The organism is Lacrimispora sinapis, from assembly GCF_043633585.1.
GTDB lineage: Bacteria > Bacillota > Clostridia > Lachnospirales > Lachnospiraceae > Lacrimispora > Lacrimispora sinapis.
Window position 1 is genome coordinate 3,225,800 of record NZ_CP141832.1, and the last position, 230,686, is coordinate 3,456,485.

Annotated in this window: 212 protein-coding genes, 9 pseudogenes and 1 riboswitch (2 of these 222 cut by a window edge); of the genes and pseudogenes, 81 read left to right on the forward strand and 140 right to left on the reverse strand. The window is 43.6% G+C overall.

The window, feature by feature from the left end; translation table 11 throughout:
* On the reverse strand, positions 1 to 529 hold the 5' portion of the coding sequence (locus VIG27_RS15145; protein ID WP_394523369.1) for a class B sortase. It extends 275 nt beyond the left edge of the window; the window shows 529 of its 804 coding nt (coding positions 1-529); it begins with the start codon at positions 527 to 529; its stop codon lies off the left edge, out of view.
* Positions 530 to 785: 256 nt separating this feature from the next.
* On the reverse strand, positions 786 to 1,694 hold the full coding sequence (locus VIG27_RS15150) for a mechanosensitive ion channel family protein (protein WP_394523370.1): 909 nt from the start codon (positions 1,692 to 1,694) through the stop codon (positions 786 to 788).
* Positions 1,695 to 1,921: 227 nt separating this feature from the next.
* On the opposite strand from VIG27_RS15150, the gene lepB reads away from it, so the two are divergent.
* Positions 1,922 to 2,488, forward strand: coding sequence for a signal peptidase I (gene lepB / locus VIG27_RS15155; protein ID WP_394523371.1), 567 nt, complete (start codon positions 1,922 to 1,924; stop codon positions 2,486 to 2,488).
* 87 nt (positions 2,489 to 2,575) lie between these two features.
* Here the strand turns inward: lepB and VIG27_RS15160 are convergent, their stop codons facing one another.
* Positions 2,576 to 3,469, reverse strand: coding sequence for an NAD(P)-dependent oxidoreductase (locus VIG27_RS15160; RefSeq protein WP_394527615.1), 894 nt, complete (start codon positions 3,467 to 3,469; stop codon positions 2,576 to 2,578).
* Positions 3,470 to 3,796: 327 nt separating this feature from the next.
* Here VIG27_RS15160 and VIG27_RS15165 point away from each other — a divergent pair, with 327 nt between their 5' ends.
* Positions 3,797 to 4,897: an FIST signal transduction protein gene (locus VIG27_RS15165; protein ID WP_394523372.1), complete on the forward strand. Its 1,101-nt coding sequence runs from the start codon at positions 3,797 to 3,799 to the stop codon at positions 4,895 to 4,897.
* Positions 4,898 to 4,909: 12 nt separating this feature from the next.
* Entirely contained in the window at positions 4,910 to 5,878 is a 969-nt protein-coding gene (locus VIG27_RS15170) for a methyl-accepting chemotaxis protein (RefSeq protein ID WP_394523374.1), read from the forward strand.
* Between the two features lie 122 nt (positions 5,879 to 6,000).
* Here the strand turns inward: VIG27_RS15170 and rpiB are convergent, their stop codons facing one another.
* From rpiB to VIG27_RS15185, 3 genes are all read right to left on the reverse strand, one after another.
* Entirely contained in the window at positions 6,001 to 6,444 is a 444-nt protein-coding gene (rpiB, locus tag VIG27_RS15175) for a ribose 5-phosphate isomerase B (protein WP_394523375.1), read from the reverse strand.
* Between the two features lie 61 nt (positions 6,445 to 6,505).
* The gene (gene aroC / locus VIG27_RS15180) at positions 6,506 to 7,642 is read right to left on the reverse strand and encodes a chorismate synthase (protein WP_394523377.1); all 1,137 of its coding nucleotides are present in this window, start codon (positions 7,640 to 7,642) and stop codon (positions 6,506 to 6,508) included.
* 32 nt (positions 7,643 to 7,674) lie between these two features.
* Positions 7,675 to 8,733, reverse strand: a complete 1,059-nt coding sequence (locus tag VIG27_RS15185) for a lactonase family protein (RefSeq protein ID WP_394527617.1) — start codon at positions 8,731 to 8,733, stop codon at positions 7,675 to 7,677.
* A 224-nt stretch (positions 8,734 to 8,957) separates the two neighbouring features.
* Between VIG27_RS15185 and VIG27_RS15190 the strand changes: the two genes are divergently transcribed.
* The 5 genes from VIG27_RS15190 to VIG27_RS15210 are packed head-to-tail and all read left to right on the forward strand — an operon-like array spanning position 8,958 to position 13,291.
* Entirely contained in the window at positions 8,958 to 9,491 is a 534-nt protein-coding gene (locus VIG27_RS15190) for a helix-turn-helix domain-containing protein (protein ID WP_394523378.1), read from the forward strand.
* A gap of 17 nt (positions 9,492 to 9,508) precedes the next feature.
* A complete protein-coding gene (locus tag VIG27_RS15195) occupies positions 9,509 to 10,585 on the forward strand; it encodes an ABC transporter ATP-binding protein (protein WP_394523379.1) in 1,077 nt (358 codons plus the stop codon).
* Positions 10,578 to 11,390 carry an ABC transporter permease gene (locus VIG27_RS15200; protein ID WP_394523380.1) on the forward strand — a complete coding sequence of 271 codons (813 nt, stop codon included), beginning with the start codon at positions 10,578 to 10,580 and terminating at the stop codon, positions 11,388 to 11,390. Before VIG27_RS15195 ends, VIG27_RS15200 begins: the two co-directional genes overlap by 8 nt.
* On the forward strand, positions 11,390 to 12,178 hold the full coding sequence (locus tag VIG27_RS15205; RefSeq protein WP_394527619.1) for an ABC transporter permease: 789 nt from the start codon (positions 11,390 to 11,392) through the stop codon (positions 12,176 to 12,178). The genes VIG27_RS15200 and VIG27_RS15205 overlap by 1 nt, the downstream gene beginning before the upstream one ends.
* A gap of 15 nt (positions 12,179 to 12,193) precedes the next feature.
* A complete protein-coding gene (locus VIG27_RS15210; protein ID WP_394523382.1) occupies positions 12,194 to 13,291 on the forward strand; it encodes an ABC transporter substrate-binding protein in 1,098 nt (365 codons plus the stop codon).
* A gap of 64 nt (positions 13,292 to 13,355) precedes the next feature.
* Here VIG27_RS15210 and VIG27_RS15215 read toward each other — a convergent pair whose 3' ends face one another.
* The 4 genes from VIG27_RS15215 to VIG27_RS15230 all read right to left on the reverse strand — a co-directional run bounded on the left by VIG27_RS15215 (position 13,356) and on the right by VIG27_RS15230 (position 17,250).
* Positions 13,356 to 13,922, reverse strand: coding sequence for a hypothetical protein (locus VIG27_RS15215; RefSeq protein ID WP_394523383.1), 567 nt, complete (start codon positions 13,920 to 13,922; stop codon positions 13,356 to 13,358).
* A 292-nt stretch (positions 13,923 to 14,214) separates the two neighbouring features.
* Positions 14,215 to 15,066 carry a Dam family site-specific DNA-(adenine-N6)-methyltransferase gene (locus VIG27_RS15220; RefSeq protein ID WP_394523385.1) on the reverse strand — a complete coding sequence of 284 codons (852 nt, stop codon included), beginning with the start codon at positions 15,064 to 15,066 and terminating at the stop codon, positions 14,215 to 14,217.
* Entirely contained in the window at positions 15,057 to 16,106 is a 1,050-nt protein-coding gene (locus VIG27_RS15225) for a DNA adenine methylase (protein ID WP_394523387.1), read from the reverse strand. Before VIG27_RS15225 ends, VIG27_RS15220 begins: the two co-directional genes overlap by 10 nt.
* A 79-nt stretch (positions 16,107 to 16,185) precedes the next feature.
* Positions 16,186 to 17,250: a GGDEF domain-containing protein gene (locus tag VIG27_RS15230; protein WP_394523388.1), complete on the reverse strand. Its 1,065-nt coding sequence runs from the start codon at positions 17,248 to 17,250 to the stop codon at positions 16,186 to 16,188.
* A 633-nt stretch (positions 17,251 to 17,883) separates the two neighbouring features.
* Between VIG27_RS15230 and VIG27_RS15235 the strand changes: the two genes are divergently transcribed.
* Positions 17,884 to 18,495 (forward strand): recombinase family protein, encoded by a 612-nt coding sequence (locus tag VIG27_RS15235; protein ID WP_394523389.1) that lies wholly within the window; start codon positions 17,884 to 17,886, stop codon positions 18,493 to 18,495.
* Positions 18,496 to 18,558: 63 nt separating this feature from the next.
* A complete protein-coding gene (locus VIG27_RS15240; RefSeq protein ID WP_394523390.1) occupies positions 18,559 to 18,933 on the forward strand; it encodes a metal-dependent transcriptional regulator in 375 nt (124 codons plus the stop codon).
* Between the two features lie 84 nt (positions 18,934 to 19,017).
* On the opposite strand, the gene VIG27_RS15245 is transcribed toward VIG27_RS15240, so the two are convergent.
* From VIG27_RS15245 to VIG27_RS15290, 10 genes are all read right to left on the reverse strand, one after another.
* Positions 19,018 to 19,287 (reverse strand): FeoA domain-containing protein, encoded by a 270-nt coding sequence (locus VIG27_RS15245; protein ID WP_394523392.1) that lies wholly within the window; start codon positions 19,285 to 19,287, stop codon positions 19,018 to 19,020.
* Positions 19,288 to 19,376: 89 nt separating this feature from the next.
* On the reverse strand, positions 19,377 to 20,144 hold the full coding sequence (locus VIG27_RS15250) for a DODA-type extradiol aromatic ring-opening family dioxygenase (protein WP_394523393.1): 768 nt from the start codon (positions 20,142 to 20,144) through the stop codon (positions 19,377 to 19,379).
* Between the two features lie 117 nt (positions 20,145 to 20,261).
* On the reverse strand, positions 20,262 to 21,428 hold the full coding sequence (locus VIG27_RS15255) for a GGDEF domain-containing protein (RefSeq protein ID WP_394523394.1): 1,167 nt from the start codon (positions 21,426 to 21,428) through the stop codon (positions 20,262 to 20,264).
* A gap of 91 nt (positions 21,429 to 21,519) precedes the next feature.
* Entirely contained in the window at positions 21,520 to 22,071 is a 552-nt protein-coding gene (locus VIG27_RS15260) for a GNAT family N-acetyltransferase (RefSeq protein ID WP_394523395.1), read from the reverse strand.
* 51 nt (positions 22,072 to 22,122) lie between these two features.
* Positions 22,123 to 23,652, reverse strand: a complete 1,530-nt coding sequence (locus VIG27_RS15265) for a diguanylate cyclase domain-containing protein (protein ID WP_394523400.1) — start codon at positions 23,650 to 23,652, stop codon at positions 22,123 to 22,125.
* Positions 23,653 to 23,895: 243 nt separating this feature from the next.
* The gene (locus VIG27_RS15270; protein ID WP_394523402.1) at positions 23,896 to 24,825 is read right to left on the reverse strand and encodes an AEC family transporter; all 930 of its coding nucleotides are present in this window, start codon (positions 24,823 to 24,825) and stop codon (positions 23,896 to 23,898) included.
* A gap of 17 nt (positions 24,826 to 24,842) precedes the next feature.
* Positions 24,843 to 25,145, reverse strand: coding sequence for a PTS sugar transporter subunit IIB (locus VIG27_RS15275; protein WP_394523403.1), 303 nt, complete (start codon positions 25,143 to 25,145; stop codon positions 24,843 to 24,845).
* Complete coding sequence (locus VIG27_RS15280) at positions 25,142 to 25,468, reverse strand: PTS lactose/cellobiose transporter subunit IIA (protein ID WP_394523405.1); 327 nt, start codon at positions 25,466 to 25,468, stop codon at positions 25,142 to 25,144. The genes VIG27_RS15275 and VIG27_RS15280 overlap by 4 nt, the downstream gene beginning before the upstream one ends.
* A 20-nt stretch (positions 25,469 to 25,488) precedes the next feature.
* Positions 25,489 to 25,728, reverse strand: a complete 240-nt coding sequence (locus VIG27_RS15285) for a hypothetical protein (protein WP_394523407.1) — start codon at positions 25,726 to 25,728, stop codon at positions 25,489 to 25,491.
* Between the two features lie 7 nt (positions 25,729 to 25,735).
* Positions 25,736 to 27,061 (reverse strand): PTS sugar transporter subunit IIC, encoded by a 1,326-nt coding sequence (locus VIG27_RS15290; protein WP_394523409.1) that lies wholly within the window; start codon positions 27,059 to 27,061, stop codon positions 25,736 to 25,738.
* A gap of 399 nt (positions 27,062 to 27,460) precedes the next feature.
* On the opposite strand from VIG27_RS15290, the gene VIG27_RS15295 reads away from it, so the two are divergent.
* On the forward strand, positions 27,461 to 28,942 hold the full coding sequence (locus tag VIG27_RS15295) for a family 1 glycosylhydrolase (RefSeq protein WP_394523410.1): 1,482 nt from the start codon (positions 27,461 to 27,463) through the stop codon (positions 28,940 to 28,942).
* A gap of 55 nt (positions 28,943 to 28,997) precedes the next feature.
* On the opposite strand, the gene VIG27_RS15300 is transcribed toward VIG27_RS15295, so the two are convergent.
* Both VIG27_RS15300 and VIG27_RS15305 read right to left on the reverse strand, forming a co-directional pair.
* Positions 28,998 to 30,911 carry a BglG family transcription antiterminator gene (locus VIG27_RS15300; protein ID WP_394523412.1) on the reverse strand — a complete coding sequence of 638 codons (1,914 nt, stop codon included), beginning with the start codon at positions 30,909 to 30,911 and terminating at the stop codon, positions 28,998 to 29,000.
* A gap of 466 nt (positions 30,912 to 31,377) precedes the next feature.
* Positions 31,378 to 31,911, reverse strand: coding sequence for a nitroreductase family protein (locus tag VIG27_RS15305; protein ID WP_394523413.1), 534 nt, complete (start codon positions 31,909 to 31,911; stop codon positions 31,378 to 31,380).
* Positions 31,912 to 31,971: 60 nt separating this feature from the next.
* Here VIG27_RS15305 and VIG27_RS15310 point away from each other — a divergent pair, with 60 nt between their 5' ends.
* Entirely contained in the window at positions 31,972 to 32,280 is a 309-nt protein-coding gene (locus VIG27_RS15310) for a hypothetical protein (RefSeq protein WP_394523414.1), read from the forward strand.
* 72 nt (positions 32,281 to 32,352) lie between these two features.
* On the opposite strand, the gene VIG27_RS15315 is transcribed toward VIG27_RS15310, so the two are convergent.
* The 7 genes from VIG27_RS15315 to VIG27_RS15345 form a co-directional block, all read right to left on the reverse strand.
* Positions 32,353 to 33,177: a YitT family protein gene (locus tag VIG27_RS15315; RefSeq protein WP_394523416.1), complete on the reverse strand. Its 825-nt coding sequence runs from the start codon at positions 33,175 to 33,177 to the stop codon at positions 32,353 to 32,355.
* 276 nt (positions 33,178 to 33,453) lie between these two features.
* Complete coding sequence (gene hydE, locus VIG27_RS15320; RefSeq protein WP_394523417.1) at positions 33,454 to 34,494, reverse strand: [FeFe] hydrogenase H-cluster radical SAM maturase HydE; 1,041 nt, start codon at positions 34,492 to 34,494, stop codon at positions 33,454 to 33,456.
* Positions 34,495 to 34,608: 114 nt separating this feature from the next.
* Entirely contained in the window at positions 34,609 to 35,292 is a 684-nt protein-coding gene (locus tag VIG27_RS15325; protein ID WP_394523418.1) for an RloB family protein, read from the reverse strand.
* A complete protein-coding gene (locus tag VIG27_RS15330; RefSeq protein ID WP_394523419.1) occupies positions 35,293 to 36,486 on the reverse strand; it encodes an AAA family ATPase in 1,194 nt (397 codons plus the stop codon).
* Between the two features lie 281 nt (positions 36,487 to 36,767).
* Positions 36,768 to 37,091: a DMT family transporter gene (locus VIG27_RS15335; protein ID WP_394523420.1), complete on the reverse strand. Its 324-nt coding sequence runs from the start codon at positions 37,089 to 37,091 to the stop codon at positions 36,768 to 36,770.
* 80 nt (positions 37,092 to 37,171) lie between these two features.
* The gene (locus VIG27_RS15340; RefSeq protein WP_394523422.1) at positions 37,172 to 37,834 is read right to left on the reverse strand and encodes an NUDIX hydrolase; all 663 of its coding nucleotides are present in this window, start codon (positions 37,832 to 37,834) and stop codon (positions 37,172 to 37,174) included.
* 11 nt (positions 37,835 to 37,845) lie between these two features.
* Positions 37,846 to 38,682: a MerR family transcriptional regulator gene (locus VIG27_RS15345; RefSeq protein ID WP_394523424.1), complete on the reverse strand. Its 837-nt coding sequence runs from the start codon at positions 38,680 to 38,682 to the stop codon at positions 37,846 to 37,848.
* A gap of 181 nt (positions 38,683 to 38,863) precedes the next feature.
* On the opposite strand from VIG27_RS15345, the gene VIG27_RS15350 reads away from it, so the two are divergent.
* On the forward strand, positions 38,864 to 40,621 hold the full coding sequence (locus tag VIG27_RS15350; RefSeq protein ID WP_394523426.1) for an ABC transporter ATP-binding protein: 1,758 nt from the start codon (positions 38,864 to 38,866) through the stop codon (positions 40,619 to 40,621).
* On the forward strand, positions 40,608 to 42,395 hold the full coding sequence (locus tag VIG27_RS15355; protein ID WP_394523429.1) for an ABC transporter ATP-binding protein: 1,788 nt from the start codon (positions 40,608 to 40,610) through the stop codon (positions 42,393 to 42,395). Before VIG27_RS15350 ends, VIG27_RS15355 begins: the two co-directional genes overlap by 14 nt.
* An 85-nt stretch (positions 42,396 to 42,480) precedes the next feature.
* Here VIG27_RS15355 and VIG27_RS15360 read toward each other — a convergent pair whose 3' ends face one another.
* From VIG27_RS15360 to VIG27_RS15375, 4 genes are read right to left on the reverse strand one after another with little or no spacing between them, the layout of a single operon-like run.
* Positions 42,481 to 44,115 carry a glycoside hydrolase family 43 protein gene (locus tag VIG27_RS15360; RefSeq protein WP_394523431.1) on the reverse strand — a complete coding sequence of 545 codons (1,635 nt, stop codon included), beginning with the start codon at positions 44,113 to 44,115 and terminating at the stop codon, positions 42,481 to 42,483.
* 3 nt (positions 44,116 to 44,118) lie between these two features.
* Positions 44,119 to 46,122: a beta-galactosidase gene (locus VIG27_RS15365; RefSeq protein ID WP_394523432.1), complete on the reverse strand. Its 2,004-nt coding sequence runs from the start codon at positions 46,120 to 46,122 to the stop codon at positions 44,119 to 44,121.
* A complete protein-coding gene (locus VIG27_RS15370; protein WP_394523433.1) occupies positions 46,119 to 47,516 on the reverse strand; it encodes an MFS transporter in 1,398 nt (465 codons plus the stop codon). The genes VIG27_RS15365 and VIG27_RS15370 overlap by 4 nt, the downstream gene beginning before the upstream one ends.
* 44 nt (positions 47,517 to 47,560) lie before the next feature.
* Positions 47,561 to 48,730: a glycoside hydrolase family 5 protein gene (locus VIG27_RS15375; protein ID WP_394523434.1), complete on the reverse strand. Its 1,170-nt coding sequence runs from the start codon at positions 48,728 to 48,730 to the stop codon at positions 47,561 to 47,563.
* Positions 48,731 to 48,915: 185 nt separating this feature from the next.
* On the opposite strand from VIG27_RS15375, the gene VIG27_RS15380 reads away from it, so the two are divergent.
* A complete protein-coding gene (locus VIG27_RS15380; protein ID WP_394523435.1) occupies positions 48,916 to 50,124 on the forward strand; it encodes a helix-turn-helix domain-containing protein in 1,209 nt (402 codons plus the stop codon).
* Between the two features lie 11 nt (positions 50,125 to 50,135).
* Here the strand turns inward: VIG27_RS15380 and VIG27_RS15385 are convergent, their stop codons facing one another.
* From VIG27_RS15385 to VIG27_RS15445, 13 genes and pseudogenes are all read right to left on the reverse strand, one after another.
* Complete coding sequence (locus VIG27_RS15385; RefSeq protein ID WP_394523437.1) at positions 50,136 to 51,563, reverse strand: DUF1266 domain-containing protein; 1,428 nt, start codon at positions 51,561 to 51,563, stop codon at positions 50,136 to 50,138.
* Positions 51,564 to 51,749: 186 nt separating this feature from the next.
* A pseudogene (locus VIG27_RS15390) lies at positions 51,750 to 51,959 on the reverse strand (YARHG domain-containing protein); the annotation flags it as partial.
* A gap of 356 nt (positions 51,960 to 52,315) precedes the next feature.
* Positions 52,316 to 53,662: an APC family permease gene (locus tag VIG27_RS15395; protein WP_394523439.1), complete on the reverse strand. Its 1,347-nt coding sequence runs from the start codon at positions 53,660 to 53,662 to the stop codon at positions 52,316 to 52,318.
* Between the two features lie 81 nt (positions 53,663 to 53,743).
* On the reverse strand, positions 53,744 to 54,871 hold the full coding sequence (locus VIG27_RS15400; RefSeq protein ID WP_394523440.1) for an NAD(P)/FAD-dependent oxidoreductase: 1,128 nt from the start codon (positions 54,869 to 54,871) through the stop codon (positions 53,744 to 53,746).
* A 5-nt stretch (positions 54,872 to 54,876) separates the two neighbouring features.
* A complete protein-coding gene (locus tag VIG27_RS15405) occupies positions 54,877 to 55,203 on the reverse strand; it encodes a (2Fe-2S)-binding protein (RefSeq protein ID WP_394523441.1) in 327 nt (108 codons plus the stop codon).
* Positions 55,200 to 56,783, reverse strand: a complete 1,584-nt coding sequence (locus tag VIG27_RS15410; RefSeq protein ID WP_394523442.1) for an FAD-dependent oxidoreductase — start codon at positions 56,781 to 56,783, stop codon at positions 55,200 to 55,202. The genes VIG27_RS15405 and VIG27_RS15410 overlap by 4 nt, the downstream gene beginning before the upstream one ends.
* Before the next feature lie 37 nt (positions 56,784 to 56,820).
* On the reverse strand, positions 56,821 to 57,129 hold the full coding sequence (locus VIG27_RS15415) for a (2Fe-2S)-binding protein (protein WP_394523443.1): 309 nt from the start codon (positions 57,127 to 57,129) through the stop codon (positions 56,821 to 56,823).
* A gap of 16 nt (positions 57,130 to 57,145) precedes the next feature.
* Complete coding sequence (locus tag VIG27_RS15420; RefSeq protein ID WP_394523444.1) at positions 57,146 to 58,282, reverse strand: tyramine oxidase subunit B; 1,137 nt, start codon at positions 58,280 to 58,282, stop codon at positions 57,146 to 57,148.
* Between the two features lie 269 nt (positions 58,283 to 58,551).
* Positions 58,552 to 59,397: a helix-turn-helix domain-containing protein gene (locus VIG27_RS15425; RefSeq protein ID WP_394523446.1), complete on the reverse strand. Its 846-nt coding sequence runs from the start codon at positions 59,395 to 59,397 to the stop codon at positions 58,552 to 58,554.
* Between the two features lie 202 nt (positions 59,398 to 59,599).
* Complete coding sequence (locus VIG27_RS15430; RefSeq protein ID WP_394523448.1) at positions 59,600 to 60,667, reverse strand: rhamnose ABC transporter substrate-binding protein; 1,068 nt, start codon at positions 60,665 to 60,667, stop codon at positions 59,600 to 59,602.
* 59 nt (positions 60,668 to 60,726) lie between these two features.
* Complete coding sequence (locus VIG27_RS15435; RefSeq protein ID WP_394523450.1) at positions 60,727 to 61,722, reverse strand: ABC transporter permease; 996 nt, start codon at positions 61,720 to 61,722, stop codon at positions 60,727 to 60,729.
* A gap of 2 nt (positions 61,723 to 61,724) precedes the next feature.
* Positions 61,725 to 62,723 (reverse strand): ABC transporter permease, encoded by a 999-nt coding sequence (locus VIG27_RS15440; protein ID WP_394523451.1) that lies wholly within the window; start codon positions 62,721 to 62,723, stop codon positions 61,725 to 61,727.
* Entirely contained in the window at positions 62,723 to 64,237 is a 1,515-nt protein-coding gene (locus VIG27_RS15445) for a sugar ABC transporter ATP-binding protein (protein WP_394523453.1), read from the reverse strand. Before VIG27_RS15445 ends, VIG27_RS15440 begins: the two co-directional genes overlap by 1 nt.
* Positions 64,238 to 64,430: 193 nt before the next feature.
* Here VIG27_RS15445 and VIG27_RS15450 point away from each other — a divergent pair, with 193 nt between their 5' ends.
* Together VIG27_RS15450 and VIG27_RS15455 are read left to right on the forward strand one after the other, a co-directional pair.
* Positions 64,431 to 65,987 carry a helix-turn-helix domain-containing protein gene (locus VIG27_RS15450; RefSeq protein ID WP_394523454.1) on the forward strand — a complete coding sequence of 519 codons (1,557 nt, stop codon included), beginning with the start codon at positions 64,431 to 64,433 and terminating at the stop codon, positions 65,985 to 65,987.
* On the forward strand, positions 65,984 to 67,807 hold the full coding sequence (locus VIG27_RS15455; protein ID WP_394523455.1) for a sensor histidine kinase: 1,824 nt from the start codon (positions 65,984 to 65,986) through the stop codon (positions 67,805 to 67,807). Before VIG27_RS15450 ends, VIG27_RS15455 begins: the two co-directional genes overlap by 4 nt.
* 136 nt (positions 67,808 to 67,943) lie before the next feature.
* Here VIG27_RS15455 and VIG27_RS15460 read toward each other — a convergent pair whose 3' ends face one another.
* Entirely contained in the window at positions 67,944 to 68,480 is a 537-nt protein-coding gene (locus VIG27_RS15460) for a flavin reductase family protein (protein WP_394523457.1), read from the reverse strand.
* 110 nt (positions 68,481 to 68,590) lie between these two features.
* Positions 68,591 to 69,238 carry a flavodoxin family protein gene (locus VIG27_RS15465; protein ID WP_394523459.1) on the reverse strand — a complete coding sequence of 216 codons (648 nt, stop codon included), beginning with the start codon at positions 69,236 to 69,238 and terminating at the stop codon, positions 68,591 to 68,593.
* Positions 69,239 to 69,525: 287 nt separating this feature from the next.
* On the opposite strand from VIG27_RS15465, the gene VIG27_RS15470 reads away from it, so the two are divergent.
* Complete coding sequence (locus VIG27_RS15470; protein ID WP_394523460.1) at positions 69,526 to 70,587, forward strand: NAD(P)-dependent alcohol dehydrogenase; 1,062 nt, start codon at positions 69,526 to 69,528, stop codon at positions 70,585 to 70,587.
* A gap of 82 nt (positions 70,588 to 70,669) precedes the next feature.
* Here the strand turns inward: VIG27_RS15470 and VIG27_RS15475 are convergent, their stop codons facing one another.
* From VIG27_RS15475 to VIG27_RS15500, 6 genes are all read right to left on the reverse strand, one after another.
* Positions 70,670 to 71,146 (reverse strand): DUF1456 family protein, encoded by a 477-nt coding sequence (locus tag VIG27_RS15475; protein WP_394523461.1) that lies wholly within the window; start codon positions 71,144 to 71,146, stop codon positions 70,670 to 70,672.
* 49 nt (positions 71,147 to 71,195) lie between these two features.
* A complete protein-coding gene (locus VIG27_RS15480; RefSeq protein ID WP_394523462.1) occupies positions 71,196 to 72,650 on the reverse strand; it encodes a DEAD/DEAH box helicase in 1,455 nt (484 codons plus the stop codon).
* 37 nt (positions 72,651 to 72,687) lie between these two features.
* Positions 72,688 to 73,212, reverse strand: a complete 525-nt coding sequence (locus tag VIG27_RS15485; RefSeq protein ID WP_394523464.1) for a ClbS/DfsB family four-helix bundle protein — start codon at positions 73,210 to 73,212, stop codon at positions 72,688 to 72,690.
* Positions 73,213 to 73,261: 49 nt separating this feature from the next.
* Positions 73,262 to 73,765 carry a methylated-DNA--[protein]-cysteine S-methyltransferase gene (locus VIG27_RS15490; RefSeq protein ID WP_394523465.1) on the reverse strand — a complete coding sequence of 168 codons (504 nt, stop codon included), beginning with the start codon at positions 73,763 to 73,765 and terminating at the stop codon, positions 73,262 to 73,264.
* Between the two features lie 279 nt (positions 73,766 to 74,044).
* Positions 74,045 to 75,433, reverse strand: a complete 1,389-nt coding sequence (locus tag VIG27_RS15495; protein ID WP_394523466.1) for a PTS transporter subunit EIIC — start codon at positions 75,431 to 75,433, stop codon at positions 74,045 to 74,047.
* A gap of 11 nt (positions 75,434 to 75,444) precedes the next feature.
* A complete protein-coding gene (locus VIG27_RS15500) occupies positions 75,445 to 78,033 on the reverse strand; it encodes a glycosyl hydrolase (RefSeq protein ID WP_394523468.1) in 2,589 nt (862 codons plus the stop codon).
* 237 nt (positions 78,034 to 78,270) lie between these two features.
* Between VIG27_RS15500 and VIG27_RS15505 the strand changes: the two genes are divergently transcribed.
* Together VIG27_RS15505 and VIG27_RS15510 are read left to right on the forward strand one after the other, a co-directional pair.
* A complete protein-coding gene (locus VIG27_RS15505; RefSeq protein ID WP_394523469.1) occupies positions 78,271 to 79,257 on the forward strand; it encodes an AraC family transcriptional regulator in 987 nt (328 codons plus the stop codon).
* 265 nt (positions 79,258 to 79,522) lie between these two features.
* Complete coding sequence (locus VIG27_RS15510) at positions 79,523 to 81,529, forward strand: KUP/HAK/KT family potassium transporter (RefSeq protein WP_394523470.1); 2,007 nt, start codon at positions 79,523 to 79,525, stop codon at positions 81,527 to 81,529.
* 259 nt (positions 81,530 to 81,788) lie between these two features.
* Here VIG27_RS15510 and VIG27_RS15515 read toward each other — a convergent pair whose 3' ends face one another.
* The 3 genes from VIG27_RS15515 to VIG27_RS15525 all read right to left on the reverse strand — a co-directional run bounded on the left by VIG27_RS15515 (position 81,789) and on the right by VIG27_RS15525 (position 87,655).
* Positions 81,789 to 82,388 carry a hypothetical protein gene (locus VIG27_RS15515; protein WP_394523471.1) on the reverse strand — a complete coding sequence of 200 codons (600 nt, stop codon included), beginning with the start codon at positions 82,386 to 82,388 and terminating at the stop codon, positions 81,789 to 81,791.
* Positions 82,389 to 82,588: 200 nt separating this feature from the next.
* Positions 82,589 to 84,874, reverse strand: coding sequence for a glycoside hydrolase family 3 C-terminal domain-containing protein (locus VIG27_RS15520; RefSeq protein ID WP_394523472.1), 2,286 nt, complete (start codon positions 84,872 to 84,874; stop codon positions 82,589 to 82,591).
* 39 nt (positions 84,875 to 84,913) lie between these two features.
* A complete protein-coding gene (locus VIG27_RS15525; protein WP_394523473.1) occupies positions 84,914 to 87,655 on the reverse strand; it encodes a family 78 glycoside hydrolase catalytic domain in 2,742 nt (913 codons plus the stop codon).
* 146 nt (positions 87,656 to 87,801) lie between these two features.
* On the opposite strand from VIG27_RS15525, the gene VIG27_RS15530 reads away from it, so the two are divergent.
* Positions 87,802 to 89,016: a helix-turn-helix domain-containing protein gene (locus VIG27_RS15530; RefSeq protein WP_394523475.1), complete on the forward strand. Its 1,215-nt coding sequence runs from the start codon at positions 87,802 to 87,804 to the stop codon at positions 89,014 to 89,016.
* Here VIG27_RS15530 and VIG27_RS15535 read toward each other — a convergent pair.
* The 3 genes from VIG27_RS15535 to VIG27_RS15545 all read right to left on the reverse strand — a co-directional run bounded on the left by VIG27_RS15535 (position 89,005) and on the right by VIG27_RS15545 (position 91,891).
* Entirely contained in the window at positions 89,005 to 90,402 is a 1,398-nt protein-coding gene (locus VIG27_RS15535; RefSeq protein WP_394523476.1) for an MFS transporter, read from the reverse strand. The two genes, VIG27_RS15530 and VIG27_RS15535, sit on opposite strands and share 12 nt — an antisense overlap.
* A gap of 292 nt (positions 90,403 to 90,694) precedes the next feature.
* Complete coding sequence (locus VIG27_RS15540) at positions 90,695 to 91,156, reverse strand: YaiI/YqxD family protein (protein WP_394523478.1); 462 nt, start codon at positions 91,154 to 91,156, stop codon at positions 90,695 to 90,697.
* A 24-nt stretch (positions 91,157 to 91,180) separates the two neighbouring features.
* Entirely contained in the window at positions 91,181 to 91,891 is a 711-nt protein-coding gene (locus VIG27_RS15545; protein ID WP_394523480.1) for a YoaK family protein, read from the reverse strand.
* A gap of 963 nt (positions 91,892 to 92,854) precedes the next feature.
* On the opposite strand from VIG27_RS15545, the gene VIG27_RS15550 reads away from it, so the two are divergent.
* The 4 genes from VIG27_RS15550 (at position 92,855) to VIG27_RS15565 (ending at position 95,421) form a co-directional block, all read left to right on the forward strand.
* Positions 92,855 to 93,145: a hypothetical protein gene (locus VIG27_RS15550; protein ID WP_394523482.1), complete on the forward strand. Its 291-nt coding sequence runs from the start codon at positions 92,855 to 92,857 to the stop codon at positions 93,143 to 93,145.
* Positions 93,146 to 93,262: 117 nt separating this feature from the next.
* A complete protein-coding gene (locus tag VIG27_RS15555; protein ID WP_394523483.1) occupies positions 93,263 to 93,919 on the forward strand; it encodes a hypothetical protein in 657 nt (218 codons plus the stop codon).
* 9 nt (positions 93,920 to 93,928) lie between these two features.
* Positions 93,929 to 95,074, forward strand: a complete 1,146-nt coding sequence (locus VIG27_RS15560) for a hypothetical protein (protein WP_394523484.1) — start codon at positions 93,929 to 93,931, stop codon at positions 95,072 to 95,074.
* Positions 95,075 to 95,088: 14 nt separating this feature from the next.
* Positions 95,089 to 95,421, forward strand: coding sequence for a hypothetical protein (locus VIG27_RS15565; protein WP_394523486.1), 333 nt, complete (start codon positions 95,089 to 95,091; stop codon positions 95,419 to 95,421).
* 646 nt (positions 95,422 to 96,067) lie between these two features.
* On the opposite strand, the gene VIG27_RS15570 is transcribed toward VIG27_RS15565, so the two are convergent.
* The 7 genes and pseudogenes from VIG27_RS15570 to VIG27_RS15600 form a co-directional block, all read right to left on the reverse strand.
* The gene (locus VIG27_RS15570) at positions 96,068 to 97,180 is read right to left on the reverse strand and encodes a BclA C-terminal domain-containing protein (protein WP_394523487.1); all 1,113 of its coding nucleotides are present in this window, start codon (positions 97,178 to 97,180) and stop codon (positions 96,068 to 96,070) included.
* Positions 97,181 to 97,507: 327 nt separating this feature from the next.
* Positions 97,508 to 98,458 carry a 2-hydroxyacid dehydrogenase gene (locus tag VIG27_RS15575; protein WP_394523488.1) on the reverse strand — a complete coding sequence of 317 codons (951 nt, stop codon included), beginning with the start codon at positions 98,456 to 98,458 and terminating at the stop codon, positions 97,508 to 97,510.
* 626 nt (positions 98,459 to 99,084) lie between these two features.
* The gene (locus tag VIG27_RS15580) at positions 99,085 to 99,498 is read right to left on the reverse strand and encodes a metal-dependent transcriptional regulator (protein ID WP_394523489.1); all 414 of its coding nucleotides are present in this window, start codon (positions 99,496 to 99,498) and stop codon (positions 99,085 to 99,087) included.
* Positions 99,499 to 99,558: 60 nt separating this feature from the next.
* Positions 99,559 to 99,804, reverse strand: a complete 246-nt coding sequence (locus tag VIG27_RS15585; RefSeq protein ID WP_394523490.1) for a hypothetical protein — start codon at positions 99,802 to 99,804, stop codon at positions 99,559 to 99,561.
* Positions 99,805 to 99,872: 68 nt separating this feature from the next.
* Positions 99,873 to 100,343, reverse strand: a complete 471-nt coding sequence (locus tag VIG27_RS15590) for a MarR family winged helix-turn-helix transcriptional regulator (RefSeq protein WP_394523491.1) — start codon at positions 100,341 to 100,343, stop codon at positions 99,873 to 99,875.
* Positions 100,344 to 100,477: 134 nt separating this feature from the next.
* Positions 100,478 to 100,798, reverse strand: a pseudogene (locus VIG27_RS15595) (winged helix-turn-helix transcriptional regulator).
* A 231-nt stretch (positions 100,799 to 101,029) separates the two neighbouring features.
* On the reverse strand, positions 101,030 to 101,470 hold the full coding sequence (locus VIG27_RS15600; RefSeq protein WP_394523492.1) for a VOC family protein: 441 nt from the start codon (positions 101,468 to 101,470) through the stop codon (positions 101,030 to 101,032).
* Between the two features lie 509 nt (positions 101,471 to 101,979).
* Here VIG27_RS15600 and VIG27_RS15605 point away from each other — a divergent pair.
* The 5 genes from VIG27_RS15605 (at position 101,980) to VIG27_RS15625 (ending at position 107,480) form a co-directional block, all read left to right on the forward strand.
* Positions 101,980 to 103,020, forward strand: coding sequence for a helix-turn-helix domain-containing protein (locus VIG27_RS15605; RefSeq protein WP_394523493.1), 1,041 nt, complete (start codon positions 101,980 to 101,982; stop codon positions 103,018 to 103,020).
* Between the two features lie 203 nt (positions 103,021 to 103,223).
* A complete protein-coding gene (locus VIG27_RS15610) occupies positions 103,224 to 104,252 on the forward strand; it encodes an ABC transporter substrate-binding protein (protein ID WP_394523494.1) in 1,029 nt (342 codons plus the stop codon).
* A 2-nt stretch (positions 104,253 to 104,254) separates the two neighbouring features.
* Positions 104,255 to 105,370 carry a FecCD family ABC transporter permease gene (locus VIG27_RS15615; RefSeq protein WP_394523496.1) on the forward strand — a complete coding sequence of 372 codons (1,116 nt, stop codon included), beginning with the start codon at positions 104,255 to 104,257 and terminating at the stop codon, positions 105,368 to 105,370.
* A gap of 1 nt (position 105,371) precedes the next feature.
* Complete coding sequence (locus VIG27_RS15620) at positions 105,372 to 106,142, forward strand: ABC transporter ATP-binding protein (protein ID WP_394523498.1); 771 nt, start codon at positions 105,372 to 105,374, stop codon at positions 106,140 to 106,142.
* A gap of 12 nt (positions 106,143 to 106,154) precedes the next feature.
* The gene (locus tag VIG27_RS15625) at positions 106,155 to 107,480 is read left to right on the forward strand and encodes an MATE family efflux transporter (protein WP_394523500.1); all 1,326 of its coding nucleotides are present in this window, start codon (positions 106,155 to 106,157) and stop codon (positions 107,478 to 107,480) included.
* 339 nt (positions 107,481 to 107,819) lie between these two features.
* On the opposite strand, the gene VIG27_RS15630 is transcribed toward VIG27_RS15625, so the two are convergent.
* Entirely contained in the window at positions 107,820 to 109,409 is a 1,590-nt protein-coding gene (locus VIG27_RS15630) for an alpha/beta hydrolase (RefSeq protein ID WP_394523502.1), read from the reverse strand.
* Positions 109,410 to 109,522: 113 nt separating this feature from the next.
* Between VIG27_RS15630 and VIG27_RS15635 the strand changes: the two genes are divergently transcribed.
* Positions 109,523 to 109,867, forward strand: a complete 345-nt coding sequence (locus VIG27_RS15635) for a winged helix-turn-helix transcriptional regulator (RefSeq protein ID WP_394523503.1) — start codon at positions 109,523 to 109,525, stop codon at positions 109,865 to 109,867.
* A 45-nt stretch (positions 109,868 to 109,912) separates the two neighbouring features.
* Here the strand turns inward: VIG27_RS15635 and VIG27_RS15640 are convergent, their stop codons facing one another.
* Positions 109,913 to 111,106 (reverse strand): MFS transporter, encoded by a 1,194-nt coding sequence (locus VIG27_RS15640; RefSeq protein WP_394523504.1) that lies wholly within the window; start codon positions 111,104 to 111,106, stop codon positions 109,913 to 109,915.
* A 163-nt stretch (positions 111,107 to 111,269) separates the two neighbouring features.
* On the opposite strand from VIG27_RS15640, the gene VIG27_RS15645 reads away from it, so the two are divergent.
* On the forward strand, positions 111,270 to 112,118 hold the full coding sequence (locus tag VIG27_RS15645; protein WP_394523505.1) for a helix-turn-helix transcriptional regulator: 849 nt from the start codon (positions 111,270 to 111,272) through the stop codon (positions 112,116 to 112,118).
* Positions 112,119 to 112,687: 569 nt separating this feature from the next.
* Here the strand turns inward: VIG27_RS15645 and VIG27_RS15650 are convergent.
* Genes VIG27_RS15650 through VIG27_RS15660 form a run of 3 tightly spaced genes read right to left on the reverse strand, consistent with a single transcriptional unit; the run spans position 112,688 to position 115,591 of the window.
* Positions 112,688 to 113,509 (reverse strand): hypothetical protein, encoded by an 822-nt coding sequence (locus VIG27_RS15650; RefSeq protein WP_394523506.1) that lies wholly within the window; start codon positions 113,507 to 113,509, stop codon positions 112,688 to 112,690.
* Between the two features lie 47 nt (positions 113,510 to 113,556).
* Positions 113,557 to 114,813, reverse strand: a complete 1,257-nt coding sequence (locus tag VIG27_RS15655) for an MFS transporter (protein ID WP_394523508.1) — start codon at positions 114,811 to 114,813, stop codon at positions 113,557 to 113,559.
* Positions 114,814 to 114,817: 4 nt separating this feature from the next.
* Entirely contained in the window at positions 114,818 to 115,591 is a 774-nt protein-coding gene (locus VIG27_RS15660; RefSeq protein ID WP_394523509.1) for a DUF2087 domain-containing protein, read from the reverse strand.
* Positions 115,592 to 115,940: 349 nt separating this feature from the next.
* Between VIG27_RS15660 and tnpA (VIG27_RS15665) the strand changes: the two genes are divergently transcribed.
* The 11 genes and pseudogenes from tnpA (VIG27_RS15665) to VIG27_RS15715 all read left to right on the forward strand — a co-directional run bounded on the left by tnpA (VIG27_RS15665) (position 115,941) and on the right by VIG27_RS15715 (position 124,029).
* Positions 115,941 to 116,156: an IS66 family insertion sequence element accessory protein TnpA gene (gene tnpA, locus VIG27_RS15665; protein WP_394527621.1), complete on the forward strand. Its 216-nt coding sequence runs from the start codon at positions 115,941 to 115,943 to the stop codon at positions 116,154 to 116,156.
* Positions 116,129 to 116,386, forward strand: a pseudogene (locus VIG27_RS15670) (transposase domain-containing protein); the annotation flags it as partial. The gene tnpA (VIG27_RS15665) and the pseudogene VIG27_RS15670, both read left to right, overlap by 28 nt.
* Positions 116,387 to 116,624: 238 nt before the next feature.
* Positions 116,625 to 116,972 (forward strand): annotated as a pseudogene (locus VIG27_RS15675) (23S rRNA (uracil-5-)-methyltransferase RumA); the annotation flags it as partial.
* A 73-nt stretch (positions 116,973 to 117,045) separates the two neighbouring features.
* Positions 117,046 to 117,867 carry a ParA family protein gene (locus VIG27_RS15680; RefSeq protein WP_394523512.1) on the forward strand — a complete coding sequence of 274 codons (822 nt, stop codon included), beginning with the start codon at positions 117,046 to 117,048 and terminating at the stop codon, positions 117,865 to 117,867.
* Positions 117,824 to 118,750, forward strand: coding sequence for a ParB/RepB/Spo0J family partition protein (locus tag VIG27_RS15685; protein WP_394523513.1), 927 nt, complete (start codon positions 117,824 to 117,826; stop codon positions 118,748 to 118,750). The genes VIG27_RS15680 and VIG27_RS15685 overlap by 44 nt, the downstream gene beginning before the upstream one ends.
* Positions 118,751 to 118,780: 30 nt before the next feature.
* Positions 118,781 to 119,671, forward strand: a complete 891-nt coding sequence (locus tag VIG27_RS15690) for a DUF6017 domain-containing protein (protein WP_394523514.1) — start codon at positions 118,781 to 118,783, stop codon at positions 119,669 to 119,671.
* Positions 119,672 to 119,738: 67 nt separating this feature from the next.
* On the forward strand, positions 119,739 to 120,083 hold the full coding sequence (locus VIG27_RS15695; protein ID WP_394523515.1) for a hypothetical protein: 345 nt from the start codon (positions 119,739 to 119,741) through the stop codon (positions 120,081 to 120,083).
* A gap of 35 nt (positions 120,084 to 120,118) precedes the next feature.
* Positions 120,119 to 120,595: a PcfB family protein gene (locus tag VIG27_RS15700; protein WP_377144099.1), complete on the forward strand. Its 477-nt coding sequence runs from the start codon at positions 120,119 to 120,121 to the stop codon at positions 120,593 to 120,595.
* A complete protein-coding gene (locus tag VIG27_RS15705) occupies positions 120,592 to 122,367 on the forward strand; it encodes a VirD4-like conjugal transfer protein, CD1115 family (protein ID WP_394523518.1) in 1,776 nt (591 codons plus the stop codon). The genes VIG27_RS15700 and VIG27_RS15705 overlap by 4 nt, the downstream gene beginning before the upstream one ends.
* A 278-nt stretch (positions 122,368 to 122,645) precedes the next feature.
* Entirely contained in the window at positions 122,646 to 123,449 is an 804-nt protein-coding gene (locus VIG27_RS15710; RefSeq protein ID WP_377144093.1) for a macro domain-containing protein, read from the forward strand.
* A gap of 22 nt (positions 123,450 to 123,471) precedes the next feature.
* A complete protein-coding gene (locus tag VIG27_RS15715) occupies positions 123,472 to 124,029 on the forward strand; it encodes a TIR domain-containing protein (protein WP_394523522.1) in 558 nt (185 codons plus the stop codon).
* 174 nt (positions 124,030 to 124,203) lie between these two features.
* Here the strand turns inward: VIG27_RS15715 and tnpC (VIG27_RS15720) are convergent, their stop codons facing one another.
* The 3 genes from tnpC (VIG27_RS15720) to tnpA (VIG27_RS15730) all read right to left on the reverse strand — a co-directional run bounded on the left by tnpC (VIG27_RS15720) (position 124,204) and on the right by tnpA (VIG27_RS15730) (position 126,669).
* Positions 124,204 to 125,871 carry an IS66 family transposase gene (tnpC, locus tag VIG27_RS15720; RefSeq protein WP_394523524.1) on the reverse strand — a complete coding sequence of 556 codons (1,668 nt, stop codon included), beginning with the start codon at positions 125,869 to 125,871 and terminating at the stop codon, positions 124,204 to 124,206.
* Between the two features lie 104 nt (positions 125,872 to 125,975).
* A complete protein-coding gene (gene tnpB / locus VIG27_RS15725) occupies positions 125,976 to 126,332 on the reverse strand; it encodes an IS66 family insertion sequence element accessory protein TnpB (protein WP_394523525.1) in 357 nt (118 codons plus the stop codon).
* A complete protein-coding gene (tnpA, locus tag VIG27_RS15730; protein ID WP_394522700.1) occupies positions 126,325 to 126,669 on the reverse strand; it encodes an IS66 family insertion sequence element accessory protein TnpA in 345 nt (114 codons plus the stop codon). Before tnpA (VIG27_RS15730) ends, tnpB (VIG27_RS15725) begins: the two co-directional genes overlap by 8 nt.
* A 144-nt stretch (positions 126,670 to 126,813) precedes the next feature.
* Between tnpA (VIG27_RS15730) and VIG27_RS15735 the strand changes: the two are divergent.
* The 15 genes and pseudogenes from VIG27_RS15735 to VIG27_RS15805 form a co-directional block, all read left to right on the forward strand.
* Positions 126,814 to 126,984, forward strand: a pseudogene (locus tag VIG27_RS15735) (type IV secretion system protein VirD4); the annotation flags it as partial.
* Positions 126,985 to 127,236: 252 nt separating this feature from the next.
* Positions 127,237 to 127,449: a Maff2 family mobile element protein gene (locus tag VIG27_RS15740; protein WP_367732832.1), complete on the forward strand. Its 213-nt coding sequence runs from the start codon at positions 127,237 to 127,239 to the stop codon at positions 127,447 to 127,449.
* 11 nt (positions 127,450 to 127,460) lie between these two features.
* On the forward strand, positions 127,461 to 128,324 hold the full coding sequence (locus tag VIG27_RS15745) for a VirB6/TrbL-like conjugal transfer protein, CD1112 family (protein WP_394523526.1): 864 nt from the start codon (positions 127,461 to 127,463) through the stop codon (positions 128,322 to 128,324).
* Positions 128,325 to 128,390: 66 nt separating this feature from the next.
* Positions 128,391 to 129,134, forward strand: coding sequence for a hypothetical protein (locus tag VIG27_RS15750; protein ID WP_394523528.1), 744 nt, complete (start codon positions 128,391 to 128,393; stop codon positions 129,132 to 129,134).
* A 61-nt stretch (positions 129,135 to 129,195) separates the two neighbouring features.
* Positions 129,196 to 129,633 (forward strand): annotated as a pseudogene (locus tag VIG27_RS15755) (PrgI family protein).
* Positions 129,557 to 131,944 carry a VirB4-like conjugal transfer ATPase, CD1110 family gene (locus VIG27_RS15760; protein WP_394527623.1) on the forward strand — a complete coding sequence of 796 codons (2,388 nt, stop codon included), beginning with the start codon at positions 129,557 to 129,559 and terminating at the stop codon, positions 131,942 to 131,944. Before VIG27_RS15755 ends, VIG27_RS15760 begins: the two are co-directional and overlap by 77 nt.
* Before the next feature lie 12 nt (positions 131,945 to 131,956).
* Positions 131,957 to 133,720 (forward strand): CD1108 family mobile element protein, encoded by a 1,764-nt coding sequence (locus tag VIG27_RS15765; protein ID WP_394523529.1) that lies wholly within the window; start codon positions 131,957 to 131,959, stop codon positions 133,718 to 133,720.
* Between the two features lie 12 nt (positions 133,721 to 133,732).
* Positions 133,733 to 133,984, forward strand: coding sequence for a DUF4315 family protein (locus VIG27_RS15770; RefSeq protein WP_394523530.1), 252 nt, complete (start codon positions 133,733 to 133,735; stop codon positions 133,982 to 133,984).
* Positions 133,971 to 134,687 carry a DUF4366 domain-containing protein gene (locus VIG27_RS15775; protein WP_394523531.1) on the forward strand — a complete coding sequence of 239 codons (717 nt, stop codon included), beginning with the start codon at positions 133,971 to 133,973 and terminating at the stop codon, positions 134,685 to 134,687. Before VIG27_RS15770 ends, VIG27_RS15775 begins: the two co-directional genes overlap by 14 nt.
* On the forward strand, positions 134,684 to 134,848 hold the full coding sequence (locus VIG27_RS15780) for a hypothetical protein (protein WP_394523532.1): 165 nt from the start codon (positions 134,684 to 134,686) through the stop codon (positions 134,846 to 134,848). Before VIG27_RS15775 ends, VIG27_RS15780 begins: the two co-directional genes overlap by 4 nt.
* Positions 134,849 to 135,171: 323 nt before the next feature.
* Entirely contained in the window at positions 135,172 to 137,238 is a 2,067-nt protein-coding gene (locus tag VIG27_RS15785; RefSeq protein ID WP_394523533.1) for a type IA DNA topoisomerase, read from the forward strand.
* A gap of 100 nt (positions 137,239 to 137,338) precedes the next feature.
* Positions 137,339 to 137,995, forward strand: coding sequence for a hypothetical protein (locus VIG27_RS15790; protein ID WP_394523534.1), 657 nt, complete (start codon positions 137,339 to 137,341; stop codon positions 137,993 to 137,995).
* A 98-nt stretch (positions 137,996 to 138,093) separates the two neighbouring features.
* A pseudogene (locus tag VIG27_RS15795) lies at positions 138,094 to 139,116 on the forward strand (ArdC-like ssDNA-binding domain-containing protein); the annotation flags it as partial.
* Entirely contained in the window at positions 139,090 to 140,469 is a 1,380-nt protein-coding gene (locus VIG27_RS15800; protein WP_394527625.1) for a YodL domain-containing protein, read from the forward strand. The pseudogene VIG27_RS15795 and the gene VIG27_RS15800, both read left to right, overlap by 27 nt.
* Positions 140,470 to 140,471: 2 nt before the next feature.
* The gene (locus VIG27_RS15805; protein WP_377144069.1) at positions 140,472 to 140,693 is read left to right on the forward strand and encodes a transposon-transfer assisting family protein; all 222 of its coding nucleotides are present in this window, start codon (positions 140,472 to 140,474) and stop codon (positions 140,691 to 140,693) included.
* Positions 140,694 to 140,744: 51 nt separating this feature from the next.
* On the opposite strand, the gene VIG27_RS15810 is transcribed toward VIG27_RS15805, so the two are convergent.
* The gene (locus VIG27_RS15810) at positions 140,745 to 141,797 is read right to left on the reverse strand and encodes a hypothetical protein (RefSeq protein WP_394523535.1); all 1,053 of its coding nucleotides are present in this window, start codon (positions 141,795 to 141,797) and stop codon (positions 140,745 to 140,747) included.
* A gap of 910 nt (positions 141,798 to 142,707) precedes the next feature.
* Here VIG27_RS15810 and VIG27_RS15815 point away from each other — a divergent pair.
* The 14 genes and pseudogenes from VIG27_RS15815 to VIG27_RS15880 all read left to right on the forward strand — a co-directional run bounded on the left by VIG27_RS15815 (position 142,708) and on the right by VIG27_RS15880 (position 159,558).
* Positions 142,708 to 143,055 carry a TnpV protein gene (locus tag VIG27_RS15815; RefSeq protein ID WP_394523536.1) on the forward strand — a complete coding sequence of 116 codons (348 nt, stop codon included), beginning with the start codon at positions 142,708 to 142,710 and terminating at the stop codon, positions 143,053 to 143,055.
* A gap of 2,279 nt (positions 143,056 to 145,334) precedes the next feature.
* Positions 145,335 to 148,342: pseudogene (locus VIG27_RS15820) on the forward strand (SNF2-related protein).
* Between the two features lie 593 nt (positions 148,343 to 148,935).
* Positions 148,936 to 150,573, forward strand: coding sequence for a group II intron reverse transcriptase/maturase (gene ltrA / locus VIG27_RS15825; RefSeq protein WP_394523538.1), 1,638 nt, complete (start codon positions 148,936 to 148,938; stop codon positions 150,571 to 150,573).
* A 118-nt stretch (positions 150,574 to 150,691) separates the two neighbouring features.
* Positions 150,692 to 151,714: pseudogene (locus VIG27_RS15830) on the forward strand (hypothetical protein); the annotation flags it as partial.
* Positions 151,714 to 152,049, forward strand: coding sequence for a plasmid mobilization protein (locus VIG27_RS15835; RefSeq protein ID WP_394523539.1), 336 nt, complete (start codon positions 151,714 to 151,716; stop codon positions 152,047 to 152,049). The pseudogene VIG27_RS15830 and the gene VIG27_RS15835, both read left to right, overlap by 1 nt.
* A 71-nt stretch (positions 152,050 to 152,120) precedes the next feature.
* Positions 152,121 to 152,405 carry a CD1845 family protein gene (locus tag VIG27_RS15840; RefSeq protein WP_394523541.1) on the forward strand — a complete coding sequence of 95 codons (285 nt, stop codon included), beginning with the start codon at positions 152,121 to 152,123 and terminating at the stop codon, positions 152,403 to 152,405.
* 212 nt (positions 152,406 to 152,617) lie between these two features.
* Positions 152,618 to 153,370 (forward strand): Cthe_2314 family HEPN domain-containing protein, encoded by a 753-nt coding sequence (locus VIG27_RS15845; protein ID WP_394523542.1) that lies wholly within the window; start codon positions 152,618 to 152,620, stop codon positions 153,368 to 153,370.
* A 13-nt stretch (positions 153,371 to 153,383) separates the two neighbouring features.
* Positions 153,384 to 154,025, forward strand: a complete 642-nt coding sequence (locus tag VIG27_RS15850; RefSeq protein ID WP_394523543.1) for a hypothetical protein — start codon at positions 153,384 to 153,386, stop codon at positions 154,023 to 154,025.
* 100 nt (positions 154,026 to 154,125) lie between these two features.
* Positions 154,126 to 154,890 (forward strand): hypothetical protein, encoded by a 765-nt coding sequence (locus tag VIG27_RS15855; protein ID WP_394523544.1) that lies wholly within the window; start codon positions 154,126 to 154,128, stop codon positions 154,888 to 154,890.
* A gap of 199 nt (positions 154,891 to 155,089) precedes the next feature.
* Positions 155,090 to 155,434 (forward strand): IS66 family insertion sequence element accessory protein TnpA, encoded by a 345-nt coding sequence (gene tnpA, locus VIG27_RS15860; protein WP_394523289.1) that lies wholly within the window; start codon positions 155,090 to 155,092, stop codon positions 155,432 to 155,434.
* The gene (gene tnpB / locus VIG27_RS15865; RefSeq protein ID WP_394523545.1) at positions 155,427 to 155,783 is read left to right on the forward strand and encodes an IS66 family insertion sequence element accessory protein TnpB; all 357 of its coding nucleotides are present in this window, start codon (positions 155,427 to 155,429) and stop codon (positions 155,781 to 155,783) included. Before tnpA (VIG27_RS15860) ends, tnpB (VIG27_RS15865) begins: the two co-directional genes overlap by 8 nt.
* 104 nt (positions 155,784 to 155,887) lie before the next feature.
* A complete protein-coding gene (gene tnpC / locus VIG27_RS15870; RefSeq protein ID WP_394522698.1) occupies positions 155,888 to 157,555 on the forward strand; it encodes an IS66 family transposase in 1,668 nt (555 codons plus the stop codon).
* A 68-nt stretch (positions 157,556 to 157,623) separates the two neighbouring features.
* Positions 157,624 to 159,012 (forward strand): relaxase/mobilization nuclease domain-containing protein, encoded by a 1,389-nt coding sequence (locus tag VIG27_RS15875; RefSeq protein ID WP_394523546.1) that lies wholly within the window; start codon positions 157,624 to 157,626, stop codon positions 159,010 to 159,012.
* 249 nt (positions 159,013 to 159,261) lie between these two features.
* Positions 159,262 to 159,558, forward strand: a complete 297-nt coding sequence (locus VIG27_RS15880; protein WP_394523547.1) for a hypothetical protein — start codon at positions 159,262 to 159,264, stop codon at positions 159,556 to 159,558.
* A gap of 80 nt (positions 159,559 to 159,638) precedes the next feature.
* On the opposite strand, the gene VIG27_RS15885 is transcribed toward VIG27_RS15880, so the two are convergent.
* Together VIG27_RS15885 and VIG27_RS15890 are read right to left on the reverse strand one after the other, a co-directional pair.
* Positions 159,639 to 159,992 carry a helix-turn-helix domain-containing protein gene (locus tag VIG27_RS15885; protein ID WP_394523548.1) on the reverse strand — a complete coding sequence of 118 codons (354 nt, stop codon included), beginning with the start codon at positions 159,990 to 159,992 and terminating at the stop codon, positions 159,639 to 159,641.
* 189 nt (positions 159,993 to 160,181) lie between these two features.
* On the reverse strand, positions 160,182 to 161,114 hold the full coding sequence (locus tag VIG27_RS15890) for a helix-turn-helix transcriptional regulator (RefSeq protein ID WP_394523549.1): 933 nt from the start codon (positions 161,112 to 161,114) through the stop codon (positions 160,182 to 160,184).
* 121 nt (positions 161,115 to 161,235) lie between these two features.
* Here VIG27_RS15890 and VIG27_RS15895 point away from each other — a divergent pair, with 121 nt between their 5' ends.
* The 5 genes from VIG27_RS15895 to VIG27_RS15915 all read left to right on the forward strand — a co-directional run bounded on the left by VIG27_RS15895 (position 161,236) and on the right by VIG27_RS15915 (position 165,748).
* Positions 161,236 to 161,730 (forward strand): cysteine hydrolase family protein, encoded by a 495-nt coding sequence (locus VIG27_RS15895; protein ID WP_394523550.1) that lies wholly within the window; start codon positions 161,236 to 161,238, stop codon positions 161,728 to 161,730.
* 52 nt (positions 161,731 to 161,782) lie between these two features.
* Positions 161,783 to 162,436 (forward strand): type 1 glutamine amidotransferase family protein, encoded by a 654-nt coding sequence (locus VIG27_RS15900; protein WP_394523551.1) that lies wholly within the window; start codon positions 161,783 to 161,785, stop codon positions 162,434 to 162,436.
* Positions 162,437 to 162,908: 472 nt separating this feature from the next.
* A complete protein-coding gene (locus VIG27_RS15905) occupies positions 162,909 to 163,331 on the forward strand; it encodes a sigma-70 family RNA polymerase sigma factor (protein ID WP_394523552.1) in 423 nt (140 codons plus the stop codon).
* A gap of 571 nt (positions 163,332 to 163,902) precedes the next feature.
* Positions 163,903 to 164,064 carry a hypothetical protein gene (locus VIG27_RS15910; protein WP_394523554.1) on the forward strand — a complete coding sequence of 54 codons (162 nt, stop codon included), beginning with the start codon at positions 163,903 to 163,905 and terminating at the stop codon, positions 164,062 to 164,064.
* Positions 164,065 to 164,098: 34 nt separating this feature from the next.
* A complete protein-coding gene (locus VIG27_RS15915) occupies positions 164,099 to 165,748 on the forward strand; it encodes a recombinase family protein (protein WP_394523555.1) in 1,650 nt (549 codons plus the stop codon).
* On the opposite strand, the gene rlmD is transcribed toward VIG27_RS15915, so the two are convergent.
* From rlmD to VIG27_RS16005, 18 genes are all read right to left on the reverse strand, one after another.
* Positions 165,706 to 167,076 carry a 23S rRNA (uracil(1939)-C(5))-methyltransferase RlmD gene (rlmD, locus tag VIG27_RS15920; RefSeq protein WP_394523558.1) on the reverse strand — a complete coding sequence of 457 codons (1,371 nt, stop codon included), beginning with the start codon at positions 167,074 to 167,076 and terminating at the stop codon, positions 165,706 to 165,708. The two genes, VIG27_RS15915 and rlmD, sit on opposite strands and share 43 nt — an antisense overlap.
* 210 nt (positions 167,077 to 167,286) lie before the next feature.
* Complete coding sequence (locus tag VIG27_RS15925; protein WP_394523560.1) at positions 167,287 to 168,957, reverse strand: DEAD/DEAH box helicase; 1,671 nt, start codon at positions 168,955 to 168,957, stop codon at positions 167,287 to 167,289.
* A 326-nt stretch (positions 168,958 to 169,283) separates the two neighbouring features.
* A complete protein-coding gene (locus VIG27_RS15930; protein ID WP_394523562.1) occupies positions 169,284 to 169,883 on the reverse strand; it encodes an AAA family ATPase in 600 nt (199 codons plus the stop codon).
* 15 nt (positions 169,884 to 169,898) lie between these two features.
* On the reverse strand, positions 169,899 to 170,561 hold the full coding sequence (locus VIG27_RS15935) for an amino acid ABC transporter permease (RefSeq protein ID WP_394523564.1): 663 nt from the start codon (positions 170,559 to 170,561) through the stop codon (positions 169,899 to 169,901).
* Entirely contained in the window at positions 170,558 to 171,289 is a 732-nt protein-coding gene (locus VIG27_RS15940) for an amino acid ABC transporter permease (RefSeq protein WP_394523566.1), read from the reverse strand. The genes VIG27_RS15935 and VIG27_RS15940 overlap by 4 nt, the downstream gene beginning before the upstream one ends.
* A 24-nt stretch (positions 171,290 to 171,313) precedes the next feature.
* Complete coding sequence (locus tag VIG27_RS15945; protein WP_394523567.1) at positions 171,314 to 172,204, reverse strand: transporter substrate-binding domain-containing protein; 891 nt, start codon at positions 172,202 to 172,204, stop codon at positions 171,314 to 171,316.
* Positions 172,205 to 172,248: 44 nt separating this feature from the next.
* Complete coding sequence (locus VIG27_RS15950; RefSeq protein ID WP_394523570.1) at positions 172,249 to 172,980, reverse strand: amino acid ABC transporter ATP-binding protein; 732 nt, start codon at positions 172,978 to 172,980, stop codon at positions 172,249 to 172,251.
* A 175-nt stretch (positions 172,981 to 173,155) separates the two neighbouring features.
* Positions 173,156 to 174,136, reverse strand: a complete 981-nt coding sequence (locus VIG27_RS15955) for an ABC transporter ATP-binding protein (protein ID WP_394523571.1) — start codon at positions 174,134 to 174,136, stop codon at positions 173,156 to 173,158.
* 1 nt (position 174,137) lies between these two features.
* On the reverse strand, positions 174,138 to 175,190 hold the full coding sequence (locus tag VIG27_RS15960) for an ABC transporter ATP-binding protein (protein ID WP_394523572.1): 1,053 nt from the start codon (positions 175,188 to 175,190) through the stop codon (positions 174,138 to 174,140).
* Positions 175,174 to 176,058 carry an ABC transporter permease gene (locus VIG27_RS15965; RefSeq protein ID WP_394523574.1) on the reverse strand — a complete coding sequence of 295 codons (885 nt, stop codon included), beginning with the start codon at positions 176,056 to 176,058 and terminating at the stop codon, positions 175,174 to 175,176. Before VIG27_RS15965 ends, VIG27_RS15960 begins: the two co-directional genes overlap by 17 nt.
* 5 nt (positions 176,059 to 176,063) lie before the next feature.
* Complete coding sequence (locus VIG27_RS15970) at positions 176,064 to 177,017, reverse strand: ABC transporter permease (RefSeq protein ID WP_394523576.1); 954 nt, start codon at positions 177,015 to 177,017, stop codon at positions 176,064 to 176,066.
* Between the two features lie 98 nt (positions 177,018 to 177,115).
* Positions 177,116 to 178,723 (reverse strand): ABC transporter substrate-binding protein, encoded by a 1,608-nt coding sequence (locus VIG27_RS15975; protein ID WP_394523578.1) that lies wholly within the window; start codon positions 178,721 to 178,723, stop codon positions 177,116 to 177,118.
* Between the two features lie 258 nt (positions 178,724 to 178,981).
* Positions 178,982 to 180,622, reverse strand: coding sequence for a hypothetical protein (locus VIG27_RS15980; protein WP_394523579.1), 1,641 nt, complete (start codon positions 180,620 to 180,622; stop codon positions 178,982 to 178,984).
* A gap of 17 nt (positions 180,623 to 180,639) precedes the next feature.
* Entirely contained in the window at positions 180,640 to 181,590 is a 951-nt protein-coding gene (locus VIG27_RS15985) for an ROK family protein (protein ID WP_394523580.1), read from the reverse strand.
* A gap of 304 nt (positions 181,591 to 181,894) precedes the next feature.
* Complete coding sequence (locus VIG27_RS15990) at positions 181,895 to 183,214, reverse strand: glycoside hydrolase family 28 protein (RefSeq protein WP_394523584.1); 1,320 nt, start codon at positions 183,212 to 183,214, stop codon at positions 181,895 to 181,897.
* Positions 183,215 to 183,261: 47 nt separating this feature from the next.
* Positions 183,262 to 184,113, reverse strand: coding sequence for a sugar phosphate isomerase/epimerase family protein (locus tag VIG27_RS15995; protein WP_394523586.1), 852 nt, complete (start codon positions 184,111 to 184,113; stop codon positions 183,262 to 183,264).
* 22 nt (positions 184,114 to 184,135) lie between these two features.
* Complete coding sequence (locus tag VIG27_RS16000; RefSeq protein ID WP_394523587.1) at positions 184,136 to 185,290, reverse strand: Gfo/Idh/MocA family protein; 1,155 nt, start codon at positions 185,288 to 185,290, stop codon at positions 184,136 to 184,138.
* A gap of 2 nt (positions 185,291 to 185,292) precedes the next feature.
* On the reverse strand, positions 185,293 to 186,312 hold the full coding sequence (locus VIG27_RS16005; RefSeq protein WP_394523588.1) for a Gfo/Idh/MocA family protein: 1,020 nt from the start codon (positions 186,310 to 186,312) through the stop codon (positions 185,293 to 185,295).
* A gap of 122 nt (positions 186,313 to 186,434) precedes the next feature.
* Between VIG27_RS16005 and VIG27_RS16010 the strand changes: the two genes are divergently transcribed.
* Positions 186,435 to 187,280 (forward strand): helix-turn-helix domain-containing protein, encoded by an 846-nt coding sequence (locus VIG27_RS16010; RefSeq protein ID WP_394523589.1) that lies wholly within the window; start codon positions 186,435 to 186,437, stop codon positions 187,278 to 187,280.
* 20 nt (positions 187,281 to 187,300) lie between these two features.
* Here VIG27_RS16010 and VIG27_RS16015 read toward each other — a convergent pair whose 3' ends face one another.
* From VIG27_RS16015 to VIG27_RS16205, 39 genes are all read right to left on the reverse strand, one after another.
* On the reverse strand, positions 187,301 to 188,059 hold the full coding sequence (locus VIG27_RS16015) for a DUF6062 family protein (RefSeq protein WP_394523591.1): 759 nt from the start codon (positions 188,057 to 188,059) through the stop codon (positions 187,301 to 187,303).
* 156 nt (positions 188,060 to 188,215) lie between these two features.
* Positions 188,216 to 189,691: a glycoside hydrolase family 1 protein gene (locus tag VIG27_RS16020; protein ID WP_394523592.1), complete on the reverse strand. Its 1,476-nt coding sequence runs from the start codon at positions 189,689 to 189,691 to the stop codon at positions 188,216 to 188,218.
* 19 nt (positions 189,692 to 189,710) lie between these two features.
* On the reverse strand, positions 189,711 to 191,528 hold the full coding sequence (locus tag VIG27_RS16025; protein ID WP_394523593.1) for a beta-glucoside-specific PTS transporter subunit IIABC: 1,818 nt from the start codon (positions 191,526 to 191,528) through the stop codon (positions 189,711 to 189,713).
* A 12-nt stretch (positions 191,529 to 191,540) separates the two neighbouring features.
* On the reverse strand, positions 191,541 to 192,557 hold the full coding sequence (locus VIG27_RS16030) for a zinc-binding alcohol dehydrogenase family protein (RefSeq protein ID WP_394523595.1): 1,017 nt from the start codon (positions 192,555 to 192,557) through the stop codon (positions 191,541 to 191,543).
* Positions 192,558 to 193,209: 652 nt separating this feature from the next.
* The gene (locus tag VIG27_RS16035) at positions 193,210 to 193,899 is read right to left on the reverse strand and encodes a response regulator transcription factor (RefSeq protein ID WP_394523597.1); all 690 of its coding nucleotides are present in this window, start codon (positions 193,897 to 193,899) and stop codon (positions 193,210 to 193,212) included.
* Complete coding sequence (locus tag VIG27_RS16040; protein ID WP_394523598.1) at positions 193,896 to 195,392, reverse strand: ATP-binding protein; 1,497 nt, start codon at positions 195,390 to 195,392, stop codon at positions 193,896 to 193,898. The genes VIG27_RS16035 and VIG27_RS16040 overlap by 4 nt, the downstream gene beginning before the upstream one ends.
* Before the next feature lie 177 nt (positions 195,393 to 195,569).
* Complete coding sequence (metK, locus tag VIG27_RS16045; RefSeq protein WP_394523599.1) at positions 195,570 to 196,757, reverse strand: methionine adenosyltransferase; 1,188 nt, start codon at positions 196,755 to 196,757, stop codon at positions 195,570 to 195,572.
* Between the two features lie 86 nt (positions 196,758 to 196,843).
* A riboswitch (SAM riboswitch) is annotated at positions 196,844 to 196,970 on the reverse strand.
* 103 nt (positions 196,971 to 197,073) lie between these two features.
* Positions 197,074 to 198,003, reverse strand: a complete 930-nt coding sequence (locus VIG27_RS16050) for a nucleotidyltransferase family protein (RefSeq protein ID WP_394523601.1) — start codon at positions 198,001 to 198,003, stop codon at positions 197,074 to 197,076.
* 159 nt (positions 198,004 to 198,162) lie between these two features.
* Positions 198,163 to 199,455, reverse strand: coding sequence for a UDP-N-acetylglucosamine 1-carboxyvinyltransferase (locus tag VIG27_RS16055; protein ID WP_394523602.1), 1,293 nt, complete (start codon positions 199,453 to 199,455; stop codon positions 198,163 to 198,165).
* A gap of 108 nt (positions 199,456 to 199,563) precedes the next feature.
* On the reverse strand, positions 199,564 to 202,041 hold the full coding sequence (locus tag VIG27_RS16060) for a hypothetical protein (RefSeq protein ID WP_394523604.1): 2,478 nt from the start codon (positions 202,039 to 202,041) through the stop codon (positions 199,564 to 199,566).
* Positions 202,042 to 202,203: 162 nt separating this feature from the next.
* Complete coding sequence (locus VIG27_RS16065; protein WP_394523605.1) at positions 202,204 to 202,914, reverse strand: hypothetical protein; 711 nt, start codon at positions 202,912 to 202,914, stop codon at positions 202,204 to 202,206.
* A gap of 103 nt (positions 202,915 to 203,017) precedes the next feature.
* Complete coding sequence (locus VIG27_RS16070) at positions 203,018 to 203,950, reverse strand: sugar phosphate nucleotidyltransferase (RefSeq protein WP_394523608.1); 933 nt, start codon at positions 203,948 to 203,950, stop codon at positions 203,018 to 203,020.
* A gap of 103 nt (positions 203,951 to 204,053) precedes the next feature.
* A complete protein-coding gene (locus VIG27_RS16075) occupies positions 204,054 to 204,443 on the reverse strand; it encodes an ATP synthase subunit I (protein WP_394523609.1) in 390 nt (129 codons plus the stop codon).
* A gap of 193 nt (positions 204,444 to 204,636) precedes the next feature.
* Positions 204,637 to 204,921: an ethanolamine utilization microcompartment protein EutM gene (gene eutM, locus VIG27_RS16080; protein ID WP_394523610.1), complete on the reverse strand. Its 285-nt coding sequence runs from the start codon at positions 204,919 to 204,921 to the stop codon at positions 204,637 to 204,639.
* A 44-nt stretch (positions 204,922 to 204,965) separates the two neighbouring features.
* Positions 204,966 to 205,601 carry a phosphate propanoyltransferase gene (locus VIG27_RS16085; protein WP_394523611.1) on the reverse strand — a complete coding sequence of 212 codons (636 nt, stop codon included), beginning with the start codon at positions 205,599 to 205,601 and terminating at the stop codon, positions 204,966 to 204,968.
* A gap of 23 nt (positions 205,602 to 205,624) precedes the next feature.
* Positions 205,625 to 207,172, reverse strand: coding sequence for an acetaldehyde dehydrogenase (acetylating) (locus VIG27_RS16090; protein WP_394523612.1), 1,548 nt, complete (start codon positions 207,170 to 207,172; stop codon positions 205,625 to 205,627).
* A 26-nt stretch (positions 207,173 to 207,198) separates the two neighbouring features.
* Entirely contained in the window at positions 207,199 to 207,786 is a 588-nt protein-coding gene (locus VIG27_RS16095; protein ID WP_394523613.1) for a BMC domain-containing protein, read from the reverse strand.
* Between the two features lie 11 nt (positions 207,787 to 207,797).
* Positions 207,798 to 208,427, reverse strand: coding sequence for a cupin domain-containing protein (locus tag VIG27_RS16100; RefSeq protein WP_394523615.1), 630 nt, complete (start codon positions 208,425 to 208,427; stop codon positions 207,798 to 207,800).
* A gap of 15 nt (positions 208,428 to 208,442) precedes the next feature.
* Entirely contained in the window at positions 208,443 to 208,706 is a 264-nt protein-coding gene (locus tag VIG27_RS16105) for a EutN/CcmL family microcompartment protein (RefSeq protein WP_394523617.1), read from the reverse strand.
* Positions 208,700 to 209,005, reverse strand: coding sequence for a BMC domain-containing protein (locus VIG27_RS16110; protein ID WP_394523618.1), 306 nt, complete (start codon positions 209,003 to 209,005; stop codon positions 208,700 to 208,702). The genes VIG27_RS16105 and VIG27_RS16110 overlap by 7 nt, the downstream gene beginning before the upstream one ends.
* Positions 209,006 to 209,021: 16 nt before the next feature.
* On the reverse strand, positions 209,022 to 209,867 hold the full coding sequence (gene eutJ / locus VIG27_RS16115; protein ID WP_394523620.1) for an ethanolamine utilization protein EutJ: 846 nt from the start codon (positions 209,865 to 209,867) through the stop codon (positions 209,022 to 209,024).
* Positions 209,849 to 210,466, reverse strand: coding sequence for a hypothetical protein (locus VIG27_RS16120; protein WP_394523622.1), 618 nt, complete (start codon positions 210,464 to 210,466; stop codon positions 209,849 to 209,851). Before VIG27_RS16120 ends, eutJ begins: the two co-directional genes overlap by 19 nt.
* A complete protein-coding gene (locus VIG27_RS16125) occupies positions 210,466 to 211,602 on the reverse strand; it encodes an iron-containing alcohol dehydrogenase (RefSeq protein ID WP_394523623.1) in 1,137 nt (378 codons plus the stop codon). Before VIG27_RS16125 ends, VIG27_RS16120 begins: the two co-directional genes overlap by 1 nt.
* Positions 211,603 to 211,713: 111 nt before the next feature.
* On the reverse strand, positions 211,714 to 212,139 hold the full coding sequence (locus VIG27_RS16130; RefSeq protein ID WP_394523625.1) for a EutP/PduV family microcompartment system protein: 426 nt from the start codon (positions 212,137 to 212,139) through the stop codon (positions 211,714 to 211,716).
* A gap of 14 nt (positions 212,140 to 212,153) precedes the next feature.
* On the reverse strand, positions 212,154 to 212,483 hold the full coding sequence (locus VIG27_RS16135; protein ID WP_394527628.1) for a BMC domain-containing protein: 330 nt from the start codon (positions 212,481 to 212,483) through the stop codon (positions 212,154 to 212,156).
* A gap of 25 nt (positions 212,484 to 212,508) precedes the next feature.
* The gene (cutD, locus tag VIG27_RS16140; protein WP_394523627.1) at positions 212,509 to 213,462 is read right to left on the reverse strand and encodes a choline TMA-lyase-activating enzyme; all 954 of its coding nucleotides are present in this window, start codon (positions 213,460 to 213,462) and stop codon (positions 212,509 to 212,511) included.
* A gap of 23 nt (positions 213,463 to 213,485) precedes the next feature.
* A complete protein-coding gene (cutC, locus tag VIG27_RS16145; protein ID WP_394523628.1) occupies positions 213,486 to 216,032 on the reverse strand; it encodes a choline trimethylamine-lyase in 2,547 nt (848 codons plus the stop codon).
* A 21-nt stretch (positions 216,033 to 216,053) separates the two neighbouring features.
* Positions 216,054 to 217,547, reverse strand: a complete 1,494-nt coding sequence (locus VIG27_RS16150) for an aldehyde dehydrogenase family protein (RefSeq protein WP_394523629.1) — start codon at positions 217,545 to 217,547, stop codon at positions 216,054 to 216,056.
* Positions 217,548 to 217,577: 30 nt separating this feature from the next.
* Complete coding sequence (locus VIG27_RS16155) at positions 217,578 to 217,886, reverse strand: BMC domain-containing protein (protein WP_394523630.1); 309 nt, start codon at positions 217,884 to 217,886, stop codon at positions 217,578 to 217,580.
* Between the two features lie 17 nt (positions 217,887 to 217,903).
* Positions 217,904 to 218,200: a BMC domain-containing protein gene (locus VIG27_RS16160; RefSeq protein WP_394523631.1), complete on the reverse strand. Its 297-nt coding sequence runs from the start codon at positions 218,198 to 218,200 to the stop codon at positions 217,904 to 217,906.
* Positions 218,201 to 218,221: 21 nt separating this feature from the next.
* The gene (locus VIG27_RS16165; RefSeq protein WP_394523632.1) at positions 218,222 to 218,506 is read right to left on the reverse strand and encodes a hypothetical protein; all 285 of its coding nucleotides are present in this window, start codon (positions 218,504 to 218,506) and stop codon (positions 218,222 to 218,224) included.
* 122 nt (positions 218,507 to 218,628) lie between these two features.
* On the reverse strand, positions 218,629 to 218,919 hold the full coding sequence (eutM, locus tag VIG27_RS16170) for an ethanolamine utilization microcompartment protein EutM (RefSeq protein ID WP_394523633.1): 291 nt from the start codon (positions 218,917 to 218,919) through the stop codon (positions 218,629 to 218,631).
* Between the two features lie 3 nt (positions 218,920 to 218,922).
* Positions 218,923 to 219,903, reverse strand: coding sequence for a DMT family transporter (locus VIG27_RS16175; protein WP_394523634.1), 981 nt, complete (start codon positions 219,901 to 219,903; stop codon positions 218,923 to 218,925).
* Between the two features lie 343 nt (positions 219,904 to 220,246).
* The gene (locus VIG27_RS16180) at positions 220,247 to 221,080 is read right to left on the reverse strand and encodes a MerR family transcriptional regulator (RefSeq protein ID WP_394523635.1); all 834 of its coding nucleotides are present in this window, start codon (positions 221,078 to 221,080) and stop codon (positions 220,247 to 220,249) included.
* 226 nt (positions 221,081 to 221,306) lie between these two features.
* Positions 221,307 to 221,627 (reverse strand): thioredoxin, encoded by a 321-nt coding sequence (trxA, locus tag VIG27_RS16185; RefSeq protein WP_394523636.1) that lies wholly within the window; start codon positions 221,625 to 221,627, stop codon positions 221,307 to 221,309.
* Positions 221,628 to 221,813: 186 nt separating this feature from the next.
* Positions 221,814 to 223,004 (reverse strand): hypothetical protein, encoded by a 1,191-nt coding sequence (locus VIG27_RS16190; RefSeq protein WP_394523638.1) that lies wholly within the window; start codon positions 223,002 to 223,004, stop codon positions 221,814 to 221,816.
* A complete protein-coding gene (locus VIG27_RS16195) occupies positions 222,961 to 225,156 on the reverse strand; it encodes a YhgE/Pip family protein (RefSeq protein ID WP_394523640.1) in 2,196 nt (731 codons plus the stop codon). Before VIG27_RS16195 ends, VIG27_RS16190 begins: the two co-directional genes overlap by 44 nt.
* A gap of 409 nt (positions 225,157 to 225,565) precedes the next feature.
* Entirely contained in the window at positions 225,566 to 225,802 is a 237-nt protein-coding gene (locus tag VIG27_RS16200; protein WP_394523641.1) for a hypothetical protein, read from the reverse strand.
* A 64-nt stretch (positions 225,803 to 225,866) separates the two neighbouring features.
* Positions 225,867 to 226,649: a M15 family metallopeptidase gene (locus VIG27_RS16205; protein WP_394523642.1), complete on the reverse strand. Its 783-nt coding sequence runs from the start codon at positions 226,647 to 226,649 to the stop codon at positions 225,867 to 225,869.
* 472 nt (positions 226,650 to 227,121) lie between these two features.
* Here VIG27_RS16205 and VIG27_RS16210 point away from each other — a divergent pair, with 472 nt between their 5' ends.
* Positions 227,122 to 227,442, forward strand: coding sequence for an antibiotic biosynthesis monooxygenase family protein (locus tag VIG27_RS16210; RefSeq protein ID WP_394523643.1), 321 nt, complete (start codon positions 227,122 to 227,124; stop codon positions 227,440 to 227,442).
* Positions 227,443 to 227,477: 35 nt separating this feature from the next.
* Here the strand turns inward: VIG27_RS16210 and VIG27_RS16215 are convergent, their stop codons facing one another.
* Positions 227,478 to 227,960, reverse strand: coding sequence for a hypothetical protein (locus tag VIG27_RS16215; RefSeq protein ID WP_394523644.1), 483 nt, complete (start codon positions 227,958 to 227,960; stop codon positions 227,478 to 227,480).
* A 112-nt stretch (positions 227,961 to 228,072) separates the two neighbouring features.
* Between VIG27_RS16215 and VIG27_RS16220 the strand changes: the two genes are divergently transcribed.
* Both VIG27_RS16220 and VIG27_RS16225 read left to right on the forward strand, forming a co-directional pair.
* Positions 228,073 to 228,357: a transposase gene (locus VIG27_RS16220; RefSeq protein WP_394523646.1), complete on the forward strand. Its 285-nt coding sequence runs from the start codon at positions 228,073 to 228,075 to the stop codon at positions 228,355 to 228,357.
* A gap of 165 nt (positions 228,358 to 228,522) precedes the next feature.
* Complete coding sequence (locus VIG27_RS16225; protein WP_394523647.1) at positions 228,523 to 228,810, forward strand: hypothetical protein; 288 nt, start codon at positions 228,523 to 228,525, stop codon at positions 228,808 to 228,810.
* A 304-nt stretch (positions 228,811 to 229,114) separates the two neighbouring features.
* On the opposite strand, the gene VIG27_RS16230 is transcribed toward VIG27_RS16225, so the two are convergent.
* The 4 genes from VIG27_RS16230 to VIG27_RS16245 all read right to left on the reverse strand — a co-directional run.
* Complete coding sequence (locus VIG27_RS16230) at positions 229,115 to 229,291, reverse strand: hypothetical protein (protein WP_394523648.1); 177 nt, start codon at positions 229,289 to 229,291, stop codon at positions 229,115 to 229,117.
* Positions 229,292 to 229,401: 110 nt separating this feature from the next.
* Complete coding sequence (locus VIG27_RS16235; RefSeq protein ID WP_394523650.1) at positions 229,402 to 230,184, reverse strand: M15 family metallopeptidase; 783 nt, start codon at positions 230,182 to 230,184, stop codon at positions 229,402 to 229,404.
* Between the two features lie 72 nt (positions 230,185 to 230,256).
* Positions 230,257 to 230,550 carry a phage holin family protein gene (locus VIG27_RS16240; RefSeq protein WP_394523652.1) on the reverse strand — a complete coding sequence of 98 codons (294 nt, stop codon included), beginning with the start codon at positions 230,548 to 230,550 and terminating at the stop codon, positions 230,257 to 230,259.
* Between the two features lie 17 nt (positions 230,551 to 230,567).
* Positions 230,568 to 230,686, reverse strand: partial view of a hypothetical protein gene (locus tag VIG27_RS16245; RefSeq protein ID WP_394523653.1) — the 3' portion only. Its footprint extends 199 nt past the window's final position; 119 of the gene's 318 nt are visible here — the last part of the coding sequence; the start codon falls outside the window, past its right edge — the gene reads right to left on this strand; it ends in the stop codon at positions 230,568 to 230,570.

Genomic DNA, 230,686 nt, shown 5'->3' on the forward strand with positions numbered 1-230,686 from the left:
GGGGGTGCTCTTTATAGTAATCCTCATCCTTATACTTTAAAAGGTCTGCAAACATGGAACCATTCTTCATGTTGTGACCGTAAATGATGATGTTTCCCCCATGCTCTGACATATCACTGGCTTCATCCATAAACAAAAGTCCGTTTTTGCTCTTCTCCTTATCAAATCCCCGGTGGCTGTAATATTCCGGGTCCTCCGGGGTCCACATGACCGGATAATCCACCTTCGTCCCTTCAATGGTAAGCCAGCCTTCCAGATCGGGATTTTCAGAAAATAAAGTCTGATACTCTGGCATCACACGTTCCTCACCAACCGCCTCCGTCTCACCTGCGCCGTCCCTTTGGGAAATCTCTTTCGTCTGGCGAAGCTGATTCACCGCTTCTTCTGCTCTGCTTGTCTCCAAATAGTATCTGCCAAGAAGCACGGTACACACCACTGCGGTCCCAATGCCTGCCTTTTGTAACATGGATTTATATGTACCCTTTTTCAGATTTTTCTGAAGCCGTCTCAGTTCTTTTTCAAGATTCATCGTCATCCATCCTTTCCGTCCAAGTTAGCCCATGCTAACTTATTGGTAAAAAAAGAGAAACTAATCCATTTCCTTTCCACATTAGCATTATATATTTATAAAAAGTGGACTTTCAATATGATTCAATCTTGGAATTTAGGTCTCAATGCTCATCTTTATTGGCCTTTTCAAAAATTTACGGTTTATTATAACAAAAAAGGTCAAAAAGTCTTTGAAAACAAACTTTTTGACCAATTATCTCAATATGACATTTCTTTTATGATTTTTCTTTCCCGTAAACGGATAAAAGATTATAAGGAACCTCAATTCCGGCTTCATCCAGACGGAGCTTGATCTGTTCTAACACCTCTGCGCGGACGGTCCAGTAATTTTCCATCATCGTCCAGCCTCTGACTCCCAGAATCACCGCCTGATCGGTTAAATCGCTGACAAATACCTCCATCGGCTCTTCTTTTAAGATACCAGGGTGGTTTTTGATGATTTTCTCCAGAACGTCTTTGGCCCTTTTTAAATCTGAGCCATAGCTGATCCGTATAAGCACATCAAGTCTCCGGTTTTTCATGGCCGTCACATTGGTGAGCGCAGAATTGGAAAGAGTCCCGTTTGGAATGACCACCTGCTTATTATCGGCTGTGGTTAAAATCGTGTAAACAAGACCAATGGTCTGTACCGTTCCTTCTCCCTCCTGGGAAATGATATAGTCTCCCACCCGGAAAGGCTTCATCATCAGAATCAGCACCCCTCCCGCAAAATTGGCAAGACTTCCCTTAATTGCCAGTCCGATGGCGATACTGGCAGAACCGAGAAGCGCCACGATGGAGGCGGAATTGACACCGATCTGTCCTGCAACGATAAATGCCAGAAGGCAATACATACCGGCATTCAATACGGACAGCAGAAATTTTCTTAAGCTGATCTCCATGTCCATCTTTTTAAAGGAACGTTCCAGCATATGATAAAAAAGCTTTATGATTCTGGAACCTGCAAAAAAAATCAAAAGGGCAATCAAAAGTTTAACCCCAAACGTGATCAGATCCGGTCCCCAGCTTTTGATTGTTTCAAATAGAACATTGGGCTTTAGCTGTTCTAAATTTTCCTGAACCTCCTGCCCGATATCCGTCAAAGTCTCATTGGCTGCCGAACTGGTAAGGGCATACAATATCATTCGCAATCTCCTAACTTCACATATTTTACTAACTGGAAATCATTTTATCATTCCCCCGGAAATTTTTCAATATCCACCCCCGGCCTTTATCCTACCAGCCCGATGTGGCTATTCCGTGATATGTTTGTGAATATTTTCTTACCATTTTGTGAATCCCCTTGCGTTCTGCTTTAAACTCATATACACTCAATAATGGAACCACCCAGGAAATCCAAATAAGAAATAAAATGAAAAGAGACAAAACGATGCCGAATGAACAAAAGCCGTTCCACTGGAAAGAAGAACTTATCAGTTGGATTAAAATTATCATCACTGCAGCCGCCATTGCATTTGTACTGAACAATTTCATCATTGCCAACAGCAGAGTGCCAAGCGGCTCTATGGAGCAGACCATTATGACAGGCGACCGGGTGATCGGTTCCAGGCTGTCCTATTATTTTTCTGATCCGCAGCGGGGAGATGTGGTTATCTTCCATTTCCCGGATGATCCTACCGGTAAGACCTATTACGTTAAACGTATCATCGGACTTCCCGGAGATGTCATTGATATCCGAAACGGAAAGGTCTACTTAAATCATTCCGAAACTCCGCTTGAGGAACCCTATCTGCCGGAACCTATGATACCGGAACCGGATGCACACTTTGAAGTTCCGGAAGATTCTTATTTCATGCTGGGCGACAACCGGAACTTTTCCGCAGACGCCAGAAGATGGAATCATAAATATGTGAAGAAGAACAAGATCATTGCTAAGGTCTTATTCCGCTATTTTCCATCCATTAAGAAAATTCAATAATTCCATTAAAAACGCAGTTCAGGATTTGGTTCCTGACCTGCGTTTTTTATCAGCAAGCAGACACGAACAAACCAGCCCGTCTTTCCATCACCACGAATAATATTTCACCAATGCCTGAGTCCCCTCGTCTCCATGACCCTGTTCCGCCATGGTTTCATACATGGAAAGCACGTATTCCAACACTCCCAGATGCACCCCTGCCTCCCTGGATTCTTCTGCAGCGATTTTCATATCCTTGATAAAATGCTTGATAAAAAATCCCGGTTCAAAATCTCCGGCAAGAATTCTTGGGGCCAAAGCCTTTAACTGGGCGCTTCCTGCAGCCCCCGTCCCGATGGATTCCACCATAGTCCTTTCATTAAGGCCATTGGCTTTTGCATAGGCCAACGCTTCACAGACACCGGACAGGGCACCGGCAATGGCGATCTGGTTGCACATCTTGGTATGCTGGCCGTTTCCTGCCATCCCCTGATATTTGATGGCCTTTCCCATGGCTTCAAACACCGGCAGACAGTGGTTAAAAGCTTTCTCTTCTCCCCCTGCCAGTATGGTAAGGGTTCCTTCCCTTGCCCCGGTATCCCCTCCGGTAACCGGTGCATCCAGGGCATTTAACCCCTTCTTTTTGGCTTCCTCATAAATCCGCACCGCAAGCCTGGGGCTGGTGGTCGTCATATCAATGAGATAAGTTCCCGGATCTGCGCTGGATAAAATGCCATTTTCCCCAAAGTAAACCTCTTCTACGTCCTTAGGATATCCCACGATGGTGATCACGGCATCTCTGCCTTTTGCACAGGATTTTACATCTTCACACCATTTTGCCCCTTCCTTTATGACCTCCTCTGCCTTTTCTCTGGTCCTGGTATAGACCGACACCTCAAACCCTGCTTTCAACAGGTTGCGTACCATTGATTTTCCCATGATTCCCACACCAATAAATCCGATGTTCTTCATCCGTTGTTCCTCCTTTTTTCGTTTGGGCAGATAATAAGGAATTACTTGCCTGGCTCTTTCTTTGATTGTAGCATTTCAGAAATACGTTGTACAGAAAAAATCAAGTTTCTTGTAATAGCCGTCAATGAATTTTTGAAACAAACAATACTTTTTGGAAAATATTAACAAAAGCAACTCATTCATTATGGGAATCATTCACTTGCCCGATGTACTTTGTTTTTATTTCTGATAGAAAATTTTGCAATGATGTGATACAATCACAGATAAATCGGAAAATTACTGCATTTCAGAAATTTTGTAACCGTATTTTGCTGATGATAAAAAAGTCGCATTTCAATTGCACGAAAGGATCATGAGATGAACTACAAAATAGGAAGAAGCAAAAACAGCAATCCAAAGGCAGCCGTGGCGGAATCCGCTTCCCAGCTGCACAACCCCAAATTAATCCTCTTCTATTCCGGAGTCGATCAATTTGAAGAATTTGCAGCAGAGATCAAAGAACGGTTTCCCCAGGCCATTTCCATGGGCGCCACTACCTTTGCTGCTTTTTGTAAGGATGGGGCCTTTAAGGAAACCCTGATGGTGATCGGATTTGAGGAGGGCATCCGGTGTGAAGCCGGTCTTTTACAGGAAGCGGATCAATATTCCCTGAAATATGTGGACCAGGTAATCCGGTGTGCTTCCCAGTTTAACAAACCGGAAAATACCATCTGTCTGGAATTTTCAAGCGCTTTGATCCGGTGTGAGGAACTGGTGCTCTCTACCATAAACGCAGTCATGGAAAAGAAAAAAATACCTGTTTTCGGAGGCTCTGCCGGGGATAAAGGCAAGGCGGAAAAAACCATGATCGCCTTAAACGGCCAGGTTTTCCAGAATGCATGTGTCTTTGTGATGATAGAAAACCTGGGCGGAAGAATCCGTCTGTACCGGGAAAATATTTACAAACCCACCACCCATTATTTTAAAGCTACCAAAGTGGATGTGAGAAAGCGAATCGTATACGAATACGACAACAAACCGGCAGCAAAGGTGATGGCAGATGCTTTGGGCGTATCCATCGCCCAGCTTCCCAAATATTTAGATCAGTCTCCGATGGGCAGAATCATCGGAAATGAAATGTATATTGTAGCCAATAACACCGTGGTCAATGGTTCTGCCATGGAGTACCATGCCCGGATTTACAACAACTCCCAGGTGGTCCTTCTGGAAGCGGACCAGTACCAGTCTGTAATCGGAGAAACCTTAAAACAGGTAAAACAGGAATGCAGCAGGCCAAGCTTTACGTTAATGGTAAACTGTCTCGCCAGATCCCTTCTTTTTGAAGCGGACGGCTACTTGAATGAGTTTGCCGCCACTGTGGGAAATTCTGTGGGGGATTTCGCAGGCTTTGCAGGATACGGGGAACAATTAAACGAACAGCATTTTAACCAGACCATGTTATTGGCTGTATTTGAGTAGGAGGAAACTGCTATGGGTTTGTTTCGTAAAAGGGAAAAAAATCAGCAAAATCGGGAAAACACACAAACAGAAGCTGCCTGTACCGCAACACAGGACAAGCGGCTGGAAAAAAGTCTTCAGTTCGGAGTTCTTCACATTGAGGAAAAGATCGAGCAGCTGATGCAGGAAGAAGCAGAAGTAACAAAGTATATGGAGGATATTACAGATACCTACGAACAGATTGCCTCCATCAACGAAAAAATCAATGAAATCAATGACGACTTTAAAAAATTCGGTTCCTACGCCAATGAGATCAATGAGATCATTGACCGTTCCAACGGAGTTATCGAGAGTACCACCCAAAATGCCAACGGGCTGACCGATAACATCCGGGGAACCAACCAGCAGCTGGAAGCCATTGCAGAGGTGTTCCAGCGCCTGGAGCATGATTTTTTTAATATCCAGAATCTGTCCAATTCCATCACCGGCATCGCCTCACAGACCAATTTACTGGCTCTGAACGCGTCCATTGAGGCAGCAAGGGCGGGAGAAGCCGGCAAAGGGTTTGCCGTCATCGCAGAGCAGATCCGCCTTCTTTCCAAGTCCACCAAGGATCTGGTGGACGGAATTGATGACAGCATCTATACCCTGTTTCAGGGAATCAGCGATGTACATAACGAAATCGAAGCATCAAAAGCCTCCAGCTTATCCAATTTAAAAAAGGTCGACGAGGTCCGGGAAAACATCACCCAGGTCAGCGCCTGTACGGAGGAAATTAAGAACTTCAGCAGACAGATCATCACCGATATCGACGCCACCAGCATCCGCATGAACGGTGCCGCCCAGGGGACGGGGGCGATCTCCGATGTGGTTGATTCCTTTGGGGTAAAGATAGAGAATCTCAATGTGAAAATGAGCCGGAAATCCAGAATCATCTGCAGTGTCATTGATTTTCTTCAGCAGATGGAAAATATGCTTGCGGATATGGTGAAGGACAAATAAGACTTATAACGATCCGAAAACAGGAGCCTTGATGTGATTGCCGCATCCAGGCTCCTGTATAAGTGATTGGCTCCGGTAAATGCCGCTCCGGTTTCCATAAAATTTTCCAGAACCTTTACCATTTATTTCCTGTTTTCAATATCCATTACCATATCGACACGGCGCTGATGCCTTCCGCCTTCGTAAGCAGCATCCAGCCATTCCTCGGTGATCATCTTTGCCATCTCCACGCCAATGACACGGGCGCCAAAGCAAAGTACATTGGAATCGTTGTGCATTCTGGAAAGCTTTGCGGTGTAAGGCTCGCTGCAGACACAGGCACGGATTCCCTTTACCTTATTACAGGCAAGAGAGATTCCTACTCCGGTTCCGCAGATGGCGATGCCAAGATCAGCCTCTCCGTCCGCCACGGCGCGGCCTACCTTTTCGCCATACACCGGATAGTCACAGCTTTCCGTCGCATTGGTTCCAAAATCAAGGACTTCATAGCCCTTGCTCTCTACAAATTTCTTGATTTCATTCTTCATTTCTATGGCCGTATGGTCATTTCCCATTGCAATTTTCATGTTTTTTCTCCCGTCAATAAAGTATATGCGGCATTTACCATATCATAAATGCCGGATTTAATCAATATTCTGTGCCTTTACCGGTTGTTTTATTTTCACGTTTATAAAAAGAGACAATATGGTCCATTCTAGCTGTCATGTTGGCAAGAAGCAAGTCCGCAGTTGTGATGGCTGCCATGGCTTCCACCACCACTACGGCCCTGGGAACAACAATGGGATCGTGGCGTCCCTTAATCTCGATCTCCGTTTCCTCTCCCTGTCTTGTCACCGTCCTCTGCGGACTGGCGATGGAGGGAGTGGGCTTAAAGGCCGCACGGAATAGGACTCTGGACCCATCGCTGATGCCGCCCAGGATGCCACCGGAATGATTGGTCGCTTTTTCCACTGCTTTTTTTGTTCCTTTTATAAAGCCGTCATTGTTCTCAGAACCAAGCGCACGGGAAGCCGCAAACCCGTCTCCGATCTCAAATCCCTTTACCGCCCCGATGGACATGACCGCTTTTGCAAGAGCCGCATCGTATTTTTCAAAAACCGGGTCTCCGATTCCGGCAGGAACGCCGTCGATGACGCATTCCACCACTCCGCCGACTGAGTCCTTGTTTGCCATCATCTCTTCTAAATAGGCTTCTGCTTTTGCAGCCGTTTCTTTGTCCGGCATATAAAGGCGGTTGTTATCTCTCTCTTCTATACAAAAACGTTCCGGATCAGCCTCATAAGGCCCTACGGATTTAGTATAAGCCGTTACCGTGATCCCTAACGACTTTAAAAAGCTGGCCGCAACCGCTCCAGCAGCCACTCTTGCAATGGTTTCTCTTCCTGAGGAACGGCCCCCGCCCCGGTAATCCCGGAACCCGTATTTGGCATCAAAGGTAAAATCCGCATGTCCGGGACGAAAGACCTCCACGATATTGCCGTAATCCCTGGAACGCTGGTCTGTGTTCCATACGATCATGGAAATGGGAGTCCCCGTGGTCTTCCCTTCAAAAACACCGGAAAGGATCTCCACCTGATCCGCTTCCTGGCGCTTTGTGGTAAATTTGCTCTGCCCCGGTTTTCTGCGGTTTAAATATTCCTGAATATCCGCCTCTTTAAGGGCAAGTCCTGCCGGGCAGCCGTCCACAACCACTCCGATCCCCTTTCCATGGGATTCTCCCCAGGTGGTTATCTTCCATATTGTCCCCAGTGTTGATCCTGCCATGAATGTCTCTCCTTTCCGCCTCCTGAAGTATTTTAATCGCTGACCTTTACAATTACGCAGCTGTTGGGTTCGTTGACCTTTAACTCTTTGCCGTTCATGATCAGGAGTCCTTTCTCATAATCCACCGTAAAGAATGTAATGCTGCCTGTCTCATGGTTGAGCGAAGCGATATGCCTGTCATCGGGGAACACGCAGATATCCTTGGGATAGCTGCCGCTGATGGGAAGACAGCAGGAAAATGTAAGAAGTCCGGTCTTTGAATCACGGTCATAAACCGTAACCGTATTATCTCCTGCATTGCCGCAGAACATGTGAGTCTCATCGTTGGACAGACGCATGGAGCAGGCGGCCGTCAGCTGAGTCAGAGGGGCCTTTCCCGTGGTCTTAATGGTCTGGATCTTCTCGATCTTTGGCAAACGGTCTCCGGTCTCATAAGTAAATACATCAATCACGTTCTTTAATTCATAGAGCAGATAAAAAAACCTGCCGTCTGAACTAAAGCGGAAACATCTTGGCGCGGATTCCAGATCACAGCGGATGGCATCCATTAAGACCATCTGTTCTTCTTTTTCATCAAACCGGTAAATCTTGACCTGGTCGATGCCTAAGTCAGCAACCAAAATAAACTTTCCGTCCGGTGTTCTTCTGGAACAGCTGATATGGGGGCGGAAATTTCTTTCTGCCACACTTCCAAGTCCCTTATGGAACACGCCTGTAACGATCTCTCCCACAGAGCCGTCTTCATTTAAATGCAGCACCGTACATTTCCCGTCATGATATCCTGATACGAACAGGTACTTATCCTCTGCATCCGTTGACAGATGACAGCCTCTCATTCCCTTAATGCTGGCAGAGTTTAGTTTTGTAATGGAACCGTTCTCATGAATTTGGAATGATACGACTCCTTCATCTGCGATGGAATAGAGTGTCTTTCCGTTGTTAGATGCCACCAGATAAGAAGAATTATCTACCTCAACCTCACACCTGGGGATAAAACTGCCCTTTTCCACATTCACATCATATACTGTAATCCCCTTTGCTTTTCCGTTGTAGGAATAGGAGCCTACATAAGCCATATATCTACCTTTCATCATCATATATCCTCCTGGGTTTTTCCTTGTGCAAACTACCAAATATCATATCATAAGATTCGACATTTGTTAAGGAAAAACTTGCGTAAAAAGTATTGACATAACAGGAAAAATAAGTATAATGTATCTTGCTGCCTGTTTATTATTACTAAACTTTCAGGTTATATTTATCGTCAGTTAGTATAAGTAAACTTTCGGCTTAACATAATAACAAGGAGGAGCATATGGATATCGGTGCAAAATTAAAAGAACTGCGTGTATTAAAAGGTCTGACTCAGGAAGAGCTGGCTGACCGCGCAGAACTCTCAAAGGGATTCATATCCCAGCTGGAAAGGGACCTAACCTCTCCCTCCATTGCAACTCTTATGGATATTTTACAATGCCTCGGCACCTCCATCGGGGAGTTCTTTAATGAGACCCCGGAGGAACAGATCGTATTCGGAAAGGGAGACTATTTTGAAAAATTCGACGGGGATTTGAAAAATGAAGTCTGCTGGATCATTCCCAACGCCCAGAAGAATATGATGGAGCCGATCCTTCTGACCCTGGAAGCCGGAGGACAAACCTACCCGGACAATCCCCATGAGGGGGAGGAATTCGGCTATATCCTACAGGGCAGCATTTCCATTCATATAGGAAATAAAACATATAAAGCCAAAAAAGGGGAATCCTTTTACTTTATATCAGATAAAAAACATTATTTAAGCAGCAAGGCCGGTGCGACACTCATCTGGGTAAGTTCCCCGCCAAGCTTTTGACAGGAGGATAAAAGGTCATGGGTCAGCCATTAATTGATTTACGGAATATTACAAAAAGTTTTGACGGTACCATGGTACTGGATGATTTGAATCTCTCTGTGAAGGAGAACACATTTGTTACCTTATTAGGACCCAGCGGCTGCGGCAAGACCACCACGCTCCGTATCATCGGAGGGTTTGAACGTCCCGGCAAAGGCCAGGTGATTTTTGAAGGACAGGACATTACGAACCTGCCTCCCAACAAGCGTCAGCTAAACACAGTTTTTCAGAAATACGCCTTATTTTCACACATGTCCATAGCAGAGAACATTGCCTTTGGTTTAAAGATCAAGAATAAGCCAAAGAAGTACATCCAGGATAAGATCAAATATGCCTTAAAACTAGTGAATCTTGACGGCTACGAGAACCGTACCGTAAGCTCTTTAAGCGGCGGCCAGCAGCAGAGAATCGCCATCGCCAGAGCCATTGTCAACGAACCGAGGGTTCTTTTGCTAGACGAGCCTCTGGGCGCTTTGGACTTAAAGCTGCGCCAGGATATGCAGTATGAACTGATCCGTTTGAAAAATGAACTTGGCATCACCTTCATCTATGTGACCCATGACCAGGAGGAGGCCCTTACCATGTCAGATACCATTGTGGTCATGAACCAGGGCTATATCCAGCAGATGGGTTCTCCGGAGAACATCTACAATGAACCGGAAAATGCATTTGTGGCGGACTTTATCGGGGAAAGCAACATCATGCCCGGAATTATGCTGAGGGATGAGCTGGTGGAAATCTTCGGTGCCAAATTCGCCTGTGTGGACAAGGGCTTTGGCGTCAACAAACCGGTGGACGTTGTCATCCGTCCGGAAGACATTGATCTGGTCAAACCGGAGGAAGGCAGCCTTTTGGGAACGGTCACCCATTTGATCTTTAAGGGAGTCCATTATGAGATGGAGGTGACTTCACCCGACGGCTTTGAATGGCTGGTGCACAGCACAGATATGTTCCCCGTGGGCCAGAATGTGGGCATTCACGTGGACCCCTTTGATATCCAGATCATGCACAAGCCTGCTTCAGAAGATGAGGAGGCGGTTGGAATCAATGAATAAAAAATTATTATCCGGACCATATATCATATGGATGACCGGCTTTATCATCATTCCCCTGGCTTTGATCGTGTTCTACGGATTGACCGACCGGTCCGGGGCATTTACCCTGGCTAACGTCGTATCCATCACCACCTCGGAACATGCAAAGGCCCTATGGCTTTCCTTAGGACTTTCCCTTATCAGTACCGTGCTGTGTCTGGTCCTGGCTTATCCTCTTGCTATGATTCTGCGTTCCCGGGGAATGGGACAGGGAAGCTTTATTGTTTTTATTTTCATCCTGCCCATGTGGATGAACTTTCTTTTACGAACCCTGGCCTGGCAGACCTTGCTGGAAAAGAACGGAGTCATTAACGGAATCTTATCCACACTTCACCTGCCAAACCAGAACTTAATCAACACTTCGGGAGCCATTATCCTTGGCATGGTTTATAACTTCCTGCCCTTTATGGTTCTTCCTATTTATAATGTGCTGATGAAAATTGATGACAATGTGGTCAGTGCAGCCAGAGACCTGGGGGCCAATTCCTTGCAGGTATTCGTCCGGATTCTGCTGCCCCTCAGCATTCCAGGGATCGTGAGCGGAATTACCATGGTTTTCGTTCCGTCTCTTACCACCTTTGTTATCTCAAACCTGCTGGGCGGAAGCAAGATTCTTTTGATCGGCAATGTCATTGAACAGGAATTCACAAAGGGGAGCAACTGGAACTTAGGCTCCGGCCTTTCTCTGGTCTTGATGGTCTTCATCCTGATCAGCATGGCGCTTATTGCCAAATACGACAAGAATGGGGAGGGAACCGCATTTTGATGAACAGAAAACTTGATTTTATCAAACGGAGCTTACAGGATTTTTATCTGGTGATCATTCTGCTGTTTCTTTACGCACCGATTTTCACCATGGGAGTCCTCTCCTTTAACAGCTCCAAGTCCCGTACCCAGTGGGGCGGTTTTACCTTCAGCTGGTACAAAGAGCTGTTTTCCAGCAGCACCATAATGACAGCCCTTTACAATACGCTTTTGATCGCTTTTCTATCTTCTCTGATCGCGGTCATCATCGGAACGGCAGCTGCCATTGCCATCAACAGCATGGACCGTGTTCCCCGCTCTCTTTTGATGGGGATCACCAACATTCCCATGCTCAATGCGGATATCGTAACAGGAATCTCCCTCATGCTGGCATTTATCGCCTTTGGAATCTCTTTGGGATTCCAGACCATATTGATCGCACATATTACCTTTAACATTCCGTATGTCATATTGAGCGTCATGCCGAAGTTAAAGCAGACAGATAAAAGTACCTACGAAGCTGCCATGGATTTAGGAGCCACCCCGGCTTCGGCATTCTTTAAGGTCGTGTTCCCGGACATCCTTCCGGGCGTGCTTTCCGGTTTTCTGCTGGCATTTACCATGTCTTTGGATGATTTTATCATCACCCATTTCACAAGAGGGGCCGGCATCAATACGTTATCGACACTCATTTACAGCGAAGTGCGCCGCGGCATCAAGCCTTCCATGTACGCACTTTCAACCATCATCTTTGCAACGGTGCTGGTGCTTCTTTTAATCACCAATTTTGCACCCAAAAAGAAAAAATAACAGGAGAATATGTACATGAAAAAAAGTCTATTGAGAATTCTCGCATTTGGTACCTTGACCGTTCTCTCCCTCTCTCTGCTGAGCGGCTGCGGGAAACAAAGCTCCAAAGCAGGAAGTGCCGGAGAAGTTTATGTTTACAACTGGGGCGAATACATTGATGAATCCGTCATCGAACAATTTGAAAAAGAAACCGGAATCAAGGTCATCTATGACTTATTTGAGACCAATGAAGAGATGTACCCGGTCATTGAAGCGGGCGGCGTAAAATACGATGCGGTCTGCCCTTCCGACTATATGATCCAGAAGATGGCGGAAAACAATCTTCTGTCTGAGATCAATTTTGACAACGTTCCAAACATCAAGGAGATTGACCCTAAATACATGGAGATGTCCAAAAGCTTTGACCCGGAAAACAAATATTCCGTTCCTTACTGCTGGGGGACCGTAGGGATTCTCTATAACACCAGCATGGTAGACCCAAAAGATGTACCTACCAAATGGTCTGATTTATGGGATGAGAAATTCAAAGACAACATTCTGATGCAGGACAGCGTCCGGGATGCCTTCATGGTGGCTTTAAAGTCCCTGGGATACTCTATGAACACCACCAATGAAGCGGAGATACAGGAAGCAAGGGATTTGCTGATCAAGCAGAAACCGCTGGTACAGGCTTATGTCATTGACCAGGTACGGGATAAGATGATCGGCGGCGAGGCTGCATTAGGCGTGATCTACTCCGGGGAAATGCTTTATATCCAGAATGAAGTAAAGGATTTAAACCTTGATTATTCCTTAGAGTATGTGATTCCGGAGGAAGGAACCAACCTCTGGCTGGACTCCTGGGTCATTCCTGCCAATGCTCCCAACAAAGAGAATGCGGAAAAATGGATCAACTTCCTGAGCCGCCCTGATATCGCAAAGAAGAACTTTGATTACATCACCTATCCGACTCCAAACAAAGGGGCCTTTGACCTTCTTGATCCGGAAATAAAGAACAATAAAGCTCTGTTCCCGGATGAGAACATGTTAAAGACCAGCGAGGTTTACAAGTATCTTGGGGATGAAGTGGATTCCCTTTATAATGAAGCGTGGAAAGAAGTAAAATCCAATTAAACCCATTAAAATAGAAGCGGAAATTCTGGTTTATGAACCGGAGTTTCCGCTTTTATAATAAATTTTACTCTTTTCCTAAACTCTCAAATAATTCTAAATATGTATTATAATTTTTCTTATAAAGCGCTTCTAAATCATGTCTCCCTACTGTTTGAAAATCCTTAATGCCTTTATCAAAAGCTTTAAAAAGATTGACACGATCTGTACGCCCTGCGTTTCTTATTTCTGCAGGCAAGGAACTAAGACCCATTATCTTCTCACCAATTCCATAATGGGAGGCCAAAGATTGTAATTCAACAATGGTGGCATTCTTTGGATTTATGTCATTTATGGAAATCGTTTGCTCAAACTCATCTCCATTCTCATCTACCCCCTTTGCGGTCACCAGAGGATTTTCTTTCGTTGAGCCCTCCGCATATTCAAGATAATAAGATAATCCTGTCCCATTTCCGCCAGAATACAACGCTCCCTTTTTTAGGTACATCTTATAACCAGAAGAATGATCTGGCACTTTGATGACTCTTTCATCCTTCGGGCGATCTGAAGCAGGGGATGAAAAGTCTTTATTACCCAAACCTTTCTTTGGGCTATAAGACTTATTTATTACGGTAAGCAGATCAGCTGATATCATAAAAAACCTCCACAAGTAAAATTACTTTCTCCTTATGCATGAATCACAACAGGATTGCCGTTTCTGTCAATAAGTTCCATACTTCCTGGTACACACATCGCATCCAGAATCTTTTTTATAGTTCCATTTTCTCCATACATTTCAAGTATATTCAAAACATGACATTTTTCAACTCAAAGGTCAAAATTATACGCTTTCAGTGCCAAAATTTGTATTGTTTCAGATAACACTAAATTTTATCATTCCAAAAAAAAACAGACTCCCGGAATCTCAATCCAGAAATCTGCATTTTTTATTTATAATTGGTTATCAGCACTTCCACTGTAACGGCATTCCGCTCTTTGAACTGATAATTGCAGTTGGAATAAGTCTTATCAATGTAATGAATGTGATACTTCTTACTCCATTCAATCAAAAGATCGTTAGACAGTCCCTTGTGATACAGCACATTGGATAAAGCAAACCGGACCCCTCTGGCATCCAGAGTGTCCAGCAGTTCCAAAAGCTCCCGTTCTTCCTTTTCCTTCCAGTCCTTAAACCCACGGTTGCCGTCGTTATAATTACCTGTGGAAATCAAATAGGGCGGGTCACAGTAAACCAGATCTTCTTTACCAAGACCGGAATAATCCAGCTCTGTAAAATCCAGATTAGAAAATTCAATGTTTTTATTATGAAGTGCCTCACAAAACTGAGTTAAGTTCTTTTCGATGCTGCCATTAAAGGAACTCCGGTTTCTTCCAAAGGGAGAATTGAACTCATGGCTGTTATTAAAGCGGATCTGATGATTAAAGGCATAACAGGTCAGTACAAAAAGCCGGGTTAAATCCTTTGTCTTATTATAGTCCGACCGCAGGGCATAGTACCCTTCCGTATTCTGCTGGGTCAGCCCGTATTCTTCAATCAGTCCCTTAATTTCATCTAGGAGTTCGTTTATTTCCGTTTTTTGAAACAGTTTAAATAAATCAATTAAATATGTGATTTGGTCGTTGCAAATGATCCGTTCTGCCTCGGCATTGATGCCTACGTTAAACCCCCCTGCAAAAACATCCACAAAGGTTCTGATATCCTTTGGAAATGCCTGGAAAACAGGCTCTAAAATCTTAAACTTTCCCCCGGTATAGTTGAGAGGACTTTTTATAAACATGGCGGCACCTGCTTCTCAATATAAAACAGAAGCTCCTTCAACCGCTCTGTTTCCTTTACCTTCCGGCTCTTATACCTTCTGTAAGGGATCTCATAGACTTTAAAAGTCTCCGGCTTTCCGCAGGCTTTCATGACTTCTTCGATCTCCTTTACGCTCATAAGCCCGTCCGTACTGTAGCTCAGTATGATATGGGTAAACCTGGCATTGGTGAGGAGCTTTTCAAAGGCAGGAAGCACCTTCGCTTTCATGCAGAATTCTGATTTCTGCCCTGTGTCGGGCCGCTGTCCGGTCACGCCCCGCACCTGGGGATAATCATAGCGGGCCGCTGTCTCAAGTACATGGTAATTGGATAGATACTGGCGGGCATTATACGGCGGATCAATGTATAGGATGTCTCCCTCGAGCCGGGTCAATAGCTCCGCTCCGTCCTCGTTGTAGCACTTATTCTCCTTGCCGTTGTGGGTGACGGGAAGACGGAAAAGCTCGTACCGTTTATAGCTGCGCCTCTCCCAGGTCTTATGAAATGCACCATAAGTCCCTGAAGTATTGGACACAAAAGGAATTCCCTCCACGATGCAGGCAACCAGATAATAATATTCATGGTCGTTTAATAAACCAGCCGCCTTCCAGTCCTCCACGCTGCATCTGGCAAAGTCGATGCGAAGGGCATTCTCATCGTTTAAATACATACGTCCCCCCTCAGGGGCATAGGTATTCTGAAAAAAGCGGCGCTCCTTTGGAAGCTCCTCTAAATGTTTTTTCTCTCTTCCGTTAAAGTACTCCACCGGATCTTCAATTCCCAAAGTCTCTTTTAAAAGAGCAAACCCGGGCATGCTGTCATTCTCAACGGTAGCCCGCTGCAGCACGTAGGAAAAGTACAGCAGGTCATTGGAACAGACCTGATACCACTGTTTAAAATATCTGGCAACCGCAGCGGTCCCGGAAAATATATCACAAAAGCTTTTCGCCTCTGGCGCTTTATCATCAATCACCTGTTTGATCTGGTCCAGCAGCAGTGTCTTGCTTCCAATAAATCTCATTCTTTTCTTGCTCCCATTTCTTTTAACCTGCATATCATTATAAAGGAAAATGAGAAAAAACACAAGAAAAGATAAGGGTCTAAATGAGACCGTCCCCATTCTCTTTCATTTGCTTCCGCTCTCTTTTAAAGGCATACATCCGTTCATCTGCCATTTTCAAAACACTTTCCGGAAGAACATCTGTTCCCGTTTCAACATATACTACGCCGTAGCTGATGGACATGGGATATTTTTTATCTCCCGAAGCCAGATTCCGGTCAATGGCAGCCAGTCTTTCGGCGGCAGTCTGCTGGCTGCAGCCTTTATATAACACCACAAATTCATCTCCGCCGTACCGGCAGGTGAAATCTTCTTCACAAGCTGATTTTTTTATTTCCTCTGATACCAGCTTTATATATTCGTCCCCGTGTAAGTGTCCATCCTGGTCATTGATCTGCTTTAAATCATCAAGATCAATCATGCAGATGGAGAAGGGGATGCCACTTTTAATGTAATTGTCAATGGTCTTCAGACAATTTCTCCGGTTATTAAGTCCTGTCAGCTCGTCTTTGTATGCCATGACCTCCAAATATGCTTCAGTTTCTTTCTGACAGGTAATATCTGTAATAAGATGAACCACCGCTTTTTTATCCTCCCAAAGCAACGAATATGCTTTAACCTGAAAAATCTTATCATGGAAACACCGAAACTCGTACCGCTGTTCTGCCTCCTGTCCGTGGCAGGATTGAATTCTTGCCATAAACGGACAGTCTTTTTCACAGACGATCCCTCCGGTCTCCGGGTCATAAAACCGTTTTTTAGCCAGTTTATTGACATATAGGATCTCTCCGGTTTCTTCTTCTGTTACGATCACCCATTCCTTTAAACGATCCAAAATGGATACCAGAAGGGTATTGAATTTCTTTTCTTTTTCCAGCTGGACAGACACTTCATGAAACAGTCCGGAAAAAGCACTTGTAAAATTTCTCTTTTGTCTGTAATTTTCCTTTATCACCTGCTTGACCTGCCCGATGATTTGTTTTATGGAGGCATAAAGCGGTTTCCGCCCAGCCTGGCTTTTGTCCTCAAGCTTTCCGCCGGCCGGCCTGTTCCATATCATATTGCAGATCTGCTCCAAAAGAGTGTTCGCATCTTTTTCCGTCATTTATTACACCTTCACTCAATGATTGACCTTTGCTTCAGACTGGTTTCCATGGAAAATAACGTTGTTCACGTCTCACCGTACCGGTTTGACAATTCCATTTTTATGGTATACTCTAACAGCCGGTGCATTTTCCCGTCCGTCTGCTACATCTCCTGCCAACTACCAGGAGAATTTACGCTTCTCACCCGTATGAAAGATATTAAACATATGCTTTCTACCTCCCTTCTGAAACACGTTACTCCGTTAGCAGACCTTTTTGCCTGGACTATAAGAGAACTGAATGGTTACGGATATGAGAAACAGGGGATATACGATTAATATATTCGCAGCCCTTGTTTATTTTGTATGAATATTGGTATTTGCTGTCTGTACGCATTTTATTTTATCTGACAAAAAGGTGTACCTTTTTATATCTGATCTTCAATCCCCCATCCTCTCATTTTTATTGTTGAAATATGGCGAAATTATGATTATAATCATAATATGGTTGATTTTACTCAATAAAAATGAGAGGATGGGGGATTGAAGATCATGTCAAAAAGGTACACCTTTTTAGCAACGTGGTATGCTTGTCTTATTTTAAAATCTGCGTTTTCTGCCATACTAGAAACGACTGGAGGTTTTAAATACAATATGAACAATTTTTATGGCTATGTGAGAGTATCAACCCTTGACCAAAACGTAGAGCGGCAATTGGTTGAGCTTATTAAATGGGGAGTATTGGAAAAGAACATTTATTGCGATAGATTGTCAGGTAAGGACTTTAACAGGCCCCAGTATCAGAAATTAAAGCGGAAATTAAAAGCAGGTGACGTACTTGTTGTAAAAAGCATTGACCGGTTGGGAAGAAATTATGAGGACATTCAGAAGGAGTGGCGGGAAATTGTAAAATTAAAAAGAGCAGATATTGTCATTATTGACATGCCCATACTTGACACCCGGACCAACAAGGATCTGATCGGAACCCTGATCTCTGACATCGTTCTGCAGCTTCTCTCCTATGTAGCCCAGGCAGAAAGAGAGAACATCAAACAGAGACAGGCGGAGGGAATCGCCATCGCCAAGGCACAGGGCCGGCATCTGGGACGTTTTCCCTCTCCTCTTCCGGAGGAGTTTTATCCGGTTTACGAAAAATGGAAGCAGAGGGAATACAGCCTTAAAACGGCAAGCAATGCACTTGGAATCACAATCAGTCAGTTTCGTACGATGATAAAAAAACATAAAAACAGTGAAAAGAACACCTGACTTGAAAAAACCTGGTGATCTGTGTTAAAATGAGTAAAGATTAAGCTGAAAGAAGGTGTTGTTATGAAGATTCAAGAATCTGCAGAAAACTATCTGGAAGCCATTTTGATGCTTCATAAACGAAACGGTCATGTGCGGTCCATTGACATTGCCGGAGAACTGGATTTCTCCAAGCCAAGCGTCAGTGTAGCCATGAAAAATCTCCGTGAGAACGGATACATTGAAGTTGATGAAAATGGCTACATCTCTCTGCTGCAGGCAGGACAGGAAATTGCAGAAAAGATGTACGAACGCCACACCTTACTGTCCGACTGGCTCATCACTCTGGGCGTTACCCCACAGGTAGCCATTGATGATGCCTGCCGGATCGAACATGTGATCAGTGCGGAAAGCTTTGCGGCCATCAAAGACCATGTGAATAAGGATAAAAAATCATAAAAAACCGTGTGTAAGTCTGAATTTTGCTTACACACGGTTTTTTATGTTCTGTTGTTCCATATCAGAAACCAGGAAACGGTGGGGTTACCGGAATGGCCCAGGCACTATGGACCGGTACGGGTCCTTGGCCTCCATATTCCTGGACACCTTGATTTCTTTTGCAACATCTTTGCCAATGGCCACCCGTTTTTCTCCCACACCAAGAATCACACTTCCATAATATTCCCCTACCACACGGACGGTCATTCCTTCCTTTAGCTCATAGCTTTGCATAATCTTGGTGGTATGAGGATCGCACATCATCCAGTTGATGGTGTAGGTATCTCCTATTTTTACATCTTGCAGCGATTGCATTGGTTCCCTCCGTCATTTAAAAGTTCAGAGTTATTTTAACCAATCCAACCTGGGAAATACGCTTCCCGGATAAGTCCGCCTTTTTATTTTTAAAATTCAACTCCCAGATAAGTCAAGGTGCCGTAGGCATAGCTCCGGTACAGCAGCTTAGGAGCCTCCGTCTGCCCGCTGCCCATTGCAATAAAAAGGGGAACGATATGTTCTTCCCGGGGCACTGCCAGCCTGGCATGAGGGGCAAGAGCCTGATAATCAAACAGCTCCTTACGGCTTACGTGTGTTATTTTTTCAATCAGCCAGTCATCAAATTCCACCGCCCAGGATTCCGGTTTTATGGCATTTGCATTTATGGTTCTCAAATTATGAACGGTGGAACCGCTTCCGATGATGAGGATATCTTCTTCCGCCAGAGATTTTAATGCTTCTCCAAGGCGAAACTGTTCCTCCATGGGCCGGAAGGGGTTGACGGATATCTGAACTACAGGAATTTCTGCTTCCGGGTACATGATGGAAAGCAAAGACCAGGTTCCGTGGTCCGCGCCTCTTTTCTCATCAAGATTGGCTGGAATGTTCTTGTCCTCCAACAGCTGCTTTACTTTTTTGGCAAGTTTCGGGGAACCTTTTGCCGGATACTGCTTCCGATAGAGTTCTTTTGGGAATCCATAGAAATCGTAAATCATATCGTAGGTTCCTTCTATCGAGGAAATGGCAGTAACCTCTGTTTCCCAGTGGGCCGTAAACAGTACAATGGCTTTTGGTTGACGCTGCTTTCCAATTTCTTTTAAAAAACGGGTAAAATCATTCTCTTCTAATACAAGATCCGGTGCTCCATGGCATAAAAACATAGGATGTATCATCATTATTCTCCTTTCGTCCGGTAGAATGCGGCATACTTGGTACGCTATACTCTATTTATAACAGGATTTTTCAACAAGTTCAACAACACTCTGTTGATTCAAAAAAAAATACCAATGGCGTTATTTCATCCATTGGCTCTTTTCTAACCGGTCTTTTTCATAAATACAGATGGAGTTTCTTAATTTCTTTGCATCATACAGTGCGTGATCCGAGTGAATAAAAAGACGGGTCGCATCAATATAAGGAGCGTAAGCCGCAAGCCCGAAGCTGGCAGTCAGCTTGATCTGGGGGTGATCCTTTAAACTCAGTTCTTCCACCTGTCTTCTTATTCTGTCACAGATGCTGACAGCCTCCTCCATGGTCACATTTTCAAACAGCAGGCAGAATTCGTCTCCCCCGTACCGGAATGGAGTATAATGCCTTTCATTTTCCGTTAAAATCCTGGCAAATTCTTTTAAGCACCAGTCACCGGCGGAATGCCCCCAGCTGTCATTGATTCCTTTAAAATAATCAATGTCTGCAGTTGCAAGGATACAGGTCTCAAAGGAATCCTGTTCTTCCAGAGCGCCAAGCGCCTCATGCATGGCCTTCCGGTTATAGATGCCGGTCAGTTCATCCCGGTTAATGCTCTGTTTCAGCTCATACCGTTCAATCTCTTTTTGATAACTGGCTTCATTCTTCTTTTTTTCAAACCGGATCACTACCATACATGCCGCGGAAAAAGCAAATAAAACAAGTATGGATACGAGAAAATCTCCGAATTCAAGCATGCTGTCAAACACATAGGGCTTCATCGGATTCCACCTTATAAAAATCTCTGATACTGCAATGGAAATAATGCTCATGGCTGCAGTAATGCTGGTCAGCCAATAATCGGCGTAGATTGTGGTCAGCATGATCGCCCCTGTAAAAATATAATAAATCGCCGTTAACCTGCTGTGAACACAAAAGAGAACGAAACAAATAAAAACAAATACAAGAGAAACCGTATAGATCTTCTGCTCCTGAGATAAATATTTGGATCTCAGTGCCCAGGTCTCTACTCCGATGCAGATAAAATTGAGACTGCTGGGCACTGCAATGTACTTGAAGATATATCGTTCAGTGGGAATCGTAACCAGATCAGAACCTACAAACAGCAGACTTAACAGACATTCCACAATGACAGCAAAAACCACTACACCAATGGTGGTTTTGTAATGCAGCAACAGCCAGTCTCTGTCGATCCGTTTATCGCCCTTCTCCATTTCCGTAAGACTGGCAGTTTCAAGATTCTCTTTTTTCATACGATTGCCTTCTCCCAAACCATAAGCTCCTTCTTTATAAATCTATCACCCATAGTATCATAACAGTTTGGTATATTCAATCATTCGTTGCTTAAATTACGGAAGAGATCCTGCCCATAACAATGGTATCATAAAAGCGTCCGTCAGAAAGAAGCTTATCAAACCTTAACAGCCCCTCCACTTTAAATCCCATATCCATGTACAGGAGAATGGCCTTTTTATTGGTTTCCAAAACGCTTAATTCCATTTTTTTAATTCCGTTTTTATCTGCCCAGGCAATGGATTGCAGCAGAAGGTTTTTACCGATCTGATGTCCCCAGTAATCCTTTCTGACACACACTCCAAACGTCACTTTATGGGACAGCCGTTTTAAGGAACTTCCCTCGCATCTGGCAAAACCTATGGGGATATCATCGACTACCGCCACCAGAAACAAATGATTTGGTGCCTCCAAATCCTCTTTGATCTGCCGGCTGCAATCGGCCTGGCTTTGCAAATGTTCTCCTGCTTCCCTGTCCAGGTTTTCCGTTTCTCCGTCAATCATGACTCTTAACTCCGGCAAATACACTGCATCTGCTTCTGCAGCGGAACGAATGATATAGTTTAAACCATGTACCTGATATTTCTTTGATTCTATTTTCATACTCTACCCCTTTTCCGGCCGGAAAACCATGCTCCGGCCCTTGTCTTATGTTTATTTGATGATGCTTGCCTGGTTGCGCCCCTTTTTCTTGGACTGGTAAAGTGCATCATCGGCACGATTTATCGCGTCTGTATAATCTTCGTCAGTATCCCGGAAAAAGGAAATGCCCACAGAAACGGTAACATTTAATTCCTTGTTTCCATCCCCTACTTTTAAATCGGCAATTTTAGACAAATACTTATCACAAAATTCAAATGCTGCTTTTTCTTTCATACCATATAGGATAATAATGAACTCGTCTCCGCCCCAGCGGATGATTTTATCGGAGCTTCTCAAATAATCTTTTGATACATTCACAAATTTTACCAGTACCAGATCTCCGACCGAATGCCCGTATTTATCATTGATGTATTTGAAATGATCCAAATCACACATCATGATCCCCGGTCCGGTACCCAGCTTCTTATATTTGTTAAACGCCTGCCGCAAGTCTTTTGTTCCGCTTCTGCGGGTCTCTGCTCCAGTCAGCGAATCCACATTCAGCTCGGATTCCATCAAGTGCTTTGACTTCCAATGATATAGATTTTCAATCATGGAAATGGAGCCTAAACCGATGCCAAGTATGAATACCAACAGCAATACCAGCAAAAAAGTAAGCCTGGATACCATGCCCCTGCTTTCCCGGTTGATCTGGTCCAGATAAGGATTAAGATCATCCAGGTACAGGCCCATACCAATGACCCAGTTATAGTCTTTATACAACTTGGAGTAGGCCAGCCTTTTGGAGCCCTCTCCTTTTTCCTTGTCTTTCAGATTGTAGGTAAAAAAAAGCTCTCCATCCCGGTTGATTCCATCAAGTTCCGTCCGATAAGGAAACGTACCTGCAACATCAGAGGTGCCTGCGGAAAAATATTTTCCCACATTCTCCGGCATGTCCGTACAGATCCTGCCTACGGCATAATTCTCTCCACCCTTATAATCCAGTATTTCATTGATCCAGATATAGGAGCTGCCGTTAAACTGAACACGTTTGATGGTTTGGAAGATATCCTCTTTTACCAGATTTTCCGTATAATCCTTTGTGACTCCGATGAGGAACCGGTATGATCCATGTTCGGATGTTTGATAGGAAGTAAAGGTTTTTGAATTTTTATAGACCGTATCTTCCCAGGAGGCCCCGCAAATATTCTTGGGGTCATAGACCGCCTTTTTCTCTGACTCATCCCAAAGGACCGCCGTGATGGATTTATAATCGGGGTTGTTATTGAAAAAACCGATAAAAAAATCACAAAATTCCCGGTCCGAAAGCTCCATCTTCAAATTGATGACTGCACATGTCCTGTTTACGAACTTTTCCATATATAAAGATTTTCCGGTCCGTTTCATATCTATTTCAGAAACCAGATTATTGACCGTATCCTTTAAGAAATCTTTCTTTATGTTGTAGATCGTTTCTTTTGATTCCTTGATGTAGATCTCCCCGACCTTATCAATGGAAAACAAATAAAAGCACACCATAACCACACAGATGATACTGCTGATTACCGTTAAAAGCAATGTATATTTACGACGGATAACCACTCCCCCCTTTCCCCTTATTCGTTGTTTCTAAAGGCGGAAAAGCCGCACCCCATACCAGGTTAATCAGAATTAGTATAACACATGGATAATCAATTGTCTTATGCTATAACTAATAAAAATTATTAATATTACATCCAAAAATGGGAAAAATCAGCCAGAAGAAGGATGGCAAAGAGGGCGTCCCAAAAGCAGAAATACTGCAAGGGGACTCCCTCTTAAAACAGATGCTTCCAGTTTTTTCTTTTAATGAAAAATTCCGCTGGCCGCCATCATGATGACAGGAATGGTGACCAAAGACAGGGCCGTGGTTATGGCAAGAAGCCTGGAAGCGTACTGGCTGTCCTTTTGATACTGCAGCGCGAACATGGTTCCCATGGCTCCGCTCGGACATGCGGCTGCAACCAGAATGGTGATTCCAATGACCCGGTCCGCCCGGACTGCCATAAGAAAAAGCAGGGTCACAAGCGGAACCAGAATCAGCTTCGCCGCACTCAATAAATAGGTACCAGGAGTCTTTAAGCAGGATATGATGTTGCTTTCTGCCAGATTCATGCCGGATATGAGCATGGCGGCCGGTGTATTCATGTCAGCGATCATGGATATAGGGGCTTTGATCACAGCTGGAAAACGAAGCCCTGTTATAAAAAATACCAATCCCGCAACAATAGCTATGGTGGAAGGCTGAATGAGATTTTTCAATGTTGCCCCGGGGCTTTTTGCCTTTCCGCTCATGAGCATGATTCCATGGGACCAGACAAACACATTAAACACCGTGATATAGGCGGTCATATAAAAGACACCTTGTGCACCTAACAGTGCCTGAATGAGCGGTATCCCGATAAATCCGCAGTTGGAATAAACGATGGACATCCGTTCCACTGCCATGTGGGGGCGTCCCCTTTCCGGGACCACCAGCTTTGCAATAAGAATCGCTGCCAGAAAGCTGACGACCGATCCCCCCGCAGTCAGCAAAAGTCCTATCAGACGGTCCTTGTCAAAATCTATCTGATAAGACAGGAGGATCACGCATGGAGAGATCACATTCAAAAGGAGGGAGGTCAGACGACTGCCGGTACCGCTGTCTGCAATGCCTGCCTTAAAGGTAAATACCCCAATAAACAGGATCAAAAACATTTCAATGATATTTTTTGCTGTAATAAAGGCCAAGTCCATGATTTTCTCTTTTCCGTTTAGTCCCCCAAAGCCTTTTTGACCTGAGCGATGACCTTGGCACCGTCCATGGTCCCGTAAGCCTGCATATCAATGCATTCAATGATCTTACCAGGACAGTCTTTTTCCACCTTCCCCTTACTGAAACGGACCTGGGGGCCAAGAAGGATGATATCCGCTTCCGGCCCCTTTTCTCTGGCACTTGCAAGCGCATAGGCATTGATCCTGCATTCATAATTCTCTTTTGCCGCTGCCTCTTTCATCTTATTGACCAAAAGGCTGGTGGACATTCCAGCCGCACAAAACAATACGATCGTTCTCATACCATACCCCTTTCTATGCCGTCTTTATTTTTTAAAATATCAATCATTTCCTTACACAGATCCATGACCGTCATGGCATTCATCAGATGATCCTGGGCGTGTACCATCAGTAAGCCCACCTCCACTTTATTGCCGTTTAATTCATTCTGGATCATCTCTGTCTGGATCTCATGGGCTTCCAGAATCGTCTGATCTGCTTCCTCCATTAGTGCATCCGCGCGCAGATAGTCACCGCACTTTGCCGCCCGCAGCGCTTCGATGGCAGTACTTCTGGCATTTCCTCCGCTGACTACGAGCTTCATAACAATCATTTCAATATCCATTCCTATGCTGCCTCTCTCTCTTAACCTGTAATTATGAGCTTTAAAAAGGTTATCATGGATACCATAATCATCATGGTCCACACCCATTTTTCAGACCTGCGAAACGACGATGCTTTGTTCCAGACACGGTATAACCCGTAGGGCGGAAAAAAGATAATCCACAGATACGACAGCATTCTCTCTCTGGAGAAAACATCCTCCATCCCGGTCTCCTGTATTCTTGTTTCTATCCGTTTCTCAGACGCTTTTTTTCTTCTCATAATCACCTCATGGTTTAAATGTTTCACTCTCTGTTTCGATCCTTTGCTTGTTAGCCGCAAGCACAAACGGAATGTAAACCACAAACGCCAGAAGGATACAGATGATCTGGGTGACTGCGGCTCCGATGCTCCCGCCGGAGCAAAGGAACGCCATGAGTCCGGGCGGTGTGGTCCAAGGTGCATTTACTACCATTCTACCTGCAAAACCAAGGTTTGTCATTGCATAGGCAAAGGTGGCTGATACTGCCGGTGCAATCATGAACGGAATGGCCATGATCGGGTTCATAACAATAGGAAGACCAAAGATAAGCGGCTCATTGATATTAAAAAATGCACAGGGAAGAGCCAGCTTTGCAATGGCCTTATAATCCGCTCTCTTTGAAAAGATCATGATGGCAATGATAAGGCCGCCTGTAATGCCTGCTCCGGTCACAGTAGAAAAGCAGGACATAAACGGGGTATTGATGATATTGGGTATGGCGGCACCTGCTGCATAAGCCGTTTCGTTTTCTGCAAAGGCCGCCAGCAGAATGGGCTCGTAAACCGCTTTTGTCACCTGGGTCCCATGCAGACCGAAGGACCATAAAAGTGTGGTAATGAAAATCAGGGTTATGTATCCGGGGAAACTCGTTAAAATATTGGATAACGGCTTCTGGATAAAGGCTGTAATGGCATGAAACAGGGACATTCCTGTAATCATTTCAAACACCATGCCAGCGCCTGAAATGATGATAATGGTGATCAGGGACGGAAACAGGATGGTAAAGGACCTTGCCACGTTAGGAGGTACACTGTCGGGCATACGAATCTCCAGTTTTCCGCTTTTTACCAGCCTGCAGTAGATTTCCGCTGCCGCAAGGGAAGCAAACATGCCCACGAACAATCCCTGTGCATTGGTATACATTCTGGACAGAACGTTGGCCACCACGACCTCACTTCCGTCAGCTGCTTTTCCTGTTTCGGAAAAAGCACAGAGGGAAATATAAGCGCCCAGAGCCACCACCGGCAGGGCCTTATCCGTGATTCCGTAATGTTCCCCCAGCTCCATGGCGATCAGGATCACACAGCCAATGGCAATGAAGTTCATGGTTCCATAGTTTGCCGCTGTAAACATGGGATTCAGTTTTCCCAGAAAGCTCATTCCGGGAACATTGGCAAGGCTGAAGTAGCCTGGCGTGGTGCTGCAGATAACATTTGAAAAAAGGGTGCAGAACGAACCAATGATAATAATAGGCAGCAGGCTCATAAATGCATTTTTAATGGCTGCCAGATGTCTTTGTGTCTGCATGACGCCTGCGGCCGCAAGCAGACCGTTCATTAATTTTTCTTTCATCTTCTCCTCCATCTCCACCGTCTTTTACGGTCATGATTTTAGGGACCTAAGAGTCTTTCTTTAAGCCCTCCCCACTTTTCACGCGCCAATGTAGATGCTCTGCAAAACCCACGGTTTTTATTGTGCATGATTACTGCTTTCCATGGTTTTACAAGCGTTTATTTGTGCGTATTTACATGGTACCATACTTTTTTTCAGAACTCCATGTTGTCTTTTTCCAATTTCATAATGGCATTTTTTTCTTCTCTTATCAAAGAAACAACCACCACGATCAAATTGGAAAAACTGTGCTTTGAGATTATTTTTCAGCTTTGTTATAATCTTTTTATAACCGCTACCCGGATTGTTTGTTTACTGGAGTCCGGTTTTCACTTCAATTTATAAAGAGGAGGGGGATACATGAAACAACAAAGAACATTCCCGGAGGGCTTTCTCTGGGGCGGAGCAACGGCTGCCAACCAGGTGGAGGGCGGCTGGCGGGAGGGAGGAAAAGGGATCTCTGTGTCGGACTGCGCCAAGGCCCGCTTTGATACGGAGGTGACCAATTATAAGACACACAACCAGGTGACATCAAAAGATATAGAAGAAGCGCTTGCCACCGATGATGAAGTCTATTATCCCAAACGCCATGGATCAGACTTTTACCACCATTACAAAGAAGATATCCGGTTATTTTCGGAAATGGGCTTTAAGGTCTACCGGATGTCCATTGCCTGGTCCCGGATCTTTCCCAATGCCGACGATGCCGAACCAAACGAGGAAGGGCTGAAATTCTATGACCAGGTGTTTGATGAGCTTCATAAATACGGCATTGAACCTCTGGTGACCATGTCCCATTATGAACCTCCCATCAATCTGGTCCTAAGTTACAAGGGCTGGTATTCCAGAGAGGCCATCGGCTTCTTCACCCGGTTTGCAGAGACCATCTGCACCCGCTATAAGGATAAGGTGAAATACTGGCTTACCTTCAATGAAGTGGACTCCATGATCCGCCATCCTTATACCACCGGTGCCCTGGTGGAGGACCGTTTTCCCGGACAGAATTTTGAGGAAGTGATCTTTCAGGCCATGCATCATCAGTTTGTCGCCTCCGCCCTTGCAACCAAAATCTGCCACGAGATCATTCCAGACTCTATGGTTGGCTGTATGCTGACTAAGCTGACCTATTATCCTTATACCTGCAAGCCGGAGGATGTACTGGAGGCTCAGCAGACCATGCGCAGCACCTACTGTTACAGCGATACCCAGGTCTTCGGAGAATATCCGGCCTATTTGCTTTCCCGTTTTAAGAACAATGGAATCCATATCAAAATGGAGGAAGGGGATGAAGCTGTCATGAAGGCCCATCCCGTTGATTTCGTGTCCTTCTCCTACTATCACTCCTCCTGCGCCGCCAGGGACACCTCTCATTTGAATGTGACGGCAGGCAACACCATCCATGCGATTAAAAATCCTTATCTTAAGTCTTCCGACTGGGGCTGGCAAATCGACCCCACCGGTCTGCGGATCTCCATGGTGGATCTTTATGACCGCTACCGCAAACCGTTGTTTATTGTGGAAAACGGTCTGGGTGCCGAGGATATATTAAAGGAGGACGGCTCCATTGACGATTCGTACCGCATCGCCTATTTAAGGGAACATTTGAAGGCAGTGGCAGACGCCATTGCAGAGGATGGGGTTGTGTGTCTTGGGTATACGTCCTGGGGCTGTATCGACCTTGTTTCCGAATCCACCAAGCAGATGTCCAAGCGCTATGGCTTTATCTACGTGGACTGCGACGATTACGGAAAAGGGACGTATCAACGGTTTAAGAAAAAATCCTTTGACTGGTATAAAAAAGTGATCGAGACCAATGGTTCCAGTCTTTATACAGAAGAATAACGGCGGAAAAACAGAGGATGCACCAACGATGGCTGGGCACCCTCTGTTTTTCATTTCACAGCACCTTTGGAAGCTGTGCTTCGATATCACTCATGGCTTCGATAAACGCATCATAATCCTGTTTCTTTACCAGATCCTGTATCTGCCTCTGATTTAAGAGAAAAGCGGCGGTCATCTGGTAAAAACGCTGCAGCTCTGCGCTGGTATGATCCTTATTGGCAATGGAGACCAGAAAAACGGCCCGCACCTTCTGGCCGCCCCAGTCCACCGGTTCATCAAGAATCCCAACACAGACAAAGGTCTCCTTGCTGATGGCCTTATATACATGAGGCATTGCCACCATGTTGCCAAAGGCGGTCATTGCCAGGGATTCCCGTTTCAGCACAGAAGCATAAAATTCCTCCGGCAGTTTCTTTTTCTCCATAACAAACCGGCACATGCAGCGCAGGACCTCCTCCTTGGTCTGCAGCTTCAAATGAGGCAGAAACAGATCCCGTTCATAATAATTCCGAACGGAAGCGCCTTTGTGGAAAGCGAGCGCCTTTTTTACATTGATGATGTCTTTGTCATCCAGAAAATACTGGACCTCCAATATGGGAAGGGGAACAGGAATGGTAATAGGAACGGTGGTAAAGATATAATCATAGTTTGAAAAATCTACTTTATAAAGGCTTCCCACGTCACAGGCTGTGATAGTTTCAATATAATCATGAAAGAAATTCTGGTATTTATACTGAAGAAGCTTTGCACTTCCCCGTCCGGAGGAACAGACCAGAAGTATATTTTTCTTCTGGATTTCTGTTTTCTTCCGTTCCAGGGCCAGAGCAAAAGCAAAGGCAAAATATGCGATTTCATCTTCCGATAAAAGGACATGAAAATGTTCGTTTATGACCGTGACCGCATTGCAGGCCATAGTATAGGAAAGGCAGAACTTTTCCTTTACATCCCTAAGAAGAGGATTTTTTAAGTTCATATCATATTTGATGCGGACGCTTAACGGCACCAAATGCTGGCACAAAAGCATACGCAGCTCCAAATCACTGCGGAAATCAAATTTAAACAGATCATACACCCGGTCCAGCATGACGGTCACAAGATCATTGATTTCCTGGGTAATGATTATGTTCTGGTCCGATTCGTCGGCATGATAAATCATCTTTTTCCCAGCCAGATGTATGGCTATGTACACGATCTCGGTTTCCGGAAAGGTGATGTGAAAGGCGGACTCCAGCCGCCCGACGATCTCTTTTGCGATCTGATATTCCAGCCTTCCGCTTAAATCTTCCATCGGTTCCTCCGGCATGGGCACATAATGGCATTCCATGATCCGGCTGATGGCGATGTATAAATGGACCACAAGATTCTGATAGGCCGCTCCGGTAATGAAAAAATCATTGCTTTTTAACACTTCAAAAACACATACCGCGATCTCATCCATACTTTGATTGCCCTTGTGCAGCCGTTTGCCGGAAAAGGATGCAATGCACAATCTGGCATCAAACTCTCTGCCCTCCAGCCGTATCCCATAATTGGGTTTCCGTATGATTTTAATATTAAATTTATTTAAGTAATTTTCCACCTCTTTTAAATCTGCGGTTAAAGTCCTCTTTGAGATATACAGGCTGTCACTTAACTCGTCAAGCTTTACATAGGAAGTGCTGTTAAATAAATATTCCAGCAAATACTGGATCCGTTCCTCTGACGTTTCCGGCAGGTACTCATTGGTACTATTGGTGTATAATTTACGCTTAAAAGCATCAAATGCTTCCTGATCCGATACATTTAAATAATACCCAACTCCATACTTTGAAAGAATCAACGCCCCATACGGCTCAATCTCCTGATTCATTTCTTTTAACAGGTTTCGGATCGTCTTCGTACCGACATGCATCTGTTCTGCAAGATTTTCTGCCGTATAATATACTCCATCTGACAATATATTGAGGATCTGCTTCATCCGTCTGTCCATATATACTCACTCCTATCTACCCATGCCAGTCTTATTTAATATATGGTATCACTTATCCGAATTCATAATTTCCAATATACGCAAATCGTTCTGGTCAAATTTTTGTTTGTTATATACTTTTTTTCTTTCTTATTTTAATATTTTTTATGCATATTTACATGATACCACAGTCCAATTGTGAACTAAATGAATCTTTTTTCCATTTTTAATGTGGTAATTTCTTCTTGCCTGGCAAAGGCTTTGAACCACAAAACAAGCAGATAAAAAGCAGAGTGTTTGGATGGATGTTTCCGTAAAGACAAAAATCAGATAGACGCACCGTAAACAAAGAGGTTCCTGCGGGTCAAACAGAAGACATTGGAAAATTTGGAGGGAAGAAACCGAACCAGTTCTCCCTCATCAAGCGGGAGAACTGGCAGAAATGCTTAAATATAGGCAGAAAAAAGAATATTCCAAATAAGCTGGATTAGAACTGTTCTTTGCGGACAGAGGACAGATTTATATCCTCCTCCGTATAAGGTGCTTTTTCTTCGGCCTTCCGGCCCAGAGCCAGAATGTTCAATACTCCATAGTATTCCGGAATATGAAGTACCTTCCGGACCTCTGCTTCAGAATCAGCCGAATCACTCCGGCGGTTCCGGATCTGGATCCAAACGGAGCCTAAGGAAAGGCTTTCTGCCGCCAGCATCATCATGGCTGCCGCAATGGATGCATCTTCCACCCACACATCACTTTTGCGGGTATCTGCGATCACCGCAATGGCACAGGGCGCAGTATCTAATGCCACAGTTCCCATATTTTTGCAGTTCTTTAAGGCTTTAATGGTCTCACGGTTCTCTACGAGAATCAGTTCCACCGGTCTTTTATTTTTAGAGGAGGGGGCCAGAAGGCCGGCTTTTAAAATTTTCTCCACCTCTTCTCCGGTAAGTTTTTCTTCTGTAAATTTACGGATGGATCTTCTGCATTTCATCACTTCTAACATTTCGTTGGACATTTCCATTTTCATTCTCCTTTTCATTTTCTGTTATTTTCACTTTGTGTGAACGCATTTTTAAACTTCTTGTTTCAGTTTCATTCTTACCGGATCATGGCATTTCTGCCTGCTCCCAGTGTCAGTATCCTCACGGACCGTGTTGCCTATGCCGATTCTGCCAATCAGTTTTTAAATATGGGAGATCCCAGCAACATTGGTGATCAGACCCGGTTCGTCATCTCCAATATGACTCAAATCCTTGACCACAAGGGCAATGCCATCCCCCTTTCCTCCCTTCGCCCCGGTCAAATGGTTCGTGTGGAATACGGAGATTTTCAGAGCCCCATGATCCCGCCGCAAACTCCGGCGTATCTCATTCAATTACTGAGTGATTAAATTTCCTGTGAGATCAAAAAGACTTACCGGCACAGCACTGACGGTAAGTCTTTTAAAAAACAGCGTTATCCTTTATTCCACATCAAAGCCTCTTCCGATGATGCTGTTGCTTCTGCTGGCACAGATGAAGCTGTCGTCATGAAAAGATTTTACATAATCTCTTATGGCGATCAGCTCCTGCTGGTTCACCACAGACTGAATGAGCATTTTTTTCTTCACATTGGAGGTGTCCATTCCCTGAATGAAGGTGGCTCCCCGGTTCAATTCTTTCTGAATGAACTGGGTGATCTCCAGATACTGGTCTGACATGATGCTCACATTATAATATTTTTCAAATCCTATGATCAGCTTATCCGTCACGGCACTCTGAATAAATGTGCAGATCAGGGAATAAATGATCATCGTAACGTTACCGTATATGATGGAGGAACCAATGACAACGGAATTAATGACCATATAATAGGTACCCACAGAAATACCTTTTTTCTCCTTTAGATACAAGGCAACAATGGATTCCGGTCCGTTGGCTACCCTCTGCTTCATAATGATACCGCCGGCGATTCCTCCCACGACTCCCCCGCTGACTGCTGCTGCAATAGGGTCCGTTTCAAGCATCGGCAAATACCGGTTGACAAGCCCCACATAAAAAGTAAACATAAAATAACTGAATCCTGCATAAAAAATCTGCTTTTTATTATAGCTGAAAAACGACCAGATAAAAATCGGCAAAGCCATAATCACCAGCAGCAGCTGGACATCTGCCCCCGTGAGCTGATTGATGACCGCCGCAAGACCCCCCAGTCCTGTCGCGACCAAATGATTGGCATTTAATATCTGGCAATAAGCACATGCAGAAATAAACTGCCCCACTGCGATCCAAAATAGCTTCTTCTTCATTGCTGCTCTCCTCATATAGTACCTATATTCTGTTTTTGTCTCCTGTACCTTCTACCTATACATCGCCATAATTATATAGATTTCGTACCACTTACGCAACAACATCTATTTCGTATTTTTTTAACTATTTTCTATTTATATGAGAAAAGCAGCTTACATTTTCGGAACAATTCATATATTGTTTTTAAATATATGCAAAAACGCATGGATTCTTCGTTATAAAAACCAAAAATCCGAGACGTATACCCTTTTAAATTTGTGAATATTGTCAATCCATCAACATTCTACAAAATCCCCTCGTTTTTCCACGATCTCATAGCCGATGGAGGAGACCCTTTTCCTCAGGCAGGCATTACATTCTGCGGCTTCTTCTCCTGTACAAATCTTATTATCATAAAGCTCATACTTTTTGCGCACTCCGATAGGGGAAAGATTGGGCATCAGCACATTAGAACCGGATAAAATTCCTTTTTCCCTTCCCTTAGGGTCCAGAGTCCCAAGAGCTGTGGTGGAGGGGAGAAGGGCATTGGGGAGCATAAGCCTTAAAATTCCGATGAGAAATAAGGTCAAATCAACACTTCCCGCCGGAAATTCTCCAAACGGCGTGTCCTTATGAGGAATAAACGGTCCGATCCCCACCATATGAGGAGACAGTTCTCTGATAAATGCCAGATCCTCGGCAAGGCACTGGGCGGTCTGATAAGGGGAACCTACCATAAATCCTGTCCCAACCTGATAACCGATCTTTTTTAAATTTCTCAAACATTCTTTCCGGTTTTCCAAAGACAGGGAAGAAGGATGAAGTTTGGAGTAATGAAGCTCATCTGCGGTCTCATGGCGGAGAAGGAAGCGGTTTGCTCCGGCTTCAAAATATTTCAAGTACTGGTCATAGGTCTTTTCTCCGATGGAAAGGGTGATGGCACAATCCGGATACCCCTTGCGAATGGACGCAATAATGTCTGTCATGATCTCATCGGTATAATAGGGGTCTTCTCCTCCCTGCAGTACAAAGGTACGGAATCCCAGCCCATATCCGCTTTCACAGCAGGAAAGAATCTCCTCCTTACTCAGACGGTACCGGTCCGCATGCTGGTTCCCTCTTCTGATTCCGCAGTAAAAGCAGTCATTCTTACAGTAATTGGTAAATTCAATCAGACCCCTGATATAAACTTCCTTTTCAAAATATTTTTCACTATAGGTTCTTGCCAGGGAAAATAAATAATCGCTTGTCTCCTGGTCGTAATGTTCTAACAGATCAATGAATTCATCCTTAGATAGGTTATGTGTCTGATACAGTTTATCAATTATGTGTTTCATATTCTAGCTCCTTGTCATAGAAGAATGGTATGTTTATACTACCATTTTATAGGCCGTAGGGAAAGAGATATTTTGCTTTTACTTTAATTGGTAATTGTGGAACGGTCTTCCATACTACTCATCCAAATACCTTTTTAATTCGGCTACCAGAATATGCATGGTTGTACCCGGATCATATTCGGATGGCTTCATATTATTAAAATCAAATTCTCCCATTCTTCTCTTGGCATTTTTTATGGCAGTATTCACACCATCATAGGTATCCAACATACGATATATGTCTGAATAGTTTTTTTTATATTGACCATTCCCTAAGTGATAATGTTTAAATATTTCATCTAATTTTTCACACCATTGATCTCGATGCAATGCAACATCACTATAATGGAAATGAAGATAAGCCCAATATTCAAAGGATTGGTTACTCCATGCAATTTTATATTCCTTTTTCAAGCCTTCAAAAATGGCCTGGTCAAAGTCCTCAAAATCATCTTTATCAAACACTACCCAAACGTTCTGATAAATTATTTTTGCTCTACTTACCAACTCATCCGCTTTTTCAATCAGTTTGCAGGTTGAACAGCCTTCGCCGCTTATGTCTATGATTGGGATTTCAACGACATCAACATTTCCGCCCATCTTATCTTCAATCAGTTGTATAATACCACGTAGATACAACGGTTCCGTTTTTTCTCCTTCTGTTACAATAAGGTATGAATTAGCCTTGGGCTGCTTATATCCATATTCACGTTTTTTTCTTTCTTTTCTTCTTTTTTTAAATAAATCATCACTTCCCACTTATTCACCTGCCCCCATTTCAAAATCTTTAATAAGCGGAATTCCCCCATATACACCAGCTAAATAATCTTTTTCAAAAGACGAATCTGATCTTACCTTAAAGTCTGATAAAGCCAGCAACTTAGAATGACCAATCTCATCTTTTTGTACAAACCAAATCTGATCCCGCCTAAAAAATTTTTTATCAAGCAAAGTTGTATCATGAGTCGTATAAATCAATTGGGCTTTGGACATTTGATCATAGAATAGGTCAACAATAAACTTTAATAAAAGTGGGTGCAATTTAACATTTAATTCGTCAATGAACATACTTTTATTGGTAAGAATTGTAACCCTTGCATAAATATAAACAATTATACTTTTGATCGTTCCCTCTGATTCACTTAACAGATTAATATTATAAATATTTCCTGCGCCATCGTAATGGGTGGTCAAAAACCTGACATCTTTTTCACTTTGTTCATAATAGATATCTTTAATTCCAGTATCTATTGCATTTAAAAACTTCAGCAAGTTTTCTTTATCATTATCAATCACATCAGGTAAAACTTTTTTTAATACATTTATATTTTCAAATAAGTCGGTATCCGCAACTAAAATGCTCATGATTTTAGAAAATACACCATTGAATATCTCTGTTTGTAATTTTAATTTATTAAAAAATGTAAGAACTAATGTTTCAGAAGGAATTTGTTCTTTGTACATGTCACATTCTTTTTTAACAGCCGGCCCAAATTTTAAACTATCATTATCCCGTTCAAAAATAATCGTATTTCTGTTTGTAGCAATATTTTTCCTATACAACCACTCACTTACTATACGTTCCTGATTATATTCATAACCATATTTATATTCATAATCACCAATAATTTGAATAATCTCAAATTCGGTGTTTTCTTTTTTCTTATCAAACTCAAAAGGAATATAATACTTTGAGATTGCCTGATCCTTCGTATCATCTGCATTATTCAAAGATTCCTTAATTATTTTTTGAAAATATCGGATTGCTAAATATAGATTTGATTTACCGCTCGCATTTGCACCATATATTGCAGCAACCCTAAGGAATTTCTCTTTTGTTCCAATATCAATCAAATTATTTGGATGTTCTTTGTATGCATTAATTGCAGTCATATCCAATGTTGTTTCTTCTTTAAAAGACAGAAAGTTTTTTAGTGTGAATTGTACGAACATATGACACCTCCTTTATATTATATAATATACCCTTTTTTATAAAACTATGTCAACGTTTTCGTGAATTTATCTCATTTTTTTATATGTAATATATATTATTTTAATTTTAGTTTCTATATTTGTTTTCCGAGATCCTTATCTTTCTGGATAAAACGTTTGATATACCAACATTTTTAATCCGCACCACTTTTACCCTTTTATTTATCATCTAAAATGAGGCACCTCCATTATAAGGCACCTCATAGGTCATTCATATGCATCTTTTCCTTCTCTTTTTCTCATCAGTGAACGGTTCCAAACATATTTAAAAGAACACACCCAACGATGATCAGAACAATCCCAATCACTCCAGCAAGAGAGACTCCCTGCTTAAATAAAACTGCGGAAATGACCGTAGTCGCTACGATCCCGATTCCGGACCATGTGGCATATGCCACTCCCAAATTGATTTTATCAAGTGCTTTTGATAATAAATAAAAACATAAAATATAAGCCAGGATACAGCTTACCGTCGGCACCAGGCGTTTAAAACCGTCGGAATACTTTAATAAGGTGGTTGCCACCAGCTCCAGTGCAATGGCGGTTCCTAAAAATAAATAATGCATACAATTTCTCCTTTTGCCGTTCTCTAAAGTTGTATCTTCATTCCGTCATAGGCAAACTCTATGCCATCACGGAGGCAGCTTTAACCGATGTGGTATTCTTCCATCAATTCCACTGCTGACTTGGCGATCTGGGCCGTCATGCCCCAAATCGTAATATTGCCGTACTGGTAAAATAAGATCTCATGGTTCCCCTTGATCCACGGATATTCCTCCCCGCCTGGAATCCATTCATAAGGGAAGTTTTCCGGCGGTTCCTGGACCAGCCGGAGGATATAGGTCTTAGGCGGATTGGTTTTGAAAAATTCCAGAGGAACCTTGATGATGGCTTCCACCTCATCGGTACTGAAGGTATCTTGATACTCCTTTATGGTTCCGATAAACGAATGGATCATCAGCTGAAACGGGGACAGATAAATGTCTCCCGGTCCTATGACTTTGATCTGATCGGAAAGTACCTTGAGTTCTTCCACGGTCTCCCGGACCGCACAGGCCTTCAGTGTTTCTCCTGATTCCAGCTTTCCTCCGGGAAAACAGATTTCCCCTGGCTGATGCCTTAATTGGGGAGACCTCTTTTCAAACAGAAGATGCGCCGTTCCATCAATGTCGATGACAGGAACCAAAACCGCATACTTGCGGAATGATTCTTCTCCTATGATTCCTGGTCTTCTTCCGGATAATCGTTTCTTTTTCAGAGTAACAGCCTCCTTTTGTTTTATTCTGTTCCTATAAATTTTACCGCACATCAAACCGATTCTCAACGGGTTTGGGCAGAAATTACTGGTATTTGTATTTTTATTACATACTGGTTGGAATCCACAGCCGCCAGATGGCTTAACATATCGTCCTCGTAAGAATCTCCGTCAATGACCATTTTATGTTCTTCGATAAATGCCTTGAGCTGGTCATAAGACTTATGTAAATCCGTATACGGCCCTTTATGGATCACAACGGCGTAGGTTCCTGCCTTCTTGATGCGCAGGCGTTCACTGTCAATATAGGTGCGGATCTTACTGCTGTAATAAGCCACCTTCTGGTACTGCCCCGCCAGAATATCTTTCTTTTCTATGATGGCCCCCAGCAAAAGCTCACTTTCGCCGCTTAATTCATCACAATATTCAAAATGCTCCCGAAGCTTTTCCAGTTCTTCCTTTCCGGAGGTATAACCGGTCATTTTTACCACAATATAATACTCTTCCCTGCTTTCCTCGATAAACGGCACCCCATAGACCGAGTTTAAAGCTTCCTCTGTGGTATCAATGGCTGCAAGTATTTTATTTCTCATTAAAACCGTCTTCTTTATCTCCGCTTCCAGCTGCTTTTCCTTCTGCTTCAGGATCGAAAGAAAGTGATTCGGGTTATAATCTCCAATGTAATCCTTGATTTCACTCAAAGACGACCCGGCCTGCTTTAACATATAAATCATGTCATGGAGATAGAATTGCTTATAAGAATAGTAACGGTATCCATTGGGTTTTACAAGTTCCGGTTTCAGAATCCCGATTTCATCGTAATGATATAAGGTATGCTTGGTCACCCCGCACAGCTCCGCAAATTCCTTGGTGGTCAGGTATTGATTGTTTTTTCCGGACATGGATCAGCCGCCTCCTGTTCTGATACTTTTTATTTTTCTGTAGAACCCTTAAAATCCTCTTGACTTTCGGGTTACCCTATCCTTTATAATGACATGGCTGCTGAAATCCGTCAAGAAATATTTCTAAACAGGCGAATCCAGGATTCGCATCCATCAAACGATTTTATACAGGAGGACTATTATGAGAAAATTACTGCATTTCATAAAGCCGCATAAAAATATGCTGGCAGGTGCTGTAATATTTTTATTCTTTAACAATTTTACTGCCATGTTCATCCCCACGCTTACGGCGGAACTCATCAACGTAGGCGTTGCAAACCGCGACATTCCATATATTTACCGTACTTGTATACTTATGCTTACCGTCGCAGTTTTAGGAGGGGTCAGCGCCATCGTTTCCGCGATCATGGCATCAAAAGCAACTGCCGGTTTCTGCAGAGATCTGAGGGAAGCCGTGTTTATCAAAGCCCAGCAGTATTCCCTGACGGATTTTCAGACAATAGGCACCGCTTCCATGATCACCCGCTGTACCAATGACATCAACATTATGCAGAGATCCGGAATGATGTTTTTAAGGATTCTTCTTCCGGCTCCTTTGATGACCATCGTAGGACTTACTCTGGCGTTCCGCACCAACGTGCGTATGGCCTGTTTCTTTATTGCCGTTATCGTATTTTTCAGCATCATGGCTTATCTGATCGGCCGAAAAGCCATTCCTCTGTTCCAGCAGCTTCAAAGAAGAATGGACCGGCTGACTTATGTGCTCCGGGAGGGAATTACCGGCGTCCGCGTAATCCGTGCCTTCAACCGGGAGGAATTTGAGAAAAACCGGTTTGTGGAGTCCTGTCACGATTACCGGGAAATTGCGGTAAAGACGGGAAGAGTATTTGCCATTTTACTTCCTTCCCTGTTCCTTATCCTGGATTTAAGCGTTGCTTCTGTCATATGGTTCGGGGGCATCCAGGTAACCAACGGCTCCATGGAAATCGGCAGCATCTTTGCCTTGATCGAATATTTGACCATTATTTTATTCTGCGGTGTTATGGCCGTTATGGGCTTTATGGAGATTCCACGTGCTTTAAGCAGCGCTGTGCGGATCAATGAGATATTAAACCTGACTCCGGAAATCAGAGATGAGCCAGCATCTGATATTAAAAGCAACACAAGGGGAACCCTGGAATTTCAGGATGTTACCTTTCAGTATGCCAATGCTGAGGAACCGGTTTTAAGCCACATTTCTTTTACGGCAAAGCCAGGGCAGACCACAGCCATCATCGGCGGCACCGGTTCGGGAAAATCCACCATTGCCAACTTAATCCCTCACTTTTACGAGATCCATGAGGGAAAAATCCTGTTAAATGGAATTGATATCAGAAAATATCCCCAGAAGACGTTGAGGGACCGGATCGGATTCGTTCCCCAAAAGGCATTCTTATTCAGAGGGACCATAGAAAGCAACATCCGTTTTGGGAAACAGGATGCTACGATAGACGAGATTCATGCGGCTGCAAAGGTGGCTCAGGCCCATGATTTTATCGAAGGTCTGGAAAATGGGTATCAGTCTTATGTGGCTCAGGCCGGCTCCAATCTATCCGGCGGACAGAAGCAGAGGGTTGCCATTGCCCGGGCGCTTGTGAAAAAGCCGGAGGTTTATGTGTTTGACGACAGCTTTTCCGCCCTTGACTTTAAGACCGATTCCCTGCTCCGGAAAGCATTAAAGGAGGAAGTCAGGGATTCCGCCCTCATCATCGTGGCACAGAGGATCAGCACCATTTTAGATGCAGACCAGATCATCGTCCTTGACGACGGTAAGGTGGCAGGCATTGGGACCCATGGGGAACTGATGAAGAGCTGTCCAATTTACCAGCAGATCGCAGCCACTCAGTTAAGCGAAAAAGAATTACAAGGAAAGGAGGACCATTCACATGAACAAGCGTAAAAAAGGAACCATCCGCAGACTTCTGCCCTATTTTAGAGGAATGGAATTAAAGATGGCATTTATCATAACTGCTTCCATACTAAGCTCTGCTTTCTTTATTGCCAGCCCCTTCTTTTTAGGAAAAGCGCTGGACCAGCTGGCGGAAGGAATTCAAACGGCTGTGACCCAGGGAACCCGTTTTCAGGTAAACTGGCAGACCATGGGAAATATTTTTTCCATCCTTCTTTCCCTCTATGTTTTAAGCTTTATCTGCAATTATTTTGCCAGCTATATGATGGCAGCCGTTACGGAAACTGTGACCTTAAATATGCGTAAGTCCCTGATGGAAAAACTGAATCGTCTTCCTCTCCGCTTTTTCGATGGGACGGAGCGGGGAGATATTTTGAGCCGTGCCACCAATGATGTGGAAAAGGTGGCGGATGCTTTAAGAGAAGGCTTTAACCGTCTGATCGGCTGTATCATCTCCATCATCGGTGCAGTAACCATGATGCTTGTCATCAGTCCGGCCCTGACCTTGATCTCCTTCCTTACCCTGGGAACGGCGACCGTCCTGACCATACTGATTTCCAAAAAATCCAGGAATTACTTTTTCAAATACCAGACTTCCCTCGGAGAATTGAATGCCAGCATCGAGGAAGCCTTTACCGGGCAGCTGGTGATCAAAGCGTTTAACCAGGAGGAAAATTCCTTAAAAAAATTCAGGGAAATTAATGACGATTTATATCGGCACAGCAGCGCTTCCCAGATCGCCCAGTTTATCGTGTCTCCCTGTGTACGGATGATCAACAACTTCGGATATATCATGATTGCAGTTTTAAGTGTAATTTCCATCATACAGGGACGGCTTACCATCGGAATCGTTCAGGCTTTTATCCAGTATTCGGATAAGGCTTCCGAACCGGTCATCGAATGCTCCCAAATCATCAGCTCCATGCAGTCCGCCTTTGCCTCTTCCGCAAGATTCTTTCAGATCATGGATGAAATGGATGAGGTTCCGGATCAGGTTCACGGAGAGGTTCTGCCAGAGACCAAAGGAAACGTTCGGTTTGAGCATGTACGGTTCGGTTACAGCGACGATCACATTTTAATGAATGATATCAACATCAACATCAATGCCGGAGAACGGATCGCCATCGTTGGCCCTACGGGAGCGGGAAAAACTACCTTAGTCAATCTTCTGATGCGCTTTTATGAAATACAGGGCGGGTCCATCAAGATCGACGGCATAGATATTAAATCCATGTCCCGGGCGGAGCTCCGAAGCAAATTTGCCATGGTGCTGCAGGATACCTGGCTTTTTGGAGGGACCATAAAGGACAACATTGCATACAGCAACTTCCATGCAAAGGATGAGGAGATCATAGAAGCCGCAAAATCTGCGAGAGTGGACCACTTTATCCGCACTCTGCCCCAAGGTTACCAGACCATTCTGGACGAAGACGGTTCTAACATATCTCAGGGACAGAAGCAGCTTCTGACCATTGCCCGAGCCATTCTGGCTGATCCTGCCATCTTGATCCTTGATGAAGCCACTTCCAGCGTGGACACCCGGACCGAAGCCGAGATCCAAAAGGCCATGAACAACTTAATGAAGGGGCGGACCAGTTTTATCATCGCCCATAAATTATCTACCATAAAGGATGCGGACCTGATCCTTGTGATGGATCACGGTACCATCATCGAACAGGGGACCCATGAACAGCTTCTGGAAGAAAAAGGATTTTACGAAAAGCTTTACAACAGCCAGTTTGCTGATGGGGCTTCTTCGACATAGGTACAATCAATATGCTGTAAAAAGAGTAACTGCCTGCGGGTCGCACACCTGCGGGCAGTTACTCTTTTTATATTGGAATGGCCGGTCAGACAGGAAGCGTTTGATATTCAAAAAAATCGAAATCTGCATAATGCTCATGTCTGACGCGGTCTGCACAGGTCAGTCCCACCATTGTACCGGTAAATTCTCCATAATGGCAATACTCATCGGAAAACCGGGTGGTGTCAAAAATTCTTCCGATTCTCTTATATTCCATCCCATCATAGCTCCAGGAAAAATAAGATTCTCTTCCATTGATTTCAAGGCGCAGCCAGACGGGAACGTCCTTTACCGGAATCCTGGTATTTAAAAATTCCGTTTTTTCGCCATTTTCCAGATGGATCACGGATAAAGCACTGTGGTTTAATGTTTCACTGTAATACTTGCGGAGATTGATATAGTTCATGTTATCATAATAAAGAATCAGTCCTGCACTGTGCTGATGCACCAGGGGAACAAATTCCATTTTAGTCGTGATCCTTGCGTGTACAGAGGTAAGCTTTCTGGCAAGAATACTGACTCGATTCAAAGAGGTCCTGGATTCCTGCCCCCGGATTCTTACATACCCTTTTCTTACGTGAACATCCGCAAAGCGCTCCGGCATGATGCGGGGGGCGTAGTATTGTATTCCCAACTGCCCGCTGTCAAAATCATCCCGCTCCGGAAGCTGCGGAAAACGGGTCTTTGGCAGACCACTCTCCTCCGTTTCAAGCCTGGCCAGATTGCCGCCGCCTTTCATGCGCAGCCAGCCCTCCTTTGTCCACTCCATCTTCTGGATGGAAGTTTCCCGGCCTAAGGTACAGCGAAGCTCGGGCACAAAGGGTCTGGCGCATAAGTGCACCAGATAAGCCTCTCCTGTCTGGGTTTCTATTAAACTCCCGTGACCGGACTTTTGAAGAATCGAATCGGGATTATAGTACTCCGGCTTCAAATGATCGGGATTATGCCGCTCGTTGGAATTGCCTGGTGCCGATGTGACAATGGGGTTTCCCGGGTCCGCTTCATAAGGACCGAAGACCGATTGAGACCTCCCCATGGTCACACAGTGGTTATATCCGGTTCCTCCCTCCGCACACATGAGATAATAATATTTCCCCCGGCGGTACAGATGAGGTGCTTCGATACACCCTCTGTCCGTTCCCCCGTTGTAAATCCGTTTGGGAAATCCCACGATCTTCTTTTCCTGCGGACTATATTCCACCATACAGATCGCCCCGGGCTTTTCATATCCTTCCCGGGTCTCCCATTCCAGAGAAACAATGTATTTTTTTCCGTCATCGTCGTGAAAAATGGAGGCATCGAACCCGGAGGAATGAATGTAGACCGGCTCGCTCCATGGCCCTTTGATATCCTTTGCGGTAATCAGAAAGTTGTCTACGTCAAAATATCTGGCATTCATGGAGTTCATCACACCATAAACCACATAGAACAAATCCTCTTCCTCACACCAGGAAAGACACGGTGCCCAGATTCCCTTGGAAGAGGGGAGTTTTTTTAGATCCACCGCCGTATCATCAGTCAGCACATGGGTGTAAAGTTCCCAATGCTTTAAATCCTTTGAATGATAAACCGGAATTCCGGGAAGCCATTCAAAGCTGGATACTGCCAGATAATAATCTTCCCCCTTTCTGCATATACAGGGATCTGGATTAAAACCGGGCAAAATCGGATTTTTTATCATTTTTCATTCCTCCATTTCCTTTAGTACAGCCACTCCCCACTCCTCCAGACGGATCTTTTCTCCCCGGGCATAGACATTCTCCGTCAGCAATTCCTCTCCTTTTTTGCAGGGGCAGGAAAATTCCTTTGGCTGGCTGCTGTAATTCAGCCAGTATTGAAGCTTATCTCCGGCTTGATTGATTCCACTTCGTACAATTACCGGCCATGTTATGCCGCTAAGAGTTATGCCGGCATCCAATGCAGCTTCCTTTAAAACCTTTTTTAAAACTTCCTTGCCCGCAAGACAGCCCAGATAGTAGCCCATACCTTTTCCCGCCCTGTTTTTTGTGATTCCGGCATAAGCCTTCCAGTATTTATGCTGATAGGAACCGAGAACCTGGGCATCCCCGACACATAAAAGCTCAGCCAGACCGGTAACCGGCTCCCCAAGAAGAGACACCTTATCCGGTTGTGTATACTGCTGATAATACATTCCAAAAACAGAGTTTAACAGATGGGGAAGCCGGTCCGGGTAGACACTTAATTGCTCATTGGCTGCAAAGGACTTAAAGGTGCTGAACAGCACCCCTCCCTCCAGGACGAACTGTTCCAGCCTTTTAATATCCGCTTCGCTGATGCTATACAAGGCTGGTGTAAGAATCATCTTGTATCTGGAAGGCTCCAGTGCATGGATATCCACCACATCACATTCCAGATTCAATTCGTATAAGCTGTCATAGAGATAGCGGACCACGTCATTATAGCTGATCTTTTTATCAATGGGGAACCATTGCAGCGCCGTCAGAGAACGGTTGTCTATGACAAGAGCGATTTCATTTTGCTTGGACAGACAAAGCCGTTCTGCCCCTTTTTTCTTCCACTCCTGTCCAAACTGTTTTGCTTCTTCATAAACCGGATTGGGTTCCATATCATGGCTCAATAAGCCCTTCCAATAGGTTTCGTACCCGTTGTGAATGGAATGCCAGTTCCAGTAAAGAAGACCTGATGCGCCGCTTGCCAGATGACTGTATGCATGCAGGCGAAGCTGGCCGGGGTAGGGCGTCCAGTATTTGAACGCCTGGGCCTGACATTCCAAAACCAGATAATTGTCCGCTTTAAGACTTCGGATGCAGTCCCCTCCAAAGGCGATTTCCGCTCCGGTCAAAGCATCCTGAGTGGGATGGTAGATATCCGTTCCTGCCAGAGTTACCGCTTTGGAGGCCTCATAGTGATTGATATCCGGCTGGACTCCGTAGGAATACCCATCCTGTGCAATATCCGCCCCGAATTTCTTCCACTCAAAATCAAAATTGTGGGTAACGAACTGATCCTCTCTTTTATACTCCGCCAAAATATCCGCCTGCCACTTCAGATAATCTGCTGCAAGGGACCGCTTAAAAGCCTCAAACTCACCTGCAAGTCCTCCGTTGATACAGCCCCTCATATCCGGAAAATCCTCCCAGTTTTCAATGGAATTGCTCCAATACGCCAGCCCAAAGGTCTGATTCAGCGTCTTTGTTGTTTTAAATTTTTCTTTTAAATATTCCAAAAACATCTGCTGCACAAATGAAGAATACGACCCATAATGCTTTGTTTCATTATCCAGCTGAAATCCTATGACAGCCTTATGCTCTGCCGTATGGCAGAACAGCTTACGGATCATGGCTTCTGCACAGGCACGAAATGTCGGATTCACAAGGTCCATCTTCTGCCTGTGGCCGTACCATGTCCTTCCTTCCTTTGTTTCCACCATTACGGAGGGGTCTTTTTTTACCAGCCAGGAAGGTATGGCATAGGTAGGCGTTCCAATTATTACATACATTCTCAACTTTTGAGCTTCCTCCAGCACACGGTCAACGTAGGAAAAGTTATATCTTCCTTCCTCCGGCTCCAAAGTGCTCCAGGTAGATTCGGCTATCCTTACCACATTCATACCGGCTTCCTTCATCATGACCAGATCCTTTTTTATCCGGTCACAGGGTAAGTACTCCGGGTAATAGGCCGCTCCAAATAAAATCTCTTTTCTCATATATCTCCTTTATGTCTTCCTTCAGCCAGGTCTGCTACAATTGCGTCATAGTACTTATCCAGATCAAAGAATGCCAGGCATACCAATGCTACCAACATAGTGATTGCCGGAATCCAGATGAAGGACCATGAAATCGCTTGCAGGGCCTCCTGGCTCTGTACCGCCCTGTCAACAGAAAAACCTCCCAGTCCTAAAACTGCGCCTAATGCTGCCGTTCCCACACCGGAACCAACCTTCATGCAAAAGGAGGAGGCTGCATTTCCCATACCGGCTGTGCCATATCCGTTCTGCCATTCTCCATAGGTAATGGCATCCTGCAGAAGTCCAAACATGGTAGCTCCGGAGCAGCCAAAGCCAATTCCTTTTATTACAGACATGGCACACAAAAATGTGAGATTCGTGGATATTCCGGTCAGGCAGAAGCCGATCATGGAAATAAGCATTCCGCATAAAAACAAATTTCGCTTGGAAACCTTTTTCATAATAAAAGGCGTAATAACCATTGTAATAATCTGCGACATGGATAGAAAGTTGGAAATTGGGGTAAAACTTGCCGCATTCCCTAAATTATACTGGGCAAAATATACGGCGGAGCCAAAAAATGTGGACATCATAAAGTACATGGAAAACAGACAGATGACAAGGAGGACCCAATACTTGTTCCGAAACAGCCCGGCAACTCCCTTTAGAAAGGAAATCTTCTGCTCCTGCCCCTTGCCGCTTCCCTGATTCTCCACCACACGCTCCTTGCATACCAGAAACATGAACATATTCAAGATGACAAAAACAATCATAAGCACAACAAAGGTAAGAGTCCAGCCCTTTTGAGAATATACGTCTCCTCCGCCAAATCCAGCGGTCATCTTTAAAACCACCGTATTAATGGTCATGGTGCCTGCGGTCGCCAGAAGCATACGGAAATTTCCAAGCAGGCCTCTTTCATATTTATTGGTGGTCATAAGGCCGTTCATGGTGGCATATGGAACGTTGATACCCGTATAAAAGATACTGGACACCAGGTTATAGGTCAGAAAAATATAGGCCAGCTGTGCCTTTCCCACCAAAGCGGAAGGGACGCTGAACATCAGTACCGTACAGACAGCCAGGGGGACACACAATCTGGCGATCCATGGCCTTGCTTTTCCCCATTTGCTGTGGGTGTGATCAATAATGTATCCCATGGACAGATCTGTAAATCCATCCACTATTTTGGAAACCCCAATGATTGCTGCCGCAGCTACTGCACTAACCCCTGCCACATTGGTATAATAAATCAGTAAAAATGCACTGATGGCAGAATAAACTAAATTTCCTGCGTAATCCCCAAGCCCATATCCCAGACGCTCTATAAAAGAAAGCCTTGCATTGGGTTCCATATTTGTTTCTGCTCTCATTTTATTTTCCTCCATCCCTTACGTTAATAACCGACCCTCTTCTCCTACTTTTCCAGAGGAAACCAGTCAAAGGCCACACATCTTCCCAGGTCCCAGCTGTCCCAGCCAATCCACCCCTTAGAATTTACCGTATCCACCAGCAGCTTATAGCTCCAGTAATAATATCCGGCCCCCTTATTCCAAGCGGAAAGCTGGGCCTTTGCCACAGCCTGGTAGATTTCTCGTTTCTGCTCCGGGGAAAAGACTTCCTGTTTTACCCCCTCTACCCCATTTAACACCGACTTTCCCCCTTGGGTATCATGACCGCAAACCAAGGAATTAAAGAGACACCATTCCCCGCAGATCACCGGAAAATACTGCTGCATCTCTTCAACTGGTTTTTCAAACTTTTCTTTGATATAGCTTAAATAGCCGTCAATCGTCTGCTCACATCCCTCCATTTCACCCATCATTAAATATTGATGGGTATCCAATACCACATTTTCATACCGTTCTTCCTGCATGAAGTCCTTCCAGATATCTATTTCAAACCCATCGTGGATCACCACATATTTTTCTTTTGGAAGGTATTTTCTCAGCCGGTCATATGCCTTCAAATAAAAGTCTCTTAAAAATTCTCTGGAAATCCCCCTGCTCCCCTCCGCCATTTTTAAATCCACAGGAGGATACCGCTTCTGAATCTCCATCTTGTTCCACATTTTTTCAAGCATAGGTTCATTGATCACTTCAATTCCCCACATCCCTTTCCGGTTTCCATACCGCCTGGCAAGACGCTCCAGTACGCTTAATACAAACTCCACTTCCTCCGGCTGGCTCGCCCATTTACAGACTCCGCAGATCCCCCCATTATCCGAGCCGTTTTGCCCTCCTGGAGCCGTATGGAGATCAATTAAGATGGTAAGTCCATACGTTTCCGCCCAGCCAAAGGCTTTATCAAGCTCCTCGATACAACCTATGAACGGTTCCCTGTCTCCAAAAATAAAATAAGGCACCGGTATTCTCACGGAATCAAGTCCCCAGGAACGAATCGTCAGGAAATCCCGTTCTGTGATATACTCACTCCGGTGTAACTTAATTCTTGCTTCATATACCTTTCGGTCCAGTTGTCTTGGCAGCCAGTATTCGTCCTCTGCTGTGGTTCCTTCAAATAGTGCCGGATGCATCCATTTCTCCAGAACAAGCCAGTTTCCTAAATTAACTCCTTTTACCTTCACTATGCATTCCCCTTTTCTTCTCTTGTGCGGCATGTTCTATAACCTTTTAGCAACCGCAATTGATACTCTCATCATACGAAACATCATCAAAAATCTATATTACTTTTCACATATTTTTGATACATTTCTCTGTTTTTTTGGTATATTTATCATATAAGATTATATTCAAAGAAGGGAGACGCTCTATGAATCAGATGGCATTGATCCAGTATATTTCAAAACAGCTGCACACAAACGTAAGAAAATACAGTCAAAAAAAAGAACTCCTAGGGGAGTTCTGTGAAAAATATGATTTTATTGATCCGGTATTCTCTCTTTCACCGGAACTTTTGGAAAATATGCTCTCTTTTGATAAAGAGAACTCTCCCACCTTGTTTTGTGTAAACCAGGACTTAATCTATGCTGTGGTTTCCTGCGGGGCAGTGAGCTTTTTAATCGGACCGGTCCGGCTGGAAGGTCTGATTGATATGAAGCATGAATTTCCAAACGTTCCCGTGTCAGAATACAATCCTGATTTTATTCCAGCCCTGGACTTTTCTTTCTATTTAAGAGAAATTCTTCTGGTTTACAACCTCTTTCATAAGAAAATAAAAAAAGAGCAGGAGGTGATTTTACATAACTGTGTTGACAAATCCTTACACAAACAGATTGAAAAAAATTTTTCCGACATGGTTTTTGAAACGCAAGAGCATCAAACCAGGCATAATCCTTATGACCAGGAAATTCGTGAACTATCCAGCATTGAGCGTGGAGACATCCGAGGACTGGAGCAAAGCATCGCAGAAAACTACAACGCCAAGCTGGGCACTCTGGCAAAGGATAAAACCAGGAATTTAAAAAACCTCTGCATTGTGGTCATCGCACTGGCAAGCCGCGCCGCGATCCGGGGAGGACTCCATCCGGAAATTTCTTTTTCCCTTAGTGACAATTACATACAGAAAATTGAAGAAACCATGGATACCCCTTCCCTGCTTCATCTCCTCAGAGGTGCAGAATATCATTATACATCCATGGTTCATAATCTTCATCAGATGAAAAAAAATCAGAACCCCGAACAGAATAATCCCAATATCAACTTATGCAAGGACTATATCTTCTCTCATTTGCATGACAAAATTACCGTTCAGGATTTGGCAGAGCATCTGCATCTAAATCCCAATTATCTTTCTGAATTGTTTAAAAAAAGTGAGGGCATTTCTTTGTATGCCTACATTCTGCAGGAAAAAATAGACCGCACCAAAAATCTTTTAATCTATTCCAGATACTCTTATATCGACATTGCCGCTTATCTGGGCTTTTCCTCACAAAGCCATCTTGGAAAGCAGTTTAAAAAGATGACGGGATACACCCTCAGAAAATACCGGCTTTTGTTTGGGGTCAAGGAGTTTCAGTAGGCGTTGTTCTCTTATCCTCGTTTTTCTCCAAGCACCTGGTTCAGCTCTGAAAAAGCCAGAAGGGCATTCCTGATATCTTCGGAATAATGCTTTAATACCTGCTCTTTATCCAGGAACACATCATCCTTTTTGCTGATGCCGGCTTTCTTATAATTCCGGGGCATATGGAACATGGTAATGCCATTTACCTTAAATGCAATCAGATCCAGCTTTGTAAAATCATAAGAAAACTGAAGCTTTTGAGTCCAGGAAAACGTATGCAGTTTGGAACCGAACAGTTTTTTTTCGATAATCCGAATGCTCTGATCGGTTACGAGCAGCTTGGAATGAGCGATAAAGGGAATCTCTCCGGAGCTCTGTTCAAATCGTTTCTTTTTGATAAGAGCCTCCATGTCATAGTACGGGCCGGATTCTGTATCGGAAACCGGAACCGTATAAGAAAGCTCACACATTTCCTGATCCAAAAGATATTCTACTCCGTATTTTTCAAACACGGGCAGGATTGTTGCTTGGACAAATGCGTACCGGGGATCAGAACCGAAAGCCTTTGATTCACCTTTCTCCAGGGACACTCCATAGGTTTCCCCTAAGCATCTGCAAAGCTCTGTAGTATCACTGCCAGTCCAAAGCCCTGACACTTCTAAAAGCCTGCCTTCATGGGCTGCGAGCTTATAACAGCTTTTTACATAGTCTGAGGAATCAAGAATAAACGTTCCGCTGTTGGAGGACATGAGCAGCTTGCCAAACAAGGCACTGGATAAAAAAGTCTCCCAATTGTCAAAAAGGGCTTCGGCAAAGGCACCATAATGGTTTAGAAGTTCTTCCGCCTTAGAATCCTCCAGATAACCGCACATAGTTGCATCGGCAATAATGGAAATCAACCGGGAAAGATGAAAACCTGCCATAGAACGGCCTTTGGTCAGAGCAAGCCAGGACCTGTTTTTCTCAAATAACTGAGAAAGTGACTTCCGTTCCCCCGCATTTTCCGGCTGGAAGAAATACAAGATGGATATTTTTATGTCCTCTAAACAATCATTGAGATCCTCTGTGAGATGAAACTGTTCCTGCACCGGAGAAAAGGGGGTTATATATTCCCGAAGTTTCTCTTCCTTGCGAAGATATTCTTCTGCCTGTTCATAAGACATGGAAGCAAAATCTCCGGGAGCATTAAGAAATAAGTCGATGAGACCGCTGTAAACAATTCCGTCTGTAAAGACATACTCCATCAATCCGTCAATCACGTTTTCTGCATCCTGGAGATTTTTGATTCCGTAATTATCATTTAAGGCTTTTTTAACAAGCATTTTACTGCCTGGGATTACCGTGTGGGGATTTGTCGTAGTAAGCACATCCCTGATCTGCTCCAAAGAAGGCTTATCTTCCATGTAAAGAATTCCGTAGCGGTACATAGCTGTCAGTATAATATATTTGTTATTCACTCAGTTCTCCTTTTCTTTTTTGTTTCTATATATTAATGATTTTCACCATCATTATCAGAGTAAGATCCTAAATATTTTCCTATACCTTCCATTTTAATATATTTTCCCTGCCAAGTAAATAAAAAAATGCTCCCAAGGCCATTACAGGGACCTAAGGAAGCAAGCAAATTCTTTTAATGATCAATATTAATCAAGACCAGCAAGTAATTCTAAATTCACCTTTTCGTAATCATTAAAATCACTTGGGTCAAAGTCATCGGGATTAACGGAGGGTTCATACCACAGCTGTCCCATAAAGTAATTATTCAGATCTTCATTATTAAAAATATAACCATGCCTTGCATAAATCTCATTTTTAGCCAGATGAAGGATCAGAGGCGGAACCCCGTTAAAATCCTCTTTGCTGTAATACTATATATCTGTAACGTACAAGGGCTCTGCCACGTTTGATATATCTCTTACCTTGCGGACGTTTTCCATATATTCTAATGTTTCCATAATCTCCCCCCTAAAAAAGTGTATAGTTTATTTCGCATGTAAAGTAAACTATACACTTTTTTAGGGGGAGATATGGGACACTTCATTGATTTAAGAACCCCACCCCCTGCTAATCCAGTAGAAAAATATTGTAACATATGATAAAAAACATACTAAATTCAGGAAACGGAGGCATTACGATTGAAGACCATTGGTTTAATTGGCGGAATGAGCTGGAATTATTTCGCCAATAGAACCCTTTTTTATTACATCTTTTAAGTCATATCAAGCTGGGGAACCGGACTGCTGAAAAATCTGGTTAAGCAGACCAGATATAAAAAGCCGGCTGCAAGCCATAAAAAGCCGACCAAATGGGCATTGATTCCAAGATTGATAAAAATCCACAGAGTCACGATCAGACCGATGAGCGGACAGATTAAATACTGGAGAACGGCTTTTCCCTTCAGCCTTTTTCTTGTCTCTTTTTCCTGAATAAAAAACTTTAATATTACCGCACAGTTCAGCAGTATAAATCCAAACAGGGCGCCAAAGCTGACCATGGTGGAGATCAGTCCCAGGGAGCAGAATAGAGAAATGGGTGTAATAACGATTCCAACAAATATGGTAGCTGCAAACGGCGTGTGATATTTCCTGCTGACATAGGATAACTGTTTTGGAAGGACGCCATCACGGCCCATTGCAAAGAGCACTCTGGAAATCGCCGTATGAGATGCCTGTACGGCGGCAACGCCAAAGGACAGAACAAGTGTAAAGGAGGTAATGGCCGTCAGCCATTTGCCGCCTACAAAGCCAATGACATCAATAAAAGCAGTATCCACATTCAGTTCTTCATAATTGGGATATGCAATTCCTGCAAAAAAAGTAATGACGATGAAGATTGTTCCAATGATTAAAATTGCAAAAATAATCGCTCTTCCTACTGCCCTTTCGGGATCAATGGTTTCTTCTGCCAGAGTGCTGATAGCGTCAAAGCCTAAGTAACTGAGTATGACGATTCCCGTTGCCCGCAGAATACCGGATATGTTAAATTGATCGGGGTTGTAAAAGGAAAGAGTGTTAAATTCAAGAGTTCCATTCAGCAATAAACGGAGGGTGCAGAATATAAACGCAAGAATCACAATCATCTGCAGGGCGAATAAGATCCAGCTGCATTTTGACATAATATCCACTCCTATGACATTGGTAACTGTGCTGAATAAGATAAACAAAATCGCCCATATCCAGGTGGGAACAGCCGGCAGCATGGCATTTGCAAAGGAGCTTCCGATAATAACGACTGTGGCCGGAAGCAAAATATAATCAAGCAGTATGGACCAGCCGGTAAGAAACCCGAAGGCAGGAGAAATCCCTTTCTGTACATATATATATACGGAACCGGCCATGGGATATTTTTGTGACATGAGCTTATAGCTTAAGCCTGTAAAAAACATGGCTGCCATTCCGATTAAATAACACAGTGCCACCATTCCTCCTGCAGGTGCCAAAAAGGTGCCGTACATCGCTGCCGGTGCCAAAGGAATCATAAATATCAAACCGTAAATAATCAAATCTTTTGTATTCAGTGTTCTTTTTAATGTTGTCCCGACTCCTTGTTTTTCCATATCAAATCCTCCATCACATGTTTTGAGAATACAAAAAGCGCCTGCTTCTGCCGTAGACGCCTTAGTCACTGTACGATGCTATTATAGTTTTGCCTTAAATCTGTCATACCGGAAGGAGCTTACATCAAGTACCGTGTCTTCCCCCATTGCAATCTGAGATAATAAGGTGCCAGCGGCAGGTGCAATTCCAAACCCGTGGCCCGAGAAGCCGCATGCAAGAATCAGACCGGGAACCTCTTCCACCCGGCTGATCACTGGTACATGATCCGCACAGACATCAATCCAGCCGGCCCAGGTTCTGACTATTTTGGCATCCGCAAGACATGGGAAATACTTCATGATTCCTCTGCAGATGCAGGAAGCGGTCAGGCTGTTTGTCACCGGCGTTCCATTGTCCTTATTCACTCCTTCAAAGCCTGATGATCCCCCGAAGACAAAGGAGCCGTGAGTACTCTGGTGCCCATAGAAGTCTGCCATGGCAGTTCCCAGCATCTGATAAAACATGGGAGGCTGGGCTTCCGTAACCAGCACTTCCAAAAGAGCCTGGGTCATGGGCACGTCAATCCCCACAGTTGCAGCGATCTTTCTGCTGTCATAGCCTGCCGAAAGGATAATGGTCTCTGCTTCGTAATGGTCTTCTGAGGTAATGACCTCCCTTGCTTTTCCTTTGATTTTACGAATCCCGATGACCTCTTCTCCAGTGATGAATTTCACTCCCAGCTCTCTGGCTTTTTTATAATAGGCCAGGGTCGCAAGCATGGGGTTGGCGTGACCATCGGTGGGACACCAGCTTGCACCCACCACCTCATCAGAAAGATAAGAGCAGATACTTTTTGCTTCTTCTCTGTCAATCATCCTGACATCCAGTCCCAGGGAAGAGGCGTTGTCAGCAAGGTCCTTCAGGATCTTCATGTGGCCTTCTGTCTTACCAAGGCGAAGATTTCCCTTCTGATAATATTCCACATCCATACCCAGTTCTTCAGAAAGGAACGGCCATAAATGTTTTGCTCCATACATGGCCAGAGGCAATTCTCTCTTATCACGGCCCGATTGTCTGACACCGCCTCCATTTCTGCTTGATCCGCCATTTCCGATATGATCACTTTTCTCTAAAACGATGACAGAACAGCCTTTCTTTGCCAAATAATAGGCGGCCGCATTACCGATAATTCCTCCGCCGATAATAATGATATCCGCACATTGTGCCATAGGAATCAGTCCTCCTTTCTTTCATTTCCAAGTACCTTCATTTCCACTGGCCGCATAGGGGCTCTGGAAGGGGCTGGTTCCAACTCAAGAGGGGAGACTGAAAGTTCTCTTGCTACAATCCTTTTTACCAGGGCCCCGCAGGTCTGCCCCTGACAGAGTCCCATTCCGGATCGCAGGTAACGCCTGATTTCTGTCAAAGTGAACATACCGTCATGGACCGCTTTCCTGATCTCACCCTTTGTTACTTCCTCACACCGGCAGATGATAAGTCCATCATCCGGCTCCTGTACAAATTCCTTTAATGGCCTGGACCGGTCGCTTCTCTTACTCATTCTTCTGCCTCCTGTCTGCGAAAGAATCTGGCTTTCATTGCCATATCCGCGGGTACCTTCATGGTCAATAAGCTGGTATGGTCATATACCTTCTTTGATTTTACCTCCACAATTTCTGCCCTGCATACCTTAGCTCCGCTTCTGTCAAAAGCTGCACCCTTATCTCCCGGTTCCGGAAGGGGAAGAAATTCATAGGGAAGGGTAATCGCCGCATAGCCAGGTTCAAAGTCTTCATCAACGAGAAATATAGCCTGACCGGAGCATGCGGACACGCATAATCCGCAGCCGGAGCAGTCCCGTTCCTCATCAAGCGCAGGAAGTGCAGTGATTTTACTGCCGATTTTAATACATTTTCTTGGACAGGCATCCTGACAGGGATTACAGGGAATGTTCTGGGTGCATTCAATCACCGGATGGACTCCCTTTCGTCTGGTGACTCCCGGAAATCTTTCGAGTTCTGATTCAGACACATAGCCTTTCGTTAAAAGACTTTTTGAGATGTCGATTCCTTCTTCTGTCTTTTCTATGGTTTTTCCACGGTTTTCCGGTGCAAACATTCCTTCCCTGAGACTTAATAAGGCTTTGTGCAGTACCTCTATTTTTTCTGTCTGCTCTTCCTTTTTTAGAAATCCCAAATATTCTGCAGCACTGATTCCAGCAATTTGTCCTTCAATCATAGCCGAACTGGCCTCCTCAATGCCGGATACATCCCCTGCCACAAAGATTCCCGGAACACTGGTGGCTCCTGTTTCGCTGCATTCCGGTACATATCCGGTCGGGGTATCCTTCATCTTACAGCCTGCCATTTTGGTGAGCTGGGACATGGGGGATAATCCAACGGCAAGGCAGATAGTATCCACTTCAAAATGCTTGCTGCTGCCCGGAATGATCTTCCAGTCCTGGTCCACTTCACCAATGGTTACACCGGTCACCCGGTCCGTTCCTTCCGCTTTGATGATGGTATGGGATAGATAAAAGGGAACTCCGCATCGTGCCGCTTTTGCCGCATGAACCCCGTATCCGCCTACCTTTGGTGCCGCATCCACCAGTGCCACCACCTCACAGCCTGCCTGTAAAAGCTGGTAACTCACGACAAGGCCTACGTTTCCGGAGCCAAGCATCAATACCTTATTCCCGGGTCTGACGCTGTGAAGATTCATCATGGTCTGTGCCGCCCCAGCGCCAATAACGCCGGGAAGCGTCCAGCCTTCAAACGTAATCATATTTTCAGAAGCGCCTGTGGCTGCGATTACCGCATCGCCTTTATAATGCCTGATTTCCTGTTCTATGGAAACCGTAACTTCCTTATCCAGATAAAGTCCCACGACAGTGGCATTTAACACGACTTCAACGCCATTGTCATTTGCTTCCTTTAACAGATCTTCACCGATTTTATAACCTCTGATTTTAGCCTTATGTTCTTTTGACCCAAAAAATTTATGGATTTGTTTGAAAAGCTGTCCGCCGGGCTTTGCATTTTCATCAAATACAATTACCTTTAAGCCGCTTTTTGCCGCTTCTATGGCTGCTGACAAACCAGCCGGACCAGCTCCTATAATAATTAGATCATATCTTGTCATCCTGCCTGCCCTCCATTTTAATTCTCCGCCAGCACCTTTATTCCTTTGCTCCTACGCCGTACTGGGTTTTCACATCCATTCCCTCTTTTAAAGGGGTAATGCAGGTTCTGACATTGGGTTTTCCGTCAACCACCATAACGCAGTCCGTACATCTGCCGATTGCACAGAAGATTCCTCTCGGCTCATGGTACTTTTTTGTATACCGGTGTATCATGATTCCTGCCGCTTCCAGTGCGATGGCAATGGGTTCCCCCTCATGACCGGTTATGGTATTTCCGTCATAAGTAAATGAAACCACTCGTTTCTCTTCCGGTTTTCCAAGTATTGGATGCTCTTTAATTCTCATAATAACCTCCGTCTCTTTAAGCCAAATAAGGGGTCTCCCACAAATTAAGTTTTTTCCCAATTCCTTTTTCCAGGGCATTGCGGTATACAATGGTTCCCCATGCAACGTCTTCAATGGGCATTCCGCCTACGGAATAAATGATGATCTCATTGTCATTTCTATGAACCGGGATCTTCCCTGTAAGTACATCTCCCAGATCATCAATCTGCTCCTTTTTCATCTTTCCTTCCTCAATTAAATCCATGCAGTGCACCGCTGGTATGGGAATGGTATGATATGCGTTTTCTCCGATTTCTTCTTTCCATGCTTCATATAACTGAATATTATCCGTCACCGTTCTTGCACGGTTCTTAATAAATTCATCCTCAAATCTTGCCGCTGCCGGACAGCAAAGGATGGCACCCGGTTTGATCCATGCTTCTTCGATAAATGGATACTCGCTGATATCACCGGTCGGGCTTGAAGTTGCAATATGTACAATATCGGAATCTCTGACAGCTTCCTCTTCGGTTTCCACGACCCGAATGTCCTTGATCTGCGGGTACTTATCGTTGATATATTTAATAAAACTCTCAATGGACTTCCTGCCTCTCCCCTTAATCTTAACGGTCTCAATTCCTTGTCTCACCGCCATAGTGGCATCAAAAGCCGTTCTGCTCATAACGCCGGGTCCAATGACACCGATGACTTTAGAATCTTCCTTTGCAAAATATTTAACTCCCACTCCCGGGATTGCACCGGTACGAAATGCGCTTAGTATATTGGCTGACATATAAGCTAATGGTGCTCCCGTATCCTTATCATTTAACGTAAGCATCAGAATGGATCTTGGCAGCCCCTTTTTTCGGTTCTCCGTATTGGAACCGTACCACTTCATGCCTGCCATATCGAATTTACCCCCAAGATAGGCGGGCATTGCCATGAATCTCCGGTCTGGGCCGTCTGTCGGCATATTGGGGAATGGGGATTCCTGGGGGAATGTCATCATCACTCCATGGGAATTCCCATTGGGTCCTCCCATTCGGAAATCGCCGATTTTCATTAACTTGAACATCTCTTCCATGGCTTCTACACAGCCCGCCATGTCCGTTACACCTGCCTCTATCATTTCTTCTTCACTGAGATATATAAAATCGATTTTTTGATCACTCATTTTTATTTCCTCCATTCCGTCAAATCCTGTTTTCGGGTTCGTTTTTTCCTGCCTGAATCATCCTGGAATATCCTGTGATTTCTTCTAAAGGTGCTCCCGATGAATCATTGATTCTTTTCACTTTTCCAGCCTCCTTACAAAAAAGAGGCCCTGTGATAATAATTATCACAAGACCTCTCTGTCCTTCATTTTCCTACATTCTATCGTTATGTATCACGATAGAATTGTAAAAATCGGAACTAAGTGCTATTAATTTTTCTTAACTAAAATTATACCTGCATAATCACCTGCAGTTTTTCCCTATAGCTGTTCTGCATTAATCCGTTCATATATTTTGTGGGAGTATGATTAGTAAACTCCTTAAAATCTTTTATAAAATGAGACTGGTCATAATATCCCGCATCAAGGGCGGCTCGTGTCATTCCAGTCTTACCCATGGTTTTTGTCAGCTCGTCAATTGCATTCTGGAAGCGGATGATCCGCATCAGCTCTTTGGGCGCCATGCCGAACTCATCGGTAATGACCCGGTTTAGATAGCGGAGAGAATAGCCTGTTTTTTCCTGAAGCTCTTTTAATTTGATATTGCCTCCCGACGCTACGATCTCCTGCCTTAACAGGGATTGGAGGTTATAGGCTTCATACCGTTCTGCATCGTAATGCTTTAAGTAAAAGTTTGTGAATATTTTGACTTTCTGTTCAAAGCTGTCTTCCTTCCACAGCTTCTCAAACAATTCTTCCTGTTCAGAAATAACATCAAACATATCCTCATATTTTTGTTCCCTGCCAACCAGCTCCGACATCTTCCTGTGTTTTCCCACCGGATTAAAGCCGGGAAGAAACCGGACGCCAAAATACTTGCAGCGGCTTGCTGTCTCTACATCCGTTTTGGCAAGAAGTGTGCCGGCAACTCTTGATTCAAGCCTGCTGCCGCTGCTGCAGAACAGAATATCCACACAGGCATCGGGAATTCCGGTCATAAGGTTATTTTCCGCCTCAAATTGATAGAAATGAGAGATTCCATATTGCATGACATTATATTTCTTGTATGCGCCAGTCACCAAAACAAAGCCTGGCTGCTTCGGATGCAGAATATCCAATTGATTTCTTCCATTCATAGGCAATCCCTCTTTCCTCAAAAAGCTGGTAAATGGGTAAAAAAAACGCAACGGAGCCAAAGACTCCATTGCGTTTTATATTTAAACTTATACTATTGAAACTCCGGTTTGTCAATACAATATCTGCTTCCAAATAAACCCTTTTTTTCATAAGGGAGTTAAACAGCCATTGGAACGGTTTGAAACCCGTTTTATCCCAATCCTAATATACAGACTTCCATTCCGCAATGTTGGTGCTGTCGAATTTAAATGGGGGCCCGAGAATTATTTCTGTACCGCCGTCGGAGGCTTCTTTTACCTCGTAATCTCCCATTTCTCCTGCCTTAAACTTGTCGCCGGCTTTTCCTGTGATGGTTCCCTCCACCAGAGCCATGGAAGTATATGCTCCCAAAGACCCTACATCAATGGGATTCCATAAATACATATAGGGACAGGAATGTGCTTCATCCTCTCCAATGTATTCCGCCATTTCAGAAGGAAGTCCAAGACCGGTCAGCTTTACCTTTGATTTCTCATCCTGAAGGACCTTGGCAGCCGCATTGATTCCCACGGTAGTGGGCGCACAAATCACCTTTAAGTCCGGGTATTTTGATAAAAGAGCCTGCGTCTGATCCGTGGATTTCTGAGGTTCGTCGTCTCCATATGCCACTTCAACCAGATTGAGTTTGGAATACTTTTCTTCCTTCATAACCTCTTTCATGGATTCGATCCATGCATTCTGATTGGTTGCCTGGGAGGTGGCGGAAAGAATGGCCCAATCTCCCTCACCCCCGGAGATATCATAGACTGCTTCCATCAATGCCTGACCGATTTCTTTGATTCCAGCCTGATTGACAAACGTCTGCCTGCTGTCTTTATTTACTTTGGAATCCAGACAGGATACCTTGATTCCTGCTGCCATCGCATCCTCTAAGGCCGCCTGCAGGGCATTTTCATCATTTCCGGCGATACAGATGGAATCCACACCCTGGGAAATCAATGACTGGATAACGGAAACCTGCGCATCAGCCGTAGCAGATTCCGGATGCTTTACGATACAGGTTCCTCCTTCTGCTTCAATGACCTTTTGAAAGCCCTGAGCAATCTTTTCATTGTAGGGATTTCCTGCTGCTTTAGTAATGACCGCATACGTCTTTTTGGAGGAGCTTCCCCCTCCGTCCTGAGCCGCGGATATCTGAGTTCCCCCGGTCTCTGTTTTCCCCGAACAGCCGCTAAGTGCTCCAAGCACCATTGCCGCACACAGGACTCCCCAAACCAATTGTTTTCTCATCTTACGATTACCTCCCTTTTTAATCATACTTTTATACGAAACACCCCCGGTGTCTTGTATCACAGTTGTTTCCTTTTCATCGTTTTCCCTATTTCCGGTATCATGACCGCAAGGATCAGCAGCGTTCCAAGGATCACCAGAATGACCTGGGGATTCATATTGATCTGGCCCAATCCGATTCTTAAACAGATGATGATAAATGCGGATATGATGGCACCGGTCAGCTTTCCTTTTCCACCTGCCGTCGAAATCCCCCCAAACACAGCCATGGCAATGGCATCCAGTTCAAAGCCGGTGCCCGTGGTGGTATTGGCACCATACAGCACGGATACAAGAAACATGGCACTGACGCCCGCCATCATTCCGGCAGCGGAATAGACCAGCAGACGAATTTTCTGAACCTGGATTCCGGAAAAATAAGAAGCCTTCCGGTTGCTTCCAATGGCATACAGCTTTCGCCCAAAGGTTGTTTTGCTTAAAATAAAGGTAAAAATGACTGCCGCAATCAGAACAACAAAGAAGATATAAGGAATTGGCCCGATTTTTCCTGCCATGGTGCGAAAGCCCTGATTGTTTTTCAAGGAGACAGAGCCTCCGCTGCCCAAAGCAATCTCCGCAATTCCGCGGAAAATAATCATGGTTGCCAGCGTAACAATCATGGACGGCAGCTCTGTAAACAGGGTCACTGCGATTCCGTTAAAGAGTCCGCAGGCGGTTCCTGCTAAGATTCCGATCAACAGCACCATAGGAAAGGGGACCCCCGCATTGCCTGCAAGACAGGCGGTGGTTGCGGACAGACAGACCGTCGCTCCAACCGATAAATCAATTTCACCCAAAATCAAAATATATGCCATGGGAAGCAGAAGGAAGACTTCCGTTAAATACTTTGGCATTTCCCGAAGGACATTCACCGGTTTGTAGCTTGGTGAAATAACCATACAAAACAGATTTACCATGAGAAACAAAAGGACCAGTACACCTTCCCAGCTTAAAATCCTTTTTTTCCAGTTTTGATCTGACTGCGCAGATATGCTTCTGCCTGATTTTCCCGCCATTGCTACATCTCCCTCCTTTTTAAATTTTTCTTCTGCATCATGCGCTGAGTCCCTACATTTAAAATAATTACGGCTAAAATAATGCCGCCCTTTACCGTATTCTGCACGATGGAATCAATTCCCACCAGAGGGAGAGCCTTTGCAATGACCGCTAAGATCAGGGAGCCAAGCAATGCACCTGCTACGGTCCCCCGCCCGCCGGACATGCTTACCCCGCCAATGACGCAGGCGGCAATTACATCCATTTCTTTTCCATACAGCATATTTGGCTGGGCGGAGGAATAGACGGCTACCGCCAGCGCACCGCACAGTCCGGACAACATCCCCATAACGGTATAGACGATGAGTTTGATCTTTGCGGTATTGATCCCGGATATGGCTGCTGCCTCCGGATTGCTTCCCACTGCATAGATTTTCCTTCCCGTCCTCGACCATTTCATGACCGCAAAAAAGATGAGATAGCATAGAAGTACAATGACGATCACGTTATTTAAACGTCCAAAACCCAGTTCCTTTTCCAAAGCAAAATTTTTAAACTCTCCCAGATTCTCCGCGCTGGCCCACTGGCTTTTGGCGATCAGATAAGCAAAGCCCCTGTAGATATACATAAATCCCATGGTCGCTATGATGGGAAGCACCTTTCCTTTTGATACCACAAGCCCGATTGCAGCACCGCATACGGCACCGATTCCTATGGCAATGAGAAACAGCAGGAATGTATTGTGTATTACATGATACTTTAAAAGCATTCCCACAGCCATACCGGATACCGCCAGGGTGGAGGTAATGGAAATATCAATGCCTCCGATGAGAAGAACACACAGCATTCCCAATGCCATGATCATAATGACTGCGTTGTTTTTTAACATATCCTGAATGGATTTGGCCGTCAGAAACGAAGGGCTTAAAATCTGTATGAGGATGCATAACACGAGGAGGACAAGGAGCAGGCTGGCCTCTCTGGAGCCTGTGATCCTTTTGATCAAGCTATTTTTTTCCATTAGTGCAGACTCCTTTCCGTATCCTTTTCGGATTTTTCCATGGCATACTGAAGAATGGATTCCTGAGTGGCTTCTTCACGGGATAATTCTCCGGATAGTTTGCCGCTGCACATCACCAGGATCCGGTCACTCATCCCAAGAATTTCCGGCATTTCCGAAGAGATCAAAAGAATGCCGTAGCCCTTTTTCGCCAAATCCCCCATGATCTGATAGATCTCCGCTTTTGCCCCTACATCTACCCCCTTGGTGGGTTCATCCATAATGACCACCTTCATCTCCTGGCTCAGGGCTTTTGCCACAACTACCTTTTGCTGGTTTCCTCCGGAAAGAGAGCTTGCAGGATCAAAAATAGAAACTGCCTTGGTATCCACTTCTTCCAGAAGCTCTTTTGCGGTTTCCTCTTCCAGCTTTTCATTGATCACACCCCGTCTGGAATATTTTTTTAAATTGGGAAGGGTCACATTGCGTCCCAGTCCCCAGCTAAGAATCAGCCCCTCTTTTTGACGGTCTTCCGGGAGAAGTACAATCCCTTCCTTCATGGCATCCGCCGGTTTTTTAATGAAAATCCGTCTTCCTTCCAGATAAATATTTCCTGAGTCCGGTCTTGTGATTCCGCAGATACTCTCAGCCACCTCGGTCCGTCCTGCTCCCACCAATCCGGTAAGTCCCAGGATTTCTCCCTGATGCAGTTCAAAACTGATGTCCTTAAAATATCCGGTCCTTGACAGCTTTTCAATCCGCAGGACTTCCGGACCTCTCCGGAGCTCCGGCTTTGGAAAAAGATCTTTGATTTCACGGCCAACCATGGCCCGGATCAAATCAGAATTGGTGATCTCATCGGTCTTAAAAGTGCCGATGTACTTCGAGTCGCGAAATACCGTCACCCGGTCAGCCAGCCGATACATATCCTCAAACCGGTGGGAAATGAAGATAACCGATACTCCGGAAGCCTTCAGCTTATCTACGATCCGGTATAATTCCTCTGATTCATTTCTAGTCAGGGCTGCGGTCGGCTCATCTAGAATGATGATTCCCGCCTGTGTGGAGAGGGCCTTTGCGATTTCCACCATCTGCTGCTGAGCCACGCTTAGGCTTCCCATCTCATCGGAGCACTTAAAATCTGCATTCAGCTCCTTTAACAGCTGATCTGCTTCCCGATTCATCCGCTTCCACTGAAGGATTCCTCTTTTTATTATTTCATGACCCATAAAAATATTTTCCGTTACGGAAAGATCGGGATAAGAGGTGGGGTGCTGGTAAACTGCTGCAATCCCTGCTGCCTGGGCATCCTTAGGCCCCTTAAAATCCACTTCAGCACCGTCTAAAAAGATCTCTCCCTCTTCCGCTTTGTGGACTCCTGTGATCACTTTGATGAATGTGGATTTTCCTGCCCCGTTCTCGCCCATCAGTGCATGGACCTCTCCCTTTTTCAGATTAAAATGAACCTGATCCAAGGCTTTGACCCCAGGAAATTTTTTTGTAACCCCTTTCAATTCCAATACATAATCGGCCACCGTTTTATCCTCCCTTCTCAACTGATCTCAGTTTATCATTGAACGAATGGAAGGCAAACAGTATTATTTTTTGATATCGGGTAATTTCTTTTTGTGTTTTTGTTTATAATGGAGTTAATTTTTCGTTTTTGCTTGTCATATTTGTTTATTTTGTTAAAATAGAATTATATGAGTGCTGGTTGGGGGTACCGTTATGAAATTACTGATTGTTGATGATGAAGAGCTTACACGCATCGGTCTGATCAACTCCATTGATTGGGAGTCTCTGGGGATTTTTAATCTGTTCCAGGCCGAGGATGGGATAAGCGGACTTCGTATTGCCAGAGAAGTGAGACCGGAAATTATTTTATGTGATGTGAGAATGCCCAGGCTGAACGGGATCGAGCTGGTGGAACGGCTGGAAAAGCTTCTCCCGAATTCCGCATTTATCTTCATGAGCGGCTATTCCGACAAAGAATATCTAAAGGCCGCCATCCGCTTAAAAGCCATAAACTATGTGGAAAAGCCGCTGGACCCGGCAGAAGTGGCCTCTGCCATAAAGGAGGCTTATCACTGCGTCAGACAACATATGAGAACCGTGAAGAATGAGCTGTTTTATTCCAGAGAAGCGGACTCTTCCTTTGCCGCTGCCTTAACTCAGCCCTATAAAGACAGCAGAGAAATCATCGCTGCCCTGACAAAGGAACTGAATCTGAAACTTACGCCTTCTTTAAGCGTCACCTCCTTTGTCGTGAAGGTGGAGCAAAGCCAGGCCGATTTAAACCACGTGAATCAAATACTTGCCGATCTGGAAATATATCTTTCCTATTCCCGCAACAGGGTTTATTATATTTCAAAATACATCCAATACCACATTTTTCACATCGTATCTCCTGCACCGCCCTCTTCTTCGTCCATGGACCGGATCGGCACTTTTTTAAAGAACCGTTTTCAGAAGACCTGCGCTTTTTATATCAGCAGAGGGGAGACCTGCACCGGAATCTCAAAAGCCTATGAGTCCTATGCCAGCGCAGTTTCCCTCATGCAAAGCAGTTTTTTCTTTGATTCAGGGACTTATTTTACCCCTGAAAAAAAGATGACCGGATACAAGGAAAAGACGGGAAACGGTTCCTATGACCGTTATGTTCCCCTTCTTTCAAATGCTGTCCTGTCAAAGGATTTAAACGCCGTCAAAGATTTGCTTTTTCAGCTTCATCATGAATTTTACCAGCAGAAACATATCTTTCCCCATGAAGCAAGAGACCTGTATTATAAACTTTTCATGACATTAGAGGACTGCCGCCAGCAGCTTCGGCTGGCTCCGGCTGCGGAACCGGAAAATGCCATGAAGCTTCTTGAAAACTGTTTTAGTTTCCATGAACTTCATGAGAAGCTGACCCAAAAAACAGAGCTGCTTTTTGAAGCAGCCAGGTCCTATATGCCGGAGAATTCCACTATATTTTTAATAAAAGATTACATTCACAAGCATTATCATCATGATTCCCTATCGGTTCGGGATATCGGCAATCAGGTTTTCTTATCTGCCTCTTATGTCTGTACCTATTTTAAAAATGAAACCGGGCAGACCATCAATCAGTATCTCACGGAATTCCGGCTGAAAAAAGCAAAGGAACTTTTGGCGGACCCTCGTTATCAGATCGCCGATATTTCTTTCAAAGTAGGCTACAGCAACGGAAATTACTTTAGCAAAAGTTTCAAAAAGCTGACTGGTTTATCACCGTCTGATTACAGGGAGAAGATGCTGAAATGAAACATCTGATACAAAGAGCAAAGACCTGTTACAACAATATGATGCTGCAGACAAAATTTACCATTACCCATCTGCTCATCACCACCATTCCCATGCTGGTCATGTTTCTGTTTTTCTACGGAAAACTCTACGATATGGTTTTAGCTTATACCGTCCGCTCAGAACAGACCGCCTCTGCCATGACCATCCCTCAGATCAATGGGCTTATTGATACCATTCTTACCGCACAAAATGGCCTGGAAGCGCATCCCTACTACCGGAAGCTGTTCCACTCCAGGGCTTCTCAGACAGATGCCCCGCTCACGGATTCTGCTGATGCCGTGGACTTTTGCCAACTGGCGGAGAAAACCATTGACGGAAAAACCATAACCGACATTCGCATCTATATGGATCTGCCAGCTTCCCAGCCCATCTTTTATAAGAAACACACAAGCAGGATCTTCCGGCCAGTAAGGGAAGCCAGAGGCGCTTACTGGCATGGTATCTTCCAGGGAAACCGTTCTTACCGCTCTCTTTTCTGTCCTGAGTTTTATTTAAGTCCCATAGAGGTAAAGGAATCCGGGGATATGGCATTTATCACGAAAGCTTCCATTCCCTATAAGGATGAGTTACGCACCTGTTATATTGCCATTTACTATTCCAAGGCACCCTTTACTGCTCTTTTGAAAAACAACTTATCCAAAGATACCAGTGTGGCCTATATCATCAATGACCGGGACAGTACGGTGGCCACCTCCAATCATGGGCTTTCCGGAATTTATCATTTCAGCTATGACAAGGTACGGGATTATTTTATGTCTTCGGATAACTTTATCCTGAAAAATATCCTGGGAGAAGATGTGTATGCAGGCTTCTATTACATTCAGAAAACCAACTGGTTTATGGTTGCCGTCATTCCCACCAAATCCATCATCCAGAAAAGTGTTCTTATTGTGATAGGCTTTTTTCTTATCTATCTTTTTTGCATCATATCTGCATTTTTAATTGCAATCAAACTGTCTCATTCCATCACCAACCGCATTTCCTCCGTCATCCGGCAGATGTCCAAAGTCCGGTCCGGTCCTCCCACCCCTCTGCCGGATTCCGTGTACCACGATGAGATCGGCGGGTTGATTGATACCTACAATTATATGACCAGAACCATGAATCAATTGATTGCGGAACAGATCAAAGCCGCAGAAGATTTAAGGCATGCCGAGTTTCACACGCTCCAGGCGCAGATCAATCCCCATTTTCTTTATAACACCATGGACATGATCAACTGGCTGGCAAAGCAGGGCAGAACTGATGAGGTATCGGAAGCAATTGTAGATTTATCCCGTTTTTACAAGCTGACGCTGAGCAGAAAAGAGACCTTGAGTACCATTGCAGATGAACTGGAGCATGCAAATATCTATGTGCGTCTTCAGAATATGCGGTATCATCAGGTCATTGACCTGGTCAACGATATGCCGGATTATATGATGGACTGCACCATTCCCAAGCTGACCTTTCAGCCCGTGGTGGAAAATGCAATTCTCCACGGACTTCTGGAAAAGGTTCCAAAAGGCGGAACCATTGTTATCACCGGCTGGCTGGAAGAACATGGAGCTGTCATCCTGATTTCCGATGATGGAGTGGGCATCCCTGAGGATAAACTTTCCGGTCTTTTATCCGGAAAGGGAACCAGCAGAACAGGAACAAACATCGCAGTTTTTAACACCCACCGCCGCCTTCAGATTCTTTACGGCCCGGAATACGGCCTGACCTATAAAAGCATTCCGGGAAAAGGGACGGAAGTGGAGATACGGGTCATGTATGCTGCCGCACCACTTCTCTAAACATGGTACCGGAGGCTTCAGAATTCCCTTTATGAATGACGTAGGAAAGCAAAAAAGGCTCCCCCCGGAACAGAGCAATAAAATCTGTTCCGGAATGGGAGACCTTTTCCATTCATTTTATGTTCAAATCAAATATTTACTCAATCAAATAGGCTTTGACGATTTCTCCGTAATATGCAGTATGATAATCTCTGTTGGCACCGTGGAAAGAGCCATCCACGTCCTGAGGGTAACATTCTTTTTTGTATTTTTCCAAAATCGCATGTTCATCCTGCTTCTGCTTGTAGACCACCCTGCATTCCAGAGTCAGCGGCAGTTCCTTGATTGCCGGAACGGAAACCTCATCGGAATCCACCAGTGTTAAGTTCAGCTTTTGGATTTTATCCACTGAATGGCCCGTCTCTGTTCCGCATATCCCCAAAATCTTTTTATCGAAATCACCATACGGTATATTGATAGTAAATTCAGAGTTTTTATCCAGCTGCTGCTTTGTAAAACGGTGCTCTCTTACAAAAACAGTAAATATGGGTTTTCCCCACTCAATTCCCAGTGTCCCCCAGGAAATGGTCATGGAATTCACTTTTCCGTCTGCCTTTGTGGTCAGTAACACTCCTTTGTTTACCGCTTTTAGGATCTCACTGGCATGATCGAATACTTCTATCTCCTTTTTCATTGCAGCCTCCTTTTTGATATATGGTTGCTATAATCATAAACAGACGGGGTAATATTCGCAAGTATGCACTTTTTTGTAAGATACTATCCAAAAGGTGAGTTTGGGACTCCTTATCCTCTTGCAGCCAGCCGGGCGCCCATTTCAAATGCATTCCGGCAGTCCACCGGGAACTGTTCCTCCCTCACCTTGGCTTTGTGGGGCTCATTGAATTTGGAAGCCTCATACTTGGAATAATCTTTAAATTGATACGTGTCATTGCTGGTCAATATCTCTGATACACCATGAAACAGCTGTAACAGCATCTGATTCTGCACAAAGACTTCCCTATAATGAAGCTGCTCCATATACTCTTTCGGGACATTCATGGTGTATATAAAGCCGGAGGCGATTTTCCCTTGAAATACTGACCGTTCCCCTTCATTATAAGAAATGTTTGGAAATATCAGACGTTCCAGAAATGCACGCATCTCTCCTGTAACATTCCCGATATAAACGGGGGAACCAAGAATGATCACATCGCAGGTCAGGGCATACTGAAGGATTTCCTTCAACTCATCGTTTACCGCACAGACCCCATTGCATTGACTGCCCTTCCGCTTGCAGGCAAAGCAGCTGACACAGCCTTTGAAATTCACATCATACAGATTCACAAGCCGGGTACCTGCCCCCTGTCCCTCCGCTCCTTGAAGTGCATGTTTTAAAAGCACCGCTGTATTTCCATTTTTCCGTGGACTTCCGTTTACCGCTAATACGTTCATTTTGACCCTCCTGGATTGTTCGTTATAAAATTTGCGTGAAATGATAGAATATTCTTTCTCTCCTTTTTGAACCAATTATAGCAATAAGCAGTTGCAATGTACATAACGCACTTTTTTGTTAGTCCCCTCTCCCTATAATTATCCCAAAATTCGACAAAAATCTACAAATAGATCGTGTAATCAAATGCCAAATACGAATTGACTGTAAATACATTATGAGGTATAATAAATTTAGCTTTATTTGTTAATAAAATAACAAGCAAACATTTGAAAAGGAGATGTTCTTAATGAAGGGTTTTGCAATGTTAAATATTGGTAAAACGGGTTGGGTGGAAAAGGAAAAACCCGCATGCGGGCCGATTGATGCGATTTGCCGCCCCATTGTTCTGGCTCCCTGTACTTCTGATATCCATACGGTATGGGAGGGTTCGATTGGGGAACGCCATGATATGATCCTGGGACATGAAGCCGTGGCTGAAGTGGTGGAAGTTGGAAATCTGGTAAAAGATTTTAAACCAGGTGACAAGGTCCTTGTACCGGCTATCACACCGGACTGGAATTCTATAGAGGCCCAGGGCGGCTATCAGATGCATTCCGGAGGAATGCTGGCGGGCTGGAAATTTTCAAATTTCAAGGACGGGGTATTCGGTGAATTTTTCCACGTAAACGATGCGGATGGAAACCTGGCCCATCTGCCGGAGGGTGTGGACCCGGTGGCCGCATGTATGCTTTCTGATATGGTTCCAACCGGTTTTCATGGAGTCGAACTTGCCGACATACACTTTGGTGACACGGTAGCTGTTATTGGAATCGGACCCGTTGGTCTGATGTCCGTAGCCGGTGCTGCCCTTCACGGTGCTTCCCATATCTATGCCGTAGGCTCCCGCCCCAATTGCGTCCAGTTAGCTAAAGAATATGGTGCCACCGATATCATCAATTACCGGGAAGGCGATATTGCGGATCAGATCCTGGAAAAAACAGGCGGAAAGGGCGTGGACCGTGTTATTATCGCAGGCGGGAACAACGACACCTTTGCACAGGCCATTGCCATCTTAAAACCGGGCGGAAAAATAGGAAATGTCAATTACCTCGGAGAAGGCGATTACATAAAGATTCCCCGTATCAAATGGGGATGCGGCATGGGACATAAACAGATTTCCGGCGGGCTGATGCCAGGCGGCCGGTTGAGAATGGAAAAGCTGGCTTCTCTCCTCTCCGCCGGCAGACTGGACCCAGGCAAGCTGATCACCCACCGGTTTGAGGGCTTTGAAAACATTGAAAAGGCTCTTATGCTGATGAAGGATAAGCCAAAGGATTTAATCAAACCAGTGGTCATTATCCATTGGTAGTTTAACGCCTTTGCAGTTAAAAAAGGCACCAGGAGCTTTTAGGTGACCCCCAAAAGCTCCTGATGCCTTTTCCTGTACTACTTTATTTTTTCCGGTATCTGACAGCCAGACCCTTTAAAAACGATCTCACATAACGATCTCCGCATACCTTATAATTCCGCTGACCCTCTCTCCTTAAAACAGCACTTAACTCCCCGTTTGATAAATCGGTTCCCCCCTCTTTCATGATCTGAAGCATGTCCTCACCTGTAAGAGACAGTGCGATCTTTACTTTTTTCAGAAATACGTTATTAACGGTACGGTCGTCATTTATCATAAAAAGCTGATTTTCCGATTCTCCGGATGCAGGTTCTTTTTTTCCTCTTTTCCGGGTAATAAAACCGTTTAAGAAAGACTCCAGCATACGATTGCTGCATTTGCTGCTGTCGGAATTTAACAGGATTTTTTGCAGTTCTTCCTTTGTTACCGTAACTCCTCCCAGCTGAAACATTTCCGCCATATCCATGTCCTTGATATCCAAAGCATATCTTAATCGAATCAATCTATCGTTATTATCCATTGGTTCCTCTTTTCCTATTATTATTTTAACCATTCACCAGAATACTGCTTTACGAACGTTTATCCAACGCTTTCGTTACCTTTAATTGCTTTCCATTGACCGTTGTATGCTTCATTGCTTCCAAAACCAGGGGGCCTTTGCCATTTAAAATCTCAATATAAGTCAGGGTATCCTGAACTGCAATGATTCCGATGTCCTCCGCGTTTACGCCTTCAATTGCGGAAATGGCCCCTACAAAGCTGGCCGCTCTCAGCTTCTTTTTCTTTCCCCCATGAAAGCGAAGCTTTATAATGCCTTTTTTAAATGCATCCCCCTTCATCTGTTTTTCCGGGGAAGCCGTTTTCATGGTTTTCTCAAAGGCCGGTTTCCGACCGGACACGTCCTCTTTTGAGGGTTTCTCAAACCTCGGGATTTCAAAACCGATCAGTGCTTCAATCTCCCGGAGAAATCTCGTCTGGGTTGGCGTGGCAAAGGATAATGCTTTTCCCTTTTTTCCGGCACGTCCGGTTCTTCCGGTCCGGTGAACGTAGGTTTCCGCCTCTAAAGGGATGTCATAGTTTATAACCAGGGAAATATGGTCGATATCAATGCCTCTGGCGGCAAGATCCGTGGCGGCAAGATACCGGCATTTTCCACGTTTAAAGGTGTTCATGGCGAAAAACCGGTCCTTCTGCTCCATGCCGCCATGAAGCTTTTTGCAGTCATAGCCCATACGAACCAGATCCTTCCACACCCGGTCCACCCGGTCCTTGGTACTGCAAAAGATGATACAGCTATCCGGATTTTCCATTATGGTCACCTCGGTCAGAAGTTGGAATTTCTCCTCCTCCCTGGTGATATAAAGCCCATGTTCAATGTCCGCCGCTGTGATATTTTCCTCATTCACATCAATTCTGACTGGGTTTATCATATGCTTTGAGGAAATGGTTATGATTTCCTCCGGCATGGTGGCGGAAAACAGCATCGTCAACCGTTTTCTGGGAAGCCTCTCAAGGATCGCCTCCACCTGTTCCATAAATCCCATATGAAGCATCTGGTCGGCCTCATCAATTACCAGGCAGTTTATGTTCCCCAGAGACAGCGTTCCTTTTTCCATATGATCCAGCACCCGCCCAGGAGTTCCCACCACCACATGAGTCTTCTGCTTTAATTCTGTTTTCTCAAGGGAAAACGGATGTCTTCCATAGACTGCTGCCGCTTTGATTCGTTTGAATCTGCCAATATTGGTAAACTCCTCTTTTACCTGGACCGCAAGCTCTCTGGTCGGGGTGAGAATCAGCGCCTGTGGTTTGTTCTCAAGCCATTCTGCCGCTTCACAGATGGGAATGGCATAGGCTGCCGTTTTCCCGCTGCCCGTCTGGGCTTTGACAATCAGATCCTGTCTTTCTAAGGCAAATGGAAGGACGCTGGCCTGGACCTTCGTAGGGATTTCATACCCCAGAACATCAAGTGCTCTTCCTATATCTTCCCTGATTTTAAAATCTTTCAAACGTTCCTGTCCCATTTTTATGCCTCTCATTTTATCTAACACTTCGTATTTTTTACTGAATTGCAGCTCGGTTGAGTTTTTTCCACTTCCTGATCTTGCTTCGGAAGGTTTGAAAGGGTGCCACAGTGTTGATGTGTATCCATTTCCATATCGGCCATTTTGATGGGGTGGAGGAAGCCCATTTCCTCACATCCTGGCCAAATAAGTCCTCATCAGAAAAGGAATCCAACCACAAAATAAGCTCTGCCACACATTCCCGGTACAGGCTTTTCAGCTCGCTTAGGGTACAGGCTTCGTATTGCTTATAAAAGTTCTCATATAAACCGCCCAGCTTGTTCCATTTGTAATTCAACGCTGGGGTGACTACCTCTTTTCCGGCAAGTTCATCCCGGTCCCAGCCCAGGAGCAGATTCATCCAGCCCAGCTGATAGGCGATCATCTGGGCTGGGCTGCGGTCAACACCTTCCAGAATTTTATCTTGATCCCCTTCCTCAACGGAATCAAATTCTGTAATAAATAAGTGAGCGGTTTTTTCAATTTCCGCAATCAGTTCTTCTTTGTTTTTATATTCCTGCATCAGTTACCTTCTTTCTCTTTTTGAACTATTTTGCCTGTTTTTTCATGCTTCATTTCCGTGCCAGTGCCTCCTGTTCCAATTGAAGCAGAGCCTTCTTCCGGTCCAATCCGCCCGCATATCCGGTCAGACTGCCATTTGTCCCAACCACCCGGTGGCAGGGGATCAGGATTGAAACAGGGTTATGGCCTACCGCTCCTCCTACCGCCTGGGCTGACATGGTGTCCTGCCCCCTTGAGGCTGCGATCTTTTTTGCGATTTCTCCATAGGTGGTGACAGTGCCATAGGGTATTTGAAGAAGGATCTTCCAGACAGCTTTTTGAAAATCCGTTCCTTTTGGCTGCAGATCGGGGAGCGTTGCATCTTTGTTTCCTTTAAAATAATTCTCAAGCCACTGGTGAAGCCTTATAAAAACCGGATGCTCCGGTTCATAAATCCAAGAATTCGTATTCCCCGGAAAATATTTTTGCCCCTCAAACCAGAGTCCGGTAATTCCATTGCCCTCCGCTGCTGCAGTTAAATTCCCAAGGGGACTTTTAAAGTTTGCATATATCATTCCCTTTTCCCTCCTCTTTTGTATGTTCCCCTTTTAAGGAATACCGCAAACCAAACGTGGTTTAAAAGCACCAGAGACACCTGACATACGTTCTTATTAACTATCACTTCTTTCATTAAAAATACCATGAAAACAGGATATTTGCCAGCGGTTTTGGATCTGTGGGAAAATTTTCAGGGCCAGCCGGCAGTTGACATCCCGCTGATGTAAAGAATAATTTTGATTTTACATAACAAAAAGCCGCAGGAACTGCGGCTTTTTTGTTAAAAAATCAGATTTTTATAAGGCTTCTAAATTTTTACTTTTCTTTTTCATCACAATCAAAGTAAGTATGAACGCTGACAGGAATCCTACAATATCACAGAGAATGACTCCATAAAACCCGGCATCCAGACCGGCCGGATTTACAAAACAAGGCAATCCCAAAAGGCCCGATCCTCCATAGACATACTGGGTTGACTGAAACATTCCGGCTACAGCCCCTCCAAGGCTTCCGGCTATGACAGAAATGATCAAAGGCGTTTTCAGGGGTAACAAATAGCCATAAATGGTCGGCTCACTGATTCCCAGCAAACAGGTCAGCCCTGCCGTAGCCGCCCCTGATTTCTTTGCTTTTTCTTTTAATAAGACTGCTGCAGCGAACACCGCTCCTGCCATTGCAAGCTGATTTCCCGCCAGCAATCCCATTACAGGCTCATTGCCATTGATTGCGATATCATTGATAAATATTGGAATAAATGCCCAATGCAGACCAAACATAACAATTAAGATCCATGGGCCGCCCAATACCAGGCCTCCTAATACGGGGCTGAAGTTATAGATTGCAAATATTACTTTTGAAAGAATGGTACTTAAAAAGAGTGTAACCGGTCCAACGACCCAAAAGGTCAAGGGTATAGTCACCAATAATACAAAGAGAGGAACTGCAAAAAATGCAATCGCTTCTGGCATCACTTTCTTTCCTATCTTTTCTAATTTCGATGCAACATAAACAGCAATAATTGCAGGGAACACCGTTGATGTATAATTACTTACCGTCATCGGAATCCCAAATAAGGAGTGAATAGAACCGTCTGCTGCTGCGGCTACAAAGGAAGGATAGATCATAATGGCTCCGATTCCCATCCCCAGATACTGGTTCATATCAAACTGCTTGGCTGCAGAAGCCCCCAATATGACCGGAAAGAAATAAAAAATCATATCAGCAATGGCATACAAAAATAAATATGTACTGTCTGTATCCTGTAATGCCCCCGAAGCAGTACAGATTGCCAACACTCCTTTTAATATACCGCATGCCGTCATTAATCCAATTGCAGGTGTAAAAATCCCGGAAACCGTTCTGCTGAATCCGTCAAATAGCTTTTCCTTCTTTTTCTCCCCCCGTCCTTTGTCTGCATCAATTTCTCCAAAGTCTCCGGAATTTTCCAACATCGGTACTAATTCCTCATACACCTTGGAAACTTTGTTGCCAACCACTACCTGGAATTGTCCTCCCTGCTCTACGATGGAGATGACTCCCTCCGTCCTTTTTACAGCCTCCCTGTTTGCTTTGCTGTCATCCTTTAAGGTAAAGCGAAGTCTTGTCATGCAGTGTACGACACTGACCACATTTTCTTTTCCGCCGACATATTCCAGTATGTCAGCTGCTGCTTTTTTGATTTCCATACCTTTTCTCCTTACTTTACAATATAATGTTCAACGGTGATACTCCCTGTGATGCCCGTCGGCTCTAATAACATAAACTGTGAAAGATAATCATATCGTTCCCGAACAAGTGTTGTGGATACCTGGATGCAAAAACGGTTTTTCCCCTCTTTTAACGCCTTTGTGATGTCAAAACGATAAGGCGGACAAATCTTTTCCCCTATAAAGATTTCATTTACCCATACCTTAACACCCTCTGCCACCCCCTCAACTGCCGCGATCACCTGGTCTGTTTTCCATAACTCTGCCTCGAATTCGTACCGGATCATACCAGTGAACTCCTCTTTCCCCTTTATCTCCTGCAAGGGCCTCAATTTCTCCAGCATCATCGGCTCTTTAAACTCTGTAAAATCAGGATAAGTTGCAAAGGATACCTGATATGGGCCTTTTACCTGATATTCAGATACTTTTTCATATTCCTTCGGAGCAGGAAGGAAATCATTCATAGACCGCGGAAAAATGACCATTTTAGATTCATACGGGGATAAGTTCAACGTAAGCGGGCTGCTATCTTCTTTTCTCTTATTTTCCATGGCACAATAAGCAAAACAGGGACCTTTATTAGAAACCTTAACTTCGGCCGTAACAGCATCATATGGATGCTCATTGACAAAGAAGTAAATATGGCCATCCTCCTGTTCATAATGGTAATATCTTAAATATGGGACATCCGTATTTACTGAGATTTCATTCAGTCCATCGGATCTTATGGTTTCAGCCAAAGTTTCCAGTGAAACAATCCGAACAGATGAAGATGCCTTTAATTGTTTGATGATTTCGCAGGCATCCTCTCCCTGGCTGGTCCTGTTTGGAAGATCTTTCAGCCAGTAAAGATAAAGCCCATGTTCGGAAGCTTTTAACAGCCATTTTAAAAATTTTCCCGGCAAGGCTTCTGCATAAGGGAGTACCAGCCCTTGAAATGTCTCCTGATTCACTTTAATTCCAGACTCACTCACCTCTGCCTCCATCAAACCGTCTATGGGCAGGATATCAAAATCAATCTGATTTCTTGTCAATTCTTTTGCCGGCTTCTGCATCAGCATGTATTCTCCGGACCATTCTGCCTCCCCATGATATAACAGTGCGACGGGAGCCTTGTGGATACCGCCAGACAGCAGATGGCTCAACCGGTTTGTATAATCCATCAAAAGCCGGAATCCTCCAAACTGAGGATCTCTCCCGTGGGCATAAAAGTGGGGCGGGCAATCACAATCCGGATACTCCTTGGGGTCAAATGCATGGGGAACATAATAATTGATCCCTCTTACCATCATATAATCAATGATCCATTTCATCAGCCGGTTTCCCTCTGCCCAGCCATAGGCACCGAATACCTCGCACAAGGCCCTCCCCTGCTTTTTGGGGTCCATATGGGCCAAAGAAGAACCTAACTTTCCAAGTACATAATGAAAAAACTCTCCGTCCCAGCCTGCCTTTGTCTTAGACTTGAAAATTCCTCCATCCATTCCCGGCATCAGCTGATGAAAAACCACATCTATTCCTGCCATATCCTGATGGGCCATGGCTCTGAAAAAATGTCCTGCGCCATACCCCAGGCGTGCATGTGCATTATTATCTTCAATGGTGTGTCCGATATATTCCACCTGATGCCGGGCGCACCAGTCTGAAATTCTTTTATTAAAATGTTTGGAATAGAGCTTACTAACCAGATCCATGTATTCATAGCGGATCTGATGCCCCGACTCTCCCCCTTCCAGAAACAGCAAGGGCAAACGCTTGCGGCAGTCCGTTCCGGTCTGCTTTTCTAAAAGCTCCAGTAAATCCTCTCTCCAGGGAATATCCATTTCTGCTCTTCCAATGGAACCTGTCGCCCCATGCATATTTCCAAATCTGGGTTCATCTGAAAAAAAGCCTGCAATTGTCTTGCCGAATTCTTCTTTATACTTTTCATAATGGGCTTCATAAACCGTATCAATTAATACATCCGTAGCAAGAGGGTCAATGGGATTTAAATACCCCTTTGTCTCCGGCTCCCCGCCTTCAAACGTTGCGGTTACAATCATGACACTCCATTCTCCCTTTGGAAGGTCAAAGGAGACAAGGGTATGATTTACGACTTGTCCGGTTATATCAATCAAAGTATCCGGATCAATTTTTTGATAGCCTGTTTTTTTCCCTAAGGTGACAGATATTAATTTATCCTTTTTGTCACGAAATGCATAACGGATTATTGCCTGTGCATTTTTCATGGGTCCTATAAAGTCCAGTACTTTACAGGCCAGAAACTGCTTTTGCAAATGGGGGAATTCTCTCTCCACTCTCCCGTCTGCATACCCTGTAGGAAAATGGGAATCGTCCAGAATCCACACTTTCATGTTCCGCTGTTTTGCTTCTTCCAGCAGGATATCCATGTCTCTCCACCATGTTTTTCCCAGAAAATCCGGATGGGGCCTCGCCTCCACACAAAATGCCCTGATTCCGGAATCATGGATTTTTTCTACGGTTTCTCTGAGAACGCTTTCTTCTTCCCCATGCAGCCAGAGAAAGGGCAGAATATAATTGTCTGTGTTTCCATTTAATACTTCATTCAGTCTTTTCATGCATATCTCCATCGGTCTCTGTTTCTTGGGACTTGTCGCTTTGATATCTATAGAATAGCACCCGCGCTTTTGTGCGGCAATGTCGTAACTACAGGAAATAAGTGACCAAACTTCACTTTTTTATTGACCGGAACATTCTATTAATCTTCCATAAAATTGACATTAACTTCTGATTTTGATACATTAATAGGGAAATAAATCCGTTTCATTTGTTATAATTCATAAAGGAGTGTTAAAATGAATATCCAAACTTTGAATAAGCATCTTTCTACCCTTACGCTTCATGAACAGCAGTACAGAGAAGGAAAATTTTATGACTTCTCCAAGCTGGAGATTGTAGATGTAATAGAGAACCAGAATATTTATAGAATGGACGTTTCTTATAATCTCACAAACAACATGTTTTCTGTAAAAAAGAACTCCCGTTTCCAACCCGTTCCTCCTCACGTACACAGCTGGGTGGAGATCAATTATATGTATTCCGGCAGCTGTGAACAAATGATCAATGGCAAATCTCTGATTCTGCATACCGGAGAGATTATTTTAATTGATTGTGAAACCGTTCATGCCATCGGTTACACCGGGGAAAATGACATTATGATTAATCTTTTGATTCCCAAGGATTACTTAAACAATACTTTTTTAAGCCGTCTTTCCAGCGACAGCCTCATTTCCCGTTTTTTTATTAATGCCATGAATTCAAAAACAGACCATAACAGTTTTATTGTCTTTCACTCCTCTCACAGCAGAAGACTGCCTGTTTTTATGAATGAACTTTTATGTGAATATTATAGTCCCTCCATGAATTCTGCGGAGATTTTAGATCACTTATTTTCTTTGGTGGTTTCTGAATTGGTCAATGTCTTTGGTCATGACATGAGTAATAATCTGGACAAGAATTCCAGTTTTTCGATTATTCCTGTTTTAAAGTATATAGAATCCAATTATCAAACAAGTACCCTGGAAAAAACAGCAGCCTTTTTCAATATCAACCCCAATTATCTGACCACTTTATTAAAACGGCAGACAGGCCATTCCTATAAGGAACTGATTTTGATGTCCAAAATGAAGGCCGCACAAAAGCTGCTCTCCTGTACCAGGCTTTCCGTCAAGGAAGTCGCCCTTCATGTGGGCTATGATAACCTTACCTTCTTTTACAGAAAGTTTCAGGAATACTATCATTGCACCCCGAACGAATATAGAAGGAAGAAAAACGGGGAATAAACCGGCTGTCAGAAGCTTTAAACTTTTAGCAAGAAAAATTCATTTGACAACCAAATTGCTTTCTTGTAAAATACATTTGAACAAAAGGGAATAGTTGACACCACCCCGGTGTTTGCGGTTGCATGAATCCGGTTAATCTTACGCTGGCAAGCATTTATAAACTGCAACGTAACTAAGTAACAAGACTTTTGCTGTAAAATCGCATTTTACAAGAAGGGTCTTTTTTTTGTACAAATTTTAACAATCATTTTGCAAAGGGGAAAAAATGGAACTATCATCAAAGCAGTCTCACATTTCAAACTTAACACTTGGAGGAATTTTAGTAACATTAGGTGTTGTATACGGAGATATCGGCACGTCCCCGCTCTATGTTATGAAATCCGTACTCTCCGGAAACGGCGGAATCCAGCATGTTTCTGAGAACTTTATTCTTGGAACCCTGTCCCTGGTATTCTGGACACTGACTATTTTAACGAGTATCAAATATGTTTTCATTACACTGAAAGCGGATAACAACGGGGAAGGCGGAATCTTTTCACTTTTCACCCTTGTCAGAAGCCGTTCCAAGTGGCTGATCATACCTGCCATGATCGGAGGCTCCGCCCTGTTGGCCGACGGGATGCTGACACCGGCAGTAACCGTAACGTCTGCCGTGGAAGGGCTGAAACTGCTTCCTGTCTTTGAGAACCTGTTCGGCAGCAACCAGAAAAATATCGTTTATCTTGTTATTTTCATCATCTGTGTCCTGTTTTTTATCCAGCATATCGGTACGGAATTCATCGGAAAGCTGTTCGGACCGATTATGTTTCTATGGTTTAGCAGCCTTGCCTTTTTTGGTATCATCAATCTGGCAGAAAATCCGTACCTGCTTCGGGCTTTGTCCCCTCATTATGCGGTGAACATTTTATTCAGCGACGATAACAAGCTTGGTTTCTTTATTCTTGGAAGCATATTTTTATGTTCTACGGGTGCCGAAGCGCTTTATTCAGACCTTGGACATGTGGGAAGAAAAAACATTTACTTTACCTGGCCATTTGTTAAAATCTGTTTGCTGCTCAACTATTTTGGACAGGGTGCCTGGATTCTGTCGGCAAGAAATCATTCTGCCCTCGGCATGATGGAAGATTTAAACCCATTTTATCAGATGATCCCCCATGGCTTTCTGATCTATGGGATCGCCATTTCAACATTTGCAGCCATTATCGCATCACAGGCATTGATTTCGGGTTCCTTCACCCTTGTATCGGAAGCCATAAAGCTGAATCTGTTCCCAAGGCTTCACACCTTGTATCCTTCTACGATGAAAGGCCAGCTTTACATTCCCGCCATCAACCGGATCTTATGCATTGTCTGCATCGGTATCGTCCTTTTCTTTCAAAGCTCTGAAAAAATGGAGGCCGCATATGGTCTTGCCATCACCGTTACCATGCTTATGACGACCATTTTGCTGTTTAACTATATGAGGAAGAAAAACACGCCTATTGTACTTTCAGTCATTATGCTTGTATTCTTTATGAGCTTTGAGCTTTCCTTCTTCCTCGCAAATATTGTTAAGTTTTTCCATGGCGGATTCGTTGCGATCATCATTGCAGTATCCATTTTGTTCGTGATGTATCTCTGGGACAGGGCCCATATCATAAAGATGCGTTATCAGGAAAATGTGCCCGTGAAACAATATATCAAGCAGCTTAGCAAACTGCGCGTTGACCCGGAAATACCAAAATACGCCAGCAACCTGGTGTGTCTTAGCAACTGTTCCAATCCAAAAGAGATCGAACGGAAAATCATGTATTTTCTTTTGGATAAACGGCCCAAGAAAGCGGATGTATATTGGTTTGTCAATGTAACCGTAACCGATGAACCTTATCAGGCGGAATATGCCATTGAAAACTTCGGCACCAAGCATATTATCAAGATTCAGCTCAAGCTGGGCTTCCGCATCGACCAGAAACTCAATGTATTTTTAAGGCAGATATCAACGGAATTAGTGAAAAATAAAGAAATTGAACCCCAGACCAGCAGCTACTCCATTCTTCCCGGACGTAATCTGGGAGATTTCCGTTTTGTATTTATCCAGGAGATCCTGTCTCATGAAACTTCGCTTTCTGCCTGGGACGCACTTCTGTTAAGAACCAAATTTTTCATACAGAAATTTACCGCTTCTCCCACCAACTGGTTTGGACTTGATACCAGTGATGTTTATATCGAAAAAGTCCCCATGTTCCTTGGGCAATCAGACCGGGTGGTCTTAAAAAGAAACGATGGGAAATAAGATTCTGAAATAAATAGTTAAGGTCTCCTATGAAAATCAATTCACAGGAGACCTTTTTGGGTTACAATACAGATACATATTAATTTTCATGGCATGGGAATATTTTCCCAAATTATATAATGTCATGGCATAAAATGTTTTTATGCCATGATCCTTAAGCTCCCAGCGAAAAAAACTGTAACAGGAAGATGTTATTTTCAGATGTGTGCTGCAGCGTTTTAAAAGTGCAAGCATGCGGTTCCTGCCTGCATTGTATGAATTAATATTTTACCAGCACCATTCCGCCTTTGCGCTCGTAGCCAGTGTTCCACAGCCCATAAAGTGATATCCAGCGATATCCACCATAGGTGGCAGCTTTTACATAGAAATCGTCTTCAAATTCCTCATACCCCACCAGCATAAACCAATGCCATACATAATCCTTGTAGTCAGCATTCTTATGCTTTAACATCAAAAACGGGATTGGAATTCCATTATCAATCTGTGTCTTTACTTCTATGGCCGCTTCCTTTGCGGAAACCTCACCATGACAGCCGGTCATTTTTATATCCTGATCTCCTACGTCATTCAAATAATCCTTAAATCCGTCCATGAATATTTCCAACGTATCAATTCCGTGAATTCGGGGCCTTAAATAGGGCTTCATCTTCATGGCAAACTTGATGTAGTCTTCCTTTGCAAGTTTTTGAATCTCGTAGGGATATAAGTGCTCTTTTTTTTCATGGAGTGCCGCATTGATGCAGACATCACATGCCGCGGCCGCACCGCATCCACCTAAGTGCATCATGGGGTCACGGAACCAGTCCTGATTACCGCCAAAAGAATCTTCAATGTGAAAATAAGGCAATTCTTTCTTCATGTTCCCCCTCCTTCTTAATTATGTTATATTGGGATTATAATACCAGTGTTCGATTTCGTAAAGCTATTATAGCAGATTCTAGTGCTCCGGGATATACTTATTAATTGGTAATTGTAAGTATTAAATATTAGATAAACGTCAATAAAACGGCCCCAGAGGTTTTTTAAACCGCCTGGAACCGTTTTTCTGGTCTATTTTTCTTATTTTTGATTTAATGCATCAATCAGCTGCTGTAACATTTCCCGTTTTATCCCCGGAATAAAGCTTAACATCTGACGAAGGGGCATTCCCTCCATGGTGGCCTGCATCATCTCATGGTTCACTGCACCGCTGCTGTCTTGTGCGTTTTCCTCCATTTCCCTGGCCTGGGTGCCTGCAAACATCTGCTTCTGTGCCGCTTCAAGAATGGCTTTTCCTTTGGGATCTTTCATGATATCTCCTATTGTAGAGTTAAAATCGTATACGACAGGCACAGCTTCTGTGGATTCAACGGTAACCGTGGAGGATAATATCCTTTCTCTTACTGATTTTGCAATATGAATCGTATATTCCCCACTTAATACATGCCAGTCATGGAGTCTCATATCCCAATAGGCGAATGCTCTCTTATCTAATACAAACGTTACTGTCTTTGTCTCGTTTGGCTCTAAGGCAACCTTTTCAAACCCTCTAAGTTCTATGACAGGACGTAAAACATTCCCTGATGCAGGAGTAACATAGAGCTGCACGACTTCTTTTCCTGCAATGGCTCCAGTATTGGTCACATCCACACTTACAGTAATCCGTTCCGTATCCTTTATGCTGTTTCTATCTACTTTCATATTGCGAAAGGCAAACTGGGTGTAAGATAATCCATAGCCAAAGGGAAACAGCACCTCTGCCTTTTTCGATTCATAATACCGGTAACCAACAAATACCCCTTCCCGGTATTCCACTGTATCGCCCTCTCCCTGATAGAAGAGATAAGACGGATTGTCTTCCAGCTTCAGGGGAAATGTTTCCGCAAGCCTTCCACTGGGATTGACCTCCCCATAGAGCACCTTTACGACTGCTTCCCCAATCGCCTGACCGCCCAGATATGCCTCAATTAAGCCTTTTACTTTATGGACCCAGGGCATTTCCACAGGCGATCCATTGTGCAATACTACAATGGTATTGGGCTGAACCTCACAGATTTCCCGGATCAGCTCATTCTGGCAATCCGGCAGGCGCATGTGCTTTCTGTCATAACCTTCCGACTCAAAGTTATCCGGAAGTCCTGCAAAAATAACAGCAGCTTCCGCATTTCCAGCGGCATCAACGGCTTTATTTTTTAATTCCTCTATGGTTGCATCCTTGTCTGTCTGATAACCTTGTTCATAAGTGATCTTTAACCCTGACGCTGCGGCCGCTTCCAGCGCAGAGGTTACCTTAAAGCTGTTAATATGGGAACTTCCTCCGCCCTGATAACGTGGCTTTTCAGCAAATTCTCCAATAAAAGCAACTCTTCTCTCCCTGGTAAGAGGCAGCACATTCTCTTCATTTTTCAATAATACGATTGACGCTTCCGCTGCCTTTTCTGCCAACGCGTGGTCTCTCTCCCGGTCAAATACTGCATTCTCATCCTTGTTTTCCCAGTAGCGGTATATTACATCTAAGATACGGGCACAGGCTTTATCCAGTACTTCTTCCTCTAACTCCCCACTCCTTACAGCTTCTGCGATGAGGGCATCATTGACCCCGCCGCTTCCCGGCATCTCCAAATCCATTCCTGCTTTTAATCCCAGGACTCTGTCATTTACTGCCCCCCAGTCACTTACTACATAGCCGTCAAATCCCCATTCCTTTCGCAGTATATCGGTTAGATAGACCGGATTTTCCGAGGCATAAACGCCATTAATTTTATTATAAGAACACATAACCGTCCAGGGCTTACTCAACCTTACCGCACCTTCAAAGGCCGCCAGGTAAATTTCCCTCAGCGTTCTCTCATCTGCATCAGAGGAACTGGTCATTCTTCTATGCTCTTGATTGTTGGCAAGAAAATGCTTAATGCTGGTGCCGATGTTTTTGCTTTGTACACCCCGAATAAAGGCACCTGCCATTTCGGAAGCCACATAAGGATCTTCCGAATAATATTCAAAATTACGTCCGCACAGCGGGGAACGCTTGATATTCACTGCAGGACCTAATATCACGCCTACCCCCTCTGCCTGGCACTCCTCTCCGATCGCTTCACCGATCTCTGTCATCAATTCTCTGTCAAAACTCGCAGCGGTCGCACAGCCTGCAGGAAAGCAAACTGCCTGGATGCTCTCATTTACCCCCAGATGATCCGCTTTCACATCTTGTTTTCTTAATCCATGAGGTCCATCGGAAAGCATTACTTTCGGAATATGAAGCCTTTGTATTTCTTTTGTATTCCAAAAATTTTCACCCGAACATAATCCGGCTTTTTCTTCCAATGTCATTTTACCAATCAATTCCCTAATTTGTTCTGATTTCATCTTTTTCTCCTTTATAAACAAACGATTTGGACGTATTCTTCACGATTCGGATTGATTCAGCACATCGAGAACCATTTTTAACAGAGGTTCTAAGGACGGCGCCTGTACAAGCAGCTCTGTTAAGGTAAATCCATAAGCATACTGGATCATGGGAGTTTCAAAAAATCCCGGAACGGCCTGTTCTATCATCTCTCTTGCAACCGGCTCTCCGGCAAGTTCTCCTAACGTAGAATCCATGGTGAAACGCTTTATTTCCAATTCCGTATCCGTATCATATTCAAAGAAATAGCTTCCTGATCCCAATTCGACCTCTCCCTCTTTTTCCGGAAGATAAAGGATGGCCGTGGTATTCACAGGAATTTCTACTTTTACTGTGATTTTACCGTTCTTACATTTCCATTCACTTCGGATACAGCCATAAACCGATTCAAAGGAGGCACACACCCAGGTGATTCCTTTGATAAACATTGGTTTGATATAGAATTTTTTGTATCCCGCCTCTATGCCATTGATCCCTGCCAATTTTTTATACATCCATTCTCCGATGGAGCCATATGCATAATGATTTAAGGAATTCATTCCCGATTGTTCAAAGTCCCCGTTCGGCAAAATGGAATTCCAACGCTCCCAAATGGTAGTCGCCCCTTTTTTCACTGCATACAGCCAGGAAGGATAATCTTCTTTTAAAAAGAGAACTCCGGCAAGATCATGCATCTTATGATCGGATAAGGCATGACAAATGTATGGGGTACCGACAAATCCGGTGCTCATATGGTTTTTATGGGCGCCAATATTACTCTCAAGCAGCTTTGCAATGCGCTCTTTATCTTTTTTCCAGGCCAAATCAAAATGCAGCGCTAAGGTAAGTGCTGTCTGGGTTTCTCCTACCATTCTTCCTGTAACCGTAAAATACTCCTTCCGAAAGATATTTAAAACCCTTTTGTACCGCTTCCCATACTCTCTGGCATCTTCCTTTTTTCCAAGCACCAGAGCTGACTTTTTTACAATATCCATGGAATAGAGATAATATGCATTGGCAATCAGATAACGGTCGGTTGCTCCTGACCGGTCCACCAATTCTTCCTTATCCAAAGCAAGCCAATCCCCGTATTGATAACCGCTCATCCATAGACCGTTACTTTCCGTATGGTTAGTCATATAATCGACCCAGCCCTTCATTGACTCATACTGTTCTTCTAATATGCGCTTATCCCCATAGGTTTCATACATGACCCAGGGTACTATGGTTGCAGCATCACTCCATGCCGCTGCACTGTAGCTCCCTAAAACGTCAGGCACAACATGAGGTACAGCTCCATCCTCCAATTGTTCCGATGCCAAATCATGCAGCCACTTTGTAAAAAATCTTGCTGTATTCCGGATATAGGCTGCCGTCCCTGCAAATACCTGTGCCTCTCCCGTCCAGCCAAGTCTTTCATCTCTTTGGGGGCAATCCGTTGGTATATCTACAAAGTTATCGCTCTGCCCCCAATAAATATTGCTTTGGAGCTGATTTACCATGGCATTGGAACAACGAAACGTTCCCGTATCTGCCATATCCGTATGGATCGCACAAGCAGTAAAATCTTCCGGAAAAATCTCATTTAGCCCCTCGATGCAAATATATTGGAATCCATGAAAGGTAAAATGGGGAATAAAGGTCTGTTCACTTCCGTCACAGATATAAATATCTTCTGATATGGCAGCCCGAAGAGTCTCCGGATAAAAGTTTCCATATTTATCCAGAGTTTCTGCGTGGCGGATTTTAATTCGCTGTCCTTTCTCCCCCTTAACTTTAAACTCTACAAACCCTGAAATATTCTGACCGAAATCAATCACTTTTTCTTTTTTGGGAGTTTCCATATATTCCTTTGCGGGAAAGCGTTTTTTGATTCGTACCGGCTCGGATTCCTGGGAAACCAGGCGGCCTTTGTCAAAAACCCCCTCTTCCTTTAAAACTGCAACCGCCTGACCCTGAAATTTCTTTTCCGCCAGGCTGTCATAGGTTTCTCCCATATAAAACTCCGCACTCCTGATGGGTCCCGTATATACACTCCAGGTGCCATCTGTTGACAGAACTTCTTTGCTGCCATCTTCATAAGCAATGTGAACCTCTGCCAACACAGCCGTTCTGTCCCCGTATTGATTGGGAGTACAGGTAAAGGATAAATACCCTTTATACCAGCCATTTGCCACTGTGATCTCAATCTCATTCTCTTCCTGCAGGTATTCATCTGCCTTATAAGTCTGATACTGGATTCTTTTTTTGTAATTGGTCCAGCCCGGTGCAAGATAGGTATCTCCTACTTTCCTGTCATTGATCTTTATTTCATAAATCCCTAAAGCAGTGGCAAAAATACGAACTGATTTCACAGCTTTATTGATATGAAATTTTTTGGTGAAAATTGCACAAGCCGTCTCTTCCTGCAAAAGTTCATGGGTGATCCAGTTTGCTTTAAAATTGGTTCCCTTTAGAATTCCTGTCTCAAAGCTCCCTGTTCCAACGGCTTCATTTCCCAGATTATCATACACCTTTACCATCAAATGGTATTGCTTTTCTGCTTCTAATTCTTTCCCTTCATAGGTCACCAAAACAGAATCGTCTTTTTCTACCTTTTGAGTATTCCACACTTCCCCTTCGTTGTCTGAAACAATGATCTGATAGGCACTTTGCATCACATTTTGATCTTCCGATTTTATTTTCCAAGAAAATCTCGGCCTCTTAATATCCATTCCAATTGGGTTTACCTGATACTCTGTTTTCAAATCATATAAATTCACTTGTTATCCTCCACTCCCGGCATGATGATAATCCATGGAACACGATCATCAAAATCCGTAATTTTCTATTGCATTTTTGTTTCAATTCATATAAATTTGTGGTAGAAACATACTATTTTATTAAAATCACCTCATTGGAGGGTCAAATGAAAGATATAGAAAGTTTCTGCCAATACTTTTACAGGGATGCCTTAATTCCCGTCTATATTTATAAAAACCACAATTGGGTGACCTCTATTCCAACCCAATCCCCAATTACCCGCCCGCCTGCCATTTATTTAGAAACCTTATGGCAGCAGACCTCCCCTGTTTCTTATATTACAACCAGCTTCCATTCCTTTTTTGGGTGCATCCGGTTCAAAGAATACCCAAGCATTCAGTTTGTGATCGGCCCTGTCAGTAATGTTCCCTATTCTAAAGAAGTTTTACGCATGATGCATCGGGAATATTTTGTTTCACCCAATGAACGGAAAGGGTTTTATGCCTTTTTTTCAAATATTTCAACCATGACGCTAAAATCCTTTTTGAATAAACTGTTATTTTTCCAGTACGCATTAAATCAAACGCCGCTGCTCTTACCTAATATTATTGACACGAATCTGTCCCAGACTCTATGCAGCATCGCAAATGAGCAGGCAGAAACCATGTATAGAGACAAAGAAAATGGCTCCTTTAACAATTCTTATGAAATAGAACAGAAACTGACCAGTCTGATAGAAAACGGTAACGTAGAAGAATTTAAAAACTATGCGTCTGATATCTCAAATATCCATGAAGGCATTATAGCATCAAACCCCATCCGCCAGGCAAAAAACACCTCCATTGTTATGATCACTCTAGCCACTCGTGCGGCGATCCGAGGGGGACTTCCCAAAGATACCGCTTTTCAATTATCTGATTTGTATATTCAGAAAACGGAACAGCTTACCACCATGGAATCCATTTATCAATTAAATTATAATGCTCTATATGACTTTACCTGCCGGGTATCCGAATCCCAGATTCCGGTTGCCAGTGATGATGCCATACAAAAAGCGATCCATTATGTTTTAGAAAATACCAATGTCCGTCTGACTGTTTCAGATGTTGCCTCTTACCTGGGCTTCAGCCGCTCCTATTTTTCCCATCGCTTCAAACAAACCCTGGGCTTTGATTTAAGTGCATTTATTGTCCGCTGCAAACTGGAAGAATCCAAATACCTGCTGGCATATACCGAAAAAAGTATCAGTGAGATCAGTAACTATTTATGCTTTTCCAGCCAGAGCCATTTTCAGACTGTATTTAAAAAACAATACGGCACCACGCCTTATGATTACCGTAAAAATCCTCAGACCTTACAAAAGAGGCATTTAATCCGATAAAGACTTTTCCTTTCTTTCCTTTAACTCTTTTACAATTTTCGGATAAATTTCTTCCAACTTATATTTTTTGAAGAGGATGAACATGATAACAAACAAAATCAGAGGGACATAAATGGAAAATGCAAAAATGGCATAAATGGCGCTATCGGGCTGAACCTTTAATGCCCCATTATAAGAACCCAAAGCCAAAAGCCATCCAATTAAGGAACCTCCGATCCCCCACCCAATCTTAGCGCCAAAGGAACTGGCACTATTGGTCATTCCTACAAGCTTCTTTCCGTGTAACCACTCATTATATTCCACACAATTGTTTACAAGCGCTCCTAATAAACACATGATGGGAATATTGGCAAACGTCATCAATCCGCCGGCCACAAGACAGGAAACGATGCTATATGGGGTAAACGATCTGATGATCCCTCCCAATATCCCAATGACACAGCAGATTTGATTTGTTTTGGCCATTCCATATTTTTTGGCCAATGGTCCAACCGCTGCAAAGCCTAAAAAAGTAGGAATCAATCCGATCCCTCCCATTAAGGCAATCAGATTTTCATTTCCCAAAACCCATTTCGCAAAATACGTTCCTCCAGAACTATTCAGACCATAGGAGACATTCAAACATAAATTGGCTGCCAGCATAATCACCCAATATTTATTTTTGAACAATAATTTAATTGCTTCAAAGAATGGCGTTTTTTCCTCCTCTTCTTTTGTTTCATCAATGCTCTCCTCACGGGAGGTTTTATACAGAAGCAACAGGGAAAGTCCTGAAATGACCGCAAAGATTACTCCCAGCCTAATCCAGGCTTCCTGGGTTCCTCCCAGCATATTGGTAATCGGAATCAAAAGTATGGAGACAGCCATTCCGGCCACATAACCGGAAGCTGCTCTTGCAATCCCTATTTTGCCGCGCTCCTCCACACTTTTTGTACGAGTGGCCATAATCGCTCCATAGGGAATTGCAACTGCGGTGTATGCGACACAGGTAATCAAGATATTTGTAAGAAAGACATAAATATTTTGTATCATCGGGGATACATTTTTAGGCACTGTGAAAATCAAAATAATTGCAGCTGCCGATGGCAGAGCCATTCTTAGAAACCACGGACGGCATTTTCCATGGGCTGATTTTGTGGAATCCACGATTTTCCCCATAAATAAATCTGCAAATGCATCCAATATCTTTACGATCAAAAGCAGTGTTGCCACCATTCCTGCCGCAAGACCCACCTTATCCGTATAAAAATAAGTCAGCTGCCCTACCAGACCGCTTAAGATATTCAGCGATATCTGTCCCGAACTATCCCCCAGATAGTCTAAAGCCGTCATGGTTTTTTGTATTCCCATGCTGTCTACACCAAGTTCTTTCTTTTTCCCCACCATAATCCTTTCTCCTTTTCCTTACTCCTTCAGACATTTAAAATCCCCTTGTCATTACAACTCTTGTGTGTAGGATCATTATAGAGCATGCTCGGAATTCTATATTTCATATTTGTTCTCTATTTTACATTATTGTTTTGGACAATCTGCTTACTATTTTCTTTAGTTTTCCGCAAACTATATGTAACATGCACAAAAAAATAGAAGGAAAGCCATTCATTCTTCTGCTTTCCTTCTATTAAACCATCATTAAATTTTCATTCCCGGATTAGAGGTTTGTCTGGTGCAAAAGCTGCTATAACTGCTCCGCAGATTTTGAAGCATAGGCAATCAAGGATCGAAAAGACTCTTCAAAATGCTTATCATCTTCGGGAGTTCTTTTTCTTGGTCCGCTGAGATGATTTTTGGATTTGGCTCTCCTTGCCGCCTTTGCCATGTGGCGTTCCATGAGAAGCTGGTCGATATTGTCATTGGTATACCATCTTCCGGATTGATGAATGGCATAGGCCCTCTTTCCCAATGCCATTGCTGCCACACCATAATCCTGCGTTACCACAATATCACCCGGTCTGCACAGATTCACCAATGCAAAATCCACCGCATCCGCCCCTGCACCGATGATTTTTATTTCGCTATACCCAGACTGTAATACATGATTCGTATCGCACAGAAGGCATACTGCTATTTTATTTTCTGCTGCTGCCTTTTCAACGATCCGAACTACCGGACAGGCATCTGCATCCACATAGATCTTCATTTCATTCCTTCCCCGAAACAGCTTTTACCCTTTCGCATTTTGGATTTTTAAACAAATATGAGTGTTTTTGTTATCCATAAAAACAAATACAAAATTTATAAAAAGCGGAACTGCAATGAACCAAATACTATGGACACCAAAAACTCTCCATAATAAATACCCGGACATTACCCCTGCATAAAAACTAAAAAATGTACCGCCATAGAATTTAAATTTCTGTAACTTTTCTTTTCTTTCCGGATCATCTTTTGACATCAGAAAATACTCTACTGCGGAAACCGTGGTTTGCTTTAAATTATTGGTACAGAAAATCGTAGCACTGACATATCCCTTTGCACCTTTGAATACGCACCACTGGAATGCGGTCGCAAAGAAAACGGGATAAAGGGCGATCACCGGATTCATGGTAAGGGGGAAAAAGCCAATCATGACCGCAGCCACAAGGTCAAGGCCAATGGCCAGATACCTTAAATCCCATTTGGTGCGATTCGCAAGAACTGTAGCCAATATCATGCTCCCTATAAAAAGCAGAGCTGCTATGAGGCGGAGCATCCCTTCTGCTGTATTTCTTCCCAGAATACTGCATATTATGTCAATGATATTTGTAGTCTGGGCCTGACCTAGATTTCCCAAACGGCTCAACATCGCATAGACCGCAAACAGACCTCCGCAAAGGGCTATGATATAGTGAATGTAAACATCAAGGTTTTTTCTGTTTTCGTCTGTATTTTTCATTGTAAGTCTCCTTTAAATATCTTTGAATCAGGTTTACAAATATGGGATAGGCATCCTATTCTTTGAATTAGAGATACAAGATGTTCCTTTCTAAACTTAACATATTTTCACTGAATCACTTTGATTTTATCACAGTGATTCAAGATTTAACATTATAAAATCACATAAAAATGCTATTAAATATTCAAATATAAAGGGCAATAAAGCTAAGAGACAAGGCAAATGTATGTTTAAATACCTGTTTAAATTCCTGATTCATCCAAAATTTCTAATATCATCAAAATAATTAAAATGTTTAAGGAAATTCTAATACAATTCCTCCCCCTAAAACACCCTGATTTTCATGCGGCAGAGCCTGAAATTTGTTCGGACCAGTATGTTCTCAATAAAAAAATTATACTTAAACTTTATTTTATTTTAAAGAGATTAAATTTCATTTTGCTGCTTTGGATATTTCTAAAGAAACCTTAAATCCGAACATAATTGGCAGTAATTCATAAAATAATTGTAGGCATTATTATTTATTTTAAGTAATGTCAAAACAATTATGAAATGGGGGCGCAACTATGGCTAATAGTGCACTTCAAATTGAGCTGAATTCAGCTATTTCTGTCCAACCAAATGAAAATGTTATGTTTGATAATATAGTTTTTTCATCTGGGAGCATAAGCTATAATCCCTCAAATGGGGTTATCACCTTTCAGGAAAATGGCAGATTTGTAATTGATTGGTGGATTGCAACACAGTCTTCAAGAGCTACAAACGGAGCGTCTTTTGCTCTAACTTCTTCACAAGGAGATTTTATGGAAGGAAACTCTCCATTAAAAACCGGTGAAGTATTTGGAGTCGGAATTATCAATGTTACTTCGGCTCCAGTTACAGTGTCTTTGATAAATATTAGTAATGGGGAATTATTTTTTTCCCAAATCGTTCCATTAATAGGAAATTTAGTGGTTATAGAAGATGATGCGGAAGGTCCCACTGGAGATACTGGGCCTACTGGTGCCACCGGACCTACTGGTGCTACTGGACCGACTGGCGATACTGGACCTACTGGAGATACTGGGCCTACTGGTGACACCGGACCTACTGGTGATACCGGACCTACTGGTGATACCGGACCTACTGGCGATACCGGACCTACTGGTGATACCGGGCCTACTGGTGACACTGGGCCTACTGGCGACGCTGGACCTACTGGCGATACCGGGCCTGCCGGACCTTCTGGCGGCACTGGGCCTACTGGCGACATAGGGCCTACTGGTGATACCGGGCCTACTGGTGCTACCGGGCCTACTGGCGACACTGGACCTGCTGGCAATACCGGGCCTACTGGCGATACCGGACCTACTGGCGACATAGGACCTACTGGTGCTACTGGTGACACTGGACCTACCGGCGACACTGGACCTGCCGGCGACACTGGACCTGCTGGCAATACCGGGCCTACTGGCGATACCGGACCTACCGGCGATACCGGACCTACTGGCGATACTGGACCTGCTGGCGATACTGGGCCTACTGGTGACGCTGGACCTACTGGTGATACCGGACCTACTGGCGATACCGGACCTGCCGGCGACACTGGACCTACCGGCGACGCTGGACCTACTGGCGATACCGGGCCTGCCGGACCTTCTGGCAGCACTGGGCCTACTGGCGATACTGGGCCTACTGGTGACGCTGGGCCTACTGGTGACGCTGGGCCTACTGGCGATACTGGGCCTACTGGTGACGCTGGGCCTACTGGCGACACTGGACCTACCGGCGATACTGGACCTGCTGGCGATACTGGGCCTACTGGTGACGCTGGGCCTACTGGTGACGCTGGACCTACTGGTGATACCGGACCTACTGGCGATACCGGACCTGCCGGCGACACTGGACCTACCGGCGACGCTGGACCTACTGGTGCTACCGGACCTGCTGGCGATACTGGGCCTATTGGTGACACCGGACCTACTGGCGACACTGGACCTGCTGGCAATACCGGGCCTACTGGCGATACCGGGCCTACTGGCGACATAGGACCTACTGGTGCTACTGGTGACGCCGGACCTACTGGCGACACTGGACCTACTGGCGATACTGGACCTACCGGCGATACCGGACCTGCTGGCGATACTGGGCCTACTGGCGACACCGGACCTACTGGTGACACCGGACCTACTGGTGATACCGGACCTACTGGTGATACCGGACCTACTGGCGATACCGGACCTACTGGCGATACCGGTGACACTGGGCCTATTGGTGACACCGGACCTATTGGCGACACCGGACCTATTGGTGACACCGGACCTATTGGCGACACCGGACCTACTGGTGACACCGGACCTACTGGTGACACCGGACCTACTGGTGATACCGGACCTACTGGCGATACCGGTGACACTGGGCCTATTGGTGACACCGGACCTATTGGCGACACCGGACCTACTGGTGACACCGGACCTACTGGCGACACCGGACCTACCGGCGATACCGGACCTACCGGAGATACTGGGCCTACTGGTGATACTGGACCTACTGGTGACACCGGACCTACTGGTGACACCGGACCTACCGGCGATACCGGACCTACTGGTGACACCGGACCTACTGGTGATACCGGACCTACTGGCGATACCGGTGACACTGGGCCTACTGGTGATACTGGACCTACTGGTGACACCGGACCTACTGGTGACACCGGACCTACCGGCGATACTGGGCCTACTGGTGATACTGGACCTACTGGCGATACCGGACCTACTGGCGATACTGGGCCTACCGGCGATACCGGACCTACCGGCGATACTGGACCTACCGGCGACACCGGACCTACCGGCGATACCGGACCTACCGGCGATACTGGACCTACCGGCGACACCGGACCTACTGGTGATATCGGACCTACTGGCGACACCGGACCTACTGGCGACACCGGACCTACCGGCGATACCGGACCTACTGGCGATACCGGACCTACTGGCGATACCGGGCCTACTGGTGATACTGGACCTACCGGCGACACCGGACCTACTGGCGACACCGGACCTACCGGCGACACCGGACCTACCGGGCCAGTATTTGTTGCTCAAGGTAACTTTCAGTCATTTGAGACAGGACCATTTCCACCAGGCGCCATCATTCCTATGTCTTCGGAAAGTGCTACAAACACAGCTGGAGCGTTCACTTTAACCGGAGACGGCCGAGTGACAGTTACGCTTCCTGGTGTATATCTTGCCGATGCGCACGTACAGGTGGCACCAGGAAATTCAGGTGTTATAGGGCTGCAGGTAAACGATGATGGTGTAGCCGCACCGTATCTTAATGCAGGATCGGTAAATAGTGTGGTATTTGATGTCAGCGGTGTAATTACCATTAATACGGTATTAACATTAGACGCAGGGGATACTGTTTCTTTAGTTAACGTCACAGCACCACAATTTACTACAGAGTTATTAAATGCTACCAACGATACTGGAGGAGTTGCAACACTCACACCTACCGGTACAATACGATTGATACGATTGAATGAAACTTAAAAAAATTTAAAGTCACATCTAATAAAAATTGTTGGCATATCCGCTTGAAACAAATAATTCATACTTTTGATTCAAGCGGACTGCCAACAATTTTAACTTATTTTTCTGTTATAAATTCAACACTTTATTTCCATATTATTTTATCACTGATTCATACAACAAATTTGGTTCCATTTCAAATTACTGCTTTTATTCTATAGTCAAATAATAAGTTATTATTTTGGATCGCCTTTCAATCTGGTATGCTTCAACCATTAAATATTTACTGATTGCAATTGATTATAAACATACCTTCACTTATTTTGGTAAGTCTTAGTTTTTTTGTGATACTTTATCAAGAGCTTCTATAATTCCATTATTTTTCATTCTGATTTTCAGTACTCGTGTAAAATCATTTATTACCTGTTTTCCGATTATATATTTTTGCCATTACTGCTTGTCCACAAGTACCACAATTTATCAATTGAGGAAGTCGTCCATAACGAACTCCATTGTTGATAACAGCGAGTTTGATTTTATTTGAAACTTTAATATTACAGGCCTGATTGCTGCAAAATGCAAAACCTGATTTTTCTTCCCAGATAAAACAATCTATAAAAGTTTCCCCTCCCAAATAATGGGAGGGGATTTAACCAGAGTAGGATTATTAGATAACCCGCACAACTGTCATAAAGGTACTAGATCCACCCACCAGAGTTGCTAGACCAACCAAGCCAAACAACTGAAGGGTCAGTGTATCACCTGCTGTTAAAGGAACAATAAATGTTGTTGTTAAACTGTTAATAGTCGCAAGTGGTTGTATAATGGATGCAGGAATTGGTGTTGAATTTTGTAATACCCGCGAAGATACCAAAAGTGATGCTGTTGTTGTTACAGAATAACTAATCAAATATTCACCTGTGGAAGGTACTGTAAAACTTGTATTTGCAGGATTTACTGTAAACGTATTAAGGTTTTGATTATTTGGTAATGCTACATTCGTTCCGCCCAGTAGAACCGCAATAACTGCGGAAGACGTATTTGCAGCTGACATACTATCTCTGGTAACCAATGGACCGCTGGCTCCTGTTGGACCCGTTGGACCGGTAACTCCCGGCAGCCCGGTAGGTCCGGTGGCTCCCGTTGCTCCTGTTGGGCCAATGGGGCCGGTTGGACCGATCGGACCGGTTGGACCGGTGACTCCCGGCAACCCGGTGGGTCCTGTTGCTCCTGTCGGGCCGGTTGGACCGATCGGACCGGTGGCTCCCGGCACTCCGGCTGGTCCGGTGGCTCCTGTTGCTCCCGTTGGGCCAATGGGGCCGGTTGGGCCTGCTACACCCGCTGGACCCGTTGGACCAGTCGGACCAGTGGAACTAAAGTCATCTTCTACAATGATCATACTTCCCTTTAACGGTACAATTGATGAATAGACTACGGTAGAATTAGTAATATTTACAAGTGTCATGGTTACTGGTGCTGTGTCAACCTCAATAATTCCAAAACCATAAACCTCACTAGTTCTAATGGGTGAACTTCCTTCCAGGAAATCTCCCTGCGAGGATGACAAAGCAAAAGCAGCTCCATTTGAAGACATGGAAGATTGGGTAGCTATCCACCAATGAATTACAAATCTTCCAGGCTGTGTAAACGTTACTACGCCGGTTGTTGGATTATAGTTGATTCCTCCAGATGAATTTACGATTGTATCAAAAAGGACATTTGCATTAAAAGCAACCGTTGTAGGTGTTTCTAACTGTACTTGCAGTATACCATTCGGCATATTAAATCCTCCATTCAATTATTTTAGCGACATGTATTAACATATAAACATGCCTATAACTATCTTATGAATGGATTCAGAATTTGACAATCAGCCTCTTGTTTGCCCTTTTATTGGGTTGAAGGAGACCTATAAATGGGTAGTAAAAATAACAAACAGTGAAAAAAAATATTTAATTTCATAATTTACAAAAATTAAAAAAATGGATAAAATGAGATGAAAAGCCACCAACCGATAAAATTTCCGAGTCATTTTTTTATTCATTTATGTTATCCACACAAAAAAGATAATTAATTATAAAATATCCCCAATTTAATATCCTATTTTTCAGTCAACTCTATGAATAGGCTGACCCTTGGCAAAAGCTCTGATATTCTCCTGGATTATAGAAACCAAACGTTGTCTTGTTTCTAATCCCCTCCAGCCCATATGAGGAGTAATGATAACATTATCCATGGAATACAATGGACTGGAATCATCCAATGGTTCCACTTCCTGCACATCCAATCCTGCACCTGCAATTACCTGGTTCTGCAATGCTTCAATCAATGCTTTCTCATCAACCAATGCTCCCCGTGCAGTATTGATGAGGTATGCGGTAGGTTTCATCATGGCTAAGGTTTCTTTATTGATCATATGTCTTGTTGACTCGTTTAAAGGACAATTCAGAGAAATAAAATCACTTTGCTTTAAAACTTCTTCAATCGTTGTAAAGTGGAGATTCTCCATATCCGTTCTGGGAGTTCTGGTCGATACCAAAATCTTCATTCCCATTGCTTGTGCAACTTTGATTATTTCTTTTGCAATATTTCCATAACCGATCACTCCCAGTGTTTTACCGTTGACTTCCACATGGTCCACCATTAAATGTTTATGAAAGTTATCATGATTTCCTTCGGAAAGCATTCGGATCTGTTTTTGCATCGAGCTTGCCAGGTTTAAAATCATAAGGATTGCTGTATGGGCAACCCGTTGACTGCTATACGCAGGAATATTGCATAATATGATCCCTTTTTCACGGACCGCCTCCAAATCTATGTTATTATATCCGGTACCTGCTTCACAAATCATTTTTACACTATCCGGAAACTTCCTAATAATATCACCTGAGACTTTCATCTCCTTTGTTACAACGATTGTGAACCCAGCCACCCGCTCTAAAATTTCATCTTCAGAAGTTTCCTCATAGATTACCACTTCAGATGCAATTTGGGAATAATCAATATTTCCATCATAATTTACCAAACCGGCATTTAATACTACAGTTTTATCATTCATCTTTTGATCTCCTTACTGTTGTTTATATTTTTAACTATTTTATGGGATAAGAAAGCAGTTTTTTGATCTGTTCTTTGCTTTTTGCAGCGTGTCCACTTGAGTTAATGATACAGGAACGTCATTCATTTCACAATACTTTTTTGATCTCTTTCCATGGCTGAACAAAAAGACATTGCATATTATTTGTGCAGCCTGCTGCTTCATATTCGGATAAAACATCATCTTAACGGAACGGTATCGGAACACGTTTTGCATAGCCAGTGAAAAATGAATGGAAAATCATAGACTTTGATTTCCTTTGCAGTATTAACGGCTTATCAGTCTTGTCCTATTACAGCAACAGGAAAAAGAAAACACCTATCGATGAATACCGACAGGCGTTCCTAGCAAGAATCAAGTATGAACCGCTGTTCCACTTTATCAGCACAACAACCGCAGGAAGATAAGAATATTTAAAGGGATTAACTATACCTTTAATACAGTTTACGCCTTCCATTCTTGTCTCGTGATAATTTTTTTCAAAAACGAAAATAAAAAATGAAATAAGGCCATGCCGCTTATTGTCCATAAATTTTATTTTTAAGTAAGCACAGGCTAACCCATGCTTAAAGAAAGTCTTTGCTCCTTCACGGGTTATCTCCGTGTTCTAAATCCAAATATTTTTTTAGAGCAAATATGGACTCATCACTGATAATGTGCTCCATTTTACAAGCATCCGCACTTGCTGTCGGTTCACTCACATTACAACATGAACTTAAAAATTGTCTTATAATCCGAAACTTAGCTGTAATGAGTTCTCCTTTTTTTCTTCCCTCCTCCGTAAGCTGAATTTCACCACCCAAAGGCTTGATCACCAGCCCTTCTTCCTGCAATGCAGTCACAGCACTATGAACACTAGGCTTTGAAACTCCTAAATATACAGCAATATCAATGGAACGTACTAATCCAGTTCTTTGAGACAGCTTATAGATAGCCTTTAAATATTCCTCCCTGGAAGGACTAAGTTTTTTCTCCGAATCATAAAATTTATTTTGCTGCACAGCCAACCACCCCTTTTAACCTTTCGCCAAAGTGTATTGCTACCATACACTTTGGCGAAATTATTTGTTTTTTCTGCTTTTTAAACACTCCTTATTCACAGTATTCTGCGATTGTTTGACCGGCAAATCTGTTTGCGGAAACGCCTGGGAACCATGTGGATAATCAAATGAATTGCAAAAGCATTGGGGAATAAAACTAAAAAATGCTTGAAACATACTTTGATCAGCTTTCAGTTTTTGCAGATAGCGCCGTTCGGCAGCCTCACTATTATCATATATACGAGTTTTTATCTTTTCCTTTTTCATGTTAGTTCCTCCTAACTATATGATTCAAAAAATGTGTATGGCAACCATACACTTGCACAAAAATTTTATTAAACAATCTTTTCATCGAAATTTTCAATCCTGCTGATCATGGAAGAAAAGAAATTTAACAAAAACTCCAGCTCCACTTCAGTCGCATTTTGTAGTTCATCCTCCACCATTTCATTTAAAATATCATGGTAGTGCATATGAATGTTATGGGCTTTTTTCCCTTTTTCTGTTAGATTTAATGAATATCTGGATAAATTCAACTCATCCACTTCCTTTTTAACCAGAGCCTTTCTCTCCAGTTTTTTAAGTATCTCGGAAGCAGCCCCTTTTGTCACTCCCAGAATATCCGCCAGGCCGCCTACATGAATGCATGGGTGTTCGGCAATTGCTTTGATTACATGGATTTCCGAGTGAAAAATTGGTACATCTGTCCCATAGTAACGTGTTTTTTTATCCAGTTCCATTAAAGCAAACGCAAAATCTAAAGATTCATATGCAATTTTATGTTTGTTGTTTTTTATCTTTTCCATACCAATAGTATATGGTTGCCATACACTTTTGTCAAGTCGGTATTTATTCCTTAATCCCTTTCCAATAAATCCCGTACACAGTTCTGCAGCCGGGCTTTGAGTTTTCCTTTCTGAATTTGATTTTGTATTATATCTCAACTTTCCTTCATAAGATCAATTCCAACTTCCTGCATAATTTTGATAGCCTGCAGCAATCGGGTTCCTCGTTTTGTTAAACAGTATTCTACTTTCAGTGGATAACCTTCAAAAGTATGTTTGTCAATTACTTGATAATCCAGCAGTTCATTCAATTGTTCCAACAACATTTTTTGCGAAACACCGTTAATATTACGTTCAAGCTGTGCCAACGTCGAGAGAACCTTGCCAAGCTGCCACATAATAATTGGTTTTCATTTGCCCCTTGTAATATCGTGAGTAAGTTCTAAAGGGCAAGTGTAATTTTCTCTTATTTTCAACATTATGACCTTCCAAATATATGATCACTGAGTTCCAGCAGCCTTACTTCGACCTCGTGGAGACAGCCTGCGGTTTTTTGGAGGGATAAAGGATAAAACGGAGATTGTTACAACAGCCATGAGGCGGCCAAGAATCAACCATATTTTCCTATTTTGCATTTCATTCCTCTCCCCCTTATAATATCATTTTTTCCGGTTATGCAGTTTCTAATGAAACAGGCGAGTTATAATTTATATCAGAAAGTTTTCCTTCACCTCATCAACAGGGTCCCATTTAGACCAGGCGGCCTCCAGCAAATTGCCCTGATCATCTTTAAAGTAAAAATATTTTGCTTCTCCGTCTGCAATGGAATGAAGTTCATAAACTTCTGCACCTTGTTTTTTTAACTTCTCATAAGTAGTTTCAATATTGGGGCAATTCATAGTAAGTACAGGATAAGGAGAGCCATTTCTCAGAATAGATAAGGGCTGATGCTCCGTTGTCTCCACCAGTACCAATGCGATGGAATGCTTATGGGGATAGTGTAAAATGGCAATAAGGGAACCTCTGTCCTCAAATTTATCTATGAGCTTTAACCCAAGGTACTTTTCATACCATTGACTGGAGCGTTCTATGTTGGCAGTAGGCAGATAGGTATACCCGATTTGAGTAAATAAGAAATTTTTATTCATGGTCATCGTCTCCTATATTCGGTTATGAAGCAGCGACAAAATATTATTTTATAGCTTGTTAAGTGAATGAGTAATCTGTTTGTTTGCTTTGAGTGTTTTCAGTTTACCATATGATTGATGAAAATTCCACCGAAACAGAATTCAAAACCACGAACCACTTACAAATTGTAAGGCTCACCCAAGTGATTGGTGCAAAGTTAGCAGAGCCATCTTTATTATATGTGCCAATTATAAATGTTTACTGAACACAAAGGCAATGTGGATTTACAGGTTTTACTGTTTTCATATTTCAGACCTCCGTTAATTTTAATTTGGAAAAATATTGCAACCAGATGCTTGAAAAGTAAACCAATAAAAATGTCGATTTATATTGAAAGAGAGTTCCATATCTATAATTAAAATAGAGTAGATACAAAACAGGCAATATGATATAATATTTTTAGTTAGCCTGTTCTAACTAAAATTTACTATGCAGCTACTTAGAATTAAGGCAAGAAAGGAACTTGTCCATGAAAAAAGAATTTCACATCAATTCAAAAAACGGGTATAGCGCCATGCTCGAACAATATAAAACCATGCATGAACAAATTGGAAATGCTCGTTATTTGCCCAACCATGATATGAATAAAGGTATTGTTTATGACATAAAGCCTGAGTATGGCAAGGGAACAATACAAATATATAATTTGCTTGGCAATGTCATGCTGCTTGTGTATGACTTTGTGTTTTCTGAGGATATCATAACAGTGTTTGATTTAACAGAGGATTATTTTGAAATAGAATATTGCATTGATGGATGGATGTATATTGAAGAAGAAAATGTGGGTGATACCTGCTTTGGTCCCAATAATTTGTCTGTTTCCCTGTCACAGGATATGAAAGGAACAATAAAGCGTTGTGCTGAACAGAAATATCAAGGCGTTTCAATCACGGCTAATAAACAAGCCCTGTCCTCTTATTTCGGAAGTGCTGGAATAGAAGTATGGTATGAAACGATAGAAAATTTGGGAGCTCAACTTCGTTCTGAATATTACCTTGGCTTAAATACGCCCCCAGAGATAGCCAATATTTTTCTACAAATATTCAACTGCCGACTCCCTGTGAAATCACGCACCTTGTTTTATGAAAGCAAGGTCATGGAAGTGTTTTCGTTAATTGTTTCAAATGAAGTGATTAAGCATGAGGGATATGATGTAGTAGCTCTAAGCCCATACGAATTACAAAAAATCAAAGAAATTCCACAAATACTGTTGGCACAGCCGTTTGAATTGCCAAACCTTCTTTCATTATCGGAAAAGCTAGTCATCAATCCCAAAAAACTGACTAAGGGTTTCAAACTTGTTTTTGGAGATACCATTTTCAGCTATCACAGAAAACTTGCTTTAAGCCGTGCGGCATCAATGCTGTTAAATACAGATCATACAATCAACGAAATCGCTTATGATAGCGGCTATTCCAGTGCCAGCAATTTCTGTGCAGCATTTAAGAAACAATATGGTGTTACTCCACTTAAATACAGAGAATCCTCTGTGCTAAGAAATGCCGAATAAAACTAAAATATATTATCTTAACCACAGGTTTATGCCTGTGGTTTATTTGATTTAACATGAGTTTTCCTCAACATATTTGGGCATTGCAAGCAGTATAGCCCCAAAGACAATATGCGGTACAATATGTTTTGCGTTAATAGTTCAGCGCATTTAATTAATAAGGTTAGTTTAATCTAACTCAGTTCAACATAGGAGGATCACACATGTTTAAAAAAGTATCTTTTTTATTGGCAATCGTTCTTTGCTTTTCCGCATTGACTGCCTGCTCACAAAAGGACACCACTCAAAATGTAGTGTCTAATTCGTCTTCTGATCGTGGAGAAAGCACCTCGCAGCAGAACAAGCATTATCCGCTGACCTTATCAATTTATGATGACAAAGGGAATAAAATGGAGCAGACCATTGAAAAAGAGCCGCAGCGCATTGTTGTCATTGGACAGGGTTTTGCAGAGTGGATGATTGGACTAGGAGAAGAAAAGCGAATCGTGGGATTGGCCTATCTGGACAAATCGTTCTCCGAATATGAAGATCAAATCAAAAGTCTACCAGTCATTACGGATATGTGGCCATCAAAAGAATCCATATTAGAACTCGAACCTGATTTGATTATTTCAATGTCTTCTGCATTTCAGAAGGACCGTCTCGGTGATATTTCATTTTGGAATGAACGAGGAATTCCGGTACTGGCAGGTATTAATTATACCATTGGCCGTACAATTGATGGCTTTTTTAATGATATCAACAACTTAGGAAAGGTACTCAATATTGAAGAAAAGACCAATGCATTTGTAAATGAACAAAAAGAGAAAATCAGTGAAATTGAGACTAAGGCAGCGCAGGCCAGCGACAGACCTAAGATTTTACTGCTTGGAACCAGCGGAGATACAACTTATTACTATGGCCCATCTCTTTGCCTCATAGACGAAATGATTGAAGGTGCAGGTGGTGAGTACATAAAGGTATCAGAAGAAACCTATGTGGATATGTCTGAGGAATCTATTTTGTCGGTTAATCCTGACAAGATTATTATTACCGGATTCCAGAAGTCCGATAGTGAGGCATTGATTAACAAATATCTTCTCAATCCAAAGCTTAAAAATGCAACTGCAATTAAGACTGGAAACGTAAAGGTTGTTGAATATACTACTGCTGTCCGGGGAAGTCTTGGCCTCTCAGAGCTGTACATGGATGTGGCTGAATTTATTCACCCTGAATTATTTAAGGGAGAATAAGCATGAGTCAATTACATAACAGTAAACAAAAAACATTTTCCCAAAGCGATCAGGGGATTGCTCAAAAACGCTCCGTATTTTCAATTATCTTTATCATTTTGATTTTTGCTGTTGTTATATCCGTAATACTTTCCGTGTCTATCGGCCAGGTATCCATTCCATTTCATCAGTCTTTTCAGATATTGATTCAGCAAATAACAGGTGGAGAATTTGGAAGTTTAGACGGAATTTCAGACGGTATGTATACAGATATTATCTGGCAGATTCGTTTCCCCAGGGTCTTGCTGGCAATGGTCATGGGAGCAGGGCTTGCGCTTTGCGGAACAGTTATGCAGGCTTCCGTACAAAATCCTTTGGCAGACCCTTATATTTTGGGAATTTCGTCCGGTGCCGCTTTGGGAGCAACCTTTTCGATTATGCTTGGTTTTAGTGTGGGAGGACTGCTTGGGGATTTGGGTGTTGCATCGTGGGCTTTTATCGGTGCACTTGGAGCAGCCGCATTAGTCTTGGGTCTTGCCAGTATCGGTGGGAAAACATCCTCGGTCAAACTGGTTTTAGCTGGAACGGTAATCAACGCCCTCTGCAATGCATTTTCAAATTTCATTATATATTTTGCAAAAAATTCAGATGGAATACGCTCCGTGTCCTTCTGGACAATGGGCAGCTTAGCATCGGCTGAATGGAGTACATTGCCGCTTATATCAGCGGTTGTCATTGCAGCAATTGCATTTTTCCTGTTTCAGTCCAGAGTGATGAACACAATGCTGATGGGAGAAGAAACTGCAATTACTTTGGGAGTAAATCTTAATTTTTACAGGCGCTTGTATATGATCTTATCCTCTGTGGTAACAGGTATTCTAGTGTCCACCTGTGGAATTATCGGGTTCGTAGGTCTTATTGTTCCACACATTGTGCGTAGTGTTGTAGGTTCCGACCATAAGCGTCTCATTCCAACGTCAATTCTGTTCGGCTCCTTATTTATGATATGGACAGATATTTTCGCCCGGACAATTGTCCCTAACGGGGAACTTCCTGTTGGAATCGTAACCTCCCTGCTCGGTGCACCGGTATTCATGTACATGTTGATTAAGAAAAGCTACGGGTTTGGAGGGAGATAATATGAATTTAAATGCGGAACACATATCGGTATCCTTAACAGGTGCTGACATTGTAAAAGATATCAGTATTAGAGTCGAAAATAAACAGTTTGTCGGAATTATAGGGCCGAATGGATGCGGAAAGTCCACTTTGCTGAAAAGTATATACAAAGTCATTAAACCTCAAAAAGGCACTGTTTTTTTAGGGGATAAAGATGTCATAAAATCATCTGCCCGTATTGTTTCAAAAGATATGGGAGTTGTAGGACAATTCAATGATTTGAGCTTTGATTTTACGGTTCAAGAAATGGTAATGATGGGACGCACCCCCCACAAGCAGCTCATGGAGGCTGATAATGCACAGGACTACAAAATTGTTGCGAATGCTTTGGCACGAGTGAATCTGACAGAGTATGCGGACAGGAGCTATTTAACCTTATCCGGCGGAGAAAAACAAAGGGTAATACTGGCACGTGCAATTGCACAGGAGCCTAAATTCTTGGTTTTGGATGAGCCGACAAACCACTTGGATATTAAATATCAAATTCAGATTTTATCAATTGTAAAATCTTTAAACATTGGTGTGCTTGCTGCTCTCCATGATCTTCCTATGGCTGCTGCTTACTGCGATATTCTCTATGTAATAAAAGATGGAAGCATAATTGCTTCAGGAAGTCCAAAGGACGTATTGTCAAAAGAACTAATAAGACAGGTTTATGAAATAGATTGCGAATTATACACTAACCCAATCACCGGAGATTTGGCAATTGCATACCTGCCCTTAAACTTATAGGAGGGATTATTAATGGAATTAGACATGACGAAGGGACAACCTTCACGCATCATACTAAAATTTTTTATTCCTTTGTTTATCGGAGATGTGTTTCAGCAGCTCTATAGCATCACTGATGCAATTATCATAGGGAAATTTGTGGGTACAGCTGCGTTTGCTGCAGTTGGATCTTCAAGTGCTGTAACTGTTTTTATAACTTCTATCCTGCTAGGTCTTGCTATGGGCGCTTCGGCAATTTTTTCCCAGCTCTATGGTGAAAAGCAATACGATGAACTGAAAAAAACAATTTCTACCGCGCTTATATTTTTATTTTTTGTAAGCGTGCTAATCACGGTTGTAACATCAGTATTTTTGCCGCAGATTATCTCCCTTTATCAAATGCCAAAAGAAACTGCTGTTTATGCTTCTGATTATTTAAAGTATGTTTTTTGGGGCTTTGTTTTTGTAGGTATGTATAACGCCTTTGCTTTTTTGTTACGGGCATTTGGAGACTCTAAAACCCCGTTATATTTTTTAGTTGCCTCATGCATATTAAATTTCCTCTTATCTCTTCTCTTTGTAGCTGTGTTTCATATGGGAACTGCTGGTGCAGCAATTGCCACGCTTCTTACACAGGGTTTTGCCGCCGTAGGCTGTGGGATTTATACGGTAAAGCGAACGGGATTCCTGCAATTTAAAAGAAAAGAATTTGTATTCAGCACCTCTGCATTTCAAAATATTGCCGTTTATTCCGTGTTGACAGCACTGCAACAGTCTATTTCAAGCTTTGGGATGATGCTTATTCAGGGGTTGGTAAATACATTTGGTGCAACTGTTATGGCTGCATTTGCAGCATGCTCTAAAATAGATTCAGTTGCAAATGCTCCTTTGCAAGATTTGGGCAATGCTTTTTCCACCTATACTGCTCAAAATAAAGGTGCTGGAGAAACTAAAAGAATTCGAGAAGGGTTCCGTGTCACTTCCAGGATAATTATAGTGCTGTCAGCAATAATCAGCATTATTGCATTTGTTTTTGCACCGAACCTCATAACACTTTTCGTAGATAAAAATGCTACTGAGGTAATCGCTGTTGGCATTGGTTATCTTAGAATTGTTTCCGTATTTTATGTACTGCTTGGTTTTATCGTTATGTTTTATGGATTTTTCAGAGGACTCGGAGAGATTAAAATATCAATTTTAATGACCATAGTGTCACAAGGCTTAAGATTACTGTTAGCTTATTCATTCGCACCAATAAAGGGTTTTTCTGGTGTTTGTTGGGCTATTGTTATCGGATGGTTTTTGTCAGATTTATTGGGATTTTACATGTACAAGAAAGTCATGGCGAAAAAGACTTGATGACGTAAGTATCTTTTGAATAAAACTAAAGCAAGACCCGCTAAGTAAAAAACGTTGAGTTTTGGAGGAGAGTTTTGATGCTCAAACAACTCGGGGCTGTAAAATAAGTCCTTAATTAAGAATCGCCAGTTCCGGCAAATGCCGGTTCTGGTGATTCTTATTTGTTTTTATAAACACGTTGTTTGCTTTTAAAGTGAAACGTCCTTCCATTTGGGCATATCAACTTTCCATTCTCTCTTTTAAAGTTGACTGCACGATATGGATTTTCATGATACTTCTTGGAGTAGAAAACGTTATTGAAGATATCCTCATAAGATGCCGCCCTTTAGATTCATATATCTATTGAATATTTTGTAACTTTCGCTGCGCCGGGCATTTGCTGTTATCAGAATACCAAAAGCAATACTTACAATTAAAACATGGCTCGTAATTGGGATTCCTCATGCTTTCTATAATAAAATTTTTATCTGCCAAAAATGGTCTTCCATATGCAACAAGGTCACATACCTTGTTTTTCAACAAGATATTCCCTCGATTCATCGTTCGTATCTCACTTACTGCTATGACAGGAATGTTTATTTTCGTCTTTAAAAAGGACGCCGTATACACGGTTCGGTTAAACTCATAATCACTTGGTAATTCCAAGTTTTTTTGATTAGGAATACCGGAACATACGTGGATTAAATCCAAACCGCTCTCTACAAGCTCATTGACAATCTCTAAATCTAAAGTCAAGTTCCAGCTGCAACCAAAACGATATGAAATCAAAAAATCATCTTTTAAGCTCTTCTTTATTTCTTTTATTATTTCTTTGATGAGACGTGCTCTGTTTGATGCACTTCCGCCATACTGATCGCTTCTTTTATTTGCAGGATCAGAAGTAATCATATTGAGGAAAAATCCATTGGCACCATGAAGTTCAATCCCATCACAACCCGCTTCTTCACACAGGAGGGCAGCTTTTATAAATTCTTCCCGAATCGTAACGATTTCACTTGTAGACAAGTCATTGATACTTCCGCCTTTAAAATAACTGATACTAGGATATCCTAACTGGGCAAAAAAACGAACCTTGTTTTCATGGCATTTCTGAACAATTTCTTTCAGATAAGGTTCATGCATATTTTTATTATATACACATGCCCCTCCGTCTATGGAATTCTTATTGCTTACTGAAAGAGTTTGACTGATTATCAAGCCCATTCCACGGGAAGCAAAATCGGAATAGTGTGCTATCTGCTTTTCACTCATACTTCCATCATCATTTGCTTTAAGATGAAAGGGCACCATCGGAGCCATAACCATCCGATTTTTGAAATTCACACTGGCGATTTCAAAATTTTGCATCGTATTAATCTTATCTGATATTATGCTGGTCACAATTTCATAAATTTGGGGAAATTCTGAAAATCCGTCGCTATCTAAGAAATGCCCTCCGGCAGAAAGTTGAAACAATTTTGCTTCTAAGCAATCTGCTAATTCTTTACTAAATTCTGTAGGCACAATCTCATCATTTACAGCAGTAACCACCACTCGTGAAGTCGCAGCATTAATTATTTTTTTATACTCAATTCCAGTACGAATAAAATCATTAATCTCAGGAATATTTACTAATTTTTGATTGAACCCTGATACAAAAATAATTCCACCAATTTTAGGAAGTTCTTTTAAGGTTTCAAAATAATCTAATAAAGCAATACACCCAAGACTATGTGCAATAAAATAGGTATCCTGATCTAATTTTTCTATACTTTCTGATAACTTACCGATCCATTCTTCCGGTTTCGGTTCTGTAGGAGATGGCATATCAAGCACTTTAACTGATATTTTATTATCAGAAGTTAGCTTTTGTTTAAGCCAGGGAAACCAGTGCCTGCCTGCAGACGCATTAAATCCATGAATCACGTATATCCTTTTTTCCGTTATCATAATTATCCTCCGAATTTGTAACATATTGAATTTACATAAATTATAATGTAAAATATTTTAAAAAAACAGTACGCACTATTTTGTATGATACACACGGAAAGGAGAGTAATCGTATGGATACATTATGCCGGAGTACACAAGCTCCTTTTGAATATGCCTTATCTATCGTAAATGGAAAATGGAAGTTAAAAATTATATACGAATTAGCCTGTACAAATACATTAAGATATGGTGAACTGAAAAGAAATATTTCAAAAATCACTCATAAAATGCTTACTGCTGGGTTGAAAGAACTTGAAAATGATGGAATGATTGTCCGCAAAGAGTTTTGTCAAATTCCTCCTAAAGTTGAATACTCTTTAAGTAAAAAGGGAATGTCGTTTGTTCCAATTTTAGAATCTTTATGTGATTGGGGAAAGTCACAACAAATAATAGAAAATGGTGATACTAATGCATAAACAGATACCGGCACCAGTAACCATAATATAAAACGGATAAAAGTTTTACACATTATTCCTTTTTCCATTAATATGCACATAACCGGCTATCAGCTGACTAAAAAGCCCAATAAAACAAACTCCAATCCATCCAAAACGTTGGAAACTGACGGTTCCCAGCCATGACCCCAAAGCCCCGCCTAAGAAGTACGATACCATGTAAACAGATGTGATCCGGTTACGTGCTTCTTCACTTAACTGATGAATTCTCGTCTGATTACTGACGTTACAGGACTGAACACCCAAGTCTAGTAAAATAACGCCCACAATCAGTCCGCATAATTGAAATCCCCAAATACCAAATACAATATAGGCAGCAATTATGACAACAATGTTGATTCCCACTGTAAATCTTGCCCCTTTTTTATCAGAAATCTTGCCGGCCCAGGGGGAAAACAATGCACCCACAACGCCAACCAAACCAAATAATCCAGCCACATCAGTTCCCATATGATAAGAAGAACTTTGCAGCAAAAAGGTAAGTGCCGTCCAAAAAGCACTGAATGCTAAAAATACCATGGCTCCAACAACAGAAGCTTCTCTCAATGCAGGAAACTGTCTAATTAATACTATCATGGATTTTAGTGATTCTATGTATTTTATTTTTGAATCTCCATAGCTTTTCGGAAGTATGAAACGCAAAGCCACCCAAAGCAAAAGCATACAAAATGCGGCTATGAAATAGATGTTCTTCCACATCATATATCTTCCAATGAACCCACTGACCACTCGTGAAAGTAGAATTCCGATTAACAATCCACTCATAATGCTCCCAATTATCTTCCCCCTTTCTTTGGGATTGGCCAATTGTGCCGCAAAGGGTATTAAAAGCTGAGGGATAACAGAACAAAACCCAATTCCAAAAGAAGCAAATAATGCGATTGTTATCGTAGGTGAAAAAAATAACAGCAACAGGGATATAGCCGCTCCTAATAACATAGTTAAAACCAGCCTCCGCTTTTCAAGGATGTCTGCTAACGGCAAAATAAGCAATAAGCCTAAGGCGTATCCGATTTGTGTTAAGGTTGCCAGAAGACCGGAATATCCTTGTGTAACATGATAATACTGTGCAATTCCTGCCAGTAGCGGCTGTATGTAGTAAATATTTGCTACCGTCAATCCACTTGCAACCGACATGATTAAAATCAAATGCTTATTTAAAGAAGATGGATTAACGTTATTTTTGTTCTCTGATTCCATGAACCGAACCTCTTTTCCTATTTATTCTTTAAAAAATTTGATTTTAGTATACTAAAGGATTTATACTATTACTAGAGAAGCATTTATAGTAGTATAAAAACTACCTGTTTAGGACTTGGCACATGTTATTTTCCAGCATTTTATAAAAAGGAGAACGTTTCACATGAAAGAGGAACTATCCAGATATAAAGAACTTGGTGATTTTTTAAAAACTCGCAGGGCAAAAATTTCGCCCTTACAAGCAGGACTCCCAGAAGGCTCCCGCCGCAGAACACCCGGACTAAGACGGGAAGAGGTCGCGTCTCTTTCTGGCATCGGGATTACATGGTATACCTGGCTGGAACAGGGAAGAGAAATACAGGTATCGGCACAGGTCTTAGAAAGTTTGTCACGGGTATTCATGCTGAATGAAGAGGAAACGCACCATTTGTATACCCTTGCAAACCAGACTTTACCGACCAATATTCCACCACACAAACAGGTCATCAACCCTATCCTACAACGGATATTGGACAGCCTAACACTTTCTCCTTCTCTGATTCTTGATACTCGGTGGAATGTGATTGCTTGGAACAAAGCCGCCAAAGCCGCTCTAATGGATTTTGAAACCATCAGCATTGAAGATAGAAATTATATCTGGCTGACATTTACAAACCCTCAGTATAAAAAAATGTTTGATCATTGGGAACAGCAGGCCCAGGGGCTGATTGCACGCTTCCGGGCAGAATGTGGCAAGTATATTGAGGACCCTTGGGTGACTGAATTTGTCCGGAAATTAAAGAATGAAAGTCGGGAATTTGAACAATGGTGGTCTATGCATAATGTTGAAAATGAAAAAGAAAGCTATAAGATTTTTAATCACCCAATAGCCGGAAAACTAACTTTTGAACATACCAGCTTTTTTGTAGCAGACAACATAAATCTCAAATTATTTATTAATGCCCCTGCACCGAATACAGATACAAAAATGAAAATAAAAAATTTAATAGATGCTATGCCAGTTTCACTATAAGAGGCTATTTTAATAATTCCTAATCGTTTATTTTGCTATTTTTTATTTTCTGTCTTTACTTAACACCAAACCAAATTGTGAAACAAATTGAGAGATTTGTATTGTCTTTGTCTGGTTATCTGGTTATTTGACTGCCAGCGAAACCGTAACCTGATTGCCCTAGCGGTAGGATGGAGTTTGAAAATGTAAGATTTCAGAAGAAGAAAAAAATTTCATGAGCTTGTAATTGGCTTCATGAATAATATTAGGAAAAGAATTTGCCAAGGTTTGAGAGATAAGCCTGATATTGCACAAAAAATGCGTCTTGACTAAGCTTTAAAAGCTGTATCAAGGTGTATTTTTATGATATAATAGGATTATTTTGTACAAATTGCTATCACAGATTCATTTTGCGACAACCCCTTTTTTTGTTTTATTAGTTTTGGGTATCAATTGGGAAGTAAGTATGACCATGGTTATAAGTATTTAATAAGACCCAAGTTTGTAACATTTTGATGTTTTGGAATTTCAGCCAACAGGAGAAAATATTAATAAGATTTCATTGTTTAAATCTTTTTCTATCTGTTATGTCAAAACTGAGTCTTGTTTTTAATTGATGCAAGTAATAAATCCAAATTAGGTATAGTTTTTGTGTTGCTGGATAAAGAAGTATTCTGAGCGGACAGAGATTGATGTAATTTATATTTGTCAATATCATCCCCTCTATCTTCTAAAATATCTTGAATTCGACTAATTCCTTTATTGAGAGTCTGGGTCATGCCTTTTGTTGATTTTATAACTTTATCAATTTCTGCATAAATATCAGAAGAAATCGTATTAATTTCAAAATCGTTATTCATTGCTTCAAGACTACCTTCCCCCAATACCCTATTAACCGTGCTATTAAAGAAATCACTTTTATATATATCCCATTTATTTATCTTCTTTAATCCCTCCTCTAAATATTTATTACGGGTTTGTTGTGTTTTTGTTATTAAGTTGTCAATATCTCCCATCGTGAATCCAGCCGGTAAACTTTCATTCCCATTTGCAATGTCTTGATATGTTTGAATATCTTTATCATAAGAGATAAGCTGTTCTTTAAAGGATATTAGTTCTTTCTCGTGATCACCGGACAACTTAGAAAGAAATTGAAGACTTCCTGAATAGTATTTTAAAATCTCTACAGGTAAATCTTCTAATGCTCCAGACGTTTTTGTTTTTAAATACGTGTCTATATCTAGTTCACTCATTTTTAATTTATGTTCATAATTCGAATTCTTTTGATTTTTTTCAATGGTTTTACTAGCAACTTTATTCAAAACATTATTTAAAGGTAGTTGTAAACCTGTTTTTTTAAATGAAGTTAATTTATTTATCTTATGTATATTTAAATTTTGTAATATGTTCATATTATTAATTTTACCTTTCGCTTTATCGTTAATACTAATTTACAGAATTATATATCAAGTTTTATACCATAGAAATTTTTGTATAACAAACTTTTACCTCTTTTCAATATGATCATAATAATAAATATAATAAACATATTATTCACGATATAAGTAACATCCGGTCCTATTATACTGGAAATAAAACCGGAATAAAGAATTCCTAACGGAACAAACAGGCTAGAGCTAAATGTTAATAACGCAAAAAAACGGCCTTGAAACTGCAGTGGAGTATGAATTTGAAAATAAGAATTTAATGGCACATTTACACATGTGGTAAAAAATCCAATTAATAACTGTATTATTAGAAATAGAAAAAAATATAAAGTTTTTAAAGGATACAATATGATGGATAATCCACCCGTAATAATCATCAATCCACTATTAATCAAAATAAAATGATACATATAATTTTGTAATTTAATTATACGGTTTTTAAAGATGATGAACCCCGCAATTATCGTTCCTAAAATTGCTGTTGCAGACGTAAATCCAAATAATACATCAGATATTTTATATTTTTGAATTAAAATTCCTGGATTCATTATTTCCTCACTACCACCAACAAAAAAATTCAAAGACATAACTAAAATAAACAGATATAAAATATCTTTATGATTCCGAACAAATTGAATTCCTTCTGTGAGTTCTTTAATCCAATTGGATTTTACAGAGACATCAGATTTACACGACGTGTATTGTATAAAATATTCTAATATGGCAGACGTAACATATAAAATCACCATAATTAATAAAATTATTTTAAATCCCCATAACCCAAAAGTAAGTGTTCCTAATACAGGAGCAATAAGTGATGCAGCATTATCACCAAAACTTTTTATACCATTATATCTTTCTATGGTTTCCAATGAAACAATTTCCGAAAAAAACACTTTAGATGCTATCTCAAAAATATTAGAGACAATATTTATTATTATAGTAACTGTTAATAAAACCCCCAAATAAACATTATTAATATTGTAAGTGACAAATAATACAAAATATAAGAATCCTGTAAACAGATCACACAGAATAATAATATTTTTCCTATTAAACCTATCCACGAATAATCCTAATAATGGTGTCACAATAATTGCCGGTACTGTAGACAATGTAAAAAAAACACCTGACCAAGCTAAACTTCCCGAGCTTTTTAAAATAAATAATGGTAAAACTATAAGGTAAAAAGCCACTCCGAACTTAGAAGTCACTCTTCCCATAATTAACAAAATAATATTCTTTTTATAGTTTCTATCTCCCCCCATACGCTTACTCCTTGATCCAATATTCAGAGCAAGAATCCGTTCTTTCTAAAAAACCATATTCAATTAATAACCGCCGAATATATGGAAAATCGCTGTAAATCTTTTTTAACACATTATTTACTTCAATTTCACTATAATGTATACCTGGTGAAAAGTTACTTGCAATTTCCCTTAGTATTACGATTTTTCCCTTTTCTTTAGCAGGAAACTGTTTGATACAGCCATTTTGATCTATATATCTTGCGATCATTTTTTTCTTTTCCTCAACAGTGACATTGTAACGATCATCAATCATTGTAGCGGTTTTATGGGCATCATAAAATTGAGATGATGGTTTTTCCGATTTCATAAAGTCCTCCTTTTTTTTAAATAGATCCATAGCAGCCAAAAATAATTTAGCTTGTTTCTCATACTCATGTAACTTATACCGATGATTTCTCACAGTAGAGCAGGAGATACCTTTTATTTCACTAATTTCTTTATCAGATTTCCCCTCTGCCATTAATTTTAGTATAGATTGCTGTGTAGATGAAATGCCTAAAAAATTCGGATTCATATTCAGTAGATAATCTAACATGGAGCCATGCTTTTCCTCATTATGAATTTTCATCATTTTATACGCATCGTATAAATGATTATTATGCTGAAATATTTCTCCTTTCGTAAAGGTTTCATTGCATATCAGACAGTATACAAAATTATCATTTTCGTAAAAGCCGTTTGTTAACTCTTCTTGTGTCACTTGCCATAACGACTTTCTTTCATCGTGGTCTCTCATCTTATCCGGGCCCCTTTTTAGTAATTTTTCATTTCTACTTTTTTCTGCACTTATGAATACTACTATACTACCTATTACATTTATGAACTTGCATGTAATTATATACCTTTTATCCGTTTATGTCTATATATATGCAAACAAATATATTATTCGTTTGCATATTACAAATTCAAAACTACATTTAGTAATAAAGCATAAGCTGTAATTCGGATTTTATTGTGTCTATATAAGTAAACGGTAGTCCATAGGTACCTCGCTTCTAGCCAGTTTTTTTGAGATAATGTCCTTATCTTTAAAAAACTACGAGTTTTACGGAGGTACCTGGTCTATGGATAAAATCACACATGAAATGCGACTTTCTAAATGGACAACGATTGTTCGTGAATGCAACAATCGTGGCATACCTAAAAAAGAATGGTGTGCGGCCAATGGAGTTCATAACAAACAGTTCTTCTACTGGCAGCGACGTGTCAGAGAAGAAGTTTTTCAAGAAGTAAAAAACATTGTTCCTCTAGAGACAAATTTTGCACAATTGGGGAACAGGCAATTCGTGGCTTTTGCGTAGGCAAAGCCAACTGGCATCTGATTGATACCGTGCATGGAGCCAAAGCCAGTGCCATTATTTATAGTATTGCAGAGACCGCCAAGGCGAATAATCTAAAACCTTATAATTACTTCGAGTATCTGTTGAGTGAGATTCCAAAACATCAGGATGATACAAACTTGGACTTTATGAAGGGCTTATTACCATGGTCAGACTTACTTCCCGATGAATGCCGAAAACCAATGAAATAGAAAAAACATACGCCGCCAGAAATGGCGGTATTTAATTTCAAGGTATGCATGGACTACCGTTTACGTTTTAATCCTATTAACTCGACCCTACGGAATTTCAGCCGTGGATATGTTCGCTTCTTGCCGTATAATGAAAAATCCGAAAGCCGAAGTTTAAACTCCAGCTCTCGGAGAGTCCTTATTTCAAGCCTTTTTTACACACTATTTATCCACCCTTGACATCAATACCACGCACTCAACGGTATTACCAAAAACCCACAAAGCTCCAGACAGCTATATCAATGTATCTGTGGACTTTGGAAACAGCGTTGGTATGATACCACTTAATAGTATAATTGAAAAAGCAGAGGCATACAAGCCAAAACAGAGAATTACTTACAAGCTGATAAAGGAATATATCCTTGAAAAATACAGCTTCAAAGTCCACACGGCATATATTGCCGAAGTAAAACGTGGATTGGGTTTGCAAATGTACGATGCTCCCAATGCTGTTGAAACACTAAAGCAACCAAGAAAACACCCCACTCCTATTCAAGTAGATGCCATTAAAGATGCATTAACTTATTTTGAAGTAATACAAAACTAAATATGGATATGAAATTGCTTCTTATTATATAAGGGGCAATTTTTTATACCCAAAATCGAAAGGAGGAAAACAGTTGAATGCAAAAGTAATTGCCGTTGCCATGCAAAAAGGCGGTGTCGGCAAAACAACGACTTGTGCCAATTTGGGCATAGGGCTTGCACAGGAGGGCAAAAAAGTCTTGATTGTAGACAGCGACCCACAAGGCTCACTGTCTATCAGTTTAGGACACGCACAGCCCGACAATTTACCTACAACCCTTGCAACCGTTATGGGCAAGGTCATCACCGATACCCCACTGGAACACAAGGAGGGTATCCTATCCCACCCCGAGGGAGTGGACTTGCTCCCTGCCAACATTGAGCTATCCGGCATGGAGGTATCCCTCATCAATGCCATGAGCAGAGAGACAATCCTCAAACAATATCTTGATACAGTGAAAAAGGACTATCAATATATCCTGCTTGATACGCAGCCCTCTCTTGGTATGCTCACCGTCAATGCACTGGCGGCGGCAGACAGCGTAATTATTCCCGTACAGGCTCAGTATCTCCCTGCAAAAGGCTTGGAACAGCTTTTACAGACTATAAACAAGGTACGCAAGCAGATTAATCCCAAGCTGCAAATAGACGGTATTCTACTGACGATGGTGGATAACCGCACCAACTTTGCAAAAGACATCAGCACCCTGCTCCGTGATACCTACGGCGGTAAAATCAAGGTGTTCGCAACGGACATTCCTCATTCAGTACGAGCCGCCGAGATTAGTGCCGAGGGCAAAAGTATTTTTGCCCATGACCCCAAAGGCAAGGTTGCAGAAAGCTACCGAGAACTGACAAAGGAGGTGTTGAAGATTGAAAAGCTCCGCCAAAAACATAAATCTGACATCGGTAGATGATTTGTTTTCCACCGAAGAAAGCAGAGCCGATGCAGGCAGGGAAAAGGTTATGGAGATAGCCTTGACAGAGCTGTTTCCGTTCAAAGACCACCCATTTAAGGTAAAAGACGATGAAGCAATGGCAAACACCGCCGAGAGTATCAAGGGATATGGTGTGCTTGTTCCTGCAATCGCCCGTCCCCGTGACGAGGGCGGCTATGAACTTGTAGCAGGACACCGCAGGCACAGGGCAAGCGAACTGGCAGGACTGGAAACTATGCCCGTCATTGTCCGTAACCTTGACGATGATGCCGCCACTATTATTATGGTGGACAGTAACTTGCAAAGAGAAAATATCCTTCCAAGTGAACGAGCCTTTGCATATAAATTAAAGTTAGATGCCATCAAACGGCAAGGGGAACGGACAGATTTAACTTCTCGCCAAGTTGGCGAGAAGTTGTTGAGCGTGGAAGAACTTGCAAAAAATGCTCCTGACAGTCAACGACAAATACACCGCTTTATTCGCCTTACCGAGCTTATCCCCGAACTGCTTGATATGGTAGACGATAAGAAAATCGCCTTTAACCCTGCTGTTGAGCTGTCTTACCTAAAGCCCGAGGAACAAACCAATTTGCTTGAAGCAATGGATATGGAACAGGCAACCCCCTCTCTTTCACAGGCACAGCGGCTTAAAAAGTTTAGTGCCGAGGGAAAATGTACCCTTGAAGCCATGTGTGCCATTATGAGCGAGGAAAAGAAAGGTGAACTGGACAAGGTTACGCTTTCGAGCGATAAGCTCAGAAAGTATTTCCCCAAGTCCTACACACCGCAGAAAATGGAGGAAACTATCCTCAAATTACTAGAAACGTGGCATAAAAAACGCACTCAAAGCCAAGAGCGATAAGGCAAAACAGCACTGAAAGGAAGTGAGGAAATGGCTGTGTGCAGAATAGAAAAAACAAAGGATTACACCGTCATGGCAAACCACCATTTACGCAATAAAGGCTTGTCGCTCAAAGCAAAAGGCTTGTTATCCCTTATGCTGTCGCTCCCCGAGGATTGGGATTACACCGTAAAGGGGCTTGCCTATATCTGCAAAGACGGCATAGACAGTATTAACGGGGCGATTAAGGAGCTTGAAACCACAGGATATATGCACCGTCAGCGTGTCAGAAATGACCGAGGACAGCTCACCACTACGGAATATACAATCCGTGAGTATCCTCAAAACATGGGCGGTGACACATTCCCTGCCGAGGGCTTGCCTGCACAGGAAAGCCCTATACTGGAAAATCCAATACAGGCTATGCCAATACAGGAAGAACCCCACCAATTAAATACTTATCTACAAACTATTGATAAATCAAAAAAAGATTTATTCATTACTGAAACATCAAATCCTTATCAATCAAATCCCTACGGGAGCAAGAAAACGGGATATGATGAGAGAGGATGTGAAACTTACGAAGAAGTAAAAGAAATGGTCTATGAGAATATTGAATACAGGCATTTTAAGCAGCACGGCGGTATCGGTATGCGTGAGCGTTTAGATGAAATAGCCGATATCATCATCGAAACCCTGTGTTCTAAAAAGGACACCATAAACATTGCCGGTGATGATTACCCTGCAAGGCTTGTGAAAGACAAGATGCTGAGAATTACCTCGTCCCACATTGAGTATGTGTTTGACTGCTTAAATAAAAATACCACCTATGTGCGGAACATCAAGCGGTATTTGCTTGCAACCCTTTTTAATGCGCCATCTACCATAGATAACTACTACTCCGCTTTAGTCAATCACGATTTATACAGTCCTAACCGTTAAGGCACTTTGTAAAGAAATTTGCAGAGTGTCTTTTTTCATGCAAAAAAAATGAAAGGAGAATCTCAAAATGAGAAAACCAATGGCTTATATTACCGCGGCTTGGAGCAATAACGAATTTGAAGTAACCGAAACGGCGGCTAACTATTGTAGAAAGCTCTATGAAGCAGGCTACACCCCAATTTGTCCACCACTTTATCTTCCCCTGTTCCTGTGTGACGAAGTGCCGCAGGAGCATAAGGACGGAATTGATATGGCAAGGGATATTCTACGCCGTGCGAGAGTGCTTGTGGTGTGCGGCAGTATCGTAGATGAAAATGTGAAAAATGACATTGCTATCGCCCAAAGGCTGAATATCACCGCAACTACCCTTGAGGGTATTTTAACCGTTAAGGGGCAAGGCAGAGAGGAATAATGACCGTAGGAAAACCGTGAAAGGAGGGATTTTTCATGCAGGAAGAAGTGGAACAAAAAACCGTTGCCCTTGTCATCAGTGCAGGCAAGCTCACAGGCAGAGAGCTGAAAAAAGCAATGCTAAAACTGCTTGCACATTTGAAAGACAAAAAAGCCCACCCCAATATCCCGCAGGGAAAACAATCGGTAAAACAGCTTGCCGAGCAAGGTCAAGGTATGAACAGTATTGAAATCACCGACCAAAACATCAAAGATTTTGAGCGTGTGGCAAAAAAGTATGGTGTGGACTTTGCTGTTATGAAAGATAAGCACGAAGTACCGCCGAAATATGTGGTCTTTTTCAAAGGCAAAGATGCCGATGCCATTACCAATGCCTTTAAGGAATATACCGCAGATATAGTGAAAAAGGCGGCTAGACCGTCTGTGCTTGCAGAGCTTAGAAAGTTGGCTCAGATTGTGAAAAACACCGTTGTGGATAAGGTGAAACATAAAAATAAGGAGCAGAGCCTATGAGTAAAAAGATGAAAAAGCTCCTTATCCTTAACATTCCCTACCTTGTGTTGGGGCTGCTGTTTACAAAGCTGCTTGAAGCATGGCGGCACACAAACGGTGTTGATTTAGGGCAAAAGATACTGAATTTGGGCGAGGGCTTATCGAGAGCTTTTGCAGTACCGTTTCCGTCCTTTTATCCCACCGACTTACTCATCGGGCTTGCCATCAGTGCATTACTAAAGCTGATAATCTATATTCGCAGTAAAAATGCAAAAAAGTACCGTAAAGGTGTGGAGTATGGCTCTGCAAGGTGGGGCAACGCAAAAGACATTGAGCCGTATGTAGACCCCACATTCCAAAACAATGTAATCCTCACCCAAACGGAACGGCTGACCATGAACAACCGCCCCAAAGACCCAAAAACGGCACGAAATAAAAATGTGCTGATTGTGGGCGGTTCGGGCAGTGGGAAAACAAGATTTTGGCTCAAACCAAACCTCATGCAATGCCACAGCTCCTATGTAGTAACTGACCCAAAGGGCAGTATCGTCATTGAGTGCGGTAAGCTCCTGCTCCGTGAGGGCTATAAGGTGAAAATCCTCAACACTATCAATTTCAAGAAATCCATGCACTATAACCCTTTTGCCTACATCAGAAGTGAAAAGGATATTTTAAAGCTCGTTACTACCTTGATTGCCAACACCAAAGGCGAGGGTAAGGCAGGCGATGATTTTTGGGTGAAAGCAGAAACACTGCTCTACACCGCCCTTATCGCCTATATCTATTATGAAGCCCCCGAAGATGAGCAGAACTTCACAACGCTGATTGAGTTTATCAATGCCAGTGAAGTCCGTGAGGACGATGAGGAATTTAAGAACAATGTGGATTTGATGTTTGATAGGCTCGAGGAAAAAGACCCTCAGCACTTTGCCGTAAGGCAATATAAGAAGTACAAATTAGCCGCAGGCAAAACAGCGAAGTCGATTTTAATTAGCTGTGGTGCAAGGCTCGCTCCCTTTGATATTAAAGAGCTTAGAGAGCTGACCGCTTATGATGAACTGGAACTGGATACCCTCGGAGATAGGAAAACAGCACTCTTTATTATCATCAGTGATACCGATGCGACATTCAATTTCCTTGTATCCATGTGCTACACGCAGTTATTTAACTTGCTTTGTGATAAAGCAGATGATGTGTACGGCGGTCGCTTACCTGTTCATGTGCGGTGTTTGATTGATGAGTGTGCCAATATCGGGCAGATACCAAACCTTGAGAAGCTCATGGCAACCATTCGCAGTCGTGAAATCTCAGCTTGCCTTGTTTTGCAGGCACAGAGCCAGTTAAAAGCACTCTACAAAGACAACTCCGATACCATTATCGGCAACTGTGACAGCATGATTTTCCTTGGTGGCAAGGAAAAAACCACCCTCAAGGATTTGACTGAAACCCTCGGCAAAGAAACCATTGATATGTTCAATACCTCCGACACTCGAGGTAGCCAACGCAGTTACGGTATCAACTATCAGCGGCTTGGAAAAGAACTCATGTCAATGGACGAACTATCCGTTATGGACGGTGGCAAGTGCATTTTACAGCTCAGAGGTGTTCGCCCCTTTTTCAGTGACAAATACGATATTACAAACCACCCAAAATACATGTATCTATCTGACTTTGACAAGAAAAACGTCTTTGACATTGAGAAGTTTTTATCCGTAAAGCTGAAATTTAAACCAAACGATGTATATGAGGTTTTTGATGTAAGTGAAAAAAATAAAAATGGTAGATTTAAGTAAGAATAATGTGTATAATGGTAGGTAATGTAAATTATTGTTTGAAGTTTAATTTGTTTTGCGCTCCCCTATTGTTGGTGAGCTTGGGGCGTAAAATTTATACAGATATGCCCTCGCACCTAATAATGGGCTGAGGGTATATTTTCTATGTTGGTGTGAAAAATGTCGTTGTATTGAGAAAAATAGCATTTCGTAGTATAATTATGGATAGAAAGAAAATTAGAAAATGTATTGTAATAATAGTAGCGCGAGGGCTCATGTGAAAAGGAGGAGCGTTTTTATTGGAAAAGCAGAAAAAAATCTATCAATTCAAAAGTAGTCGACTTTGGAAAGATAGTATTGCGATTGGTTTTGCAATTTTCGGTGGTGTATCTGCCATAATGGGGATTTTGGGAGTTTCTTTTACTGATATATTTGATAATATGTTTATAAGTCTCGTGTCCACCATATTGGCTCTTTTATGTTCATATTTAGCTGCTGTTGTATTTTTGTGGTGGAATACACGAGACAGTGTTACTATGAAAATCAGAGGAATCAAGGTTACAATTCGTCAAGGTGATATTTTTAAACAAAATGGGTGGAAAGTTATTGGGGTTGATGATACTTTTAGCTCATCAGAGGAAGATGCAATAATTTCACATTCATCTCTCCATGGGCAACTAATAAAACAACTTAAAGAAAGTGAAGAGCTTGAAGCATTCAAGGATTTCATTTCAAACTTCAACGGCAATGTTTCGCTTGGCTATGTAATTCCATATAAAGATTTTATATTATTAGCCTTAACACATTTAAATAACGAGAATGAAGCACACATTGATAACTTAAATTACGAAAGTATTATGCGCAAAATGTGGCAGGAAATAGGGCGAGTTTATTCTGGAAAACCGATTTACTTGCCAATCTTAGGCGATGGTATAACTCGTTTTGATGGAGTGTCTGAAAAACCATCTCCATTTGAGCTACTAAAGTGTATGCTTTGTACATTAAAAACAAGCAATGTTCAGCTAAAAGCACCTATTACTATTGTTGTTTACGATAGGATAAACGAAATCAGTCTTTATAATTTGAAAAAATTTATTGCTTAAGGTAATAAAAAGGAGGATGAATATGAACCGTACAGGAAATTATTGTGCATTTTATGTAAAGGAACCATTTAGTGAAACAAATCTTGGAGCTAATACTGCTCACGATTTCTGCTACTACAACACCTTAAGGATGTGGAAAGGCAAAGATTCTACTTTCCCATTTGTTGATTCACACAACAAAAATTATAGTGTCCGTGATGGTAGCAGTTGGGAAACCTTGCGAGACCGCCTGAGAGAGCGTCTACGTGGGTCAAAGAATATTATTTTGTTTTTGAGTTCAAATACTATTGAAAGCAAAGCATTGAAGGAAGAGCTTGAATATGGAATGAATACGCAAAGCCTACCAGTTATAGTTATTTATCCGGCTTATAATGAGAAAACGGATATTGCTAATAGCGAGGGAATAAAGCAAAGTATAAAAAATCTATGGGATAAAGTGCCAACATTTAAAAAGTACATGTCGGGTGTCGCAACAATACATGTTCCTATGAAACAATCGCTGATTACATCAGCCCTTAAGGATGAGGATGTTATGGTTAACACTATGAAGAAAGGAACTTTCTTTTATAAAATACAGTAATTCCCATACGTTTACATGATTTAAGTTGTTCATTATGTTTACATAAAAAGCACAGATATACCCTCTTTTCTATTACGGAATGGAGGGTATATTTCTTTGCCCCTTTTTAAACGTAAATGGTAAATAACCCGTCCAGGTCAATAAGTTCGCCGCCCGATTGGGGCGGCGGTATATTTACCGTGTTTTTAGTTTTCTACATCGATCTGGCAATTCATCTGACCAAGGCATTAATTCTGCCAGTTTGTTTTCTGGAACATTATTCCTTGGATAGTGCATTAACTGTTCTAGCAGATATGAGAAGTACTCATACGGTTTAAGATTATTCGCTTTTGCTGTTTCAGCAATACTATATAAGGCAGCACTAGCCTCTGCGCCGTTCTTCGAATCGATGATGTGCCAGCTGTGTTTACCAACACAGAATGAACGGACACTTCTTTCTGCATCATTGTTATCAAGAGGTATTTCCGGATCCTCCAGAAATACTCTTAAAAACTGTTCCTGATGGATGGAATAATTAAGAGCACCTGCCAGTTTCGAACTTTTATCCAGTCCCGTTTTACCGGCATACTCTTTTACCCACTCAAAATAAGCATCCACAAGAGGCTTGACTGAGTTTTTTCTATGATCCAGCCTTTCCTCATCGAATGATTTTTCATACATATGATCTACATGATAGATTGCAGCAATTCTTTTTACTGCTTCAGCAGCTATTTTCTGTCCAGATGTGGAAGGGCCGTTTTTTCCACTGGCTTTTACAATCTCAGCGAATCGTCTTCTCGCATGAGACCAGCATCCGGCAACCTTCAGATCATCAGACCGTTCTTTCGCCAGGGTGTGATATACCTGATAACCATCTGTCACAAGAGTCCCTTTGTATCCTTTTAGGAATTCTCTTGGAGCGGCAGTTCCTCTCGTTCCTGGATACTCGTAAAGGAAAACCGGTGGTTTTTCTGAACTGCCAGGTGAATGGTAGACCCACATGTACTGCTTGCTTTTCTCCGGCATTACAAAGGGGGTCTCGTCACAGTGTATATGATGGCTTTTCATAATCTCTGCCTTCATCATGTCACGTACCGGGCCAAGATAGTATTGATAAATACGGATCAGCCAGCCGGCCATGTCTTGTCTTGGAATGTTAACATCATTTCTTAAAAACTCTTCAGAAAGCCGGTTTAATGGTACTGCATTGACATATTTGGCGTTAATGATGGCGCCTGCCAGTTCCGGGGTAAGGATGCTGTGACTTAATAGACGCAGAGGAACCTCTGCGCGAAGAATCCCGCCGGTATCATGATTTCCGGCATATACTTTGATGTGATGCTCCAGTACTTCGAAGTGAGCCGGTACATACTTTAGCTCTTTGTATATTTCATCTGGCAGATAATGCCAGCCCCTTGGGAAATGTTCTGAGAGCTCTTTTTCCGTACGTTCATGTGAAACGACGATAGTATCGATATCCTTCAGATTAATATCACGCTTTCCCTTGGAACGAGGCTTGCGCTTACGAACAAGGACTGTTTCCATATCCAGTTCTTCGGAAATTCCATTCTCAGTCAGTGACTCAGCCTCATTGAAGATACACAGATTTTCAAAGTCAAAAGATAATTGCCCTTCTGTCGGCAGAGTCTTCTCAGATTTCCTGCCAAACCGATTCTGTGTAAGAATGGAGATTTGTTCCTTCATACTTTCAACTTGATGGAGCATCTGCTCATTCTGCTTTTGAATGGTAGTATTCTGCTCCGAAATAAGCTGGAAACTTTCATGCAGCTGCAAGTATAGCATAACAATCATATCTTTAGAGAGATTATTCAGTTCATCCTTAGTAATAGTAATCTTTTCCATAGGATTATTATACCATGAAAAGCTCTGAAATTCAGTATATTTCTGGTGTTTTTTAGCTTTAGGATAAAGGATTTAGCTGTCAAGATACTTTGTATAGTCGGGAGTTAATAGATCTCCGGTTTTATCTTGGATATCCTCCTTTTCTGCTCAATGGAAAGCCCCTCCATCAGCCATCGGAATTGCTGGTGGGTAATTGATTGTGCTTCCTGGGTACTGCGTGGCCAGTTTAGATGACCGTTTGTTAGTCTCTTATATAAAAGCAGCCAGCCGTCACCCTCATACAAAAGTGCTTTCATCCGGTCTGTTTTTCTTCCGCAAAACAGGTAAATACTTCCGGGTTCCGTTGGATCAAGCCCAAAAGAGCCACTGATGATAGCTGCCAGTCCATCCACCCCTCGGCGCAGATCCACATATCCAGTACAGATATAAATGTGCTTAAAACCAGCAGCATCATTAAGCATTACGAACCACCTTCAGCACTCTGGAGAGAAGTTCCATTGGAGTTGATTCACTAACTCCCAATATAGTATTTCCAATAGCAATGGTCATTTGATAAGTAGAAAGATTTTCACTTATTGAAACAGGAACAGTTTTTTCCTGGAGAGTCGGCAGTTCAACAAAGCTGTTATGTATCAGAGCAGCTTCTTTTACTTTTCTTAGCCAGTAGTAATAGGCATGACGTGATAGCTGGTGCTGTTCACAGTATTCATTGACGTTCAGACCACTTTGACAACGGTCTTTAATAATTCTGGTCCACTCACTGAGTCGGATCTGGTTGGTTGCAAGTCTTGTGTCCATGTGGAGTTCCTCCTTGAGTTCTGTGTGAAAGTTTGTTAGAAACTTTTTCAACTTTACACCATTATCTCAATTTTATGAGGAATCCAAAAGTAGACGAGTTATTTACCATTTACTTTTAAACTCATCACTTGACAATGTTGCAATGAGCTTATGAGCATAGATGAGCTATCTGTCATGGACGGTGGGAAATGTATTTTACAGCTTAGAGGTGTTCGCCCCTTTTTCAGCGATAAGTACGATATTACAAAGCACCCGAAATACAAATACCCTCGGACTTCGATAAGAAAAATGCCTTTGACATTGAGAAATTCTTATCCACCAAACTAAAGCTCAAAGGGAACGATGTGTACGAGGTTTATGATTTAAGCAAGAAGGAAGAAACAACCGAGCCACCGCCCTCAGACGGGCAATAAACACTACCGTTCAAGGTGGTGTTTTTTATATACACAAGCCACACGCAAAGGAGGTGTTGCCTATGATTGTGGCTCTTTAACGCTGTCAGTGAACAGCGTTTTTTTATTGCCAAAACACAAACCAACAAATACAAAATTAAAGGAGAAAAACACTATGGAATTTTTTAATCAAGCAGTAGTCGCATTGCAGACACTCGTTATCGCCCTTGGAGCAGGACTTGGCATTTGGGGAGTTATCAATCTCCTTGAGGGGTACGGCAACGATAACCCCGGTGCTAAATCACAGGGTATGAAGCAGCTCATGGCAGGCGGTGGCGTAGCACTGATTGGCATGACCCTTGTACCACTTCTCAGCGGATTGTTTTAAGATAACAGCCGATGGATTTTATCATTGATGCAATCAACGAGTGGATAACCAATCTGCTCGTTGACGGCATTATGGGTAATCTAACGGGCTTGTTCGATAACATCAATTCAGAAGTATCAAGGATTGCCGGAGATGTGGGAAAAACACCGTCACAATGGAATGGCGGTGTTTTCTCCATGATTGAGAACTTATCGGACACCGTTATCATGCCCATAGCCGGAATAATTCTGACCTTTGTGATGTGCTACGAGCTGATACAAATGGTCATTGACAGAAACAATATGCACGACTTTCCACCCTCGGACATTTTCAAGTGGATGATGAAAACCTTTATTGCTGTGGTACTTGTAACAAATACATTCCCCATTATGATGGGCATATTTGATGTGGCACAGTCGGTTATATCCAATGCGGCAGGAGTGATTATCGGAGATACCGCAGTAGGAGTTGAAACCTTAGATGCCTTGCGTGAGAGCTTGCTACAAATGGATATAGGCTCACTCTTGGGGCTGTATCTGCAAAGTTTCTTTATGGGGATAATCATGTGGGCATTATCCGTTTGCATTTTCATTATCGTGTATGGAAGAATGCTTGAAATCTACCTCATGACTTCTCTTGGAGCAATCCCCATTGCTACAATATCAAGCAAGGAGTGGAACATGGGAAACAACTACCTCAAAGCTCTGCTTGCCCTCGCATTTCAAGGTTTTTTGATTATGGTGTGCGTTGGCATTTATGCAGTGCTTATTCAGTCCATTGCAACAGGCGCTGACCCTATAAAAGCGATTTGGACTTGCATGATGTACACAGTGCTGCTCTGCTTCTCCCTCTTTAAGACAGGTACATTGGCAAAGAGCATCTTTTCAGCTCATTAAAATTAACAGATTTTGACTATATGTGGGGTGATTTAAATGCTATACTGTAAAAAAGGAGATGAACAAATGGAGCAAAGAAAAAGATTGGGAGGTAATAACGGAGCAGGATATTATACCTCATGGGAAAAATTCAAAAACAATGGCTGTATATATTGCGGTAGTCCTGCTACCACAAGAGAACATATACCATCTAAAGCATTTTTAGTTGACCCTTATCCAGAAAATTTACCAACAATTCCTGCTTGTTTTGAGTGCAATAATGGGTATTCTGAGGATGAAAAATATCTCGCTTGCTTTTTAGATGTGTTGAAAAGCCAAGTGTATGACGATTGTCCTCAACATAAACAGACCATTGTGAGGATTGAGAAGGATAAAAAGCTACAAGAAACGCTTAGAAAACAGATACAAAAAAATGATGGCAAAGTGTATTATGACCCCGATGAAGAACGAATACTTCGTATACTGTTCAAACTCGCAAGATGTCATGCAGGCTTTGAATTTGACCATGTAAACCTTGATGATGTCAAAGCGAAAATATGGTATGATTTTGCATTCAACATTTCAGATGAAGCGGCACTGAGTTTTAACGAAATTCCCGAAATGAATAAAGCTCCTGAAGTTGGGTCAAGAGGTGTGTTCGTGCCTTTCATAGCCCAAAATATAGAAACTGGAGAGGTCATGGCTCTTGCCTTTTGGAATGATGTCCAAGACAACCAATATCGTTATCAAGTATCTCTTAATGCTGAAGGTGGGATAACAGTAAAACTTGTGATATTTGAGTTCCTATATTGCGAAGTAATATTTGATTAAAAATTATGGCATTGCAACCGCAAAAGCGGTTGCTTTTTTGTTGCCAAGAAAGGAGGATTTTATGGCTTATGTACCAATCCCCAAAGATTTAAGCAATGTAAAAACAAAGGTTGCTCTAAACCTTACCAAGCGGTAAATTATCTGTTTTTCGGCGGCACTGGCGGTAGGATTATCGCCTTTTTTCATTCTCAAGGACTATATCGGCACAAGCCCTGCGGTGCTTGTAATGATGTTTCTCATGCTGCCGCTGTTCATGTTTGCCATGTATGAAAAGCACGGTCAGCCCCTTGAGGTAATCCTCAAAAACTATGCGGCGGTGCGTTTTCTCAACCCAAAACAAAGACCTTACATTACGGATAATTTCTATCCGTTATTGGAAAGGCAATATCACTTAGACATGGAGGTAAATCAAATTGTCAAAAATCGAAAAGAAGCCCATAAAGCTCACCCGAGTGGAAAAGCAAAGCATCGCAAGTGCGGTGCAAAGGGCGAACAATAAACCCAAAGGTGTAAAGTCTGCACAGGACAGTATCCCTTACCGTCATATCTTCCCCGATGGTATCTGTCATGTGGGTGATAAGCTCTACACCAAAACCCTGCAATTTGATGACATCAATTATCAGATTGCACAGAACGAGGACAAGACCGCCATTTTTGAAAGTTGGTGCGACTTCCTCAATTACTTTGACAGCACAATCAAATTTCAGCTCACATTCTTAAACACCACAGCGAATACAAAGGACTTTGAAAAAAGCGTGTTCATCGCTCCGCAGGCAGATGATTTCGACAGTATCCGAACAGAGTACAGTGAGATGCTGCACAATCAGCTTGCAAGGGGCAACAACGGACTCGTGAAAACAAAATACCTTACCTTTGGTATTGAAGCCGAGAATATCAAAATCGCCAAGCCCCGTCTTGAACGCATTGAAAATGACCTGTGGAACGCATTTAAGCGATTGGGTGTGCATCTCACCTCCCTTGACGGAAAACAACGGTTAAAGCTCATGCACAATATCCTTAGAATGAGTGGCAATGCCCCCTTTTCCTTTGAATGGAACTGGCTTGCACCCTCGGGGCTTAGTACAAAGGACTTTATCGCCCCGTCCTCTTTTGAGTTTAAGGAGAAAGGCACATTCAGAACAGGCGATAAATACGGTGCGGTATCCTTTTTGCAGATACTCGCCCCCGAGCTGAACGACCGTGTACTGTCCGACTTTTTGGAAATGGAAAGCAACCTCGTCGTTACCATGCACATTCAGTCGGTAGACCAAATAAAAGCAATCAAAACTATTAAGCGTAAAATTACAGACCTCGACAAAATGAAGATTGAGGAACAGAAAAAGGCTGTTCGTGCAGGCTATGACATGGACATCATTCCGTCAGACCTTGCCACCTATGGCGGTGAAGCCAAAAAACTCCTTACCGACCTGCAAAGCCGAAACGAGCGAATGTTTTTAATCACATTCCTTGTGCTGAATACCGCCGACAGCAAAAAGGAACTGGACAATATCCTGCTCCAAGCAAGCGGCATTGCCAACAAGCACAACTGCACCCTCATAAGGCTTGATTATCAGCAGGAACAAGGCTTTATGACTTCCTTACCCCTCGGAAAAAATCTTGTACCCATACAGAGGAGCTTGACCACCTCAAGCACCGCTATTTTTGTGCCTTTTACCACACAGGAGCTTTTTCAGTCGGGCGGCGAAGCCTTATACTATGGCTTAAACGCTCTGTCAAGCAACCTCATCATGGTAGACCGAAAGCAGCTCAAAAACCCCAACGGGCTTATCCTCGGTACACCCGGCAGTGGTAAATCCTTTGCCGCCAAGCGAGAAATTACCAATGTATTTCTGATTACCACCGATGACATCATCGTGTGCGACCCCGAGGGTGAATATTTTTCCCTTGTGCAAAGGCTCAAAGGACAGGTTATCAAGATATCGCCCACAAGTAGCCAGTACATCAACCCTATGGACATCAACCTCAACTACTCTGAGGACGATAGCCCTCTTGCACTAAAGAGCGATTTTATCCTCTCCTTGTGTGAGCTGATTGTCGGCGGTAAAGAGGGATTGACCCCTGTGGAAAAATCCATTATTGACCGCTGTGTTACTCTCGTTTATGCAGAATACCTTGCCGACCCCGACCCTGCCAAAATGCCAATTTTGGGTGACCTTTACGATGCCTTAGGCAGACAGGAGGAAAAAGAAGCAAAGCATATCCGTTCTGCTCTTGAAATCTATGTCACAGGTAGTCTTAGCGTGTTCAACCACAGGACAAATGTGGATATTACAAACCGTACTGTCTGCTACGATATTAAGGAATTGGGTAAACAGCTTAAAAAGCTCGGTATGTTAATCGTCCAAGACCAAGTGTGGAACAGAGTAACCATAAACCGTGCAGAGAAACGCTCCACTCGCTACTATATGGACGAGTTTCATTTGCTACTCAAAGAGGAACAAACCGCCGCCTACTCGGTGGAGATTTGGAAACGCTTTCGTAAATGGGGCGGTATTCCCACAGCGATTACGCAGAACATCAAAGACCTGCTAGCCTCTCGAGAAGTGGAGAACATCTTTGAAAACTCCGACTTTGTGTATATGCTCAACCAAGCGGCAGGCGATAGGCAGATACTTGCCAAACAGCTTAATATTTCCCCTCATCAGCTCTCTTATGTGACAGGCAGCGGTGTTGGTGAGGGTTTGTTGTTCTATGGTAATGTCATTTTGCCTTTCGTGGATAAATTCCCGAAGAACACTGAGCTTTACAGCATTATGACTACCAAGTTGGACGAAACCAAACAGGAGTAAAGGCGGTGTGCGATGAAAAAACAATCAAGACTGCAATTTACCGAAGAAGAACGAGCCGACCCGACCTTAGAAAAGCCCATAGCAAAATCAGAAAAAGCGGCTGATAAACTGGAAAAAGCACAAACCAATATACCGAAGAAAACAGTAAAAACCAAAGAACGCACCGTTGATGCCGACACTGGCAAAAAGACGGTGCGTTTGCATTTTGAGGAAGTGGATAAGCCAAAGCCGCCCTCAAAACTTGAGCATGGCATTAAAAAAGCTCCCGAGAGGGCTGTCCTGTCTGCTGTACATAAGAAAATCAGCGAAGATGAGCAGGACAATGTGGGGCTTGAAGCCGCACACGGCACCGAAAAGGCAGGTGAATTTGCTGTACACCGTATTCAAAGTGCCTATCACTCCCACAAGCTGAAGCCCTACCGCACACTGGCAAAGGCAGAGAAAAAGAGCATACAAGCCGATGTGAATGTCCTTTACAAGAAAAGTATTCGGGATAACCCACAGGCGGCAAGCAACCCTATTTCTCGCTTTCAGCAAAAAAGAGGCATTAAAAAACAGTACATTGCCACACGGTACGGGAAAGGCACAAAGGCAGCACAGACCACCTCCAAGACCATAAAATCAGCGATTAAAAAAGGGGCTGACACGGTATCAAAGGCAGTATCGGCGGTTGCTAAAAAACCAAAAGTATTGCTCATTCTACTTGCCCTATTTTTGATGATTACCTTAATTGCCGGGGCGGTTTCTTCCTGCTCGGTCATGTTTCAAGGGGCAATAACCAATGTGGTATCAACCTCTTACACTTCCGAAAACGAGGAACTTATTGCTGTCAACAACAACTACACATCACTTGAAACAGCGTTGCAGGCACAGATTAACAACATCGAAAGGGATTATCCCGATTATGATGAGTACCGCTATGACTTAGACACCATAGCACACGACCCTCATCAGCTTGCATCTTACCTTACCGCCTTACTGCAATATTTCAAGGCAAGCGAGGTGCAGAGCAAATTACAGAGGGTGTTTGAAAAGCAATACAAACTCACGCTGACCGAAACCGTAGAGGTACGCTATCGCACCGAAACGAGGACGGACACATGGACAGACGAGGACGGAAATACCCACTCCGACACCTACACTGTGGAAGTCCCCTATGATTACTACATTTTAAATGTCAGCCTAACCAATAGCGGCATAAATGCTGTTGCAAACAGCCTGCTCACACCCGAACAGCTCCAAATGTATAATGTCTATCTGCAAACGAAAGGCAATAAACCGCTGCTCTTTGGCGGCGGATCTATTGACGGTAGCCCATCCACTGATTTAAGCGGTGTTGATTTTGTCAATGGCGAAAGACCGGGCAATCAAAATATCGTGGACATTGCAAAATCACAGGTGAGCAATGTGGGCGGTCAGCCCTATTGGTCATGGTACGGGTTTGACTACCGTGTGGAATGGTGTGCCTGCTTTGTGTCATGGGTACTTAACCAAGCAGGGTATTCCGAGCCTAAGTTTGCCGCCTGTCAAAGTCAAGGTATCCCTTACTTCTCGTCTAAGGGACGATGGGCAAACAGAGGATACAAGGACATTGCCCCCGGCGATGTTATCTTCTTCGATTGGGAGGGCGATGGCAGCTCCGACCATGTGGGTATTGTTATCGGCACAGACGGAAACCGTGTTTACACCGTTGAGGGCAATAGCGGCGATGCCTGCAAAATCAGAGATTATGACCTTAACAGCAGTGTGATTATGGGCTACGGGCTTATGAATTAAGGAGGAAACTATTTGAACGTAAAACTAAAAAAAGTGATTTCCGATTTGAAGAAAATCGAGGATAAAATCGGACTTTTGCAAGGGAAATGGGAAGAACTGAACAAGCAAAAAACCGAGTTTGAAAACCTTGAAATTATCGGACTTATCCGAGGTGCGAAAATCAGCACAGAAAATTTAACCGATGTTATCACGGCGTACCGCAACAAAAGCGGTGTGCCTTTTTCATCTGAAAAACAGGAGGAAAACAAGAATGAAGAAAACTAAAATCCGTATTTTTGCCGCTTTACTTATGACGGTGCTTTGCATGACCGCCTTTTCCACCACTGCTTTTGCAGGCGGTGGCGAGGATACTACCGAGCCGACACCCGAAGTGACCGAAACACCCACCCCCTCTGTTCCTCTCACTCCCGAGGGCAACTTGACCCTTGTGGACGATGTGGAACGAACAGACGAGATTGATAAGCAGTTTATCACCGCAGTATCCAAAAATGGCAACTATTTTTATCTCGTTATCGACCGTGCAGGCAAAGAAGATAATGTTTACCTTTTGAACATGGTGGACGAAGCAGACCTGCTTGCCCTCATGGAAGATGCTCCCACTGAGCCGAAAGTCTGCTCCTGCAAGGATAAATGCGAAGTCGGTGCGGTCAATGCCGATTGTTCTGTGTGCAGTGAAGATAAATCAAAATGTACAGGAAAAGCTACCGAAGCCACCGAGCCTGCGGAGCCACATCCCCAAAAAGAAAAAGGCAGTCAAATGGGAATTGTGGTGCTTCTTCTTGTATTCGGTTTAGTGGGCGGCGGTGCTTTCTATTACTTCAAGGTGGTAAAAAACAAAGCGAAGCCACAGAGCAATCCCAATATGAACGAGTATGATTACAGCGATGATGAGGACGAGGACGAATATGAGCCGACCTCTGAGGAACAGGAGGATACTCCCGAAGAAAGTGAGGATGATACCCAGTGAAATATTTTACCGACAGTGCCTATGAAAGAATGATGATGCAAAAGCCCCAGTGTTCGCCGCCCCCTGTCACCGACAGACCACCGAAAAAAGAGCAAAAAATCCGTAAGCTTATTATTGTACATGAGAAAAAGAAAGAAAAAAGCGAAACATCCTTCTTATAGAATGTTTCGCTCCTTATAAGCTCTCGGGGACAGGCAACTCCCCACCGCAAAATTCAATACCATAGCCCAAACTGATTTGATAACACTTGACACAAACAGGCTAATTTTCATAGACACCACTCCTTTTTTGTTTTGGAATTGAGTTGTTAGGCTCAAATATCTGATAGCTGAAGCAAACAATAAAAAGATTAGGGCTATGAGTATGAATTTCAAAGAAAAAAAGTTGCCGTATTCCCACGGGGATGCTATCCCCGACAACTTATAAGTCTACTACCATTATATCATTTAAACCTATAAAAACAATAGAAAGTAAGAGGTGTTATATGCAATTAGTCATAGCAGAAAAACCAAGCGTTGCACAGAGCATTGCAAAGATACTCGGTGCAACAAGCCGTAAGGACGGATATACCGAGGGCAACAATTACATTGTTTCGTGGTGTGTAGGGCATTTGGTGGAGCTTGCCCCTGCCGACAGCTACGATGAAAAATATGCCAAGTGGAGGTATGGGGATTTACCCATACTTCCTGCCCTTTGGCAATACCAAGTTTCAAGCAGTACCAAAAAGCAGTTTGATGTGCTGAAAAAACTGTTAAACGGCAGCCGAGTGGACAGCGTAATATGTGCCACCGATGCAGGGCGAGAGGGTGAGCTTATCTTCCGTCTTGTCTACGATAAAGCAAAGTGCAAAAAGCCAATTAAAAGGCTTTGGATTTCCTCTCTTGAGGATACCGCCATTCAAAAGGGCTTTGAAAATCTCAAGGACGGGAAAGAATACGATAACCTCTATGAAGCTGCCCTGTGCAGGGCAAAAGCCGATTGGATTGTGGGTATCAATGCCACTCGGCTGTTTTCCGTTCTTTACAATCAGACCCTAAACATCGGGCGAGTAATGTCACCCACCCTTGCCATGATTTGTGAGCGTGATGCCGCTATCTCCGTTTTTAAGCCCGAGCCATTTTACACGGTACACCTCACCTGTAATGGCTTTTCCCTAATAGGTGAAAAGCTCAAAGACAAGGCACAGGCTACGGCAATTCTAACGGCTTGTAATGGTCAAGATGTACTCATCGAAAGCATTGAGCAAAAGGAAAAATCGGAAAAGCCCCCAAAGCTCTATGACCTCACCACCTTACAGCGTGAAGCCAATAAGCTGTTAGGCTTTACCGCCGAGCAGACCTTACAGTATGCACAGAGCCTTTATGAAAAGAAATACATCACCTATCCCCGAACTGACAGCCGATTTTTAACCGAGGATATGGAAAGCGGTATTCCCGTCTTAGCGAAAGCTACGGCGGCTTTTTTTATGCAGAGTGCCGCCGAGCTGCCTGTCAACACGGCACAGGTCATTGATAATTCCAAAGTCAGCGACCACCATGCCATTATTCCCACCATGAACACAAAGGGGCTTGATGTGCAGAGCCTGCCGCATGGAGAGCGTGAAACGCTGTTACTCCTTGCGATACGCCTTTTGGTTGCCGTAGGCGATACCCACCGATACAGTGAAACGGTTATCACTGCAAAATGTGGTGAGTCCGTTTTCACAGCCAAAGGGAAAACCGTTCTGCAAGACGGTTTTAAGACGGTACAAAAGCTCTATAAGGGCGAACAGGAAAAAGAAGATAAAGACCAAGCCCTGCCAAGCATTGACCAGGGCGAAGTGTTTACCGCAAAGGCTGAAATTAAGGAGGGTAAAACCTCACCGCCAAAGCCTTTTACAGACGATACCCTGCTGTCCTCTATGGAAAATGCCAACAAAGCAGAAACCGATGCAGAGCGTAAAGGTATTGGCACTCCGGCAACGAGGGCAGGCATTTTAGAAAAGCTGATTAAATCGGGGCTTGCCGAGCGTAAGGGTGATAAAAAGACCAAGTATTTTACCGCCACCCACAAAGGCACAGCCTTAATCACTGTACTGCCTGAACAGGTGCAATCCCCCTTGATGACCGCCGTGTGGGAAGAAAAGCTAAAGCTCATTGAGCGTGGGGAGCTGTCAGCCGAGGGCTTTTTACTGGAGATTGTGGGCATGACTACTGCCCTTGTAAAGACCTATGAAATGATAAAGGGAGCTGATACCCTCTTTCCTTCAGACCGTGAGAGCTTGGGGAAATGCCCTCGCTGTGGCGGTGCAGTTACCGAAAACAAAAAGGGCTTTTGCTGTTCTGACAAATCCTGTGGATTTGCCATTTGGAAAGAAAACCGCTTTTTTACGGCAAAGAAAAAAAACGTCACAAAGTCGATTGTGGCGGAGCTTCTTAAAAGCGGCAAGGTTGCTCTCACAGGCTGCTATTCCGAAAAGACAGGCAAGACCTATGATTGTGTTGTTGTCCTTGATGATACGGGCGGTCAGTATGTGAATTTCACGATGGAGTTTGGAGCGAAGAAGAAATAGGATATGAAAAAACAGTGGTAGTTCTGCGGGTTTTTTGGTAAAATTACAATAACGAATTGCAACAGGCATCCATACCGCTAAATGAAAGGGAGGTATCTACTTGATTGATTATGGTAGTATCTTTGTTAAATTTTCAAGTAACCAATATATAGATGATATTCAGAAAGGCAGGCTTTATTTTAATACCCTTCAACATTTTATTGATTTAGAAAAATCAAGCGGAGTTGCAGGGCAAGGGGATAAAAATGAAGCACAGTTTCCTGTATCGCAAGAGAAACGCAAAACAAAAAATATAGAAATAATTACTAATTGCACAGCGTCATATGGCTTTGAAGATTTTGGGGTTTTTTGTATATCGACTCTGAAACCATATGACAGTTGCAATGGAATGGGCAACTATAAATTTTCTGATGACCAAATACAAGAATTCAAGCTATTTGGTTGTGATTCATGTATCACTATTACCAATATAGATGCTTTTATTTGTAGATTTATCAACGCCTGCAAGAAAAACAATTATGAATTTGCTCATGCATTTGTTACCTATGAGGAATTTTATCAGCCAAGTGAAGAATTTAAAAATCTTGCAACAGACAATCCTTTTGCAATTTGTTTTAGGAAGGATAATCGGTTTGAATTGCAGCAAGAATATAGATTTATTATCTGTAAACACGTTGATAAGCCATTCATATTAGATGTTGGAGATATTTCTGATATCTCCAAAGTTTGCAAAAACTGCTTTCCTCAAGAAAAATAATTATATGCCTATCGTCAAGATAAAAAAGATTAAACAATAATCTCAATTACAAAATATTGTTTCTGAAAAGCAACCACTTTAGCATGGTTGCTTTTTTTATACCCAAAATCAGAAAGGAGTACCCTACTATGGCAGAAAAACAAAACCCAAAAGAACGGTTAAAAGAGATAATCGACAGCATTGAAACAGGCATAAAGGAGCTTTTTGAGAGTGACAAATACAAGAGCTATCTTCAGACCATGAGCCGCTTTCACAAATACTCTCTTAATAACACCATGCTTATATCCATGCAAAAGCCCGATGCAACCCTCGTTGCAGGCTTTAACAAATGGCGTGATGGATTTTCCCGTTATGTCAAAAAGGGCGAGAAGGGTATTAAAATCATTGCACCTACCCCGTACAAAATCAAAGAGGAACGAGAAAAGCTCGACCCACAGACCAAAGCACCTGTCCTTGATGCAAGCGGCAAGGTGCAGACCGAGGAAGTGGAAATACAGATACCCATGTTCCGTGTGGTATCGGTGTTTGATGTTTCGCAAACAGAGGGGGAGCCGCTACCCACCCTTGCAAGCAATCCGACAGGCAATGTGGAGCAGTTTGAGGTATTTATGGAAGCGGTGAAACGCACCGCACCTGTTCCCATTGAAATCAAGCCGATGTCTGAGGATATGGACGGTTACTATCACATTGAGGATAGAAGAATTGCAATTCGTGAGGGCATGAGCGAGGTACAGACCATTTCTGCCGCCATTCACGAAGTTGCACACTCTCTCCTGCACAACCGAGAAATGGAAAAGGAACTGCAAGCACAGCAGTGCGAAAACAAAAAGCCGATGAAGCCCAAAGACCGCAACACTGAGGAAGTTGAAGCCGAAAGCATTTCCTTTGCTGTTTGCAGTTATTATGGCATACAGACCGCCGAGAACAGCTTGGGCTATATTGCCACTTGGAGCAAGGGCAAGGAACTTGCCGAGCTTCGTGCTTCTCTTGAAACCATAAACAAGACCTCATCGGTGCTGATAAGTGGTATTGATACTCACTTTGCCGAGATTATAATAGAGCGTGGTATGGATATTGCCACAGAAACACCTGCATTGCAGCAAGCCCCCGACATTGCTAAGAATGAAATTACCGAGGGCAGCTCTAACATTGAAGTTGAGGGGCATATCGGCACTTGGTATGTCATTGATACCGAAGTTATTGACGGAACAAAATATTTTCTCCTTGAACATGAGGAACATGGTGACATTGCACCCTGCGTAATCATAGACAGCGATGCAAACCTTGTATTGGAAGATGTTTGGAATGGCTTTGGTGACCTCAAAGAGCATTTTGACAGCATTGAACCTATGGCAGATACCGAAAAAGCACCATTGCCCGAGCCGCCTATCGAGGAACACAGTCACCCCATGCCCGACCCCGATGTGAGCATTGCAGACCGCAATGCCTACGGCTATCTCTCCGATGAGCTGCTACCCCTCTCAAAGGAAAGAGCCACCGAGCTGTTTGAACAGGATTTGACGGTGTATCTGCTTTACGAGGATAACACCGAAGCAATGGCTTTTGACCGTGAGGACATTGAAAATCACAGTGGTTTGTTTGGCATTGAAAAAGCAGACTGTCTTGCTCTGCAAGAACATGAGGAAATGAAAGGCACTGATAAGCGCTCTCCCGACATGAGCGAACAGCTCTTTTTAGAACACAACAAAGATGCCTTCGCCATTTATCAGCTTAAAGACGGTGACGAGCTTAGAGATTACCGCTTTGAAGGACTGGACTGGCTAAAGAGCCGTGACCTTTTGGTGGAGCGTGGCAACTACAATTTTGTATATACCGAGCCATTTACACAGTATGCAAGTCAAAGGGATAGGTTTGAGGAAATATGGGAGCGTTTTAACAATGACCACCCTGCCGATTTCAAAGGTCATTCCCTCTCTGTCAGCGACATCGTTGCTATCAAGCAAAACGGTGTTGTAACATACCATTACTGCGACAGCTATGATTTTAAGGAGCTGCCACAGTTTGGAGAGCCTACACCCCTTGTGCCGGATAACTTCCTTACAGGCGAAAAAATACAAACCCCTCGAGGTAGTTTTTCTCTTGCCGATATGACAACGGAACAGATGAAAGCGGCAGGCTATGGCTACCACCACAGCTCTGATGACGGTGCATATCACATTATGGGCAATGGCACCCGTGCCTTTGCCATCAGAAACGAGGATAACCCCCTCCGTACCGCTGAAATGTCCACCGAGCAAAACTACAATCAGATTGACGGTATCTTAAACAATCAGCCAACCGTTGCCGAACTGGAACAGACCGTCAAGGCAGGCGGCACAATTTCTTTGCTTGATTTGGCAAATGCGGTCAAAGAAGAAAAGCAGTCTGTCATGGAACAGCTTAAAACAAAGCCACCGCAGGAAAAAGAAAAATCTAAAAAAGCACCCTCATACGGTGCGGAAATGGAGCGATGATTATGAGCAGATTTACAGTGGAAGAAAGCAATTTGATGTGCATTTACAATACAGGCTCGAGGACGGATTTACTGTCCGAGCTTACCGAAATGCAAAGCCACCTTGCAGCAGATGAAACCCAGCTGCTTGCCCTTACCAAGACGGTGATGGATAAGCTGTCAGCTATGAGTGATGAGGAATTTGAAAGTCTTTCGGGTGAGCTTATTCCGGATTTTGATGAATAAACTTTTATCCAAGAGGGTATTACAATACCCTCTTGGATAACCAATAATAGCTCAGTCAATTTTAATTACTTTATCAAGCATAATATCCCAAACCCCTAATGTTGATAGTATCAATCTTCTTGCAAGGTCTTGCATGTTATGAATATCATACGGATTTATGTACTTTACAATATCATTTGTTTTGTGAGCTATAAAATAATTTCTAATATAGCTACAATAGTGGATAGCTTCATAGATTGTAAGCTCTAAATCAAACACGTTATTATCGGGATTGTACCATTCAGCTTTATTTGTGAACTGTGGTTTAATTTCATCATACATAGGGCTGGGTTCTCCTCTTATTAACCACGGAATGGTATCTTCAGCACTAATTTTCACATCATTTAAACGCTTAACAATATCATTCAAAACAACACTGTTCCACTCATTTGTGCCCCTAATGAATCGTGGATTTTTTGCAGAAGACCTAATATCTAAACCGAGTTCTTCTATAATTGTGTATGCACACAAAAAGGCATATATGGAGTTGATGTGAGAAGTGTTCTCTCTTACATCAGTGTAAAATTTCTTACCATACATTGGACTTGCAGAATGAGAAGTAAACCAATCGAGATGTAAACTGTATTTATATTTTTCTAAAGCATATTGTAAGTTTTTGTTTGATGCACGTGAAGCTATTAAACATGCCAAAATCATTCTGTCAGATATTTCACCTTGCTTGAATTCTTTAGAAAAATTACCGCCAGAAGCTATGAATTGGTTTGATGTACTGACTTCGAGCAAATGATGCTCTGTAAAATTAACATCCGGATAGCACAAGAGCCTTGCAGAATAAATTAAACTATTTATATTTTGAGCAGTTAGCTCATCATCTGCAATAATAATAAGTTCAAAAGCATTTTTATAAGAAGCCTTGAGATTGGCGAGCTTCTCTTCACTGGGGAAATGCTCGCATATGCAGGAAGATCCATTATCATCAGTAATCCAATGTAAATTACTAGGGTCTTGACGATATGCTAATTTAACATTGCAGTCAAATTTTATATTTTTTAACAATTCAGGATGACTATCATTAAAGATTTGACGAGTTGAAAATTCCATCATGCACCTCCGTTATATTTTGCACAGCTACATCTATGCTACTATTGAGTTCATCAAAATAATTATATAGTGCCTATGATAAATTTTCAACGAGGTTTTTGCAAACAAAATCTTGCTCATCTTAATCAATTTATCTTAAAAAGGAGGATTTTTATGCCAATAAAACCACAAGCCTTTGCACAGCTTGCAGAGGATACCGCCACTCGCTTAACAAGCAGCCTTGCAAACTGGACAGGGTTTCTTTCCACCGTAGGACGGCTGTATAAGTACCCTTACCATGAGCAGCTTATGATTTACGCACAAAGACCCGATGCAACGGCTTGTGCCGATTATGAGCTTTGGAACAACAAAATGGGGAGATTTGTTCGCCGTGGCTCTACGGGCATTGCCCTGCTTGACCCCACAGGCGAAACCCCAAAACTGAAATATGTATTTGATGTTTCCGATACGGGCGGCCGAGAAAACTCTCGCCGCCCTTTTCTTTGGGAAATGGGGGAACACCATGAACAGCCGATTTTAGAAATGCTCGAGGATAAATTCGGTGTGTACAGCGATAACCTCACAGACGGATTTTACAACATTGCCAATGACTTGGCGAAAGAGTATTATGATAATCACAAAGAGGAAATACCCTACTTTGCGGAAAACAGCTTTTTAGAGGACTATGACGAGGATAATCTTCGTATCGCCTTTGAAAATTCCGCCACCGTAAGCATTGCCTACACCTTAATGAAACGGTGTGGGCTTGATACGGAAAGCTACTTTGAGCATGAGGACTTTCTCCCAATCTTCGACTTTAATACCTCTGCTGCTGTCAGCCTCTTGGGTACGGCAGTCAGTGAGCAAAGCGAACAGGTATTCAGACAAATATCACTTACTATCATCAAAACAGAGCGTGAAAGGAGCAACAAACATGAACAATCTAACTTACAGCAGGAACGGGGATTATCTGATACCCGACATCACACTGACAGAACAGCCGACACAGCCGCTCGAGAAGTACGGCAGAATGAGGAAAACCTATCTGGAGGAACACCGCAAAGCCCTGTTCAACCACCTGTTATTGAGCGAGAAGCTGCAAGCTCATCTATTAGAAATCGACCAAACAGCCAACCGCCGACTGGAGCAGATAATGGCAGACTTGCAGAAAGTACAGACACCGCCCGACAAGATGACACAGCAGATGGAGTGGGTAGGACATATGAACAACCTCAAAGCCCAAGCGGAAGAAATGATACTGACGGAACTTATTTACAGCTAACCTTATTCCCCTCAGAGCAAGAACAAATACAGCAGATAGCGGACAGACAGGAGCGTGTAAAAACGCAAGGTCAGTCCGCTTTTTCTATTTCTCACAGTGAAATTGAATATGAGTTACAGCGTGGCACAGGCACTCAGGGCGGCAAATTTCGTGTCTATGACTTTTACAAGAAAAACCCCAACGAAAAAGCGGCGGGTGACTTCATAAAAGATGAGTTTGGGTGGTACGGACACAGTCATACTTTTGAAGATGGCTCAAGAGGGTTTATTGACTATCAGCCCTCGAAAGGCATGATGATAAGCCACTATGATACAGACAAAAAAAGCACACTTAAATGGACAGAAATAGAAAAACATCTCCGTTCCTTAGTAGCCGCAAACAGATATTTGACCGCCGAGGAAAAAGCACAATATGAGGAACAGCAACTGGCTACTGTTGGACTTGAAAATGTTGCAACTCCACCAACATCAGAATTACAAGCAAATGCACCTGTGCAGGCAGCTCCCTCTATCATTCCTGCGGAAATTACCAATGCCGATATTGAGAGTGCATTGCAAGCATGGAACGGTGATGAGGACAGCAAGACCCGAATGCTTGCCTATATGCAAGACCACAGCCGTGAGCGTGGTACAGCCGGGTGGCTGAAAAATGAGTTTGGCGGTAATCTCTCTGCCTTTACCGTTACCAAAGGCGATTTATCCTTTGAACTCCCGTGGGCAAAGGTGCAAAGGTATATCGGACAGCTTGTAGCTGAAGGAGCTTTTACCCCAAGTGATGAGGTTGGCCATTCTGCCGAGCAAAGCACGGCAGAGCTGACCTTAGAAATGTACGATGCTGAAAACACCGACCTTTTTCAAGCGAAAAAGGGCAGCTATTTAGCAACGGTTGAGGTCAATGCCACACAGGAAATATGGGAGCGTTTTGCAGAAAAAGGGCTTGTTCCAAATAAGGACAGCCAACAGCGGTTATTGTTTGAAACGGACGGTAACAACTGGAACAGATTTATTATCCCAGACACCTATGGTAACAAATCCAATAACATCAAAGCCGATGATGTGCTTACTCCCGAGGAATACAAAACCATGTTGGCGGTTGTTCAACAGATTATCCCTGCCGGAGAAACACAAATTGAAACTGCCCCTATCCCTTACGCTAAAGGCGATACCGTCTATCTTGAAAACGGTACGCCTTTTTTGATTGAGAAAATTACTGATTATCATGTTACCCTGCGTGACCCCTCTTTGCTTTATCCTGTGCTGAGAGCAGAAAGCCGGGAGAGCTTTCTACAGCTTTTGGAGCGTTACCTACAAACCCAATCTGTGCAGGAAAAAGCCGACGACTTCCGCATTACTTATACCCATTTAGGCGAGGGCAGCAAGCGTGAAAAATATCAGCGTAATGTTGCCGCTATCACAGCCTTGCAGACCATTGAGCGTGAAAACCGTCCTGCTACCAAAGAGGAACAGGAAACCCTATCTCAGTATGTCGGTTGGGGCGGTTTACCCGAAGTCTTTGATAAAAGCAAAGACAACTGGCATAACGAATATTTACAGCTTAAAGACCTTTTGACCGAGGACGAGTACGACATGGCAAGAGCCAGTACGCTGAACGCTCACTACACCTCTCCAACGGTCATCAAGGCAATTTACGATGCAGTGGGTCAAATGGGCTTTAAAAGCGGAAACATCTTAGAGCCTGCCTGCGGCACAGGTAACTTTTTCGGTATGCTGCCCGACAGTATGCAAGGCTCTAACCTCTATGGTGTGGAGCTTGACAGTATCACAGGCAGGATTGCAAAGCAGCTTTACCCCTCTGCCAATATTGCTATAACAGGCTTTGAGAAAACAGAGCTGCCCGACAGCTTTTTCGACCTTGCCATCGGCAATGTACCCTTTGGCAACTACAAGCTCACCGAGAAACGCTATGACAGCCAAAACTTCCTCATTCACGACCACTTTTTCGCCAAAGCGTTGGATAAAGTCCGCCCCGGCGGTATCGTTGCCTTTGTCACCTCTAAGGGAACAATGGACAAGAAAAACCCCGAGGTCAGACGATACCTTGCACAGAGGGCTGAACTGCTTGGAGCAATCAGACTGCCAAACAATGCGTTTGCCAAAAATGCAGGAACGGAAGTCACCAGTGATATTATCTTCCTGCAAAAGCGTGACAGACCGATTGATGTGGATAGGGATTGGATACACCTCGATTACAATGAAAATGACATTACCCTAAACAGCTACTTTGCAGACCACCCCGAAATGATACTCGGCAACATGGAAATGGTAAGCGGTCAGTTTGGGGAAGAAAGTGCCTGTGTTCACATAGAGGGAGCTGACCTCTCTGAGCAGTTAAGGGCGGCTGTCTTAAATGTGGAGGGCGAAATCAGCGAAGCGGATCTGCCCGACTTAGAAATATCGGAGCAAGTGTCTATCCCTGCCGACCCCAATGTGAAAAACCACACCTATGCCCTTGTGGACGGTGAGGTTTACTTCCGTGAAAACTCACGCATGGTAAAGCCTGCCTTAAACCAAACCGCAAAGGAACGCATTACAGGGCTTGTGGAGCTGCGTGAGTGTGTGCAAGACCTTATCTATTATCAGCTTGAGGACTTTAGCAATGAAGTTATCAAAGCCGAACAGGTCAAGTTAAATCAGCTCTATGACAGCTTTACATCAAAATATGGGCTGATTAACAGCCGTGGCAATTCTATTGCCTTTAGTGAGGACAATTCCTACTACCTCCTTTGCTCTCTTGAAGATGTGGACGAGGAAGGCAATCTCAAAGCCAAAGCGGATATGTTCACCAAACGGACGATTAAGAAATCCGCTAAAATTACAAGCGTGGATACTCCCTCTGAAGCTCTTACTGTTTCCATTGCCGAAAAAGCAAAGGTAGATATGTCCTTTATGGCAGAGCTGACAGGGCTTTCCGAGGAAGAAATTGCAACACAGCTTAAAGGTGTTATCTTCCGTATTCCCGAGCTGTACAATACCGATGCACCGTCCCACTATGTCACCGCTGATGAGTATTTGTCGGGGAATGTGCGTGAAAAGCTGCGTATCGCCGAGCTTGCCGCCCGAACTTCTGTGGAATACAAGGTCAATGTAGAAGCCCTTGAAATGGCACAGCCCAAAGACTTAGATGCAAGCGAAATTGAGGTGCGAATTGGCAGCACATGGATTGACAAAGAGTATATGCAAGAGTTTATGTATGAACTCTTTGATACCCCATACCGCAATCAAGGCAATATCAAGGTTAATTACTCCAACTTCACCGCTGAATGGAGCGTAACAGCCAAAAACTCCATCAGCTATGATGATGTTGCCGCCTATGCCACCTACGGTACTGCCCGAGCCAATGCCTACAAGATATTTGAGGACACCCTAAATCTGCGTGATGTGCATATCTACGATACCAAAACAGAGCCGGACGGAAAGGAAATCCGTGTTCTCAATATAAAAGAAACCGAAGCGGCACAGCAAAAACAACAGCTTATCAAGGACGGATTTAAGGACTGGATATTCCGAGATGCAGATAGACGGCAGACCCTTGTCAAGCTCTACAATGAGCGTTTTAACTCTGTAAGACCCCGTGAATATGATGGCAGTCATATCAATTTTGTGGGCATGAACCCACAAATAAAGCTCCGAGAACATCAAATCAATGCCATTGCCCATATTCTCTACGGCAACAACACCCTGCTTGCACACGAAGTAGGTGCAGGCAAGACCTTTGAAATGATTGCAGGGGCAATGGAAAGCAAGCGGCTTGGGCTTTGTCAAAAACCACTCTTTGCCGTGCCAAACCACCTTACCGAGCAGTGGGCAAGCGAGTTTTTAAGACTGTATCCTGCGGCAAATATCCTTGTTGCCACAAAGAAAGGCTTTGAAACGAAAAACCGCAAAAAGTTTTGTGCGAGGATCGCCACAGGCGAATACGATGCGGTCATTATCGGTCACAGCCAGTTTGAGCGTATCCCTGTTTCTCTTGAACGACAGGAACGCTTGCTCCGAGAGCAGATTGACGAGATTGAGCAAGGCATACGAGAAGTAAAATCAAGCGGCGGCGAGGGCTTTACCGTCAAGCAGTTTGAACGCACCAAAAAAGGGTTGATTGAAAGGCTGAAAAAGCTTGAGGCGAGAGAACGCAAAGACAGCGTTGTTACCTTTGAGCAGTTAGGTGTAGACAGGCTCTATGTAGACGAAGCCCACAGCTACAAAAACCTCTTTACATTCACCAAAATGAGGAATGTGGCAGGTCTTTCTACCTCCGATGCTCAAAAATCAAGCGATATGTTTCTAAAGTGCCGATACATGGACGAGCTGACAGGGGACAAAGGCACGGTATTTGCCACAGGAACTCCCGTGAGCAATTCAATGGTGGAGCTATACACCATGCAGCGGTATTTGCAGTATGACACTCTTAGAGAAAAAGGACTTCTCCACTTTGATGCTTGGGCTTCTACCTTTGGAGAAACCGTCACACAAAATGAGCTTGCGCCCGAGGGCAAGGGCTACCGCCCCCGTACAAGGTTTTCACGGTTTTTCAATCTGCCCGAGCTGATGTCCATGTTCAAGGAAGTTGCCGACATCAAGACCGCCGATGAGCTGAACTTGCCAACTCCCGAGGTTATCTATGAAACGGTAGTTGCAAAGCCCACAGAAATACAGCAGGAATTGGTACAGGAGCTTTCGGAACGAGCTGCCAAAATACACAATGACCGCATAGACCCCTCTATTGACAATATGCTGAAAGTGACCTCAGACGGGCGAAAATTAGGGCTTGACCAACGAGTGATAATCCCTTGCTGCCCGATGATAAGGGCAGTAAGGTAAACACCTGTGTAAACAATATCCTGCGTATATGGGAGGACGGAAAGGACGATAAGCTGACACAACTCCTGTTCTGTGACCTCTCTACTCCGAAAGGCAGACCGCAAGCCGATAAGGTGGCAAAGGCAGGCGGCGGTGCAATCAACGGTGTGGAACTCCATGCCCTTGAAGATGCTCTCCCCGATGATGTGACAGCTCCACAGGCACAGTTTAGCATTTATGAGGATATACGGGAAAAGCTCATCGCAAAGGGTGTGCCTGCCGCCGAGGTAGCCTTTATCCATGAAGCCAATACCGATACACGAAAAAAAGAACTGTTTGCAAAGATGCGTAACGGCGATGTCCGTGTTCTGCTTGGCAGTACCGCAAAATGCGGTGCCGGCATGAATGTGCAAGACCGTCTCGTGGCTCTCCATGACCTTGATTGTCCGTGGGTGCGACTTGAAGTCGCATAGATAATTGTTTAACGAAATAATGATTAAACCCGCTATTCCGTTAGCGGTAGCCTAGTGCCACCTGCTTTGTCAGCAATGACAATGTTAGGAAGCTGGCATGACAAAGTAGCCCTCCACGTAAGTGGTTAAGCCAAAGCCGTGAGGCAAAAGCGAATCTGCGAGCATCAATGCGGTTAGGGAGCAAGGCTTGAGTAGTATGGCTAACATATGTGAACTGTCATTTAAACATCGTAACGTCCAACGAGCCAAAGATGCTGATAGGCTCCAGCCCAAAATGGGAAGCGGTCAGATAATCCTCTCCATGGTAGGATTACACGGATAATAAGCACCGCCGGTGAATGAGACAGAGCCTAACCTACTCGATGTTATCTATGTGGAACAAGGTAAGCCTGTATCTCTCCTGCTTAGGCAGGAAAGTTTTCCGTAAGGAAAACCGATAGGGGTGCAGGTATAGGATTGTAGAAAAAGCGAATGCCATTCTGTAATGGAATGGATAGGGGTTCAAGATTTGCCCTGACCCGAAAGGGTGCAGACTTCTACGTTAGGTAATTCTTTACAAGAAACTTATAGAACTTTTGGAAGGAGCAAAGCAAATGAACGTTAATCAAACAACGTGTGCGGCTACTGACCTTGATTTTGCATGGAACTCCATTGACTGGAAGAAATGTGAAGCACAGGTTAAAAAGCTACAAGAACGTATTGTAAAGGCTAGAAAAGACGGCAGACACGGCAAAGTACAATCTTTGCAGTGGACGCTGACACATTCTTTCGCAGCAAAAGCAATCGCTGTAAAAAGAGTGACAACTAACGAGGGTAAAAAAACACCAGGAGTAGACGGAGTTTTATGGTCTACTGACAAAGCAAAGTATGAAGCCGTTCTGGATTTAAAGAGGAACGGTTATAAACCACAGCCATTACGCAGGGTATTTATAAAGATAGCGAATGGAAAGTTACGTCCGTTAGGAATACCAACAATGAAAGACAGAGCAATGCAGGCATTGTATCTGATGGCTCTGGAGCCATTGGCAGAAATGACGGCAGACCCTCATTCCTATGGGTTCAGAAAAGAAAGATGCTGTCAGGATGCCATACAGCAGTGCCATACGGTTCTGTCACATGGATATTCGCCACAATGGATTTTAGAGGGCGATATCAAAGGGTGCTTCGACCATATCAGCCACGATTGGTTGCTTGCAAATATCCCAACTGATAAAAGGATATTGAAGAAATGGTTGAAATGCGGAGTTATCTTCAAGGGAGAATTATTCAAAACCGAGGAGGGAACAATGCAGGGCGGAATTATTTCACCAACACTTGCAAACATGACATTAGATGGTATCCAGCCGATTCTTACACAGAAGTACAGGAGATATTCTAAAGGTGGAAAATTATATTCACCAATGGTTAATCTGGTACGTTACGCTGATGATTTTGTCATCACAAGTGCAGAGAAAGATGTTTTGGAAAGAGAAATTAAACCTATGCTGGTAGAGTTTCTTGCGGAAAGAGGATTGGAATTGTCAGAAGAAAAAACGGTTATCACACACATTGATGACGGCTTTGATTTTCTTGGCTTCAATATCAAAAAGTTTAAAGGTGTTCTGCTGACACAGCCATCAAAGAAATGTGTAAAGAAATTCTTAGACGGTATCCGTTACACGATTGACAGTAACAAATCTTGCAGGCAGGAAACTTTGATAAGGCTCTTAAATCCAAAGATTACAGGCTGGACGAATTATTACAGATGCGGAGCATCTTCAAAGACATTCCAAAGAGTGGACGACCAGATATTCCGCAAATTATGGAAGTGGGCGAAAAGGCGGCACCCCAAAAAGGGAAAACGCTGGATTGCAAACAAATACTTTCATTTCTACAAAACAAGACGGTGGAGATTCCTTGTGGAGTTAACCAAAAACGGAAAGCAAGATATATTTCCGTTGAAATATGCTTTTGAGACTAAAATTTTGAGACATAAGAAAATCAAAAGCGAAGCAAATCCGTTTGACACCATGTGGAAAGATTACTTTGAGGAGCGAATGACGTATAAAATGTTGCTGTCTCTGAAAGGTAGAAACTCTTTACTTTATATGTGGAATAAGCAGGAACGTAAGTGTCCGCTATGTGGGCAACCGATAACTGCTGAAACACAGTGGAATGTACGGGAGCAAAAAGAAAATGGTCAGATTGTCCGTTATCTCGTGCATGACAAATGCTACAAAGAAAATCGTTAGTTAACTAGCCGGTCTCTGTATTGGCAGAGACTTTGAATTGCTTGAGCCGTGTGAGGGGAAACTCTCATGCACGGTTCTTAGAGGGGAAGGCGGTAGTAATACCGCTGACCTACTCGACCGTCCGGGGGATTTAACCCAACGCTCGGGCAGAATTATCCGTCAAGGCAACAGCAACGAGCAAGTAAAAATCTTCCGCTATGTCACAGAGGACACCTTTGATGCCTACCTTTGGCAGACGGTGGAAAACAAGCAAAAATTCATCAGTCAGATAATGACCTCAAAATCTCCTGTCCGTTCCTGTGAGGACATAGACGAAGCCGCCCTCTCTTATGCGGAAATCAAGGCTCTGTGTGCAGGAAATCCCTTGATAAAGGAAAAGATGGACTTGGATATTGAGGTAGCAAAGCTGAAGCTTTTAAAAGCCAGTCACCAAAGTACAAAATACCGCTTGGAAGATAACCTGTTAAAGCATTTCCCCGAAAGCATTGAACGGCATAAGAGCTATATCAAGGGCTTTGAACAGGATATTGTGACACTGACAGACCATACCCCAAAAGTGTTGCAAGGTGAGCTGCCTAAAGATGATTTTAAGATTACTATTAAAGGAGATACCCTCACCGACAAAGACAATGCAGGGGCGGCTATTCTCGAAGCCTGCAAGGAGATAAAGAACAGCGACCCTGTGGAAATCGGCAGTTACAAAGGTTTTACCATGTATTTAAGCTATGCCGCTTTTGGCAACGAACACACTCTTACCCTCAAGGGGGCAATGAGCCACACGGCAAAGCTCGGGCTTGATGCAAGGGGCAACCTTACTCGTATCGACAATGCTCTAAACAATATGCCACAGCGGTTACAGTCGGTGCAAAAGGAGCTTGAAAACCTCTATAATCAGCAGGCGGCGGCAAAGCTTGAGGTAGAAAAACCGTTTATGCAGGAACAGGAGCTAAAGGAAAAGACAGCTCGGCTTGCTGTTCTCGACAAAGAGCTTAACATGAGTGCCATGCGTTCTGCCCCCTCGAGGGATACGGCAATGGTATCCAAACAGGCTCGACCGTCCATACTGGAGAGCTTAAAGCAGCAGACTCCAAAATCCACAACAACACCTAAAAAATCTAAGGCAGAAAGAGAGGAAAGGTGATGGCGAACAGACAGAGAAATATCCGTATTCAGCTTAGAGTAACCGAACAGGAAAAAGAGCTGATTGAGCAGAAAATGCAGGAGCTTGGCACAAAAAACACCGAAGCCTACTTACGAAAAATGGCGATTGACGGGCTTATCATTCACCTTGATACTGCCGATGTTCGGGAACTTGTGCGAGTGCTGAGGGTAACAAGTAACAGTCTAAATCAGCTCACCAAACGGGTACATGAAACAGGCAGTATTTATGGTGAGGACATTGAAGATTTGCGAAAAAGCTATGACAGGCTTTGGGGAACTGCGGAGGAAATTATGCTCCGGCTTGCGGCGATTTGAAATTCGTATCATAGACAGAAAGATAAAAACCTGCTATGCTTTTCTCAAAGAAAGAAAAGGAGGTCGGTATTATGCGAATACTGTTAAAAATATTGCTGTTCCCCATAACCCTTGCCCTGTCTGCTATCGTGCTTGTGTGCCAGTTTATCTGCGTGTTCAGCTCTATGCTACTATCCGTTTTGGCACTTCTCCTGTTCATACTGGCACTTGCTATCATGGTACTGCTTGGCGAAGTCGGGGAAGGATTAAAAGCAATGCTTGCCGCCTACCTTATCAGCCCTTACGGAGTACCTCTGCTTGCTTCGTGGCTCATCGGTGCTGTGGACGGTCTAAACAAATGGCTGAAAGCTATTTGATACTAAAAAAGGGGCGGTAGCATTTGTGTGCTATCGCCCCTTAATTGCTATATGGTAGGAGTTCCACCACAAAGCAAGGGTAGCGAAGCCGTTTATCTCGACCCTTACTTTGTGGTCAGGCTTCTGCTTTTTCTGTATTCAGAAGCTGTTGATGAACTTTCGGGAAGTGCGTGGTATAATTATCTAATCAATAGTTAATTGGGAGGGATACTATGAGCGAACAAAAAAACAAAGAAATGTTCTATTTTCAAACCAAAATTTCAAGTGTAGTATACAATCAGCAACGGTTCAAGATAATTTTTGGCGAAGATAAATTTTTGTTTGGTTCAGTTTCAGCAAAAGATAATGACTCACCATTTGGAAAACTTATGCAGTATAAAACAATACATGATACTTTAATGGATTTAGACTGGAAAATCAAACTTTCCTTTGATAACGCACTTAAATTTTCTTACTCTGACACAGTAAGAAATAATTTCAGCTTAATAAGAACAGATACCGAAGAAGAAAAACTAGCTTATTATTATATCGAAAATGCTTTGTTTCGGACTTCAAGTTTATGGGATATGTTAGCACAGTTATATAGGATTTTTTATGATATAGATATTCCCAAGGAAAAGGTATATTACAAACAAATATTTAATCCTACCAACAAGCATAGTAATAGTTTCAAAACTAATGCAACAGAAATTTATAGATACATTGAACAAGATGATGATACTGATTGTGATGGAGAATGGAAAGGCAATCATTCCTTTGCTAATGACCTTAGAAATAAAATGACCCATCGAAATTCGCCGAATATTGCTGTCATGAGTGACTTTGATATGAATTTAAAGCACCACCCAATTTTCCAGTTAAAAAGAGTAATTGAAGATTATACTGTTGTTTCCAAATATATTACAGAAATATTAGACCAAATAGAAAACGATATTATCAACTCTTTGGAAGATGAGGAAAACTAATATGAGGTGACCTATGAAAATATTTTTTGACAGTGGAAATATGGAACAATCGGCACACTTTGGTTGGCAAAACAAGGATTTGGCTTTATATGGGTTGAGAGAAGGATACAAAAATAGCGCAGATGACTTAGTTGAAATAGCACTGGAAAATGGAACACCAAAAACTTTGGATACATACATATTCCCCATATTATTTTCCTATCGCCACTGTTTGGAAATTTCGCTGAAACATATTTATTTAAGATGTCGTGGAAACTTGCCAAGCGGTGGACACAATCTGCTTACCCTTTGGGATGAAGTAAAAAAGGAAGTCATTGATGGCTTTATCAATAATAAATCCGCAGTGGAGAATGTTAAAACCTATAAAGAAAATTTTGTACCTTACTCATTAGAGGGAATAAGTTTAGCCAAAGTAAGGCTTTTGCTAAAAGAATTTCAAGAGGCAGACCAAAAAGACTTTGAAAGAGCCAACCCCTCCGAAAAACAAACAGACCAAAATGCAGATGTATGGAGATATTTAATTAGTACTGATAACGATTTGTATTTTACAAATGGTCATTCAATAGATTATCTCTCCTTAAAAGAAAGTGTCTCATTTTTATATGAAGTACTCGACTTTATTTATCACATTACAGATGAATATCTATCATCTTAAATTTTGACACTCAGCTTTTGGTATCTAAGTGATGTTCAAAGGCGGTTGATGAATTCACATCGTATGTGTGCTATAATTACTCAAAAAGGGGTTAGAATATATGAATGTAGAAAAAATGCAGGCTTTAGTATATGAGATTAGAAACTTAAAAAGCAAGGCTGAAATATATACAAAAGCCAACGAGTATGTATATACAAATGTTTATTCAACTTGGGTAAACGAATATAATGCTCTTTTAGACAAATATAACGCTTTGTCGGAACTGCGAATTACTAAAATGACCTTGAGCGAAAATGATTTGTCCTCAACCCAAAAAACCATTAGACAAGCGACAATTCAATATTATATTTCTGCTATTGAGGCACTGGCGAATAAAATAGAGTCAGATATTGAAAGGGAACGTTTGAGTAAGTTGGAAGAACAAACTCCTTCACATCAAATGCGTAAGTGTTTTAAATTATGTGTGGATGGGTGTCCTGTTAATCCTGATTTAAAAAGAAACAGAGTATTTATAGCAATGCCATTTTCAAATGAATACCTTGATAGCTACAATTACGGAATTGTTCCCGCTCTTGATAGCTTAGGGTATGAACACTTCAAGGCAGATAACGAACTGAGTAATAAAGATATTATGTGTAAAATTTGCAGAGAAATTCAGTCTTGTAGCCTTGCTATTATAAACATATCCAGTTTAAATCCAAATGTCATGCTGGAACAAGGGTTAGCATACGGACTTGGTAAACCAGTAATTATTATAAAAGATAAAAATACAAAGGCAGTCAGCGATATCGGTAGTATTGAGTATATAGAATATGAACATGCCTATGATTTGCAACAAAAATTATCACGAGCTCTTGAAAAATAATTTGAAAGGTCTGTACTTTAGTGTACAGGCTTTTTTTCTTGCCTAAAAGGAGGTGTTATTATCGCTACTACACGCTTAATTTCTATGTAAATGGTAAATAACTCGTCTACTTTTGGATTCCTCATAAAATTGAGATAATGGTGTAAAGTTGAAAAAGTTTCTAACAAACTTTCACACAGAACTCAAGGAGGAACTCCACATGGACACAAGACTTGCAACCAACCAGATCCGACTCAGTGAGTGGACCAGAATTATTAAAGACCGTTGTCAAAGTGGTCTGAACGTCAATGAATACTGTGAACAGCACCAGCTATCACGTCATGCCTATTACTACTGGCTAAGAAAAGTAAAAGAAGCTGCTCTGATACATAACAGCTTTGTTGAACTGCCGACTCTCCAGGAAAAAACTGTTCCTGTTTCAATAAGTGAAAATCTTTCTACTTATCAAATGACCATTGCTATTGGAAATACTATATTGGGAGTTAGTGAATCAACTTCAATGGAACTTCTCTCCAGAGTGCTGAAGGTGGTTCGTAATGCTTAATGATGCTGTTGGTTTTAAGCACATTTATATCTGTACTGGATATGTGGATCTGCGCCGAGGGGTGGATGGACTGGCAGCTATCATCAGTGGCTCTTTTGGGCTTGATCCAACGGAACCCGGAAGTATTTACCTGTTTTGCGGAAGAAAAACAGACCGGATGAAAGCACTTTTGTATGAGGGTGACGGCTGGCTGCTTTTATATAAGAGACTAACAAACGGTCATCTAAACTGGCCACGCAGTACTCAGGAAGCACAATCAATTACCCACCAGCAATTCCGATGGCTGATGGAGGGGCTTTCCATTGAGCAGAAAAGGAGGATATCCAAGATAAAACCGGAGATCTATTAACTCCCGACTATACAAAGTATCTTGACAGCTAAATCCTTTATCCTAAAGCTAAAAAACACCAGAAATATACTGAATTTCAGAGCTTTTCATGGTATAATAATCCTATGGAAAAGATTACTATTACTAAGGATGAACTGAATAATCTCTCTAAAGATATGATTGTTATGCTATACTTGCAGCTGCATGAAAGTTTCCAGCTTATTTCGGAGCAGAATACTACCATTCAAAAGCAGAATGAGCAGATGCTCCATCAAGTTGAAAGTATGAAGGAACAAATCTCCATTCTTACACAGAATCGGTTTGGCAGGAAATCTGAGAAGACTCTGCCGACAGAAGGGCAATTATCTTTTGACTTTGAAAATCTGTGTATCTTCAATGAGGCTGAGTCACTGACTGAGAATGGAATTTCCGAAGAACTGGATATGGAAACAGTCCTTGTTCGTAAGCGCAAGCCTCGTTCCAAGGGAAAGCGTGATATTAATCTGAAGGATATCGATACTATCGTCGTTTCACATGAACGTACGGAAAAAGAGCTCTCAGAACATTTCCCCAAGGGATGGCATAATCTGCCAGATGAAATATACAAAGAGCTAAAGTATGTACCGGCTCACTTCGAAGTACTGGAGCATCACATCAAAGTATATGCCGGAAATCATGATACCGGCGGGATTCTTCGCGCAGAGGTTCCTCTGCGTTTATTAAGTCACAGCATACTTACCCCGGAACTGGCAGGCGCCATCATTAACGCCAAATATGTCAATGCAGTACCATTAAACCGGCTTTCTGAAGAGTTTTTAAGAAATGATGTTAACATTCCAAGACAAGACATGGCCGGCTGGCTGATCCGTATTTATCAATACTATCTTGGCCCGGTACGTGACATGATGAAGGCAGAGATTATGAAAAGCCATCATATACACTGTGACGAGACCCCCTTTGTAATGCCGGAGAAAAGCAAGCAGTACATGTGGATCTACCATTCACCTGGCAGTTCAGAAAAACCACCGGTTTTCCTTTACGAGTATCCAGGAACGAGAGGAACTGCCGCTCCAAGAGAATTCCTAAAAGGATACAAAGGGACTCTTGTGACAGATGGTTATCAGGTATATCACACCCTGGCGAAAGAACGGTCTGATGATCTGAAGGTTGCCGGATGCTGGTCTCATGCCAGAAGACGATTCGCTGAGATTGTAAAAGCCAGTGGAAAAAACGGCCCTTCCACATCTGGACAGAAAATAGCAGCTGAAGCAGTAAAAAGAATTGCTGCAATCTATCATGTAGATCATATGTATGAAAAATCATTCGATGAGGAAAGGCTGGATCATAGAAAAAACTCAGTCAAGCCTCTTGTGGATGCTTATTTTGAGTGGGTAAAAGAGTATGCCGGTAAAACGGGACTGGATAAAAGTTCAAAACTGGCAGGTGCTCTTAATTATTCCATCCATCAGGAACAGTTTTTAAGAGTATTTCTGGAGGATCCGGAAATACCTCTTGATAACAATGATGCAGAAAGAAGTGTCCGTTCATTCTGTGTTGGTAAACACAGCTGGCACATCATCGATTCGAAGAACGGCGCAGAGGCTAGCGCTACCTTATATAGTATTGCTGAAACAGCAAAAGCGAATAATCTTAAACCGTATGAGTACTTTTCATATCTGCTAGAACAGTTAATGCACTATCCAAGGAATAATGTTCCAGAAAACAAACTGGCAGAATTAATGCCTTGGTCAGATGAATTGCCAGATCGATGTAGAAAACTAAAAACACGGTAAATATACCGCCGCCCCAATCGGGCGGCGAACTTATTGACCTGGACGGGTTATTTACCATTTACATTTCTATGCACCAAAACAAAGGAAAATCCATTGTAGATTGCCTTGCTGACCGTACCGATTATGCGAAAAATCCCGACAAAACAAATGACGGCGAACTGCTGTCCTCTTACCAGTGCGACCCACGAACCGTGCAAGCTGAGTTTATGCTCTCTAAGCGGCAATATGATGATATTACAGGCAGAAAACAAGCAAACAATGTTATTGCCTATCAGATACGGCAAGCCTTTAAACCCGGGGAAATAACACCCGAGCTTGCCAATAAAATCGGCTATGAATTGGGTATGAGCTTTACCAAAGGCAACCACGCTTTTATCGTTGCCACTCACATAGACAAAGCCCATATTCATAATCACATTATTTTTAATTCCACCTCTCTTGACTGTACAAAAAAGTTTCGAGATTTTCTTGGTAGTGGTCGGTCGATTTCCAAAATATCTGACCGCATTTGTCTTGAAAATGGGCTTTCCATTATCGAAAATCCCAAACGTTCCAAAAAGCATTACGGCAAGTGGCTTGGTGATAATAAGCCCCTCTCTCATTCCGATAAATTAAGACAGACCATAAATGAAATGCTTGCCCAAAAGCCAAAAACCTTTGACGAGTTTTTACAGCTCATGCAAAGTGCAGGTTATGAGATTAAAAGTGGTAAGCACTACGCATTTAAGGGTGCAGAGCAGAAAAAGTTTATCCGTCTGCGTTCTCTTGGTGAGGGATATTCGGAAGATGAAATTAAGGCAATCATTGAGGGTAAAGCCCAACAAAAATGGGTTAAAAAAACTACTTCTAAACAACCGATACGGCAAGAAAAATCCGTTAATCTCCTTGTGGATATACAGGCAAAATTGCAACAGGGCAAGGGCAAAGGCTATGAACAGTGGGCAAAGATTTTTAACTTAAAGCAAATGGCACAGACCGTCAATTTTTTGCAGGAACATAAGCTCCTTGCCTACTCCGACTTGGAGAAAAAGGCTAAGAATTGTATTGCCACTTTTGAAGAACTGAACACGCAAATCAAGACCGCCGAAAAGCGTATGGCTGAAATACAAGTGTTGAAAAAGCACATCATAAATTATGCTAAAACCCGAGCAGTCTACACCGACTACCGCAAGGCAGGCTACTCTAAAAAGTTTCATGAAGAACACCGTGCCGAACTGACATTGCATAAGGCTGCAAAGGCAGCTTTTGAGAAACTTTGTGTGAAAAAGCTCCCCACAATTAAAGCACTGCAAGCTGAATGTGATGAGCTATTTTCTGTGAAGAACAAGGCTTACAGCAAGTACCATACTGCAAGAAAAGAAATGAAAGATATTCTGACTGCAAAGGCAAATATCGACCGCCTTTTGGGAATGGAACAGGAACAAAAGACAAAAGAAAAATCACAGGATCAGCGATAAGCTACCCTGTGATTTTACAGCACCATTTATGGGGCGTAGCACGATGATTTATCATCGTTTCAGTGGGGATTGGGGATACTCCCCAACAAGCAAAAGCATACGGTGGTCACCCGTATGCCCTGCTTGCCACTTTTGTTCGCAAACAATATCCGTATCCTTTACACCGTGATTTACTTTAACTATGATGGTAATACTAAGTAGAAAAGCTACTTATGCAGGAACACCAAAAACAGGAAAGGACTGATAAAAATGTTGACCTTTGAAAAAGTTTTAGAGGTATTCAACGATTACCTAAATCAAGATGATGTTTTCGAGGTGGTAACAACAAAACGAGGGTACACCGTTATGATTTGGGAGGAAAAAGACGAGCAATGGTATGGTGTGGAGCATTGCAAAACACCCGAGCTTTTGCGTGATGCCTTACTGGAGGGCTACCGTGATTTTTCAGAGCAGCAGCTCACCCATAACCGCAGGAGCTTAACCGAAGATGAAATTGCAGATATAGAGAGCCGATGTAAACAGCTCTATGATAGGTGTGGAGAATAAAAGAACAACGAAAAAGTGCGATTACCTATGTAGATGTGTCGCACTTTTCTCAGTTTGTTTGGTCAGATAAACAGCGTTAATTATTCCGTTGTTTCCCGTGCCGATTTCAAGCCTTGAGCTGTGGCTTCCATTACGATAAGCTCCTTTTCTTCCATTCCATTAAGCAGTACATCAATTTGCTTGCGGCGATTGCTTTCTTCAGCTTCATCGTATGGATAAAAGAACTGGTCTACCGAGATGCCAAGCAAGGTAGTAATGAGATAAAATTTGTTCAATCTCGGATGCTGACCCCTGTTCTCTATGTACATAATAGAGCGTGGCGTAAGGTCTACCAGTTGTGCAAGGTATTCTTGTGTCCAACCTTTCGCTTCACGAGCTTTTTTTATCGCCATACCTATTGGCTTAAAATCCAGTTTTCTTTCGTCTTGGTACATTCTAATATCACCCCATATCATTGTACATTTCGGGTGTTGATATGAGAACGAAATATAATTTAATGTTAAGTAGTGTATAATTTCATATTATCAAATCTTATAGGTTAAAATTCGCCCAACAGAAATAAAAACAAGTAATTTATAAAAATGGTAAGGTAAGTCCTTTGCTATTTCGTCTTATGTCATGTATTAACTTTCGTATATGGTAGCTATATCATGTATTCTACGCTTCATTTCTGTACGGATATGTAGCGGTTCTAAACACTCGCATTTATCTCCAAAACTGAAAAGAATATTGTAGTAGTAATCTTTTTCTTTGAAAGGAAAGTTGACAATGTAATGCTCATTGCCATCTGGAGAAAAATCTTCATAAGAGCAAAAATCAAGAACCATGTCCATTACAGATTTATGAATACGGATTTTGATTTTTGTTTGCATCGTTTCCCAAATTTCTGCAAAATCTAAAGTTGGATTTTGATAATCTCGTGGTGTAAAAATTTCCTCTTGTATCTGTAGGTTTGACATACGAGATAGTCTGAATAGACGATAATCATTTCTTATATTGCAATACCCTTGTAGATACCAATGACTACTTTTTAATACAAGTTGATACGGCTCGACTGTTCGTGCAGATTTATTTCCATGATGGGCTATATATTCAAAGGTCAGCAGCTTGCTTTCCTGCAAAGCTACTTTGATAATTTCTAAATATGGTTGTATGTTGCTATTACCCATCCACGGACTTAAATCTATACATATCTGATTTACCTTTAATTCAATGTCTTTTGCTCTGTCAGCAGGAATAAAACTCTTGACTTTTGCAAGAGCGTTTACCAGTTCCTCACCTTGCATCATATTGGCAAAATTGGAAAGCCCCATCAAGATAGCGGAAAGGTCGGCAGTCGAAAAAACTTTTTTATCAACTTTGTATTTCTCCATGATTTCAAAACCGCCGCCTACACCAGATGTTGAACGAATAGGAATACCCGCCATGTTGATGGTGTCTACATCACGGTAAATTGTACGAGGCGAAACTTCAAACATATCTGCTAACTCCTGTGCACCAATACGCTCTTTATTAAGAAGTATCATAATAATACTAACAAGCCTGTCTACTTTCATCTGATTGCCGCCTTTCCCAATTTATTTTGATTACTTTAGATTGTTGCCATACTGATGTCAACAATTACATGATACAATAAAAAAGAAAACAAATCAAGCAACGCATCAGGAGGATAAAACTATGCAAAAAAAAGCATTAGTAATAATCGACATTCAAAATGATATTACAAAGAATTATAAGAAAATCATCGAAAACATCAACAAAGCAGTTGATTGGGCGGTCAATAATGATATTCATGTTGTTTATATTAGGCATGAAAATTTATCAGGCGGCACAAGAACTTTTAAGCCCAATACACATGGAGCTGAATTAGTTTCAGACATGAAAATAGTATCAAATAATATTTTTACAAAATACAAAGGAAACGCATTAACCAGTGAGGAGTTTGCAGACTTTATTCATAATAATGAAATATGTGATTTCTATATAGCAGGAGCAGATGCTGTTGCTTGTGTTAAATCGACCTGTTACAACTTATGTAAAGCAAATTATGGCGTTGATGTCTTATCGGACTGCATTACCAGTTATGATAAAAGGAAAATTGACGAAATGCTACGCTATTATGAAAGCAAAGGCAGTAAAATTATTAGTTTAAGTGACTTATTACCTAATTAACATCTTTGAAGCAAAATATTAATAATTATAAAAACCGACAATGGAGGAAATTATGATTACAACTTATGTGTATGTTCTTGATACTTTAGCCGACTGGGAACTCGGATATGTTACTTCGGAGCTGAATTCCGCTCGCTTTTTCAAAAAAGATGCACAGCGTGTATCTCTAAAAACTGTCAGTTATTCAAAAGACCCAATCCGTACAATGGGTGGACTTACAATTATGCCGGATTGCTTGATTGAGGAAATGGTTGTGAGTGAAACAAGTGTATTGCTATTGCCGGGTGCAAATACTTGGAGTGACCCAACGCATGGAGTAATTATCGAAAAAGCAGGTGAATTCCTGTCAGCAGGTGCCATGGTGGGTGCAATCTGCGGAGCCACCGCCGCACTTGCCAATGCCGGGATTTTAGATAATCGCCCGCACACCAGTAATGGGGCAGGATTTCTCGAAATGGTTTCTCCCAATTATAAAGGAAAAAGCTTTTATATCGACAATTCATCTGTAGCAGACAACAACCTCATTACCGCAGCTTCTACCGGTGGCTTGTTGTGGGCAAAGCAAATCCTTGAACATTTGGGCGTATTTCAATCAGACACATTGGAAGCTTGGTGTAACTATTTCAGTACCGGAGAGCCTGAATATTTCTTCGCCCTATGCAAACTTTGCCGTCTATCGATGAAAACTGATACATCTTCGTCATAAACGGAATGTCTAACAAATAATCTTAAAATTTGCTCGCTGCACAAAACGGAAATAAAAAAAACCGTTGTTGTGGCAGCAGAGTAGCTATGCCTTAGACAGAATAAAGTAGCCTAACGGCGGTTTTGAAGTAACAATCAAAGCCGCCGTTTTTCTTTTTAAAAAAACAAAACAAGGTGGGTGTATTAAAGTCGCCCTTTTAAGGATACGGCGGTATCTTTGGAGGTATCGCCGTGTTTACTTATGCTCAATCACTTGGTAATTTATCAAAAAAAGCCTTGCTCCATTGTGGGACGATTATGGGCAGCTACGCAAAAATATAAACTACATAACACGAAGTAATAATGCCCATGTCCGATTGAGATTTTCTAAATTTCAGTCGGGCATTTTTGCGTATATAGACCCTCGGTGTCGTTCCCCTCCCACCGTCCTTTCAAATTCAGCTCTTAACCAAATTTGAAAGGATGGTACAGCCATGAAAACAATAAACTTGAAAGATTACTACGCTCATATAACCGTAGATACATACATTGATATTCCTGATGAGGTATTTGACATATTTGAAGAATACCGCAAAGCAGAGCAAGCCCATCAAAGCAGAGTACATTACCACAAAGCATACTACTCGCTTGACTGTGACGATGGCATCGAACACAGTGCCTTGTTCGTTTCTCTTTCTCCCGATGAGATTTACGAACGCAAGCTCACAAGAGAGCAACTCCATGCTGCCGTTGCCACCTTGCCGGACAAGCAGGCAAAACGCATCTATGCTCACTACTTTTTGGGAATGAGTAAAGTAGCTATTGCCAAAGCCGAGGGAGTTAGCAAAGCAACCATAGGACAGTCCCTCAAAGCAGCTTTGAAAAGCATGGAACATTTTTTGAAAAGATTTTATTAAGCACATTTACTTTTCGGCTCTTTTTCTAAAGGTATATGAGAGGAAGTTTTTCTCTCTCCCCAAACAGCATAAATTGTTCCTTGACAACTGAATATACGATATTTTGAGTACATTGCTTATGTGAGCCGAAAGGCAGAGCGACTTAACAGACACCGCCATGATAACGGTATGGGGAGGTGAGTATAATGCCGTTGGAGCGACAAATGGACTGTTAGACCGAGCTTGGCATACTCGTCCGCAATAACCCACATAAGTGACAATGATACTTCGATACGTTTAGCCCCCGATACGATAGAAACAGGGGGAGTTCCTGCGGTATGCGTAGCTTTTGAAAGGACAAGCTACGGTAAGGTGGGGCTATGATGGCTGTGCTAACAGCAACTCAAAATATCCCCTTTGTCGGGGTGTGTGGCAAATACGACAAACAGGTGAATTTAGTCGCACCGCATTTTTATTCAATGTAAATTTGCGGTGCGTTTATTTATGCTATTTCTAATGTAATGACAAACTTTTCATAAATAACAAAATTGCTTATACTCTATGTAAGCAATTCACTTGGAGGTGATTGCGAATGGAAAATATCAAAAATATACCCAATGATGCTATTAAAGCTCCTGCACCCAATCATACATTTGAGAAAACAAAGGCATATCAAGATTTCATAAATGTACTTTCGCAGATTATCGAAAAGCATGGTGCAGAAGTTTTAAATGAGATAAATCGTGCTGAATAGGGATGTTTTCCAATAATTTATTGGAGGTATGACTATGAATAGGAGTGGAAAAAGATGCGTGCTTTACCCTCGTGTAAGTACCGAAATGCAGGTTGACGGTTTTAGCTTGGATGGACAAAAAAACAGTTTGAAACGCTTTGCAGACAGAGAAGAAATGGAGATTGTAAATATCTACGAAGATGCAGGCAAATCCGGTAAATCCATAGACGGCAGACCCGCATTTAAACAAATGTTATATGACATTGAAAATGGATTGGAAATCGACTACATCTTAGTATATAAGCTTTCTCGTTTTGGCAGAAATGCAGCCGATATTTTGAACTCTTTAGAACACGTTCAATCCTTTGGTGTAAACTTAATTTGCATTGAAGAAGGAATCGACTCATCGCAGACAAGCGGAAAGCTTTTAATTTCTGTATTATCAGCTGTTGCTGAAATAGAGCGTGAAAATATCATTGAGCAGACTATGAACGGACGAAAAGAAAAAGCTCGTCAAGGCGGCTGGAATGGTGGCTTTGCTCCTTACGGCTACTATCTCAAAGATAAGCAGCTTTTTATCCAAGAAGATGAAGCCGATGCGGTACGCATTATCTTTGATAAGTATGTGAATGGGAATATGGGATTTTATAAAATCGCCAACTATCTTAACTTGCAGGGTATCCAAAAAATCAAACGTGCCAATGGTACTCTCTCACAATGGAGTACGCATTTTGTCAGAATGATAATCGACAATCCTGTGTACTCTGGAAAAATCGCTTTTGGCAGACGAATAAGAGAAAAAGTCAAAGGCACTAAAAATGAATACCGCCAAGTGCACCAAGATGAATACATTATTGCAGATGGACAGCATGAAGCAATCATTAGTGAAGAACTGTGGGATAAGGCACATGAAAAACGGGAAATAACAGGAGTAAAATCTCCATCTAAAATAGGTCGTGACAGAGCACATTTATTAAGCGGCATTTTGAAGTGTCCTAAATGCGGCGGTCCGATGTATACCAACAAACACGCCTGGACAAACAAAGACGGTACATATAAAGAGGTTTACTATTATGTGTGCAGCAAGGCTCGCACTGCCAGAGGAAAAAGCTGTGACTATAAGGCTATGCTCAAAAAAACCGACATTGAACCGCTTGTTATTGAAGCAATTAGAGAGCTGATTAAAAACCAAGACTTTGCATCGGAAATCAAATCAAGGATAGGCAAGGAAATTGATACTTCTACCTTAAACAGAGAACTCAAGAACTATGAAAACAAGCTCCGAGAGGTGGAACTCAATAAAACTCGCCTTGAAAATGAAATTGACAGTCTTCCGGAAGATACTCGTTTTAGAGAACGCAAGCTCCATGATATGACCCTCCGCCTTGATGGACTGTACGATGTTATCGTTAAGCTTGAAGAAAAAATTGAAGATGTAAAGCTCCGCCGCAAAGCTGTCGAGCAGGATGCCATTACCTTAGAGAACATCTACACCTTGTTGGCAAACTTTGAAAAGGTGTATGACAAAATCAGCGATGAAGAAAGAAAATCCCTAATTTCTTCGTTAATCAAAGAAATAGAGATTTTTCCATGTGATGACTCAGAGCTGCCCCTAAAGTCCATTTTATTCAATTTTCCGGTTTATAAGGACGGTGGAGATGTTTACGAATTTTTGTGGGACAAAAGTACGCACGTCTCCACATGAGTCGTCTGCGAAAACATATCACACCCCCGCACCTTCACCACCTCATACCCTCTCTCCCCCAGATACTTAAGATCCCGTGCCAAAGTAGCGGAATCGCAGCTTACATACACCACCCTTTTCGGTGCCATCTTCACGATGGTATCAAGGCATACCTCATCGCATCCTTTTCTGGGAGGGTCCACGACAATTACATCTGCGTAGATCCTATTCTTCTCATACTGTTCCGGCAACACCTCTTCGGCTTTCCCCACGAAGAATTCCACATTCCCGATCCCGTTGAGCTTTGCGTTCTCCCTTGCGTCTTCAATGGCCTGAGGCACGATCTCCACTCCATAGACTTTCTTCGCCTTCTTTGCAAGGAACAGGGAAATGGTTCCGATGCCGCAGTAAAGATCCCAGACGGTTTCATCCCCGGTAAGACCTGCATATTCAAGGGCTGTGCCGTAGAGTTTTTCTGTCTGCACCGGATTTACCTGATAGAAGGACAGAGGGGAAATACGGTATTTCACGTCCCCGATATAATCCGTTATATACCCTGGTCCGTATAGATTCTCCACCTGGGTTCCCATAATCACATTGGTCTGATCCCGGTTGATGCTTATCGAAATGCTTTTCATACCTGGAATTTCCAACAGGCTTTTTACCAGCTCCTCACCGTGAGGAAGGCTCTTTCCATTGATCACCTGGCATACCATCAATTCGCCCGTTTTAAAGCCTTTGCGGATCAGGGTGTGGCGCATCAACCCTTTGTGGGTCTCTTCCTCATAAGGACGAAGTCCATGGCGCTCCATATGGGACTTGATCCGTTTTAAGATTTCCTGGTTCTCTTCTATTCCCAGCAGGCAGTCCCCGCAGGCGATGATGGAATGGGTACGGCCTGCGTAAAAGCCGGCGACAAGATTTCCTTCCTTATCCGTTCCCCACGGAAACTGTGCTTTATTCCGGTATCTCCAAGGCTCCTCCATTCCCATAATCGGAAGCATGGGAACTTCTGAAAAGCCGCCGATCCTGACTAAGTTGTTCCATATCTTTTTTTCTTTATAGCGGAGCTGTTCGGCATAATTCATGGCCTGAAGCTGACAGCCCCCGCACTGTCTTGCCACCGGACATTTGGGTACCACACGGTTTTCAGACTTCTTTTTTATGTGCTCCAATCTGGCAAAACCGTATGATTTCTTCACCTTCATTACCTTTGCCTCTACCTGATCTCCAATTACCGTATCCTTAATAAACCAGGTAAATCCATCGGTCTTTCCGATGCCCTCTCCGGTCTCACTCATATCTTCAATGCTCAACTCAATTTTGTCATTTTTCTTCCACTCTGACATAACATCCTCCATTTGTACAGAACCGCGTTTAAATGGCCAACGCCTTATTTCATTTCCATTCCTGCACCGCTGGTTCCTCTTAACGTATTGTATCTTTTTTTCGGGGAAGAAGCAAGACAACCTTTTTTCGTTCTCCGAAATAATAAAAACCGGGAGCTGACGGCGGGAAGAATGGATTGGCCATTCTTTCCACCGTCAGCTCCCGGAAATTTATCTGCCTTTTCCGTTGGCTTTTTCCATATGGATATTTTTACCTTTGATCTTTACATCTTTCATGGCTTTCAGTACAACGTCTGCACTTTCTCTTGGAACCTCTACAAATGTATATTTGTCATACATGTCGATGCTTCCTACCATTTTACCAGGCATTCCGGATTCTCCGGCAATGGCGCCCAGGATGTCTCCAGGCTTTACGTTCTGGTTCTTTCCGATGTTGATGAAGAGACGTGCCATATCATCTCTTTCTCTGGAAGAATCCCCTCTTCCACGGCCGTTTGAATTTCTTGAGCGTCCGCGGCCGCTGTTTCCAAAGTAGTTATCCAGATCGTCAAGAGAGCGTGGCTCTCTGGTGTCGATCACATCTTCATTTTCCTCACCCATCATCATCTTCAGCAGTGCAGCTGCCAGATCCAGGGAGGTGTAATCTTCTTCTAAAAGCTTTTTCTCGATGATGTTTACCATCTTGCTTAAATCGGTATCGCCAATCGTATCGGCTACACTCTCTAAAATCTTGTCTACCTTGATGGCAGTTACATCATTTAAAGAAGGAATGGCCTGAGGTACGATCTTGGTCTTGCAGTAACGCTGGATGTCACGAAGCTTGTAGACTTCCTTACCTACCACAAAGCTGAATGCAATTCCTTCCCGGTTTGCACGTCCGGTACGGCCGATTCTGTGCACATAGTACTCATCATCCTGGGGAAGGTCGTAGTTGAATACCGCTTCTACGTCGTCTACGTCAATTCCACGGGCTGCTACGTCGGTAGCCACTAAGATCTCCGTCTTACCGTTACGGAAGCTGTTCATGACCCTGTCACGCTGTATCTGCTTTAAGTCACCATGAAGCCCCTCGGCGAAATAGCCGCGGCCCTGAAGTGCCTGTACCAGTTCGTCTACCTGTTTTTTGGTGTTACAGAAGGCAACGGAAAGCTTTGGTGCGTACATGTCTAACAGACGGCACATAACTTCCACCTTGCTCTTTGGCTTCACTTCATAATAGTACTGGGTTACCTTCGGAACAGTCAGTTCTTTCTTCACAACTTTTACAGTCACCGGCTCCTGCTGGAACTTTCTCGCGATATCCATAATGGCGGGCGGCATGGTTGCAGAGAACATGACGGTCTGGCGTTCTTCGGGAAGCTGGCTTAAAATGGTTTCCATATCTTCCAAAAATCCCATGTTCAGCATCTCATCTGCTTCATCCATCACTACGGTGTGGACAAAATCAAATTTCACGGTCTTGCGGCGCATATGATCCATAACACGTCCGGGAGTACCGATGATGATCTGGGTTCCGTCCTTCAAAGAACGGATCTGTTTCACAATGTCCTGTCCGCCGTAAATTGGCAGGATTTTTACACCATGCATATATTTACCAAGCCTGCGGATCTCATCTGCTACCTGAATTGCAAGTTCTCTGGTAGGACAGAGAGCAACCGCCTGAAGCTTCTTTACCTTAGGGTCAATTTTCTGTAACAGGGGAATACCAAAGGCTGCGGTCTTACCGGTTCCTGTCTGAGCCTGGCCGATGATATCTCTTCCTTCTACCTGGACCGGAATTGCCTGGGCCTGGATCGGGGATGCCTCTTCAAATCCCATATCTGCTACAGCCCGCAGAATTCTTTCATCTAACTGTAATTCATCAAATCTCATTGTTTCCATAAATGATTAATTCCTTTCTCATGGCCTGCCGGGTTCCCATGTTGCCGACGGCCGCGCACACACATTCGCAAACAAAACGAGAGGTATCAGGCACGTTTCAGACCTTCATCCTCTCGTTTCACACAAAAGTAAACTATAGCAGATTTTTTTTTGAGTGTCAAGGGCTGCGACTTGGTTTTTTCTTTGTCTTATATAAAATACAGCAGCTTTTCACTGGTAATTTCTTCCACTCCACTTCAGAATGGAAAAGACCCTCCCGGCATAGATCCTGGACTTTTATTCCAGTTTCGCCGAAAAGGCCTATTTAATTAGGAAACTTCTCGTTCTCAATCATTCCCGTACAGCTGATGAACCACTCCGGCAATCAGCTTTGCTGTGCCTGTAACTCCAAGGAGTGAGGAGTCAATCATAAGATTCATATGCTCCGGATCATTTGGAAGATATCCAGAGTATTTTTTATGATACGCATTTCTGGCTTTGTCAACAGACTGAATCATCTTTTTCGCCTCAGCAGCCGTCATGCCGAGAGAATTCACACAGTTCTCCACCCGTTTCGGATAAGGAGCGTAAATAAAGATGTTCATATTGTTCTTTTTATTCTCTAAAATGTAGTTGGAACATCTACCCACAATGATGCAGCTGGAGGCTTTTGCCAGATCCAGAATGATATCCTTTTGCACATCGAAAATAATATCCTGCATATAGTCTTCATCGGTTCCAAGGGGAAACATGTGGGAAATCAGAAGATGCTTCGACTTCTCCTCTTCATCACTTACCGTTGAAACGGGAAGGTTCAGTTTTTTTGCAACCTCTTCCACAATATCACGGTCGTAAAATTTTACTCCCAGCTCCTTGGAAAGCTCCCTGGCAATGGGGCCTCCCATGCTTCCGAACTCACGGGCAATCGTGATTGTAAACTTTTCCATTCAAAAAGTTCCTCCCTAACCAGTTACAATGGTTTTCTGGTAACGCCTTACCACGCTGCTCAATGCAAAGCAGATGGTGAAATAACAAAGGGCTTCAAAGGCAAACAGCATGATCATGCCCCTCACATCGTAAATACTTCCAAGTACAACGGAACTGTTTCTCATAAACTCCGCCACATCGACCATCTTTAAGAATGAGGTATCCTTGATGATTGTGATGACCTGACTCAAAAGGGCCGGAATGACCTTTCTATAGGTCTGGGGAAGTATGATATACCAGAGAGTCTGAAAAAAACCGAATCCCTGTGACTGGGCGCCTTCAAACTGGCCCTTGGGAATGGAATTTAAGCCTCCCCGGAATATCTCCGCCATAACAGCTGAAGTGAACAGCGATATAGCGAATACCGATACTCCTACTTTATTCCCTTTGACCGTAAAATAGATCCAAAGAATCCATAAAAGGTTTGGCGTACATCGGAAAAACTCCGTATAAATGGCTACCAGGGCCCCTGCCCATTTCCATTTGCCGGAGGCATAGGTTCGGATCAGGGCCAGAATCGTACCGAAAAATATGCTGATGATCGTTGCAAATACCGCGATCATCACCGTCATCTGCAATCCCTTCATCATAAAGATCACATTTGCCGGAGTAAATATCTGGTGAAATAATTCTATCATACGGCCTCCTCATTTGCTGAAATATCTAGCTTTTTTGCAGTTGGCAGCCGCATGGAACGAATCTCCAAATATCGGGCAAGCCTTGCTAACGGGAAACAGATGATGAAATACAGGAAAGCACTGGTAAAGTACGCCTGTGCAAAATATCCGCGGTCAGACCCCCAGGAATCGGTAAAGTACATGAGATCCATACCGGCTACCATGGCCAGAATGGACGTATTCTTTACCAGACCCAGCGCCTGATTGGCAAGGGGCGGAAGGATGATCTTTACGGTCTGAGGCAAAATGATGTGATACATGGTCTCCAGATAGGAAAATCCCTGAGAGGAAGCTGCCTCAGACTGTCCCTTAGGTATCGCTTCGATTCCCGTTCTTATAACCTCTGAAATATAGGCACCATGATAAATCCCTACACCGATCACACCTAAAACAAACTTGGGGATGCGGTAGCCTGAACTGGAAAAAAGCATGGGAAGTATGGAATAGTAGCACATGACCTGCAGAGCCAGAGGTGTATTCTGAATTAATTCCACGTATATTCGTGAAAGAATGGGAAACAGCTTAAATTTTGCCGTGGAAAGTATTCCGAATATCACCCCCAGGACCAGCGCTAAAGCCAGTCCTGCCAGTGATATTTTCAGCGTCATAAGAAAGCCTGGTATATAATAGTCGGGAAATGCCTGAAACAGGGCATTCCATCGGTTTACATCAAAAAGACCTTTTATCATGTCAATTTTCCTTTACATAACAGCTTACTGTAATCCCCACTGGTCCTGAAGTTTCTTCATGGAACCATCAGAAATCATGGAAGTTATTTTTTCTTCTACAACAGCCGCAAGACCTGTATTCTCTTTTGCGGATGCAACCCCATAATCCTGCTCTGCAAAACGGTCCTCCAGAATCTGGTTTTTATCGTTTACATAACCGGATAAGATGGCGCGGTCTACGGAGAAGCAGTCGATCTGCTTGGTTGCCAAAGCCTGTGCCAGAGCCGGATAGCCGTCAAACTCCTGGAACTGAGGATTGACTTTAATTCCTTTTTCTTCCACATACTTCTTAAAGCCCTCCTTTGTGGTAGCGGACTGTGCAACACCGATGATCTTGCCGTCAAGTCCTTCGATGGAGCTGATGCCGGAATCTTTATTTACTAAGAGACCAACCGCATCGGTGTAGTACGGGGTAGAAAAGTTATAGGTTTCTTTTCTCTCCGGGGTAATGGTAAAGGTAGCGATTACTAAGTCAATTTCACCGTTTTCTAAGAGAGGACCTCTGGTTTTTGCCGTAACGCCCTGGAATTCGACCAGCTTTTTTTCTTTTGCTTCGGCAGCGGTAACGCCAAAGATGCTGCCTGCGATCTCATAAGCCAGATCATCCTCAAAGCCTTCGTATTCTCCGGTTGCCGTGTTCTGCAAGCTGAACTTTGGAATATCGGATTTACAGCCAACCTTTAAGGTTCCGCGGTCAATGATCTTCTGAACATCTGCTGTCACGCCTTTGCCTGCTGCACCTGCTGCTGTGGTTTCTCCTGCTTTTGCGGACTCGGAAGGTGCTGAAGTGGCTGCCTGTTCCGGTTTGGAGCCACATGCGGTCAAAGCAGCCGCCATGGCGATCGTAAGTGCAAGTGATAACATTTTCTTAATCATAGTTCGTTTCCTCCTCAATCTTATTATTATATTAAACATCACCCCTAATGCAGGATTTTGCTTAAAAACGCTTTGGTCCTTTCATGTTCCGGAGCTTCAAAGAAGTGTTCCGGAGTTCCCTCCTCAAGGATATAACCGCCATCCATAAAGATCACACGGTCCGCCACCTGGCGGGCAAATCCCATCTCATGGGTCACACAGATCATGGTGATATTCTCCTTGGCAAGCTCTACCATAACATTCAGAACTTCCTGTACCATCTCCGGGTCCAGGGCAGAAGTCGGCTCATCAAATAAAATGAGCGGCTGTTTGGTGCATAAGGCTCTGGCAATCGCCACTCTCTGCTGCTGTCCGCCGGATAGCTGGATCGGATAATTCCCCGCCTTATCCTTTAAGCCGACCCGTTCCAGGCATGATATGGCGTTCTTTACCGCCTCTTCCTTGGGAACATGCTGCAGCTTGATGGGTGCCAGTGTCAGATTTTCTAAGACAGTGAGATGGGGATATAAATTAAATTGCTGAAAGACCATGGATGAATATTTCTTTGCCATTTCCAGATGATTCTTTTTTGTGACCTGTGTTCCTGCTACGGTGATCGTTCCGCTGGTTGGTTCCTCCAAGTAATTGATGCAGCGGATAAAGGTGGATTTCCCGGAACCGGAGGGTCCGATAATAACTAGCTTCTCTCCTTCTTTCACGGTAAGGCTGATATCTTTTAAAACCTCTAAGTCCCCGAAGTTCTTTTTTAAGTTCTCAACTTTGACCATATCTGGCATAATTTCATCTCCTCTCTAATCAAATAATCCCTCGATAGCAAAAAAACGCCTAAGGGTATAAACTCTTAAGCGTCCTCGCTTAGTTTCTTTTTTTAATTGTAGTTATTATAAAAAGTTTTGATTGAAAAGTCAAGAATTATTTTTCTAATGTTTTCAAGGCTTCCTACCAAAAATATCAGATGCAGGAGCATGCCACGAAGTGTCCGGGAGACATCTCCCGCATGAGAGGGACCTCCCCTTCGCATCCATTTTGAGCACTCCCGCACCGGGTATGGAAGTGGCATCCGGAGGGCACAGAAAGGGCACTTGGAAGCTCCCCCTTTAACATGACCCGGCTGGATCGTTTTGCCAGCTTGGGATCTGCCGCCGGAATGGCGGAAAGAAGGGCTTTTGTATAAGGGTGAAGCGGATTTTCATAGAGCTCGTCACTGTCTGCGATCTCCACCAGCCGGCCCAGATACATCACTCCGATTCTGGTGGAAATATGTCTTACCATGGACAAATCGTGAGCCACAAATAGATAGGTCAGCCCCATTTCTTTTTGAAGATCCTCCAGCATATTTACCACCTGTGCCTGAATGGAAACATCCAGGGCAGATATGGGTTCATCACAAAGTAAAAACTCCGGTTCCACCGCAAGAGCCCTTGCAATCCCGATTCTCTGACGCTGTCCGCCGGAGAATTCATATGCATATTTATACATGTCATCGGGCTTCATTCCCACCTTTTTCAACAGTTCCACAATCCTGTCATCCATTTCCCCCGCCGGCATTTTGCCAACGGCATTGAAGGATTCTCTGATGATCTCACGCACATTCATATGGGGGTCCAAAGCGGAATAAGGGTCCTGGAAAATGATCTGCATCTGCCGGTGGATGGGCAGAAGTTTTTTTCCCTTCCAGCCAGTGATATCCTGACCCTTAAAATGGATGGAGCCGCTTGTGGGATCATACATGCGGATCAGGGTTCTGCCAAGGGTGGATTTACCGCAGCCCGATTCTCCCACCAGGCCAAAGGTCTCTCCTTTGCGGATGGCAAGATTGATTCCGTCTACGGCCTTTACCTCCGCTTTTTTCCGGCCAAAGAAGTCTTTGGAAGGGAAATATTTGCATAAGTCCCTGGCTTCCAGTAAGATTTCCTGGTTTTGGTTCTCCATATCACTGCACCTCCTTTTCCATTTCCTCCAGTTCCCCGCCCGAAAAGATGCACATAGACCTCTGGGTATCGGAGTAGACCAGGTATTCCGGGATTTTCTCCTGACATTTTTCACAGGCGAACTTACAGCGTTCTGCAAAGGGACAGCCGGGGGGCGGGTCCGCCAGGGACGGTGCCATTCCCGGTATGGACTCCAACCGTTCCCTGCTCCCTGAATGGGGCTTTGGAATGGCTCTTAACAGGGCCTTTGTATATGGATGCCTGGGAGTATAAAAGATCTCATCCGTCAATCCTTCTTCCATAATAAGCCCTCCGTACATGACACAAATACGGTGGCTCAAGCTTGCAACCACTCCCAGATCATGAGTGATCAGCACAACGCTCATACCGGTGTCCATCTGGATTTTCTTTAAAAGCTCCAAAATCTGTGCCTGAATGGTCACATCAAGGGCTGTGGTCGGCTCATCCGCGATCAGAAGCTTTGGCAGGCAGCAGAGAGCCATGGCGATCAGCACTCGTTGTCTCATGCCGCCGGAAAATTCATGGGGATACTGGGTCAGCCGTTTTTCCGGTGAAGAGATGCCCACCTGCTCCAGTACGGCGGCTGCTTCCTTTAAGGCTGCCTTCCCAGTCATTCCACGGTGTCTTTTTAAGACCTCGGTCAAATGGAATCCAATGGTCCTTAACGGATTGAGTGCGGTCATAGGGTCCTGGAATACCATGGCAATGTCTTTACCACGCATTTTTCTAAGCTGCTCCGGGGTCATGGTCTGTAAATCCCTGTCCATAAACCGGATTTCCTCCGCTTTGACTTCTGCATTCTCGGGCATCAGACCCATGACAGACTTCATCAGCACGCTTTTTCCGCTGCCGGATTCCCCAACTATGGCTACAATCTCCTGGTGTCCTACGAAAAGGCTGACGCCCCGGACCGCCTGCACCGATTTTCCATGGGTATGAAAGGTGGTGTGCACATCCCTGACAGACAGGATCTCCTTATTGTTTTTCTTTGTTTCTTCCAATTCCTGTTCCCTCACTTTACTCTTTCTCGTCATTCATAACCTTCGGTTCCACGTAAACCCGGAGCAGATTCCCAAGCTTGTTAAATCCAAAAATAGTGATTATGATCAGAAGACCTGGGATCAGAGCCATATAAAAGGTGTTCTGCATGGTTCCCTGGGCGCTCTGCAAAAGACTTCCCCAGGAGGACATGGGCTGCTGGATCCCCACTCCCAAAAAGCTCAGGGAGGTCTCTGTCATGATGGCGTCCGCCATGCTGGTGGTGGCCGACACGATGATGGTAGGGAATACAGACGGAATAATGTGGCGGAGAATGATGGTAAAAATATGGATTCCTGAAAATTCCGCATAAAGGACAAATTCCCGTTCCTTTAAGGATAAGGTTTCCGCACGGACCAGTCTGGCAATCTCCATCCAGGTGAACAGTCCGATGACAAGTATGATGGATTGAAGGCCCGGCTTTAAAAAGATGCTGACCACAGTCACTAAAATCATCCATGGTATGGAATAGAGGACGTCAACAATCCTCATAAGTATCATGTCCACCAAACCGCCGCAGAAGCCTGAGATGGTGCCTACAGCCACACCGATGGTAAGACTGGTCAGCATGGCAAGGAAGCCTACTAAAAGGGATACACGGCCTCCGTAGATGACTCTTGCGAAATAATCCCTGCCCACTTCATCCGTCCCGAACAAGTGCTGAAAGGACGGCTCCTTTAAACGGTTTGCCACGTCTGTGGCATTGGGATCTATCGGAAGGAACGGTGCGATCAGTGCAAACAGGATGATCACCGCTAAAAGGATCAGGGAAATGATTGCTGCCTTATCGTGCTTTAATACCAGGAGGACACTGTCCATTCTGGTGGATCTTTTGTTTTTTCGTATGTTTTCTTTCCTTATCATATCCGTCACCCCATTTCCCGAATCCGCGGGTCCGTGATGCAGTAAAGGATATCTGACAGCAGATTTCCCAGGATGACCAATATGGAGGAGAGCACCAGGACGATCATGACAATGGGGTAATCCAGTCCCTGAATGGCTTTAATAAAGTAAGGACCGACTCCCGGCCAGCCAAATACGGTCTCTGTGATGATAGCCCCTGTTACCAGAAGGCGGAAGGCCATTCCAAGTCTTGTAATGATGGGCAGAAGCACATTTTTGCATACATGCTTGAACATGATCTCGCTTTTTGACGCGCCAAATGCCTGCTGCACCAGCACATAATCCTCAGAAAACTGAGTGAGGGTGGAGGAACGGACAAACTTGATATTAGCGGGTAAAAAGGAAAAGACCAACGTGACAAAAGGCATGATGTAATGCCTTAGAAAGTCCCCGAAGGAAGTCTCCATTCCAACCGAATTCATTCCCACAAAGGGAAGGAGCTTCAGTTTATATCCCAGGACAAAGATCATAAGCATGGAAAACCAGAAGGAAGGAACCGCGATTCCAATAGAGGAAAATCCGTCGATCAGCTTATCCGCTGCCCTGTTTTTGTGGGAACCTGCAATCAAGCCCAGAATGACAGCCAGAAGATAGGCAGTCAAATAGGAAGGCAGTATGAGTTTAATGGTGTTTGGAATCCGGACCGCCAGATCAGCCGCAATGCTTTGTTTTGTTACGATTGAATATCCGAAATTACCATTTATTAGTCCGTCAAGCCAGCGGAAATACTGAATAAAAAGGGGCTGGTCATAACCATATTTTGCCTTGATCATATCAATCGTCTGCTGTGACATCCTGGGATTGGTCATGGCATCAATGGCATCATAGGGTGCGAGATGCATGAGGGAAAAGCCCAGAACGGTGATCAGAAGGACCATGGGTATGGCTGTCAATATTCGTTTCAATATATATTTGGCCATATTGTTTCTCCTTATAAAAAAGGGGTGTCTGCCGCAAGGATTTATGCAGCAAAAACCCCCTTCTCTCTTTCTTTTACGATGTTAAACCATAAAACAAATTACTTTATCTGAAGTTTGGAAGTATCTTCAAAGGTATAAACAGGAACCAGCTTTGCTTCATCAATGCCGGAGATTCTGTTTGATACCACCAAAAGACGCTTGTTGGAATACAGGGGATAAAAACATGCAGTATCCTGTATTTTCTGCTGAAGCCTGGTATAGATCTCTTTTCTCTTTGCCTTGTCGGTTTCCTTGCGTCCCTGAGAGAAAAGCTCATTGATCTCAGGATAATCATAGTGCATGTAATTGCTTGTTGCACCGGTTTCAAACAAGCTGGCAAAGGTATCCGGGTCGATTCCCATGATATACCCGCCGAAATACAGGTCATAGGAGTTATCCTCTTTTTTCATCTGCTGGCTCAGTGCGGTGGAATCAACACCGGACAAGGTCACCTTGATGCCTGCTTTTTGAAGCTGCTCCTGAACAAGAATGGCGGTCGTTGCCTGGATGCTGTCTGTGGCACTGTATGCAAGGGTCAGCTCCGGACTTTTATTGCCGGAAGCTGCAAGCAGTTCTTTGGCTTTGTCCAGATTCTGTTCATATTTTTCTACATCTTCTGTAAAGTATTCACTGTTTGGCGGCATAAAGCCCCAGGGCAGGTCATAATTGGCCGGATCAAGGAAAACGGCATCTGCAATGGCCTTTTTGTCAAGGGCATAAAGGATTGCCTTTCTTAAATTTTCATCCGTCACACGCTTTGCATTCATCATCATATAGCCGATGCGGCCTTCCTGATAAGGGATCACCTTTAAGTTGTTTGCTTCTAAATCCATCTGCTCCACCTGTGCCGGTGTGCCGATCCATGCATCCACTTCCCCGCTTTGAATGGCGGTCATGGCCGTGTTTTCATTTTCAATGATCCGGAAAACGATGTTATCAATGGAAGGGGCTCCCAGGAAATAGCTTTCATTTTTTGTAAACTTCACGTAGGAACCGGCGGAGTATTCCGACATCACATATGGGCCTGTCCCAACCGGCTTTGTATTCACATCGTTGTTTTCAAAGTCGGTTACATTCTCATACTTATGCTTTGGCATAATAAAGATCTGGGAAAACAGCTCTTCTGCGGCTGCATTGACAAAAGGCATGGTAAAGGTAACGGTATAATCATCCACCTTTTCCACCTTTACTGCACCCTCGGGAAATACCAGCTGGGAGTAAGCCCAGCCTACGTTCTTTTCATTCTCCATCGCTTCAAAGGTAAATACCACGTCATCTGCGGTAAACTTCTCTCCGTCAGACCACTTTACGTCATCACGTAAATGTACGGTATACGTCAGGTTATCATCGGAAGCCTCTATGCTCTTTGCAAGAAAATAGTTAATGCCATCGGCATTATACATATACAAAGGAGAATAGATCATTTTAAGCGTCATCAGGCCAAAACGGTCACTGGTGGTGATCACGTTGACATTGGCTCCAGGATCACCGGCAATGGCATACGTGAAGGTGGAGGCAGCTTCCCCTGTTTTTGTCGTTTCCGCTCCGGCGGCTGATGTCGTTTCGCTTTCTGCACCCGGGTCTTTCCCGCCGCATGCGGTAAGACCGCCAAGCACCATAAAGGATGCAAGCAGAACTGCCGCACCTTTTGTGAATATTTTTTTCATAATTTTCTCCTTTCTTTTTTAGGCAAATCATGACGTACATGATAAATTCCTTTTTCATTGGTACCCGTCCATCTGCTAAAAAGTCAGATTTATTATATACACAACCTGGTGCTTTTTGCAACTGGTTTTGAATAATTTCCTACTTTTTTAATAGGTATACATGTTAATAGCCCTGTCTCCATTTTCTGCCTTCTGTTCCATGGAGCGCTTTTCCGGTCTTTCAGAATACAAAAATTCCGGGGCCAGCCAGCACCGGAATCACGCTTTGCGGATGGAAAAGGTCCTCTCATAAGGCGTGTAGTCATTAAAATAAATGGTATATCCGGTTTCGTTTCTCTCTTCACCGGAATAATGTCCCCCAAATTCATGGGTTCCATAACCCGGACCAATCAAAAGTTTCTGATTTCCATGGGTCAAGGTGACAAATCCGCTTCTAAGAACCATTTCTTCTCCTTTTCCGGCTTTTAAATGGAAATGTTCATTTTCCAGAATGCTTCCTGCCGGAATACAGATTTCCACCCGCAGCGGTACCCGATCCAGTCCTTCGGCTTTCACGCCAACTTCCATTCCGTCCGTTAGGGCTTTTATGGTAACGGTCATACGGATTTCACTGCTGTTTAAAATCTCCCGCTTTTTATGATCCATCTTCCACCAGTCTGACGTGTCCTGTTTCTCTTTGAATGGAAGATAATACCAGCCCTTTGCCACGGAAGTCAGCACACAGACCCCATCCCTTTCCTCCATGGTCTGGGGAATGAAGTTACGGATATCACAGTAGCTTTCCCCAATTTTCAAGGAAATCAGAGTCTCCTGGAATTTAAGATATAAAAACGCACTCTTTCCTTTTAAAATACTGTAGCCGTATTCCGGTGTCTTTCCCCGGATCACCCCTGCTTCCTGAAAATGCTTATGATAGGTGTCTAAAAATCCATAGCCCTTGAAACCATACTCCTTCATAAAATCATGGAGCATGAGGATGTGCAGACATTCCGGCGCCAAATCTCCACGTTCCCGATTATCCTTTATGATCTTATGGGCTGCCCGGTCAAAAACTGCTTCTCCGGTTTTGGCTGCCAGATAGAGATACTGGTAAAAATACTTATCCGGATGTTCCGCTTTTCCCTGATCCTGTCTTGTGGAATTTTGGGTGAAGATGGTATCATCCGGATCAATGTAGTAAAGCATCATCTTCAAATTCCGTTCCACATAGCCCAGATAGGTCTCATCTTTTGTTTCTTCATACATGGAGATCATGGCACTGTTGACGACGGCATTGTAATTTCCGGTGGAACGCTCCGCATATTCCCCTTCGTCATTGCCGTCAATTCCCTCTGCCAGATATTGCTGTGCCCTTTGGGTCAGCATTTCAGAAAGTTCGGGCTCCTCCTCCTTTATCAGATTGGCCCCCTGCATGAGAGCGGCTGTGATGGCCCAGCGGTGGTTGGGTGTATGAAAGCCGCCGGTATAAAGTGCCCTCAGAGCTTTTAAAAGCACAGAGCGGCAGCCTTTCTTTAGGTTTACAAGCTCCCCCTCCTTGGTATACATTAAAAACAACCGATACGCAGCAATCAGACGTTTAAAGCAGAAGGATGTATCCGGTGCTGATTTAAAATTGCAGGAGGGATAATCAAAACTTCCGTCCTCCCTCTGGCAGTTCCTAATAAAAATAAGGGCTGCTTCCATGGCTGTTTTTAAGGTTTCACTTTTATAATACCGGCTGTTTTCATTTAAATAGACCGAAGCCGCCTCCGCCATCGCATAGATGGTCGGCTTCACATCTAATATCGGCTGTTTCATTCCTCCATAGAAGGCATCGCCTTCCTCTGTTACCTGTATGCTCAAAAAATGGTCCACTCTTTTTTCTGCAGAATGTATCATATGCTCCATATACCGTTTCATTCTGTATCACCTCTTTTTTATTGCAGAAGGGCTGCACCGATGAGGCCCGCATCATTGCCCAGTTCTGCCACGGCAAGTCTGGTCCTGATCCGGGAGGTCCTGGCATAATCTTCCTTGTCTATAATTTCCTGCAAGGGCTTTAAAAGCAAATCTCCGGCTTTGCTGATGCCTCCTCCGATGCAGATCAGCTCCGGCTGAAAGATATTGATTAAATCCACCAGGCCGGCAGCCAGAAATTCAATGTACCGGCACAGCACCTGTTGTGCCGTCTGGTCCTGCTTCCGGACCCCGTCAAACAGTGTCTTGCCCTCTACAAGCGCAAGATCGCCCCCGCAAAGCTCCCAAAGCAGGGAATCCCGGTTCTCCTTCATGGCTTTTCTTGTCTGGGCTATGAGGGCCGTTGCAGAGGCATAGGCTTCAAAACAGCCTTTTCTTCCGCAGCTGCATGCAGTGCCGCTGCGTTCTATGAGGAAATGGCCGAATTCTCCTGCGGCATAATTGACTCCCCGAAACACACTTCCGTCAAGAATGATTCCCCCTCCGATGCCGGTTCCCAACGTGACTGCAAGCATGGATTTACTGCCCTTTCCGCTGCCGGCCAGATATTCCCCCCAGGCGGCGGCATTGGCATCGTTGTCAAACCGAATTGGTTTCCCCGGCAGCTCCTCTTCCAGCATGGGAACAATGGGTTCGTCAAAAAAACCCAGGTTGTTGGCATATTCCACCATTCCCGTATCCCGGTTGGCGGTTCCCGGAACTCCGATCCCCACCCCTTCGATGTCTTCCCATTCCATTTCTCCAAGGGCAGCCGCTTCTTTTGCAAGGCGGGCCATATCCTTTACAATCTCGCGGGCATTTCTGCCGCGTATCGTCGGAACAGACAAGCGGTTGATCAAAGAAGCATCTTCCCCGACCAGTCCTGCGGAAATGTTTGTTCCTCCAAGATCAATCCCAATATAGTACTTCATAACCCCTTCTTCCTTTCTGATTTACTCCTTTGCAGTTGTATGGTAAACCCGGATTCCCTCCACTACCTCCTGGGCACCGTCCTCCAAGGCAGTCCTATCTATACTCACGTTATAGACTATTCTATTACTCTGTCCGAAGTGCTTCAACCCGTTCTTTTGCTTTCCGGCAGAAATTCATCTGGTGTTCTTCTGCCCATCTATCCTTACATGGGGGTTTCACGGTGAAACGTTATAAAAAAAAGAAGAGACCCCCATACACCGGTAAAGGGATCTCTTTCTTTTTCGGACCGTTTTCATCAGGTACTTATAATTCTATGTTTTCCGTATTCAAAAGTGTAACATCTTCTTTGTAGAAAGGTCTCATGCTGTCCTCCACACGGATCTTTACGTGCTTCAACCGGATATCTCTTGCGTAATCCCCATAGATGCCGGAGATTTTTGTACGGATCTCTCCATCGCCCTGGCAAGGACGGATATCATATCCTTCGATGTCCCAGCGGGAAGTCTTTTCAAGGGTCAGATGAATGTTTTCAAAGCTCACATCCTCAATGTACTGATCCTCACTTCCGCGGAGAAAGATTCCGTTTTCCCCTTTGCAGGTAATATTTTGGAAATGAACGTTGCGCACCTTTCCGGCTTTTACCCCTGGTTTCCGGTCATGGACGGTGATGCAGATCGGCTCCGCCCGTCCCCACCATTCGTGGGAGAACCGTCGTGTTTCAATGGTTATATTTGAAAATACAGCATTTTCCACATCTCCCCCATCCCGAATTTGAAGGGATATCCCCCGGTTGCTCCGGCTAATGGTACAGTTTTCCACCAGAATATTGCGGAAGCTGCACTCCCCTTCGGTTCCGATCTTAATGGCTGCACTGGTGGAGATCAAGGTACAGTTGGAGATCACAATGTTCTCACACGGTCCGTACTGGTTATAGTCACCGGAATTTTTGAGAACAATGGCATCGTCTCCGCACTCAATGTGACAGCCGATGATGCGGACATTGGTGCAGTGATCCGGGTCGATTCCATCGGAATTTGCCATCTGCAAGTTGTTAATCAAACGGATTCCTTCAATAAGGACGTCGTTGCAGCCGACCAGATGAACGGTCCAGAACGCACAGTTCATCAGCTTCACGTCCCGGATGGTCAGGTGCCGGAACTTTTCTAACAGCATCAGGGGAATTCTCGGATAATAGGTTCCTTCTATATGATAGCCGGAGTTGGAACCGTAAAAAATTGTTTCATTGGCGTCAATGGTGCCAAACCCTGTGATGGCTACATTTTCCTGGTCATATCCATAGAGAAATGCGTGGAACGGTCTCCCGTTGTATTCGCTGTTTAAAAAGGAAGGAAGACCGGATTCGTGTGCCACAATCTTTCCTCCGTTGGCCAGTGGATAATAATCCTCCAAATGGTCACTGGCCTTCAAAACGGCCCCCATTTCCAGATGAAATTCCACGTTGGATTTTAACAATATGGACCCGCTGTTGTAAATATGTCCGCCCGGTAACACCACACGGCCGCCGCCTGCAAGGCTGCATGTATCAATGGCTTTTTGGATGGCTTTCGCATCATTGGCCGCCCCATCGCCCTTTGCTCCGAATTCCAATACATTATAAGTCATAATTTCCTCCCGTCTCCAATGGTGCCTAACGTATGGCAAGACTAAATTCATCCGATTTTTTCAAGTATGTCAAGAAGCGCACCATGAGCCATGGTAAAAGCCTCTTCTCCGTTTAATTTCTTCTTTTCTCCCTCACTCTGTTCCAGGGCATGGAACCCTGCAAAGTCTGCCAGATGGGGTTCCAGGGATAAAAAGCCCTCATATCCGCTTTCTTTCAAGCGCTTTAAGATTTCTTCCACCTTTCCGTCGCCCTGTCCTGCCGGAACCACGCTTCCATCCGTCCATAAGGCATCCTTAATATGAACGTAGGCGATATATGGCTTTAACCGTTCATAGGCAGCTAACGTATCCTGCTTGCACTGGACAAAGTTTGCAAAGTCAAACACCGCCTTAAAATATTCCCCATAATACTCCTTCATAAGCTCCAGACACCGGTCCGCCAGATCTCCGTAAATATCCTTTTCATTTTCGTGAAGAAGGGTGATCCGGCTGGCCCTGGCGTAATCCACAAACTTCCCCACCTGAGTGAATACTTTTCCACGGTAAGGGGCATAAGCCTCGTTCTTAGGCATGAAAAAGCTGAACATCCGGATATAGGGTGCCTCCATCTCATGAGCGATCTCCACCGTATGTTTGAAAAGCTCCATATGAGGAAGAAAATCGTCTGTGATTTTTATTTTTCCAATGGGAGAGCCTATGGAAGATAACCGGATTCCAGCGTCAAAAAGCTGTTTTTTTATCTCTTTTACTTCCGGAAGGGAATACTCCACCAGACCTTTTCCGTTGACGCCCCGCATCTCTACATAGGAGATATCCAATTTTTTCAGTACCGCGATCTGCCTTCTCAAATCCATAGTAATCTCATCCGCAAAACCGGATAGTTTTATTCCATCCCACATCTTCATCTCTCCTTTTGATCGTTTAATAGCTTCCTTCCGTATCAAAAACCACACCGCTCCCCTCTTTTTTCCGGGAAGAGGAACGTCGTTTCTCCAGTTCTTCTAAAAAAAGGTCTTCCTCAAACGGAATCTCGATGCCTTTTCCCAGCCAGCTGGACAGATGCATGGCATTTGACAGAGTCAGACCGTTGATTCCCTCCACGCCCTCCGCCACCAGCGGGGTCCCATGAAGAATTCTTCCTGCAAACGCCTTTAATACCCCCATATGCTGTTCATTAAGGCCATCGGTTTCAATCTCCGTGACCGTACATTCCGGCTTATCAAATCCGCCCTTAGCGGTCTTGCAGAAGGTCCGTTCATTTTCTGCCAGTTTATAAAGGGTGAGCTTCTCATTTTCACAGACCAGTTTTCCCATCTCCAAAGTCACTTCAAACCGGTTGGTTCCGGGCGCATCTGCGGTGGTGGTGACAAATACTCCGGTGGCGCCGTTGGGATATTCCAGATATGCGGTGACATCATCCTCCACCTCAATGTCATGCCATTTCCCGTTGTGACAGAAGGCATGTACCTTTTTTGGCATTCCACAGATCCACTGGAGAAGGTCCATATTGTGGGGACACTGGTTTAACAGCACACCGCCGCCCTCTCCGTCCCAGGTGGCTCTCCAGCTTCCCGAATCATAATAGGACTGGGTCCGGTACCAGTCCGTCACGATCCAGTTGACTCTTTTTATGGCCCCCAGTTCCCCGCCGGTCACCAGCTCATGCATCTTCCGGTATATGCAGTTGGTTCTCTGATTAAACATCATGCCAAATACCCGGTCGCTTTTCCGGGCGGCTTCGTTCATTTCTCTTACCTGCTTTGTATACACTCCAGCCGGTTTTTCACACATGACATGAAGGCCATGCTCCAACGCGTAAATGGTCAGCTCCGGATGCTGATAATGAGGAACTGCGATAAGAACCGCATCACAGACTCCCGCTGTAATTAAATCTTTTCCTTCCTCATAAACAGCCGCTGTTTCCGGTAAATTTTCTTTTGCCCATGCTCTTCTCGCTTCGCTGCGGTCCGCAATTGCAGTGATTGCAATCTCCGGGACCTTTCCCTGTAAAATATTTTTGCAATGTCCGGTTCCCATATTTCCGATTCCGATGATTCCAAGTCTTACTTGATTCATTCTTATCTCTCCTTATTCCTGGCAGAATCATAAATGTCCATCATGGTATAAAAGGTATTCTCAACCGAAGGAAGATCGTTTAAATAAGCCGTTTTTTCAGCCAGGCACCGGTAAAAGTCCCGAATGCAGGCTTCATGCCCGCTGCCCCAGTAGGCTTTTCCCAAAACCGATGCACCTGGCGCCTTCCAGCAGTCAAACTCCTCCTGCTCCCAGGTCCGGGAAAAGACAGAATTTCCCTCTACGCGCACAACCCCCTTTTCACCAAAAAGCTCCATCAGGACAGGCGCATCAAATCCGTAAGCGGTGGTGGCATAAAAGCTGGCTCTTACGGGGTCGTCTTCCTCCGTAAATTCCATATAAGCCTCCATGGTATCCTCCACCTCCACAACCCCTTTTAAGTGGTGGTTGCTCATGGCGGCTTCTGTTTTTACAGGCTTTCCAAGGAAGGTGAGCAAAAGGTCCAGGGTATGGATGGACTGATTGATAAGGACTCCGCCTCCCTCGGTCTGAAGGCCGCCTCTCCAGCCGCTTTCCGTGTAATAAGCCGGCCCCCGGTTCCAGGTAACAAAAGCCCTTCCCCCTCTTAGCCTGCCTAACATCCCTCCCTCCAATATCTCCTCCACCTTTTTTGTGGTCTCATTATACCGGTTTTGAAAACAGATCCCAAGCCTTCCCCTGCTTTCTTTTTCCGCTGCCAAAAGCACTTGAAACTGAGCCTTTGTTATGGCGGGAGGCTTTTCCATAAAGGCAGAGAGCCCCTTCTTTAACCCCATGACTGCCATGGGCACGTGGCAGTCATGGGGGGTGCAGATGTGGATTACATCAAGTGCTTCCTTTTCAACCATCTCCTCCAAAGACCCGTAGACAGCCGCTTTTCCCTGGGTAAAGGAATCCGAGAATTCTTTTGCCCGTTCCCTTTTGATATCTGCTACCCCGCAAAGGCTCACCCCTTCTATTCCCGTAATGCACATGGCATGGACCCTGCCAATGCTCCCGCAGCCGATCACCCCGACCCGAACCATGCTTTCATCCCCTTTTCTTTTTTCTGTTTCTATGATAGATTAATTATATACTCTTTTTCACGCAATTTGTTTGCGTAGATTGACTAGAAACATGCACCAATTGCTTTTTACAGGAGGACCTGATGAAAAAAGAAAGCTTATACGATTACAGTGAATTTTCCGAGCCCTTCAGCTGCGATTTTACCACCAGCCAGGCCGCAGGAAATGTGGATTTTCACATGCATAACAGCCATGAGATCTACCTTCTTTTAGACGGCCACATCCAGTATTTTGTGGAAAATTCCTGCTATGAAATGAATGCCGGAAACTTGATTCTTTTTTCCAACCACGAAATCCACAAAGCGATTAACGGGAATCACGAACCCTTTACCCGTCTGGTCATTCACGTGAATCCCGCATTTATCCGTCCATACTGTACGTCCAACACCAACCTTTTGGATTGTTTCCACCGAGATCCCGGAGTCAATAATCTGGTACTGCTTTCCAAGCCGGAATACGAGAAGCTCCTTGCCATGGCCCAAACTCTGAATCAGGCACAAAAAAATCACTGCTCCTACGGCAGTGATTTAACAGCACTTACAACCTTGCTTCAAATTCTCATACTCATCAATCAAACCTGGAAAAAGACCGGTTTAGGAACGACTTCTCCAAGGCCCCACAAAGCCCAGGCCATTATGCGCTATATTGACAAAAACTTAACGGCCCCCATGACCCTGGACTCCATTTCAAACGCCCTTTCCCTGGATAAATATTATTTGAGCCATTTATTCAAAACCGAAACCGAAAGCAGCATCTTTCAGTACATCGTGGTGAAACGGGTGGCTCTGGCAAAAGAACTGCTCTTAAAGGGACATACGGTTTCCGAAGCCTGTCACTTATCCGGGTTTCATGATTATTCTAATTTCATCCGCACCTTCCGTCAGACCACCGGCTGTACGCCGGGGCAGTTCAAGCGGCTGAATCAGTAACGAAACGCTTGAAAGACCGGTTATTTCATCTTATATACGGGGTCTGCAGGATATCCTCCCCGGAGCTTCTGCATTCCCCGCTGCACCGCATCCTTTGACTGCTTCCAGTCCGCTTCCTTATTCATATAATCGAATTTCTCAATAAACCAGTCTACATCCTCTGAGACCCGTTCCATATTCTTTTCCATGAGCGAAAAGAGAAGGGGATAGAATTCTTTTCGTTCCCCGTCACTTAAATACCGGTCTGCCCCGCTGCACAAATCCCCGAAGTGGTGAAGGCAGAACCCCTTGCTGTTACTGACTTTTGTGCGGAATCCGGAATCATTTCTGTAAAGGTGGAAAAAGGTTTCCAAAAAGCGGTCATACCGTTTGGAAAAACGGTCACAGATATAGCAGGTCTTTTCCTTGGAGGAAACCCAGTCACTAATGGCATTGGTACCGCCGGATTTCTTAATCAGCCGGTCCCTGATGGAAGTCTTTTGTGGAGCAAAGTCTTTGAATTCTTCCTTCATCTCCTTGAGCATTTTCTTATAATAGGTCTTTAAAATCCAGCCGTTGCCCAGCGCATTGCCGTAATCAAACATCTTCTTTTGATGGATGCGGCAAAATCCCTCCCGGTCCGTACTCTCTCTGGTGTCGCTTTCCATGTAAGAGGCACAGGACCCCAGAACAAAATCTAAAAGCTCCTGCTCCACCTTCCGTTCCAGAAAGCAGAACGGGCATTCGTCCTCCGCATCCATGGCGTCATTCAACGGTATTTCATACAATTTTTCCTTCATCCCTTTTCCCTCCTCCGAGCCAAAAACGGCTGTGCAAAGGGATATCCCCTTACACAGCCTGTCATTTATCATGCATACTCCCAATAAAAACTATTTCTATTTTACCTGCACCGGAGGAGGTTGTCAATGGCGGCGATGACGTTCGTTCCGCTTAACCTATTCCTCATTCAAAACAGAACCTCCATTGCTGGCAATCACGTCTTGGTACCAGCGGAAGGATTTTTTTCTGGTCCGTTTGTAGCTTCCGTTGCCGTAATCATCACAGTCCACATATACCATCCCATACCGTTTGCTCATCTGGTTGGAGGAATTGGACACGAGATCAATACAGCCCCAGCAGGTATAGCCCATTAAATCCACGCCGTCAATGGTTACCGCATCATACATGGTCTTAATGTGTTCCGCCATATAATGGATTCTATAATCATCCTGTATACTTCCATCTTCCTCCACTTTATCGCTGGTTCCCAATCCATTTTCAACGATAAACAGCGGGAGACGGTACCTGTCATATAGATCCACCATGGAAATCCGAAGTCCGGTAGGGTCGATTTGCCAGCCCCATGGACTGGATTTTAAATATGGATTTTTAATGGCTGCAGCGGTATTTCCCTCCGCCACTTCAAGGCCGGTTGTATCAACCGCAGAACAGGAGGAAGAATAATAGGAGAATGAAATAAAATCAACCGGATAACTTTTTATAATTTCATCATCCCCTAATTCCTTTTTGATGGAAATGTTCTTTGACTGATAAAGCGCCTTCAAATAAGCCGGATATTCTCCAAATACCTGCACATCTGCAAAGGCCAGGGTGGCTCTCATATCCTGCTGTGCCTTTAATACATCCTCAGGCTTGCAGGAATATGGATAAAAGGTCAGCTTGGTCAGCATACAGCCTACCTTGGAATCCGGAATGATTTCATGACATAGCTTGGTGGCAAGGGCACTTGCGACAAACTGATGGTGCATGGATTGATAAATCGCCTGTTCAAACGCCTCATGGCTTTCAAAATGGTCTTCAATCAAACCGCCTGTCATAAACGGATGTCTGATCACGCTGTCTATTTCATTAAAAGTAAGCCAATATTTCACCTTGTCCTTATAGCGTCTGCAGATGGTTTCCACATATCTCACAAAAAAATCTATGGATTTCCGGGAATACCATCCATTGTATTCCATAACAAATGCCAGCGGCGGCTCATAATGTGACATCGTCACCAAAGGCTGGATATCGTACTTTAAAAGCTCATCAAATACCTGATCGTAGAATTTAAGGCCTTCCTCGTTTGGTTCTGATTCATCTCCCCTGGGAAAGATTCTGGACCAGGCAATCGACATGCGGAATACCTTAAAGCCCATCTCAGCCATCAACGCAATATCTTCCTTATAGTGATGATAGAAATCAGAACCGTGACGTTTGGGGTAATAAGTGGTATCCGTAGTTTTCATGGCCTCTTCAATATCTTTTGACGTAATCTCCCACTGCTTCTGCATATCCTGAACATCCACATCGGGTTTGAATCGGGTCACATCAGCGGTGGAAAGCCCTTTTCCGCCCTCATTCCAACCACCTTCAAACTGGTTAGCGGCTGTAGCACCGCCCCAGAGAAACCCTTCTTTAAACTGTCTCATCCAATCTTCCTCCTTGCTTTTACTTACGGGAAACTGTCATAATCCTCTCTCCAAATGATACATAATCACCTGCCTTTTTGTCAAAGCTCAAAATACGATCCTTATCCAAAATCAAAACCGGTGTGATCATATCGTAGGTTTTCTTTAATTCGTCCAGCTCAAACCGGATCAGCTTATCGCCCTGACGAACCTCCTGGCCCTGTTTTACAAAAGCCTCAAAATTGCTTCCGTTCAACTGAACCGTATCCAGCCCAATATGGATTAATACCTCCAAACCGTCAGCAGATGCAATCCCAATGGCATGATTGGTTGGAAAAAGGCTCGTAACCGTACCGTTTATGGGCGCATACACCATTCCTTCACTGGGAATCACTGCAATTCCATCCCCAAGAACACGGGAAGAAAAAGTCTCGTCACTGACGGAGGATAAATCTGCGATCCGACCGCTGACAGGAGCCATGATCTGGGTCCCCGTTGCAGCTTTTTCCTCCGTCACCTCCGGCTTTTCCAGGACGATTGCCAGCCCAAAGGCTGACACGATACTGATGAACATTGCAATCAAAACATCCGGCACATTGGATTGAAAATATAACGGCAGACTAACGATGCTGGAGCTTGCAAAGCTTACCAGACGGAACCCGGTCATGGAAATATATCCGGCTCCCAAAGCTCCCCCCAAACACGCCGCTAAAAATGCCTTTTTATACCGGATCAATATTCCGTATAAGGCTGGTTCTGTAATACCCATGATTGCGGAGAAGCTGGAAGATATAATCAAAGATTTCTGTTCACTTTTCTTTGTTTTAAAATACATGGCCGCAGTTGCACCAAATTGTGCCATGGTGGACATAAACATGGTTGGCAGCAGCATATCATACCCCAGTTCCGCCAGATTCTGGAATATAACCGGTGTAAACCCTTGATGCATTCCCGTCATAACCGTAATGGGCCGTATCAAAGCCATGATAAATCCTGCCACAAATGAGTTTACCGTGAATAAATAAGTAATGAATTTTGTAAGAGCCGAACCGGCATAGTTTCCCATCGGTCCCAATACGATCAGTTCGAGAGGAACCATAATAAGAAGCACCACCGTAGGCGTAAATATGACCTTCATAACATTTGGCATATGCTTATCCACAAAACGGTACACATAGCTTAAAATCCACACGCCAAGTACAATTGGAATAACCGAATACGTATAGTTGACCACACGCACCGGAAGTCCAAAGAACCCTACGGAAGTCAGCTCCCCTGCCGTTGCGAGATTTAACAGGGTCGGATGCAGCAGGGCGGCCGCAAGAGCAACGGCAAGTGTGATATTTGTCTTAAATATTTTCGCACTGGATACTGCCAGGAAAAACGGAAGAAAGTAGAAAATACAATCTGCCATCATGTTAAACAGCTGAAACGTATAACTATCCTGGGAAACCAACCCCATAGCCTTTAAAAGAGCGATAATCGCCTTCAGCATACCTGCCCCGGCGATGCCGGGAATAACAGGAATGAATATTCCGGAAAGCACATCCAGGAACTTTGAAATGATCTTCTTATTGTTACCGTTTCCGTCCCCGTCCTCTTGTTCTTCGCTGGTTCCTAAAAAGGAAGCCACCTCCGTGTAAATGGACCCTACCTGAGGACCAATGATGATCTGAAGCTGCTGATTCTGAATCTGGGCCCCAAGGATTCCTTTTATTGCTTTTATATCCTCCAGCTGTATCTTATCATTATCTTTCAGATTGAGCCGTAATCTTGTCATACAATGTGCGGCTCTTGATATATTTTCTTTTCCACCAACCAACTCAATTATCTTTTTTGCTAATTCCTTATTTGTCATATGTCTATCCCCTTATAAACAAACATGAACCTTCATATAGTTTCCTGGTTCCTTTTCAATGGATCTTATCATTTCCGGAGCCTCTTCCATGGTTGTGATGCAGGTCAGTATCTTCCGCACATCCACAGCGCCGGAATGGATCAGTCTGATCGCCTCTTCAAATTCATTTGCACTTGTCCTCGCTCCCCTGATATCTACTTCCTTCTTTGTAATAACATCCGTCGGTATGGGCGTTTCCGTTTTCGGCCAGCCGGTAAGCGTGATACGTCCGGCATTTGCAACATAATCAAGCGTCGAACGAACCGCCGCATTCGCTCCGGAGCACTCCATCACAAGCTCTGCTTTTCTTCCGTTTGTATATTCCAGAATCTTTTCTTCTGCATTTTCTTTTGATGGATTGATAACATAACCCACCCCCGCATCCTTTGCCATTTTAAGACGCTCATCTACCGGGTCGATCACGATGGGAACCGCCTGATAAGCGATGGCAGACATGGCAGCCAGCATTCCTATGGGTCCTGCACCAATAACCACTACATGCTCCCCTGCTTTCAGCTCACCTCTGTGAAGTCCATGAAGAGCTATGGTCAGCGGTTCTGCAATCGGGGCTAATTCCCAATCCATATCATCCGGTAATTTCCACAGCATATCCTCCGGATGGGTAACATATTCCGCCATTCCTCCTTCTACGTGAACCCCAAGCACCTTTAAATCCGTACAACAGTTTGTCCGCCCGATGGAACAAGGATAGCAGCGGCCACAGTATAGATAAGGGTCTAAAATCACTTTGTCCCCCACGTTAAGCCCTCTCTTGTTATTGGGGGATATTTGAAGAATTTCTCCTGCCACTTCATGTCCGATGATCCGTGGGTATGTGACCAAAGGATTTGTCCCGCGAAAAGCCCCAATATCGCTTCCGCAGATTCCAGCCGATTTTACTCGAATCAAAGCCTCCTGCTCTCTGCGGTGAGGCATTGGTATATCCACACACTCTGCTACCCATGGCTTCTCATATTTTATTGCTTTCATTTTGATCTCCTTTGCACGAAACTCCGCAGAGAAATTCCATTGCATTGCATTTCCCTGACTCTGGTTCCTTACCAGTATCCTGCAGAAAGTACTGGTTCAGACAGTACACACCAGGTATTCTCAATTTCCCCCCGATCAGAAAACCGCCTTCTCTTTAAATCGTATCCGTCAGGAAAAAATCAATTCCCTAAATGCCACAATTCTTCCACTTTCTGCAATACTCCTTCTGGTACCACTCATTTTTTCTTCACTTATTTGAAATATAAAATTATTTCATTGCAACCGGTTGCAATCATATTTAAAGATTATCAGATTAAAACGTCTACGTCAATTATATTTTCTTCCAATCTTTTTTCTACTTTTTTGTGCAGTATATACAATTATTTTAATAATATAAAATTATTTTATGCAACCGATTTCAATATAATTTATCAATGTAAAAGCATTATCCTTGATATTTGGGGAAAGGAACAGGAATTACGTTCCAATATGATTTCAGACACGCGGATGGGGGACGATTGTTATGAACACGAAATGAATATAAAAACCTTCCAAATAAAACAAAAAAGGGTATATGCCGCTTTTCAGCATATACCCTTTAAAATAATTCATGTGTCACCACGGAGAACGCACCGAATTCTCCCTATTCCTATTACACCTTAAACCGGTATCCCACGCCCCAGATCGTCTCGATATACTGGGGTTTGGCCGTATTGAATTCGATCTTTTCCCTGATCTTCTTAATATGAACCGTGACGGTGGCAATATCCCCAATGGATTCCATATCCCATATTTTATTAAACAATTCTTCTTTGGTAAATACGTGATTGGGATTCTGAGCAAGGAAGGTTAAAAGGTCAAACTCTTTGGTGGTAAAGTTCTTCTCTTCCCCGTTGATCCATACCCTTCTTGCGGTCTTATCAATCTTAAGTCCCCGGATCTCAATGATCTCGTTATCCGGCATTCCGCTGCCGATCAGCCGTTCATAGCGGGCCAGATGGGCTTTCACACGAGCCACCATCTCACTGGGACTGAACGGCTTTGTAATGTAGTCGTCCGCACCAAGGCCTAATCCACGAATCTTATCAATGTCTTCCTTTTTGGCAGAAACCATAATGATGGGAGTGTTCTTCACCTCTCTCACCTTCCGGCAGATTTCAAAGCCATCCACTCCGGGAAGCATTAAATCCAGAATGAGCAGATCAAAATCCTCATTAAGGGCAAGGGTCAGGCCTTCCCTTCCGTCATTTTCAATCTCAACTTCAAATCCGCTGAGTTCCAGATAATCCTTTTCCAGCTCTGCAATGCTTATCTCATCTTCCACAATCAGTATTCTGCTCATTCCTGTATAACCTCCTGATATTTTCTTAATACAAAATGGATCTCGGTTCCAATGCCTTCCTTACTGCTGGCCCATATCCTGCCCCCATGATCTTCAATGATTTTCTTAACAATGGACAATCCGATTCCGCTTCCTCCCTGAGAGGAATTCCTGGAGGAGTCCGTACGGTAGAACCGGTCAAAAATATTAGGAAGGTCCTTCGCAGGGATGCCCCTGCCGTTATCCTCAATGCCTACCTGTATAAAATCTCCCGCATCCTTGATCCGAATGTTGATGATTCCATTCTTCTTATCCATATACTTAACAGAATTGCTGATAATATTATTGATGACACGCCGAAGCTGTTCCGCATCCGCAATGATCTCCACATCTTCATCCACATAGTTGAAATATCCCAATTCTATGCTGCGGGCTTCCATCTCCATCCCCACCTCATCCACACAATCCCTGAAATAATTGGATACGCTGAGTTTTGAAAAGGTATAAGGGATCTTATTGGTATCAATCTTGGAATAAAAGGTCAGTTCATCAATCAGCTTATCCATATCATTGGCTTTGTTATAAACTGTCCTGATATACCGGTCCAGCTTCTCCGGAGAAGATGCCACTCCATCAATGATCCCCTCCACATAACCTTTGATGGCAGTAATGGGAGTCTTTAGATCGTGGGAAATATTGCTGATCAGTTCCTTATTTTCTTTATCGTACTGGATTTTCTCTTCCGCGGATTCCTTTAAACGAATCCGCATCTCTTCAAAATCCTGGCAGAGCTGTCCGATCTCATCATCCTCTTCAATCTCCAGTGCAAAATCCAGATTGCCGTCCCGGATATTCTTGGTGGCAACTTTGAGCCTTCCCAAAGGACTGATGACCGACCGGTATACCCACATCATAAGGATGGCATCGGTAAATACGATGATCATAATTCCTGCAAGAATCATCTCCCACATCATGATCCTGATCTCCGGAAGCAGTCCATCCACATTGGAAACAATAAACACACTTCCTTCTCCTCCGTCAGGAAAAAGAAAATCAATCTGCTTTACCAGATGCTGGGTCTCACCGTCCAGATAGATGGCTCCGTCCAGAGTGCTGTCGATCTCCTCATATTTGGGAAGCTGATCGTATAATCCCTGGGTAACATGGCTGTTGCCATCGTAAATCAAAGAATCTCCCTTGCGAACGATCACATAGGCATACTTCTCCGCCAGAGATGCATTCAGTTTATTTAAATATTCGATATTATTAAATTGTCCCGGGTCGTTATGAAGAACCTGACTGACTTCCTTTATCTCCTGGCTGGTCAGGCGGTTGAAGATCTGAATGGTGTTGCCGGAAACAAGATCTACCTGATCGGTCAGATTATAAGCTTTCCGAAAAGCATTCTTCTGGTAACTGACCAGTCCTGTAACCACGCAGAGTATCAGGACAAAGGGAATCACCGTGATAATCATAAACGCAACCACCAAACGGGTTTTTAATCGTAATTTCACGTCTCTCGCCTCTCTTATTATAACAAGCTGAAATACATAACAAAAATATCATAGAATGTAATGGTATTATAACACACAACGGCCAGAGAATTTATAAAACAATTCTAAAATTTAAAAAGCCGCTGCAAATGGAAATTTCCCATGTTGCAGCAGCTTTTTATGATTCCATAATCGGTTTTATAAATATTTCTTTAAAAGTTCTGTCTTGTCAAGCTTCTCCCAGGGCAGATCCAGATCATTTCTTCCAAAATGTCCGTAAGCCGCGGTCTGCTTGTAGATCGGACGGCGTAAATCCAGCATTTTGATGATTCCTGCAGGACGCAGATCAAAGTTTTCACGGATGATCTCCACCAGCTTTTCGTTGCTTAATTTACCGGTGCCGAAGGTATCCACCATAACAGACGTGGGGTGAGCCACACCGATGGCATAGGAAAGCTGGATCTCACACTTGTCGGCCAGACCTGCGGCTACGATGTTCTTAGCCACATAACGGGCTGCATAAGCCGCGGAACGGTCAACCTTGGTGCAGTCCTTTCCGGAGAACGCACCGCCGCCGTGACGGGCATAGCCGCCGTAGGTGTCCACAATGATTTTACGTCCGGTCAGACCGCTGTCACCCTGAGGTCCGCCGATTACAAAACGTCCGGTTGGATTGATAAAGAATTTTGTATCTTTGTCTACCAGTTCTTTGGGCAGAATCTCGTCAAACACATACTTTTTGATATCTTTGTGGATCTGTTCCTGGCTTACGTCTTCGTCATGCTGGGTGGATAACACAACTGCATCAAGGCGAATCGGTTTTCCAGCTTCGTTATACTCAACGGTTACCTGAGTTTTCCCGTCCGGACGGAGATAGGTCAGTGTCCCGTTCTTACGGACCTTTGTAAGCTGACGAGCCAGCTTGTGAGCCAGTGCAATGGGATATGGCATATATTCTTCGGTCTCATTGCTTGCAAAACCGAACATCATTCCCTGATCGCCTGCACCGATGGCATCAATTTCTTCGTCAGACATTTTATTTTCTTTTGCTTCCAGAGCACGGTCAACGCCTAAGGCGATGTCCTTGGACTGTTCATCAAGAACCACCATAACACCGCAGGTCTCGCTGTCAAATCCGGATTTTGCACTGTCATAACCGATTTCCTTTACGGTCTGGCGTACAATCTTCTGAATGTCCACATAGGCGTGAGTGGTGATCTCTCCCATAACCATGACAATTCCCGTTGTGGTACAGGTCTCACATGCCACGCGGCTCATGGGGTCCTGCTTTAACAGTTCGTCAAGAATGGCGTCTGATATCTGGTCGCACATTTTATCCGGATGCCCTTCGGTTACTGACTCGGATGTAAACAATAATTTTTCCATGTTGAAATTCCTCCTTTATTTTACATGGGGGAATAACAAAAAGAAAAGTCCGCAGCAAATGCGGACTTGATAAACTGTATCAAATCCTCTTATTGCTCGATTTCTCGCTCAGGTTGGCACCTTCCGGTCTCATTGAAAAACGAAACACTTTCATCTGACAGGGGTTGCCGTGACTTCATAGATCCTTTGTATCTCCATCACTCTGAATAAGGGATATTACGTACTTTTCATTTGTTATTCAATTGTAAGGTACTTAATTTGCACCTATATTCTAACCTATTCAGAATCGGCTGTCAAGTGTATTTCCAACGCAGATTTACCGGTCTTCCCACAAGGTTTCCGGATAAAGACCGGACTTTTTCAGTTCCTTGATTGCTTCTACCACAGCAGCCTTATCTTCTTTATACGTCACTCCATACCAGCGGTCCGGACTCCTTAAAACAGTTACCTCTGCTTTTCCTTCTTTCAGCAGCGCATCCACCACAAACGGAAGGAAATATTCGCATTTTAAAGGATTCTCCTGTCCTTCTTTCTCTAAAAAGGCCGTAAAACGGTTGGAAAGCTCCGTTAAGATACTGCTGGTAAATCCCCATAAATTCATGGAAACAATGGTTTCCCTTCCAAGCTCTGACCAGCTTCTGCCGTCATCCTCCGTATATTCTGCGATTTCCCCATGCTTTTCAATCCTGGTACGCTCGTGGATATCCAAAAGTCTGCCCTTTTCATCGGTGGTGCATACTCCTCTGGCTACGTGGCCATTCTCCGTCAGAGTATTATAAAGCTCATAGCCAATCATGGCATAATGATATAAATCATCATCTGCCGTTTTCGTCAGCTGGTTATATATGGTTTCAAACGCACTTCTTCCGTAATAGTCATCCGCATTAATCACAGCAAAGGGTCCGTCAATCACGTCCTTGCAGCAAAGAATCGCATGTCCGGTTCCCCATGGCTTTACTCGTCCTTCGGGTACTTTATAGCCCTCCGGAAGCCTATCCAGCTCCTGATAGACATACTGAACCTTAACATACTTTGACAGCCGGTTTCCGATGTGCTCTTTAAATTCTTTTTCAATGGATTTTTTAATGATAAAAATAACCGTTTCAAATCCGGCTTTCACCGCATCGTATATGGAAAAATCAATGATCTTATTTCCCCAGGCATCCACAGGATCAATCTGCTTTAATCCTCCGTAACGGCTTCCCATACCTGCTGCCATGATTACCAGAACCGGTTTTTGATTCATTCCTGTTACCTCCGCTCGTTTGTTTTGTGTCCCTGCCATTTTAGCACGGAACCAGCCTGGTGTCCATAGAGGAAAGCAGCCTCCAATTCCCTTACCCGCAAAAAAGGAACCTGTCCCCATCGGACAGATTCCCTATCATACTTTACATTAACAGCCGGCTTAGCCAACCTTTAATTTAAATTTCTTCGCTTCCTTTTCGGAATCAACTTTTTCAATCATAGCACCAAGGCCCTGAAGCTTTTCTTCAAAGCATTCGTAACCTCTCTGAATATAACCGATCTCATCCACCACGGTATATCCATCTGCTGCCAGTCCTGCAATTACAAGAGCTGCACCTGCACGAAGGTCGGGAGCATTGACATACGCACCGGTAAATGCTTTCACTCCGTCAATAACAGCTACATTCCCTTCCACCTTCACGCAGGCTCCCATGCGTGAAAGCTCATCCACATAGCGGAAACGGTTCTCAAAAATGCTCTCCGTTACCACACTGGTGCCGTTGGCCAGTGCCAGAGTGACTGCAATCTGAGGCTGCATATCGGTAGGAAATCCCGGATAGGGAAGGGTCTTTACATCTGTGTGTTTTTGATTGCTCTTCCCGACCACGCGGACCGCATCATCAAATTCCACAACTTCACATCCCATCTCTAAAAGCTTCGCAGTAATTGCCTCCAAATGCTTGGGGATGACATTTTTTACCATCACATCTCCGCGGGTAATCGCTGCGGCACACATAAAGGTACCTGCTTCGATCTGATCCGGTATAATGGAGTATTCCGTTCCATGAAGCTTTCTTACGCCGCGAATCCTGATGGTATCCGTACCGGCGCCTTTGATGTTGGCTCCCATGCTGTTTAAAAAGTTGGCAACATCCACTACATGCGGTTCCTTGGCCACATTCTCAAGGATAGTCTGTCCTTCTGCAAGGGTTGCCGCCATCATCACATTAATGGTAGCTCCAACACTCACTACATCGAGATAGATATGGCTTGCCACTAAATCAATGGCATGAGCGATTACGGCGCCGCGTTCGATCTTAACTTCTGCCCCAAGAGCACGAAATCCTTTTAAATGCTGGTCAATGGGTCTGCTTCCAATGTTACAGCCTCCCGGAAGAGGAACCTGGGCACTTTTATACTTGCCCAGCATGGCCCCGATAAAATAATAGGAAGCCCTGATTTTACGGATATACTCATCGTCAACCGAAACCTCTCGGATGGTTCCTCCATTAATACGGACGGTATGTCTGTCGATCCGTTCTACTTTTGCCCCGATTTCTTCAATTGCCTCCAGTAAAACATTTATATCCCGGACATCGGGTAAATTATCGATAAGAACATCGTCATCTGTCATGATAGCTGCTGCCAGAATTCCCAAAGCGGCATTCTTTGCTCCGCCGATGGTCACTTCACCGACCAGGGGATTTCCGCCCTTCATAATATACTGCTCCATTTCACACCTCTGATTATTATGTTATCTATTAAATAATTCTTACATTTTTCTAATTAGCCTTTAATGATTATAACATATCTTACGGATTTGTAAAGAGAACGGACTTTCTTATTCTGTGATTATCCCGCAGACAAAGTCATTTCCCTGTCCCGTGAAGTAAGCAGATGCATCATTCATGCCCATCTTCTGGGTGTCTCCGGTCTCCGGATTGAACAGCGTCACGTTATACTGGTCATAGCCGGAGATAAGTAGATATCCTCCCTGTCCGGTATAAGCAGCAACAGGACAGCCCTTTCCTACAAAGTAAAGGATCTGGTTCAGCGTGCACCCTCTGGCGTCGATCAAACGTACCCCCTTTTTGCGGGCCATGGTTCCATCAAAGTCAGCCAGATGGTTTAAAAAAACCGCTCCCGTTTTTAACGGGTCCTTCATCGTGCGGATGGGCGGCCGGTTCACCCGGTTCCATAAAATCTCCTGATTCTGGTCGGTCACGACTCCCATTTTATCATAGGCAAGGGCAAGCGCATCCGTAAAATCCCGCCGGCTTCCAAGAAAACGTCCGCTGCCGTAGGCATAATACCGGTTTTCCCTGGTCGTTTGATTGCCCTTCAGCTCTACGACCTCCGTGGTTTCATAAGCGACTTTTTTAGGAACCGTGATCTTTACCTGCTTGCTTTCCATTTCTTTGTCCAGCTGGACAAAATAAAGCTTTTTCCGGTCATCGGAAGCAAAGGAGCCGATTCCTGCCATGTCTGCGTCGGAAAGTTCCTGGTTGCAGACAATGGTGTCCCGTTTGGACGCAGCATAGGACTGTTCCCCGCTCCTGACCGCCTGGGTCAAATGAATGCGGCTGTCGTCAACGGAAACGTCTGAAATATAAACATTCTCCTGCTCGTATTCTTTAACGATCTTCCCGCTCTGATCCATGATCTCGATGCGGCGCATCGGGGCATCCATGATCCGCCCGTTCTGCACCCATACATCCCCATCGCCGGCGATGCCATAGATGAAGTCATCTCCTACAAATCCAAGAGGTCTGTATAAATCCTTTTCTCCTCCGCCTATCTCTCTTTTTTTCCCCGTATCCAGGTCCATCAGGTGGATCGTCCTGGCGCCATATGCATCGCTGCCCTCCTGCCATGCAAAATGGCGTTCCGTACCGCTGACCGCATATCCGCCTTCCATCAGGGAATCTGCAAGAACCATATATTCATTGCTGTTTAAATCAATGCCGTATACCGACCGGTCAGCCATTAAATAAAGCATTCCGTTGGTCCCTAAATGTGCAAGCTGGTCTACTTCCTCCTTCAGCATCTCAAAGGATAAGGTGACAGGGGTGAAAAAATGTTCCTCAATGGCATTATTCTGGCTGCTGTACTGATACATGGCGATTCCCATGCTTCCTTCATGGATTCCACGGTTCATATACCCATAGACCAGAAAATCCACGTCTCCATTATCTCTGACCGACAGGATTTTAATGTCGTGCTGGTCATAGCCGCTCCGCAGTCCGTCATCGCCTTTGCTGCGGAAGGAAAATACCTTTACGCCATGTCCGCCCTTCTGGTCAAAGGTCCATAAATCCCGGTTGACCACATAGGCGATCTGATTGCCTGAAGGACTTTTTGCTGTATGGACCTCGTCCGGATTGGTGATTCCCAAAAGAATCCGTTTTCCGGAGAACAACTCCTTTTGTCCGGAAAAAATCTGGTTGGTATCCCGTTCAAAATCCATTAAATAGATTCTTCTGCTGTCCCACTTCATGGTGAAATTGTCTTCCACCTCATATAGCTCTTTTTTGTCTCCTTCTTCCCCGCGGGTGACCTGATACTTCAGCTGAACGCTGCACATGATCCCGTTTAAATCCTTTAGGGTGACCCGGATATCGCCAACCGGAGCAACGGCAAGCCCGCCCCAGGTCAGCTGGGAAAAGCTGGACCGTATGGTTACATGGCCAAGTGAGCTGTTATCCTCGGTATCACTGGTTTCCAGATAGGTGGTAAGCTCTTTTGCCTGATCGTAATGAAAGGTCTTATTGGTAAAATCAACCGCAAAATCAATCATGTCTTTTGCGTTGGTGCTGTCCGTCCACATGATCCTTGTATAGTAAAGAAGCTGTCCCTTATCCGATGTGTCAAGCGTAAGGACCAGCAAATATTCCTTGTCCTTTGTGAGAAGATTTTGGATGGGAAGTGTGGCGGTGACCCCGCTTTCTCCCTGGTTCCACGTATCAATGGTGGTCCGTTCCACCAGACGCTCCATGTCAAGGCTGCGGACTTCATAGCTGATGCCCTTAATGCTGCCGCTGTAGTCCCCGATGTGAATGTTCAAGGACCGGTCGGAAGGAAGAACGGTAAGCGCTTCCCTGGCTACGGTCTGCTTCATATCCTGGGTATACCCGTGAAGCAGATTCATCTTCCGCCCAAACATCTCCGTGGACACAACCGGCAGGGAAGCTTCATCCATAGAGGTATATACCATTACATCTTTTTTTTCCGTATTTTTTTGATTCCACATAAAATAAACTGCGATTGCTGCAACAAAAACCGCAGATAAAATCCCAACTTTCTTCAATAATCGACTCATATCAAACATCCTTTGTTTTTCCATTCTATCTTCTTATTGTATACAAATATGGTCAAAACTACAATGAAAACTTTCTTAAACATTCGTTAATCCAGGCGATATAAATAGAGCCGCAGCTCTGCAGGTAATTTTTTACCCACAGTGCCTCGGCTCTGTCTTTTTTTATCTGCAGCGTCCCGAGCCGCATCTTCTGCGATGCATTTCGTTTAGTAGAAGTACGGATACAACGTCATTTAACCAGACGTTATGTTTGTGTGGCGGGCGCCAGGGTTTATTCGGTCCCCATGGTTTATTGGGTCCTGGCGGACGTCCCCATGGCGGACAGCACGGTTTATTCGGTCCTGGCGGCGGACCCCATGGCGGGCCCCACGGTTTATTCGGTCCTGGCGGCGGACCCCATGGCGGACCCCACGGAGGCCCCCACGGTTGGTTCGGGCCCCATGAGGATTTATTCTGTTGGGATAGCAGAACCTCTTCATCCGTCACCTCTTCGTCCCACTCTCCAGTCTCTGCAACCCGGCTGCCTGTATCATAAGTTTCGGTACCGTATGTTCCTGCAATCTCATCCTCTGTGATGACCCCTTCGCTTTGAATCTGATCGCAAATGGAATCACAGATCTGATTGATCAGCAAGCGGTCCGGATATTCATCGTACATCGGACTGTTTTTATACTCCAGATGATCACATGCAGAAATCACATATTCCTGCAGGCGCTTCATATGTCCCGGGTACAACCCTTGTAAATATTCCAAATCACGTACCATAAAATTTTTTTCAAAAGGATTTCCCGAAAGGCTTCTGTCTCCGTACAGCATATACGGTTCCATCTGGCTTAAATCGTTGCCATAAGTATAATCCGAGTTATCGGGCACGGCTGTTCTCACTCCCTGCTATAAACTTATACAACACTATAGTATGCATTCCTTCATAGGTAGGTGCAGATTCCCCAGAATCAGAAAAAATCTCTTTTTTCGATCAATTTCCTCCGTTGAACAGGGGGGTTTTATAAACACCCTCTGAAATCAGCTTTTGAATAGCAGCTGCAACTGCAGGTTTATCTTCTTTATAGGTAACCCCGAACCATTTGTCCTTTGTCTCAAGAACTCTGACCTTTGCCTGATTTGACTGTACCAGCCGGTCAATAATTTTGGGGAGAAGATATTCTGATTTTAAATCTTCCTTCTTTTGTGCTTTTAAAAACTCAGGAAAGCCTTTCTCCAGTTCCATTAAAAACTCAGGAGACAGTCCCCACATATTCATGGATACATTCTGCTCCAGGGGGATCAGGACCGGCTCTCCGGCTTCATTACGTCCCTCTGCCTCAGGACCCTTTTTTCTGATGTCGTATGTTTCGGTCACTTCTTTTAAGATCCCGTTCTCATCAACCTGACATACACCTCTGGTCACACCGCCGTTCTCGCTCAAGGTATTGCCCAGAATAAATCCTCCCATACAGATATCATAAGGCTTTGTCCCACAGTTCATTTCATGAACCAGATAATCATGAATCTTAACAAAGCCTTCTTTCCCATAGTAATCGTCTGCATTGATTACCGCAAACGGCTCATCAATCACAGCCTTGGCACATAAAATGGCCTGGCCGGTGCCCCATGGCTTTGTTCTGCCTTCCGGCTTCTGAAACCCTTCCGGCAGATCATCAAGCTCCTGGTACGCGTATGCTACCGGGGCAATCCCTTCAATCCTCTTCCCAATGATTTCTTTAAAGTCCTCTTCCAGATTCTTTCGGATAATAAACACGATCTTGTTAAATCCGGCCTCCAGCGCATCATGGATGGAATAGTCCATGATGATCTCTCCACTTGGTCCTACAGGCTCCAGCTGTTTGATTCCACCGCCGAACCGGCTTCCGATACCTGCTGCCATAATGACTAATGACGTTTCTTTCATGAATTGTTACTCCCTATTTAATTTTATCTGTCCTATAGTATATCATAAAAAAACACATCCATCTACACGCAATGGCCAATCCTTATGCTCCGGCTGAGGATTTCTACTTATTTGGAAAGAAGCGGTGAATAACCGGCTGTAAAAACGTACCTGCCTTGATCCCAAAAACGCCGACAATCAACGCAATCGGATGGAACCAGACGGAGTACCGTTTAATAACCACTGCTACTAACGCAAGAAGGATCAGATAACGGGTCATGGAGCTGATTATGCTGAAAATCGCTGCAAACTTTTGATTTCCTGCTTTTATGCAAAGCTTAAGGATCAATGCCATGGAAAAAAACATGGCCAGAGACAGAAATACACCCAATAATAAGCCTGCAAAAACAGAAGGCTTTGGATAAACAAACAATGCGATTAGCATGGCTGCTGCTGCAAAAATCCCGGTTCCCGCCACAATCTCAAGGGTCAGATGATTCTCTTCTTTTATCATTCGATTTCCTCCTGTTGATATAACGAATCATATAACTTCTATTATAACTGATTTTCTTAGTTTGTCTATTCTTAATCAATTCCATATATTTTGGTCCCATGTCCTTGCCAAAACTGCAACTATAGTTTACCACAAAAAAAAGGTCTGGTCCTCCCTTTTAAAACGGAGAAAACCAGACCTTTTTTCAGTCAGATTACAATTCTTTTGTTGCAGGAAGAATTGTTTCAACTTCTGCATGGGGACGAGGAATTACATGTACGGAAACCAGTTCACCTACACGCTGTGCTGCTGCGGCGCCTGCATCCGTTGCGGCCTTAACAGCACCTACATCGCCTCTTACCATAACGGTCACAAGACCGCCGCCTACAAATTCCTTACCAACCAAAGTTACGTTTGCTGCCTTTACCATAGCATCTGCTGCTTCAATGGATCCAACCAAACCTTTTGTTTCGATCATTCCTAATGCATCGTATTTCATATTTTTAATCCTCCTGATTATATAATAATTTTTTATTGGTTCACTTATTTAACAATGGTGACGCTTGCAGATCCGCCAAGCCCCATGGCATTGGCTTCCTCTGTATCCAAATGACATTCCAGACTGGAAGTATCGGTTACACGAATGGCTACATGATCAAAGACGCCACCGCGGATTCCTTCAGTCCTTATGCTTACGGTCTGTCCGTCCTGTACACCGAATTTCAGCGCATCGGAGGGGCTCATGTGAATGTGCCTCTGGGCAATGATTAAGCCCTCTTTGATCTCCACAGAACCTTTGGGTCCTACCAGAGTGATTCCTGGCGTTCCGGCTAATTCTCCGGACATCTTAGGCTCTGTTTTTTTTCCAAGCTTAAAGCTGTCGGCAGCCAGGATCTCAACCTGAGTCTTTTTTCTGACCGGGCCTAAAATACGAACCTTTTCAATGGCTCCTTTGGGACCGCATACGGTCACTGTTTCCTTACAGGCATACTGCCCCGGCTGGGATAACTCCTTCATATTGGTAAGCTCATATCCCCTGCCGAAAAGAGTATCCAAGTCTTCCTGGGACAGATGCACGTGACGGTTGGAAACACCCACCGGTATCTTGGACTCATCTTTCCCGGAGTCTGCTTTCACAGCTTCCATTAAAAGCTTTATTACTGCCTCATACTTATCCATGATCGTTTCCTTTCCAGTTGTGATTACTGACCTTTCATCGCAAGCACGATTTCTTTTACAAGAGCTGCCAGCTTCTCGTTGTCATCACAGCCGGTCTGACAGGAGGACCCGGTGATGGTTTCCTTCTTCTCAAAGGACGCTGCAAAGTCAGCCGGGCTTGATGCAGCTTTTGTACCGTTGTCTTTCCACATAAAGGTCGGATCATCGGCAGCAATGGTTGCACAATCTCTTAAGCCGTATGCAACGGTCTTGATATTGATCAGATGCTTTGGACTTACATTCTCAGATACAGAGCTTCCGCCGCAGGTTCCGCAGCCTAAGGTAAAGGCGATGGGAAGACCTGTGCTGATTCCTGTTCCGCCCTGGCTTCCGCCTGTGTTTACAAGGATTCTGGAAGCAGGTTTTGCGGCGAATTTCAGTACTTTATCACGATCCTGCGTGTGGATGCTCATGGTATGTCCGATTCCGTTCTGTAACAGACGAATGCTGAGTCCGCAGGCTTCCTCCCAATCCTTTACGGTGTAGAAACCGAGTACGGTGGTCAGTTTTTCGTAGGATAACGGATAACCTTCTCCAACGCCCTCCTGTCTGCCGATCAGCACTCTGGTTCCTTCCGGAATCTGGATTCCTGCTGCTGAAGCAATGACCTGAGGAGAACGTCCGACAAATTTTGCATTCATGCTATGGCCATTTTTGAATAACAGGCTGCACACTTTGTCAGTCTCTTCTTTTGTCATGAAGTAACCGCCCTGGCTCTTTAACTCGGAAATAACTTCTGCTTCATTGCATTCCTCACAGATAATGGACTGCTCGGATGCACAGATGGTGCCATAGTCAAAGGTCTTGCTGGCCAAAATGGTCTTTACCGCTTCCTTCACGTTTGCTGTTTTCTCGATGTAAGCCGGAGAGTTTCCTGCCCCTACGCCAATGGCAGGCTTTCCTGCACTGTAGGCAGCTTTTACCATTCCCGGACCGCCGGTTGCAATGATGATATTTACTTCTTTTCCCTTCATCAGCTCATTGGTCGAACTCATGGAAGGCATGGATACACAGCCTATGATTCCCTCCGGTGCACCTGCTGCGACCGCAGCATCCCGCATGACCTCAGCTGCCTTTAAGGTACATTTTGCAGCCGATGGATGAGGGGAGAATACAATCGCATTTCCGGATTTAATGGCAATCATAGACTTAAAGAATACCGTGGAAGTAGGGTTTGTGGAAGGTACGATCCCCATGATTAGACCTACCGGCTCTGCTACTTCAATTGTTTTATTTACCGTATCTTCGGAAAGAATCCCTGTTGTCTTCATTCCTTTGATCTGCTGGTATAAAAGAGTGGAGGCAGCATGGTTTTTGTATGCTTTATCCATTACCTTACCGAATCCTGTTTCTTCGACTGCCATTTCAGCCAGACAGAGCGCATGTTCTTCTCCTGCCTTTGCCATACTTCTTAAAATTGCATCAATCTGTTCCTCTGAAAATTTGGCAATTGCTTTTGCTGCTGCTTCTCCGCATCTTGCTAAATCCCTTGCTTCCTGGATGGAACGTAAATCATAATCAAAATTTTCCATGTTTTGATTCTCCTTTATTAAAAATCTCAATCATTTTGTCCATAATAATTCCCGAATTCATCCAGCAGCAGGGTTTTATTTGCCTTTGAAATCTCTCTTCCGGCTATGCTGAATTCCGGATATTCGCGGGCAAGCGTCCTAAGCTCTGTTACCTTCATATCTTCAAGTATCTTCATGGTTTCCTCAACCCCAGCCTGCTTCATCCAAGCATCTACCGTTTCCCTTTTCATGGTATCCGCCGGTTTTGTCTCACAGGCAGGTACTTCTGTCAACGGTACCGGTTCCGTCTGGATTTTTGGTGCTGACTGCGGGGTTTGACCGTCCTCCGGCTCACCAGGAGTTTCTGGGCCTATGACCCCAGCAAGCTCCTCATGGGGCCTTGGAATCACATGGCGCGTCACCAGGGCGGCTCCATCAATGTGCTCCACCGCTGCCGCTCCTGCATCTACTGCCGCCTGTACTGCTGCTACATCCCCAGTCACCGTAACAGAGATAAGCCCTCCGCCCACTTTGGTCTTTTCCACCAGAGATACGTTTGCTGCCTTTAACATGGCATCGGCCGCTTCAATCGCTGCCAGCACACCTTTTGTTTCTATAAAACCAAGTGCCTGCATCGTTCTCCTCCTTAAACCAGATCTGCCCAGTTTGCCGGATACGTTGCGTAGAATACCCTCGCTTTATCCGGGGACCCCCAGGTCACTTTAGATCCTGATGGTACGAAAAGAACATCGCCGGCTTTTGCCGTATAGGTCTTTCCGTCTATTGTCACAGTAAGCGTTCCTTCAATGACATAATCAATCTCCTCATAGGTCAGCTCCCATTCAAATCTGGAATGGTCAATCACCAGAAATCCTGCACTGATATGGGATTCCTCTTTGCTTACCAGTTCCTGATAATAAGCCTTTACGGAGGGATCACCGGTATCAAAAACGTCCATTTTTACAGAATCTCCACGAACCACCTTTAAACCATTTCCATGGCTTTCTGACTCATAAGGTTTTAAAATGTCATTTAACAGCCCCTTTTCCATCAGTGTCTTCAGTACCATATAAATTTTCTCGCTGTCAATATCCATGCCTGCAGATGCCGCCGGAGCCTGGGTCACTTCTTCTGCCTTATCGCAGAAGGTGATTCCGTAGGAATCCGCCGCATCCCTTGCAGATGGAGTGATGATGCTTCCGCGTTCCATGTAGAACACCTTTTTGCCTTCTGCATGAAGTGTTTCCACATCCTTTGCGCATATCAACTGCTTCATATGATCACTTCCCTTCTATATAAATTGGCAATCCTCATCAATGATTCCAATTACTACTGCATCAATGGGAATATCATCACTTCCCAGCATGCGTCTGGCAGAAGAGCCGGTAGATACGATCACACGGTCCCCGATTCCCGCACTGATAATATCCGCTACGATCAGCCGTTCCCCTTCCCGTGTGCCTCCGATGATCTCAGCAAGCATGAATTTATATCCGTTTAATGATTCGGCTTTTCTGGTTGCCCAAATGTTGTCGATCAGTCTTGCCGCTACCATTCCATGGTCCCTCTCTTTTCTCTTTGTTTGATTTCTTCCAGCGCTGCCTCTACTGATGCGGTATCTCCAAATATCGCCAGCATAATCATGTTCTGTGGGCAGCTTCCTCTGATATCCTCCACCGTTACGCCGACAGCTTTTTCTGCTACATCAGCGGCGCAGACCATATCAATAATCCTGCCCTGGACCAGACCAATGGCATCCACCTGCCCGATAGGGGCCGAGGAGCCGGAGCCTTTTCTCCGGTTTAAAATATCAATGGTTCCTTTTGAAGGTGATTTAATCATCCGGTATTCCATTTGTCCACTTCCTTTTTTATGCCATTTCCTCCTGGGTACAGGAGAATGCGATTCCAAGAGGCGTTACAAACATTGGGTTTTCAGGCTTTCTTGTCCTGATTCCCGTCTGTTTTTCTATGATTCCTTCGATTCCGGTCAGACAGCAGGTTCCCCCTACCAGATAGATCTCATCCACGTCATGCCCCACGATGTGACGGCTGATGATGGAGGCCACTTTTTCCACCACCGGCTTTAATACCGGAAGCAGTTCCTTGTGGTTTTCTTCCTTGCGCTTATAAACTTCTGCTTCCGAAAAAGACATGTTATACGCACCGGAAACTACCAGGGAAAAATGGGTTCCACCTGTGGGTTCGTCAGCCACATACACCACTTTTCCATCCTTTAAAATGGAAATTCCGGTGGTTCCGCCGCCGATATCCACGACCGCTCCGTTTTCGATCTTTAACACTGCATTGGCCGCCGTCGGCTCATCAAGAAGTGCAGTGATCTCAAATCCCGCACCCTGCACCACATTCTTAATGGCTCCTCCGTCCAGAGCATCGGTTCCCGGAGGAATGGCTGCAGCTGCATATAGCAGCTGGGTGTCCAGCTTTTCCTCAAGTTCCGCCTTCAGCTCCCGAACGACCCGGATCGCGCCGATGTAATCCACTACCATTCCGTCACGGACCACATCTGCATACCGGTAAGCACCGGCGACCGGCTTGTAGTTTTCGTCAAGTACTGCCAGTACCACACACGCTGTTCCAAGATCCACTCCGGTATAGTACACAGAAGACGTCCCTTTTACAGGATGTTTCACCACTGCTTCAAACCGGCTGACCAGTTCATTGCAGCTATCAAATGTTATTTCTTTTTTTGACATGCTTTCCCTCCATATGCCAGACAAATCATCTGTGATAAACGGTTAATGACCGGGTTGAAACTTTCGTCTCCTGCTTCCGCTGCCAGTTCTCTTACGCTGCAGCGAAGACGGTGCAGTAAAACGATCTCTCTTCCTTTTTCCGACTGGGCATGAAAGCCTGTAATCTCAAAACAGTCTTCCAAAGGTTTGTGAAAATTATCTTGATCAAAACCAGTGCAGGATTGAAATTCATTCTCTTTCCCCGTGCTTTCTTTCCCCAAAAAAGAAAGTCTCCGTTCCAAATCGAATACCTGTTCTGCCAACAGCACATCCCGCTCCATCAGGGAAAGCCCTGCTTCCAAAAATTGTGCCTGAAGAGTTTTTCTCTTCAACAGTAACAGCTGGCTGCTCATCTCCTGCTTTGGTGTTTCTTCTTTTTTTTCTTCCGGTTTTGGTGTCCTTCGTTTCCCCGACATAGGATCATCAAAAAAGGAGATTTTTTTATCCACCAGAAACTGCCTTCCCCCTGGTGTCAATCTGGCTCCTTTCGGAAGATCATAAGAGGTAAAGGGTTCTCTGCGAAATAAAATTCTCAAATCGTCTTCTGTAATGAATTTCATTAAAAGCCCCCCTTACACAATTTACGGTAGAGACCAGCAATATCTGCTTCCGTCGGCACTCTTGGGTTGGTCAATGTGCAGTTATCATGAAGTGCCTTTTCTGCCATTTCCTCTACCGCCTGTAAAAACTCATCCCGATCCACGTTCAAATCAGTGATCTGCTGCGGTATCCTAATCTTATTCATCAGATTCCTGATATGACGCACCAGGCCGTGTACCGTGGCCTTTTCGGTTCCGGCTGCGATCCCAAGCATGTTTGCGATCTCCACATAACGGCCGCAGGCTGGGTATTCTCCTGGTTCTTCCAATCCTGCATTGTAGCTGATTACATGTGGAAGTAAAATTGCATTGCTTCTTCCATGAGGAATGTGAAATCTTGCTCCCAGGGCATGTGCCATGCTGTGGCAAAGTCCCAGGGAAGCTCCGTTAAAGGCGACGCCTGCCAAGCAGGATGCGTTGTGCATACGTGTTCTGGCTTCCATGTCGCTTCCTTCTTCTACAGTGCGCGCAAGATAGTTCCACACCAGTCTGACTGCTTTTTCCGCACAGGCATCGGTAAAATCACCTGCATTGGTGGAAACATAAGCTTCCAGGGCATGAGTGAGAACATCCATTCCTGTGTCTGCCGTAATATGAGGCGGAACCGATACGGTAAAGCGCGGGTCTAAAAATGCCGCATCCGGTACCATACGGTCCGAGCGAAGCGGATATTTTGCCTGTGCCTGAGGATCAGAGATGACGGAAAAATTAGTTACTTCACTTCCCGTACCGCTGGTCGTCGGAACTGCGATCAGATACAGCTTTTCATTTCCCATGCGGGTATAAATGCTGCTGGCTGCCTTTGCCGTATCAATGGCGGACCCGCCGCCAAGAGCGATCACCGCATCCGGTCCGAAGCACTGCATCCGTCCAATGGCTTTTGAAACCACTTCAATGGTAGGGTCCGGTACTACCTCTGAAAATACTTCAAAGCTGCTTCCCTTTTCTGTTAAAAGATCAGTGATCATGTTTACCTTTCCTGACTGAGCCATAAAAGGGTCACAAATGATATAAGCCTTTTCTACCGGAAGCTCCTTTATCTTATCCAGACAGGAAGATCCCATATAAACCTTTGTACTCATTACAAATTGCTCCACGTTACATTTCCCTCCTTTCCTTATATTTGCCCAGCTTTATTGGGCATACAGGTATACCTTTAGGTGTTTCTTTAAAATTGCCCAGCTTTATTGGGCAGAGCCCACCCCGCTTCATCGGGTGTACAGGTATAACGCTTCCATCAACTCACAAAGACCGGTCTTGTCTCCGAGATTGATATGAAAACAGGGTCCCAAAACTCCTGTCTTTCTTAACTGACGGATACACCAGCCGTCATTTTCCGGCTTCTCTCCGCTTCCGGTTATCACTCCGATGACCGGAACCCGGAATGCTTTCGCAAATCCCGGCGGATAGCTTTCCCGGCAGGAAGACTGGCGTACCAGCATCAGTACATGGGAGGCGTCCTGGGCTGCCGCAATCATATGCTTGTGCATCCATGGACTTTCTAAGTAGACCCCTGGAACATCAAGAGTCTTTTCCCCATATACCATGTTCTGGGTCCGCCTCGCAGGGCCTTCTATGCCATTTAAGACATTGGCCAGGGAGGTTTTCCCGCTGCCACCGGGTCCAATGAGCATGATCCTCTTCTTTCTCATGTCTTTGTAATCGGAGGCACCGTATAACCAAGTATGCGTTTTAAAATATCGCATACGGCAGTTAAAGCGGTTTCCACACTATCCACGTCGCCCGCAATGATGACAGATCCGGTAAACCGGTCTAAAAACCCCACAGTTACGTCCGCTGCCTTTGCCGCAATATCGGCTGCAATGATGGACGTTTCATAGGGAGACAGAGTAAGGATTCCGATGGCACCGAGTTCATCAATGCCCAGACATTCATATACCTCCCCAATGGGGGCTGCGATCACATGAGCGATGGTAACCTGTTTTCCCGGAACAGATTCCTCTATGACACGCTGCATCTCTACCACGACGTTTTCCCCTTTCCTAGTGCTTTACCACATTAACCGGAAATTGATATTCCTTCATCCATCCTTCGATCCGGTCCAAATCCTCCGCATTTAAGCTTGGGTCACCGTTGATGGGGTACTCCATATCCAGCTGGTTGTATTTGTTGACGCCCAGCTTGTGATAAGGGAGTAAATCAATTCCTTTAAAATTCTTATAATCACGGAACGGCATCAAAAATCTGATCACCGCATCAATCTCTTCTTTGCTGTCATTGATTCCTTTGAGCATAGGCATACGCACCTTGACATTGTACCGGCGGTGAAGCAGTTCCTTTAGATTGGTCAGGATCTGTTCGTTGTTTACACCCACCAGCTCGTTATGTCTTACGGGGTCCATATGCTTTATGTCAAAGAGAAATAAGTCTACGTATTCTGCTATCTTTAAAATAGTTTCCGTTTTTGTATAACCGCAGGTCTCAATCGCTGTATTGATTCCTTCCCGCTTACAGGCCATCAAAAGGTTTAAGGCTGCTTCCGGCTGGGAGGTCACTTCTCCTCCGCCAAGGGTCACCCCGCCGCCGGAAATATCATAAAATGCAGCATCCTCCTCCACGACTTTAAGCAGTTCCGAAATGGTTTTTACCTCTCCGGCAATGCTAAGCGCCGCATTCGGGCAGACATTCCTGCATTTCATGCATCCAATGCAGTCCTTTTCCCGCAAAATTTCATGGTTACCGGTCTCTTTGGATCTCACATGGATTCCCACGGGGCATACCTTTTCGCAGGCCCCGCAGCTTACACAGGAATTTCTTTTATACATCACCTGGAACTTCCGTTCCAGCCCTTCCGGGTTGGCACACCATTTGCACCGGAGCGGACAGCCTTTGAAGAATACCAGGGTTCTGACACCCGGCCCGTCATACATATTGTACTTCTGCACATTAAAGATCAGCGCCTTACGTTCAATTTCTCCTGTATTTCCATGGTCCATTGTGATTTATCTCCGTTTCTTTATCAGAAATGTGTCAGCATGGTTCTGCTGATAATCTCATCCTGAACATCTTTGCACAGTTCTACGAAGAACGCACTGTATCCTGCAACACGCACGATCAGGTCACGGTACTGCTCCGGATGCTTCTGGGCTTCGATCAGAGTATTGTTATCCAGATAGTTGAACTGCATTTCTCCGTTTCCGAACATACAAGCGGTACGAAGAAGAGTAATCAAGCTCTCTTCTCCTTCCGGTGTATCAAGAAGTCCGGCCATAATCTTAAAGTTATGTACCATACCGATGTTCATGGAATCGTTTGCCATCTTGGAAATGGACTTGATGATAGCCGTTGGGCCCTTATAGTCGGCCCCCTGTGTCGGGCTGATACCATCGGAAAGCGGAAGCCATGCATGACGTCCGTTGGCAGAAGCACCGGTCATCTGTCCGAATGGAGTGTTGTTGGAAATGGATAACGTACCATGGCTTAACACCGAATATAATGTTTTAAACTTTCTGTGCTCTCGCTCGGTAAAGTCGATTAAGTCCGCAGCGATCAAATCTGCGTAATCATCGTCATTTCCGTATTTGGGAGCGTTGAGGCAATCGGTACGGATATGCTCATAACCGGCGAAGTCTGCCTTTAATGCCGTATTCAACTCCTCTAAGGTATATTTCTTTTCCTCAAATACAAGCTTCTTGATGGCTGCCATGGAATCTGCATAGGTAGCAAGTCCTGACCATACCACACCAGGTCCGAAGTTGTACATCGCTCCGCCTGCGGATACATCCTTGGCTTTTTCCATACAGCCTTCATACATGATGGACATAAGAGGCTTTGGTGCAAGCTCTCTGTGGACACGCTGGGAAATCACCGTTGCCACGTCGGTCCATTTTGTAATGTATTTGATCTCTTCTTTTACGGCTGCTTCAAATTCTTCGTAAGTCTTGAATCTGCTTAAATCCCCCATATCCGGGCAAACCTGCTTGCCATACCATAACGGTACACCATGGTTTAATACAAGCTCGATACAGATCGGCCACTGGGTATAAGCCGTGGAGGTCCACTGATATAAACGGCCGGACTTCTGAGGCTCTACGCAGCCCATAAGACAGTAGTCACGGGCATCTTCGATGGAAACGCCTTTTGCAAGCATCATCTTGATATGGGCATCGTCAAAGTGGCAGGCAGGGAAGCCCATACCGGAACGAACCACGTCCACGATCTTCTTTAAGTACTTCTTGGGCGACTTGTTGTGGATCCGGCAGGCCAGCGACGGCTGGTAAATTTTCACGTGACGGACCGCATCCATTAAAAGGTAAGTCAGTTCATTGGTCGCATCATGTCCGCTTCTGGTCACACCGCCCACGCACATATTAACGAATGGCTGGTATCCTGCGAAGAATTTGGAACCGCCTTCGCTGGTGATCCACATCATCTCAGACATCTTGATGAGCATACAGCCTGCAAGCTCGAATGCCTGGAAGTCATTCATACGGCCGGATTCGATATCGTCTTTGTAGAAGGGGTACATATACTGGTCAACACGTCCGATGGACATACCGGTCTGGTTCTCTTCCACTACAAGAAGGGATTCGATGGTCCATACGGCCTGGATGGCTTCCCAGAACGTCCTTGGCTTGTGAGCCGGAACATGTGCATTTACCTCGGCGATCTTTAAAAGCTCGTCCTTACGTTTGGGATTGGTTTCCTTTGCCGCAAGTTCTTTCGCATACTCGGAAAGTCTCTTTGCATAGATCATAACGCCTTCGGTGGTATCAATGATGGATTTGTAGAAATAAATCTTTTCGATATCATCCGGATTTTCATAATCCAGTTCTTTTAAATGATCTCTGGCCTCCTGCTGGATATCCAGCATCCCTTTTTTCATAAGGATCACATCATAGCCCGGATTGGAATCCCCGCCGCCGTTAATGGCATGGTAGGAACAGTCTGATACAAAGGATTCTCCTGATAATTCCCACACACCTGCCTCACGGTACTGATTCTCACAATACTCATCGACTGATTTGCCCTCCCAGAACGGGAAAAGCTCTTCCTTCATGATTTTCTTGTCTTCTTCGGAAATATAGAACGGGTCCTGAGGACGGGTTCCAATGGTGTCGATCTCATCCACCATCCATCTCCATGCAATGTCCGGAGAAAAGGCACCTGCACGGGGTGCGCCGCAGGGAGCACCGACGATCAGCTCGTTGTCCTGAATCACAAGGGGTGCAGTCTCGCAGCAGTAACGGAAACATTTTGCACGAAGCATGATCTTTGGCATACCGGGATTCTCTTTTGCGATCTTCGTGATCGCACGGGCACGGTATGTTGTGATTGACGGCTTGTGGGTCATATAATTGTCTTTTAATTTTTTAAGTCTTTGCGTGATGCCATCGGGAATTTCTGTCCCCTCTTCCGGGCTGAAACCTGCCGTCTGGGGAGCGGACTCCTTTTTATTGATTTCTTCGGAAACAGTTTCAAACATCTTCATCAGGGAAGCTCTTTCTTCCGGCGACATGTTCTTCGTAGCTTCTACAAATTTATTAGAAAATTCACGAATATCCAATACGATTTCCCTCTCTTTCTATTATTTTTCCTCCAGTTCCTTAGACAGTGCCTCTAAGATCTGCTTTAACAGAGCCTTGGCGTCGTCTGCACCGCCTTTTTCCTCCTGGGTTGATTCATGCCCCTGAGCCGCTTTGTTCGTCCGCTTTAAGAATTCCTCAGCTTTGCGGACTCCATATGCCACTTTCCGTGTATATATAAAATTCATGGGGGAAACATTGTCTGCAGTCATTCCTGCACCTGACGTAATGCTTCCCAAGGTCATGGCCGGGAACAGATTTGCAGTCGCTCCCATGCTTCCCAAGGTGGCCGGAGTGTTCACAAGAACTCTTCCGACCGGTTTTTTCAATGCGAACTGGCGGATTACTTCCTCGTCTCTGGAATGGATCACCAGGGTGTGCCCATGGCTTTCATTGACCAAAAGGCTCATGCACTTCTCACAGGCATGCATCCAGTCAGGCTCGATGTAATAGGCAAGGACGGGACAAAGCAGTTCTCTTGCAAACGGATTCCTGTCAGAAATGTATTTCTGTTCCGAAACCAAAACCGTGGTGGCAGGCGGAACTAAAAATCCTGCCCTTTTTGCAAGCTCAAACGCCGGCCGGCCCATAATCTCTGTATCCGCTTTTCCATTATCCAGACAAAGAAGTCCGATCAGCTTTTCTTCTTCCTCCCGGTTCATGAAATAAGCACCGTTCTTTTGCATCTCTGCCTTTACATCTGCTGCGATCACACTGTCAACCACCATATACTGCTCCGCGGCTGACACGATTCCGTAATCAAAGGTGCGGCTGGCAATGATATCTTCCACCGCCTGTCTTATATCTGCCGTCCGTTCAATGAACACCGGTCCGTTGCCCGTTCCGCCGTAGATATAAGGTTTTCCGCTTTTTGCTGCCTTGCGGCACAATTGGGGCACTCCGGTGTTGACAATAACGGCAGCGGCCGGATGATGAATCAGTTCCAGGGCACCGGACTCTGTCACTGTCTTTAAATAACCGATAGCTCCTTCCGGCAGTCCGCAGCTCTTCCCTGCTTCCTGCATACGGGCAAGCAGCTTCCCGGTGACATTCTTTGCCCGTTCATGGGGGGCGATCACGATAGGGTTACCGGACTTTACAGCGATAAGCACATTGTAGATGGCTGTGGAGACCGGGCTTATTGCCGGAGTTAATGCAGCAATCACGCCGATTGGAACACCGATGTCCATGGTTTTAAGTACTGCATCTTCCTGTAAGATTCCGACGCATTTCATTTGTTTCAGCTGATCCGGAAGAGTTTCACAGATAAATTTGTTTTTCACAAATTTATCCTGCCAGCGTCCATATCCGGTTTCTTCTGCAGACATGACCGCCAGCTCCTCTGCCATTTCTTTTGCAGCAGCAGCAAGAACACCTACGATATGATCCAGCGTTTCCTGGGGGAAGGTAAGCATGCTTTCTCTGGCTTCTCGTGCGCTTTCCATTAAAATCCTGGCCTCCTGGATGGAGAGCAGGTCTTTATCTATAAAACTCATTTCCATTACTCCCTTCGTTCGGGATTCCTGTTATTCCTCTGCAGGAGGAGTCGGGATTGCGTATCTTTTTACGATCTTAGCAAGATCGGGATGGGGTCTTGGGATAACTACAGAGCTGTATACCTCAGCTCCCATGTTATTAACCGCCTTGACGCCTGCTTCTACTGCAGTCTTGCAGGCTCCCACATCGCCCTGAACCAGGACGGAGATATAGCCGGAAGCTACGTTCTCATATCCAACCAGCTCCACTTCCGCTGCCTTACACATTGCATCAGCCGCTTCCAGTACGAATACCAAACCAAATGTTTCAATTGCGCCTATGGCTTCATATCTTTCCATATACTGTTTTCCTCTCTTTATGCGTCTATATCATGTACTGATACAATGTCACCGACCTCTTTGATCGGTCTTGGCATAACATTCTTTGCTGTCAGCTTGCCAATCGCCGCAGCAGCCTCTGCTCCTGCCTCTACAGAGGAACGTACCGCTGCAACATCGCCCTTTACCATAATGGTAACTAACGTGGAGCCTACATTTTCATAAGAAATTAATTCCACATCCGCTGCTTTTAACATCTTATCCGCAGCTTCCAGTGCCGGAACCAGTCCGATGGTTTCCACAAGTCCTAACGCTTCATCTCCGTAATATCTCACCTTACGCAAACCTCCTCAAATTTATTTGTGACGGTATTTTTTGTCTACGTACTTATCAACGGCACTTCTTCCCTCGTCATTGATCTCGTAGCACATACGCAGTTCTCCGTTCTTATCCAAATCATAGCTGCTTAGATTCACCATTCCATTCGCTTCCAAAGACATCACATGATCCATATAACGTTCTTTTGTAAACTGGCGCTCTCCGCCGTAAAGCGGCTTTAATGCCTCCATAATTTGGTCAACGTCTGCATTTTTCACTCCGTATAAATAGTTTAATACCGCTGTTCTTGCTGGTAATAACATACCTTTATTCCCCTTTCTTAAAGAAATCAAGTGGATTCATGGTCACCAGAATCGCCCCATAACGCATAGGTGACATTTAAGGACATACCTACTGCACTGCCTGCCATAGATGTCCCGGCTCATTACTGATTCTCCCTCTTGTCTTTGGGAAGAATCGTCTCCACCTCTGGGTGAGGACGCGGGATCACATGAACAGAAACCAGCTCTCCAACTCTCGAAGCTGCTGCTGCACCGGCGTCAGTTGCTGCCTTCACAGCACCTACATCTCCTCTTACCATAACAGTAACCAGTCCGCCGCCTACAAATTCCTTACCCATCAGCGTAACATTCGCTGCCTTTACCATAGCATCTGCAGCTTCAATGGAACCAACCAATCCCTTTGTTTCAATCATTCCTAATGCATCATATTTCATTGCTTATTCCTCCTTTTTCCCTAACAGCTCCATTGGGTTCACGGAAACTAAAACTGCGCCTGTGATAATGATGACCGAACCGATGATAATGGTAGGGGTGACAGGCTGATTTACGAACAGAATACAGAAAAGCACGCCCCAGAAGGCGTAGGTAATATTAAGGGACATTCCTACTGCACAGCCTACGGTGCTGTTGGATTTATACCAGCACAGGTAAGAAACAGCCGCACAAAATCCGGAAAGCAAGAGCCATGCAACCGGTGGTACGGACTGCATCGTATCTCCCAAAAGGCCCATGCCGCCTATGATCGGCAGAATCACAAACAAGTCTACGATACCGGATAAAAGCTGACGGATGTTAATGAGAACATCAGAATCCAGCATGGCACTTCCATAGGCTGCAAACACGCCTTCCAGCGCCCAGCCAACGGCTGCAACAAATGCAAAAATAATTCCAAGTGTAAAATTAGAGCTTCCTTCCGGTTTCACCCAGTTGATAACCACGGCTCCAATGACACAGATCAGCATACCTGCACCCACTCTCGGTACGATCTTCTGCTTTAATATGATTCTTGAGAAGAACGCTCCAAAAAGGATATACATGGCTGAAATAGGAATCGCATAGGCTCCTGCCATGTTAAGCCCTAAAATATATGCACCGCTGGCAATCGGTCCGCCTACAAAAGAACCGACCAGCGAGATCTTACCTGGAAACAGTTTTAAGCTTCTGCCCAATTCCCTGATGCGCCCGGTTTTGAAGTTGTAGATGGTGAGCCATAAGCCAGCGAACAGATCGTTCATTCCGGAGGTCACATAAGCAAGGATAAGCGCTCCTGCAAGTCCCGGAATTACCTCTCCTGCTCCTGCAAGCGGTTTGTAATTGCCCGCGATCAATACGAAGGTCGTGTATAAACCATACGTAAGTCCGGATATCACACCGGCTGTGATGCCAATTTTCTTAAATTTCTTTCGTGTTTCTGTCATCTTTAGACTTCCTCCCCCATTTGAAGAGTGCATAATTATACACTCTTTCTATTTTTCTTTCACGTTCAGCTGAAAACGCTTAGAAAACACCCTTCGCCAGTTAATGTCACCAATTTTTATTTGACGTCATGTATTTTTCTATGCATTTAGTATAGGACTTACCCTTATGGGGAATGTCAACCAGTTTTTGTATTTTTTTACATTCAATCACTGGGAAATACGGATATTCCCTCATATGCGCCTGAAATATATGTAAATCGGGTTTATGATGTTACTTAAACCTTCGGAACTTAAAAACGCCTTTGACACGGAATCCTTTTATTGAATTCTGCATCAAAGGCAATTACTTTCTGAAAATTGGAACAATAACCTCAGCAACAAATTCGTTGGGATCTCTGGTCGTCCAGTAATCCACCACGTACCGCTCATAGCTTTCCGTTCCGCACTGATATCCTTTCTTTGCGGCCCAGTCCAAAATTCTTTCGTATTCCTTATCAATGGTCTCGAATTTACCGATGTGATAAACCGATGCAGCCATAAAGCCGCCGTAAGTCTGGCGGTTACTGCAATCCTTGCAGGGATGAATGGCTTCCTGCATAATGGTTGCACGCTTACAGTTCCCCGTCATCTTTTCTTCAAAAGACTGAAATTTTAAGATCACCGCTCCGGTAATCTCATTCTCTGCGTGCTCCAGGTGGTTGGTCCACTCAATATTAATAATGGACTCCATGTAATTATAGTCAAATTCCTGCTCCATGCTGCAATAGGTAACAGCCGGTATATACTTTACGGCAACATCATGAACATCATGCTCCCGCACCATCTGTCCTTCCTGGATCAGCTCATACCAATCCCGGACCGCAATGTAGCTGTTGTGAATCTGCTGTTCCTGTTCCCGGAGCTGCTCAATCTTGTTTCGGAAATTCTGTTCCAGATAATAGTATGTATTTCCTTCCACAAGCCCCTGCATCTCTTCCAGCTTGAACCCCATCTGTTTGTAATATTTGACGATCGGGACGGTTAGGAGCGTTTCTTTGTTATAATACCGGTAGCTGTTCTCCTTACAGATCATATCCGGAGCAATGATCCCGATTTTATCATAGAAACGCAAAGCTTTGGTAGAAATATTGCAGATCTTACTGACTTCCCCGATAGAGTATACTTTTTTTTCTTTCATATAACCCCCATTCGTGTAGGTATATCTACATCATTCAGTTCTTTTGCCTCTTCTTATACACCCCTATCGCATATAGATCAAGCATATCCTTCCTGTATAGGGGAAGGTCAACCAGGTTCTACAAATATTTTAATCGATATTGTCGAATTTGAAAAGCAAAAAAAGTGTAAAAAAAATGATCACAGGCGATTCTTCACACTGAATTGCCCATGATCATAAATATTTATTACTTTAAATTATTTACCATATCCATAATTTCTTTTTTGGATTTTACTCCGACAGAGGTAGCTGCAAGCTTTCCATCTTTGAAAATTCCAACCGTTGGAATGCTCATCACTTTAAACTGTCCGGCCAAATCCTGATTCTCATCCACATCGACCTTTCCTACCTTTAAATCCGGAATATTCTCACCTGCTATCTCATCCATAACGGGAGCAAACATCTTACAGGGGCCGCACCAGGTAGCCCAGAAGTCCACCAGTACGATGCCTTTATGATTCAGTACTTCTGATTCAAAATTATCCTTTGATAATGTTACGATTGCCATATAGATTCCTCCTTTTTCATTTCAAATGATCTTACATCACATGTAGGTAGTTCATTTAAATAGTTTTATCATTATTGTGTGTATTATCCTATATTTACGATGAAATATAAAAAACTGTAACTTTTGTAATTCCAGCTTTCTTACTGTTATTATAAAAGTTACAGTTCCATTTGTCAATAGATATTTTTATTCTTCAAGATCAAAGCCAAGAAGCCGGATCTTCTTTATAAATAATTCCTTAGCCTCCTGCACGCTGTCACGCTCCGGCTGGTCCTGTGCCGATAAGAGCTTCTCCTGCTCCATGTCCCTGGAGGAGATTCTCCCGCCCTCATAACCGCCGCTCAGTTCCAGTGTAAGACGGAACTTGCCGTTATCATATGTAACATTCAACCGGGGAATCTGAAAAGAGCGCTTTTTCTCGGCTCCATTTCCGAAATAGAGCTTTGTATCAACGGAAAGAGCTTTGCCGCCCAGGGAAATGCTCCCCGTAAAGACAACCCCTCCATTGCTTTCAAAACCAAGAACAAAATCTCCCAGCCCTTCGGCATGAACCTCCGATACATTCATGTTTTCATCAATGACAAAGGAGAGCTTCTGAAAATCTCCCTGTGTCTTTCTGTCCTTTAGCATCCGGCCCCATTCCTTCATGTCCTTTAGAGGACCTTCCAAAACGTAATCTCCAAGCTTTGACAGATAAGAATCAAACTCAGCCGCCGGGACTGCAGCATCAATCATTACCCCATTACCGCTGCGTTTGGAAAAACGGATATCGCTCCGGCTCATCATTCGGATGGTATCTTTTTCTATGGTTGTGATCCGGTTCGCAGCTTCGCTCTTCTTTTTCGGTGTAACCGTGATTCCCAGGCTATTCTTCAAAGCCTCCTGTGAGGTTACTGCCGCCGCCGGAGTGATTCCAGGGATATAAAATACCATACGGTCCTCATCGGCCCAATAGCTGACCCCTTCCCTGACAGCTCCCAGAAAATAAACATTCAAGGTCCCCTGGGCAAAGGTATTTTCCTGATTGCGCTGCTCTGTAAATGCGATACCCAAACCTCCCGGAAGGAGCAGTATGGAATGACCGTTCCACTTCACTTCATCGGCAACCAGCTTTAGAAAATCCTCATAGGCATCGCCTTCCCCTTCGTCCTGATCCCACAATTTTGTGAGACGTTCTTTCGTCTGGAGCGCAGAACGGGTCAAATAAAATTTGGCGTAATACATGGGCAGCACATACCATACAATGGAAGCCGCCGCTAAAAGAACGATAACGGCAACCGCTCCCCTTAACAGCCAGGGATGGGTTCCATGGCTATGAGGTGTTTTTTTCTTTTTAAAAGATTCCTGTTTCGCTAAGTTTTTCTTCAAAAAATTCATTCAGTTCCAGCACCTTCTTCCGCAATACAATTCCAATCAGCCATGAAATAGGAATAAATACTGCCACATTTCCCAAATATCTCCAATAATCATTCTGATACATTCCGCCAACACACTCTCTCATCGCATTGATCAGATGGGTAAACGGAAGCAGAGGATTCACCATCTGGAAGAACCGGGGTGTTACCTGAATCGGGAATGTACCGCCGGAACCTGCTACCTGAATGACCATAAATACAATTGCGATCGCTTTTCCCACATCTCCAAAGGAGATAGTAACGGAATAGATGATGCTGTTGAAAATAATGCTGGCAACGATGGCCGTCAAAATAAACCTGCCCGGATACAGACACTGGACCTTTAACAGATAAAGATCTCCCAGCGCTACCACCAGTGCCTGCAAAATCCCAAACAGTAAAAAGGTTAAATATCTTCCAAGATAAGTCTCATAAAGCTTGAGACCCACTGCCCGTTTTTCTTCCACCTTGCACTTGATCAGGGCTACCAAAAGCATGCCGCCTACCCAGATTGCAAGAATTGAGTAAAAAGGAGTCATGGCAGATCCGTAGGTGGCCACCGGATAAATCTTATTGGTAACCATATCCGTAGGAGTTTTCATAAATTCACTGAACTGCTCCGGGTCATTCTTCATGATATCCATGATTTTATTCAGCTGCTTGCTGTCAGCGATTTTATTGATCTCCTCAATGATGTCATCAATCCGTTCCTGGCTTCTGCCGATCAGGCTTTTGGCACTGTCCAGAGATTCAATCAGGCTCTGGGATGAGGCGTTGACACTGGAAAGGGTGCCGTCCACCTGGCCTACCACACCTCCGATGCTGTCCAATGCACCGGAAGTAACTCCTAATGCATCATAGGTTTTATCCAGACTGTCTTTTAAGGGAACTTCCACTCTTCCATTATAGAAGTTCAAAATGTCGGAAATGGTGTTATAAAGTCCGTCCAGGGAATTTCCGATGTCTTCTTCCACATCATCGGGCAGATGCCTGGTCTGGCGCACCGTTTTTTCCGCAGATGCCAGCTTATTGATCACTTCCTGCTGCCGTTTTGCAAGAGCCGTCAGCTGCTGCTGGAGAGTCGTGCCGTCTGCAATAGGAACTGGAAGGGCCTTATTCAAAGTATCAAGAACCTTCCTCACTCCATTGAGCTGGTCCAAACCTGCCTGAAGCAGACTCTGCATATTGTTGAAAGAATCCGCGATCATGTCTGCGGACCCATCCGTAAGCTTTCCAACCGTCTGAAAGGTTTCATATACCGTTTCTTCTATTTTCATGATGTTATCAAGGGTATCTCCCAGACCATCCGTCATGATGCCGGAGAACCCTCTGGTGGCATCAATCAGAGCCTTGGCACTGTCCGCCGTCTGTCCGCCGGAAGCGATCATCTTGTTCACATCCGGAAGTGTCCCTTTCACTCCGTCATTTAAGGTATTCACCGTCTGCAGGGTGGTCTGAAGCATGTTGATGGTATCCACCAGCTGATTTAAGTCTTTTTTCGCATCGGTAAGGGAATTGATGGCATCGTGTCGGTTGGTTTCCTTATCCGTTCCCCAATCGTCGGAATATTTATTAAGCACCTTGCCGATCACCTTGGAAGTGGTATTGATAAAGGTCTCATTGATCTGATGCTGAACCGTCTCCACACCTTTATCTGTGATTTTAGTCGCAATGGCATTCTTTTTTTCATTGACATAATACTGTAAAACCGGGCGTTCAATGTTGGTGGAAAGGATACTGGACAGCTTCTGGCTGAAATCCTCCGGAACAACAACGGCTGCATAATACTTTCCGGACTCCACTCCATCAATGGCATCAGTGCTGTCTACAAACTGCCAGCCGATTTTATCATTCTTTCTCAGCTCATCCAGAATCATCTCTCCGATGTTGATGGAGGAATCATCTATATCCGTGTCAAATATGCTGTCTATGGACGCGCCTTTGTCCTCATTGACAACTGCCACCTTCAGTCCCTTTGTATTGGAATATGGGTCCCAGCTCGCCGCAATGTTGAACCACGCATACAGAGACGGGATCAGGATCAGTCCCAAGGCAATCATAATTGCAACAGGATTTATAATAATATGTTTTAGATCATCGACAAAGATTTTCCATATATTCTTTACATGTATCATAGCAGCCTCCTTGGTAATAATTTTAATTGATGTAACTCCGTATTATATTATTTCTGATTCTTAAATGCAATGCCAAAACCTGTTAAAATAATCCTCCCCTGCATCACCTTCTATTATGAATTCCGTTCCTGTAACAATTTACAAGAACCGGATAATTTCTCCAAAATAAAAAAATTCCCATAACCTGAAAATACCCAATTACCTTAAAACAAAGAGCACAAGACGGGAAATGGACCAGTAAACAGGCATTGACGGAAAAACCAGTAAACACCGGGATTCCTTATAAATACGAGGTTTCCCGGTGTTTTTATCTTTCTTTATGTGGAGCTGCTTTTCAGCTCATGTTGCACTTTTTCGCAACTATGCAACACGGAACGACCATGAATATATTAGCATAAGAATGGGTTATTTACAATAGGAAGAAATGCCTGCTAGCAATTGTCTTCATTCTTCCAACGGCAAGGAGCATTGTTAAAGCCATCACGATAGCCTTCACAATAACACCTTCTTTTTTCTTCTGCACAAGGATCATTATTGCATCTATTATTATTACAGCAATTATTATTATTACAGCAATTATTATTCCGATTGCCGCAGCACTTATTTCTATTATTATTACAGTTGCATCCCATATTAAACACCTCATTTTTTCGTTTATATCGTAGTATATGGAATGAATAGACTAGTTGTGAATTTGTTGAGCATTAAGCTTATCTAGCCAATCCTGGATATTGCAGCGCCCCATCCTGATCAGGTGTCAGCGTCACCGGCTCCGTAATCATCTTGCCATCAGCGTCCACCGCGTAAATTTTACCAGAGTTTTCTACCAGCTGAGATTTACACATTGCGCCGTCCGGACCCAGGTAATACCATTCCCCTTTGTATTGATACCAGGTATTTTTTACCATCAGCCCGGCACCGTCAAACCAGTACCACTTGCCGTCAGCCTTCACCCAGTCATTACAGACAGGCAAACCGGTATCTCCGTTATAGTAACGCAAGCCTCCATCCTCTTCTTTCCAGCCAGATTTCTTAACCTGGGCCACTTCTACCTTAGACCATGTCTTCATGAATTCTTCTGGGTTCTTATAATATTGCTTGATTCCACTGGTTGAACTGCCCCAGTCCGGAAGCTGGAAGTGTGGCTTGTCGACCGGTGACTTCCAGTTCCCGCCCCATTCCAGGCCAATACTGACTCCAATCTCACCAACCTTCCGAAAGAAGCCATCGGTGTCATTATATGCTCCCCGTCCATCATTTCTATAAAAATCAAAGGCAGTTCCCCACTGATGATAGGAACTGTATGTACTGCCGGGGGCCTTGGTTACTTTTTTTCCTGGCTTTGTTCTTCCCTTTGCGTAAAGTGTATCCTGCTCTGCTACGGTCCGGAACGTTTCTCCTATGGCAATTTTTAACCCCTGTTTGCCGCACTCTTCTACCAGCTTTGCAGCCAACACCTGAAGCCTTGGGTGGCATAATGTAATATCTCTCATAATATCACCTTCCTTATTAAAATATTTGCCCTCAGAACACATGCTGCCACTGTAAAAAATCGGAACAAAACAAAATTCCAACAATTGAGTAATACGGTAATTTGACAAAACCTCAGCAAAGTTTTAATCATCATAAGTATAATTAAATGAAATGCATATATAAAAAGTTATATAATTTGATACAATAAATTTAAAATTTTTAATCTTTTTATAACAAACGCTTTTAAGATTTTTACTATATATATATCATATATACATTAATTGAAATTTAATGAATAATAATGAATTTTTCCTTACAATCTAAATATAGGAAACAATATTATATATATATATCAGTTTTGTTTAGAAGTCACCTCCAAAGGTAATTTGTCATTACCTCGAAATTGCTCAGAAGTTAATTTGGTTGTTATGTATAGTAAATTAGCGTATAATAAAAAAATGTTTACAACAATTTAATTAGGAGGGCTAAAGCATGAGCAAAATATTCGATTTGCCTTATTACGCCGTTATTTTCAAATCTAAAAGAAGTCCCGGCGATAATGGTTATTCCGAAACGGCACAAACAATGGTAACAGAAGCTGCAAAGCAGGACGGATTTTTAGGAGCCGACAGCGTAAGAGATGAAGATGGAATAGGAATAACCGTTTCATATTGGGCTTCTTTAGAGAGCATAGAAAAATGGAAGATGAACGCTTTACATATGCATGCAAAATCTTTAGGCAAACAAAAATGGTACGAAGAATACACCATCCGAATCTGCAAGGTAGAGTATGATAACTCTTTTCCTTTTTAGCTTTCTGTTAAGACGAGAACGAACAAATTTCATGTTCATACTTCAGCCGATAAAATCTTCATCAGGTTATGTCGGCTACTCTCTTTTATGGATAGTACTCTGGGAAATTCCAATTTTTCTGGATTAAACGGCTCTGGCAATGACCTCCACGCAAGCACCCGTTCTGTTGCATCATTAAATGTACTCCACATCAGTTTTCCATTACTCTCTACCAAACAATCCAGCAATGTAAAAATACCCTCTCCAAAATTATATACTGCTATCAGAACATCTGTGTTTGGCTCTGTCAGTTGTTTCGATACCGGAAACCATATTCCCCGTTGGTTATATGTATTTAAGATACCGGATACATACTGCTCCATTTTGCAATGGGACCAAATATCTTGCAGATCCTCCTTGCGTTCCCTCTCCCAAGGGAACCGGTACAGTTGATCACCTAATTGCTCCATTAGTGGAGTTACAATCTTCTCCATTTCATTCTGATCTGAATTTTTTAATCCTCTTTCTATTTTTGACAATAAAAAAACTACCCGCTTAACACTGATAGTTGGTAGTTGGTGTTAGTATTTATGTGTGGATATGAAAAGTTTAACACGCTAAAATATCAATATGATAGGTTCGTGTTAATCAATGTCTCAAAACGGTATCCGATATACGGATGAATTTAAAAAGCAATTAGTAATTATGTCTAAAGCAGGTAGTTCTGTCAGCTACCTCAGTCCCGAATATGGTGTCTCAAATGTAATTATTTATAAATGGATTAAAGATTTATCTCGAGTCAAAGTATTGGCATTGAATAAAGTAAGAGACAAGGAACCGACTAAAACCCAATACTATAACATGTTCATAATTATTCGCCAGTACCTTGATTATGCAACAGCCGTAAAATGGGACACAAGTATTTCTTACCAATGAACACCCATTAATTGAGTGTAAAGCATGGTAAGATTTTTAGGAAATGGGCTGTACATCTGCTTTAGCAATTCCACTGGCCTTTTAATTAGGATTATGCTTATGAGAGCTTGCGGCAATAAAAAAGACCGACATTTCCCATACAGGAAATACTTACATATTTAGAAAATGGTTCAGAAACTGGAACTGCGACGTCCAGACGGGTCATGGTATCCTGCCAGACGGGAAGCTACCCGTATTCGTAAATACCGGGATTATATCCATATATTCAGTAAAAGCATTCAAAAGATACGGAAAGCCTATATTTCTTCTCTTCTTGATGGTTGTATCAACATCAATGAGATACAGAAACAGGTGGGTCATATGGACGAACGCCCCACTCTAAAAAACTACTGCTTTAACCAGAAAACCAGTGTTGAAAATGAAAACAATATGGAAAAATCCTTAGCGGTTTAATGTCTCCCCCCAGTCTACCCCAAAAAGACATTTTTATAAATCAAAAAAGAGCTGGAAATCCTTGTAAAATCAAGATTCCAGCTACTCATCAATAAGAGCGCGAGACGGGACTCGAACCCGTAAATAGGCATTGACGGAAAAACCAGTAAACACCGGGATTCCTTATAAATACGAGGTTTCCCGGTGTTTTTATCTTTCTCTATGTGGAGCTACTTTTCAGCTCATGTTGCACTTTTTCGCAACTATGCAACACGAAAATGCAACACAGAACGTCCATTGATATATTAGTACAAGAATGAGTTATTTACAATAGAATGAAATGCCTACTAGCAGTTGTCTTCATTCCTCCAACGGCAAGGGGCATTGTTACAGCCATCACGATAGCCTTCACAATAACACCTTCTTTTTTCTTCTTCGCATGGATCGTTATTGCATCCATTATTATTATTGTTGCAGCAATTATTATTCCAATTACATCCACAATTATTTCTATTATTCCAATTACATCCCATATTAAGCACCTCATTTTTTTTGTTTATACAGTAGTATATGGGACGCATAGACTAGTTGTGAATCTGTTCAGCATTAGACTCATCTCGCCAGTCCCGGCCACTGTAACGCGCCATCCTGATCAGGAGTGAGCGTCACCGGCTTTGTGATCATTTTGCCATCAGCGTCCACAGCGTAAATTTTACCAGAGTTTTCTACCAGCTGAGATTTACACATCGCACCGTCCGGACCCAGGTAATACCATTCCCCTTTGTATTTATACCAGGTATTTGTGACCATAAGCCCGGAACCGTCAAACCAGTACCACTTGCCATCAACCTTCGCCCAGTCATTACAGACAGGCAAACCGGTATCTCCGTTATAGTAACGCAAGCCTCCATCCTCTTCTTTCCAGCCAGATTTCTTAACCTGGGCCACTTCTACCTTAGACCATGTCTTCATGAATTCTTCTGGGTTCTTATAATATTGCTTGATTCCGCTGGTTGAACTGCCCCAGTCCGGAAGCTGGAAGTGTGGCTTGTCGACCGGTGACTTCCAGTTTCCTCCCCATTCCAGGCCAATACTGACTCCAATCGCACCAACCTTACGGAAGAAGCCATCGGTGTCCTTATATGCTCCCTGTCCATCGTTCCGATAAAAGTCAAAGGCAGTTCCCCACTGATGATAGGAACTGTAGGAGCTTCCGGGGGCATTGGTTACTTTTTTCCCTGGCTTTGTTCTTCCCTGGGCGTAAAGTGCGTCCTGTTCTGCTACGGTCCGGAACGTTTCTCCTATGGCAATTTTTAATCCCTGTTTTTTACACTCTTCTACAAGCTGTGCCGCCAGCACCTGAAGCCTTGGATGGCATAATGTAATATCTCTCATTTATTTATTCCTCCAATAATTAAGAAAAGGCCCAGGATATACCCAGGCCTAAAATTGCAACATTGTAACAAGTCAATCTTTTTTTCCAGTTTGCTTGATAATCTGATTTACATATGTACTTAATCCGGCAACCAGTACCCCCTGAGTAATGGCCGTAAATACTGCCATAGCAATTTCCTGGCCGGTCTGGCAGCTGCTTGTGGCCAGGACATAGATTCCGCATAAAACAATACCTACCGCACCATTTATCAGCGGGATGTATTTGTCCTTAATTGTCTGACTTTGTTTAATTCCAAGTCCCATGAAATAAAGTACCACTGCCACTACGATAAGTTCCGGTTTTACATAATTCATAATCTGTTCCATAATAAATCCTCTCTTTCCTATTTTAAATTTTGCGCAACCATTAAAATTGTTCCAGTAGCAAACGCTCCGGCTACAACTCCAACGATTGTATTAATAATTGCTCGTTTGACGTTGCTCCAAGTATCGCCAGGGGCAG

Excerpts from the sequence above, each read along its gene's own strand:
- VIG27_RS15150 (WP_394523370.1), bottom strand. The coding sequence starts at position 1,694 with ATGATATTGTATGCCCTTACCAGTTCGGCAGCCAATGAGACTTTGACG.
- lepB (WP_394523371.1), top strand. The coding sequence starts at position 1,922 with ATGAAAAGAGACAAAACGATGCCGAATGAACAAAAGCCGTTCCACTGG.
- VIG27_RS15165 (WP_394523372.1), top strand. The coding sequence starts at position 3,797 with ATGAACTACAAAATAGGAAGAAGCAAAAACAGCAATCCAAAGGCAGCC.
- VIG27_RS15170 (WP_394523374.1), top strand. The coding sequence starts at position 4,910 with ATGGGTTTGTTTCGTAAAAGGGAAAAAAATCAGCAAAATCGGGAAAAC.
- rpiB (WP_394523375.1), bottom strand. The coding sequence starts at position 6,444 with ATGAAAATTGCAATGGGAAATGACCATACGGCCATAGAAATGAAGAAT.
- aroC (WP_394523377.1), bottom strand. The coding sequence starts at position 7,642 with ATGGCAGGATCAACACTGGGGACAATATGGAAGATAACCACCTGGGGA.
- VIG27_RS15185 (WP_394527617.1), bottom strand. The coding sequence starts at position 8,733 with ATGAAAGGTAGATATATGGCTTATGTAGGCTCCTATTCCTACAACGGA.
- VIG27_RS15190 (WP_394523378.1), top strand. The coding sequence starts at position 8,958 with ATGGATATCGGTGCAAAATTAAAAGAACTGCGTGTATTAAAAGGTCTG.
- VIG27_RS15195 (WP_394523379.1), top strand. The coding sequence starts at position 9,509 with ATGGGTCAGCCATTAATTGATTTACGGAATATTACAAAAAGTTTTGAC.
- VIG27_RS15200 (WP_394523380.1), top strand. The coding sequence starts at position 10,578 with ATGAATAAAAAATTATTATCCGGACCATATATCATATGGATGACCGGC.
- VIG27_RS15205 (WP_394527619.1), top strand. The coding sequence starts at position 11,390 with ATGAACAGAAAACTTGATTTTATCAAACGGAGCTTACAGGATTTTTAT.
- VIG27_RS15210 (WP_394523382.1), top strand. The coding sequence starts at position 12,194 with ATGAAAAAAAGTCTATTGAGAATTCTCGCATTTGGTACCTTGACCGTT.
- VIG27_RS15215 (WP_394523383.1), bottom strand. The coding sequence starts at position 13,922 with ATGATATCAGCTGATCTGCTTACCGTAATAAATAAGTCTTATAGCCCA.
- VIG27_RS15220 (WP_394523385.1), bottom strand. The coding sequence starts at position 15,066 with ATGTTTATAAAAAGTCCTCTCAACTATACCGGGGGAAAGTTTAAGATT.
- VIG27_RS15225 (WP_394523387.1), bottom strand. The coding sequence starts at position 16,106 with ATGAGATTTATTGGAAGCAAGACACTGCTGCTGGACCAGATCAAACAG.
- VIG27_RS15230 (WP_394523388.1), bottom strand. The coding sequence starts at position 17,250 with ATGACGGAAAAAGATGCGAACACTCTTTTGGAGCAGATCTGCAATATG.
- VIG27_RS15235 (WP_394523389.1), top strand. The coding sequence starts at position 17,884 with ATGAACAATTTTTATGGCTATGTGAGAGTATCAACCCTTGACCAAAAC.
- VIG27_RS15240 (WP_394523390.1), top strand. The coding sequence starts at position 18,559 with ATGAAGATTCAAGAATCTGCAGAAAACTATCTGGAAGCCATTTTGATG.
- VIG27_RS15245 (WP_394523392.1), bottom strand. The coding sequence starts at position 19,287 with ATGCAATCGCTGCAAGATGTAAAAATAGGAGATACCTACACCATCAAC.
- VIG27_RS15250 (WP_394523393.1), bottom strand. The coding sequence starts at position 20,144 with ATGATGATACATCCTATGTTTTTATGCCATGGAGCACCGGATCTTGTA.
- VIG27_RS15255 (WP_394523394.1), bottom strand. The coding sequence starts at position 21,428 with ATGAAAAAAGAGAATCTTGAAACTGCCAGTCTTACGGAAATGGAGAAG.
- VIG27_RS15260 (WP_394523395.1), bottom strand. The coding sequence starts at position 22,071 with ATGAAAATAGAATCAAAGAAATATCAGGTACATGGTTTAAACTATATC.
- VIG27_RS15270 (WP_394523402.1), bottom strand. The coding sequence starts at position 24,825 with ATGGACTTGGCCTTTATTACAGCAAAAAATATCATTGAAATGTTTTTG.
- VIG27_RS15275 (WP_394523403.1), bottom strand. The coding sequence starts at position 25,145 with ATGAGAACGATCGTATTGTTTTGTGCGGCTGGAATGTCCACCAGCCTT.
- VIG27_RS15280 (WP_394523405.1), bottom strand. The coding sequence starts at position 25,468 with ATGGATATTGAAATGATTGTTATGAAGCTCGTAGTCAGCGGAGGAAAT.
- VIG27_RS15285 (WP_394523407.1), bottom strand. The coding sequence starts at position 25,728 with ATGAGAAGAAAAAAAGCGTCTGAGAAACGGATAGAAACAAGAATACAG.
- VIG27_RS15290 (WP_394523409.1), bottom strand. The coding sequence starts at position 27,061 with ATGAAAGAAAAATTAATGAACGGTCTGCTTGCGGCCGCAGGCGTCATG.
- VIG27_RS15295 (WP_394523410.1), top strand. The coding sequence starts at position 27,461 with ATGAAACAACAAAGAACATTCCCGGAGGGCTTTCTCTGGGGCGGAGCA.
- VIG27_RS15300 (WP_394523412.1), bottom strand. The coding sequence starts at position 30,911 with ATGGACAGACGGATGAAGCAGATCCTCAATATATTGTCAGATGGAGTA.
- VIG27_RS15305 (WP_394523413.1), bottom strand. The coding sequence starts at position 31,911 with ATGGAAATGTCCAACGAAATGTTAGAAGTGATGAAATGCAGAAGATCC.
- VIG27_RS15315 (WP_394523416.1), bottom strand. The coding sequence starts at position 33,177 with ATGAAGAAGAAGCTATTTTGGATCGCAGTGGGGCAGTTTATTTCTGCA.
- hydE (WP_394523417.1), bottom strand. The coding sequence starts at position 34,494 with ATGAAACACATAATTGATAAACTGTATCAGACACATAACCTATCTAAG.
- VIG27_RS15330 (WP_394523419.1), bottom strand. The coding sequence starts at position 36,486 with ATGTTCGTACAATTCACACTAAAAAACTTTCTGTCTTTTAAAGAAGAA.
- VIG27_RS15335 (WP_394523420.1), bottom strand. The coding sequence starts at position 37,091 with ATGCATTATTTATTTTTAGGAACCGCCATTGCACTGGAGCTGGTGGCA.
- VIG27_RS15340 (WP_394523422.1), bottom strand. The coding sequence starts at position 37,834 with ATGTGCGGTAAAATTTATAGGAACAGAATAAAACAAAAGGAGGCTGTT.
- VIG27_RS15345 (WP_394523424.1), bottom strand. The coding sequence starts at position 38,682 with ATGTCCGGAAAAAACAATCAATACCTGACCACCAAGGAATTTGCGGAG.
- VIG27_RS15350 (WP_394523426.1), top strand. The coding sequence starts at position 38,864 with ATGAGAAAATTACTGCATTTCATAAAGCCGCATAAAAATATGCTGGCA.
- VIG27_RS15355 (WP_394523429.1), top strand. The coding sequence starts at position 40,608 with ATGAACAAGCGTAAAAAAGGAACCATCCGCAGACTTCTGCCCTATTTT.
- VIG27_RS15360 (WP_394523431.1), bottom strand. The coding sequence starts at position 44,115 with ATGATAAAAAATCCGATTTTGCCCGGTTTTAATCCAGATCCCTGTATA.
- VIG27_RS15365 (WP_394523432.1), bottom strand. The coding sequence starts at position 46,122 with ATGAGAAAAGAGATTTTATTTGGAGCGGCCTATTACCCGGAGTACTTA.
- VIG27_RS15370 (WP_394523433.1), bottom strand. The coding sequence starts at position 47,516 with ATGAGAGCAGAAACAAATATGGAACCCAATGCAAGGCTTTCTTTTATA.
- VIG27_RS15380 (WP_394523435.1), top strand. The coding sequence starts at position 48,916 with ATGAATCAGATGGCATTGATCCAGTATATTTCAAAACAGCTGCACACA.
- VIG27_RS15395 (WP_394523439.1), bottom strand. The coding sequence starts at position 53,662 with ATGGAAAAACAAGGAGTCGGGACAACATTAAAAAGAACACTGAATACA.
- VIG27_RS15400 (WP_394523440.1), bottom strand. The coding sequence starts at position 54,871 with ATGGCACAATGTGCGGATATCATTATTATCGGCGGAGGAATTATCGGT.
- VIG27_RS15405 (WP_394523441.1), bottom strand. The coding sequence starts at position 55,203 with ATGAGTAAGAGAAGCGACCGGTCCAGGCCATTAAAGGAATTTGTACAG.
- VIG27_RS15410 (WP_394523442.1), bottom strand. The coding sequence starts at position 56,783 with ATGACAAGATATGATCTAATTATTATAGGAGCTGGTCCGGCTGGTTTG.
- VIG27_RS15415 (WP_394523443.1), bottom strand. The coding sequence starts at position 57,129 with ATGAGAATTAAAGAGCATCCAATACTTGGAAAACCGGAAGAGAAACGA.
- VIG27_RS15420 (WP_394523444.1), bottom strand. The coding sequence starts at position 58,282 with ATGAGTGATCAAAAAATCGATTTTATATATCTCAGTGAAGAAGAAATG.
- VIG27_RS15425 (WP_394523446.1), bottom strand. The coding sequence starts at position 59,397 with ATGAATGGAAGAAATCAATTGGATATTCTGCATCCGAAGCAGCCAGGC.
- VIG27_RS15430 (WP_394523448.1), bottom strand. The coding sequence starts at position 60,667 with ATGAGAAAACAATTGGTTTGGGGAGTCCTGTGTGCGGCAATGGTGCTT.
- VIG27_RS15435 (WP_394523450.1), bottom strand. The coding sequence starts at position 61,722 with ATGGCGGGAAAATCAGGCAGAAGCATATCTGCGCAGTCAGATCAAAAC.
- VIG27_RS15440 (WP_394523451.1), bottom strand. The coding sequence starts at position 62,723 with ATGGAAAAAAATAGCTTGATCAAAAGGATCACAGGCTCCAGAGAGGCC.
- VIG27_RS15450 (WP_394523454.1), top strand. The coding sequence starts at position 64,431 with ATGAAATTACTGATTGTTGATGATGAAGAGCTTACACGCATCGGTCTG.
- VIG27_RS15455 (WP_394523455.1), top strand. The coding sequence starts at position 65,984 with ATGAAACATCTGATACAAAGAGCAAAGACCTGTTACAACAATATGATG.
- VIG27_RS15460 (WP_394523457.1), bottom strand. The coding sequence starts at position 68,480 with ATGAAAAAGGAGATAGAAGTATTCGATCATGCCAGTGAGATCCTAAAA.
- VIG27_RS15465 (WP_394523459.1), bottom strand. The coding sequence starts at position 69,238 with ATGAACGTATTAGCGGTAAACGGAAGTCCACGGAAAAATGGAAATACA.
- VIG27_RS15470 (WP_394523460.1), top strand. The coding sequence starts at position 69,526 with ATGAAGGGTTTTGCAATGTTAAATATTGGTAAAACGGGTTGGGTGGAA.
- VIG27_RS15475 (WP_394523461.1), bottom strand. The coding sequence starts at position 71,146 with ATGGATAATAACGATAGATTGATTCGATTAAGATATGCTTTGGATATC.
- VIG27_RS15480 (WP_394523462.1), bottom strand. The coding sequence starts at position 72,650 with ATGGGACAGGAACGTTTGAAAGATTTTAAAATCAGGGAAGATATAGGA.
- VIG27_RS15485 (WP_394523464.1), bottom strand. The coding sequence starts at position 73,212 with ATGCAGGAATATAAAAACAAAGAAGAACTGATTGCGGAAATTGAAAAA.
- VIG27_RS15490 (WP_394523465.1), bottom strand. The coding sequence starts at position 73,765 with ATGATATATGCAAACTTTAAAAGTCCCCTTGGGAATTTAACTGCAGCA.
- VIG27_RS15495 (WP_394523466.1), bottom strand. The coding sequence starts at position 75,433 with ATGGAAATCAAAAAAGCAGCAGCTGACATACTGGAATATGTCGGCGGA.
- VIG27_RS15500 (WP_394523468.1), bottom strand. The coding sequence starts at position 78,033 with ATGAAAAGACTGAATGAAGTATTAAATGGAAACACAGACAATTATATT.
- VIG27_RS15505 (WP_394523469.1), top strand. The coding sequence starts at position 78,271 with ATGAATATCCAAACTTTGAATAAGCATCTTTCTACCCTTACGCTTCAT.
- VIG27_RS15510 (WP_394523470.1), top strand. The coding sequence starts at position 79,523 with ATGGAACTATCATCAAAGCAGTCTCACATTTCAAACTTAACACTTGGA.
- VIG27_RS15515 (WP_394523471.1), bottom strand. The coding sequence starts at position 82,388 with ATGAAGAAAGAATTGCCTTATTTTCACATTGAAGATTCTTTTGGCGGT.
- VIG27_RS15520 (WP_394523472.1), bottom strand. The coding sequence starts at position 84,874 with ATGAAATCAGAACAAATTAGGGAATTGATTGGTAAAATGACATTGGAA.
- VIG27_RS15530 (WP_394523475.1), top strand. The coding sequence starts at position 87,802 with ATGAAAGATATAGAAAGTTTCTGCCAATACTTTTACAGGGATGCCTTA.
- VIG27_RS15535 (WP_394523476.1), bottom strand. The coding sequence starts at position 90,402 with ATGGTGGGGAAAAAGAAAGAACTTGGTGTAGACAGCATGGGAATACAA.
- VIG27_RS15540 (WP_394523478.1), bottom strand. The coding sequence starts at position 91,156 with ATGAAGATCTATGTGGATGCAGATGCCTGTCCGGTAGTTCGGATCGTT.
- VIG27_RS15545 (WP_394523480.1), bottom strand. The coding sequence starts at position 91,891 with ATGAAAAATACAGACGAAAACAGAAAAAACCTTGATGTTTACATTCAC.
- VIG27_RS15550 (WP_394523482.1), top strand. The coding sequence starts at position 92,855 with ATGATGCGGAAGGTCCCACTGGAGATACTGGGCCTACTGGTGCCACCG.
- VIG27_RS15570 (WP_394523487.1), bottom strand. The coding sequence starts at position 97,180 with ATGCCGAATGGTATACTGCAAGTACAGTTAGAAACACCTACAACGGTT.
- VIG27_RS15575 (WP_394523488.1), bottom strand. The coding sequence starts at position 98,458 with ATGAATGATAAAACTGTAGTATTAAATGCCGGTTTGGTAAATTATGAT.
- VIG27_RS15585 (WP_394523490.1), bottom strand. The coding sequence starts at position 99,804 with ATGAAAAAGGAAAAGATAAAAACTCGTATATATGATAATAGTGAGGCT.
- VIG27_RS15590 (WP_394523491.1), bottom strand. The coding sequence starts at position 100,343 with ATGGAAAAGATAAAAAACAACAAACATAAAATTGCATATGAATCTTTA.
- VIG27_RS15600 (WP_394523492.1), bottom strand. The coding sequence starts at position 101,470 with ATGAATAAAAATTTCTTATTTACTCAAATCGGGTATACCTATCTGCCT.
- VIG27_RS15605 (WP_394523493.1), top strand. The coding sequence starts at position 101,980 with ATGAAAAAAGAATTTCACATCAATTCAAAAAACGGGTATAGCGCCATG.
- VIG27_RS15610 (WP_394523494.1), top strand. The coding sequence starts at position 103,224 with ATGTTTAAAAAAGTATCTTTTTTATTGGCAATCGTTCTTTGCTTTTCC.
- VIG27_RS15615 (WP_394523496.1), top strand. The coding sequence starts at position 104,255 with ATGAGTCAATTACATAACAGTAAACAAAAAACATTTTCCCAAAGCGAT.
- VIG27_RS15620 (WP_394523498.1), top strand. The coding sequence starts at position 105,372 with ATGAATTTAAATGCGGAACACATATCGGTATCCTTAACAGGTGCTGAC.
- VIG27_RS15625 (WP_394523500.1), top strand. The coding sequence starts at position 106,155 with ATGGAATTAGACATGACGAAGGGACAACCTTCACGCATCATACTAAAA.
- VIG27_RS15630 (WP_394523502.1), bottom strand. The coding sequence starts at position 109,409 with ATGATAACGGAAAAAAGGATATACGTGATTCATGGATTTAATGCGTCT.
- VIG27_RS15635 (WP_394523503.1), top strand. The coding sequence starts at position 109,523 with ATGGATACATTATGCCGGAGTACACAAGCTCCTTTTGAATATGCCTTA.
- VIG27_RS15640 (WP_394523504.1), bottom strand. The coding sequence starts at position 111,106 with ATGGAATCAGAGAACAAAAATAACGTTAATCCATCTTCTTTAAATAAG.
- VIG27_RS15645 (WP_394523505.1), top strand. The coding sequence starts at position 111,270 with ATGAAAGAGGAACTATCCAGATATAAAGAACTTGGTGATTTTTTAAAA.
- VIG27_RS15650 (WP_394523506.1), bottom strand. The coding sequence starts at position 113,509 with ATGAACATATTACAAAATTTAAATATACATAAGATAAATAAATTAACT.
- VIG27_RS15655 (WP_394523508.1), bottom strand. The coding sequence starts at position 114,813 with ATGGGGGGAGATAGAAACTATAAAAAGAATATTATTTTGTTAATTATG.
- VIG27_RS15660 (WP_394523509.1), bottom strand. The coding sequence starts at position 115,591 with ATGAGAGACCACGATGAAAGAAAGTCGTTATGGCAAGTGACACAAGAA.
- tnpA (WP_394527621.1), top strand. The coding sequence starts at position 115,941 with ATGCGACTTTCTAAATGGACAACGATTGTTCGTGAATGCAACAATCGT.
- VIG27_RS15690 (WP_394523514.1), top strand. The coding sequence starts at position 118,781 with ATGGCTGTGTGCAGAATAGAAAAAACAAAGGATTACACCGTCATGGCA.
- VIG27_RS15695 (WP_394523515.1), top strand. The coding sequence starts at position 119,739 with ATGAGAAAACCAATGGCTTATATTACCGCGGCTTGGAGCAATAACGAA.
- VIG27_RS15700 (WP_377144099.1), top strand. The coding sequence starts at position 120,119 with ATGCAGGAAGAAGTGGAACAAAAAACCGTTGCCCTTGTCATCAGTGCA.
- VIG27_RS15705 (WP_394523518.1), top strand. The coding sequence starts at position 120,592 with ATGAGTAAAAAGATGAAAAAGCTCCTTATCCTTAACATTCCCTACCTT.
- VIG27_RS15715 (WP_394523522.1), top strand. The coding sequence starts at position 123,472 with ATGAACCGTACAGGAAATTATTGTGCATTTTATGTAAAGGAACCATTT.
- tnpC (WP_394523524.1), bottom strand. The coding sequence starts at position 125,871 with ATGGAAAAGATTACTATTACTAAGGATGAACTGAATAATCTCTCTAAA.
- tnpB (WP_394523525.1), bottom strand. The coding sequence starts at position 126,332 with ATGCTTAATGATGCTGCTGGTTTTAAGCACATTTATATCTGTACTGGA.
- tnpA (WP_394522700.1), bottom strand. The coding sequence starts at position 126,669 with ATGGACACAAGACTTGCAACCAACCAGATCCGACTCAGTGAGTGGACC.
- VIG27_RS15740 (WP_367732832.1), top strand. The coding sequence starts at position 127,237 with ATGGAATTTTTTAATCAAGCAGTAGTCGCATTGCAGACACTCGTTATC.
- VIG27_RS15745 (WP_394523526.1), top strand. The coding sequence starts at position 127,461 with ATGGATTTTATCATTGATGCAATCAACGAGTGGATAACCAATCTGCTC.
- VIG27_RS15750 (WP_394523528.1), top strand. The coding sequence starts at position 128,391 with ATGGAGCAAAGAAAAAGATTGGGAGGTAATAACGGAGCAGGATATTAT.
- VIG27_RS15765 (WP_394523529.1), top strand. The coding sequence starts at position 131,957 with ATGAAAAAACAATCAAGACTGCAATTTACCGAAGAAGAACGAGCCGAC.
- VIG27_RS15775 (WP_394523531.1), top strand. The coding sequence starts at position 133,971 with ATGAAGAAAACTAAAATCCGTATTTTTGCCGCTTTACTTATGACGGTG.
- VIG27_RS15785 (WP_394523533.1), top strand. The coding sequence starts at position 135,172 with ATGCAATTAGTCATAGCAGAAAAACCAAGCGTTGCACAGAGCATTGCA.
- VIG27_RS15805 (WP_377144069.1), top strand. The coding sequence starts at position 140,472 with ATGAGCAGATTTACAGTGGAAGAAAGCAATTTGATGTGCATTTACAAT.
- VIG27_RS15810 (WP_394523535.1), bottom strand. The coding sequence starts at position 141,797 with ATGATGGAATTTTCAACTCGTCAAATCTTTAATGATAGTCATCCTGAA.
- VIG27_RS15815 (WP_394523536.1), top strand. The coding sequence starts at position 142,708 with ATGAACAATCTAACTTACAGCAGGAACGGGGATTATCTGATACCCGAC.
- ltrA (WP_394523538.1), top strand. The coding sequence starts at position 148,936 with ATGAACGTTAATCAAACAACGTGTGCGGCTACTGACCTTGATTTTGCA.
- VIG27_RS15835 (WP_394523539.1), top strand. The coding sequence starts at position 151,714 with ATGGCGAACAGACAGAGAAATATCCGTATTCAGCTTAGAGTAACCGAA.
- VIG27_RS15840 (WP_394523541.1), top strand. The coding sequence starts at position 152,121 with ATGCGAATACTGTTAAAAATATTGCTGTTCCCCATAACCCTTGCCCTG.
- VIG27_RS15845 (WP_394523542.1), top strand. The coding sequence starts at position 152,618 with ATGAGCGAACAAAAAAACAAAGAAATGTTCTATTTTCAAACCAAAATT.
- VIG27_RS15850 (WP_394523543.1), top strand. The coding sequence starts at position 153,384 with ATGAAAATATTTTTTGACAGTGGAAATATGGAACAATCGGCACACTTT.
- VIG27_RS15855 (WP_394523544.1), top strand. The coding sequence starts at position 154,126 with ATGAATGTAGAAAAAATGCAGGCTTTAGTATATGAGATTAGAAACTTA.
- tnpA (WP_394523289.1), top strand. The coding sequence starts at position 155,090 with ATGGACACAAGACTTGCAACCAACCAGATCCGACTCAGTGAGTGGACC.
- tnpB (WP_394523545.1), top strand. The coding sequence starts at position 155,427 with ATGCTTAATGATGCTGTTGGTTTTAAGCACATTTATATCTGTACTGGA.
- tnpC (WP_394522698.1), top strand. The coding sequence starts at position 155,888 with ATGGAAAAGATTACTATTACTAAGGATGAACTGAATAATCTCTCTAAA.
- VIG27_RS15875 (WP_394523546.1), top strand. The coding sequence starts at position 157,624 with ATGCACCAAAACAAAGGAAAATCCATTGTAGATTGCCTTGCTGACCGT.
- VIG27_RS15880 (WP_394523547.1), top strand. The coding sequence starts at position 159,262 with ATGTTGACCTTTGAAAAAGTTTTAGAGGTATTCAACGATTACCTAAAT.
- VIG27_RS15885 (WP_394523548.1), bottom strand. The coding sequence starts at position 159,992 with ATGTACCAAGACGAAAGAAAACTGGATTTTAAGCCAATAGGTATGGCG.
- VIG27_RS15890 (WP_394523549.1), bottom strand. The coding sequence starts at position 161,114 with ATGAAAGTAGACAGGCTTGTTAGTATTATTATGATACTTCTTAATAAA.
- VIG27_RS15895 (WP_394523550.1), top strand. The coding sequence starts at position 161,236 with ATGCAAAAAAAAGCATTAGTAATAATCGACATTCAAAATGATATTACA.
- VIG27_RS15900 (WP_394523551.1), top strand. The coding sequence starts at position 161,783 with ATGATTACAACTTATGTGTATGTTCTTGATACTTTAGCCGACTGGGAA.
- VIG27_RS15905 (WP_394523552.1), top strand. The coding sequence starts at position 162,909 with ATGAAAACAATAAACTTGAAAGATTACTACGCTCATATAACCGTAGAT.
- VIG27_RS15910 (WP_394523554.1), top strand. The coding sequence starts at position 163,903 with ATGGAAAATATCAAAAATATACCCAATGATGCTATTAAAGCTCCTGCA.
- VIG27_RS15915 (WP_394523555.1), top strand. The coding sequence starts at position 164,099 with ATGAATAGGAGTGGAAAAAGATGCGTGCTTTACCCTCGTGTAAGTACC.
- rlmD (WP_394523558.1), bottom strand. The coding sequence starts at position 167,076 with ATGTCAGAGTGGAAGAAAAATGACAAAATTGAGTTGAGCATTGAAGAT.
- VIG27_RS15925 (WP_394523560.1), bottom strand. The coding sequence starts at position 168,957 with ATGGAAACAATGAGATTTGATGAATTACAGTTAGATGAAAGAATTCTG.
- VIG27_RS15930 (WP_394523562.1), bottom strand. The coding sequence starts at position 169,883 with ATGGAAAAGTTTACAATCACGATTGCCCGTGAGTTCGGAAGCATGGGA.
- VIG27_RS15935 (WP_394523564.1), bottom strand. The coding sequence starts at position 170,561 with ATGATAGAATTATTTCACCAGATATTTACTCCGGCAAATGTGATCTTT.
- VIG27_RS15940 (WP_394523566.1), bottom strand. The coding sequence starts at position 171,289 with ATGATAAAAGGTCTTTTTGATGTAAACCGATGGAATGCCCTGTTTCAG.
- VIG27_RS15945 (WP_394523567.1), bottom strand. The coding sequence starts at position 172,204 with ATGATTAAGAAAATGTTATCACTTGCACTTACGATCGCCATGGCGGCT.
- VIG27_RS15950 (WP_394523570.1), bottom strand. The coding sequence starts at position 172,980 with ATGCCAGATATGGTCAAAGTTGAGAACTTAAAAAAGAACTTCGGGGAC.
- VIG27_RS15955 (WP_394523571.1), bottom strand. The coding sequence starts at position 174,136 with ATGGAGAACCAAAACCAGGAAATCTTACTGGAAGCCAGGGACTTATGC.
- VIG27_RS15960 (WP_394523572.1), bottom strand. The coding sequence starts at position 175,190 with ATGACGAGAAAGAGTAAAGTGAGGGAACAGGAATTGGAAGAAACAAAG.
- VIG27_RS15965 (WP_394523574.1), bottom strand. The coding sequence starts at position 176,058 with ATGATAAGGAAAGAAAACATACGAAAAAACAAAAGATCCACCAGAATG.
- VIG27_RS15970 (WP_394523576.1), bottom strand. The coding sequence starts at position 177,017 with ATGGCCAAATATATATTGAAACGAATATTGACAGCCATACCCATGGTC.
- VIG27_RS15975 (WP_394523578.1), bottom strand. The coding sequence starts at position 178,723 with ATGAAAAAAATATTCACAAAAGGTGCGGCAGTTCTGCTTGCATCCTTT.
- VIG27_RS15980 (WP_394523579.1), bottom strand. The coding sequence starts at position 180,622 with ATGAAACGGTATATGGAGCATATGATACATTCTGCAGAAAAAAGAGTG.
- VIG27_RS15985 (WP_394523580.1), bottom strand. The coding sequence starts at position 181,590 with ATGAAGTACTATATTGGGATTGATCTTGGAGGAACAAACATTTCCGCA.
- VIG27_RS15990 (WP_394523584.1), bottom strand. The coding sequence starts at position 183,214 with ATGACTTATAATGTATTGGAATTCGGAGCAAAGGGCGATGGGGCGGCC.
- VIG27_RS15995 (WP_394523586.1), bottom strand. The coding sequence starts at position 184,113 with ATGTGGGATGGAATAAAACTATCCGGTTTTGCGGATGAGATTACTATG.
- VIG27_RS16000 (WP_394523587.1), bottom strand. The coding sequence starts at position 185,290 with ATGAATCAAGTAAGACTTGGAATCATCGGAATCGGAAATATGGGAACC.
- VIG27_RS16005 (WP_394523588.1), bottom strand. The coding sequence starts at position 186,312 with ATGGTTCGGGTCGGGGTGATCGGCTGCGGGAGCATTGGCAGGGTCCAT.
- VIG27_RS16010 (WP_394523589.1), top strand. The coding sequence starts at position 186,435 with ATGAAAAAAGAAAGCTTATACGATTACAGTGAATTTTCCGAGCCCTTC.
- VIG27_RS16015 (WP_394523591.1), bottom strand. The coding sequence starts at position 188,059 with ATGAAGGAAAAATTGTATGAAATACCGTTGAATGACGCCATGGATGCG.
- VIG27_RS16020 (WP_394523592.1), bottom strand. The coding sequence starts at position 189,691 with ATGAGACAGTTTAAAGAAGGGTTTCTCTGGGGCGGTGCTACAGCCGCT.
- VIG27_RS16025 (WP_394523593.1), bottom strand. The coding sequence starts at position 191,528 with ATGACAAATAAGGAATTAGCAAAAAAGATAATTGAGTTGGTTGGTGGA.
- VIG27_RS16030 (WP_394523595.1), bottom strand. The coding sequence starts at position 192,557 with ATGAAAGCAATAAAATATGAGAAGCCATGGGTAGCAGAGTGTGTGGAT.
- VIG27_RS16035 (WP_394523597.1), bottom strand. The coding sequence starts at position 193,899 with ATGAGCAGAATACTGATTGTGGAAGATGAGATAAGCATTGCAGAGCTG.
- metK (WP_394523599.1), bottom strand. The coding sequence starts at position 196,757 with ATGGAAAAATTATTGTTTACATCCGAGTCAGTAACCGAAGGGCATCCG.
- VIG27_RS16050 (WP_394523601.1), bottom strand. The coding sequence starts at position 198,003 with ATGAATCAAAAACCGGTTCTGGTAATCATGGCAGCAGGTATGGGAAGC.
- VIG27_RS16055 (WP_394523602.1), bottom strand. The coding sequence starts at position 199,455 with ATGGAGCAGTATATTATGAAGGGCGGAAATCCCCTGGTCGGTGAAGTG.
- VIG27_RS16060 (WP_394523604.1), bottom strand. The coding sequence starts at position 202,041 with ATGAGTCGATTATTGAAGAAAGTTGGGATTTTATCTGCGGTTTTTGTT.
- VIG27_RS16070 (WP_394523608.1), bottom strand. The coding sequence starts at position 203,950 with ATGAAAGAAACGTCATTAGTCATTATGGCAGCAGGTATCGGAAGCCGG.
- VIG27_RS16075 (WP_394523609.1), bottom strand. The coding sequence starts at position 204,443 with ATGATAAAAGAAGAGAATCATCTGACCCTTGAGATTGTGGCGGGAACC.
- eutM (WP_394523610.1), bottom strand. The coding sequence starts at position 204,921 with ATGAAATACGATGCATTAGGAATGATCGAAACAAAAGGTTTGGTTGGA.
- VIG27_RS16085 (WP_394523611.1), bottom strand. The coding sequence starts at position 205,601 with ATGGATAAGTATGAGGCAGTAATAAAGCTTTTAATGGAAGCTGTGAAA.
- VIG27_RS16090 (WP_394523612.1), bottom strand. The coding sequence starts at position 207,172 with ATGGAAAATTTTGATTATGATTTACGTTCCATCCAGGAAGCAAGGGAT.
- VIG27_RS16095 (WP_394523613.1), bottom strand. The coding sequence starts at position 207,786 with ATGCAGGCACTTGGTTTTATAGAAACAAAAGGTGTGCTGGCAGCGATT.
- VIG27_RS16100 (WP_394523615.1), bottom strand. The coding sequence starts at position 208,427 with ATGAAGCAGTTGATATGCGCAAAGGATGTGGAAACACTTCATGCAGAA.
- VIG27_RS16105 (WP_394523617.1), bottom strand. The coding sequence starts at position 208,706 with ATGGTAGCGGCAAGACTGATCGACAACATTTGGGCAACCAGAAAAGCC.
- VIG27_RS16110 (WP_394523618.1), bottom strand. The coding sequence starts at position 209,005 with ATGGAATACCGGATGATTAAATCACCTTCAAAAGGAACCATTGATATT.
- eutJ (WP_394523620.1), bottom strand. The coding sequence starts at position 209,867 with ATGTCAAAAAAAGAAATAACATTTGATAGCTGCAATGAACTGGTCAGC.
- VIG27_RS16120 (WP_394523622.1), bottom strand. The coding sequence starts at position 210,466 with ATGAAATTCATTACAGAAGACGATTTGAGAATTTTATTTCGCAGAGAA.
- VIG27_RS16130 (WP_394523625.1), bottom strand. The coding sequence starts at position 212,139 with ATGCTCATTGGACCCGGTGGCAGCGGGAAAACCTCCCTGGCCAATGTC.
- VIG27_RS16135 (WP_394527628.1), bottom strand. The coding sequence starts at position 212,483 with ATGCAGCGTGTCATAGAGGAATCTGTTCCGGGAAAACAGGTTACCATC.
- cutD (WP_394523627.1), bottom strand. The coding sequence starts at position 213,462 with ATGGACCATGGAAATACAGGAGAAATTGAACGTAAGGCGCTGATCTTT.
- VIG27_RS16150 (WP_394523629.1), bottom strand. The coding sequence starts at position 217,547 with ATGAGTTTTATAGATAAAGACCTGCTCTCCATCCAGGAGGCCAGGATT.
- VIG27_RS16155 (WP_394523630.1), bottom strand. The coding sequence starts at position 217,886 with ATGGAAAGATATGAAGCCATAGGCGCAATTGAAACATTTGGTTTGGTA.
- VIG27_RS16165 (WP_394523632.1), bottom strand. The coding sequence starts at position 218,506 with ATGTTATTACCAGCAAGAACAGCGGTATTAAACTATTTATACGGAGTG.
- eutM (WP_394523633.1), bottom strand. The coding sequence starts at position 218,919 with ATGAAATATGATGCATTAGGAATGATTGAAACAAAGGGATTGGTTGGT.
- VIG27_RS16175 (WP_394523634.1), bottom strand. The coding sequence starts at position 219,903 with ATGACAGAAACACGAAAGAAATTTAAGAAAATTGGCATCACAGCCGGT.
- VIG27_RS16180 (WP_394523635.1), bottom strand. The coding sequence starts at position 221,080 with ATGAAAGAAAAAAAAGTATACTCTATCGGGGAAGTCAGTAAGATCTGC.
- trxA (WP_394523636.1), bottom strand. The coding sequence starts at position 221,627 with ATGGCAATCGTAACATTATCAAAGGATAATTTTGAATCAGAAGTACTG.
- VIG27_RS16190 (WP_394523638.1), bottom strand. The coding sequence starts at position 223,004 with ATGAATTTTTTGAAGAAAAACTTAGCGAAACAGGAATCTTTTAAAAAG.
- VIG27_RS16195 (WP_394523640.1), bottom strand. The coding sequence starts at position 225,156 with ATGATACATGTAAAGAATATATGGAAAATCTTTGTCGATGATCTAAAA.
- VIG27_RS16200 (WP_394523641.1), bottom strand. The coding sequence starts at position 225,802 with ATGAGGTGTTTAATATGGGATGCAACTGTAATAATAATAGAAATAAGT.
- VIG27_RS16205 (WP_394523642.1), bottom strand. The coding sequence starts at position 226,649 with ATGAGAGATATTACATTATGCCACCCAAGGCTTCAGGTGTTGGCTGCA.
- VIG27_RS16210 (WP_394523643.1), top strand. The coding sequence starts at position 227,122 with ATGAGCAAAATATTCGATTTGCCTTATTACGCCGTTATTTTCAAATCT.
- VIG27_RS16220 (WP_394523646.1), top strand. The coding sequence starts at position 228,073 with ATGTCTCAAAACGGTATCCGATATACGGATGAATTTAAAAAGCAATTA.
- VIG27_RS16225 (WP_394523647.1), top strand. The coding sequence starts at position 228,523 with ATGGTTCAGAAACTGGAACTGCGACGTCCAGACGGGTCATGGTATCCT.
- VIG27_RS16235 (WP_394523650.1), bottom strand. The coding sequence starts at position 230,184 with ATGAGAGATATTACATTATGCCATCCAAGGCTTCAGGTGCTGGCGGCA.
- VIG27_RS16240 (WP_394523652.1), bottom strand. The coding sequence starts at position 230,550 with ATGGAACAGATTATGAATTATGTAAAACCGGAACTTATCGTAGTGGCA.